Source organism: Bifidobacterium subtile (genome assembly GCF_000741775.1).
In the GTDB taxonomy this organism is placed as follows: Bacteria; Actinomycetota; Actinomycetes; order Actinomycetales; family Bifidobacteriaceae; genus Bifidobacterium; species Bifidobacterium subtile.
This window is the reverse complement of the sequence record NZ_JGZR01000005.1, coordinates 1-230686: the sequence shown is the minus strand read 5'-3', so window position 1 is coordinate 230686 and position 230686 is coordinate 1. Positions and strand designations below refer to the sequence as shown.

General features: G+C 60.4%; 167 protein-coding genes, 2 tRNA genes, 11 pseudogenes and 1 CRISPR repeat array. Of the genes and pseudogenes, 133 read left to right on the top strand and 47 right to left on the bottom strand.

Features of this window, described 5'->3' with window-relative positions; translation table 11 throughout:
- Positions 1-53 precede the first annotated feature (53 nt).
- Entirely contained in the window at positions 54-1406 is a 1353-nt protein-coding gene (locus BISU_RS04555) for a D-serine ammonia-lyase (RefSeq protein ID WP_033502844.1), read from the bottom strand.
- A 503-nt stretch (positions 1407-1909) separates the two neighbouring features.
- On the opposite strand from BISU_RS04555, the gene BISU_RS04550 reads away from it, so the two are divergent.
- Positions 1910-3337, top strand: coding sequence for a tyrosine-protein kinase domain-containing protein (locus tag BISU_RS04550; RefSeq protein WP_024463474.1), 1428 nt, complete (start codon positions 1910-1912; stop codon positions 3335-3337).
- Positions 3338-3548: 211 nt separating this feature from the next.
- Positions 3549-5126: an FIVAR domain-containing protein gene (locus BISU_RS11560; protein ID WP_155803806.1), complete on the top strand. Its 1578-nt coding sequence runs from the start codon at positions 3549-3551 to the stop codon at positions 5124-5126.
- Between the two features lie 212 nt (positions 5127-5338).
- Here the strand turns inward: BISU_RS11560 and BISU_RS04540 are convergent, their stop codons facing one another.
- The 6 genes from BISU_RS04540 to BISU_RS04500 all read right to left on the bottom strand — a co-directional run bounded on the left by BISU_RS04540 (position 5339) and on the right by BISU_RS04500 (position 14598).
- Complete coding sequence (locus BISU_RS04540; RefSeq protein WP_226839135.1) at positions 5339-6895, bottom strand: hypothetical protein; 1557 nt, start codon at positions 6893-6895, stop codon at positions 5339-5341.
- A gap of 593 nt (positions 6896-7488) precedes the next feature.
- Positions 7489-8664: a pyridoxal-phosphate-dependent aminotransferase family protein gene (locus BISU_RS04525; protein WP_024463469.1), complete on the bottom strand. Its 1176-nt coding sequence runs from the start codon at positions 8662-8664 to the stop codon at positions 7489-7491.
- Positions 8665-9464: 800 nt separating this feature from the next.
- A complete protein-coding gene (locus BISU_RS04520) occupies positions 9465-10244 on the bottom strand; it encodes an energy-coupling factor transporter transmembrane component T family protein (RefSeq protein WP_024463468.1) in 780 nt (259 codons plus the stop codon).
- Positions 10234-12558 carry an ABC transporter ATP-binding protein gene (locus BISU_RS11555; RefSeq protein ID WP_024463467.1) on the bottom strand — a complete coding sequence of 775 codons (2325 nt, stop codon included), beginning with the start codon at positions 12556-12558 and terminating at the stop codon, positions 10234-10236. Before BISU_RS11555 ends, BISU_RS04520 begins: the two co-directional genes overlap by 11 nt.
- Positions 12559-12682: 124 nt before the next feature.
- A complete protein-coding gene (locus BISU_RS04505; RefSeq protein ID WP_033502848.1) occupies positions 12683-13237 on the bottom strand; it encodes an ECF transporter S component in 555 nt (184 codons plus the stop codon).
- Positions 13238-13866: 629 nt separating this feature from the next.
- Complete coding sequence (locus BISU_RS04500; protein WP_024463465.1) at positions 13867-14598, bottom strand: MIP/aquaporin family protein; 732 nt, start codon at positions 14596-14598, stop codon at positions 13867-13869.
- Between the two features lie 472 nt (positions 14599-15070).
- Between BISU_RS04500 and BISU_RS04495 the strand changes: the two genes are divergently transcribed.
- Positions 15071-16174 (top strand): ATP-binding protein, encoded by a 1104-nt coding sequence (locus BISU_RS04495; protein WP_233419505.1) that lies wholly within the window; start codon positions 15071-15073, stop codon positions 16172-16174.
- A 118-nt stretch (positions 16175-16292) separates the two neighbouring features.
- Here the strand turns inward: BISU_RS04495 and BISU_RS13525 are convergent, their stop codons facing one another.
- Complete coding sequence (locus tag BISU_RS13525; RefSeq protein WP_161787738.1) at positions 16293-16997, bottom strand: alpha/beta fold hydrolase; 705 nt, start codon at positions 16995-16997, stop codon at positions 16293-16295.
- 96 nt (positions 16998-17093) lie between these two features.
- Here BISU_RS13525 and atzF point away from each other — a divergent pair, with 96 nt between their 5' ends.
- The 9 genes from atzF to BISU_RS04450 all read left to right on the top strand — a co-directional run bounded on the left by atzF (position 17094) and on the right by BISU_RS04450 (position 26944).
- Entirely contained in the window at positions 17094-18860 is a 1767-nt protein-coding gene (atzF, locus tag BISU_RS11985) for an allophanate hydrolase (protein WP_081672685.1), read from the top strand.
- 31 nt (positions 18861-18891) lie between these two features.
- Positions 18892-19620 carry a GntR family transcriptional regulator gene (locus BISU_RS11980; protein WP_024463462.1) on the top strand — a complete coding sequence of 243 codons (729 nt, stop codon included), beginning with the start codon at positions 18892-18894 and terminating at the stop codon, positions 19618-19620.
- Positions 19607-21154 (top strand): ABC transporter ATP-binding protein, encoded by a 1548-nt coding sequence (locus tag BISU_RS04480; RefSeq protein ID WP_081672683.1) that lies wholly within the window; start codon positions 19607-19609, stop codon positions 21152-21154. Before BISU_RS11980 ends, BISU_RS04480 begins: the two co-directional genes overlap by 14 nt.
- A 41-nt stretch (positions 21155-21195) precedes the next feature.
- Entirely contained in the window at positions 21196-22203 is a 1008-nt protein-coding gene (locus BISU_RS04475) for an ABC transporter permease (protein WP_161787739.1), read from the top strand.
- Positions 22200-23099 (top strand): ABC transporter permease, encoded by a 900-nt coding sequence (locus BISU_RS04470; RefSeq protein ID WP_024463459.1) that lies wholly within the window; start codon positions 22200-22202, stop codon positions 23097-23099. The genes BISU_RS04475 and BISU_RS04470 overlap by 4 nt, the downstream gene beginning before the upstream one ends.
- A gap of 44 nt (positions 23100-23143) precedes the next feature.
- A complete protein-coding gene (locus BISU_RS04465) occupies positions 23144-24283 on the top strand; it encodes a BMP family ABC transporter substrate-binding protein (RefSeq protein ID WP_033502849.1) in 1140 nt (379 codons plus the stop codon).
- On the top strand, positions 24280-24861 hold the full coding sequence (locus tag BISU_RS11545) for an isochorismatase family protein (protein WP_081672681.1): 582 nt from the start codon (positions 24280-24282) through the stop codon (positions 24859-24861). Before BISU_RS04465 ends, BISU_RS11545 begins: the two co-directional genes overlap by 4 nt.
- 85 nt (positions 24862-24946) lie before the next feature.
- On the top strand, positions 24947-25627 hold the full coding sequence (biuH, locus tag BISU_RS04455) for a biuret amidohydrolase (RefSeq protein WP_024463456.1): 681 nt from the start codon (positions 24947-24949) through the stop codon (positions 25625-25627).
- A 711-nt stretch (positions 25628-26338) separates the two neighbouring features.
- Positions 26339-26944: an isochorismatase family protein gene (locus BISU_RS04450; protein WP_024463455.1), complete on the top strand. Its 606-nt coding sequence runs from the start codon at positions 26339-26341 to the stop codon at positions 26942-26944.
- 17 nt (positions 26945-26961) lie between these two features.
- On the opposite strand, the gene msrA is transcribed toward BISU_RS04450, so the two are convergent.
- Entirely contained in the window at positions 26962-27990 is a 1029-nt protein-coding gene (msrA, locus tag BISU_RS04445; RefSeq protein WP_024463454.1) for a peptide-methionine (S)-S-oxide reductase MsrA, read from the bottom strand.
- A 196-nt stretch (positions 27991-28186) separates the two neighbouring features.
- Here msrA and BISU_RS11540 point away from each other — a divergent pair, with 196 nt between their 5' ends.
- Positions 28187-28837 carry an alpha/beta hydrolase gene (locus tag BISU_RS11540; protein ID WP_024463453.1) on the top strand — a complete coding sequence of 217 codons (651 nt, stop codon included), beginning with the start codon at positions 28187-28189 and terminating at the stop codon, positions 28835-28837.
- 203 nt (positions 28838-29040) lie between these two features.
- Entirely contained in the window at positions 29041-33627 is a 4587-nt protein-coding gene (locus BISU_RS13135) for a DEAD/DEAH box helicase (RefSeq protein ID WP_024463452.1), read from the top strand.
- Between the two features lie 399 nt (positions 33628-34026).
- Here the strand turns inward: BISU_RS13135 and BISU_RS04430 are convergent, their stop codons facing one another.
- The 3 genes from BISU_RS04430 to BISU_RS12460 all read right to left on the bottom strand — a co-directional run bounded on the left by BISU_RS04430 (position 34027) and on the right by BISU_RS12460 (position 36780).
- A complete protein-coding gene (locus BISU_RS04430) occupies positions 34027-35247 on the bottom strand; it encodes an amidohydrolase (protein ID WP_024463451.1) in 1221 nt (406 codons plus the stop codon).
- A gap of 183 nt (positions 35248-35430) precedes the next feature.
- A complete protein-coding gene (locus tag BISU_RS04425) occupies positions 35431-36576 on the bottom strand; it encodes a DUF3100 domain-containing protein (RefSeq protein WP_264298201.1) in 1146 nt (381 codons plus the stop codon).
- Between the two features lie 9 nt (positions 36577-36585).
- On the bottom strand, positions 36586-36780 hold the full coding sequence (locus tag BISU_RS12460; protein ID WP_152599139.1) for a hypothetical protein: 195 nt from the start codon (positions 36778-36780) through the stop codon (positions 36586-36588).
- 171 nt (positions 36781-36951) lie between these two features.
- Between BISU_RS12460 and BISU_RS04420 the strand changes: the two genes are divergently transcribed.
- Both BISU_RS04420 and BISU_RS04415 read left to right on the top strand, forming a co-directional pair.
- Positions 36952-38016: an Lrp/AsnC ligand binding domain-containing protein gene (locus BISU_RS04420; RefSeq protein WP_024463450.1), complete on the top strand. Its 1065-nt coding sequence runs from the start codon at positions 36952-36954 to the stop codon at positions 38014-38016.
- A 199-nt stretch (positions 38017-38215) separates the two neighbouring features.
- Positions 38216-38818, top strand: a complete 603-nt coding sequence (locus tag BISU_RS04415; protein WP_024463449.1) for an NAD(P)H-dependent oxidoreductase — start codon at positions 38216-38218, stop codon at positions 38816-38818.
- A gap of 89 nt (positions 38819-38907) precedes the next feature.
- Here the strand turns inward: BISU_RS04415 and BISU_RS04410 are convergent, their stop codons facing one another.
- On the bottom strand, positions 38908-40164 hold the full coding sequence (locus tag BISU_RS04410; RefSeq protein ID WP_024463448.1) for a hypothetical protein: 1257 nt from the start codon (positions 40162-40164) through the stop codon (positions 38908-38910).
- Positions 40165-40400: 236 nt separating this feature from the next.
- On the opposite strand from BISU_RS04410, the gene BISU_RS04405 reads away from it, so the two are divergent.
- The gene (locus BISU_RS04405; RefSeq protein WP_024463447.1) at positions 40401-40946 is read left to right on the top strand and encodes an NADPH-dependent FMN reductase; all 546 of its coding nucleotides are present in this window, start codon (positions 40401-40403) and stop codon (positions 40944-40946) included.
- A 356-nt stretch (positions 40947-41302) separates the two neighbouring features.
- Here BISU_RS04405 and BISU_RS04400 read toward each other — a convergent pair whose 3' ends face one another.
- Complete coding sequence (locus BISU_RS04400) at positions 41303-41938, bottom strand: MFS transporter (protein ID WP_024463446.1); 636 nt, start codon at positions 41936-41938, stop codon at positions 41303-41305.
- Here BISU_RS04400 and BISU_RS04395 point away from each other — a divergent pair.
- The 20 genes and pseudogenes from BISU_RS04395 to ssb all read left to right on the top strand — a co-directional run bounded on the left by BISU_RS04395 (position 41937) and on the right by ssb (position 66056).
- Positions 41937-42221 (top strand): ArsR/SmtB family transcription factor, encoded by a 285-nt coding sequence (locus tag BISU_RS04395; protein ID WP_024463445.1) that lies wholly within the window; start codon positions 41937-41939, stop codon positions 42219-42221. The two genes, BISU_RS04400 and BISU_RS04395, sit on opposite strands and share 2 nt — an antisense overlap.
- A gap of 283 nt (positions 42222-42504) precedes the next feature.
- Complete coding sequence (locus tag BISU_RS04390) at positions 42505-43938, top strand: MFS transporter (protein WP_024463444.1); 1434 nt, start codon at positions 42505-42507, stop codon at positions 43936-43938.
- Positions 43939-44345: 407 nt separating this feature from the next.
- Complete coding sequence (locus tag BISU_RS04385; protein WP_161787741.1) at positions 44346-45077, top strand: CE1759 family FMN reductase; 732 nt, start codon at positions 44346-44348, stop codon at positions 45075-45077.
- 176 nt (positions 45078-45253) lie between these two features.
- Positions 45254-45685, top strand: coding sequence for a hypothetical protein (locus tag BISU_RS04380; protein WP_024463442.1), 432 nt, complete (start codon positions 45254-45256; stop codon positions 45683-45685).
- A 388-nt stretch (positions 45686-46073) separates the two neighbouring features.
- Positions 46074-47486, top strand: a complete 1413-nt coding sequence (locus BISU_RS04375) for an NAD-dependent succinate-semialdehyde dehydrogenase (protein WP_024463441.1) — start codon at positions 46074-46076, stop codon at positions 47484-47486.
- A gap of 427 nt (positions 47487-47913) precedes the next feature.
- Positions 47914-48600, top strand: coding sequence for an ECF transporter S component (locus BISU_RS04370; RefSeq protein ID WP_024463440.1), 687 nt, complete (start codon positions 47914-47916; stop codon positions 48598-48600).
- A 220-nt stretch (positions 48601-48820) separates the two neighbouring features.
- Positions 48821-48894, top strand: a tRNA-Ile gene (locus BISU_RS04365).
- A gap of 323 nt (positions 48895-49217) precedes the next feature.
- Positions 49218-49430: a 50S ribosomal protein L31 gene (gene rpmE / locus BISU_RS04360; RefSeq protein WP_024463439.1), complete on the top strand. Its 213-nt coding sequence runs from the start codon at positions 49218-49220 to the stop codon at positions 49428-49430.
- Positions 49431-49599: 169 nt separating this feature from the next.
- Positions 49600-50682, top strand: a complete 1083-nt coding sequence (prfA, locus tag BISU_RS04355) for a peptide chain release factor 1 (RefSeq protein WP_024463438.1) — start codon at positions 49600-49602, stop codon at positions 50680-50682.
- Positions 50683-50722: 40 nt separating this feature from the next.
- Positions 50723-51952: a N5-glutamine methyltransferase family protein gene (locus tag BISU_RS13130; RefSeq protein WP_226839136.1), complete on the top strand. Its 1230-nt coding sequence runs from the start codon at positions 50723-50725 to the stop codon at positions 51950-51952.
- A 528-nt stretch (positions 51953-52480) separates the two neighbouring features.
- Entirely contained in the window at positions 52481-53140 is a 660-nt protein-coding gene (locus BISU_RS04345; protein WP_024463436.1) for an L-threonylcarbamoyladenylate synthase, read from the top strand.
- Positions 53137-54211: pseudogene (locus BISU_RS04340) on the top strand (MraY family glycosyltransferase); the annotation flags it as partial. The gene BISU_RS04345 and the pseudogene BISU_RS04340, both read left to right, overlap by 4 nt.
- 490 nt (positions 54212-54701) lie before the next feature.
- Positions 54702-56249, top strand: a complete 1548-nt coding sequence (gene guaB / locus BISU_RS04335) for an IMP dehydrogenase (RefSeq protein WP_024463434.1) — start codon at positions 54702-54704, stop codon at positions 56247-56249.
- Positions 56250-56545: 296 nt separating this feature from the next.
- Positions 56546-57253, top strand: a complete 708-nt coding sequence (gene orn / locus BISU_RS04330; protein WP_024463433.1) for an oligoribonuclease — start codon at positions 56546-56548, stop codon at positions 57251-57253.
- A gap of 180 nt (positions 57254-57433) precedes the next feature.
- Positions 57434-58366 (top strand): Cof-type HAD-IIB family hydrolase, encoded by a 933-nt coding sequence (locus BISU_RS04325; protein WP_024463432.1) that lies wholly within the window; start codon positions 57434-57436, stop codon positions 58364-58366.
- Between the two features lie 43 nt (positions 58367-58409).
- On the top strand, positions 58410-59822 hold the full coding sequence (locus BISU_RS04320; protein WP_024463431.1) for a PIF1 family DEAD/DEAH box helicase: 1413 nt from the start codon (positions 58410-58412) through the stop codon (positions 59820-59822).
- 395 nt (positions 59823-60217) lie between these two features.
- Complete coding sequence (locus BISU_RS11535) at positions 60218-61708, top strand: polysaccharide deacetylase family protein (protein WP_024463430.1); 1491 nt, start codon at positions 60218-60220, stop codon at positions 61706-61708.
- A gap of 142 nt (positions 61709-61850) precedes the next feature.
- Entirely contained in the window at positions 61851-63665 is a 1815-nt protein-coding gene (locus tag BISU_RS04310) for a proline--tRNA ligase (protein WP_024463429.1), read from the top strand.
- Positions 63666-64064: 399 nt separating this feature from the next.
- Positions 64065-64916, top strand: a complete 852-nt coding sequence (locus BISU_RS04305; protein ID WP_033502867.1) for a 3-hydroxyacyl-CoA dehydrogenase — start codon at positions 64065-64067, stop codon at positions 64914-64916.
- A 333-nt stretch (positions 64917-65249) separates the two neighbouring features.
- Complete coding sequence (gene ssb, locus BISU_RS11530) at positions 65250-66056, top strand: single-stranded DNA-binding protein (RefSeq protein ID WP_051246041.1); 807 nt, start codon at positions 65250-65252, stop codon at positions 66054-66056.
- Between the two features lie 10 nt (positions 66057-66066).
- On the opposite strand, the gene BISU_RS04295 is transcribed toward ssb, so the two are convergent.
- On the bottom strand, positions 66067-68145 hold the full coding sequence (locus BISU_RS04295) for a M13 family metallopeptidase (protein WP_024463426.1): 2079 nt from the start codon (positions 68143-68145) through the stop codon (positions 66067-66069).
- 214 nt (positions 68146-68359) lie between these two features.
- Here BISU_RS04295 and BISU_RS04290 point away from each other — a divergent pair.
- The 5 genes and pseudogenes from BISU_RS04290 to BISU_RS04270 all read left to right on the top strand — a co-directional run.
- A pseudogene (locus BISU_RS04290) lies at positions 68360-68941 on the top strand (HdeD family acid-resistance protein); the annotation flags it as partial.
- A 76-nt stretch (positions 68942-69017) separates the two neighbouring features.
- A complete protein-coding gene (gene map, locus BISU_RS04285; RefSeq protein ID WP_024463424.1) occupies positions 69018-69794 on the top strand; it encodes a type I methionyl aminopeptidase in 777 nt (258 codons plus the stop codon).
- A gap of 448 nt (positions 69795-70242) precedes the next feature.
- Positions 70243-71535, top strand: a complete 1293-nt coding sequence (locus BISU_RS04280; RefSeq protein WP_024463423.1) for a citrate synthase — start codon at positions 70243-70245, stop codon at positions 71533-71535.
- A gap of 323 nt (positions 71536-71858) precedes the next feature.
- Positions 71859-72470, top strand: coding sequence for a DUF3887 domain-containing protein (locus BISU_RS04275; protein ID WP_051246039.1), 612 nt, complete (start codon positions 71859-71861; stop codon positions 72468-72470).
- A 137-nt stretch (positions 72471-72607) separates the two neighbouring features.
- Positions 72608-73627: a CPBP family intramembrane glutamic endopeptidase gene (locus BISU_RS04270; RefSeq protein WP_024463421.1), complete on the top strand. Its 1020-nt coding sequence runs from the start codon at positions 72608-72610 to the stop codon at positions 73625-73627.
- A gap of 7 nt (positions 73628-73634) precedes the next feature.
- Here the strand turns inward: BISU_RS04270 and BISU_RS04265 are convergent.
- Both BISU_RS04265 and BISU_RS04260 read right to left on the bottom strand, forming a co-directional pair.
- A pseudogene (locus BISU_RS04265) lies at positions 73635-73844 on the bottom strand (type II toxin-antitoxin system RelE/ParE family toxin); the annotation flags it as partial.
- 64 nt (positions 73845-73908) lie between these two features.
- On the bottom strand, positions 73909-74160 hold the full coding sequence (locus BISU_RS04260; protein WP_024463420.1) for a type II toxin-antitoxin system RelB/DinJ family antitoxin: 252 nt from the start codon (positions 74158-74160) through the stop codon (positions 73909-73911).
- Positions 74161-74461: 301 nt separating this feature from the next.
- Between BISU_RS04260 and BISU_RS04255 the strand changes: the two genes are divergently transcribed.
- Positions 74462-74959: an HXXEE domain-containing protein gene (locus BISU_RS04255; protein ID WP_051246037.1), complete on the top strand. Its 498-nt coding sequence runs from the start codon at positions 74462-74464 to the stop codon at positions 74957-74959.
- 233 nt (positions 74960-75192) lie between these two features.
- Here the strand turns inward: BISU_RS04255 and dapD are convergent, their stop codons facing one another.
- Positions 75193-76182, bottom strand: coding sequence for a 2,3,4,5-tetrahydropyridine-2,6-dicarboxylate N-succinyltransferase (dapD, locus tag BISU_RS04250; protein ID WP_024463418.1), 990 nt, complete (start codon positions 76180-76182; stop codon positions 75193-75195).
- Between the two features lie 693 nt (positions 76183-76875).
- Here dapD and BISU_RS13320 point away from each other — a divergent pair.
- The 13 genes from BISU_RS13320 (at position 76876) to BISU_RS04190 (ending at position 92548) form a co-directional block, all read left to right on the top strand.
- The gene (locus BISU_RS13320; RefSeq protein WP_264298198.1) at positions 76876-77007 is read left to right on the top strand and encodes a hypothetical protein; all 132 of its coding nucleotides are present in this window, start codon (positions 76876-76878) and stop codon (positions 77005-77007) included.
- Positions 77008-77343: 336 nt separating this feature from the next.
- The gene (gene prfB / locus BISU_RS04245) at positions 77344-78477 is read left to right on the top strand and encodes a peptide chain release factor 2 (protein ID WP_024463417.1); all 1134 of its coding nucleotides are present in this window, start codon (positions 77344-77346) and stop codon (positions 78475-78477) included.
- Between the two features lie 39 nt (positions 78478-78516).
- Positions 78517-79878, top strand: coding sequence for a cell division ATP-binding protein FtsE (gene ftsE / locus BISU_RS04240; RefSeq protein ID WP_024463416.1), 1362 nt, complete (start codon positions 78517-78519; stop codon positions 79876-79878).
- Positions 79879-79881: 3 nt separating this feature from the next.
- The gene (gene ftsX / locus BISU_RS04235) at positions 79882-80805 is read left to right on the top strand and encodes a permease-like cell division protein FtsX (RefSeq protein ID WP_024463415.1); all 924 of its coding nucleotides are present in this window, start codon (positions 79882-79884) and stop codon (positions 80803-80805) included.
- A gap of 253 nt (positions 80806-81058) precedes the next feature.
- Complete coding sequence (locus BISU_RS04230; protein WP_024463414.1) at positions 81059-82474, top strand: CHAP domain-containing protein; 1416 nt, start codon at positions 81059-81061, stop codon at positions 82472-82474.
- 215 nt (positions 82475-82689) lie between these two features.
- Entirely contained in the window at positions 82690-83172 is a 483-nt protein-coding gene (smpB, locus tag BISU_RS04225; RefSeq protein ID WP_024463413.1) for an SsrA-binding protein SmpB, read from the top strand.
- A 311-nt stretch (positions 83173-83483) separates the two neighbouring features.
- On the top strand, positions 83484-84413 hold the full coding sequence (locus BISU_RS04220) for an ABC transporter substrate-binding protein (protein WP_033502869.1): 930 nt from the start codon (positions 83484-83486) through the stop codon (positions 84411-84413).
- Between the two features lie 171 nt (positions 84414-84584).
- Positions 84585-85514, top strand: coding sequence for an ABC transporter substrate-binding protein (locus tag BISU_RS04215; protein ID WP_024463411.1), 930 nt, complete (start codon positions 84585-84587; stop codon positions 85512-85514).
- A 132-nt stretch (positions 85515-85646) separates the two neighbouring features.
- The gene (locus tag BISU_RS04210; protein WP_024463410.1) at positions 85647-86636 is read left to right on the top strand and encodes an amino acid ABC transporter permease; all 990 of its coding nucleotides are present in this window, start codon (positions 85647-85649) and stop codon (positions 86634-86636) included.
- Between the two features lie 10 nt (positions 86637-86646).
- Entirely contained in the window at positions 86647-87510 is an 864-nt protein-coding gene (locus BISU_RS04205; protein ID WP_024463409.1) for an amino acid ABC transporter ATP-binding protein, read from the top strand.
- A gap of 251 nt (positions 87511-87761) precedes the next feature.
- Positions 87762-89654, top strand: a complete 1893-nt coding sequence (gene glmS, locus BISU_RS04200; RefSeq protein ID WP_024463408.1) for a glutamine--fructose-6-phosphate transaminase (isomerizing) — start codon at positions 87762-87764, stop codon at positions 89652-89654.
- A 315-nt stretch (positions 89655-89969) separates the two neighbouring features.
- Positions 89970-90914: a pseudouridine synthase gene (locus tag BISU_RS11525; RefSeq protein ID WP_024463407.1), complete on the top strand. Its 945-nt coding sequence runs from the start codon at positions 89970-89972 to the stop codon at positions 90912-90914.
- Positions 90915-91132: 218 nt separating this feature from the next.
- Positions 91133-92548, top strand: coding sequence for an ABC transporter substrate-binding protein (locus BISU_RS04190; protein WP_033502870.1), 1416 nt, complete (start codon positions 91133-91135; stop codon positions 92546-92548).
- Positions 92549-92605: 57 nt separating this feature from the next.
- On the opposite strand, the gene BISU_RS04185 is transcribed toward BISU_RS04190, so the two are convergent.
- Positions 92606-93373, bottom strand: coding sequence for a type III pantothenate kinase (locus BISU_RS04185; RefSeq protein ID WP_024463405.1), 768 nt, complete (start codon positions 93371-93373; stop codon positions 92606-92608).
- Positions 93374-93590: 217 nt separating this feature from the next.
- Here BISU_RS04185 and BISU_RS04180 point away from each other — a divergent pair, with 217 nt between their 5' ends.
- The 5 genes and pseudogenes from BISU_RS04180 (at position 93591) to BISU_RS04160 (ending at position 99333) form a co-directional block, all read left to right on the top strand.
- Positions 93591-95270 (top strand): ABC transporter substrate-binding protein, encoded by a 1680-nt coding sequence (locus BISU_RS04180; RefSeq protein ID WP_024463404.1) that lies wholly within the window; start codon positions 93591-93593, stop codon positions 95268-95270.
- 44 nt (positions 95271-95314) lie between these two features.
- Positions 95315-96283, top strand: a complete 969-nt coding sequence (locus BISU_RS04175) for an ABC transporter permease (RefSeq protein ID WP_024463403.1) — start codon at positions 95315-95317, stop codon at positions 96281-96283.
- A 61-nt stretch (positions 96284-96344) separates the two neighbouring features.
- Positions 96345-97184: pseudogene (locus BISU_RS04170) on the top strand (ABC transporter permease); the annotation flags it as partial.
- Positions 97185-97378: 194 nt separating this feature from the next.
- Positions 97379-98140, top strand: a pseudogene (locus BISU_RS04165) (ATP-binding cassette domain-containing protein); the annotation flags it as partial.
- A 413-nt stretch (positions 98141-98553) separates the two neighbouring features.
- Positions 98554-99333, top strand: coding sequence for an ABC transporter ATP-binding protein (locus tag BISU_RS04160; protein WP_404801784.1), 780 nt, complete (start codon positions 98554-98556; stop codon positions 99331-99333).
- Positions 99334-99825: 492 nt separating this feature from the next.
- Here BISU_RS04160 and BISU_RS04155 read toward each other — a convergent pair whose 3' ends face one another.
- Positions 99826-100818 carry a D-2-hydroxyacid dehydrogenase family protein gene (locus tag BISU_RS04155; RefSeq protein WP_024463399.1) on the bottom strand — a complete coding sequence of 331 codons (993 nt, stop codon included), beginning with the start codon at positions 100816-100818 and terminating at the stop codon, positions 99826-99828.
- A 286-nt stretch (positions 100819-101104) separates the two neighbouring features.
- Here BISU_RS04155 and BISU_RS04150 point away from each other — a divergent pair, with 286 nt between their 5' ends.
- Positions 101105-101824, top strand: a complete 720-nt coding sequence (locus BISU_RS04150; protein WP_024463398.1) for an AAA family ATPase — start codon at positions 101105-101107, stop codon at positions 101822-101824.
- Positions 101825-101842: 18 nt separating this feature from the next.
- Here the strand turns inward: BISU_RS04150 and BISU_RS04145 are convergent, their stop codons facing one another.
- Positions 101843-102472, bottom strand: a complete 630-nt coding sequence (locus BISU_RS04145) for a TetR/AcrR family transcriptional regulator (RefSeq protein WP_024463397.1) — start codon at positions 102470-102472, stop codon at positions 101843-101845.
- A gap of 242 nt (positions 102473-102714) precedes the next feature.
- Here BISU_RS04145 and BISU_RS11520 point away from each other — a divergent pair, with 242 nt between their 5' ends.
- The 12 genes from BISU_RS11520 (at position 102715) to dnaG (ending at position 123215) form a co-directional block, all read left to right on the top strand.
- Complete coding sequence (locus tag BISU_RS11520) at positions 102715-105807, top strand: MDR family MFS transporter (RefSeq protein WP_024463396.1); 3093 nt, start codon at positions 102715-102717, stop codon at positions 105805-105807.
- A 475-nt stretch (positions 105808-106282) separates the two neighbouring features.
- Positions 106283-106696 carry a GntR family transcriptional regulator gene (locus BISU_RS04135; protein ID WP_024463395.1) on the top strand — a complete coding sequence of 138 codons (414 nt, stop codon included), beginning with the start codon at positions 106283-106285 and terminating at the stop codon, positions 106694-106696.
- 63 nt (positions 106697-106759) lie between these two features.
- Positions 106760-107695 (top strand): ABC transporter ATP-binding protein, encoded by a 936-nt coding sequence (locus tag BISU_RS04130; RefSeq protein WP_024463394.1) that lies wholly within the window; start codon positions 106760-106762, stop codon positions 107693-107695.
- A complete protein-coding gene (locus BISU_RS04125; protein WP_033502871.1) occupies positions 107670-109853 on the top strand; it encodes a hypothetical protein in 2184 nt (727 codons plus the stop codon). The genes BISU_RS04130 and BISU_RS04125 overlap by 26 nt, the downstream gene beginning before the upstream one ends.
- A gap of 949 nt (positions 109854-110802) precedes the next feature.
- A complete protein-coding gene (locus BISU_RS04120; RefSeq protein ID WP_459166245.1) occupies positions 110803-112059 on the top strand; it encodes a pyridoxal-phosphate dependent enzyme in 1257 nt (418 codons plus the stop codon).
- Positions 112060-112330: 271 nt separating this feature from the next.
- Positions 112331-113515 carry a cystathionine gamma-synthase gene (locus BISU_RS04115; RefSeq protein WP_033502872.1) on the top strand — a complete coding sequence of 395 codons (1185 nt, stop codon included), beginning with the start codon at positions 112331-112333 and terminating at the stop codon, positions 113513-113515.
- A gap of 269 nt (positions 113516-113784) precedes the next feature.
- Positions 113785-115908: a RecQ family ATP-dependent DNA helicase gene (locus BISU_RS04110; RefSeq protein ID WP_024463390.1), complete on the top strand. Its 2124-nt coding sequence runs from the start codon at positions 113785-113787 to the stop codon at positions 115906-115908.
- A gap of 397 nt (positions 115909-116305) precedes the next feature.
- Positions 116306-116824, top strand: coding sequence for an S-ribosylhomocysteine lyase (locus BISU_RS04105; protein WP_024463389.1), 519 nt, complete (start codon positions 116306-116308; stop codon positions 116822-116824).
- A 469-nt stretch (positions 116825-117293) separates the two neighbouring features.
- A complete protein-coding gene (locus BISU_RS04100; RefSeq protein ID WP_033502873.1) occupies positions 117294-117833 on the top strand; it encodes a histone acetyltransferase in 540 nt (179 codons plus the stop codon).
- A gap of 283 nt (positions 117834-118116) precedes the next feature.
- Entirely contained in the window at positions 118117-119475 is a 1359-nt protein-coding gene (gene alr / locus BISU_RS04095) for an alanine racemase (RefSeq protein ID WP_024463387.1), read from the top strand.
- A 255-nt stretch (positions 119476-119730) separates the two neighbouring features.
- Entirely contained in the window at positions 119731-121017 is a 1287-nt protein-coding gene (locus BISU_RS04090; protein ID WP_024463386.1) for a deoxyguanosinetriphosphate triphosphohydrolase, read from the top strand.
- 65 nt (positions 121018-121082) lie between these two features.
- Positions 121083-123215: a DNA primase gene (gene dnaG / locus BISU_RS04085; RefSeq protein WP_024463385.1), complete on the top strand. Its 2133-nt coding sequence runs from the start codon at positions 121083-121085 to the stop codon at positions 123213-123215.
- Between the two features lie 299 nt (positions 123216-123514).
- On the opposite strand, the gene BISU_RS04080 is transcribed toward dnaG, so the two are convergent.
- A complete protein-coding gene (locus BISU_RS04080) occupies positions 123515-124477 on the bottom strand; it encodes an aminodeoxychorismate lyase (RefSeq protein WP_024463384.1) in 963 nt (320 codons plus the stop codon).
- A 278-nt stretch (positions 124478-124755) separates the two neighbouring features.
- On the opposite strand from BISU_RS04080, the gene BISU_RS04075 reads away from it, so the two are divergent.
- The 5 genes from BISU_RS04075 (at position 124756) to BISU_RS04055 (ending at position 131395) form a co-directional block, all read left to right on the top strand.
- Positions 124756-125553, top strand: coding sequence for a putative hydro-lyase (locus BISU_RS04075; RefSeq protein ID WP_024463383.1), 798 nt, complete (start codon positions 124756-124758; stop codon positions 125551-125553).
- Between the two features lie 145 nt (positions 125554-125698).
- Complete coding sequence (locus BISU_RS04070; protein ID WP_226839139.1) at positions 125699-126589, top strand: LamB/YcsF family protein; 891 nt, start codon at positions 125699-125701, stop codon at positions 126587-126589.
- Entirely contained in the window at positions 126577-128493 is a 1917-nt protein-coding gene (gene pxpB, locus BISU_RS04065) for a 5-oxoprolinase subunit PxpB (protein ID WP_024463381.1), read from the top strand. Before BISU_RS04070 ends, pxpB begins: the two co-directional genes overlap by 13 nt.
- On the top strand, positions 128493-130283 hold the full coding sequence (locus BISU_RS04060) for an acetyl/propionyl/methylcrotonyl-CoA carboxylase subunit alpha (RefSeq protein ID WP_024463380.1): 1791 nt from the start codon (positions 128493-128495) through the stop codon (positions 130281-130283). The genes pxpB and BISU_RS04060 overlap by 1 nt, the downstream gene beginning before the upstream one ends.
- A 239-nt stretch (positions 130284-130522) precedes the next feature.
- A complete protein-coding gene (locus BISU_RS04055; RefSeq protein ID WP_051246056.1) occupies positions 130523-131395 on the top strand; it encodes a glutamate cyclase domain-containing protein in 873 nt (290 codons plus the stop codon).
- Between the two features lie 202 nt (positions 131396-131597).
- Here the strand turns inward: BISU_RS04055 and BISU_RS04050 are convergent, their stop codons facing one another.
- Positions 131598-132761: an ATP-binding protein gene (locus BISU_RS04050; RefSeq protein ID WP_024463378.1), complete on the bottom strand. Its 1164-nt coding sequence runs from the start codon at positions 132759-132761 to the stop codon at positions 131598-131600.
- Positions 132762-133022: 261 nt separating this feature from the next.
- Positions 133023-133706, bottom strand: coding sequence for a GNAT family N-acetyltransferase (locus tag BISU_RS04045; RefSeq protein ID WP_081672676.1), 684 nt, complete (start codon positions 133704-133706; stop codon positions 133023-133025).
- 164 nt (positions 133707-133870) lie between these two features.
- On the opposite strand from BISU_RS04045, the gene BISU_RS04040 reads away from it, so the two are divergent.
- Positions 133871-133944, top strand: a tRNA-Arg gene (locus tag BISU_RS04040).
- A 113-nt stretch (positions 133945-134057) separates the two neighbouring features.
- Here BISU_RS04040 and BISU_RS13520 read toward each other — a convergent pair.
- The 6 genes from BISU_RS13520 to BISU_RS04015 all read right to left on the bottom strand — a co-directional run bounded on the left by BISU_RS13520 (position 134058) and on the right by BISU_RS04015 (position 138812).
- Positions 134058-134132: a 50S ribosomal protein bL37 gene (locus BISU_RS13520; protein ID WP_003817083.1), complete on the bottom strand. Its 75-nt coding sequence runs from the start codon at positions 134130-134132 to the stop codon at positions 134058-134060.
- Positions 134133-134272: 140 nt separating this feature from the next.
- Positions 134273-135226, bottom strand: a complete 954-nt coding sequence (locus BISU_RS04035) for an aldose 1-epimerase family protein (RefSeq protein WP_024463376.1) — start codon at positions 135224-135226, stop codon at positions 134273-134275.
- A gap of 246 nt (positions 135227-135472) precedes the next feature.
- On the bottom strand, positions 135473-136015 hold the full coding sequence (gene ybaK / locus BISU_RS04030) for a Cys-tRNA(Pro) deacylase (protein WP_024463375.1): 543 nt from the start codon (positions 136013-136015) through the stop codon (positions 135473-135475).
- A gap of 398 nt (positions 136016-136413) precedes the next feature.
- Positions 136414-137469, bottom strand: coding sequence for a type I glyceraldehyde-3-phosphate dehydrogenase (gap, locus tag BISU_RS04025; RefSeq protein WP_024463374.1), 1056 nt, complete (start codon positions 137467-137469; stop codon positions 136414-136416).
- 70 nt (positions 137470-137539) lie between these two features.
- Positions 137540-137935, bottom strand: coding sequence for an arsenate reductase family protein (locus BISU_RS04020; protein WP_033502904.1), 396 nt, complete (start codon positions 137933-137935; stop codon positions 137540-137542).
- Between the two features lie 13 nt (positions 137936-137948).
- Positions 137949-138812 carry a thiamine diphosphokinase gene (locus tag BISU_RS04015; RefSeq protein ID WP_024463372.1) on the bottom strand — a complete coding sequence of 288 codons (864 nt, stop codon included), beginning with the start codon at positions 138810-138812 and terminating at the stop codon, positions 137949-137951.
- 100 nt (positions 138813-138912) lie between these two features.
- Here BISU_RS04015 and BISU_RS04010 point away from each other — a divergent pair, with 100 nt between their 5' ends.
- The 17 genes and pseudogenes from BISU_RS04010 (at position 138913) to BISU_RS03930 (ending at position 160430) form a co-directional block, all read left to right on the top strand.
- A complete protein-coding gene (locus BISU_RS04010; RefSeq protein ID WP_033502905.1) occupies positions 138913-140613 on the top strand; it encodes a spermidine synthase in 1701 nt (566 codons plus the stop codon).
- Positions 140614-140832: 219 nt separating this feature from the next.
- Positions 140833-142716 carry an asparagine synthase (glutamine-hydrolyzing) gene (asnB, locus tag BISU_RS04005; RefSeq protein ID WP_024463370.1) on the top strand — a complete coding sequence of 628 codons (1884 nt, stop codon included), beginning with the start codon at positions 140833-140835 and terminating at the stop codon, positions 142714-142716.
- Between the two features lie 370 nt (positions 142717-143086).
- Complete coding sequence (gene infC, locus BISU_RS04000) at positions 143087-143785, top strand: translation initiation factor IF-3 (protein ID WP_024463369.1); 699 nt, start codon at positions 143087-143089, stop codon at positions 143783-143785.
- Between the two features lie 118 nt (positions 143786-143903).
- On the top strand, positions 143904-144098 hold the full coding sequence (rpmI, locus tag BISU_RS03995; RefSeq protein ID WP_024463368.1) for a 50S ribosomal protein L35: 195 nt from the start codon (positions 143904-143906) through the stop codon (positions 144096-144098).
- 46 nt (positions 144099-144144) lie between these two features.
- Positions 144145-144528, top strand: coding sequence for a 50S ribosomal protein L20 (gene rplT, locus BISU_RS03990; RefSeq protein ID WP_024463367.1), 384 nt, complete (start codon positions 144145-144147; stop codon positions 144526-144528).
- Positions 144529-144714: 186 nt separating this feature from the next.
- The gene (gene xerD / locus BISU_RS03985; RefSeq protein ID WP_024463366.1) at positions 144715-145641 is read left to right on the top strand and encodes a site-specific tyrosine recombinase XerD; all 927 of its coding nucleotides are present in this window, start codon (positions 144715-144717) and stop codon (positions 145639-145641) included.
- Positions 145642-145839: 198 nt separating this feature from the next.
- Positions 145840-148263 (top strand): hypothetical protein, encoded by a 2424-nt coding sequence (locus BISU_RS12895; protein WP_202805557.1) that lies wholly within the window; start codon positions 145840-145842, stop codon positions 148261-148263.
- Positions 148260-148826 (top strand): hypothetical protein, encoded by a 567-nt coding sequence (locus BISU_RS03975; protein ID WP_152599144.1) that lies wholly within the window; start codon positions 148260-148262, stop codon positions 148824-148826. The genes BISU_RS12895 and BISU_RS03975 overlap by 4 nt, the downstream gene beginning before the upstream one ends.
- Positions 148827-149320: 494 nt before the next feature.
- Entirely contained in the window at positions 149321-150223 is a 903-nt protein-coding gene (locus BISU_RS03970) for a ParA family protein (protein ID WP_226839171.1), read from the top strand.
- 6 nt (positions 150224-150229) lie between these two features.
- Entirely contained in the window at positions 150230-151174 is a 945-nt protein-coding gene (locus BISU_RS03965; protein ID WP_024463362.1) for a segregation and condensation protein A, read from the top strand.
- Positions 151175-151182: 8 nt separating this feature from the next.
- Positions 151183-152106 (top strand): SMC-Scp complex subunit ScpB, encoded by a 924-nt coding sequence (gene scpB / locus BISU_RS03960; RefSeq protein WP_081672675.1) that lies wholly within the window; start codon positions 151183-151185, stop codon positions 152104-152106.
- Between the two features lie 141 nt (positions 152107-152247).
- Positions 152248-152901, top strand: a pseudogene (locus BISU_RS03955) (NUDIX hydrolase); the annotation flags it as partial.
- Positions 152902-153421: 520 nt separating this feature from the next.
- The gene (locus BISU_RS03950; RefSeq protein ID WP_152599159.1) at positions 153422-154804 is read left to right on the top strand and encodes an MFS transporter; all 1383 of its coding nucleotides are present in this window, start codon (positions 153422-153424) and stop codon (positions 154802-154804) included.
- A gap of 289 nt (positions 154805-155093) precedes the next feature.
- On the top strand, positions 155094-157016 hold the full coding sequence (typA, locus tag BISU_RS03945) for a translational GTPase TypA (RefSeq protein ID WP_024463359.1): 1923 nt from the start codon (positions 155094-155096) through the stop codon (positions 157014-157016).
- A 302-nt stretch (positions 157017-157318) separates the two neighbouring features.
- Complete coding sequence (locus BISU_RS03940; RefSeq protein ID WP_024463358.1) at positions 157319-157918, top strand: hypothetical protein; 600 nt, start codon at positions 157319-157321, stop codon at positions 157916-157918.
- Positions 157918-158973 (top strand): annotated as a pseudogene (locus tag BISU_RS13515) (prephenate dehydratase); the annotation flags it as partial. The gene BISU_RS03940 and the pseudogene BISU_RS13515, both read left to right, overlap by 1 nt.
- A 329-nt stretch (positions 158974-159302) precedes the next feature.
- Positions 159303-160430 (top strand): prephenate dehydrogenase, encoded by a 1128-nt coding sequence (locus tag BISU_RS03930; protein WP_024463356.1) that lies wholly within the window; start codon positions 159303-159305, stop codon positions 160428-160430.
- Positions 160431-160532: 102 nt separating this feature from the next.
- Here the strand turns inward: BISU_RS03930 and BISU_RS03925 are convergent, their stop codons facing one another.
- Complete coding sequence (locus tag BISU_RS03925; protein ID WP_024463355.1) at positions 160533-160802, bottom strand: DUF6725 family protein; 270 nt, start codon at positions 160800-160802, stop codon at positions 160533-160535.
- Between the two features lie 605 nt (positions 160803-161407).
- Between BISU_RS03925 and BISU_RS03920 the strand changes: the two genes are divergently transcribed.
- Positions 161408-162550, top strand: a complete 1143-nt coding sequence (locus BISU_RS03920; RefSeq protein WP_033502924.1) for a tyrosine recombinase XerC — start codon at positions 161408-161410, stop codon at positions 162548-162550.
- Between the two features lie 730 nt (positions 162551-163280).
- On the opposite strand, the gene BISU_RS13125 is transcribed toward BISU_RS03920, so the two are convergent.
- The gene (locus tag BISU_RS13125) at positions 163281-163529 is read right to left on the bottom strand and encodes a hypothetical protein (RefSeq protein WP_233419506.1); all 249 of its coding nucleotides are present in this window, start codon (positions 163527-163529) and stop codon (positions 163281-163283) included.
- On the opposite strand from BISU_RS13125, the pseudogene BISU_RS03915 reads away from it, so the two are divergent.
- The 4 genes and pseudogenes from BISU_RS03915 to BISU_RS03900 all read left to right on the top strand — a co-directional run bounded on the left by BISU_RS03915 (position 163417) and on the right by BISU_RS03900 (position 169341).
- Positions 163417-165005, top strand: a pseudogene (locus BISU_RS03915) (peptide ABC transporter substrate-binding protein). The gene BISU_RS13125 and the pseudogene BISU_RS03915 sit on opposite strands and share 113 nt — an antisense overlap.
- A gap of 347 nt (positions 165006-165352) precedes the next feature.
- A complete protein-coding gene (locus tag BISU_RS03910) occupies positions 165353-166279 on the top strand; it encodes an ABC transporter permease (protein WP_024463353.1) in 927 nt (308 codons plus the stop codon).
- A 32-nt stretch (positions 166280-166311) separates the two neighbouring features.
- Positions 166312-167286: an ABC transporter permease gene (locus tag BISU_RS03905; protein WP_033502908.1), complete on the top strand. Its 975-nt coding sequence runs from the start codon at positions 166312-166314 to the stop codon at positions 167284-167286.
- A gap of 21 nt (positions 167287-167307) precedes the next feature.
- Positions 167308-169341, top strand: a complete 2034-nt coding sequence (locus BISU_RS03900; RefSeq protein WP_226839140.1) for a dipeptide ABC transporter ATP-binding protein — start codon at positions 167308-167310, stop codon at positions 169339-169341.
- 495 nt (positions 169342-169836) lie between these two features.
- On the opposite strand, the gene BISU_RS03895 is transcribed toward BISU_RS03900, so the two are convergent.
- The gene (locus BISU_RS03895) at positions 169837-172146 is read right to left on the bottom strand and encodes a Stk1 family PASTA domain-containing Ser/Thr kinase (RefSeq protein ID WP_024463350.1); all 2310 of its coding nucleotides are present in this window, start codon (positions 172144-172146) and stop codon (positions 169837-169839) included.
- Between the two features lie 86 nt (positions 172147-172232).
- The gene (locus BISU_RS03890; protein WP_024463349.1) at positions 172233-173411 is read right to left on the bottom strand and encodes a polyprenyl synthetase family protein; all 1179 of its coding nucleotides are present in this window, start codon (positions 173409-173411) and stop codon (positions 172233-172235) included.
- Positions 173412-173629: 218 nt separating this feature from the next.
- Between BISU_RS03890 and BISU_RS03885 the strand changes: the two genes are divergently transcribed.
- The 3 genes from BISU_RS03885 (at position 173630) to BISU_RS03875 (ending at position 178731) form a co-directional block, all read left to right on the top strand.
- The gene (locus BISU_RS03885) at positions 173630-174538 is read left to right on the top strand and encodes a DUF4192 family protein (RefSeq protein WP_024463348.1); all 909 of its coding nucleotides are present in this window, start codon (positions 173630-173632) and stop codon (positions 174536-174538) included.
- 124 nt (positions 174539-174662) lie between these two features.
- Positions 174663-176078 carry an RNA polymerase sigma factor gene (locus BISU_RS03880; RefSeq protein ID WP_024463347.1) on the top strand — a complete coding sequence of 472 codons (1416 nt, stop codon included), beginning with the start codon at positions 174663-174665 and terminating at the stop codon, positions 176076-176078.
- A gap of 310 nt (positions 176079-176388) precedes the next feature.
- The gene (locus tag BISU_RS03875; RefSeq protein ID WP_404801785.1) at positions 176389-178731 is read left to right on the top strand and encodes a DNA gyrase/topoisomerase IV subunit B; all 2343 of its coding nucleotides are present in this window, start codon (positions 176389-176391) and stop codon (positions 178729-178731) included.
- A 141-nt stretch (positions 178732-178872) separates the two neighbouring features.
- Here BISU_RS03875 and BISU_RS03870 read toward each other — a convergent pair whose 3' ends face one another.
- Entirely contained in the window at positions 178873-180423 is a 1551-nt protein-coding gene (locus BISU_RS03870; protein WP_226839141.1) for an aspartate ammonia-lyase, read from the bottom strand.
- A gap of 636 nt (positions 180424-181059) precedes the next feature.
- On the opposite strand from BISU_RS03870, the gene BISU_RS03865 reads away from it, so the two are divergent.
- From BISU_RS03865 to BISU_RS11515, 6 genes and pseudogenes are all read left to right on the top strand, one after another.
- Positions 181060-182313 (top strand): MFS transporter, encoded by a 1254-nt coding sequence (locus BISU_RS03865; RefSeq protein ID WP_024463344.1) that lies wholly within the window; start codon positions 181060-181062, stop codon positions 182311-182313.
- Between the two features lie 76 nt (positions 182314-182389).
- A pseudogene (locus BISU_RS03860) lies at positions 182390-185908 on the top strand (DEAD/DEAH box helicase); the annotation flags it as partial.
- Positions 185909-186016: 108 nt separating this feature from the next.
- Positions 186017-186343, top strand: a pseudogene (locus BISU_RS13650) (Lhr family ATP-dependent helicase); the annotation flags it as partial.
- A 21-nt stretch (positions 186344-186364) separates the two neighbouring features.
- Positions 186365-187903 (top strand): Lhr family helicase, encoded by a 1539-nt coding sequence (locus BISU_RS13645; protein WP_428829336.1) that lies wholly within the window; start codon positions 186365-186367, stop codon positions 187901-187903.
- 141 nt (positions 187904-188044) lie between these two features.
- Positions 188045-188380, top strand: coding sequence for a helix-turn-helix domain-containing protein (locus BISU_RS03855; RefSeq protein ID WP_152599147.1), 336 nt, complete (start codon positions 188045-188047; stop codon positions 188378-188380).
- Complete coding sequence (locus BISU_RS11515) at positions 188373-188996, top strand: HipA N-terminal domain-containing protein (RefSeq protein WP_024463341.1); 624 nt, start codon at positions 188373-188375, stop codon at positions 188994-188996. The genes BISU_RS03855 and BISU_RS11515 overlap by 8 nt, the downstream gene beginning before the upstream one ends.
- Before the next feature lie 54 nt (positions 188997-189050).
- Here the strand turns inward: BISU_RS11515 and BISU_RS03845 are convergent, their stop codons facing one another.
- Both BISU_RS03845 and BISU_RS03840 read right to left on the bottom strand, forming a co-directional pair.
- Positions 189051-189287 (bottom strand): hypothetical protein, encoded by a 237-nt coding sequence (locus tag BISU_RS03845; protein ID WP_152599149.1) that lies wholly within the window; start codon positions 189285-189287, stop codon positions 189051-189053.
- 156 nt (positions 189288-189443) lie between these two features.
- Positions 189444-192101 carry a DNA gyrase/topoisomerase IV subunit A gene (locus BISU_RS03840; protein ID WP_024463339.1) on the bottom strand — a complete coding sequence of 886 codons (2658 nt, stop codon included), beginning with the start codon at positions 192099-192101 and terminating at the stop codon, positions 189444-189446.
- Between the two features lie 588 nt (positions 192102-192689).
- On the opposite strand from BISU_RS03840, the gene BISU_RS03835 reads away from it, so the two are divergent.
- Positions 192690-194051 carry an alkaline phosphatase family protein gene (locus BISU_RS03835; RefSeq protein WP_024463338.1) on the top strand — a complete coding sequence of 454 codons (1362 nt, stop codon included), beginning with the start codon at positions 192690-192692 and terminating at the stop codon, positions 194049-194051.
- A gap of 250 nt (positions 194052-194301) precedes the next feature.
- Here the strand turns inward: BISU_RS03835 and sepH are convergent, their stop codons facing one another.
- Positions 194302-195540 carry a septation protein SepH gene (gene sepH / locus BISU_RS03830; protein WP_024463337.1) on the bottom strand — a complete coding sequence of 413 codons (1239 nt, stop codon included), beginning with the start codon at positions 195538-195540 and terminating at the stop codon, positions 194302-194304.
- A 162-nt stretch (positions 195541-195702) separates the two neighbouring features.
- Here sepH and BISU_RS03825 point away from each other — a divergent pair, with 162 nt between their 5' ends.
- From BISU_RS03825 to BISU_RS03815, 3 genes are all read left to right on the top strand, one after another.
- A complete protein-coding gene (locus tag BISU_RS03825; RefSeq protein ID WP_024463336.1) occupies positions 195703-195996 on the top strand; it encodes a DUF4193 domain-containing protein in 294 nt (97 codons plus the stop codon).
- The gene (gene dut, locus BISU_RS03820) at positions 195996-196472 is read left to right on the top strand and encodes a dUTP diphosphatase (protein ID WP_024463335.1); all 477 of its coding nucleotides are present in this window, start codon (positions 195996-195998) and stop codon (positions 196470-196472) included. Before BISU_RS03825 ends, dut begins: the two co-directional genes overlap by 1 nt.
- A gap of 175 nt (positions 196473-196647) precedes the next feature.
- Positions 196648-198978, top strand: a complete 2331-nt coding sequence (locus BISU_RS03815; protein WP_024463334.1) for a RelA/SpoT family protein — start codon at positions 196648-196650, stop codon at positions 198976-198978.
- A gap of 14 nt (positions 198979-198992) precedes the next feature.
- On the opposite strand, the gene BISU_RS03810 is transcribed toward BISU_RS03815, so the two are convergent.
- Complete coding sequence (locus BISU_RS03810; protein ID WP_024463333.1) at positions 198993-199961, bottom strand: sugar-binding transcriptional regulator; 969 nt, start codon at positions 199959-199961, stop codon at positions 198993-198995.
- A gap of 211 nt (positions 199962-200172) precedes the next feature.
- On the opposite strand from BISU_RS03810, the gene BISU_RS03805 reads away from it, so the two are divergent.
- From BISU_RS03805 to BISU_RS03790, 3 genes and pseudogenes are all read left to right on the top strand, one after another.
- Complete coding sequence (locus tag BISU_RS03805; RefSeq protein WP_024463332.1) at positions 200173-200742, top strand: phosphotriesterase family protein; 570 nt, start codon at positions 200173-200175, stop codon at positions 200740-200742.
- A 14-nt stretch (positions 200743-200756) separates the two neighbouring features.
- Positions 200757-202019, top strand: a pseudogene (locus BISU_RS03795) (IS3 family transposase).
- Positions 202016-202831 (top strand): HNH endonuclease, encoded by an 816-nt coding sequence (locus BISU_RS03790; RefSeq protein ID WP_024463329.1) that lies wholly within the window; start codon positions 202016-202018, stop codon positions 202829-202831. Before BISU_RS03795 ends, BISU_RS03790 begins: the two are co-directional and overlap by 4 nt.
- A 60-nt stretch (positions 202832-202891) precedes the next feature.
- Here BISU_RS03790 and BISU_RS03785 read toward each other — a convergent pair whose 3' ends face one another.
- The 6 genes from BISU_RS03785 to BISU_RS03760 all read right to left on the bottom strand — a co-directional run bounded on the left by BISU_RS03785 (position 202892) and on the right by BISU_RS03760 (position 207908).
- Complete coding sequence (locus BISU_RS03785) at positions 202892-203128, bottom strand: hypothetical protein (RefSeq protein ID WP_051246054.1); 237 nt, start codon at positions 203126-203128, stop codon at positions 202892-202894.
- 2 nt (positions 203129-203130) lie between these two features.
- Complete coding sequence (locus tag BISU_RS11960; protein WP_226839142.1) at positions 203131-203706, bottom strand: Rep family protein; 576 nt, start codon at positions 203704-203706, stop codon at positions 203131-203133.
- 464 nt (positions 203707-204170) lie between these two features.
- On the bottom strand, positions 204171-204947 hold the full coding sequence (locus BISU_RS03775) for a Crp/Fnr family transcriptional regulator (protein WP_024463326.1): 777 nt from the start codon (positions 204945-204947) through the stop codon (positions 204171-204173).
- Positions 204916-205506 (bottom strand): ferritin family protein, encoded by a 591-nt coding sequence (locus BISU_RS03770; RefSeq protein WP_024463325.1) that lies wholly within the window; start codon positions 205504-205506, stop codon positions 204916-204918. Before BISU_RS03770 ends, BISU_RS03775 begins: the two co-directional genes overlap by 32 nt.
- On the bottom strand, positions 205506-205736 hold the full coding sequence (locus BISU_RS03765) for a heavy-metal-associated domain-containing protein (protein WP_024463324.1): 231 nt from the start codon (positions 205734-205736) through the stop codon (positions 205506-205508). Before BISU_RS03765 ends, BISU_RS03770 begins: the two co-directional genes overlap by 1 nt.
- Positions 205737-205817: 81 nt before the next feature.
- Positions 205818-207908: a heavy metal translocating P-type ATPase gene (locus BISU_RS03760; protein ID WP_024463323.1), complete on the bottom strand. Its 2091-nt coding sequence runs from the start codon at positions 207906-207908 to the stop codon at positions 205818-205820.
- Between the two features lie 329 nt (positions 207909-208237).
- On the opposite strand from BISU_RS03760, the gene BISU_RS03755 reads away from it, so the two are divergent.
- The 5 genes from BISU_RS03755 (at position 208238) to BISU_RS03735 (ending at position 214062) form a co-directional block, all read left to right on the top strand.
- The gene (locus BISU_RS03755; protein ID WP_226839143.1) at positions 208238-209275 is read left to right on the top strand and encodes a formate/nitrite transporter family protein; all 1038 of its coding nucleotides are present in this window, start codon (positions 208238-208240) and stop codon (positions 209273-209275) included.
- A gap of 123 nt (positions 209276-209398) precedes the next feature.
- Complete coding sequence (locus tag BISU_RS03750; RefSeq protein ID WP_024463321.1) at positions 209399-210382, top strand: diaminopimelate dehydrogenase; 984 nt, start codon at positions 209399-209401, stop codon at positions 210380-210382.
- Positions 210383-210753: 371 nt separating this feature from the next.
- A complete protein-coding gene (locus BISU_RS13120) occupies positions 210754-211386 on the top strand; it encodes a carbohydrate kinase family protein (protein WP_051246035.1) in 633 nt (210 codons plus the stop codon).
- 48 nt (positions 211387-211434) lie between these two features.
- Positions 211435-212796 (top strand): MFS transporter, encoded by a 1362-nt coding sequence (locus BISU_RS03740; protein WP_024463320.1) that lies wholly within the window; start codon positions 211435-211437, stop codon positions 212794-212796.
- 573 nt (positions 212797-213369) lie between these two features.
- Positions 213370-214062 (top strand): L-ribulose-5-phosphate 4-epimerase, encoded by a 693-nt coding sequence (locus tag BISU_RS03735; protein ID WP_024463319.1) that lies wholly within the window; start codon positions 213370-213372, stop codon positions 214060-214062.
- A 341-nt stretch (positions 214063-214403) separates the two neighbouring features.
- Here BISU_RS03735 and BISU_RS03730 read toward each other — a convergent pair whose 3' ends face one another.
- Positions 214404-215372 (bottom strand): MFS transporter, encoded by a 969-nt coding sequence (locus BISU_RS03730; RefSeq protein WP_051246033.1) that lies wholly within the window; start codon positions 215370-215372, stop codon positions 214404-214406.
- Between the two features lie 81 nt (positions 215373-215453).
- On the opposite strand from BISU_RS03730, the gene BISU_RS03725 reads away from it, so the two are divergent.
- From BISU_RS03725 to cas2, 10 genes are all read left to right on the top strand, one after another.
- Complete coding sequence (locus BISU_RS03725; RefSeq protein WP_033502950.1) at positions 215454-215900, top strand: MarR family winged helix-turn-helix transcriptional regulator; 447 nt, start codon at positions 215454-215456, stop codon at positions 215898-215900.
- 444 nt (positions 215901-216344) lie between these two features.
- Positions 216345-219698 (top strand): mupirocin-resistant isoleucine--tRNA ligase, encoded by a 3354-nt coding sequence (ileS, locus tag BISU_RS03720; protein ID WP_024463318.1) that lies wholly within the window; start codon positions 216345-216347, stop codon positions 219696-219698.
- A gap of 83 nt (positions 219699-219781) precedes the next feature.
- Positions 219782-221026 (top strand): Fic family protein, encoded by a 1245-nt coding sequence (locus BISU_RS03715; protein ID WP_081672671.1) that lies wholly within the window; start codon positions 219782-219784, stop codon positions 221024-221026.
- Between the two features lie 235 nt (positions 221027-221261).
- Positions 221262-223649, top strand: a complete 2388-nt coding sequence (locus tag BISU_RS03710) for a CRISPR-associated helicase/endonuclease Cas3 (protein WP_024463316.1) — start codon at positions 221262-221264, stop codon at positions 223647-223649.
- A 16-nt stretch (positions 223650-223665) separates the two neighbouring features.
- Positions 223666-224370 (top strand): type I-C CRISPR-associated protein Cas5c, encoded by a 705-nt coding sequence (cas5c, locus tag BISU_RS03705; protein ID WP_024463315.1) that lies wholly within the window; start codon positions 223666-223668, stop codon positions 224368-224370.
- 4 nt (positions 224371-224374) lie between these two features.
- Positions 224375-226339, top strand: coding sequence for a type I-C CRISPR-associated protein Cas8c/Csd1 (locus tag BISU_RS03700; RefSeq protein WP_024463314.1), 1965 nt, complete (start codon positions 224375-224377; stop codon positions 226337-226339).
- A gap of 5 nt (positions 226340-226344) precedes the next feature.
- Positions 226345-227187 (top strand): type I-C CRISPR-associated protein Cas7/Csd2, encoded by an 843-nt coding sequence (gene cas7c, locus BISU_RS03695; RefSeq protein ID WP_024463313.1) that lies wholly within the window; start codon positions 226345-226347, stop codon positions 227185-227187.
- Positions 227188-227307: 120 nt separating this feature from the next.
- Positions 227308-228018, top strand: coding sequence for a CRISPR-associated protein Cas4 (cas4, locus tag BISU_RS03690; protein WP_024463312.1), 711 nt, complete (start codon positions 227308-227310; stop codon positions 228016-228018).
- Positions 228015-229046, top strand: a complete 1032-nt coding sequence (cas1c, locus tag BISU_RS03685; RefSeq protein ID WP_024463311.1) for a type I-C CRISPR-associated endonuclease Cas1c — start codon at positions 228015-228017, stop codon at positions 229044-229046. The genes cas4 and cas1c overlap by 4 nt, the downstream gene beginning before the upstream one ends.
- Before the next feature lie 6 nt (positions 229047-229052).
- Positions 229053-229343 carry a CRISPR-associated endonuclease Cas2 gene (gene cas2 / locus BISU_RS03680; protein ID WP_024463310.1) on the top strand — a complete coding sequence of 97 codons (291 nt, stop codon included), beginning with the start codon at positions 229053-229055 and terminating at the stop codon, positions 229341-229343.
- A 261-nt stretch (positions 229344-229604) separates the two neighbouring features.
- A CRISPR array of direct repeats spans positions 229605-230352; the repeat unit is 31 nt; unit sequence GTCGCTCCCTCACGGGAGCGTGGATTGAAAT.
- Positions 230353-230458: 106 nt separating this feature from the next.
- Here cas2 and BISU_RS03675 read toward each other — a convergent pair.
- A partial coding sequence (locus BISU_RS03675; RefSeq protein ID WP_024464561.1) for an ATP-binding protein occupies positions 230459-230686 on the bottom strand: 228 nt, incomplete at its 5' end.

Sequence of the window (230686 nt, the reverse complement as noted above, 5' to 3'; positions counted from 1 at the left end):
TTCGAACACAGCGCGCCAATGAACACCTAACCGCTACCGCCCACCACTCACCATCACCGCAGCAACCGCTTGCCCCGCGCGATATACACGGCCATTTCGTCGCGGGGAACCATCGAGCCGCCGGTGACCCACGCCAAGTGGGTGCTGCGCGACATAGCGGCATCGTCAAGGCCGGTCGCCTCCCGGTACCGTGCGCTCGCGAGCACTCGCCAAGGGCAGGCGAAGCCGGCTGCCGAGGATGGTTCGATGTCGATTCCGGTCGAGTCGTGGAGGTTGGCTTCGATGCTGAAGAGTTCGTCATCGGCAATGGTGCAGAAGCCGTCGATGACCCGTCGCATCGCCTTGCCGACGAACTGCGACGGCCTGCCGCATGCCAGACCGTCGGCCGCAGTGACGTTGTCGATGCCGAAGTCTTGGACGCTCACGCGGTCATTCAGACCGGTGTAGACGCCCAGCAGCATGGATGGGCAATGGGTCGGCTCCACGAAGATGCACCGCACATTGTCGCCGAACATGCTCTTCAAGCCGAAGGCGACGCCGCCCGGGCTGCCGCCGACGCCGCACGGCAGATAGACGAAAAGCGGATTCGACTCGTCAACCTTCACGTCGTAAGCCTGCAACTGGCCGGCGAGACGGCGTGCGGCCACGGCATAGCCTAGGAACAGCGTCGGCGAATTTTCGTCGTCGACAAAATATGCCTTTGGGTCGTTTGCGGACTCCTTCCTCCCCGCAGCAACCGCCACGGAGTAGTCGTCCTGATATTCGTGGACATGAACGCCATGCGCCCGCAGCTTGTCCTTCTTCCACTGCCGGGCGTCGGCGGACATGTGAACGCTGGCGTCGAAGCCGAGCGCCGCGCTCATGATGCCGATGGAAAGGCCGAGATTGCCTGTGGAGCCGACGGCGATTCTATAGTCGCCGAAGAACTTCCGTAGCTTCTCGTTGGACAGCTTGCGATAGTCGTCCTTCTGGGACAGCAGCCCGGCTCCGATCGCGAGGTCCTCCGCATGCTTAAGCACCTCGTATATCCCTCCGCGGGCCTTGATCGAGCCGCTTATCGGCAGCTCGCTGTCGAGCTTGGCCCAAAGCCGGCCGGGAAGTCGTTGGCCGTAGCGTTTCCCCAGCGCCTCCTGCTGATCCGGAACCGCCATCAGAGGCGATTCGATGATGCCCGCCGTGCTCTTGGTCTCGGGGAACAGCTCGGCGATAAGCGGCGCGAATCGTTTGAGTCGAGCTGCGGCATCGTCGATATCAGCCGTCGTCAAACCCACATCGGGGGCGGCCTCGCGGAAGCTGACATGATTGACGTTGAACCAAGTGACCTCTCGGCAATCCATGATGTCCTGCAGCAGCGGCAACTCGCTGACCCACTGCTCGACAGGTTTGCCCAATATCTGCTGCTTCATAAGATTTCCTTTGCGGTACCGGAGTGTTTGATAAGCCAGTTTGATAAGCCGGTTCGGGGACTCGGTTCGAGAGCCCATCTCGATAATTCAAGAACAATCGTCACTCAAGAATATTATGCGCTCACAATGAAGCATGCTGTCGCCAGTTTCTTCCATACAATAAAGAAACCCTGCTGAGAGGGTGTATTTCTTTTATAAAAGAAACTTGATTTTCTGTATGCTCTAGCTGATTGTGTGGCAGGGCAGTGGCGGGGCACATATGGCTGCAGACGCGAGACGCTGTTTTCCTTGCGCATGATATCTTCGTGCCTCTATACGCATCTAAATCCATGCAATTGCTCGGCGAAAGACGGCATGCTGACACCAACGGCGATGCCAACGAATCAGGCCGTGCTAGCAGCAATATGGATACGCTGTGGAGGGGAATCCTCCGAGGACGCCGCAAATCCACTGCCGATGGTACCTTGATGATGTTTAAACGTTTTGAAGAGTAAGGGACTGCGTTGACCATCGTCGACCTTATGCAGATCATCCGCAAGCGTATTGTCACCGTGATCGTGACATTCTGCATTGTATTCGCAGCGGTTGCCGCATTCACATTCCTTTCGCCGACGAAGTATACGGCGACGGCCGAGCTGTTCGCCACGTACACCGGCCAAAGCGATGCGCAGCAGAATTCGTCCGAGATGAGCTCGGGTGCGTCGTATCTGTCCACGCAGATCAAGACCTATCCGCAGCTCATCAAGACGCAGGCGGTGCTGCAGCCGGTGATCAGCGATCTGAATCTGGATATGAAGGCTTCCGATCTGGCGGGCATGGTCACGGCCACCAATCCGAGCAACACCTTCATGGTGGATGTGTCGGTGGAGGCGTCCAGCGCCAAGCAGTCGGCGGACATCGCCAACAGCGTGGCCAACAACCTGTCCGAACAGATCTCGTCTGCGTTGTATACCGACGGCACGAACAAGTCCCCGATTCAGCTGTCCGTCGTGCAGAAGGCCGTGCCGCCCGAGGCGCCGAGTTCTCCCAAGACCGTGCTCTATCTCGCCGCTGGCGTCGTTCTCGGCATCATCGCGGCGATCGGCGCCGCTCTGCTGAAGGACATGATCAACACCAAGGTGGACGACACCGACGAGGCCAAGGAACTCACGCAGACGTCGTCGCTTGGCACGGTGCCGAGGTCCGAGATCTTCGACGACACCCGCCCTGCAGTGGTCGGCAACACGGGTAGCCGGGAGGCCGAGGAGTTCCGCCGCATCCGCACCAACATCGCATTCCTGAATCCCGACGCGCGCGACCATGGGCATCTGCTGGTCATCACCTCCACCGAGCCATTGGAAGGCAAGACCACGGTTTCGGTCAACACGGCTGCAGCCATCGCCGAAGACGGCAAGACCGTGCTGCTGATCGATGCCGATCTGCGTCATCCGTCTGTGGCCAAGTCCCTTGGAATCGAAGGGCATGTGGGCCTGTCGCATATCCTTTCGGGGCAGGCCTCTCCGCGCGATATCGTGCAGAAGTACTGGAAGCCCAACTTCCACGTGCTGCCTGCGGGCAAGCGGTCCGGCAATGCAAGCATTCTGCTCAATTCGCAGGTCATGCACGAGATGGTCGAGCAGGCGCTGCAGCAGTACGATTACGTGATTCTTGACACGGCTCCGATGTCGGTGTCGAACGACGCGGCCGTGTTCGGTCGCCTAGCCGATGGCGTTGTGATGGTGGTCGGCAAGGGCGTGGCGGAGAAGAAGGAACTCGAGTCCACGGTGCAGGCGCTGAGTACTGCTGAAGTGCCGGTGCTCGGCTACGTTTTCAACTTTGCCGATCCAAAGAAGATCCATTCGAAGAACTATTACTACTATGGCGAAAGCGCCCCCAAGGGCGACAAGGGGAAGAACAAAGCCAAAGACAAGGATAAGAACAAGCGGCACTGAGCCGGCACGCATGCGGCGGCTGGTCGATCGGCTTTTCGACGGTCCAAGACTTCGATGGGTTGCAGGGCGTCCTGCAGCAGCCGCTGAAAGGTCGTATGACTGGTCATACCCATACCACGGCCAGCGCACAGGACAGTATGATGGGTCTATTACTAGAGTCGAGCGTTTGCTGGTCAGCTGAACGCTCAGAGGCGAGAGGGGCATCGAACGCATGAGTCGCGGTGAAGTCCATGACATGGGTCTGAGTTTCGATTTTCCTGTGGAATCCGAGCATCAAGGGCACGGGGATAAGCCGGGCGCGGCTGCAGCTACTCTGGCTTTTGCGGCTCCCGACGGGTCTGCGGGTTCTGCTGCCTCTAATGCTGCGGGTTCTGCTGCTTCCGATTCCTCCATCTCTGGTTCCGCTGCTGCGTTCGATGCTGCAGGCGCCTCTGCCTCTCCCAATGCTTCCGCCTCTCCTGTTGCAGGTGACAAGTCGGTGCGTTCCGGTGCCGGCTTCGCCGATGCGGCTTCTGCGCCGGCTTCGCCCGATGGAAGCCCACTGCTTAGCTCGATACCGGCCCCACCGCTGGCGAGCAATGACATCGTCGACACGTTTTGGGACATACCTGCAATCGACATCCCCTCTCCCGAGGCCATTGCAAAGCGTGAGAAAATCCAGGCTCGGCGTCAGCAGCGGGCAGCATCCTCAAAACCCGCTTTGTCAGGTGGCCTGCCGCTGTTTCCCGGTGGCGCGAACCGTTTCTCCCAAGCAGAGACGGAGAGCTTTGCGCCGAAGGAATTCGACTTCGACTCCATCATCAGCGGCTCGGCCGATGCGCTGTCCGCCAAGAAGGGCTCGCACAAGGCCGATCCCGAGGAAGCGCCTCGCTCACACGCCAAGCAGATAATCATTGCCGCTGTTGTGCTGATTGTGGTCATTGCATTGGCTGTCGGCGGAATCCTCGTTTGGCGGCAGCATAAGAACACTGTCGAGTACCGGCAGGCCATGGATGCCTGCAACGCTGCCGTCGGCCAGTATTCAAAGGCCGACGTGGCCCTGAGCACGGTGCTGCGCGACACGAAGTCTATGCAAGGCATCACTCCCGATCAGGTCGCAGACGCGAACACCGTGGTCAAACTGCGTGATGCCGTTGCTGCGGCGAACCGGATAAGCGTCGCTTCCGGCTGCCCGACTTCTGTGACGGCCGCGGATCTGCGGGCCAACGCCAAGGATGCGAAGCGCATTACTGCCGAGCTCAAGAGCGGTGTCGGCGACATCACGTCAGCAGCCAAGGCCGTGACCGCGAGCAAGGCGGCCAAGGACGCAGCGAATGCCGCCGCGATTCAGGGGAACCTGAAAACCGCCACCTCTGACGCGCAGACTCTGCTGGACAACAGCCTTTACAGCGTGGCTGACAACTCGACGCGCGTCGCGCTCGAAGACGCCATCAAGACCGCGAACGACTTGCTAGGGCAGAACAAGCCCGACACCGTCGCCATGCAGAAGGCGCTGACCGGGCTGCAGACCGCAAGCGACTCCGTCAAAGCCTCGATGAACGATCTCGTCGTGCAGAATCAGATCGCCGCGCAGCAGCAGGCCCAGCAGCAGTATCTTCAGCAGCAGTATCTTCAGCAGCAGACGCAACAGCAGCAGACGCAACAGCAGCAGACGCCGGCTCAGCCCGTTGTGCCTGCACCACCGGCTGATCCCAATTCCTCTCCTGACCGACAGAAGAGCCATCAACAACAAGTCCCCCCAATGGATCCCAAAGACCCTCCAGCTGATTCAGAGCTAGCTACCAAATAGTCGCAACGATTCCTTCAGAATGCTTGCGGAACCGTCCCCGATGGATACGGCAGTGTTGAATATGGCACTGTTGAATATGGGGTTGACTAAACGGTTGAATGGATATTGTGTGTAGCTAGCAGGGACGACATCGGATGCGCCGTACGTAACATCGATAGGCGCACGAATCGGGCGCACGTACCAATGCGAGGATTCCCTCCTCGTTTTTTCCGTCAGTGCCTCGCGCGGGAATGCCGGTGTCGAACAGGCAGTTGATTGCGCGAGACCGCAGCGGCGAATCGGCTGCTGGCTGCGGCGAAGATGAGCAGCCACAAGGCGTAGAAGGCGTATGACTCGAACTGGATGTAGAGATACGCGGTCAGGACGAGCCAGCACACGGTAGTTCGATTCCAAGCGCGATGCGTGGTGATGTGGATGAGAAGCATGACGGCGAACAACGCGAACATGACGATGCCGAATTCCGTGATGAAACTGGAATAGACGCTCATCGTGAAGGTGTTCGTGGGGGGATTGACGAGTCCGTTGATCTCTTGATTCGCTGCGCCTCCGTGGGCGTCGAACCATTGGCGCGCGCCCGCGTAGCCGTCACGCACGGCATCGGATATATTGCCCGAACCCCACCCGAAGAGGAAATGAAGAAGATCATGTTTCCAGGACCACATCGGCGCGAGCATATGGAATATTCTGGCTGACATCGAGCCGTCGCCAGCCAAGAGACCGCGCGTCGCCAGCGCATTGAGCCGCGGTTCGAGGATGGTAGAGAGCAGACTTCCGGCGGCGATGGCCGAGGAACCGGCGATGAATCCCCAGGTCGCCTTGCGGTTGCGGAAATTCACCGCGCTGACCAGCCAAAGAAACAGCGCTACGGCTGAATCGATGATGATGCGCGTGCCGGAACCCATGGCTATCGCTCCGGCTGCGAAAACCGGGATCAGCACAGCGAATCGCCGGTCTCGCGTCAGCCAGAAGAGCGGGAGCAGCACGCCGAAAAGATGCATGCCGGTATATGATGGCTCGGCGAACAGGAACTGCGGTCTGACCCGGATGTATCGGCGATACATCATGGCCGCAAAATAATGCAGGGTCGCGTCCGACTGCAGCTTGAGCGCGATGAACTGCGCGACTCCCACGGCGAAAGCGAACCAATACGTGCACACTACGACCGTGAGCGATGCGCGAATCGGCAGGCGCTTCCGCGCGAATGCGATGTCGAGCGACGCTAGGCAAGCCAGCCCGAGCAGAAGCGAGACGAACGACAGCGCGATTGCGTTGGCATGCACGGCAACGGTCTGCCACCCATAGATCGACGTCACTGCCAGCAGCACGGGAAACAGGAAGAACGGCAGATACTTGCGCAATGTCAGGCGCAGATAGCGCCAGTTCGACAGCGCATAGGCCAGGAAGAACCACGGCGAAAGCGGGGTCCAATAGGGGAGCGGCACGCCCAGCAGCGTGCCGTCCACGGGGAGCATGGCCAGCGCCATATAGAACAGCAGATCAGAGGGGTCGCGGGCGATGGGTTGAGTGGGAGCGTCGGCTTGTGCTGGGGCGAATATGTCCCGCTGCGCGAAAGCAGGGGTATGCGGTGCCGAGAGGTACGTAGCGGCGCGTGGAGCTTGCGGTGTCGGTGCCGCTGGCACCGACACCGCAGATGCTGCTAGGGGAGTGGGCGGCGTCTGCGTCGCTGGGCGCGGCGATGAGGCATGCCGTGCGGGAGATTGCGACGACGCGCGAGCCGAAGTCAAACGTCCTGAAGCGCTATCACTCACTATTCTGGATTCCTTTCCCCATTATTCCAAGGTGCTCTGTCCGTCTGCACTCGTCGCTGCCTGATTGGCAAGCGGTTCTGCACAGGGTGTTCCTTTTCCTTGGCTACTTCTCAACCATAGCCGGGCGGACTGATTGAACGGTGTGAAGATGGCTTGCCGTGACTGGCTAATCGGTCACTTCGGCCAAATATGGAGACGAAAACGGTCCAAACATGGAAACAGATTCGGTCCAAATGGGTAAATGCATGTCGAAATCGTTGTCAAGGATTGAACGCCTGGTGTCTCTTGTGCGCGAGTTTTACTACGAGAATTTTGCTTTGGAGATGTGTTATGCGGCAGCTGATAGACAACACGGGCTCTGTAATGGCACAAGTTATCAAAGAAACTGGTTCTATTATGTTACGGATAGGGGCTGGAAGTGTTCAGGCGCAAGGCAACGGAGCGTTGGCAGTCTCAGACTTCGCCATTTCCTCGGGTCCGAGCACGGAGCTGTTCTCGGATATATTGCGAAAAGGCACATGGCGCATACGAGAGGCGATGGCAGGGAACGCGAATGCGGTTTCTTTGATTTTCTGTGACTGGACACCTGCTTATTAGCGCTCGCTCCACACTCGGCGCAGCGCATCCAGCCCGGCGGTGGCATCGATCGGGTGGCCGAGATCGGCCAATGCGCAAGCCAGGGCGCCGAAGGCGGTGATGGTGCGTTGGCGGGTGGCGGTGGCGCCCATGTGGCCGATGCGGACGAGCTGGCCATCCATGGGGCCGAGGCCGCCGGAGACGCACAGGCCGTAGCTCTCGCGCAGAGTGGCGCGCAGCTCCGCATCCTCCACGCCCTGCGGAATCCGTATGGCGGTGACGCTGTGGGCGGCGTGGGATTCGTCGTCGATCCAGAGTTCTAGCCCAGAGGCGAGGACGGCTGCGCGCATACCCTGTGCTGCGGTCTCGTGCCGCGCTATCGTCTCGTTAACGCCGGCATCGAGGATGATGTCCAATGCGGCATCCAGGCCGTACACCAAACTGATGGGCGCGGTATAGGGCAGCACGCTATGTTCGAGCCACTTGCGTCGCCACGGCTTGAATGACAGGTACGACGAATCATAGCGTGGGCAGGCCATGATTGCGTCCCACGCCTTGTCGCTGACGGAAACCAGCGCCATACCGGCCGAGCAGGAGAGGCATTTCTGGCTTCCGGTCACGCAGATATCGATGCCCCACGCATCCGTCTCGACATTGCTGCCGCCGATGCCCGAAACCGAGTCCACGATGCTCAGCATGCCGCGCCTATGCGCCTCCATGCAGATCTCTTTGATTGGATTCTCGCTGGCGGAAGGGGTTTCGGAATGGACCATCGCGATGATCTTGGCCTGCGGATTGCTGTCCATCGCGTCGAGCACCATATCCATCGTCGCCGAGCTGTTGTACGCAGTCCTGACCTCGACCACCTGTGCGCCGTAGGCCTTGAGGACGCGGCTATAGCCGGCCCCGTACACGCCGGTCACGATGTTGATGCACACGTCGCCCGGCTGCACGAGATTGTACGCGGCCATTTCCAGGCCGACGATCGACTCGCCTGCGATGGGCAGCACGGTGCCGGCTGTTTTGAACACCTGCGCGAGCTTGGTGGTCACGCCGTGCATCAGCGCGGTGAAATGCGGATCGTGATGGTGCATCATCGGCTTGGACATCGCGGCGAGCACCTGTGGGTAGATGGTGGTCGGCCCGGATGCCATAGTCAGCTCGGGTATGCTGTCGTCGGAATGCTGCGTCATTTTTGCTCCTGCCGTTGTGCCGCGCCTGCGCCGATAATCGCGCCGCAGCGTTGCTCATCCGCCTGGTCGCGGATGTATTGTGTTTCATCCTTTGCCAAGCATAGTCATGGTTGATGGACGCAGCGGGAGATGCGCAAAGAACGGGTGACCTGCTTGGAATTTCGTTTCTTGAAATTTTATGAGGCCCTTTGGCGCATGGTTTGCGTCCGTATGCGCCATGACGGCTGTGGGCCGGGTATCGGCAGCGAATACAATCGCTGTTTGCAATCTATTAAGCACATTTGCGCGAATCAGGTGTTTGGACGTTCCGAAACGGCTGCGGGTCGGAGTTCGAGAACGTCGGTATTCTGCCAAAAGCGTCGAAGTGGATTCAGCGTCTACTTCAGGAAGTGCTTAATAGACGGAAAAAGTGCTAAGAAGATGAGAATTCGACCTTGCGCGGATGTGGATGGACGTGTCTGGAAGTGGTCAGGCAATATTGCGCGCTGCAGAGCGCTTATTAAGCACTTTTTTCGGCTTTTAAGCACATATATAAAGTACTGATCAGGTTACCGCTCATCGAACTGTTGGAATTAAGCCGATCCTGCATACATGGAGATGGCTCGGAACCCTGGTTTAATCAGTTGATCATCGCAAAGTGCTTAGTTAATGGTGAGTGGAGGAATATGGGTTAGAGCTGAAAGACAGGCTGGAAACCATACAATATCAGGTGCGGCGCATCGGGGAATCTCTCAGTAGCAGTCTGCATACAACATGACCGCACACGGCCAGCATGACGACGATGGAGCTAACGGACTGACTTATATGACCATCGCCAGCACAACGGTTGTGGCCGCGCATAGCACGGCGATGGCGAGAATCGCCCAATCAGCGGGCCCCATACGCAGGCGGCGATAGTAGCTGCGCCGCACGCCTTGCATGCCTAGGCCTCGCGACTCCATGGCACGACCGACGTTCTCGCCCATCTTGAAGCCTTGGATGAGCACGGCGATGATGACGGGAATATAGGCGTGGAAGCGTTGGGAGAGCTTGGTGCCGCGGGATTTGAGGTTGAGGCCGCGGGCCTGCTGGGCCTGCGAAATCGTGGAGAACATGGCGAAGAATTCGGGGATGTAGCGCAGACTGGTGGATATCGTCAGTCCGATACGATACGGCACGCCCAGCGCCACGAGACCACGCACGAGCATCGCCTGATCGGTGGTGAACAGCAGCACGAAGCATGCGAAGGCAAGAGCTGGGACGCGCAGTCCCATCACTGTGGCCATGACCAGATTCTGCTTGGTAAGTACGAAAGGCCCAAGGCCGAACAGCACGTCGGCTCCCGTGTGGTCGAAGAGCGGCCACATGATGACGATCATGACAATGAGCGGGAGCAGCATCTTCCAGATTCGCGCTATGTTCCGCAGCGGAATCTTGGAAGTGATGAGCAGCGCGTGCTCGACGAGCAGCGCGAGCAGAATCACGCTGGTCTGGCGCAGCGCGAGCGATAGGCCGAGCAGCAGCGCGGCCAGCGCGAGCTTGACGCGCGGATCGGCCCGGTGCAGCCAGCCATCAGCGGGGACATAGAGATCAGCGTTCATCGCGGCACTCCGATGTGGGGGCGGCGGGTGGCTCAACTTGAGCCGCGCCGGTCTGTGCATGCATCGCGGGAAATTCGGGTTGCGTGAGCTGCACGGCGGTACTAGATGGTGATGGAAGCACGGAAAGCGTGGAAGGTGCATGGGGCGTGCGTAATGCCGACTGCACGGGAACAAAACGCATGGCGAATTCGCCCGGCGTCATCGCCGCTTCGTGCGGCTCAACGCCTAAGGCAAGCGATGCCTGCACGGCAAGCGCCACGGCGCAGCCCGCCTTCGAAAGCAGTGCCGTGTCGGTGAGGATGTCGCGAGCGGTGCCGAACCCCAGCAGCCGTCCGTCGCCCAGCACAGCCGCGTGCGAGCAGTACCGGGCAACGGTGCGCATGTCGTGGGAGATGACAATTACCGTGACGCCTTGCGCGTTGAGTTCGGACAACATGTCCAGCAGTTGGTCTGCCGTCGCGCGGTCCAGCCCCGCAGTCGGCTCGTCAAGCACGATGATTCCCGAATTCATGGCGAGCACGGAGGCGATGGCCACTTTCTTGCGGTCGCCATATCCCAGCGTCGCCGGGGGAGCGTCACTGAGATTACGCAAACCGAACTGGCGTATGGCGTCGTCGGTCAGTTGACGCACCTGGTCGTCGTCATAGCCGATCGACTTGGGGCCGAACGCAATTTCGTCGCGCACGCTGCTGCAGAAGATCTGATCGTCCGGATTCTGGAAGACCATGCCCACATGCTGGGCAAGCACTCCGATCGGGTGCTTGCTGGTGTCGAGTCCGTCGACGGTGACGCTGCCCGAAGTAGGCGTCAGCAAGCCGTTGAGATGCTTGGCGAGCGTGGTCTTGCCCGAGCCATTGCGGCCCAGCAGCGCGAGGAATGTGCCGCCGGGAATTTCCATGCTGATATCGCTGAGCGCCGGGGAATCGTCGTAGCTGTAGCACAGATGCGAGATGACGATGCCCGAGGAAAGCTGTCGGTCTGGTGAATTTCGGCGTGACGGGTGCTGCTGCTGTTGTGAGCTGATTGGCTGCGATGACGGGCCCGACTGATTCGACGGATTGTGTTCTTCCGTTCGCATCGATTGAGCTGATACGGACAGGGAAGGCGGCGAAGGCGATATGGGTGGTGGCATCGAGGATGCCTTCGCATGAACAAGAGGAGTGAGATGGAGAGCATGGACGGAGTCGGCGTTTGAAGGTGCCGCCGGTGAGCTGAATGTCGAATTTTCCTCAGGCAATGTGTCTGATCCGGCTCTGGCACCAGCACATTGCCTGATTGGTGAGGCCGCCCCAGACTCCGCAGAAGACGCAGATACTGTTGATACGTCGGATGATACAGCCGATACGGCGGGTGCGAGGAATTCAGCTGGGTGCCCACCTAACACAGCCAGCCCGCCATTGTTCAGCGTGCTTAGAGCCTCGGTTGCCGTCGCGAACCGATACGCATGATACGCATGACCGCCGTTAGCATCATCGACGTTGCCCGAACTGTCTGCGCCCTCCGCGCTCTCCACGCGGCGTTCGGCCTCGTTGAGTTTCCACGCCATTTCGCATGCTTCGGGAAGCTCGATGCCGTTGCTGATAAACAGCTCTGGCTCGTCGGCGAATAGCGCAGGGGTGCCCTGCCTGATGATGCGACCCTCATCCATAACAATGACGTGGTCGGCACATTGCGCGATCCAGTCCGTCTCCTGCTCCGCCATCACAATGGTGATCGGACGCTGACGCCGTATCGCTTCGAGCGCGGCGAACACCTCCGATTTGCCCGCCGCATCAAGGGCCGCAGTGGGCTCGTCGAGAATCAGCACGTCCGGTTCGCCCACCAGCGCGGCGGCGATAGCCACGCGCTGCATCTGGCCACCCGACAGCGCAGTGGGCTTGCGCCTGCGGAACTCGTTCATGGATACAAGGTTCAGCGTCTCGGTGATACGGCGATCCATCTGATCGTAGTGCACGCCCATGTTTTCCAGCGGGAATGCGATCTCGTCCTCGACGGTGATGCTGAACAGTTGCGCTCGCGGCTCCTGTTGCACATAGCCGACATGACGGGAGATATCCGCGACCGCGACCTGGCTCGTATCGTCGCCGTTGACGAGCACCTGGCCATGCATGAAACCGTCGACCGAACTGGGAATAAGTCCAGTCAGAGCAAGGCACAGCGTGCTTTTCCCGGCTCCTGTCGCGCCGGTGACGGCAAGGAATTCACCTTGGCGCACGCTCAATGAGACATGGTCCAGCGCCTGCACGGGCTGGCCGTCTGCCGTGAGCGGCATGTAGTGCCAGCTCAGGTCATGTGCCTCGATGATGTCCGTCATATGGTCGTTTCTTTGGTCTGTTGGGCGTGTTGTTGGCTGCATAGTGTTGTGCGGTGTGGCATAACCTGCTTGTCATACCACACCGCACTGGATGATTAACGTCTGCCAATCACGTCGTCTTAGCCTATTGCTTGCTGTCTTCGGGCACCGACACTTCGTATCCGAGATTGCCGATGCGCACTAGCGGCGGATACGCCTTGCGGATGGCGGTGAACAGTGCGAGACCTACCACGAGGCCGAATACGGCTTGGACGCAGTTGCCGGGAACCTCGGTGAGTGCCGGGCCCCAGCCAGAGAGGAAACTGCCGGCGACGACATAGCCGAGCACTTTCCAAACGGCCGAGACCACTGAGCCGATGGCGAGATACGAAGGCTTGAACTTCTTCACGATAAGTCCCATGATTACCGCCTGGCCGCCATCGATCACGAAAGTGAACGCCGCCCACTGGGGGTAACCGGAGATCAGGTCGGACAGGGCCGGACCGAGACCGCCGATCACGCCGCCGATCCACGGGCCGAACGCCAGCGAGGAGAAGTAGATCATGGCGTCCGAGAGGTTGAAGTAACCGCGCGTGGGGGCCGAGGGGATGCGAACCGCGAAGGTGAGCACGGTGGTGATAGCCGTCATGACGGCGACCAGCGGAATGGTGCTCGCGGTGAGAATGCGTTTCTTTGCCATTGGTATTGACCTTTCGTTGAACATCGCAGTGTTGAATATTCACAATGTCGAATATTCACAGTATTCATGATTCATGTTTCGCGGCAGCTCGCCACTGGAATACCTGACTTGTTGTGAGCCCTGACTTGCTGTAGTGGATTGTAGTTTCACCGCCGGAACGTCGGGGCTGACTGACTTAGCGTTTGTGCGGACGGAAACGCCTGACTGTGACTTTTCCCGCGAGGTCGCTAATCGCTGTGGCTGATTATGCATCTGGGCAGAATATTGGGTTACAGTTCGCCAATCGATGGTTCAGCCCGGGGGAATAGGTGTATCTGCGTTGTGTGAGGCATTATTGGGGTGCTGCGAAGGTCTATCTGCGTTGTGTGAGGCGCTATTTCGCGGAGCGTCGAGTATCAGGCGTTCCAAAGCCGCCATTTTCAGCCAGCGATACTCAGGGTGCCGCGGATTTAACGCCTCACATAACGCAGATAGACCTCCGTACGAGGTGATTAACGCTACATACAACGCAGATATAACTGTGTCTCGGTGGTTATGCACTCCGCAGCGTAACAATCCGTCTGCCTGGCGCGGCTGTCGACGGGTAAATCAGCCACGGCAGATTAGACAGATTAGACAGATTAGACAGACTACGCGAAGAGCAGCTTGAACAGCCAGGCTCCCGCGATTGCGCCCACGATGGGGGCCACGACCGGAATCCAGGCCTCTTTCCAGCGCGAGGTGCCCTTGTGCTCGATGGGCAGGATGGCGTGCAGCAGGCGCGGCATCAAATCGCGTGCGGGGTTCAGGCCCGGGCCGGTCGGACCGCCCATGGAGGTCACCAGGCCCCAGACGATGAAGCCGACGACGATGGACGCGGCGGCGGGATTCTTCGCGCCCCACGGATCCGAGAGCGCGCACAGGGCGCCGAGCACCAGGATGAAGGTGCCGAAGAACTCGTTGATGAAGTAGTTGAAGCGGCTGTCTTCCGCGTCAGTGGTGCAGAAGGTCGCGAGAATCGCCTCGGGCTCGGTGGTCGAGGCATAATGCGGCAGATACGTCACGTAGACGATGAGCTGGCCGGCCAACGCCCCGAGCAGCTGGGCCACGATGTACGGGAGCACCTCGCTCCACGGGAACATGCCGTTGACGGCCTGTGCCAGCGTCATCGCGGGGTTGACGTGCGCTCCTGAAACGCCGCCGAACATGAGCACGGGGAACATCACGCCGAAGCCGTAGCCCATCGCGATGTTGATCCAGCCGGCGTGGTGGCCTTTGGTCTTGCTCAGCTCCACGTTCGCGACGGAGCCGTTGCCGAAGACCATCAGGAGCGCAGTCCCGACGAATTCCGCGGCAAGTTTGGTGAATAGCGTGTATTCCATAGTGTCCTCTGCATCCTCTTCTCAAGGTTTCGTGCATGATGTCGCGCATGCACAGGCAGTCGAGGCCGGTTGCAGCGCATAAGGCGTAGTAGTCGGGGCGACTGTTGTAGGGTGGCGCACGCCGCCATGAGGCGGACGAAAACCGTAAAGAATCTTACGCTTAGGACTGAATTTTGGGGTGTCGGCGAGGTGCGGAGCCGCTGTGTGGATGGAGTTGCGGGTACTGGATTGGCATCGTGGCGCATGAACTGTGCAAGGCAAAAGCATGGAGTGTCGCGCGATCCGGTAATGCCTAATGTCAGATTATGGCATCTCCTAATGCATGATTATGGTAATTTCTAATGTATGATTATGGTAATTAGTACTGTCAGATTATGGTTTTGCGCTGACCATCGATGGAGGTACAAGCATGGAGTCAATAATTCCAAGGTTGCTAGCCGATAGAGCACTCCAACTTGCACAATGGTTCCCCGTGGTATCGGTGACAGGGCCAAGGCAGAGCGGCAAGTCCACCATGGTGAAGGCGACTTTTCCTGATTACGGATACGTCAATCTTGAAAATCCTCAGACGCGCGCCGAGGCATTGGAGGATCCCGTCGGATTCATCAGAAGGCGCCCGTCTCGCCTCATCGTCGATGAGGCGCAATATGCACCCGATTTGTTTTCTATGATTCAGGTCGTTTCCGATGAAAACGGTGTTTCCGGACAATATATCATGTCGGGATCACAGAATTTTCTTCTTCTTAAGAACATTAAGCAGTCCTTGGCAGGCAGGGTTGGTATGCTCAGGCTTCTGCCCTTGTCCTACTCGGAGACGAGAACAGTTGATGCCGCTTTGGATGCGGATGGCTTCGCCTTGCAAGGTGGATATCCGCGGCTGTGCTCGACCGGTATGCCGGCTGGTCTGTTTTTTGAAAATTATGTCGATACATATATCGAACGTGATGTCTCGGGCTATCTCGATGTGCGCAATCTTTCGGATTTTCGTAGGTTCCTTGACTTATGCGCGTTGAGCGTGGCGGGACTCGTCAATTATACGAATTTAGCCAAAGAAACTGGGGTCGATCTGCGCACTGCCAAAGGTTGGCTGTCGATGCTGGAATCAAGCTATGTAGCCTTTCGGCTGGAGCCATACCATGTGAACGCACGAAAGCGTTTGGCGAAAACACCGAAGCTATACTTCTACGACACCGGTCTGCTGTGCTATCTGCTTGGTATCACCAGTATCGAAGCTTTGTTGGCACACCCGAAATTTGGCGATATCTTCGAGAACCTTATTGTCGAAGAAACCATGAAACGCCATCTTAACGCTGGACGAGAACCGCGGTTGATGTTCTATCGTGATGACAGCAAAATAGAAGTCGATTTACTTGACTTTACCGATTCCGACAATCGCAGGCTCATAGAAATCAAATCCGGACAGACCTATCACGATCGATTCGCCCAGCATCTTGCGGCTGTGGGTGGCGTGCTTGGCATCGAGCGCAGTCAACAATACGTTGTGTGCCGGGTGGAACGCAGCTATACGGCGAAAGGCGTCAATGTGGTTACTGCCAAGGATTGGATGGGGTGGTGACAGAACTTCCGAAGGTATGGTGACAGTCACATACGGAATATGTAGGATGTCCCCATTCGCATGCGATGACTTTTGCATTAGCTGAAACGTTGTCGTGACGATGCCTACATCAGCCTGTTTAGGCTAGAGATTGCTTTGATGTCGCTGCGAGCAGATGGCTTGCAATAACATCTGCGAATAGTCGCGGTTGCTCAAGTTGCACGCAATGCTTCGCCCCCGCAAGGGTATGTGAAGGTATGCCGAATGTCTGCTCGTATGCTTGCGCTGCATCATAACGGATTTTGGGAGACAATGCTCCGATGGTCAATGTAATAACGCTAGGGTTGATGCGAGGTGGTGCAGGGTTGAATTGGGAGAACATTCGGTAATCCCGAGATACTGCGGCAACGTCTGATGGGAGCTCGTCGGCATTCCACTGTGTGCCATAGAGTCTTTCACCGAACAACGTCGCTCGCCTGACAGGATTCAATGTGGATTCAGACCATGCTGATCCGGCATATGACAGAAGGCCGGGGCAAAGATTTCCTGCTGCGGGTTCATGTGCGATCATGCCAAGCATGGGGCACTTTCGGGAAGCGAGCGCCCATGCGAGCGTCGCTCCGCCGCTTACACCGACGACCAAGGCACCGGAGCATGCCTCCCATAGATCATCCGTTTCCTTATCCATGTTTCCGGTGCATCGGCGGTCGGGGACGAGAATCCTAGTGTATGGCAAAGACACATGAAGCTCCGCGATGACGAGGCGCCATATGCGGCTTGTGGCTGCAGCGCCATGGATGAGTACGATTTTCCGGCCGGCTGCCCATCTGTATTTGTCATTCATATGAAGCTCCCACCTGTTATCGCCATGTAACGGCGAAACATTATCGCGCACCTTTGGTGATGTGTTAGAAACATAGCACAACATAGCATAAACAACATGAATACAGAACGGTATACCGTATTGAATACAGCTGATTCAATCGTGGAACATATAGAACGATGCCTTGATCGATTGGGCCAATCGCCATCGAATGTATGGATTTCCACTGTAGATCCGGATGTGGTTCGAGAACAGGCTGCTTGTGTAGTTCGGCGTCTCGAAGGTGGCGAGCTACTGCCGCTTGCAGGAGTGACGGTAGCTGTCAAAGATAACATCGACGTGGCCGGAATCCCAACCACATGCGCTGCGCCATGGACTTCACGTATGCCGCAAGAGGATGCTACATGCGTGCGGCGTCTGCGCGAGGCGGGGGCAATTGTTCTAGGCAAGACCAATATGGATCAGTTTGCCACAGGGCTTGTCGGCACGAGAAGCCCTTATGGTGTGGTGTCCAGCATTGACGACCCCACACTGATTTCGGGTGGTTCGAGCTCGGGATCCGGTGTTGTGGTGGCCGCAGGTCTGGCTGACATTGCTTTGGGAACCGACACGGCGGGTTCGGGACGAGTCCCTGCCGCATTCAATCGGATATACGGAATCAAACCCACAGTCGGTCTTATACCTGTCACAGGAGTGACTCCGGCATGTCCGTCTTTTGACGTGGTATCGATATTTTGCACTGATCTGAAGCTCGGTCAGAGAGCCTTAGCTGTTATGGCGGGGCCTGATGGGAAAGATGCAAAAGCGCGTGATTTCTCTCCCTCTGCTCCCTTGGGCATGGCGAAAAAACCGGTGGTGATTGCTCCTGTCGCAAGCAATATTGAAGGAATGGACGAGCAATGGAGGCGCGATTTCAATGATGAGATCTCAAGATTCGAATCATTGGGGTATGTTGTGCGTCAAACGGATGTGAGCGTCATGTTGGAAGCTGCAGAACTGCTGTATGGCGGATCTTTAGTTGCCGAACGATATGCCTCCATCGGTAGCGCATACGCAAGCGAGTACGATCCTGCTGTTGGTGAGGACCCATCGGTGCGGGCAATCGTGCTGGAGGCGGGGCATCTCTCTGCTGACAGTTTTGTCAAAGACCAGCAGAGATTGAAAGACGCAAAGCTTCAGGCAGATCGAATCATGACTGATGCCGACCTGTTGATTTTGCCGACCACTACGCGCCATCCCAGCATAGCGGATGTTCAGGAGCGGCCTATCGCTGTTAATAGTGACTTGGGGCGTTTCACGAATTTCGTGAATCTGCTGGATTACTCTGCGCTCGCCGTGCCATCTCTCACTAACCCAAGCTTCAGCGTGACTCTCATAGCCGAAGCATTCCACGACTTCGCTATTCTCGATTTGGCGCAACAGGTGTATCAAAAGCAGGCCGTCCCCGCAGAGGTGCTGTTGCCTCACGGCGTGGGCGAGAATTTGTTTGTGGTGGGGGAACATATGCGCGGCCTGTCGTTGAACGGCCAGCTGCAGCAGCTAGGAGCACGGTTCGTTGAGGTAACCTCGACTGCAAACGGATATGAACTTGTAGCGCTGAACACTAAAACGCCAAAGCCCACGCTAATTTTTCATGCCAAAAAGCAAGAGATTCTGACTGGAGTAGAAGGCGAGCTCTGGTGCATTCCGGCGGTTGGCTTGACGAAGCTTTTGAAATCGCTGCCGAGTCCGATGGCGCTCGGTCCTGTGTATCTTGCTGATGGAAGAAAGGTCACTGGATTCGGTGTTGACGCTTCGGTCTACGAGGCGGAAAACATCAGTGCGTATGGCAGCTGGAGACGATATCAGGACAAAATTCGGGCAACGGAGTCGACAGCTGCCTGAACGAGGCAACCTTTACGAAGTGGAGGGAAACATGACCGACAATCAGGAGCAGCAACGCACGCTTTCCGAAAAAGCGTACTTTGTCATACGACAGAAAATAATGTCAGGTGATTTTTCGCCATACACACGTCTTGCTGAGGCGAATATAGGTAGGCAGATAGGCATGTCTCGCACCCCTATTCGTGAAGCCTTGGTGAGACTGTCGAATGACGGTCTTATTCATAAATCAAATGGCGGATATTTTGTGGCGCAACCTGATTTCTCCGATATCGCCGAACTGTACGAGCTTCGCATATTGCTGGAAAAGCACGGCATTTATCGAGGTATAGCCAGAACGTCTTATGATGCTGATGCACTGCAGGATATCCATGAGGCATGGGAAACCATGAGATCCGAATCGATTTCTCCCGATCCGGGATTCGTGCTCCGTGACGAAGGCTTCCATGTGTCATTGCTGCGTGCGGCGGGTAATCAAGTGATGGGCGACCATCTTGAGAGCGTAAACCTGCGCATCAGAAGCGTGCGCATGTACGATTTCATCACACAAGACCGAATCGACTGGACTATCGACACGCATTTGTCGATTCTTGACAGTGTCATGGCTGGAAGAATGGCCGAGGCACAGGACAAGCTCGAACGGCATATCATCAAGTCGATGCAGGTTGTGGAATCCCGCGCCAGTTCGGCTCTTCGCCAGATGATGAATGTTCTCTCCGACAATGTGACCGGCGAGGGTGAGAAGGCGCATGAATATGAATGAACAATCGTCCATGCTGAGCGTAGAGCACCTGTCCATCTCGTTCGGATCAATACGCGCCAATGATGATGTCAGTTTTCAGGTCAAATCTGGAGAGATTCATGCTCTGCTTGGCGAAAACGGTGCAGGGAAAAGCACTTTGGTGAAAATGCTCTACGGCGTTTATCACCCGGATACGGGTGGCATCCGCATTGCGGGGAAGAAGGTTGTCATTCATTCTCCGGCAGATGCAAGAAAACTGGGCATTGGCTTGGTCTTTCAAGATATGAGGCTTATCCCCGCGCTGAAAGTCTGGGAGAATATAGCGCTTTTTATGGAGCACAGCTCACCTCTGCTTCATAAGGAACGTCTGATTGCTCAAATCAGCGACCTTTCAAGGCAATGGGGTCTAAGCGTGGATCCCATGGCATTGGTTGATGACTTATCGATTGGCGAATGGCAACGTGTCGAATTGCTTAAGGTGCTCATTCAAGGGGCGAAGATTCTCATTCTTGACGAGCCAACCAGTGTGTTGACTCCGCAGGAGGTGGACTCGCTGTTCGCCGTGGTCAGGCGCTTACAGGCCTCAGGAACTGCCGTCATCATCATCACGCATAAGATGCGCGAGGTGCGTGAAATCGCGAATCGCGTGACGGTCTTGCGCCAAGGTCAAGTCGCCATAAGAGATGTCGATGTCCAGAGCATTTCCGACGGAGAGTTGATTGAGTCCATGATCGGTCATGCCATAGAACCGGAACGGCACGATAGTCTTGTGAATTATCAGGACAGGCCGATTCTGGAACTCGCAAAAGTAAGCAAACGTCGACCGGACGGAACAATTGGACTGTCCGACGTGAGCCTGCGGGTCTATCCTAGGGAAGTGCTAGGCGTAGCCGGCATCTCTGGTAATGGGCAGCAGGAGCTGGCCGCCGTAATCACTGGTTTTGTGTCTCCTGACGAGGGTGACATAGTTCTCGCAGATCATGGCGAATCAGGTGGAGAGCCGGGTGGTTTTAGCAGTAAAGGCGTGACGGCGGTACCGTCTGATCCGATTCGTGAAATGGTTATTCCTGGCTTGGATGTCGCATCTCATGCGGCTTTGTGGGAGAGGACCGTAGGGGAAAGCACCACGTACGACATCAATGGGGCTTCTCTGCGGTTAGAGCAGCATTCTAGGAGAATCGGTTTGCAAATTCCTGATACCAGCAGAATCATGTCCGACTTATCTGGAGGGAATATTCAACGCGTTGCTCTGACTCTTGCATTGTCTTCTGCGAAGCGCTGCATTGTAGCTTCGTATCCGACTCGCGGGCTGGATGTGGGGACGACTATAGACACGCGAAAGGCGCTGCTCAAGGTGAGAGAAAAGGGATGCGCCGTCGTGCTTATCAGTGAGGATCTCGATGAAATCCTCGAAATGTCCGATAGGGTGATCGTCTTAGCAGACGGGCGAATAACAGGAATATTGTCTGGCGGGGCAATGACGCGAGCAGGAATTGCACGACTAATGACTGATGATTCTGAACCCAATGAGATGAAGAAGGGAGTCCAATTATGAATCAGTCGCAACGCAAGACGAGGTGCTCGTCGCTCACCGCATTGGCCAGAACCCTCGCGATTCCTTTCCTTGCGATTGTAATCGCAATCACCTGTTTTGTCCTTTTCGCACTTGCCCAAGGCGTGGGATTGAACGGCTTATACTCCGCCTTATATTACGGAGTGCTCACCAACTCAAACTTTTTAACACAGACGTTTGTTAAAGCTGTTCCGCTCATCTGCGCCATGCTTGCTGTCATCGTTCCCGCTCGCGCCGGGCTGGTGAACGTAGGCGGCGAAGGCCAGCTTGTCGTGGGCGCAGTGGCAGGAACCGGCACAGCCGTAGCGTTCAGCAACTCAGGGTTAGGAGTATTCGGCATCATCGCGACCATTCTCGTCAGTGCACTGGCTGGAGGAGTGTGGGGATATCTCTGCGCTGCGATGAAGACCGGCCTGCATGCTCCTGAAGCGGTGACGACACTGCTAACCAATTTCATAGCGACTGACATTATGCTGTTTCTTCTGTATTCTTCGTGGAAAGATCCCAAGGGCTCCGGTCAGCCGCAGTCCCGCCCGGTACCTAGATTTCTTCGCATGGGAAATGTGTTTGGCATCCCTGTGGCCTTCATCATCGTCATCTGTTTGTGTGTGGCGATCTGGTGCTTGCTTGACAAATCATCCTGGGGGTTCAGCGCCCGCGTCGTCGGCAGCAATCCTGAGGCGGCTTTCCGCAGCGGATTGTCAGTGAACCGATATGCGCAATCCGCAATGTTCATTGGTGGCGCACTGGCGGGGATAGGCGGTGCGCTGAACATACTCGGTGCCGAAGGCCAACTGCGGCCGGGAATCACGACCACATTCGGCTTCATTGCATTCTTGGCGGCTTTCATTGCAAAGGGCAATGTGCTTGCTGGCACCATATATGCCACGGTCGCTGCAGCTGTTCTTGTGGCAGGCAATCCCTTGCAACTCCGTGCGGGGCTCGACGGCAACGCGACGTATGTGCTGCTTGGCGTCACATGCTTGGCAATTGTCGTCATATCGCAGCGCATAACAAGGAGGACATCATGATTGAGACGATTCTTGCCGGTGGAATTTCAGTGGGAACGGTTCTCTTGCTTCCAGCCTTTGGTGAATTGCTGACGGAGAAAGCTGGTGTTACCAATCTCGGAACCGAAGGATCAATGCTTGCAGGGGCGCTATCCGGTTTCGTCATTGCCAAAGCGACTGATGACTACGCGCTTGGATTCCTCGCAGGAGCCCTGGCTGGTTTTGCCGTCGCAGTAGTGTTTGCTTCATCGGTGGTCTTTGTACGGACTAATCAGTTGGCCACTGGCCTGATTTGCTGGTTCCTAGTGCTTGGCATTACCTCGGTTGTCGGAAATTCGTACAACGGGCAAGCCATCAATCAACTGCAGAGCATCAGCATCCCCTTGCTGTCACGGATTCCGCTAATAGGACGAGTGCTATTCCAACAGGATTTGCTCGTTTATATCGGATATGTGCTCATCGCGGTTTTTTGTTGGGCCCTTTATACGACCCGATTCGGTCTGGTACTGCGATCTGTCGGGGAACGCTTCGACGTAGTAGAAACGGCGGGTCTGAATGCGTCATGGATTCAGTTTGTCGCTGTCTCGGCCGGTGGGGCCTTCTCCGGGATTGGCGGAGCATATCTGTCTATAGGACAGGTCGGCAATTGGGCGTCGAATATGACCAATGGGTATGGATTCGTCGTCGTGTCCATCGTAATATTCTCGGGATGGCGCGTATTGCTTACCGTTTTGGGTTCATATCTCTTCGGGATGGCGATTTCTGCAGCCTCGCAGTTACAGGCACAGGGGTTCGCTGTGAACCAGTATCTGCTCGACGTCCTTCCTTACGCGCTGACGTTGCTGGTGCTTATTGTGACATCTTCACGAGGACAGCAGCAGCCCGAGGGCCTCAAGCGGTCACTGTCGACACAGTGAATCAGATTTTGTTATCACTAAGAACAACTAAGAGAGGAATACTCATGAATGCCAAAAAAATAATAGGTGCATTGTCAGGTTTTGTCGCTGGCTGCCTTATGCTCAGCGCATGTACGGCTCCTGCGCCGGAAGGACAATCCAGCGGAGGCAAGAAAGATATGACTGTCGGTGTGATTATGATTGGATCGTCGCACGACGCCGGTTACAATGAGGCTGTCGCTGATGCCGCGAACAACCTCAAGAAAGTCAATGGCGTCAGAGTCATCACGGCCGAGCAGATTCCAGAAACCAATGCTGTGACCGACACCATGCAGCAGATGGCCGACCAGGGAGCAAAGGTCATCTTCGCAACCAGCTACGGCTATTTCAAATACGCGCTTGAATTTGCGAAAAAGCATCCCGATATCGTGGTGCTGCATCAAGGCGGATATCAGGATGGAGCGTTCCCTAGCAATTTTGGCACGTATTGGGGAGCAGCATATGAGCCGGTGAGTCTCGGAGGCATGGCCGCAGGAAAAGCCACGAAGACCAACAAATTGGGATTCGTGTATGCTTTTCCGATTTCGCAGAGTATCGCGAACATCGATGCGTTCCAGTTAGGAGCGGCATCGGTGAATCCCCAGGTTAAAACGTATCTTGTGAACACATCCAATTGGTGCGATCCGGTCAAGCAGAAGGAGGCAGTCAATGCCTTGTCTTCCCAAGGGGTCGATGTATTCAGCCAGCATCAGGATTGCCAGACAACCGTGATTCAGACCGCGAAAGACAAAGGCGCAAAAGTTGTCGGTTACCACTACGATGCCGCCAAACTCGCCGGTGATTCTTGGCTGACTGGTTCCGCATGGAACTGGACTCCGGTCATGAAGGACATTGTGAAGACTGTATCCGAGGGAAAATTCAAGGGTTCACAATATAACGCGAACTGGATTGGCACCTTTGCCAACGGCGATAATCCGCTTGAGCTGGCGTCATTCGGTCCCTCTGTCGATAAAGCTACGCAAGATGAGATTCTTGCCAAGAAGAAAGATTTGTCCAAGAAAGGATCAGGTATCTTCACTGGCCCGATATATTGCCAAGATGGTACCGAACTCGTCAAAAATGGTGTAGTTGCCTCGTACCAAGACATCAACAACTTCAGCTGCCTCGTCAAGGGCGTCGTCGGAACGCTGCCTGCAGCGAAATGACAGCCAGCATCATGTCGACAATTGCGTCTACCCCATATCGATGGCCGTGGAACGGTTCATTCTCTATCGGTGAGTTTGCTTTGGTAATTGCGAATTCACCGGAGGAAGGGCTGTACCCCGCGGAAGACATGCAGATCATGACAAGACTTGGCAGCATCGCCGATACCGTCCAAGCCAAGGGCGGGACAGTGATAGAAATAGCTTGCTCTGATCCCCGCCTGCATGGTTCTCGAAGAGGAAATGTCTTGTGTGAACCAACAACGCAAATCTATGAACGAGCCGATAGCTATCTGCGTTCCTATGGCATCGATGCGTTTTATGCAAGTCCGTTGGAGCAAGTGCTTAATGATGCTCATTTGAATCTGATTGGGTTGTGCGGCCGATGGTTTGAGACCACAGTGCATTCCACCATGCGAGAGGCTAACGATCGTGGACTGGAATGCCTGGCGATTGAGGATTTGTGCTGCTGTATCGATCCATCCATCCGACACAACACCATCAGCCAGATCGAAATGTCAGGAGGTATCTTCGGCGCGGTCGCGAGCAGCTCTGAACTACTCGCGCTGATAAACAGGTAAAACCGGAGAAAGCGTGACTTTCTGATCGCTGCATTTCCCAGTTGTTACGAATCGATTTTATCGATACTAAGGATAAAGATAAAACATGTTCAAACAAGTGAAGGCAAATCCATATAACTGGCCTTATGACAATGAAATAGATCCGAAGAAAACCGCACTGATGCTCATTGACTGGCAGTCTGATTTCTGCGGTCCGGGAGGATATGTTGATGTGATGGGATACGACATTTCTCTGACCCGTGCCGGTATAGCGCCAACGAGCAAAGTACTTGAAGCTGCACGACGACTGGGGATGAAGGTTATCTTCACGCGTGAAGGACATCGTCCGGATTTGTCGGATCTCCCAGCGAACAAGAAATGGCGTTCCGAACAAATCGGTGCTGGCATTGGCAGCGAAGGACCTCTAGGAAAGATTTTGATTCGTGGTGAGCGTGGCTGGGATATTGTGCCAGAGCTTGCGCCTTTACCCGGAGAGGTGGTTATCGACAAGCCTGGGAAGGGTTCCTTCTATGCGACTGATCTCGATATCATCTTGCGTGTTGCAGGAATCACACACCTTATTTTCACTGGTATCACGACAGATGTGTGTGTACATACGACTATGCGTGAGGCGAACGACAGAGGGTATGAATGCCTTGTCCTCAGCGACTGTACTGGTGCTACTGACCAAGGCAATCATGAGGCAGCGCTCAAGATGGTGACCATGCAAGGAGGAGTATTCGGCGCAGTCTCCGATTCGGCGAGCTTGCTTCAATCGCTGGACTGATTGAGAGAGATCTCTCGCGCTCGTACTGCAAGATACGGTCGCGGCCACAGATGAGTCATCGTGTGACCGCGACTGAGCTTGCACTTGCGTTAGTTTGGATTACTCACATAACGACTAAATCGGGGAAACCTGGGTCGGTTTCGTGTCTGGTTGCCATAGACTTATGTTATTCGTGGGGCTCGCCACGCAGAGCGCCCAGACCTGCGTCTTGGCGCTCGGCAACGCCAAGGTGGTTACTGTCGTCCTAGCAGCTGGCGTTCTTGCTGCTGGAGCATAGTAGCTTTCGATAGTCTGATTCCTCAGACCTTTTCGCGTTCCAATGGGACAATTGGTTTGAACCCCGACTAAGAATCACCATGCCAGACAGCGTTACTAGATGTTTGCTGTGGTCTTGCTGGTTTTTGGCTTCGTCGTGTATTTCAGGTGCTGTTGGACTCGCTCTCTGTGTGACCGCCCCGGTAATCCTGACTCACGTATTGAGTGCTATCTTCGTCGGATTCTGCACAGCGGTCGTCGCGATTCTTGACAGAATAGCGCGGCTCGGACCGCAGCGCGATCTTAAAAATAAATGAACCCCTACAGAAGCGTTCACTCACTGTTGCGATATGAAAATACAGTTGTCTATTATGGTAATAACGTCGCAAACAGGTGAATCCGCGGATGGCGTACACGTCATATGACGAGTGGTGGCCTATGCAAAAGGAGCAACGTATGTCCAAGGCACTTATCGTCGTTGATGTGCAGCCGACGTTCTGCGAAGGGGGAGAGCTGGGCGTGCAGGGCGGCAACGCCGTGGCCGAACGCATCGCGGCGTTCGTGAACGAGCATCGCGGCGACTATGCCTATATAGCCACTACGCAGGATTGGCATATCAAGCCGGGTTCGCACTTCTCGGAGCATCCCGATTTCGTGGACACATGGCCGCCGCACGGCCGGGCATCCACGACGAACGCCCAGCTGCACCCTGCCATCGCCGCGCTGGGCATCGCCCATCATTTCAAGAAGGGGCAGTACAGCGCCGCATACTCGGGCTTCGAAGGCATCGAAGACAACACCGATGCCATCCCGTCACGCGACGAGGTCAAGGCGCAGGAACAGGCGGGGCACACCCTCGCCAATGCCTTGAAGGCCGCGGGCATTGACCATGTCGACGTGGTGGGCATAGCCGAATCACACTGCGTGAAGGCGACAGCTCTCGACGCAAAGCAGCTCGGCTACGAGGTGACAGTGTTCTCGGACCTCACCGTTCCGGTCAGCCCTGAATCCGGGGAGGCTGCGCGGGTTGCAATGCGCGAGGCGGGTGTTGAACTGCGATAGCTTCGGCAAGGCAGCAATCACTTATCGAGCAGCGGCAGATACTCGCCGTAACCTTCCGATTCCATCTGCTCGCGGGGGACGAAGCGCAGCGAGGCCGAGTTCATGCAGTAGCGCAGGCCACCGCAATCCTGCGGTCCATCGTCGAAGACGTGGCCGAGATGAATTTGGGAATCGGCGGTGCGCACTTCGACGCGGGGGCGGCCGGGAAGCGTCGTATCGCGATGATTGGTGAGCGCGGAGTCATTGATGGGCTTCGAGAACGCCGGCCAGCCGCAGCCGGAATCGTACTTGTCGGTCGAAAGGAACAGCGGCTTGCCGCTGACGATATCGACGTAGATGCCCGGTTCGAAGGTCTGATCGTAGGCATTGTCGAAGGGCCGCTCGGTCGCCGCCTCCTGCGTCACCGCATACTCTTCCGGGCTCAGCTCCCACACGCGCTCGATATAGCGCTGACGGCGGCCGACGTTGAAGATCTTGTCGAGAGGGATATGGCAGTAGCCGCCCGGGTTCTTGTCGAGATAATCCTGGTGGTACTCCTCGGCGTTGTAGAAGTTGCGCAGCTTCTCGAGAGCGACGGCAGGCGTGCGCGCATCCCGTGCGGCCAGCTGCCGCAGCACCGTGTCGTATACGGTCTTCTGCTCCGGCGAAGTGTAGAACATGCCCGAGCGGTATTGACGCCCCGTGTCGTTGCCCTGCTGATTCACGGAATACGGGTTGATCACGTCGAGCAGCAGCAGCGCGAGCGTGCGCAGCGTCACTCGTGCCGGGTCGAAGGTCACGCGCACGCTTTCCGCCGCATCGGTCGCGCCCGAGCAGACCTGCTCGTAGGAGGGATCGGGGATTTTGGACTGCGCGTAGCCGACCTGCGTGGCGGTCACTCCGTCGACGCCTTGGTAATAGCGTTCGAGACCCCAGAAGCAGCCGCCCGCGAAATAAGCGTCCTGCGTCTGCGAATCGTTCTGGGAATCGTGGAGCGGGCTTGCCTGGGTCGCGGCGTCGGAGGGCGCGGTAGTCGTGCTGCTGGTTTCCCTGCTATCGGTTGTCATACCGACAGTATCCCACCTCGGGCGTCGTTTCGCGCGGTTTCGTTCGCTATGAGAAGAGGCGGGCGGGAAGGGGCTTCGCTGCCTGCTCGCGCATTGCTCCCCTTCGGCAACCGTAGGGCAGAAACAGCGCAAAGGTACAGGGGAGTGGCGATAATAGAAAGATTGAGGCGGTGACTAGCCGCTGCAGGAGGTGTGAATGAGATTCACGACGATAAGCAGCATCGAGACCGATCACCGGTCCGATGGCAACCTGTACGTGATGTTTCATGGGTACGGCAACGACGAGTCCGAGATGATCCGCATGCTCGGCGCCATCGATTCGGACGCCGACTATATGTCCGTCCGCGGGCCGATTCATCGCGAATACCTAGGAGGCAATGCCTGGTATGACAGCGCGTCGGAGGATGCCGCCATCCGCGAGCGCTGCTCGGCGATCGGCGATGAGATCGTGGATATGCTCGACGCGACCGTGATCCACGACAGGCCCGTCGTCTCCGTTGGATTCTCGCAAGGCGGGTATCTGGCGTATCGGCTGCTGGCAGAGCATCCTGACGTCTTCGACGCGGCTGTGCTGCTCTCGCCGTCATACCACGATGTCACGGCTGAGGGCGGCGAAGGCGATGCGCAGATCGAGGAGTCGCTGGTGGTCGAGCAGATCACGGATCAGCGGCCGCGCGTCTTCCTGGGGTATGGCGAGCTTGACGCGCGGATCCCCGCCGGGCAGCGAGCGGCAATCGAGCATTCGCTGGCACGATTCGCCGATATGGACGCTCATATGTACTCCGACATGGGCCACGATGTGTGTGCGCAGGAGCTTGCGGATGTCAGGCGCTTTTTGACGCTGTAAGCCTGGAAATGCTTTGGAAGTGCCTGCGAATCGAAAACGCTGTGGCAAGAATACTGAATACTGCGGCAAAAATACTGCGGCAAAAAAACAACGCAGCAAAAACACTGCAGGAATGCATAATCAATAAATTAATCAATAAATACAGACAGACCATATATACGATACCCGCCGCACGCCTGCGGCAGATGAGGAGGTAACGGTTTTTGGATTGGCATGCCTCGGTATACGGGTCGCGCACCGGCCGCGAAGGCGGGTACGGCGCCTACGATGATGACGAGTCCGGCTTCGATGGGGACGACGACGGCATCGCCTATGGCGCACAGGAGATCATATCCGACCGCAGACTCAAGCAGTTGGGCGGGTCGGCGTATTACCGCGCCTACGAGGTCATATCCAGCGGCCGCATGCACGACATGTCCGTCGCCGATGATGAGGAGACGCCGAACGGGCTGCTGCTTTCGGCCTATGTGGACAGCGCCGATGGTTACAGCGATGATTACGAAGTCAGCGTGGTCGTCGACGAGCAGAATGACGAGGTGAGCGACGCTGATTGCACGTGCCCGGCTTTCGGCCGCTACGGAGCGATCTGCAAACATGTGATCGCTGTGATCATGCAGTACAACGAGGATTCCGGCCTCTTCGAGCTGCAGGGCGGGCCGCTGCGGCGCTCGCCGACGCATGACACCACGCGCCTGCTGAAGACCTTCATGGGCAAGCAGGATCGCGAGATGCAGGAGCAGGCCAGAAAACGCCATCTTGCGCTCCTGAAAACAGTGAATGGCGAGGCGGCATCGGCCAAAAAGAGGCCGACGGCTGCTTCGGCGGCGATGCAGCATATGCCCATCGGCAGCGTGGCGCTGCGTCCGACCATCGGCCGATCGATGGGCGCATGGTATCTGCGCTTGCGCATCGCCGCGCCAAGCCGTTCCGCGTCATACGTCATCAAGGATATCGGCTCGCTGCTGCAGTCGGTGCGCCAGAACGAGCCGGTGACCTATGGCAAGAAGCTCGCCTTCGTGCACACCATAGATTCCTTCGATGAGCGCTCGCGCCGGATGCTCGCGGTGCTCGGACGTGCCGTTGACATCCGTCGCAGCGTGGGAGGAGTGGTGCGCCGCAGCATGTCTTCCGAAACGGGCGGCGGCGATATGACGCTTTCCGATGACGAAATCGCCGATATCCTCGATCTGTATGTCGAAGACGCTGCGGCTGCGGATAAGGCTCATCAGAATGCAGAGGTCTTCTCTCGGCGCACGTCGAAGGCCGGGCGGGCTGCCGGTTCCGGCGGGCGGGACGTTAGCGAGGACGTCGAGGACCGCGCAGTCGGGTACGTCCCGCGCGGCGTGTGGTTCACCCACGCCACGTTTGCGCGAGTCAAGAACGGCGACCCTGATCTGGGGCTGCACATCGTGTGCGCCGGCGGGGCGAAGCCGCCCGAGCTGGAGCAGCCGGCATCGGCATCGGCATCGGCGTCATTGGCGTCAGCGGCGGCGACAAGGCGGCTGGAGGCGGCGCTGTCAACGTCGAACAGCGTGCCGTCGACACGCGCAACGCAGGCGGCCCGTGCAGGCAGGACCGCCGGATCGGGCAGCGCAATGCGTGGCACGATGCCGGCGAAGCATGCGCGAGAAAACGAAACGCCTGGGCCCACGGGCTTCGTGATCCGCCACACGCGATCCATCGAGGACGTGGTGGCGGGAAGCCATTCGCGCTATGTGATGGTGCGTGAGGGCGGCGGTGGCGCCGGCGATGCTGTTGACGGCATGTTCTCCCATACTCAGACCGATGCGCATGTGACCATATATCGTTGCTCGGAGGCGTTCTACCGCAATCGAAAACTCGCGCAGACCCTGTGCGGCAACGGCGAGGAAGGCGAGCTTTTCCTCGCGCAGGATGATGTGGAGGCGTTTTCGCGCACGGTGCTGCCGTTCCTTGATGCAGTTGAGGACGATGCTGCTGACAATGCTGTGGCGGCGGAAGATCACAGCAAGACGCTGACCAGAGCCGGTCGGGAGGACCCGGTCGATGGGCGTGATGACGGCCATGCTGCCGGACTTGCCGACTACGGACCTGTCGGCGGGCCGGCTGCCAAGCACGCCGTTGACGGAGCAAACGGCGTTGGCGACGCCAACAGCATAGGCATCACCGGCAAGGATGAGGACCGTGCCGGCCATCTTCATGACGGCCTGCGCGTGCGCCTGCCTGCTGAGCTGCTGCAACGCAAGCCCGAGCCGTGCCAGATCGAAATCTATCTCGATCGCGACCGCTCCGTGGGTGGGATCACCTGCGATGTGCAGGCGCGGTACGGCGAGCAGCGATTCCACGTGTTCGACGGCATCCCTGCGGATGGCGTCACCGATGGCGTGGCGCGTGACCGGCAGAGCGAACGGCTTGCCGTCGAGGCGGTGCGCCACTACTTCCCCATGCCGCAGGGCAATATCGCGTTCCTGCCGGAGAACAATGACGAGGCGATCTACAAGCTCATCAGCGAGGGATTGCCGGTGCTGCGCTCGCTCGGCTCTGTATTCTCGACGCCGTCCTTCGACGGACTGACGTCAGCCCCGCGGCCGAATATCAAGGTCGGGCTGTCGCTGCGTTCCGGATTGGTTGAGATATCACCGATCGCCGACGAAATCGATCCTGATGACGTGCCTGCGCTGCTCAACAGCTATCGCAAACGCCGCCGCTTCCACCGCCTGCGCAACGGGGCTTTCATCGACATGCGCGATGTGGACGCCGGCGCTGTCGACGAGCTTGCTTCTGATCTGGGGCTTTCCGCTTCGGCCTTTGACAAGGGCTCGGTGGCGGTGCCCGCCTACGAGGCCTACTATCTCGATCATCAAGTGGATGATGCCGACAAATCCGAGGGATTCAAGGACTACCTCGACGAGCTGCGGGTGATCGACCCGAAGACCTATCAAGTGCCCGAGTCGCTGCGCGAGGTGCTCAGGCCATATCAAGCTGAGGGATTCCGGTGGCTGAGCGCGGTGTGCGACAAGGGCTTCGGCGGCATTCTGGCCGATGAGATGGGTCTGGGCAAGACCGTGCAGCTGCTATCGCTCTTGGTGGCGAGGCGTGAGGAGAGCCGCAAGGCAGGCCCGAGCCTCATCGTGTGCCCGGCGTCGCTGGTCTACAACTGGGCGGCGGAATGCGAGCGATTCGCGCCCGAATTGAATGTGCTGGCTGTCGCAGGTAATAAGGCCTCGCGACGTGCCATGCTTGACGAGGCCAAGGCGCGGTATGCCGGCATTGCGCAATCCCGACGAGCCAACGCCGTAGCAGGGGCTAAGAGGGCGTTGAGCGTTGCAGGTGACGGCATTGCCAGTGACGGCAACACGTATGACCGTGATGCGTATCCCGCAGCCGCAGCCGATGCCGCTGCGTCGAACGACATGGTGTTCGGTGAGACAGCGGGCGGCGCCAGTATCGCCAGTGTCGTCGATATCGCCGGCGCCGGCGCTGGCGATGCCGATGCCGATGCCAGCGCCGCCTCGGCCGCCGGCTGGCAAGGAGCACGAACTGTGCCGCAGCCCGACCGCATTGACCGCGTTCCCGATGTGCTTATCACGTCATACGATATGCTGCGTCGTGATATTGCAGACTACCGGGGGCTCGAATGCTTCTGCATGGTGCTGGACGAGGCGCAATACATCAAGAATCATGCGACCAAGGCTTCGAAGGCCGTGCGCTCCGTGAACACCCGTCACCGCTTCGCGCTCACCGGCACGCCCATAGAGAATCGGCTCTCGGAGCTGTGGAGCATCTTCGATTTCCTGATGCCCGGCATTCTGGGATCGTACGCGCACTTCCGCGAGCGCTTCGAAATGCCTATTCTGAGCGACGACGAGGAGGCGCAAGGCAAGCTGCAGGCCTTCGTGGGGCCGTTCATTCTGCGCCGGCTCAAGGCGGATGTGCTCAAGGATCTGCCCGACAAGATCGAGAACGTCATCGCCGTGCCGCTGGAAGGCGAGCAGCGGCATTTGTACGCGGCGCTTGAGCAGCGACTGCGCGCGACGCTGCTCAAGCAGCGCGACATCGAATTCGCCACCGGCAAGATTCAGATTCTCGCGCAGCTCACACGGCTGCGGCAAGCCTGCTGCGACCCGAGACTGCTGTACTCCAATGTGGGCGAGAATGAAGTCGAGGCGAATGCAAAGGCCTGGGGTATGCCGGCCCGCACGCTTGAGGAATCGCAGGAGGCAACTGCGAAACGCGAGTTGGCGGCTTCGGCGAGCTCAACAGCATCGGGCAGGAAGTCCCGCGAAGTCCCATCCGCCAAACTCGATGCCATCGAGGAGCTGGTGTCAAGCTGCCAGGATGCGGGGCGCAAGATGCTCATTTTCTCGCAGTTCACGAGCTATCTGGACCTGATTGCCGAACGTCTGCGCGCGGACGGCGTGAACTATGACGTCATCACGGGCGCCACACTGAAGAAGCGCCGCGTCGAGCTGGTCGACCAGTTCAACCGCGACGATACGCCGGTGTTCCTCATCTCGCTCAAGGCCGGCAACACGGGGCTGAATCTGACCGGGGCCTGCGTCGTGGTGCACGCCGACCCGTGGTGGAACGCCGCCGCGCAGGATCAGGCCACCGACCGCGCCCACCGCATCGGCCAGACGCAGGATGTCAACGTCTACCAGATCGTCGCCAAGGACACCATCGAAGAGCGCATCCTCGCCCTGCAGCAGTCCAAAAGCGACTTGGCCTCACGCTTCGTCGATTCGGCGTCGTCATCCGGCGCGGCCGTCTCCCGGCTCACCAAGGACGATCTGCTGGCGCTGCTGGGCTAGCTGCCGGCTGCTGGCTAGCCCAACAGCTAGCGGCAAAGCCGCAATATCCTGACTTTATGGATGATTGCCGAATACGTATCAGAACAGCCCTCAAATAATGCCCGAGGGCTGTTCAGAATGCGTCTGTAGGCCTTCGCCAATCATGTATCTTGCTTGTGTGTGGCGTTATTAGGGTGCTGCAGAGGTCTATCTGCGTTGTGTGAGGCGTTAATTCTCGGGGAACCGAGTACCAGGTGGTCAAAAACCGCCATTTTCGGCCAACGATACTCGGGGTGCCAAGGAAATAACGCCTCACACAACGCAGATAGACCTCCGCAAGACCAAATTAGCGCTACAGATAACGCAGATACCCGTACGAATCGGCAAACCATGCACAGCGCAACGCGAGAAGCCCGCGCATCACTCCATACCAGCGGGCACTTTCGTGGAACCGGGCCTGCGGCTGCGCTGCTGGGCGAGGAAGTGCTCGCGATTGTCGCCCGAAGCTGCCGTGGCAACGGTCTGCGCCAGAGCGATAGCGCCGTCCAGGCAGGTCTGGTCTGCGGCGGGAGTCATGGCATCCTTCGCGAACTGGTAGGTGTGCTGCGACGCACTTGAACCGAGGATGGCGATGGCCGGGTGAATGGCGGGAACCACCTGCGAGACGTTGCCCATATCGGTCGACCCGCCTCCGGCCTCAATCGTGCCGTCGACCACCCTGCCCGTGCCCCTGAGCCCAGCGTCCCATGCCTCGGAGAGCACAGGATCCTGGTGCAGCGCCTCGTATCGCGGCTCGGCGCGCTGCTTGGCCCAGGTGCAGCCAGTGGCCACCGCTCCCGCTTCGAAGCAGCGCATCACCATGTCGACGCACCGTTCCAGCTCCTCGTTGGCTTTCGAGCGCACTTCGATGCGCACCACAGTGGTGTCGGGGATGATGTTCGTCGCGCTGCCGCCGTGGGAGATATAGGAGTTGATATGCACGTCATCGGCCATTTGCTGGCGCAGCAGGCCGATGGCGGTCAGCGCTACGGTGGCGGCGCTCATGGTGTTGATGCCTTTGGTCGGGTAGGCGTCGGCGTGCGCGGCGAGGCCCTTGTAGGTGATGTCGAAGCGATCCACGGAGCGCGAACTGGTGTTTTCGCAGGCGATGTCGTACGTGCCGGGAGCGCCGTGGGCCATAAGTGAGATGGTCGCATCCTCCCACGCGCCGCGTTCGATCAGTATGGCCTTGCCGCCGCCGTGCTCCTCGGCCGGGGTGCCCTGCACGGTGATGGTGAGGCCCAATTCATCGGCCAAAGGCTGCAAGGCGAGCGCCGCGCCGAGCGACATGGCGGCGATGACGTTGTGCCCGCAGGCATGGCCCACGTCGGGCAGCGCGTCATATTCGGCGCAGATCATGGCGTTGAATGGGCCGGAGCCGTAGGTCGCCGTGAATGCGGTGGACATGTCGTAGGTGCCGCGTTCGACCGAGAAGTCGTGCCGTTCGAGGAAGTCCTCGACGAGTGCCGACGTTTTGTGCTCCTCGAAGGAGAGTTCCGGCATCTCGTGAATCGTGTGGCTGAGTTCCACAAGCTCTGCCTTGTTGGCCTCCACGGCTTGCTTGATCGCAGATTCTGCCGCTTCCGCTGCTTGCGCTTCCATGCTTGTATTTCCCTCGTTATGCTGCGTTATGGTGATGATTGTTGATTACTGCGTTGCGTTGAAGATTGAAGATTGAAGATTATTGGGTCGGCGGTGTCTGATGCCAACCAGCATCTCACGAGACAGGAAGACGCCGGCCGCCTCGAATATAGCAGCGAGACAGCCGGCGTCTTCGGCTCGTTTTCAGCTCCACAGGCCCAAAGCCAGCTCGGCCACGCATACCGACAGCAGATACGATGCGGCGACCGATACGAGGCCTACTGGGATGATCTTCCAGCCGAGTCCCTTGAGCAGCGACAGCTTGGTGCCGACGGTCAGGCCGGCGATGGACAGGACGACCGTGCAGATGGACAGGAAGTCGACCGGGGTGGTCATGGCCGTCACCCATTTCGCAATCGGGCTAATCGGGGAGCTGATGATGACGCCGAGCGTGACGATCATGACCATCGCGGGAACCTTGGCTCGAGTGAGCTTCGACAGTGCCATGCCGGCGGCGGCGAGTCCTGCGACCAGCAGGTAGCCGATCACGAGCTGATAGGTGAAGGATTTGGTGGCGATGGCGGTGATCGGGATGCCGATGACGACCAGAATGATGAAAATGGCCCAGGTCGGCAGCGAAACCGAACTTGCGGATACTTTCTCGGCCGTGGCGGAAGGCGAAGCGGCGACTTCCTTGCTGATTGGGCGGACATTGTCGTGAGCGAGCATGTTGTAAAGCTTTTGCGCAAGCGGCAGCGCGACGTACACGCCGACGTACACGCCGATGAGGCCGGTGATGACATTCGAAGTCGCGGCCATCGCCAGCACTTCGTTCGCCATGTCAGGATGCTCTGCGGTGATAGCGCCGGTGGCCGCGGCCATCATCGATCCGGATCCCACGCCGGCGCCCATGGCGAGTACGAGCGGGTTGAAGATGTGCAGCTGGCTGGTGACGGATGCGATCAGGCCGACGAGGATGGTGCCGAACAGCGTGCCGAAGATGTACATAGTGAGCACGCCTTGGTATTGCGGCGAGCCGGAGCCGTATCGCTCGCTGACCATGGCGAAGGATCCCTCGCGGTCGATGGAGAAGGTCGCGCCGATGGTGGCCGGCCCCATACGCAGCAGTACTGCCAGCGGCAGCGCGAGCAGGATCGTGGCGAACATGTGCCCCAGTTCCTGCAGCAGCAGCGCCGGTCCGGCGTGCACCAGCAGCATGATGCTCGGCCCCATGGTGAAGGCGAGGCGCGCGGTAAGCAGCAGCACCGCCACATCCATGATCTTCTGCGCAATGGCGACGTCACGCTCGCTGAACGGCCTGAATTTCTGCGCGGATACCACTGTTCCGATGACCAGTCCTCAAAGCATGGGGAGCAATGTGACCTTGATGGATGATCCGACAGGGATGACCAATGGCCCGGCGATCTGCGATGCCGCTGCTATGAGCAGCACGATGACGCTGACGATAAGAACGGCCTTGGATGTCGATCCGCGCTTGGTTTGAGGCGTATCTGGGGCGTTAAGCGCTGCCGGCTCGGTTTGCGCTGCTGACATGGTGTCCTCCTTGGATTGGAGTCTTTCGGGCGGAGATGCCTCATGGGCATTCGGGCTGGGTGGATACCGTTTCGAGTTGCTGAACGATACTGGTGAAACATAGGCGGTCGAATGTTAACTGATGTAACGAATACATTGCCGTGAAGGAATTCGGGCATATATTCTGTGTACATGCGGGATACATCACGGATTGCCGTATCGGATGATGAATATCGTCTGATCAATGCGTTGCAGATATCGCCCCGGGTCCCATGGTCGGTGCTGGGCTCGGTGCTGGGGCAGGACCCCGTCACTCTTGCCAGGCACTGGGCGCGATTGGAGCGCTGCGGCATCGCGTGGATAGGGGCGTATCTTTCCGGCAATGCGGCAAGGGCGAGCGCTCTGCTCGAACTATCCTGCCCGCCCTCCCAAGTGCATGCCGTCGCCCGCAGCCTTGCCTATGACAAGGAGGTTCTCACCATCGACCTGACCACCGGGGCGCGCGATCTGCTGCTGACGGTGATGTGCGAGGATCTCCAGGAACTGGAGCGGTATGCGATCGAACGCATGCGGCTGCTTCCTCAAGTGGTGAGCATGCGCACGCAGCTCGTCACCTCGAACCGGCTGACCTTCGATGCGCGCACCTGGCGGCTCAACGTCCTCTCTCCAGCCGAGATCCGACAGCTGGCGCAATACCAGAAAAGCCAGAGCGAGCGCGGCCTCGCCGTGCAGCGCAAGCCCGAGCGGAGCGAGCGCGACCTGATCGCTTCGGCGCTCAGGCACGACCCTCGCATGAGCATGGAGTCGCTGGCGCGCTACACCGGCATGACATCGCAGCGGGCGCGCGACTGCCTCGGCTCGTCGCTCGCCGAGGGCGATATCGTACTGCGCACGGGAATCGCCAGGATTCTCTCGCGCACGCCGGTCTACGCGTGGCTGTTCATCAAAACAGCTGCCGGGCAGGTGCCCAAAACGCTGAAAAGCCTTGCGGCCATGCCTGAAACGAGGCTGGCGACCGCCATCGTGGGCAGCTGCGACATCGCCCTGGCGGCATGGCTGAAAAGCCTGGAGGACCTCGAGCGGCTGAAAACGGCGCTGACGCAGCAGCTGGCCATAGACGTCGTAGACACCTCCATCGTGATGCGTACCCCGGTGCATCTGCACGAGTGGCTGAACGAAGATGGGCTGCGCATGCGCGACGGCGATGGCGCCGGCATCGCGACCTTGGGCATTGCGGATCCGGAGGATTCGGATTAGGGGGATTAAGACGTGCTGTGACTCGGCCTCAGTCGCTATGCGACTGTTGAGCATCGTATTCATCGCGCGTCGTGATGACGCCCAGCATCCACGTTTGTTGGGGAAGATCCTCTCTTGCCCCAGTCGGGATGCATTGAATTATTGCGTATGATATGCGTATATTTTTTTAACTGTCCTCAAGCTGCTGAACAATGTGGGTATGAGCAACGTTCTTGTCATTACCAGCAATCCGGAGCCCGCTTCGCTCACCGCCGCGGCCGGCGAAGCATTTGCGGCGGGCGCACGTGGGCACGGCGCAAAGGCGGAGGTGCTCGATCTGTACGCGATCGGTTTCAATCCGAGCTATGGCGCTGCGGACCGTGCGCACTATCTCGGCCAAGCGCCGATGCCCGCCGACGTGGCGCCGGTGCAAAGCAAGCTGGCGGAGGCTGACGTCATCGCGCTCGTCTTTCCGGTGTACTGGTACACCATGCCGGCGATGATGAAGGGCTTCTTCGACCGGGTCATCTGCCGAGGCTTCGCCTACGATGCCGCCACCAGCAAGCCGCTTGCACTCGCGGGCAAGAAGGTGCGCGTGATCGCGCTCACCGGCGGCTCGCGGCAATGGTATGAATCGGACGGTGTCGACGCCGCGCTGCGCAATCAGATCTGCGCGCAGACCTTCACCAAATACTGCGGCGTGAGCGACGTGGACCTCGTCTACGTCGACAATCTCAGCATGGGAGACAGCGACCACGACAAGCGCGATGCCGCCGCCGTGCAGCTTGAACGCATCAAGGCGCTTGGCGCGTCGCTGGTCTGAGACGCATGCTGATGCGTATGGAGGGCTTCGGGCGCTGACGCGGACGGGGCGATCTTGGCAAATGGGCCGGCTCGCACATCGGGGCTGAGTCAGTAGCGGCCGTAGCGATTGGCGTGCTGCGCAGCCATCCACGGGTCGGGCTCGAACACGGTGTCGTTCTCCTGCCGTTGTCCCAAGGCGGATCCGGCGGCGGAGCGCTGCGCGGATGGGCGTACGCGGGCCTCGGCAATGGCATCCATGAAGGCGAGCATTCCGCGCACGTCGTAGGGATACGGGGCCGAGCACCATACGGGGTCGATTTCGAGAACGATAGGGGGGTCGTTTTCGGCGCGGAAGGCGACGATCATGCTGGCATCGTCCGTCCCGGTCGCCGCTGCGGCCCGTTCGGCTGCCTGCGAGGCAAGCGCACGGCATCGCCGATGGAAGCTGTGGCGAGCGGACGCAGCGCAAGGGCTGTCCTCGGGCAGATCAAACACCGTGATGATGGTATGGCTGTCCGGGGGAGTGTGAAGGCAATACGGACTTGCTGCTGCGGCGACGCCATGATGCACGAACACATTCCATTCCTCGCTGATGCCGGGAACATGCTCGCTCAGCATGATTGTCGAATGCGCGGGCGCGTCGCCGATGGCTGTGCGCAAAGCGTCCAGGTCGCGCCGCGCCGCATTGAACCCGGCCACCCGGCCATTGCACAGCTGCGACCAGGGCTGCGCTCCGAGATCGTGCGGGAATGCGCTCCACGTCCTGATTTCGGCAACGGCGGCAATCAGAACGCTTCGACCGGCCACGTCGCCGGGCAGCAGGTCAGGCCAGCGCGGGGACGGCGCACGAAATGCCAGCGGAAACAGGCCTTGTCGCTCGCGCCACGCGTTCAGCGCCACCAGAATATCCGGGGCGATCCATACGGCATCGTCATTGGCGAAGTCTTGCACTGGCTCCAGCGCGGAATGCCGCACGATGCGCCAGCCTGCAACGCGGCTCGCCGCACGATCCGTGGCAGCGGTGCCGGGATTCGCCGCGCAAGGGCTGCTCGAGAATTCAGTGCGATCGGGCGCAGTGGGCGCGGCCATTGCCGCTGTGGGCGGCGGTGCGGCAGGCATCGCCACGATGGACGGCGAGTCGACGGGCAATGACGCAGGAAAATGAAAACACGCGTTCGGCGATGACACGGCGGATTGCGAAGTGACGAGCGGCGGCGCGGAAGATGACGATGCGGCCGTCTGCGGTGCGCCAAGGAACGGTTCATCGAAGGCGTCGGCTATCCAGCTGAGCGGACTGATGACATGCAATGTTCTCGGAGTGCGAACTGCGGCCGTGTAGGCCGCGCCCTGCGCTGCATCATCCATTGCGCCGCCCTTTCCGTTCCCGCTGTTTTTCGCCCGCTTCCCAGCCCGGACCGCGCGTGCCGCGGCATGGCTTCGAGAGCGGATGATTCCCCAAGTTTACGAGACGGGCGAATTATTCCCGCTTTTCTCATAGGGCAATTGCGACACGGACCGCGTGTCATCCCATACGATAGTGCTCACTCAGGCCTATGCGGTTTGATCACAGACACCTCCAAATATATGAAAAGAGAACAACCATGACCACCATCGCCGTCCTTGTCGGTTCGCTGCGCAAAGACTCCTTCAACCTGCGACTCGCCAAAAGCGTTGAACGACTGCTGCCAGAAGGCGTTGAATTCGTCTACGCGAATCTGAACCTGCCGCTGTTCAACCAGGATCTCGAAGCCGACTTCCCGCCCGAGGCCACCGCGCTCAAGCAGCTTGTCGAAGGCGCCGACGGCGTGCTGTTCGTCACGCCCGAATACAACCGCAGCTTCTCCGGCGTGCTGAAGAACGCCATCGACTGGGGTTCGCGCCCGTGGGGCCAGAGTTCCTTCGCAGGCAAGCCCGCCGCCCTCATCGGCGCGTCGGGCGGCGCACTGGGTGCCACGCAGGCGCAGGCCGCCTTGCGCAACGTGCTGGTGTTCCTCGACACGAAGCTCATGGGCCAGCCCGAGGTCTACTTCAATGCGCTCACCGGCTTCGATGAGAACGGTGCGCTCGCGCCGGCCGCCGAAGGCTTCATCAAGGCCTTCACTGAGGCTTTCGTGAAGCATGTCGAGGGCGCGGCCGCAGCCAAGTAACGGCCTTAGCTGTAGTTGATTGTCGGGTGCGCTGAGGTCTATCTGCGCTACCTGTAGTTCCCGATTGACGATACATCGACCGGATGCGCCCAGAGACAGCTGTTTCTGGGCGTTGGGCGGTGGAACGGCAAGGCTTCGGCACTACGGATAGCGTCGACAGATCTCTGCTGCATGGTGATTGCACTACAGTGCGCTACGGATAGCGCAGATAGGAGCATCGCCTCAGTATGCGCCCACGGCCGTAGACTTTTCCGGCTGGTTGCGCGCGTATGAGCTCCATGTGCTTCACCGAGTGCGTGACGGGCATCGCACTGGCTGTCTGCGGGCGCATGAGCGCCAATCGATTTTATTTGCCATTACTTGCCAGCATTGTTGAGGCTGCCGCTGGCGGTGTAAACGGTCAGGGAAAGCACGTAGGCGATGATGGCGAAATAGGCGATGCCGAAGAAGCTCGGGAATGCGGTGATAAGACTGCCGCCGATGACGCCGGCGACGCTGGAACCGGCATACATGGCCGCGTTGCCGAGCGAGGAGATGGTGCTGCGCGCATCGGTCGACGTGCTTTGCAGCAGCGTCATGAACAGCGGGAAGATGAAGCCGTTGACCAGCATCACGAGCGTCAGACCGATGGTCGCGAATATCGGACTGGGCGCGAAGGGCAGCGTCAGATACAGCGCGAACAGCACGCCGAAGCCGAGCAGCAGCGACGTGCGGATGCCGAGCCGTTCGGAGAGCCGGCTGCCGAAGACGGTGCCGATCAGATTGCCGATGCCGATGAAGATCATCGCTGTGCCGATGCTGGTCAGCGAGAGCTGGAAGTCCTTGTTGAACCAAGTGCCGATGAAGTTGAGCACGCTGAAGTTGCCCAGCTGGAACAGGAGGTAGCCAAGCAGCACGGCGAGAGACATCCGGTTCGACAGGACGGACGCATAGGTCTGCAGGAAGCTGCCGCGCTGTTGCGGCTGCGACGCGGTGCGATACCCTTGGGGCATGGAGACTAATGACGCGGCCAAGGTGAGTATTTTCAAGGCGCTCTCAGATGAGGGGCGGCTCAAGATCGTCAGGGATCTCTACAGCAGGGGCGAGGTGTGCAGCTGCGCGGATCTCGGTGAGATGATCGCCGAGGACACGACGAAGCAGAACATCTCGTACCACATCAAGATCCTCAAGCAGGCGGGGCTGGTCACGACGCGCAAGGTCGGGCAGGCGAAAACGGTCGCCATCCGCAAGGACGTGGTCGATCAGTACCTGCCGGGGCTGCTTTCGGCGCTGTAGCCCAATTCCGCTTGGTTGCGGCGCTGCGGTGCTATGGCGAGCGGCGCATCCATGCGAGAAAACGTGATTCATACCACTTCGCTGCCCTTGCGCCGGCTCTTATGTCCGCATGATGGTCAGGCTCTTCCCGAAATACAGCCCTACCCTTATCATCGCTCAATATGGCCGTCCCACAAGGACGCCTATTGCCGGTCGGTCGTCCGCACCCATCAGGGACGCGGCCGAGGCCGAAGACGCGTCTTGCGCCGACGCGCAGCAGAGAGATTAAGAGAGGAAAAGGACTGTGTCCTCAGTAGCCGAAGAGGCGGCGGGAGCAACGGCATATTCCGCTGCAGCCGCTAAGAAAACCCAAAGCAAACCATTGAACTCCCCAGCGGAGGTGATCGCCGCCAGCCTGGTGGGAACGACGGTCGAATTCTACGATTTCTACGTATACGCAACCGCAGCCGTGCTGGTCTTCCCCAAGCTGTTCTTCCCGAGCGGCAACCCGGTCGCCAGCCAGCTTGCTTCGTTCGGCGTGTTTGGCGCCGCAATGATCGCACGGCCCGTCGGCGCCATCTTCTACGGCCATATGGGCGATAAGCGCGGCCGCAAGGCGACCCTCGTCGCCTGCCTGATGACCATGGGCATCGCGACATTCCTCGTGGGCCTGCTTCCTACCTTCGACCAGATCGGGCTGTGGGCGGCTCTGCTGCTTCTCATTCTGCGTTTGACGCAAGGCTTCGCGCTAGGCGGGGAATGGTCGGGAGCGGCATTGGTCGCCACTGAGAACGCTCCTGAAGACAAGCGGGCGCTGTACGGCACCTTCCCGCAGTTGGGTGCGCCCATCGGATTCATCATCGCCAACGGGCTTTTCCTCATCATCAATTTCTCATTGCCGCATCCTGATAGCCCGACCATGCAGTCCGAGGCTTTCCTCAGCTGGGGTTGGCGCATTCCGTTCCTGTTCAGCTCGGTGATGGTGATCATCGGCCTGTATGTGCGTTCGAAGCTCGCCGAGTCGGAGACCTTCAAGCAGGCTGAGGCCAAGGGCACCATCGTCAAGGTGCCGCTGTTCGACACGCTTCGCCATCATATGAAGGCCGTCGTGCTCGGCACCTTCGCCATGCTCGCCACGTATGTGCTCTTCTACCTGATGACCACGTTCAGCCTGTCCTACGGTACTCATCCCGCCGATCAGAGTCCTGCGGGCCTGGGCATCACCTATACGGACTTCGTGCTGATGCAGATCATCGGCGTGGTGTTCTTCGGCTTGTTCACGATTCTTTCCGGGCCGCTTGCGGATTCGGTCGGACGCCGCAAGCTGCTGCTGTGGATCACCGGCATCATCATCGTTTTCGCGCTGATGTTCCCCATCTTCCTTGATTCCAAGGCGAACACCTCGTTCAACGGCGCTCTGGTGGAGGCGTTCCTCATCATCGGCTTCACGCTGATGGGCTTCACCTTCGGCCCGATGGGCGCGCTGCTGCCCGAGATGTTCCCCACCAATGTGCGCTACACCGGCTCGGCCATCGCGTACAACGTCAGCTCGATCATCGGCGCCGCCTTGGCCCCGATCATCGCGACCGCACTGTGGTCGGCCGCCGGCGGAAGCACGTGGATGGTGGGCGTCTATCTCGCCATCGCCTCCGTGCTGACGCTGATCTCCCTGATCCTGACGAAGGAGACCAAGGACATCGACTTCAACGGCGACCTTGGCGCGAAGAAAACCAAGTAGTCTGCGGTTGAGGTAATGAAAATGCTTGCGCTACTGAAGCGGCCGCGCTGCTGACGGTTGCATAGCCGCAGGCAGTTGGAGCTTCGGCTCACAGCGGACACGAGCCAGTGTCAGATTTATCACAGGGCGGCAGCCGCATCGGGAATCCGATCGTAAGGATCGTATCCGATGCGGCTGCCGCCCTGTTTTTGTTGCCGCTGACGGTGTTGGCGGATAGCAGCGCGGACCGTCGCGTTGATGCGCGTACAGGTGAATGGGAGCGACCGGGTCTTGACGTCGTGCGCATGAGGGGTGTACCTGTTGGTGATGGTTATAGGACGGGTTGAAGCATTGTCGACCTTCGACTTTTGATGTGCAGGAACGCAGCCGACTTCGGCCGCACCGTGGAAAGGCCAGAGAATATGGGCATGGGGCAAGACACTGCCATGGCGGACGTGCAGTTCGTTCGCAGCGCGGCGGGCGGCTACGGGCAGCCCGCTCATGCAGGTATCGTCGGCGTCTCCCAGCCTGACGTCCATGCCCCCGAAGGGCGTGGCGACGCGTACCGAATCACCGTCGTCAGCGCCGGCGTATCAGAGCATTCCGCTACCGGCAGGTTGGGCGATGCGGTGGCCGTGCGCACGCAGGAGACGCTGCAACGTCACGGCCATGAATGCGAGTTGCGACATATTGCCCTCAAGGATTTCGCGGCGGACATCGCCGTGGCCGCAGTCGATTACCATATGTCCGATGCGCTGCGCGGCGTCTTCGAGCAGGTGATATCCAGCGATGCGCTGATTGCCGCGACTCCGGTATTCAAGGCTTCGTATTCCGGGCTGTTCAAGTCGTTCTGGGATATCGTGGATGTGGACGCGATAGTGAATATGCCCGTGGTGCTGGTCGCTACAGGAGGCTCGCGCCGGCACGCGCTGGTCCCCGATACGGCGATGCGATCGCTGTTCGCTTTTCTTCGGGCCATTCCAACGCCGACCAGTCTGCTGGCTGCGGGGGAGGACTGGGGCTCCGCGGAGCTGGAGGCGCGGCAGCGTCGGGCGGGCGAGGAGCTTGCGGCCATGATTCTGGCCGGGCTGCGCAGCACGATGGCAGCCGCAGATGCGGACGCCGCGCACGATGCCCCAAGCCAAATTCCTGTACGATGAATTCATACGGCAGCTGGCGACGTGTTTTCTGCTTGCGATAGGGCGGCAAGACGTCCGAACCGCACGGGCAAAAGACGCGCTGGAACGATCGGCAGGTCGACACAGCGGTGGATAACGCGGCGGTGACGACACGGCTAGCAGACGACACTGTGATACATATGGCACGGAGGGACACGATGAGCGAGCAGAACGCGACGGATGCGGCAACGACGGCATCAGCGGCGCCAGCGACGAAGAAATCGTACGCCAAGGCCCGGCACCGTTGGAGCAAAGAGGTGTCCACGGTCGAGTTCCAGCTCGACAATTTCGAGAGCACGGCCACGGTGCTGTGGCGCAAGCGGAACGAGATGGTCATCAAAAAAGGCGCGAAGCTGCGCCGCGAGGCCCCGCTCAACAAGGATGGCTCGGTCGGCCTCGACGACCGCTGGGGCAACATGCTTCGCCAGGAGCACGCCGACGCGATCGAGGATTTCGAGACGACGGAAGACATCGTGCTCAAAAGCGTGAACGAAGTCGGCCTGTTCCTCTACTTCGGTCGCGCCAACGGCTGGCTGCAGTTCTTCGACAAGGACGGCAAGAGCATCAACGACTGGACCGTGGTGCAGTAGGCCATACTGTGCAATATGTCGCCGTGCGATAGGGCAACTGTATGACGGGATTCGCAAGTTGCTGACTGTGTCTGCCGTGTTATGGCATGCAGTAGCATGACGCATTGGCGCGAGTGCTTCGAATGCGCCTCGTAGAATTTACAGGGAAACCTCACTCGCCGAATGAACGTTTGGATTAGGTCCGATGGGTCTTCATGCTGTCCGTTGTGCCATGTTTCAGCTTATCTCAAAATGAACTATGACGGAGCCTTTTCGCGACTGCCACCTGTTTCCTGCATGCCTTGCATCCCGATAAGTACCTGTGAGCGAAATCACCATGTTCGCCGTGATCATGGCGATGGTACAGGCATAGACTGGAGGCGTTCATGAAGTCTACAAGGAGGTAGTCATGACGTATCAAACAGTCAATCCCTATACCAACGAAGTCGTCACGGAGTATCCCTTCGCCACTGACAGCGAGCTGCAGGACGCTTTGGCGCTCGGTGCGCAGCGCTACGAGGAGTTCAAGACGCAGCCGATCGCCGAGCGTGGCGCACTGCTGCACAAGGTCGCTGCAGCGCTGCGCGAGCATGCCGATGAACTCGCCAAGATCTGCACCGTCGACATGGGCAAGCTGGTCGGCGAATCGGCCGGCGAAGTGGAGCTGTGCGCTATCATCGCGGACTGGTTCGCCGATCACAGTGAAGAGCTGCTCAGGCCGGATTCGATCGAGACGATTGCGACTGGCGAGGCCGAAGTGCGGCATCATGCGGTGGGAGTCGTCATGATGGTCGAGCCGTGGAACTTCCCGTACTACCAGATCATGCGCGTCTTCGCGCCGAATTACATGGTCGGCAATTCGATGATTCTCAAGCATGCGGCGAACACGCCGACCTCGGCCAAGCGCTTCTGCGAAATCGTGGAGGAGGCCGGCGTGCCGAAGGGGACGCTGACGAACCTGTTCCTGACCTACGATCAGGTCACGGACGCCATTGCCGACCCGCGCGTGCAGGGCGTCGCGCTGACTGGCTCCGAACGCGGCGGCAAGTCGGTCGCCGAGGCAGCGGGCAAGTACCTGAAGAAAAACACGATGGAGCTTGGCGGCATGGATCCCTTCGTCGTGCTCGGCGACGCGAACATGGACGATGTCACCAACCTCGCCTGGCGCGTGCGGCTCTACAACTGCGGGCAGGTGTGCACCTCATCGAAGCGCTTCATCGTGATGGACAACGTCTACGACGAATTCCTCGACGCGCTCAAGAAGAACTTCGCCGCCGTCAAACCCGGCGACCCGCTCGACCCGGCCACCACGCTCGCGCCGATGAACACCAAGCGCGCCAAGGAGAAGCTGCAATCCCAGCTCGACGATGCGATTGCCGCTGGCGCGAAGCTCGCCTACCAGTATCCCGAAATCGACTCCGACGGCCAGTTCTTCCGCCCGGCCATCCTCACCGACATCGACCCAAGCAATCCGGCATACAAGAGCGAGATGTTCGGGCCGGTCGCAGCCGTATACCGCGTGCATTCCGAGGAGGAAGCGGTGGCGCTCGCCAACGACAACCCCTACGGGCTGGGCGGCATCCTCTTCGCCGGTGACCCGGATCACGGCGCGGAAGTCGCCTCGCGCATCGAGACCGGCATGGTCTACGTCAACAACTTCATGGCCTCGCTGCCCGAGCTGCCCTTCGGTGGCGTCAAGCTGTCGGGCTATGGGCGCGAGATGAGCCGCATCGGCCAGCTGGCCTTCGTCAACGAGCAGCTCATCGTCAAGGCCGCGCATCCCGATCTGACGAATCCGGCCGGGGGTTTGGTTGTGGCGTGAGCTTCCGTAGCATAGACGTGTTCTTATAGCACAGTGGTTCCATAACGCAAACGCACTCGACGTCGCATGCTGGTCGCTCAGCGTACGACGTCGATTGCGTTATCTGTCCGCATGCCGCTCATGTTCCGAGGGCAAGGGTTGGCTGACGGTTCTGGAGGCTTGGGACTGGAGATGGGTCGAAAACGTAAATTTCACGGGAAAATTCGACTGCATGCGCGCGGAAATGCCGACTTGCGGGACTTCGCAGGGCGAACAAGCGGAGCTGCGCTCGAACTGAACGCTGTTCGACGTGACCGAATACTGCTACAGTGGCGACTGGCGCTCCCGCCCGGACTGCGCAGGTCAAGGGGCGTCTCAGGTCCCCTGTAGCCGGATATCGCACGGGCGACGTGGCATTACTGTGCGCAGCGCGAGGGATCGGAGTCCCATGAGCATATCCAGCAAGTCCAAACGTCCATCTTCATCTTCTTCATCGTCGTCTTCATTGTCTTCGCCCGGCGTTGCGGCCTCGCTGCGCTGGCGCCCGGTCGATATCGCCGTGGGCTCCGCGCTCGGCGTGGCCTGCGGGGTCATATTCTGGGGCTTCAACTTCGCGTATTCGGCTCTTTCGCCGATTCTGGGCGGCATTCTGCCGGGCTTCGCCAGCATCCTGCACGCCTTCTGGTATTTCTCCGGGCCGCTGGCCCTGCTGATCATCCGCAAGCCGCGGGCCGCGATCTACGTGAACTTCATCGGCTCGCTGGCCGAGATGCTGTTCGGCAACAGCTTCTCCTTCAGCTTCGTCTTCATTTCGGCGGCCTTGCAGGGCGTCTTCTCCGAGCTGCCGTTCGCCGTGACGCGCTACCGCGTGTTCAATCCGGCGATCGCCGTCGTTTCGGGTGCGCTGACCGCGATCGAGTACGGCCTGTATCTGCTGTTCTTCCAGTATCAGGGCGTCGCCTTGCTCAGTCCGCGCGGCGTGACGCATATGGTCTGCGAGGTTCTGGGCGGCGTGCTGATTGCCGGGCTCATGAGCTGGGCGCTGTACCGTGCCATCGCCCGGACCGGGGCGTTGGAGCGCTTCGCCTCCGGGCATGATGCGCGTCGGGGCGTGGGAAACGCTGAAGAGGCGTGATTCGATTCGTTGTGGCTCACACCTTTTTCCGAGTACCGAAGAAGCGTGAGTCGCAACGAACAGTGCCGAGGGTAGGTTTTCGCATCGAAAATGTTGAAATTGCAACGTTCGCCGGCTATGAAAACCGAATATGATTGGTTCGATTGACTCGCACTTTTTGTGATGGTGCCAAAAAATGTGAGCCGGATGCTACACTATGCGAGTTGGCCTTCGCCAACGTGGGGCTGTAGCTCAGTCGGTTAGAGCAGCGGACTCATAATCCGTCGGTCCTCGGTTCAAGCCCGAGCGGCCCCACTCACAGCACCGAACCGCACAGTCTTTGCGATTCGGTGCTTTTGCACTCCGTCTTGTTCATGACGCTAATTCGAGGTACAAGGCATAAACAAGACAGAGTTCACCCAGCTCCGTTTTGTTTATGACAAATACCCGATGTGCATGGCATAAACGAGACAGAGCAAATGGCGTAGCCTCGACGAGGCCATGCGGAACTACGCCAAGGGCGTCATGCCGCAGCTATGCAAGCGTCCGCACAGGTGGCTATAATCTGTGAGGTTCCGGTTCACGCCCGCCATTGGGGCGCGGCGACCCGGGTCCCCGTTGAATCCATAGGAGACATTATGAAGCAGGGCATCCACCCCGATTACCACACCGTGCAGGTCACCTGCTCGTGCGGCAACACCTTCGTCACCCGTTCCACTGCCAAAAGCGATCATATGACCGTTGACGTGTGCTCGAGCTGCCACCCGTTCTATACCGGCAAGCAGAAGATCCTCGACACCGGTGGTCGCGTCGCTCGCTTCGAGCGTCGCTACGGCAAGAGGGCCAAGTAGCGTTATTTCGCCAGTCCTTGCGCGGCTGAATCGTTTCGGCGATTCGCCCGAGGACTGGCGTTTTTGTATCCGAAGAGGTTCGACCCGGCGCGGTATCGCAGGCGTCGACGAAACACATGAGCATGCACAAGCGCGTACAGGCGCATTCGAACATATATAAAGGACAGGCATGGCAGACGAACAGTTCGCCGCGGCGCAGACCGCGCTGAAGGAATACCGCGACATCGAACGGCAGATGGGCACGGCCGAGGTGGCGGTGGATCCCGATGCGATGCGCAAGCTTGGACGTCGCCATGCCGAACTCGGCATCATCGTATCCGCCTACGAACGCTACCAGCAGATCCACGATGATCTGGAAGCGGCCAAGGAGATGGCCGACGAAGACGCGGACTTCGCCGAAGAGGCCCAGCGTTTAGAGGCCGAACTGCCCGAGGCGCAGGAGAAGCTGCGTTCGGCGCTTATTCCGCGCGACCCCGACGACGCCCGCGACACGATCATGCAGATCAAGGCCGGCACCGGCGGCGAGGAAGCGGCTCTGTTCGCAGGCGATCTGCTGCGCATGTACACCCGCTACGCGGAAAAGCGCGGCTGGTCCACGACCATCCAGAGCGAGAACTCGACCGAACTCGGCGGTGTCAAGGACATCCAGCTGGCCATACGCGCCAAGGGCAATCCCGCGCCTGCGGACGGCGTGTGGGCGAGTCTCAAGTACGAAGGCGGCGTGCATCGCGTGCAGCGCATCCCCGTCACCGAATCGCAAGGGCGCATCCAGACCTCGGCGGCCGGCGTAATCGTCTTCCCCGAGGCCGACGATGACGACGATGAGATCGAAGTCGACCCGAAAGATCTCAAAATCGACATCTTCATGAGTTCCGGTCCGGGCGGGCAGTCGGTCAACACCACGTATTCCGCTGTGCGCATGACGCACGTTCCCACCGGCATCGTGGTGAGCATGCAGGACGAGAAATCGCAGATCCAGAACCGTGCGGCGGCGTTACGCGTGCTCAAATCACGACTGCTCGCCATGAAGCACGAGCAGGAGGCTGCCGAGGCCGCCGACATGCGCCACTCGCAGGTGCGCTCGCTGGACCGCTCGGAGCGCATCCGCACCTACAACTTCCCCGAAAACCGCATCGTCGACCATCGCACGAACTACAAGGCCTACAACCTCGACCAAGTGCTCGACGGCGACCTGCAGGCCGTGATCGACAGCGACATCCAGGCCGACGAGGCGACGCGACTGGCGAGCTGAGCCGGTTACTGGCTGGCGAACAGGCCGCAAAGGAGTTGCTATGAGCCGCTGTGACGAGCCTCTTGCCGCGTCCTGCGCCGCGTCGGACATGGCGGCCGGTTTAGTGCCGAGGCGTATGCCTGCTGGCACTGGCCAATCTGGTGCCGCCTCTCATGCTTTATTCGCGCAGCTGCGTACCGCTGCTGAAACGCTGCGATCGGTCGGGGGCGATACACCGCAGGTTGACGCCAAGCTGCTGATGGCATGCGCGTACGGAGTGGAGCCGCGCGATATCGATAAGGCGATGCTGCTCGGTCGCGAATTGCCTGAAGATGCGAAGGCCGCAAGTCGTTTCGAGGCCCTGCTCGCTCGCCGGGCTGCCCGGGAGCCGTTGCAATACATCACCGGGCACGCCCCCTTTCGGTTTCTCGATCTTGCCGTCGGCCCGGGCGTGTTCATCCCCAGGCCGGAAACCGAAAGCGTGGTGCAGGCGGCGCTTGACTGGCTGCGTGGGCAGGGGATTGCGCAGCCGCGAGTAGTCGATCTGTGCGCGGGCAGCGGAGCCATCGGGCTGTCCATCGCAACCGAGCTGCCTGAATCCCAAGTTTGGGCAGTCGAGCGCTCGCCGCAGGCATTGGTGTGGACTCGCCGCAACCGCGATGCTGTGCTGGGTGATGCCGGGTTGAGTGATGCGACGTTGACTACGTTGGCACCGGGGGGTGCGACAGTAGCTAGGGTTGCTCCTGGTGATGCCGCTTCGGGCGACGCTATGCCGAATGACGCGCCAGATGACACAGTGCCAGGTGCTGGCGCGACGGGCGCGGCTGTGCTGAAAGGCGCAGAGCCGACTGCGTTGGTGCCGGGAGATGCAGCATCGGATGACTCGAACGTTGCCGACGCGCCTTCATCGGCTCGCAACCAGCGATATCACCTCATACAGGGCGACGCGACGGAGACCACGACGCTGACCGAACTTGACGGAACCATCGACGCTGTAGTGACGAACCCGCCGTACGTGCCGCTTTCGCAGATTCCCGAGCAGCCTGAAGTACGCGAGCATGACCCGGATATGGCGCTGTACGGCGGGTCCGACGATGGCTTGACGATTCCCTACGCGATTCTCGCCCGTTCGGCCGCTTTGCTGAGATCCGGCGCCCTGCTGGTGATGGAGCACGACATCTCCCAAGGCCAGCCCTTGGTCGAACGCGCTCTGTGCAGCGGCTTCGAGGCAGCCCGCACCGGCAACGACCTGACCGGACGGCCAAGATACCTCTTCGCGATTCGAGGCTGAGTATTCGTGCGCCAGTGCCGATGGAACGCCATTTGTCCTGCGTGCTAGAAGTCCGCAGCTCACGAGGATAAGCGAATCCGCAAAGATGATGAGGTTGCGTGCTGCGGCACGTAGATTTTCTGATTTTCGATCGTATCTACGTTATGTGATGCGCTAATTCACCCTTGCGGAGGTCTATCTGCGTTATGTGTAGCGCTATTTTTCGGAGAGTCGAGTATCGACGGCCAGAAATCGCCATTTTCTGGCGGTGCTACTTGAGGTGTCGCGAGATTAACGCCTCACATAACGCAGATAGACCTCCGCAGCACCCCGATAGCGCTACATACAACGCAGATAGCCGGATGTCGTTGATGCAAACGCGCGAGAAACCGACAACCTAGTGTGTAAAGGTCACTGCGTAAACGTCACGCGCATCGGCGTTCTCCGTGATGTTCATACAAGGCAACAGGCGGCCCGCATCGGCATTATGCCGACACGTCGCGGCGCAATGGTGCAATGGGAGGTTGATACGAGGTTCAGGGAGGTTCTATGAGCGAGATTCGTGCCATCACCGACGAGTCGCTGGCGCTTGCGTCCGACATCGTGCGCCGAGGCGGGCTCGTCGCCATACCCACCGACACGGTGTACGGCGTGGCGTGCGACCCCTTCAACGCCGAGGCCATCGACCGCATATATGCAGCCAAGCAACGCCCGCGCTACAAGGCGCTGCAGATCATTCTCTCCTCGGTCGACGAGCTGGACGGATTGGGACTGTACCTGCCCGCGCCGCTCAACCGCTTGGCTGCAACCTTCCTGCCTGGAGCGTTCTCGCCGATCGCGCAGGCGACGGAAGAAAGCGCCCTAGGCACGCTGCGCACGGAAACGAACGGCAAGCGCACACAAGCCATCCGTATCCCCAACTCGGCGGTCTCGCTGCGCATCCTCAAAGCCATCGGACCGGTGGCCGCCTCAAGCGCGAACCGTTCGGGCGGCGAAAGCCCGCAGACTGCGCAGGAGGCTTACGAGGCTTTGGGCGATGACGTCGAACTGTACTTGGACGGCGGTGCGACGCAGGGCCATATCGCCAGCACCGTCGTCGCCGCCGACCCGCAGGAGCGCGACGGCATCGCCATCATCCGTGAGGGCATGATTCCGGCATCGGTGATTCGCAGGGCGCTGACCATCAACGGCGGGGGCTTGGGCGCGTGAGGGTCTACCTGTTCATTGCGGCGGTCGCCGGCGGTGTGACCTGGCTGGTCACGCCTCTGGTGCGGCACCTGTCCATTCGCGCCGGCGCGGTGGGCGAAGTGCGCGCCCGCGATGTGCACACCATGCCGACTCCGCGCATGGGCGGCGTTGGCATGCTGATCGGCTTCGCGACCGCGCTGATGTTCGCCAGCCGCATTCCCTTCATCAGCGGCTTGTTCGTCAACTCGCATCAGGCGTGGGTCATCCTCGCCGGAGCCGTGCTCATTTGCCTGCTCGGCGTCGCCGACGACTTGTGGGATCTCGATTGGATGCTCAAACTGGCCGGGCAGCTGCTCATTTCGGTGTTCGTGGCGTGGGGCGGCCTGCAGATCATCTCGCTGCCCTTGGGCTCGCTGGTCACCGCCTCCCCGATGATCTCGATGGCCATCACCGCGTTTCTGATCGTCGCCTCGATCAATGCGGTGAACTTCGTCGACGGCCTTGACGCCTTGGCCTCGGGCATCGTCGCCATCGGTGGCATCGCCTTCGCCATATACTCGTATATTCTCGCCCGCTCCTCGCCCAACTACGCTTCAATGGCCACGCTGCTCGACGTGGCGCTGGTCGGCATTTGCGTCGGCTTCATCCTGCACAACTGGCATCCGGCGAAACTGTTCATGGGCGACTCCGGTTCGATGCTGCTCGGCTATCTCATCACCTGCGCCTCCATCGTCATGACCGGCCATCTCGACCCGGCCTCGGTACACACCAGCGTGTACCTGCCGGCGTTCATGCCGATCCTGCTGCCGGTTCTGGTGCTCTTCCTGCCGGTGCTCGACATGATTCTGGCCATCGTGCGTCGCCTGAGCAAGGGCCAGTCGCCCATGCACCCCGACCGCATGCACCTGCATCATCGCATGTTGCGCATCGGCCACTCGGTGCAGGGCGCCGTGCTGATTCTGTGGGGCTGGGCCGCACTGATCTCCTTCGGCTCAATTATGATTCTGTTCTTCCGGGTGCGCTACGTCGTCATCGGCATGATTGCGGCAAGCCTGATCCTGACGGTATTCACGATGCTGCCCTATTTCCTGCGGAGACTGCAGGAACGCGGTGATTTCCGCGGAGGGTCGCGAGCTCCTGAGCATGCGCGGCGTGCGGGGGAGCACGCGGCGGCGGAAGAACGACCAGCTGCTGCGGACGCAAATGCTGCGGCTGCGCAGGACGCTGATGTCGCCAAGACCATTGAGGCTCCGCACCACATCGAATCTGAATTCGGCGCACGCGGAAATCAGTCCGAGCCCGACAACGCAGATGCGGGTCATGCTTCTTTGATGCACCCTTCTTCGGCAGGAATCCCTCCAAAAGACCCTTTGACAGCGTAGGACCTCGAACCACGTTCCCTTCGGCTGTCCCTTCGTCTCGAGTTTCCTCGGTGCGTGGCTCTCCAGCGCAGAATTCCGCAGCGTTCGGTCCTTCGATCGACTCCTCGGTCGGCTCCTCAGAACGCGGCCTCTCCATGTGCGCGTAGCATAGCGAATTCCCTGTAGCCGATTTCGTCAGCCCGGCCCCATATAGTGTCGATATGGCCTCAAATCCTGATATGAATACGGAATTCCCATACACCCCCGTTCCCACCGTTTTCGCCAAGCTCGGCTTGGCCTACGACGATGTGCTGCTGCTTCCCAACGAGACGGATGTCATCCCCTCCGAAGTAGACACCACAACCCATTTCACCCGCGAAATCACCATGAAGGTTCCGGCGCTCTCCGCCGCGATGGACACGGTCACCGAATCGGATATGGCGATTGCCATGGCCCGCAACGGCGGCATCGGCGTCCTGCACCGCAATCTCTCCATTGACGACCAGGCCGCGCAGGTCGACGTCGTCAAGCGCAGCGAGTCGGGCATGATCACCGATCCGCTCACCGTCAACCCCGATGTGACGCTTGCCGACCTCGACAAGCTGTGTGCGCGATTCCATATCTCCGGCCTGCCGGTGGTCGATCGCGAGAATCGGCTCGTAGGCATCATCACCAACCGTGATATGCGCTTCATCGCTTCCGAGGACTACGACCGGCTCAAGGTCAGCGACGTGATGACCAAGGAGAATCTCATCATTGGCCCGTCAGACATCACCAAGGAGGATGCCCATCACCTCCTGGCGAAGCACAAGGTCGAGAAGCTCCCGCTGATCGACAAGGACGGCAAGCTCGCCGGCCTGATCACCGTCAAGGACTTCGTCAAAACCGAGCAATATCCGGATGCGACCAAGGACGAGCAGGGCCGTCTGCGCGTGGCCGCAGGCGTGGGCTTCCTGGGCGATGCCTGGCAGCGTGCCTCCGCGCTTATGGAAGCTGGCGTCGACGCATTGATCGTCGATACCGCGAACGGCGAGGCGCGGCTGGCGCTCGATATGATTCGGCGCATCAAGGCCGATCCCGCCTTCAATGGCGTGCAGATCGTCGGCGGCAACATCGCCACCCGCCAGGGCGCGCAGGCGATGATCGATGCCGGCGTCGACGCGGTCAAGATCGGCGTGGGCCCGGGCTCCATCTGCACCACGCGCGTGGTGGCCGGCGTGGGCGTGCCGCAGCTGACGGCCGTGTACGACGCGGCCCAGGCCTGCAAGGCGGCGGGGATTCCCTGCATCGCCGACGGCGGCATCCACTATTCCGGCGACATCGCCAAGGCCTTGGTGGCTGGCGCCAGCTCCGTCATGCTCGGCGGCGCGTTGGCCGGCTGCGAAGAGGCTCCGGGCGAGAAGGTGCTCCTGCACGGCAAGCAGTACAAGCTCTACCGTGGCATGGGCTCGCTCGGCGCCATGGCCCCGCGCGGCAAGAAGTCGTATTCGAAGGACCGCTACTTCCAGGCCGACGTCACGAGCAATGACAAGGTCGTGCCCGAAGGCGTCGAGGGCGAAGTGCCGTATCGCGGGCCGCTCAACGCGGTGCTCTATCAGATGATCGGCGGCCTGCACCAGTCGATGTTCTACACCGGCGCGCGCACGATCCCCGAACTGCAGGAAAAGGGCCGCTTCATCAGGATCACCGATGCGGGCCTGCGCGAATCGCATCCGCACGACATCGTGATGACCGCCGAAGCCCCGAACTACAACGGCTTCCATAACTGAGGCCGGGGCGCTGTTCGGGTCTGCTAGCTGGGCTAGCTGACCGGTCTTGCTGGCTGAGCCGGCTTGGTGTTCGGTATGCCGATACTGGACAGGTTCGTGCGTTTCATACCGTTCAAACGCACGAGCCCACCCAGCATCAGGCGCACATGCAGTGATGATACTGGGCATACTGCTGCGTTTCACGCGCTGAAATGCGGCAGTATGCCCAGCGCGCTCGGTATCCGCGTTCGCAAGGCGCACAGTCGCGCTGGTGCGGTAGCGTTATGGATTCGGTAGTTCGAGGAAAGGCGGCCGGCATGGCTCAAGGCAACGATGATCTGACATTCACACCCGAGGAATCGCGGATGATATGGATTGACTGCGAGATGACGGGGCTCGACATCTTCCATGACGAGCTGTGCGAAGTGTCGGTCGTTCCTACCGATTTCAATCTCAAGGTACTTGATCAGGGCATTGATCTCGTAATCAAGCCTTCCGACGCATCCGTTGCTCAGATGAACGATTTCGTGCGCCATATGCACACCTCGTCCGGTCTGGTGGACGAGTGGAATGCCTCCGGTCTGAGTCTGGACGAGGCGCAGCGGCAGGTCGTCGACTATGTCAAGCGCTTTCTGCCTGAGCATGGCAAGGCGCATCTGGCTGGCAATTCGGTCGGCTCCGACAAGAAGTTCCTCGACCGCTTCATGCCCGATCTCATGGCGCAGCTGCACTACCGGGTGATCGACGTGAGCACGCTCAAGGAGCTGTCCCGCCGCTGGTACCCGAGCTCATACAACAACAAGCCTGCCAAGCACGGCGGGCATCGTGCGCTGGCCGACATCATCGAATCGATTGACGAGCTGCGCTACTACCGCGAGATGTTCTTCGTGCCGTCGCCCGGCCCTGATGACGCGCAGGCCGCTCAAGGCGCCGCACGCATCGAGGCTACCAGCCTGCTGCGCGACTACGAGGCGCAGGGCCAGCCGGTCGAAGATCCGAACCACGCGCAGAAGCCCGATTACTGATTCGCGCGATTGCAGATGCCGCCGGCGCCGCGAGCGAATGACACCGCTGGCTTGTTGGCATAGCGCCGACACGGGCAGCGAAACCGGCAAACTCCGCGTAGCCAATACACGCTACGCAATGATGCACATTGAGCACCGGCAAACACTGATGAGATAAACACTGATAGCTGAGAGGAACGCATGAACGCTGCTGATTGGACCACGATTGCCCCGGGTCCCCACGATATCCGTCTTGTCGTCGCCGATATGGATGGCACGTTGCTTGATGGCGACAGCCGGATTCCAGAAGGCTTCTGGGAGCGACTAGAACGGATGGAGCAGCTTGGCGTCCGTTTCGTGCCCGCCTCCGGCCGCCAATATGCCACGCTGACCGGCATGTTCGGCGCGGCGATGCCCGGTGGCTCGTACATCGCGGAGAATGGCAACCTGGTTGTCGCAGATGGCGAAATCACGTCGGTTTCCGGGATTGAGCATGGGGCCGTCAGCCGCATCATCGACGTAGTGATGGCAAACGGGCAAACAAGCCATGTTGCATCCGATGGCGCTGGCGCTGACGCCGCCGACGCTTCTGACGACGACACTGCGGATTCCGCTTCCGATTCCGGCGATTCTGTTTCCGCTTTTGACATCGGTCTGGTGCTTTGCGCGGCCGAAGGCGCCTATGTTACGCGCCATGACCCGGATTTCCTTGCCGAATGCCGCAAATACTATGCCAAGCTCACTGTCGTGGACGATCTGCACAGCATCACCGAGGATATCCTGAAAGCTGCGATCTTCGACTTCGGCCCCGCGCAGCCGATGGAGGACGCGCTGCTCTCCGGCTTCACCGAGGAGCTGCAGGTGGTCGTCTCCGGCGCGCACTGGGTCGATATCATGAATCTCGGCACCGATAAGCGCCGCGGCGTGGTGGCGCTGCAGGAGCATTTCGGCATCACGCCTGCGCAGACGGCCGTGTTCGGCGATTATCTCAACGATCTGGAGATGCTCGACGCGGGGGAGTGGTCTTTCGCTATGGACAACGCGCATCCCGATCTCAAGGAGGCCGCGCACTATATCGCGCCCGCGAACACCGAGTACGGCGTGCTGCAGGTGCTCGATCGGCTGCTGGGCTGATTCGCGCGGGTCACGTGGCGAGGCACGGATAGATAGGGGAAATATGAAGCAGGCCGATGCGCTGGCGGTTCTGAACGCTGGTGCCAATGTGTTTATCACCGGTGCGCCGGGAGCCGGCAAGACCTATGTGCTCAACCAGTTTATCGCCCACGCGCGTGCGGCAGGTGCGAACGTGGCGGTGACCGCCTCCACCGGCATCGCCTCCACGCATATCAACGGCCAGACCATCCACTCCTGGAGCGGCGTGGGAGTTTCGACCGCGCTCACGCAGAACCTCCTCAAGCAGATTCGCTCGCGCCGCAAGCGCAAGATCGAAGCCACCGACATCCTCGTCATCGATGAGGTCTCGATGCTGCACGCCTGGCTTTTTGACATGGTCGATCAGGTCTGCCGGGCGCTGCGGCATAGCCCAGAGCCTTTCGGCGGGCTGCAGATCGTGCTCTCCGGCGATTTCTTCCAGCTGCCGCCAGTGAGCCGGCCGGGCAGGAACAACGACCTGATCACGCCGAGCCCGGAATTCCTCGAAGCCCGAGAGCGCTACGTTCGCGCTGGTCGAAATCCCGAAGGCTTCATCACCGAATCGCTGGTCTGGGATGAGCTCAATCCCGTCATCGCTTACCTCACCGAGCAGCATCGTCAGGACGACGGCCAGCTGCTCACCGTGCTCACCGACATCCGCGAGGGTGGAGTGTCGCAGGAGGACCATGACGTGCTGGCAGGGCGGCTGGGAACCCAGCCCAATCCCGGTGAGGTGGCGGTCCACCTGTTTCCTGTCAACAAGCAGGCCGACAGCCTCAACGACTTGCAGCTGTCCCGTATCGCCGAACCAGCACACGAGTATTTCGCCGAATCCGCAGGCGAGGCGCGGCTGGTCAGCCGGCTCAAGAAGAACATGCTGGCACCGGAGCATTTGGAGCTCAAAACCGGCGCGGCGGTCATGGCGCTGCGCAACGACACGGACCACCAGTATGTGAACGGTTCGATCGGTACGGTGCGCGGCTTCGTGAGCGAGGCCAAGGGCGGCTGGCCCATCGTCGAATTCGAGAACGGCAACACCGTCACCATGAAGCAGGCCTCGTGGGAGATGATGGACGGCGAAACTGTTCTGGCCTCGGTCAAGCAGGTGCCGCTGCGCTGCGCCTGGGCGATCACGATTCACAAATCCCAAGGCATGACGCTCGACCGGGCGGTTATGGATTTGCGCCGCACCTTCGCTCCCGGCATGGGCTATGTGGCGCTGTCCCGTGTCGAAAACCTCGATGGGCTGTATCTTGGCGGCATCAATGAGCGGGCGTTCCTCGTCTCTCCGGATGCGGTGTTCCTCGATAGCCAGCTGCGCGATAACTCCACAGCAGCCAGCGCCATGCTGCGCGATGAGGGTGCCGAGGCCTTCACTAGGAGCGCTGCCGGGCAGAGCGCGGGCGACGACGAATTCATGCAGGACGAGCTGTTCTAGGCGCGAGACTTCGGCTGAGAGCCGGACTGACGGCAAATTCGCGCCGTGTCGATGCGCCTCGCATCGTATTCGTCGTCAATGTCATCATTGCCGTCTTGTCGTCATGATTTTCGTTCATTAGGCACTTTTTTCGTTCATTAGGCACTTCGCAAAGTAGACGCCGAATTCAGCGCGGAACATTGCGGCGGAATTCCGCCATTCTTGCCTCGCGCCGCACAGGCATCGCAGTGCGTTTCCGGCATGATCCACCCGAATATGTCTAATGAATTTTCGTGGACGGCGCAAGACAAGCGCAAGCGGAGAGGCAAATGGGTCCCCTCGCGAATCACGAAACCGTGCAGCCTCCGCATGCCGGGTCGAGAAGAGACGTGGAGTCCTGCTCATAGGATGGTGCTATGGATAGGAACGGGAATGAAGCCGATGATGGCTTCGACGAGCTGATGGGCGGCGCCGCAGGCGAGACCGGCCTGGACGGCGATGGCGATGCGTACGGCACTTCCGCGGCAAATCACGATTCAGACGATTCGGACATGCCCAATGCCCCAGCCGATCCGGAGAAGCACCGAGGAAGGCGCTCGACCGCCGTGCTCATCGCCTTCATCGCGGCATTCGCGGCGATCGCCATCGCAGCCGGCGTGGTGGTGGTCCGAACGGTGAACGCGCGTCATGCCGAAGAGCACGCTTCGGCATTATCGGCATGCGCCTCGGCGCGCAAAGGCTTCTCGATCACGTACACTTCCTACGCTCCCACGATGGCATCGGCGGCGAAGCTATCGCGCACGCCGGACGATGAGGCCAGTTCGCCCTATCTGGTCAAGCAGCTGGCGGATGTCATCGCGCCTATGAAGGACGGCGTGTCCCCGCTGAATATGAGCGAACTGAGCAAAACCGCCTGCTCGCCGAATATGAGCACGGCCGACCTGCGTGCGCTGGCCGACAACTTCAGCAGCGGCGAAAGCGATATGGTCAATCGCATGATCAGCGTGCAATACCAGGCCGAAGCGGTCAAGAGCACCATTGCGGGCAAACAGCGCGAAAGCGTGGGCGCACAGCTGGATGCGCTGGTCGTCAAGGCTCGGCTGGCTTTTACGCGCAGCGCCGGCAAGGTCGACGATGCGCAGCGCGGCGCATTGCAGACGGCGGCCGATCAGGCCGAAGCCGCGCATAAGGATACGGGATCGGCCAATGCATTGCTGCAAGATCGACTTGCGTCGCTGCGCTCGGCATATGACGCAGTGGTCGCAGGCCTGCCAGGCGACTGCCATTTCCACCCCTGCGTCGCGCTGACCTTCGACGACGGGCCGAACAAGCAACTCACGCCGAAACTGCTCGATGTGCTGCAGCGCAATGCCGCACCGGCGACCTTCTTCCTGCAAGGGCAGTTCGTCAACGGCAGCAGCGTCGGCATCGTCGCGCGGGAGGCGGCGCAGGGCCACGCGGTCGGCAGCATCTCATGGCGGCATACCCAGCTGCATGCGATGTCGGCTGATCAGCTGAAGAAATGGTTCGACGACACCGATCAGGTGATCTCCTCGGCCAGTGGCCAGCCGGTCACTCTGTTCCGGCCGCCGGATGGTGCGTGGAGCGACGCGGTGCGCTCGCAGGCGGCGGCCAGCGGACAGTCGATGATTCTGTGGAGCGTCGATTCGCAGGACTGGCGTGACATCGACTCCAAGAAAATCGCTGATAACGTCGTCAACGGGGCGTCCGACGGCTCGATCATTTCCCTGCATGACGGGAGGCAGGCCACCATCGATGCGATGCCCGCGATTATCGACGGGTTGCGTGCCAAAGGGCTGCGCATCGTCACGGTGCCGCAGCTGCTGGACGGCGACTTGAAACCCGGTGGCGTCTTCTACTCACTTGGTGATACGACAGACGATTGATCGATAAGTCGGCCGATATGCAGGCGGCAGCTGCATGATCGACGTGGCAATGCTGAAGTGAAGCACGAGGCAACGCGGTGATGTCCCCCGGAGACGTTGTCTCCTCGAAGGCGTTGTCCTCTTGAAAGAATAGGTTTGAGCCATGAATTCCACAGCACTTCGTATGTCAACTCTGTTCCTGCGCACGCTGCGCGAGGACCCCGCCGACGCCGACGTCGATTCCGCGCGTCTGCTGCAGCGGGCCGGCTATATCCGCAAGGCCGCCCCCGGCATCTGGACCTGGCTGCCGCTGGGCCTGCGCGTCCTGAACAAGATCGAAAGCGTGGTGCGCGAGGAGATCAACGGCATCGGGGCGCAGGAGGTGCACTTCCCGGCGCTGCTGCCGCGCGAGCCCTACGAGGCGACGCATCGCTGGGAGGAGTATGGCGACAACATCTTCCGGCTCAAGGACCGACACGAGGCCGACTACCTGCTGGCTCCCACCCACGAGGAGATGTTCACCTTGCTCGTCAAGGACATGTACTCCTCGTACAAGGATCTGCCGGTCACCTTGTATCAGATCCAGACCAAATACCGCGACGAATTCCGCCCCCGCGCAGGCCTGGTGCGCGGCCGCGAGTTCATCATGAAGGACGCGTACTCCTTCACCATCGACGAGGAGGGGCTGCGCAAGGCATACAACGACGAGCGCGGCGCCTACGAGCGCATCTTCCGGCGGCTGGGCGTCAACTACGTGATCGTGAGCGCGATGTCGGGGCCGATGGGCGGCTCGCAGTCCGAGGAGTTCCTGGCTCCGCTGGCCATCGGCGAGGACACGTTCGCGCTCGCCCCTTCGGGCAAGGCATGGAACGTCGAAGCGCTTACCACGCCGAAGCTGGACGACCTCGACGTTTCGCAGATTCCGGCCGCCGAGAAGCGCGCCACGCTCGACGCCAAAACCATCGACGGCATGATCGCGCTCGCGGATGCGCGCTATCCGCGTGCCGATGGTCGCGCTTGGGCCGCGACGGATATTCTCAAGAACGTCGTCATCGCGGTCAAGCATCCCGACGGCGGCGAGGACGACAAGCCGTGGCGCGAGGTGGTGGCTATCGGCGTCCCCGGCGACCGCCAGGTTGATATGAAGCGGCTCGAAGCCCAGTTCGCGCCCGCCGAAATCGAGGAGGCCAACGAGGCCGATCTCAAGGCGCATGCTGAGCTCGTTCCGGGCTATATCGGGCCGATGGTGCTGGGGCCGCAGGCCAAGGCCGCCGGCATCGAGCATCCGGTGCGGTACCTGATCGATGCGCATGTGGCCAAGGGCTCCGCATGGTTCACCGGCGCCGACGAGAACGAGGTCGACTATTACGATCTGGTCTACGGGCGCGATTTCGAGGCGGACGGCGTTGTCGAGGCCGTCGAGGTGCGCCCCGGCGATCTGAGCCCGGACGGCTCGGGCCCGCTGAGCCTGGAGCGCGGCGTGGAGATCGGGCAGGTCTTCCAGCTCGGGCTCAAGTATTCCAACGCGCTGGGCCTTAAGGTGCTTGACCAGAACGGCAAGGCCGTGCCGGTGTGGATGGGCTGCTACGGCGTCGGCGTCTCCCGCGTGCTCGCCTGCATCGCCGAGGCGCATCATGACGACAAGGGCCTGGCATGGCCGGTCAATATCGCGCCCGCGCAGGTGCATGTCTTGGCTACGGGCAAGAACCAGGAGGCGTTTGAAGCCGCCGAAAAGCTGGTAGCCGAGCTGGAATCGCGCGGCATCGAAGTGCTCTATGACGACCGCCTCAAGGTCTCGCCCGGCGTCAAGTTCAAGGATGCCGAGCTGGTCGGCGTGCCGCTGGTGGCTGTCGCCGGCCGCGACACGGTGAACAACGGGACGATCGAGATTCGCAACCGCGACGGTTCCGACTCGGCGGCTGTGCCGGTCGCGCAAGCTGCCGACGTGCTGGCGGAGCGGGTCGGCGCGCTGCGTTGATGCCGATGGCGCGCATACGCTGACCGGCAGCCTTGTAGTGGCTGTACTGCGTGTTGCGCGTACTCGTGGGCTTCGTGTACTCGTGGGCTCGTGTACTCGTGTCTGGTGGCTCGTGGCATGCGAAGAGGGCGACGCTATTTGCCTAGCATCGCCCTCTTCGTGCTATGTATCCCCGCCGCAGATGACTATTCGTCTCCCTTGCGAATAGTTTGACGCACGGCAGGGGGGGTGGGAGCTTCGTATTGCTGCGTGCTGCGCCGGCCTGTTCATCGGTATTGCTGTTGCTGCGGGGTGCATGAAGTTCGGCACAGAGCATAAAGATCTTTTGCCTATTTCAGGGAGGCGCGTTGTCATCATAGAATGATTACGGCCCCTTAATACAGGACCTGAAAGAAGGCAATGATGCAACAAGTTACTGTGCTGGGCACTGGAGTGCTCGGCTCCCAGATCATTTTCCAAGCGGCGTACAAGGGCAAGGACGTCGTGGCCTACGATATCAGCGATGATATGCTCGCCAAGCTGCCCGAACGCTGGGAATACCTTAAAAAGGCCTATCGCCACGATTTTCCCGACGTCACCGACGAGGCGCTCGATGTCGCAGTCTCCCGCATTCGCTCGACCTCCGATCTCAAGGATGCGCTCAAGGACGCCGATATCGTCATCGAATCGGTTCCGGAGCGTCTCGATATCAAGCAGAGCACATGGCGCAAGGTGAGCGAAGTCGCTCCTGCCAAGACGGTGTTCTGCACCAATTCCTCGACCTTGCTGCCCAGCAGGATGGCGCCGTTCACCGACCGCCCAGACCGCTTCCTCTCCCTGCATTTCGCCAATGAGATCTGGAAGAACAACACCGGCGAGGTGATGGCGCAGCCGCAGACCGATCCCAAGGTGTTCGACAGCGTCGTTCAGTTCGCCGAGGAGATCGGCATGGTGCCGATCCGCGTGCGCAAGGAGCAGCCCGGCTATGTGCTCAACTCGATGCTTGTGCCGTTCCTGAGAGCCGCAGCCGATCTATGGGTGCGCGATGTCGCTTCGATTGAGGACATCGACAAGACCTGGCGCATCGCGACCGGCGCTCCGCTCGGGCCGTTCCAGTTCTATGACCTCATCGGCATGATGACCCCGTACATGCTCAACAAGGACAGCAGCGACCCTGTCAGTCGCGAGTTCGCTGAGCGGATCAAAACCGAATACATCGACAAAGGCCGGTTGGGCAAGGGCGCAGGGCACGGCTTCTATGACTATGAGTGAGATATAGCGGGCTGCAGGTTGTGGATGGGCGTCGGCTGCAGGTGCAATTCAGTTTAGTAATTGCGCTGTGGTCGACGCCCATGCAATGTGGATAACTCGATATTGTCCACATCGTATCCACAACACGCCGGATTCGTAGCCTTCGACCACATGACCCGTTTTCGGTTGCAGCGGCTTGCCTCCAGACTGCATAGTGGAGTCACCGCAGGGAGCACGGCTCCGGCTGATGCCAACGGACATAGCAGTCGTCTCATGTATTCCCTGTACGACGGGCATCCCTCGTCGTGATTCCTGCGGTCCAACGACTGCGGTCCAACGACGAATGGAGGAATCATGGCACAGCAGGGGATAATCACGATCACCGGCTTCGTAGGCGCGAACCCGATCGGCTTCGGCCGGGAAGGGAAAACCGGCGGTTGCTCGTTTCGCGTTGGCTCGACGCGCAGCTATTTCCATGCCGCGAGCGGGGAGTGGAAAGACCAGCCCACGACTTGGATGACGGTAAAAGCGTTCCGCACGCTCGCTTTGAACGTTCTTGCCTCGGTGCGCAAAGGGGACCCGGTCATCGTATCCGGGCTACTGAACACCGAGGAATGGCAGCAGGACGGGAACAACCGCAGTCGCATCGTCATCGAAGCCAGCGCCGTAGGGCACGATCTGAGCCGTGGCGTCGGGTCCTTCCAGCGGCAGAATTCACAACGTGGGCAGCCCGGGCAATTGTCGGGTCAGACCGCGAGCCAGCAGGGGCAGAATGCGCACCAGCGCAGTTCGGATGACCAGATGAATGCGGCGGGTTATGACCGTCCGCCTGCCAATGGTTCCTATGCTCTGGCTCACTCCTCCCAGACAGTTGGCGGGGACGCCGGCATCGCGGGACAGCCTTCGGACGAGTCGATGGAAAATGGCGGAAATCCGGGCGGCGGCGGTTTTACGAATAATGGCGTAGGCGAGGACCCATGGAGCGTCGTCGAGAAGCAGACTCCTCAACGCGAGACGCAACATGATGGTGCCGCGGTCGAACTTGGCTTTGGCGTTGCGGAAGTCTCGGCGGGCGGCGATGGAGGGCAGAAACATGACAGCGAAAACGCCAAGGCCGGCGAACCTCGCAATGCTGAGGGATTCGCCGGCCCTGAATTCTAAGCTGCGGAAGTCACCAGATATGCACGCGCTGCTCAGGATCGAGCCACATGCGGTTTTCGGGATCCACGCCGAATGCCGTGTAGAACAAGTCGACGTTGCGCGTGATGCCGTTCGTGCGGAACTCGGCAGGAGAGTGCGGATCGATCTGCAGATACTGTTCGGCGAGCTCGTCGCGCTGCGTCGAGCGCCAGACGGACGCATAGCTGAGGAAGAAACGTTGCAATCCAGTGAATCCGTCGATTCGAGGAGCCTGTTCGAGCGTGCGCTCGATAGCGGCCTGCGAGCCGTCAACAGGCCGTCCGGCAGCCTCATCAAGCGCGAAAGCATAGGCCTTCAGCGCGATGTTCACGCCGCTCAGATCTCCGATATTCTCGCCGATGGTCAGTGCGCCGTTGACATGAGGAGCCTTGCTCGGATCATCCGCGTACTTGTCGGCCAGCTGGCTGGGCACGAAGCCGTTGTACTGCTCGATCAGCCTGGAAGTCAAGGCCTCGAAGTTCTTGCGGTCCTCCGCGGTCCACCAGTCGTTGAGTTTGCCGTCGCCGTCGTACTTGCTGCCCTGATCGTCGAATCCGTGGCCGATCTCATGGCCGATAACCGAACCGATGCCGCCGTAGTTCGCGGCGTCCTCGGCCTGCGGGTCGAAGAATGGGGGCTGAAGAATGGCTGCAGGAAAGACGATGACGTTCAGCGAAGGCTCATAGTAGGCGTTCACCGTCTGCGGGTTCATCAGCCACTCGTCCTTGTCGACCGGTTTGCCGGCCTTGGACAGCTGGTAGCCGGACTCGTAGAGCGAAGCGGCGCGCATATTGCCGATCAGCCCGGCGTCGTCGCGCAGATCCAAGGCGCTGTAGTCACGCCAGTGCTGCGTGTAGCCGATTTTCGGCGTGAATTTCGCGAGCTTCTCAAGCGCCTTGCCCTTGGTTGCCTCACCCAGCCAGTCGCTGTTCGCAATCGAGACGCGGTAGGCCGCGATAAGATTGCCGACGAGCTGTTCCATGCGTTCCTTGGAGCTTTCGGGGAAGTGACGTTTGACGTATTCGCGGCCCACGTCCTCTCCGCAGATGCCGTTGACGAGGGAAACGCCGCGCTTCCAGCGGTCGCGCTGCTGCGTGGTGCCCGAGAGCACCTTGCCGTAGAAATCGAAGTTCGTCTGGTCGAAGTCATGGCTAAGCATGCCTGCCCAGCCGATCAACGTGTGCGCCCGCGCCCAGAGCTTCAGATCCTCAAGGTCGGCGGAATTCCAGAACTCGTCAAGCCCGGTCAGGAAGCTGGGCTCATGCGCGATCGTGTGCTGCAAGGCGGCGATCATATCCACATGCAGACTGCGAGCGGCGGCTGTCGCATCGTAGGTTTCCTGCCAGGCCTTGGCCCACGCATCGACGTCGAAATGCTGCAAGGCAGCGGACAGCGCGGCATAATCAGTGGGGTTGTATGTCTTCTGAGAGTCTCGCGTGGCCACATTGTCCCAGTGCTGCGCGGCTATACGAGTCTCCGTGTCAAGGAATCGCGCGGCTTGCTGCTTGGTCTCCTGCTTGTCGCCATAGCCGGCCAGCAGCAGCTGCCTGGCCACCATCTCGGCGTACTGCTCGCGGATTGGCGCGTAGCGCTCCTCCCGGTAGTAGGCTTCGTCGGGCAGGCCGAGGCCCGACTGCTCGATATGAATGATATTCGTATCCGGGTCGCCCGGGTCTCCGTAGATGCCGATGCCGAACAAGTCCGGGCCGCCGACCGGATTGAGCGAGCCAAGCAGACGAGTCAGATCCGCCTTGTCTGCGACGTCGTCGATGGCCTGCAGGTCCGCCTTGATCGGTTCGATGCCGTTGCGTTCGATGGTCTGCGTATCGCAGAAGGAACGGTACAGCGCCTGCGATTTCGCGGCCGGGCAATGGTCGTCTTCCAGAATATCGCGAATCTGCTCTTCCGCATCCTGCGCGAGCTTGTCGAAGGAGCCGAATCGCGAACGGTCGTCGGGCAAGCGGTACGTGTCGATCCACGGGCCGTTGACATAGCGGAACAGGTCGTCGCCGGGTTTGATGACTGAAGAGAAAGAGGCCGGGTCAAGGCCTGAAATCATAGCTGTTTCCATGACCTCACCCTATCGGCGTTCGGTGACAAACCGCGCTGTCGACAGCGGCTTTGCGGCCGATAAGAGGGTCGGAGCCACGCCATATAGTGTGGGTGGAGGAACTGCTCATCCGCAAGTGGCGGACGGGCGGGAACAAAGAACGGAAGGTTGAATCATGTCGGATTTCATCAATAACCCAGCCCCTGATTCGAACGCTGCGCCTCAGCAGCCGGTGAACCCGTTCAGGCTCATTGAAGAACAGCTCTCGAAGGAGGCGACCAACGCGGTGCGCGGAGTGTACGGCGTGGTTGGCGTCGCCGCAGTTGTCCTCGGCGCGGCGCTGCTGTTCTGGCCGGTGAAGATATTGTCCGTGATGGCCATCGTGCTGGGCATCTATTTCGTCGTATCGGGCGTTATCCGCATCGTCAGCGCCATCGTGGGTATGGGCCTGCCTAGCGGCTGGCGCGTGCTGGATATCTTCGTCGGACTTCTGCTGGCCATCGGCGGCGTCGTCATTCTGAAGAACGCCGCTCTTTCGGGGGCGGCCGTGGCAGTGCTCGTGACGATGACCGTGGGGCTGGGATGGCTGATCGAGGGCATTATGGCAATAGCCGAATCCTGGCGTGCGCCGAGCTCGGGCTGGGCTGTGCTGTATGCAGTCATTTCGATTATCGCAGGCATCGTGGTTTTGGTTTCCCCGTTCAGCTCAACGGCCTTCCTCATCCTTTTCTCCGGCATTTCGCTGATTGTCATGGGCGTTTCCGCAACCATCCGCGCCTTCGTCTTCGGCAAGGCGAACAGGGCCAAGAAAAGCTGATAACGGCACGGGGTGCTGGGCAGCAGCGCAGGGAAACTGCAGGGTTGTTGTTGGGCAGGCGAAGTAGGGTGAAGGCATGATAGAACTGAAAACACCTGCGGAAATCGAAGCGATGAAACCCGCCGGCCGATTCGTCGGTGGCATCCTCAAAGAGCTTAAGGCCATGACGAAAGTCGGCACGAATCTCCTTGAGATCGACGAATTCGTCGCCAAGCGCATTGCCGACCGCAAAGGCGCCGAATCCTGCTACGTGGACTATGCGCCCGATTTCGGCACAGGCCCCTTCGCCCATTACATCTGCATCTCGGTGAATGATGCGGTGCTGCATGGCGTGCCCTACGATTACAGCCTCAAGGACGGCGATCTGGTTTCGCTCGATCTCGCAATCAGCGTGGATGGCTGGGTCGGTGACTCGGCCATCAGCTTCGTGGTCGGCAAGGACGCGGACCCGGAAGATCTGCGTCTGATCAAGTGTACAGAGGATGCGCTCGTGGCGGGCATCGCGCAGGCGCAACCGGGCAATCGCCTGGGCGATGTCTCCAACGCGATCGGCGACGTCGCGCGTTCGCAAGGCTACCCGATCAATCTCGAGTTCGGCGGCCACGGGGTAGGCCACATCATGCACGGCGACCCGCACGTGGCCAATGATGGCAAGGCGCGCCATGGGTATCGCCTGCGTCCTGGCCTGGTCATCGCCATCGAACCATGGTTCCTCAAAACCACCGACGAGATCTATCAAGATCCCAAGGACGGCTGGACGCTGCGTTCGTCCGACGGCTCTCGCGGCGCACACACCGAGCACACTATCGCCATCACCGACAATGGCCCGGTCATTCTTACCACGCGTGATTAACGCATGACGCCGCGGGACTATCCGTGCGCGGCACGCAGTTGAATATTGAACAACCGACTGCTGAGGGCTTGGGGCCGAGAGGCCCGAGTTTCAAAAAACAGCGCAGAGCATCAGACCGATCAGGCCAATTAGGCCATAGGGGTGGTCTGTTCACGTGAACGATGACCAGCGGTTTTGAGACTGCTGCAGGCGGGCTGTCGCACATGCTGCGTCGGCTCGTCTTGCGTTTTCCCTGACATTACCGGCGATTCACCGCAACAGGCAGCCGCCAAGCCATGAGCCTGTTTACCGAACCGCGTATCTTGGTCTGCTATTATGACCTTCCCGGTACCCGTATACGCGGGTCTCGCCTCCGACGGGCCGGCATCGTCATGCCAGCTGCCGGGACACGCCACATGTGCCCCGATGCCGCCGCGAGCAGCCGGATCGATCCGAAAGGGGAGCGCCGATGGCCATAGCCGAGTTGGATGTCGACACCAATAAGTTCACGCTGCCAGTAGTCAAGGCCACAAATGGCCCGGATGGCATTATGGTCTCCGGATTACGCAATGACGGCTGGGTGACGCTTGATCCAGGCTTTCTCACCACAGCGCAATGCGAATCGAAGATCACCTACATCGACGGCAACAATTCGGTCCTGCGCTATCGCGGGTATCCGATCGAGCAGCTGTGCGATCAGTCGGACTTCCTAGAGGTCGCATGGCTGCTGCGTTTCGGCGAGCTGCCGACGCAGGAGCAGTATGACAAATTCAGCTCGGCCGTGAACCATCGCACGATGGTGGGTGAGGATTTCCGCACATTCCTAGGCTCCTTCCCGCGCGCCGCCCACCCGATGAGCGTGCTCGCCTCGGCGGTCAATGCGCTGGCCACCTTCTATCCGGATACCACGGATCCCAACGATTCCGACCAGCTGGACGAGGCTGCGACGATCATCATGGCCAAGGTGCGCACGATCGTGAGCTACATCTTCCGCCGTCGGCGCGACGAGCCGATGCTCTATCCGGACTATTCGCGCGGCTACGTCGACGACTTCTTGCGCATGTGCTTCGCCGTGCCCTACGAGCCGTTCGAATCCGATCCGCTGTACGTGCATGCGTTGGGCCGGCTGCTCATCATTCACGCCGACCATGAGCAGAACTGCTCGACTTCGGTGGTGCGCATCGCGGGCAGCGCCCAGGCCAACCTGTATTCTTCGATCGCCGCAGGCATCAATGCGCTCTCGGGTCCATTGCACGGAGGCGCGAACGAAGCCGTGCTGCGCCAGCTCAAAGCCATCCGCGACAGCGGCATGAGCGTCAAGGAGTTCGTCGAGAGCTCCAAAAGCGAGGGGCGGCGCATTTCCGGACTCGGCCACCGCGTCTACAAATCCTATGATCCGAGGGCCGCGATCGCGCGTCAGTATCTTGAGCAGCTGCTCGCACGCGAGGACACGCTCAAGCTCTCTCAGGAGGAGCGAGCGCTTTTCGACGTGGCCACCGAGCTTGAGCAGATCGCGCTCAGCGACGACTACTTCGTTTCACGGCACCTGTATCCGAATGTCGACTTCTACACGGGTTTGATCTACCGCGCCATCGGCTTCGATCCGGCCATGTTCACCACGCTGTTCGCCTTGGGCCGCATCCCCGGTTGGATCGCGCAATATCGCGAGATGCGCACCGATCCCGAAACCAAGATCGGTCGCCCCCGCCAGGTCTACACCGGCGAAGGCGAGCGCGACTACATTCCCATGGAGGAACGGTAGCCGCATAGCATATAGCGCCCGTTTTGCAGCGCTAGCTCATGCCTGTTGGCACGAAAGAGCCGCTGACCACTCGTCAGTGGCTCTTTCGCTCCATGAGCACCGGTAACTGGCACGAATCAGCCGATGAGCAGCCGGTAGCGGCTCTTTCGTGCCAACAGTGCCGGCTAGTGGCACGAATGTAACGCTGAGCGGCGGGTAGCAGCTTTTGCTCCAATTAACTCTTGTGCAGCGGAACGCAACGGACGTCAAGGATTTGCAACGGCCGAATGAGATGCGTAAAGAATAAGTTTGCAAAACTTTGATTGTAAATGTATTATTGACATATGGTTGATTTGTTAACGCAAATTGCGACATCGTTGCGTAAGGATGTGGACTCGCTTCTTGCTGCACCAGTGTTTGAAAATAGCGATGGTGAACTGTCTCAAGTCCGCGCTGCCGCAGCAGTGCAGGCTAAGACTGGTCAACTGGTCGCTACGGCTGTGCAGAACGCGCGAGGCGCGGGCTATACGTGGCAGCAAATCGGCGACGCGCTCGGCGTTTCGCGGCAGGCGGCTTTCCAGCGATTCGGCAAGCCGATCGATCCGAGAACAGGAGCAGTCATGAATACCGCGCCTTTGCCTCAAGCCGTTTCGATAGCCGAAAGCATCATTGACGATCTGGCTCATTCGCGATGGGAGCTGGTAGTCCAGCGTTTCGACAGCGTTGTCGCTCAGCGGCTGAATGCTGAGGGTCTGGCTGCCGCATGGGCGCAGGTAATCGCCACTGTGGGCGCTTTCGACCATCACGGCGAAGTCAAGGCCATCCGCGCCGTCGATGTCACGATCACCAACACGCCTTTGGCATTCGAAGCCGGAGACTATATCGCGCGCATCACCTTCCATGATGACGCCAGTATCGCCGGGCTTTTCATCCTCAATCCCGAGGTTGCACGATGACCCAGGATTCCTGCGAGCCTGAATCGCAGCAATCTCATCAGGCGCAGCAAATTCCCGAATCCCAGCAATCCAGGCAGACACAGCGATCTCAGCGATCTCAGCAACCGCAGCAATCCCAGCAATCGTAGACGCACATAATGCAGCCGCAGGAGGCCAGAACTGAGAAGGAGGCCAAGCCAGAGCGCAAAGCGGTGCATGGCGAGATAGCCAGTTCTGCCAAAATTCCGAATTCCGAGACCGCCGCAGCGCCCTGGAAAGTGCCGTGGAATGCTGTGGCAATCTTCTTCCTGACGGCCTGCGCGCTGGCTTGGCTTGTCGACCTGCCACTCTGGGTGGGCGGTGTGAGCATGACCAGCTTTGCCGGCAAAGCGCTTATCGGTCTGTCGATGTACATGCCTGCCGTCGCGGCATTCCTCGCGGTGATGATTGTGCAGCATCGGCGCGGCCGTGCAATTTTCCAGCGGCTTGGCTGGGTCCCTGTCCGTCCGATGCATCGTACGGTGCTGTTTGCCGTCATCGGGCTGTTCGGCAGTGCGCTGCTGCCTATCGTAACCGTGTTTCTCGCCGCAGCGTTGGGTCTCACATGCCTCGATCTGGTGACTTTCTCCGGCTACGCCAAACTTATTGCATCAATCCAGCCCGCAGGCAAGCCGCTTCCCATGCCAATCAGTACTTTGGTGCTGTTGCAGTTAGCACAGCTGCCGTTCGCGGCACTGTTCAACGGACTGCTTACTCTTGGCGAAGAGACTGGTTGGTGCGGATTCCTGCTGCCTGCGCTGCGGCCGCTCGGCACATGGCCGGCTCTTATTATCACCGGCGCAGCCTGGGGGCTATGGCATGCGCCGATTATTCTGCTCGGCTATAACTTCAACCGTCCGAACCTGTTTGGGTTGCTGCTGATGGTGATTGGCTGCATCGCCTATGGCGTACTCGTCGGGTGGCTGCGCATTCGATCGGGCAATATCTGTCCTTCCGTCATCGCCCACGGTGCGTTCAATGCGGCGGGCGCGGCGTTCCTGCTGTTCTCGGCTGCCGGTGCTCCTTCAGACCCAGCCATAGTGGGCCCGCTCGGCTGGATGGCGTGGATCGTCATGGCCGCGATTGCTATGCTTCTTGTACTGACCCATCAAATTCCCGATCGAGAGCAGTGGAACTGATAACCAGTCACAGCAGTTCGTCATGGCTTCCCGTGGCAACAAGCACCAACGTAAGTGTGTTGTTCTCGATGCGATACACGAGCAGCCAATCGCTGTCGATATGCAGTTCGCGATATCCTTGAAGGTTCCCAGTGAGAGCATGATCGCGGTAATGAGTGATGAGCATGCTCCTGTCAGCCGACACAAGGTGCTGTATTGCCGCTTCCAAGAGGTCGAGGTGGTAATGCTTGCGTCACAGCTTCTTCACTTGTCGCAGAAATGAACTAGATCGTTCAATGTGTTCAAGCACTGCGAAGCTCTTTCATAAGCTCCTCAACGCTGTCGAATCGACGTTTTGGCTCGCTGTCGGCTTCGAGCACAGCCTGTTCGAACTGAGTGAGTCCAGGATGGAACGGCAGCCGGTGCTCATGAACCGTTTGATGCAGAAACATGTTGACGGCGGTGCTCATGTCGAGTCCCATAGCTTTGAAGATTTCCTGAGCCTGACGTTTGGTGTCGGGATCAGTGCGGACGGCGATGGTCGCACTAGCCATAGTTATTCACCTTTTTTCAGCTATCGTATGGCAAATGTACTCATATTGTATAACAGTGTATCGGTGCTCAACAGTTTGTTCAACCACGCGCTTACAATTCAACGACTAACCTCACGTTGAGTTCACTGCCAATCTTTGATCGTGCATTGCGCCATGTGACCGAGCAGGAGGCATTCGCCCAACAATCATCGGATGAGATGTCCTTGAACGCACACGATGGGTCTAGCTGGAATATGGGGGTATATTCGGCATCGTAGATGCGTGACAACACTGCATACCAGGGGGGGCAATGATGAGCATCATGGCGTTGGCATATGCGTCATTCGCGTTATTTGTGACTCATGAGTTCGAGGAGATTATCCGCTGCAGGCCTTGGATCGAGAGGCATGCCAGCGATAAACGGTATGCGCGGGACTATTGGATCAGAAACAGGGAATATTACCCTTCGACTCCTGCGCTGTCTGCCTGCATAGCGGAGGAAATCGTGCTGTATGGCGTCGCGATGTTCTGTGCAGGTCTCCTGCATTTTGCGCCAGTGGTGTTTGCGGTGACGTTTGCGAATTCGCTGCATCTGCTGGGGCATCTTGGGTTCGCGCTGCGCTCGCGGTCATGGAATCCGTGCAGCGTCACCGCGGCGGTCACGCTCCCCATCAATATCGGGGTGATGGTCGTTACGGCCCACGCTCTTGACGTGGTTCCCAGCATTATCTGGACCGTTGTGGTGACGGCTGTCGCAGGTGCGAATCTGCAACAGCTGCACCGATATGCCGGGGCCGTCGAACGTATCGTGCGCGGATAAGCAACAGTGCAATGGGCGCGGTAGATGCGGCAGGTCACTGTTCGCGTCCGCTTTGTAGCGCTCATTATGACCGGGCGTTACAAAACGGTCTGTAAGGCTTCGTTATCGTCCGTCTTGTAGCGTCAGGATGCAGCTAGCGCTACAAAACGGACGCTAAGCCTGGGGGTGCGCTTTTATTCCATCAGAAGCGGCCTTTTCGTGCCATTAGTCCTTGGTAGACGAACCTGAGCAGCTTAGTTCTTGTGCAGGGCGGCGTTGAGCTCGATGCCGGTTTTGCGCTGGCGGGCTTCGATGCCGCCGGTGATCGAATTGCGTATGAACAGCAGGTTGTCCTTGCCGGACAGATCCGCGCCCTTGACCACGTCGAAGGGTTTCCCTGCGGCCTTTTTGGCCTTGTCGACGACGGTGATTTTGGTGCCGGCGGTCACGTAGAGGCCGGCCTCCACCACGCAGTTGTCGCCCAGCGAGATGCCGATGCCGGCGTTCGCGCCGACCAGGCTGTGCTCGCCGATCGAGTTGCGCAGCTTGCCGCCGCCAGACAGCGTGCCCATTGTCGAGGCGCCGCCGCCGATGTCGGAGCCGTCGCCCACGACGACGCCCTGCGAGATGCGGCCCTCGACCATAGAGGTGCCTAGCGTGCCGGCGTTGTAGTTCACGAAGCCGGCGTGCATCACCGTGGTGCCTTCGGACAGGTAGGCGCCCAGCCGCACGCGGTCGGCGTCGCCGATACGCACGCCGGTGGGCACGACGTAATCGACCATGCGCGGGAACTTGTCGATCGAGAGCACGTTGACGGCTGCATGCGGCACACCCGGGTTGACGCGCATCGCCGCAGCCTCTACATCGAGCTTGCGTTGGGCGAAGTTCTCGACGGCGAACGGCCCGTAATTCGTCCACACCACATTGGTGAGCTTGGCGAAGATGCCATCCAGATTCAGCGTGTTCGGCTTGGCCAGCCGCATGCTCAGCAGGTGCAGGCGCAGGTAGGCGTCTGCTGCATCGACAATCTCGCCATCAAGCTGCGAAACCGTGAACACCGGAACGCGCTTCACGCCTCGCGCATCCGGCTCCTCGTGCGATACGCCGTCGAATCCGTGCTTCGGCCGTGCCGACTCGCTCGGCGCGTCTCCTAAGTGCAGCTCGGGGTACCAGGCGTCCAATGTGGCCCCGGATTCGTCAATCGAGGCAAGTCCCCAGCCCCATGCGGTGCGTTCGTCGCTCATGTGTGCTCCTTAATAAATATATTCGTATTTCGTTATACCGGTTCGGCGGTGCGTTCTGCCACTGTGTAGGCAACACAGCATAATCACCACACACGATACAACGAAGGTTAGGCGAGCGCACGAAGCTGACCCGTGGGCAAGCCTTTGCCAGAAAGCATGCCTCATCCTGCACAAGGATGCATAGTGCGAATCGCAAGGCGGCAAGGAAAGCAAAGGATTTCGTGTGTGAGCGAGCAAAGACGTGAGACGCTTCTCCTCAGGGCACGGGGCGTCGAAACCCTGTGGTCGCGCTCCGCCAATCGGCTATCTGCGTTGTGTGAGGCGTTAACTTGGCTTTGCTGAGGTCTATCTGCGTTGTGTGAGGCGCTAATTCCTTGGCACCACGAGTAGCGCTGGCCGAAAATGGCGGTTCTGGGCCGTCTGATACTCGACGCTCCAGAAAATAGCGCCTCACACAACGCAGATAGACCTGCGCAGCATTCCGATAGCGCCTCACACAATGCAGATACACGCGTGAATCAGGAAAACGGGTACACCAAACTATGAAAAACGAACGAGGACTCGTAACTGTCAGCAGATATTCCGCCTCAACCTCCAACCACCTGTGCCTTATAACACACGTGTCCCAGACAGCGTATGGTGCTTCACCGGATTTTGTGAGCTCGTACGCACTCATGAGTACAGTGAAGCCCTATGAGCAAGGAACGCGATGACCGGCTGCGCCGCGAGAACCGTCGACGCACTATGGTGCGCACGGTGTGCATCGTGCTGGCCGTGGCAATGCTGCTCGCCATGGTGATTCCGGCGATTTACGCGGGGCTTTGACCCGTTCGCATGGCATGATTTCCGCTGCACGGCGTCATGCTCTTGGAGTGCTCGGGCAGGTTCGCGGCCCGGGCGGCCATGGGCGAGAGATGGACGCCTGTCAGTCAGGATCATGCAAGAGGCACCAAGAGGCGCCGAGAGGTATGACGGCGCAGGCTGCTGGCCCGGGCAACAATCGCTGCGGAAACGATGGGTTTGCGCGACATGGCATGATATGGCAAAGCCTGAGGGCCTACAGGGCCAAAGGCTGGGTCTTGAGCCTAAGGCAACGACGGGACGGCCAGCTGGCGACACGGTTCAGACAACGGTCAGACAACAAAATGTATGGTGGTAATGATGGCAGATTTTGATTTTTCCCAGGCGCTTGGCGAGGCGCGGACCAAGTACGAGTCCATCGCCAAGGCGCTGAATGTCGAGCGGCTCAAGGCCGAGATCGCGGATCTCGAGCGGCAGGCGGCCGCGCCTGGACTATGGGATGACCAGGAGAATGCGCAGAAGGTGACGAGCCAGCTCTCGGCCTCCCAAGCGCAGGTCAAAAAGCTCGAATCGTTGGAAGGCCGACTCGACGATGCTGAGACCCTCTTCGAACTCGGCCAGGAGGAGACGGACGCCGATTCGCTGGATGAGGCCCGCTCCGAAGTGGGCGCGATCCAGAAGGATCTCGACGAGATGGAGATCCAGACCCTGCTCGACGGCGAATACGACGCGCGTTCGGCTGTCGTGACGATCCGTTCGGGCGCGGGCGGCGTCGACGCGGCCGACTTCGCGCAGATGCTGCTGCGCATGTACCTGCGCTGGGCCGAGCGTGACGGCTACAAGGCTAAGGTGATGGACACCTCCTACGCCGAGGAGGCCGGCATCAAGTCGGCCACCTTCCAGGTCAACGCGCCATACGCCTACGGCCGACTTTCGGTCGAGGGAGGCACGCACCGGCTGGTGCGCATCTCGCCCTTTGACAACCAGGGCCGCCGCCAGACGAGCTTCGCCGCGGTCGAAGTGGTGCCGCTGGTGGAGGAGACCGATCACATCGACATCCCGGATTCCGACATCCGCGTGGACACCTACTGCTCGTCGGGCCCTGGCGGCCAGGGCGTGAACACCACGTATTCCGCGGTGCGCATCACCCATCTGCCCACGAACACCGTGGTGACCATGCAGGACGAGCGCAGCCAGATCCAGAATCGCGCGGCTGCGATGGCCGTCCTGCAGTCTCGCCTGCTCGTGATGCGGCATGAGGCGGAAGCCAGGAAGAAGAAGGAGCTCGCCGGCGACATCAAGGCCAGCTGGGGGGACCAGATGCGCTCCTATGTGCTGCATCCGTATCAGATGGTCAAGGACCTGCGCACCGGATATGAGACGTCGCAGACGCAGGCTGTGTTCGACGGCGACATCGACGGGTTCATTGACGCGGGCATCCGCTGGCGTCATGAGCAGCGTCGCGAAGCGGCCGAAGAGGCTTCCGAGGAGTAAATTCTCGAAGAGAGAGCATAACGGTAAGGATGGCATGACATGGCGCTTATTTCGCTGGAGCACGTTTCCAAGATCTACCCCAAAGGCACCCGGCCTGCGCTTGACGATGTCACCGTGCACGTCGATCGCGGGGATTTCGTGTTCCTGGTGGGGGCGTCGGGCTCAGGCAAAACGACACTGCTGAGCCTGCTCCTGCACGAGGAGGATGCCACGAGCGGGGAGATCCGCGTCGCCGGCAACGATCTGCGCCGGCTGGTCAACAGCCAGGTGCCGCAATACCGTCGTTCGATAGGCTTTGTGTTCCAGGATTACAAGCTGCTCAACAACAAGACGGTCTGGCAGAACGTCGCCTTCGCGCTCGAAGTCATCGGCACCAGCCGTTCCACCATCGCCTCGCTTGTGCCGAAGGTGCTGGAGACCGTAGGGCTTGTCGGCAAGGAGAACAACTACCCGCATGAGCTCTCCGGCGGCGAGGCGCAGCGCGTGGCCATCGCAAGAGCCTATGTGAACCATCCGCAGATATTGCTGGCCGACGAGCCGACCGGCAACCTCGACCCCACGACCTCGCTGGGCATCATGGAGGTGCTTGAGGCGATCAACCGCACCGGAACCACCATCGTGATGGCGACGCATAACGAGGAGATCGTCAACTCGATGCGCAAGCGCGTCGTGGAGCTGCACAACGGCAGAATCGTGCGCGATCAGGAGCACGGCTCCTATGATTCCGCGCTGTTCTTCCCTGATACCGAAACCGAGTCCAAGTCCAAGGCGCAGCGGGTCGTCGCCCCCATATCCTCGGCCGTCACCGGCGTTGGCGCGATCAAGGCCGTCGAGGCGGCGAAGAACATGCCGGAGCACGATGCCAACACACTGCATGCCATGAACGCCGTGGTCGAGGCGATGCACGCCGATACGGACGAGGACGGGGGCATCGCGCGGCTGGCGATGTCGGTGCATTCCGGGCGGAAGGGCCGCTATGGCGAGACCTTCAAATCGGTCGAAACGACGATGACCTGGGGACGCGGCCTGGACGTTGACGCCATCGCGGCCCAGGGCGATACGGATGCGCAAGCACGGCACGACGATAACGAGCAGGACGACGCCGCGGAGGCTGACGCAGGGCAGGGCCATATTCCGGAAGTCGATGAGCGCGCATCGCCGGAATTCGGTGCCTCGGCAGATAATGCTCCGGAACGTGACGTGCAGCTCCACGGCGAGCAGATCCAGCGCGCAGAGGCCGAACCACCCGCTCCGCCTGCGCCGCCAGTAGGCGATGCGCATGGTGCCCGGCACGGCGACGGCCCTGCGACTGGCGGTGGCAACGATGACGGCGAAGCCGCGCCCCGGAGCACGGGCGCCGATGACGGCGAACAAGAAAACAGCCACCATGAGGAGCAGTAAGCGATGAGGACGCGATTCATACTTTCCGAGACCTGGACGAGCCTGAAACAGAATGTCTCGATGATTCTGTCGGTGATGCTCGTCACCTTCATCTCCTTCCTGTTCATCGGCGCCTCCGGCCTGATGCAGGCGCAGGTCACCAAGGCCAAGGGCGACTGGTACGACAAGGTCGAGATCGTGGTATGGATGTGCCCCGACGGCACCAGCCAAGCGGCCTCCTGCGCTTCCGGCAAGGCTCCGACGAAGCAGGAGATCGTCGATCTCGAAAACGTCATCCATCAGGAGCTGGGGGGCGTGGTCTCGAAGATCACGTACCAGAGCCGCGAGGATTTCTACAGGAACCAGTTTCTGAAGCAGCACCCCAATGGCGTCTTCCAAGGGCGTACGCTGACTGCCGCGAACATGCAGGATACGCTGCGGCTCAAGCTCTCCGATCCGACCAAGTATCAGGTCGTCTCCGAAGTGCTCTCCGGGCGCACCGGCGTCGAGGAAGTGGTCGACCAGCGGCAGATCTTCGATCCGGTATTCAATGTGCTCAACAAGGCGACCGTCGTCACCGTGGTGCTGGCGGCCGTGATGGTGGTGGTCGCCATACTGCTTACCGGCACGACGATTCGCATGAGCGCTGCCTCGCGCAAGAACGAGACGGAGATCATGCGCCTGGTCGGGGCATCGAACTGGACGATTCGATTGCCGTTCATCCTGGAGGGCGTCATCGCCTCGTTCCTAGGCTCTTTGCTGGCTTGCGGCGCACTGAGCGGCATCGTCAAGGTGTTCATCACCGACGGCCTGGCGCAGACGGTGCAGTGGATGCCGTACATCAATCAGAAAACCGTCTGGGTCGTGGCCCCCGCGCTCGTGCTCGGCGCGATGGCGCTGTCGGCATTTGCCTCGGCCATCTCCCTGCGCCGTTATCTCAAGGCGTGAGAATGCTTGGGGCGCTTGGGCACACGCGGGACTCTTGGCATGCTCAGAAGCATTTACTACACTGGGTATCCACGTGCGCGGTACGCTGTACGCACGGTACGCTCAATGCGCAGCAGCCTCAATCCACAGCGGTCGCAACTCGCTGCGGAATTGGAAAACGCTGCGGAATTGAAGTGCGCGGTGCAGTTGAAATATGCCGTGCAACCTGACAGCACTGGGGGAGCCAAGCGCTAAAGGAAAGGCTTGAATAAGAATGACGCACGCGAAACGCATCAACGCCGCTGTGGGGATTGCGCTGGCTATGGCCAGCATATTTGCCGCCGGTTCGATAGGCACCTTGGTGGCGGTGCCGCAGGCGCAAGCCGCGCCCGACTGGAACGCCTACCAGAACAAGCTGCAGAATCAGGAGAGCCTTAAACAGCAGCTCGCGGGGGTGGATCAGAATCTTGCAGACCAGATTCTGGCCTTGAACGATCTGACGGAGAACCAGATTCCGCAGGCGCAGCAGGCGGCCACAGCCGCCCAGCAGCAGGCCGAGCAGGCGCAAAGCCTTGCCCAGGCGACCAGCGAACGGCTTGATGCGGCCAAAAAGGACCAGAGCGACCTCGAAGAGAAGATCAAGCAGACCGGCGCCGACTACGACGACGCCAAAGAAGCCGTCGCCCAGCTCGCCCGCGACAGCCTCCACGGCTCCAACGCCTCCGAAGTGATGGACGTGGTCACCAAATCCAAGACAACCGATCAATTCGTCAATTCGATGCAGTCGGACGCGGCCATCGCGCGCAGCGAGGCGAATGCGGCGAATGACGCCGCCACGACGCTCAACACTTCGAAGAACCGCAAAGAGCGCCTCAACGCCATCGAGCAGCAGATCTCCGACCTCAAGCAGCAGGCTGATGCGCAGGCAGCCTCCGCCCAGAGCGCGGCGCAGGCCGCCCAGGACAAGCAGACTCAGCTGCAGGCCTTGCGGGAAAAGGGCAATGAGTCCCGCGCCAGCCTGGAAGAGCAGAAAAGCGGGCTGACCAGCAAGGCGGCCAAGGAAGCCGCTGACATAGTCACGCTCAAATCGCAGATCGATTCCTACAATGAGCAGATGGCCGCCCAGGCGGCTGCCGCTCCGGACCCGGGCAACGGCGGCCAGCAGCAGACGAGCGGCGGCGGCGCAGCACCGCTCCAGCCGGCCCCGGCACCAGCGGCTCCGGCGCAGAACAACGGCGGTGGCGGCGGCGCCAGCGGCATGAACTACGGTGTCCCCGGCAACTGCCCCTCGGGCTCCTCGTACTGCTACGGGCACTACACCGGCAATACGGTTGGCGGCAGCGCCTACCCCTCGCGCCAGTGCACGCTATGGGCCTATCTGCGTCGTTCCGAGCTGGGCTTGCCTGTCGGGTCCTACATGGGCAACGGCGGCCAATGGGCGGCCACGGCGCGCGGCATGGGCTACCTGGTGAACAACACGCCGCATGTCGGCGCCGCAATGGTGTTCCTCCCCGGCCAGAGCGTCGGCGGGCATTGGACCGCCGACTGGCAGTACGGCCACGTCGCCGTCGTCGAGCGCGTCAATTCCGACGGCTCCGTGCTGATCTCCGAAGGCGGCACCGGGTTCGGGACATTCCCGGCCTGGGACACCATCAGCGACCCGTGGAACTACCAGTACGTGCACTACTAAAGTCCGACTTAAAGCCCGGCAGCGCGATGGGCTTGACCCTGCTGCCGGCTGCGGGCTGATGCTCGTCCGCCGCCGCACGTCCCATGGGTGCGTCACGCATCGTGCTATCGTCGTGGTGCACACGAAATCGGCATGAAACAGCATGGACCCGCACATACGCACGTCTGCGCTTATGAAGCCGTCATGTCTAGAGCATGGAAGGAAAGGGGGAGACTTTGGCCAAGGAACAGGGAACGACAACGATTGCGCTGAACCGTAAGGCGCGGCACGACTACGAGATCGAGGACCGGTATGAGGCGGGAATCGCCCTGACCGGCACCGAGGTCAAATCGCTGCGCGAAGGCAGGGCGTCGCTGGCCGAATCCTTCGTCTCGATTGACCGCCGCGGCGAGATATGGCTGGAAAACGCCAACATCCCCGAATACCTCAATGGCACATGGAACAACCACGCCCCCAAGCGCAAGCGCAAACTGCTGCTCCATGCCGCGCAGATCGCCAAGCTCACCCGCCAGACCGAAGCCAAGGGGTACACCATCGTGCCGCTCAGCCTGTATTTCAAAGACGGCCGGGTCAAAGTGGAGATCGCCGTAGGACGGGGCAGGCGCGAATACGACAAGCGCCAAGCGCTGCGCGAGGAGCAGGACAAGCGCGAGGCCCAGCGGGCGATGCGCTACAAGAACCTGCGTTCGCGCTCGTAGCGTTGGGCGATGACGTGCTGATGGCACGGTCATGACAGCGCAGTCAACATGCCGCGGTAGTTTATAGCGTGCAGACATCGACGGCGCAGCACTTGTGCGATGATGCAGATGCACTGGCCTGTGGCCTGTGGCCTGCGTGTTTGCATCGTCTTATATCTGCGCTGCACACACATCGGTGCCTCGGCTATGCCGTCATGCGCTCGTGCCGTCTCGCAGCCATGCCGTCTGAAGTCTCGTCAGCGGCTGGGGCATCTCAGAGCAGTACGGCTCCAGGCAGCGAAACCACAGAACATACAGAGAGAAGACTCACTATGACCCATTATGCCAAAGGGCTGAAAGCCCTTGCCGCCGTAACGCTCGGCACGGCCATGATCGTATCGGCAGCCGCCTGCGGCACCACCGATGCGGACTCGTCGTCCGATGCCTCGTCGGCGACCATCAAGAGCTACGACGTCAGCGCCATCAACAAGGATGATGCCATCGCCGCCATTCTGCCCGCATCGGTGACCAAGGACGACACGCTCACCGTCGGCTCCGATATTTCTTATGCGCCGGCCGAATTCCTCGATGCCGACGGCAAGACGGTGATAGGGTACGATGTGGATATCTCCAAGGCCGTCGCGGCCGTGCTCGGTCTCAAGGAGAAGACCGTCCCCTCCAGCTTCGACTCGATCATTCCCTCGGTCGGCTCCAAATACGACATCGGCATGTCCGCGTTCACGGTGACCAAGGAACGCCTCAAATCGGTGGATTTCGTCAGCTACTTCAACGCCGGCTCCACTTACGTCGTGCAGAAGGGCAACCCCAAGAAGATCGACAGCTCCGACCTGTGCGGCGACAAGTTCGCCGTGGGAACCGGAACCATCCAGGAAAGCGCAGTGGGAGCGCTGAGCAAGCAGTGCACGGCTGCAGGCAAGAAGCCCATGCAGATCCAGTCTTTCAAGGCGCAGAGCGATGCGACCACCGCCGTGGCAACCGGCAAAGCCGACGTATTCTACGCGGATAGCCCGGTCGCCGGCTACGCCGTCAAGCTGACCAACGGCACTCTGCAGACCATCGGCAATGACGTCGACGTCGCGCCCGAAGGCATCATCATCAAGAAGGGCGACGCCGCCACCGCTCAGGCGGTGCAGAAGGCCCTGCAGAAGCTCATGGACGACGGCACGTACAAGAAGATCCTCGGGCACTGGGGCGTCTCCTCTGGCGCGATCGAGAAGGCCGAGATCAATCCTGCAGTGTAGCTGACGAAGCCGGGCCTTTGCCCGCATCCCTTATGGCTTCTTCCCGCGATCTGTCCTACGATGGGCATGTAACGCTCTCGTAGCAATGCGTGCCTAGTGTGTGAACGCATATCGGCGCACGCCATGCGTCGAACGAGACCAGAGAACCATAAGAGAAAAAGGGATACGGGTATGTCCAGCAAATTAATCAAACGGATTTCGGCCGTCGCGCTCGGCGCTGCCATGATCGTGTCGGCAGCGGCCTGCGGCACCAACAACGCGGGTTCAGGAGACTCGTCGTCCTCATCGTCGTCCAACAAAGGCTATGACGTCAGCTCCATCAAGAAGGACGATGCCATTGCCGCCCTGCTGCCGGAGTCGGTGAGCAAGGACGGCAAGCTCACCGTCGGCTCCGACACGTCGTACGCGCCGGCTGAATTCCTCGACGAGGACGGCAAGACGCCCATCGGCTTCGATGTGGACCTGACCAAGGCTCTCGCGGCTGTGTTTGGTCTCAAAGCAGTGACCGTCAGCTCCACCTTCGACTCGATCATCCCTTCGGTCGGCTCCAAATACGACATCGGCATCTCCTCGTTCACCGTGACCAAGGAACGCCTCGCGGCCGTCGATTTCGTCACCTACTTCAACGCCGGCTCCACCTTCGTCGTGCAGAAGGGCAACCCCAAGAAGATCGACACCTCGGACTTGTGCGGCCACAAGCTCGCCGTGCAGACGGGAACGACTCAGGAAAGCGCCGCGCAGACGCTTGACAAGCAGTGCTCGGCAGACGGCAAGAAGCCCATCCAGATCCAGTCCCTCAAGATGCAGACCGATGTGACCACCGCCGTGGCATCGGGCAAGGCTGATGCGTTCTACGCGGACACCCCGGTGGCCGGATATGCGATCAAGCAGACCGGCGACACGCTGCAGGCACTCGGCAAGGACGTCGACATCGCGCCTGAAGGCATCGTCGTCAAGAAGGGCGACGCCGCTACCGTGCAGGCGGTGCAGAAGGCCATGCAGAAGCTCATGGACGACGGCACCTACAAGAAGATCCTGAGCACTTGGGGCGTATCCTCCGGCGCCATCGACAAGGCCGAGGTCAACCCCAGCGTCGAATAGGCTGCGCTTGCTCCTTAGAGCGGCTCGGCTTGACGCGGGCGCTCGAAGGCCGCGCGGGGATTGGACGAAACACCCGGCTGACGGCATGCTCCGCAGCGGTCGCCGGGCATCAGGCGAGAAAGAGGATTAGGAATGTCGCAAAACCAGAAATCCGATGAGGATGGTCTCGATGACGTCACGGTGCTGCCGGTAAGGCATATCGGCTCCCTCGTGGCGGGCGTCATCGTCGCCCTCCTTGCCCTGATGCTGATTCAGGGCATGGTAACCAACAAGAACATGGACTGGCCTATCGTCTGGAAGTATCTCTTCGACCAGAACGTGCTCAGAGGCATTGCGTGGACCCTGATTCTGACGGTGGCCTCGATGCTTATCGCCATCATCCTGGCCGTGCTGCTCGCCGTCATGCGCAAATCCCTGAACCCGGTGCTGCGCGGCGTGAGCTGGTTCTACATCTGGTTCTTCCGCGGCACGCCTGTATGGACGCAGCTGGTGTTCTGGGGCCTGTTCTCGGTGCTGATTCCGCAGATATCGCTGGGAGTGCCTTTCACGAGCATCAGCTTCTGGTCGATGGATTCCGACCGCTTCACCCAGGCGATTCAGGCCGGATTGCTGCCGGCCATCTTGGGATTGGCCTTGAACGAGGCCGCGTACCTGGCGGAAATCGTACGCGCCGGCCTTGAGGCGGTCGACCCCGGGCAGTCGGAGGCGGCGAAGGCGCTGGGCATGCGCAGCTCCAAGATCATGCGCCGCATCATCCTGCCGCAGGCCATGCGCATCATCGTGCCGCCGACGGGCAACGAAACGATCGGCATGCTCAAAACGACCTCGCTGGTCACCGCCGTGCCCTTCGGGCTCGAGCTGCAGTTTGCTACCAACGCCATCGCCAACCGTATCTACAAGCCGATTCCGCTGCTGCTTGTGGCCTGCGTCTGGTACTTGCTCATCACTTCGATTCTCATGGTCGGGCAGGCGTACCTGGAGCGGCACTTCGGCAAAGGCTTCGACCAGCGGCGCGTATGGCCGCCGAAGGACGCCGTCCCGCTGCCGGGCAAAACCGAAGGCGAAGTGAAAAACGATGTGAGCAAAGGCAACCAGGCCACCTTCGTGGGCCTGAACGCGTGAACGAGGCATGATGACAACTACAGCGAACAATCCGGTGAATACACAGTCTGGCGATGCCCATTTCGACTCGGTCGTTCCTAGGGCTCAGCGGGTCACCGGGGACGGCGCACCCGCCGTGCAGGCCATCGGCGTGCAGAAGCGCTTCGGCTCCCTGCATGTGCTCAAAGGCGTCGATATGACGGTTATGCCGGGTACGGTCACGGTGATCTTGGGGCCATCCGGCTCGGGAAAGTCGACGTTCCTGCGCCTGATCAATCAGCTGGAAACGCTTTCGGGAGGCCGCATTGCCGTCGACGGCGAACTCGTCGGCTATCGCCCGGTGACCCGCCACGGCGAGGAGTGCCTGCAGGCGCTGAACGAAAAGGAAATCGCCCGTCAGCGCGAGAAGCTCGGCATGGTGTTCCAGCGCTTCAATCTCTTCCCGCACAAGACGGCTCTCGAAAACGTCATGGAAGCCCCCGTGCATGTGGCCAAGGAGTCCAAATCCACGGCGCGCGAAGAGGCCATCAACGAACTGACCAGGGTCGGTCTGGCCGAGCGGCTGGATTACTATCCCGCGCAGCTTTCCGGCGGCCAGCAGCAGCGCGTCGCCATTGCCCGCGCACTGGCGATGAAACCCGAGATCATGCTCTTCGACGAGCCGACCTCCGCGCTCGATCCCGAACTCGTCGGCGAGGTGCTGGGCGTCATGCGCTCGCTGGCCGACGGCGGCATGACGATGATCGTCGTCACGCACGAGATCGGCTTCGCTCGCGAAGTGGGCGACCAGATCGTCTTCATGAACGGCGGTGTGGTCGTGGAGAAGGGCGGGCCGGAGATTCTGGACAATCCCACGGAGCAGCGATTCAAGGACTTCCTCAACCACGTGCTGTAGCCGGCTCGGTTCTCTTCACGCGACAGGACGGCGAATGGCGGCCCTGATAAAGGCGCTACGCACATCAGCTTGATCGCGTGACGGCAACACGGGAGGCTGACGGTTCTAATCGGTGCGTCACACGAACAGCCCTTTCTGCGTGACGAAAACACGAGCATGGGTGCATGCACACGCTCAGGAATATACGGACTGCGTGAATATTCACACGAAGCATGGGCGCATTCCGAAAATTTCCCATAGACTGGTGAACCATGTGTGGAATCGTTGGATATGCAGGAAATGTCACGACCGCCTGCGGCAAGCCTTTGGAAGTCTGCCTGCAGGGTCTGCGTCGTCTGGAATACCGCGGCTACGATTCCGCGGGCGTGGCGCTTACGGCCCCCGGCATGGGTTCGGTCGCCGTGCGCAAGAAGGCCGGCCGGCTGGCCAATCTTGAGACGGATCTCGAACGCCGCCCGATGCCGGATGCGACCGTGGCCATCGGGCACACGCGCTGGGCGACCAACGGCGAGCCGAGCGATGTCAACGCGCATCCGCATACCAGCGCCGACGGCCATATCGCGCTGATTCACAACGGCATCATCGAGAACGCCAACGAACTGCGCTTCAACCTGCAGACCGAAGGGTATGCCTTCGTCTCCGGCACCGACACCGAAGTCGCCGCCAAACTGTTGGGCAAGGTCGCCGCCACGGTCATTGAGGAGACCGGCAAGGCAGACCTGTTCGAATCGCTGCGCCGCGTCGCGCGCATGCTCTCCGGCGCCTTCACACTGCTGGCTGTCGACGATCGTCAGCCGGATATCGTCGTCGGCGCACGGCACGACTCGCCGCTCGTGGTGGGCCTGGGGGAGGGCGAGAACTTCCTGGGCTCCGACGTGGCCGCCTTCGTGGCCTACACCAAACACGCCATGGAATTGGGGCAGGATCAGGCCGTGTGCATCAGCGCCGATAACGTCACCGTCACCGATTTCGAAGGCAATGTCGTCACGGATTCCAAGCGCTTCACCGTAGACTGGGATGCCAGCGCCGCTGAGAAGGGCGGCTGGCCGTCGTTCATGGACAAGGAGATCCACGAGGATCCCGAAGCCGTGGGCAATACGCTTATCGGCCGATTCAACACTGCTGGCGACATCGTGCTGGACGAGGTGCGCATCGCGCTTGAGGACTTCAAATCCATTGACAAGATCATCGTCGTCGCCTGCGGCACGGCGAGCTACGCCGGCATGGTCGCGAAATACGCGATCGAGCACTGGGTGCGCATTCCGGTCGAAATCGAGCTGGCCCACGAATTCCGTTACCGCGACCCGATCCTGACTCCGCGCACGCTCGTGGTAGCCATCTCGCAGTCCGGCGAGACGATGGACACGCTTATGGCGTTGCGCCACGCCCGCGAACAGGGCTCGCGCGTGCTGGCGATCTGCAACACGCAGGGCTCCACCATTCCGCGCGAATCCGATGCCGTGCTCTACACGCATGCCGGGCCGGAGATCGCGGTCGCATCCACGAAGGCCTTCGTGGCGCAGGTCGTGGCAGCCTACATGCTCGGCCTGTACCTAGCGCAGATCAAAGGCACGATGTTCCCCGACGAGATTCGCGGCATCGTCGCGCAGCTCAAGGCCATGCCCGCCAAGATCCAATGGGTGCTCGACACGCAGTGCGAGACGGTCGACAAGGCCGCCAAACGCATGCTCAACGCGCATTCCTTCCTGTTCTTAGGGCGGCATGTGGGCTACCCGGTGGCGATGGAGGGCGCGCTCAAGCTCAAGGAGATCGCCTACACCTTCACCGAAGGCTTTGCCGCCGGCGAGCTCAAGCACGGGCCGATCGCGCTGGTCGACGAAGGCGAGCCGGTCGTGGTGATCGTGCCTTCGGCGCGCGGCCGCAACACGCTGCACAACAAGGTCATCTCCGGCATCGAGGAGGTCAAGGCGCGTGGCGCGTTCACCATCGTCGTGGCCGAGGAAGGCGACCCCGACGCCGAACGCTACGCCGACGTGGTCTTCTGGCGTCCGATCTGCCCGACCTTGCTCAGCCCGCTCGTCGACGTGGTCCCGCTGCAGCTCTTCGCCATGGATATGGCCAATCTCAAAGGATACGACGTCGACAAGCCCCGCAATCTGGCCAAGTCCGTGACGGTGGAGTAGATGCTTGGACGGGATGGCCCCGCAGCGGACGCAATAAAGGCCGTTGGGGATGCATTCCTATGGAGTTGCGAGGCCGTTGCCCCATTCGGGCCTATGAGTTCGGAGGAGCGTCGCAAAAGAGGCACTGGCCGACAGCTGCAGCCCCTTTCGTGACTCCAGTTTCAAATGAGCGTCGCAAAAGGGCCGTAAGCCATATGGCATTCGTGCGCTCTGCGCATGACCGCGCTCTGTGGCGCTTGCCGCGCAACGCGGGACAGCGGCGGCAGACAACATTCGTCCTCTGGTGCGACGGGCAACAGACATAAGGAGCGAAGCATGACTCAGGGCCATCGATGGGTCGATGCCGAGCCTGAAATCCCTTTCGACTATGACGTCGTGTACGAGGATTCCGGCATCATCGTCATCGACAAGCCGCATTTCCTCGCCACCACGCCACGCGGCATGTGGTACCGGCAGACCGCGCTGATTCGGCTGCGTGAACGGTTCAACGAGCCTGACATCGTGCCGGCGCATCGGCTGGATCGCGCAACCGCAGGCATCGTGGTGTTCACGCGCAAGCCGCGGTTGCGCAAGACCTATCAGATGCTGTTCCAGCGGCATATGGTCGCGAAGACATACGAATGCCTAGCGCCCGCCGCGCCGATTGCGCGGCCGCGGTACGGCACCATCTCCCGCCTCGACCCGCCTGCCGTATTCCCGCTGCTGCGGCGCTCGCGCATCGTCAAGCGGCGCGGCATCCTGCAGGCCTATGAGGAACCCGGCGAAGTGAACGCCGAAACGGTGGTTCGGCTAGGTGATGTCGACGGCTGCGGCGCGGAAAGAAGTGCATATGCGGACCGGCGTGAGGCGCAAAGTCGCTGGAAGGAACACGCAGAGGACTATGCGGCTGCCTGCTCGGATGTCCAGGCGAAACCGGCAGGCTTCCACGATTCCAATTACCGCGCCGAAGGCCGAAGCGTCATCGGTCGCCAACCTAGCGATCGCGGTTTTCGTCAACGCGTCGCCAATGCTCGCTCGTCCCGCCCAACTCGTTGCCGCCGCTACATACTTGAGCCCAGAACCGGCAAAACGCACCAGCTGCGCGTGCATATGAATGCGCTGGGGCTGCCTATCACCGGAGACGAGCTCTACCCGAGCATTAAGTACCCGGATTATGACGACTTCACGGCCCCATTGCAGCTGGTCGCACGTTCGCTGGCGTTCATCGACCCGATCACCGATGAGCCGCGTCGCTTCGTCTCGCGTGTGTCATTGGGATAGGGGCTGTGCGCACCACTCTTCCCGATTGGACGCATAGTGCGCACGAAACGAACGTGCAAAGCGCGGCGCTTGATCACACGCACGCACAATATCAAGGTTTTGGCCATATCGGACGAAGTCGATGATGTTCGTTTCGTGCGCACTATAGGAATTGACTGTTGCGTAGTGCGCGCTGTTATATCGTAGACTCGACGTCAGTAATGGAAAGGACCGGCTTGATGGGATTGCGGTGGAAGAGGCGCATTAGGCGTGCCTTGGCCTTGGGCGTCGCCTCGCTGATGCTGCTCGCCGCCGCGGCCTGCGGGCAGGGCGACATGCGCACCGTCGTCACCGTCTGGTCGTGGGAGCCGAGCATGAAGGCGCTGGCCGCCGGATTCGAGCGGGCGAATCCGGACATTCGCGTTGATATCAAGGCAACGAGCGGCTACGAGAACCTCAACACGGCGATTGAGGACGGCTACGGCACGCCGGATGTCGTGCAGCTCGAATACTTCGCGCTGCAGCAGTATGCGATCAGCGGGCAGCTGCGCGATCTCACCGACAAAACCGTGACCTACGGCGACGCCTACACGCCCGGCACCTGGGCCTCGGTGCGGCTCAACGGCCGGGTCTACGGACTGCCGATGGACTCGGGGCCGATGGCGTTCTTCTACAACAAGAGCGCGTTCGACCAGGCGGGGGTGGATGCTTCGACGATTCATACGTGGAACGATTACTACGAAGCGGCCAAGAAGCTCAAGGCGACTGGCGTGTACATCGCAGCCGACTCCGGTGACGCGAGCTTCTACGATGCGATGATCTGGCTGGCCGGAGGACGTCCGTTCCGCACTTCGGTCGACGGCAAGACGGTGACCGTCGATCTCGACGGCGACTCGGGCACGAAGACGTTCACCGAGTTCTGGCAGAAGATGATCGACGAAGGGCTTATCGACACCCAGCTTTCCACATGGTCGGACGGGTGGAAGCGCGCCTTGGGGTCGGGCGACGTGGCCTCGGTGTTCTCAGGTGCGTGGATGCCTTCGCTGCTGCTTTCGGACGTGCCGGGAACGGCAGGGCTGTGGCGCGTGGCGCCGATGCCCACCGCCGACGGCTCGTCCACGAATTCAGAGAACGGCGGTTCGGCGTTGGGCGTGCTGCAGTCCAGCCGCAAGCCCAATGCGGCCTTCCGCTTCGTCGAATACGCCTGCCACGAGGAAGCCGGAATCCGCGCCCGCGTGGACGGTGGCGCTTTCCCGGCTGACACGGCGTCATTGAATGCTCCCGGATTCCTTTCGAAGACCACCATCAAGGATTCGCGCGGCATCAGCGTGCCGTATTTTGGAGGTCAGGAGTTCAACAAAGTGCTCTCGAAGGCTGCGGAACGTGTGTCGGTCGGATACCAGTACCTGCCGTTCGAAGTGTATGCGCGCAGCGACTTCCGCGGCACAGTGGGGCAGGCATACCGCTGGTCCACCGCCGAGCGATCCGCCGCGCTGACCCAGGCGCGCATCGATGCGGGGATGCTCAACTCCGATGGCAGCAAGATTGCGCCACCCAAGTCGCCCGGCCCCAAGATCTCGCTGGACGCGGGCATCGCCCTGTGGCAGAAGGATCTCAAGGAGTATGGGGTCAATCAGGGCTTCACCATTCAATAGTTCCGCCTGCCTGCCCGACAAGACGGGACACGCCTGCCGAACCAATCGGCAAACCCCTTATTTGGCGTTGCGCTCGTAGATCGCGGCCATGCCCTTGAACATGAGCTCGGGGTCGTAGACGTCGATCAGGTCCGTGTCGTTGGCGAAAATGCTGCCAAGGCCGCCGGTGGCGATCACGCGGAAGTCCTCGTCGATTTCATCGTGGAACTGCCGGATCGTACGCTCGATGCCGCCGAGGAAGTTGTAATACAGCCCGGCCTGCATAGCGGTTTTGGTCTCGGTGGCCAGTATGGAATCCGGCCGGGTGATCTCGACTTCGGGCAGCTGCGCGGTCTCGCCCCACAGCGCTGCGGCGGCGGTGCGGATGCCCGGGGCGATGAGTCCGGAGACGATGGTGCCTTTGGCGTTGACGTAGTTGAAGGTGGTGGCGGTGCCGAAATCGGCGACGAGCACTGGGCCGCCATACGTGTAGTACGCTCCGGCGCAGTCGGCCAGGCAGTCGGCGCCCAGCGACTTGGGGTCGTCGAGTCGGATGCCGATGCCCGATTTGATTCCCGGTCCCACGATCATCGGATCGATGCCCAGAAACTTGATGATGCTCGAGCGGAAGGAGTGCATGACCTTGGGCACCACCGAGGAAACGATGACATCGTCCACATCGTCGGGCTCCAGGCCGCTCAGCGTCAGGAACTGCCTGAGCATCAGCCCGTACTCGTCCGAAGTGTGGTTCGCCTTGCTGGTCATGCGGTAGGTGCCGATGGTCTCCTGACCGTGCAGGAAGCCGAGCACGATGTTGGTGTTGCCGATGTCAACCGCGATAAGCATGGGGCCTCCCGACCTGTGATGTTGCGACCTGCTGTTGCTTGCCGCGACCGGCTGCGATGCGTCGTGACGCTTTGCGAGCATGTCCGACTTCCCATCATAGGGCTATGCTGGCACTGTGTGGATTTACGCAGTGTAAATGACACAGTGCGGACGACCCATATGGGCGGCCAGCATAGAACTGAAAATACAACGACACCGAGCCATATTCGAGGCGATTATGACACAGCAGAACGGTGCGTACGGCGATGCCGACGCAACCAAGGCCAACACAGACAATGCCGATGCGGCCAGCACTGGCGCAACCAGCATCAATGCGACCAAAGCGGGGACCGATGCGGAGCTGAACGCCAGCATCAAGCCGCGCAAACCGGAGCATGGCCAGCGCAGGCCATGGGTATGGATCGTGATCGCAGTCGCGGTTGTGGCGGCGATCGTCGCCGCCGTGCTCGTGTTCAATCGGCCGGGCGAATCCGCGCCTGCCGCCGCCGCGAAAAACACGATCGCCATCGGCCTCAAGCTGCCTCCGACCAATCTCGACATACGCAACCAGTCCGGCTCCTCTCTCGACCAGATTCTCATCGGCAATGTCTACGAAGGCCTTGTGGCGCGCGATGCGAAGAACCAGGTCGTGCCCGCGTTGGCCAAGAGCTGGGATATCAGCGCCGACGGCAAGACATACACCTTCCACTTGAACACCGGCATCACCTTCTCCAATGGCGACAAGCTCGACGCCAGCGACGCGGCATGGTCGATCGACGAATTGGTCACGAAGCAGTATCATGACGCCGAAGCGCTGCGCAATTTCAAATCCGTGCGGGCCGTAGATGCCCGTACGGTCGAAATCACGCTGAGCGCCCCATACGCCGACCTGCTGTGGTCGCTCGCCGGAAGGCCCGGGCTGGTCTTCGATCGGCATGCGCAGTATGACGCGAAAACCACTGCGGTAGGTTCAGGGCCGTACACGGTGCAGCGCTTCGTAGCCAACGATTCGATCTCCCTCAAGGCCAACCCGAAGTACTGGGGGCCGAACAAGGCGAAGACCGCCAATGTCCTGGTGCGCTATTTCGCCGATGACAATGCTGCCGTCAATGCCCTTAAATCCGGGGATGTGCAGGTGCTCGCGCCGATCAGCGAGAATCTGGCCGCACCCTTCCGCAAGGACGCCGCTCGCTACGCCGTCAAGTCGGGCGATGACACCGACAAGTTCGTGCTCGCATTCAATTCCAAGGGCGCGAAGACCTCGGACAGGCGCGTGCGCCAGGCCATTCGCTACGCGATCGACCACAAGGCGATCATCGCTTCGCGCGGCGGCGTCGACAAAGCGCTCGGCGGTCCCATTCCCAGCCTCGACCCCGGCTACGAAGATCTTACCGACCTCTACCCGCACGACGTGGCCAAGGCGAAGAGCCTGCTTGCCGAAGCCGGATACAGCCCTTCCAAGCCGTTGCAATTGAGTCTGACCTACGCGAACACCTACGGCACCGAGTTGGGCGACCAGCTGCGCTCGCAACTCAAGGCCGTCGGCATCGAGCTGAAGGTCAACGTCGTCGAATTCTCCACTTGGCTGCAAGACGTGTACACCAACAAGAACTATGATCTGTCGCTGGTCGACCACAATGAAAGCCATGACTTCTACCAGTGGGCCACGCCGACCTACTACTACAACTACGACAGCAAGGAAGTGCAGGCGCTGTACGCGAAATCCCTCGCGGCCACGAGCGCCAAGGAGAGCGAGAAGTATCTGGCGCAGGCGGCTCGCACGGTGAGCCAGGATGCGCCGGCGGACTGGCTATTCAACTACCGGGTCACCACGGCGTGGACGAAGGGCGTCGAGGGCTTCCCCGTGAACCTGAACCAGACGCTGCTGCCGCTCTATGACGTGGTCTATCGGCCGTAACGGCTGCGGGCGGGGCACATATGGGCGCAAAGGTCACAGCATCCATGCGGTTTCTCCTTCGTCGGCTCGCCTTGTTCGTGGCGGCGCTCATCGTCATCTCCGGTGTGATTTTCATGGCGCTGCGGGTGCTTCCCGGCGATGTGGCTTCGGTGATGGCCGGGATGAATTCGCCGCCATCGCGGGTCGCTGCGCTGCGCTCGCAGCTCGGACTCGACCGGCCGCTGGCCCAGCAGTATCTTGACTGGGCGGGGGCGCTGCTGCACGGCGATTTCGGCGTGTCGATGCTCACCGGGCGCACGATTTCCGCGCAGGTCGGCGCACGCGCCTCGGTGACCTTCCCGCTGATTGCCTTGGGGCTTGCCATCGCATTGCTCATCGGCATTCCGCTCGGCTGTGCGTCGAGTCTGGCTAGGAGCGAGCGACTGCGCACGCTGTTTCATGCGCTCGCCATCGTGGGCGGCTCGATTCCTGCGCTGTGGGGCGGGCTGCTGCTTATTCTCCTGCTCGGCAAAGGCGTCGGCCTGATTGGCCTGTTTCCCTCTCAGGGATTTCCGCAGGAGGGTTGGGCGGCTTTTCCGCGGGCCTTGTCCTCGTTGGCATTGCCGGCGCTGGCAGTAGGCATTATCGTTGGCGCGGGCCTGATGCGTTACACTCGTGCGGCGCTGGGGGAACTGCTCTCGAGCAGCGCCATCGACATGGCGATGGCCTGCGGCATGACCCGCACTCGGGCCATGCTCACCGTAGGGTTGCGATTGGCGATGCCGCAGCTCGTCTCTGTGATCGGGCTGACCTTCGCCGAGATGATCACCGGCGTCATGGTCATCGAGAATCTTTTCGACCTTCCCGGCCTTGGCGAAGGGCTGATAACCGACGTGGGCAACCGCGACCTGATCGCCGTGCAGGGCGAGCTGTTCATGCTCGCCGCGTTCTTCCTGGCCATCGGACTGATCGTCGACCTGCTGCACCGCGCGCTCGACCCGAGGCTTAACGATGCCGAAGGGCGGGAGCTATGACCGGGCGCTTCGACTACCACAAGGCAAATGGGCAACGAGACGATTGCGAAAGGCAACGGCTATGACCGTCCTGAAATCCATCTGGGCGCATGCGCAGGGACGCTACGCGCTGATCGTGCTCAGCGCGTGGGTGCTGATCGCGCTCGCATCACTGTTGTGGACGCCGCATTCACTCTGGGCCACCGACGGCTATCATGTCTGGGCCGCGCCTTCAACGGATCATTGGCTCGGCACCGATGGCACGGGAGCCGATGTGTTCAGCTGGCTGATGGCCGGCTCGCGCACGAATTTGCTGATTGTCGTGCTGACCATCGGCGTCTCCGCCGTGATTGGGCTGCTGCTCATCGCCGCCATGGTGTCGGGCGCCGCGATGCTGTCAGGCGTGACGGTCGTCGCCGTGGACGCGCTGATTTCGATTCCTACGGTGTTGATTGCCCTGATTCTGGCGGTGCCGATGGGCGCATCCATCGCCGTCATCGTCATCGCCTGCGGGCTGGGGTATGGTCTGAACCTCGCCAGGGTCGCGCGGCCGCAGGCCTTGCTCGCGGCGCGTTCCGATTATGCCGAAGCGGCCCGGGCCGCTGGCGTTTCGCCATTGCGCGTGCTGGTCAGCCATATCGTACCCAATGCCCTGCCTACTATGTCTGTGCAGCTCTCATTGTCCGCAGGCACTGCGGTCTTGGCCGAGTCCGGGCTGACCTACTTGGGCATCGGCGTGCCCTCGGGCGTGCCGAGCTGGGGCCATTCCTTGGCGACTTCGGTCAAGTTCATCAACGTGTACCCGATCACCGTGCTCTGGCCGGGATTGATCGTCACCTGCGTGGTCGTGGCGCTGAACCTGTTTGGCGATGCCCTGCGCGAAGCGGCCGACCCGGTGGCGAATCCGGCGCTGCGGCAAGTGCGGGTGCGGAGGGCTGAGGCGAGCCATGCGCAGCCGGGGCTGACGGAGCCGGAGCCGATCGGACTGAAACAGGCGGAGATTAGACAGACAGAGCCAGGGCAATCGCGGTTGGAACAGGAAGAGCCGAGCCAAGTGAAGTCCAGACAGACGAGGCTGCCACAGCCTGAGCCGATGCAATCGAAGCAGGTGCGCTCATGAGCGTGGACATCCAAGGGCTTTCGATTGCGATAGGCGGCGTGCCGATCGTCCGCGACGTGGATATCCACATCGCCGATCACAGCCGCGTTGGCCTGATAGGCGCTTCGGGATCAGGCAAATCGATGATTGCGCGGGCGATGATGGGCCTGCTGCCGACGACCGCAACGTGTTCCGGCTCGATTCGCTACGAGGGCGAGGAGATCATCGGCATGGGCGAACGCGGGCTTGCCGACCTGCGCGGTCGGTATGTCTCGATGGTGTTCCAGAATCCCGGCAGTGCGCTCAACCCGGTGCTGACGGTCATGCAGCAGGTGATGCTGCCGCTCGCGCTGCATTTCGAGCTTTCGGCAGCGCAGCGCAAGGCGCGCGCGGCCGCGATGCTCGCCAAAGTGGGGCTTGACGCGTCGATCGGCAGCCGATTCCCGCACCAGCTTTCCGGTGGTCAGCAGCAGCGCGTCGGCATCGCCGCTGCACTGGTGGGCGCGCCGAAGCTCATACTCGCCGACGAGCCGACCACTGCGCTGGATTCCATCACCCAACGCCAGATCGTGCGGCTGCTCGTGTCGCTGGTCGACGAGTCGGGCGCTTCGATGCTGTTCATCACGCATGACTTCTCGGTGCTCGCGCACGCCACCGACGACTGCTATGTGCTCGACGCGGGGCACATCATCGAATCCGGTTCGACGCGCGAGCTGCTCGGCCAGCCACGCACGCCGCAGGCTCGGCAGCTCGTGCACGCCGCCCGAGAACTGACGCTGCACGCTGATTCGGGCGAGGAGGGTCAGCCGCCCGAAAATGATAGCGATGCTGCGGGTTGCGATGCTATGGGTTGCGAGGCTGTAAACCCCGATGAGTCTCATGTCGCTGCGAGCGCCAGTGGACTCGTCGAGCCAAACGGCAACCAAGAATTCGTCGCGGAAGTCGACTCGTCCCACGCGGTTCCGGAGGGGAGATCGAATTCGGCGGCAAACTCGCACGCAGATTCATCGGCGGTGCAGACAGCGTCGTCAATTTCGACGCGTCCGGCGGCGCAAGAGGGTGAGCACTGATGGGCAAGGCTATCAAGACCATCAAGGCTGCTGCGGCCCTTGACGACATGAGTGCAAACAGTATCATGCCTTCAGACAGCAACAATGCTGGTGGCGCAGATGATTTGGCTGGCATCGACGGCATCGTTCACGATGAGATCGCCATGATTCGCGCCGAGCATGTCAACAGGCGCTTCAGTCACGCCGCCGATGGCCGTCAAGCCCTCTCCGATGTATCCTTGCAGATTCGCCGGGGCGAATCCGTGGCGATTATCGGGGGATCGGGATCCGGCAAATCGACGCTGATCCGGATTCTGCTCGGGTTGGACAGCGCCGATTCGGGCTTCGTGGAGTATCTCGGGCAGCCTGTTCATGGCAAGCGCTCGCCCGGTTGGCGGCTGCTGCGCCGCGAATCCGGCCTCGTGCTGCAGAATCCCTTCACCTCGCTCGATCCACGCTGGACCGTTGCGCGTTCAATTGCCGAACCACTGCGCAGCGTCGGCATTCATGGTCACGAGGCGGTGGCAGCCGCAGTCGAATCGGCGCTGCGGCAGGTCGGGTTGGAAGCGGATCGTTTCATGCCGCGCTATCCGATTGACCTCTCGGGCGGTCAGGCGCAGCGCGTCGCCATCGCCCGCGCCATTGTGGGCGGGCCGTCACTGCTGGTCGCCGATGAGCCGATGAGCGCCATCGATGTGGCCGCCCGATTGCAGATTCTTGAATCCTTTACTGCACTGCGCCGCGCACGTCCGGAAATGGCGTTGATCATGGTCTCCCATGACCTCGGCGTGGTGCGCCGCATCGCCGAGCGCATCATCGTGCTGCATGAGGGCGTGGTGGTCGAGGCTGGCTCGACCACTGCCATCCTCGAACGCCCTCAGCACGACTACACCAAACGCCTCATCGATGCCGCCTCGCTGTAGGAGATTTCGCACCGATTGTGTTGTGCCGGAACGTTGCAACGAGAGTTTTGCGGCATCCGCCATCATTTATTAAGCACATTGTGCGCGAAACGACCCGCACGCAGCTTTTTTCGGTTCGTGTCTTATCTCCGAGACTGGCGGAATTCCAAGGATTGTACGAGCGTCGAGGCAGCCTTGTACTTTCGCATCTGCTTAATAGACGAAAAAAGTGCTTAATAAACGGCAATGCTGATTTGTCGAATATGGATGTCGCTGCGTCTGTTGGAATCAGCCTGTTGGAATCGCTTATTAAGCACTTTTTCGTCTATTAGGCACTTCGCAAAGTAGACCTCGAATGTATCTCGATGCTTTTTGGCGTCATTTCGCCATTTTTGAATTTTGGTGCTGAGGCGGAAATGGTGAAATGCTACGGAATTTTCCCAAATCTGCTTAGTAAATCGATGCTGAGTCCCGGAACGTATGTTCTGAGTCGTACGGAGCCGGGACCAGCTCTCAGTTCGCGACGTTGAAGGATTCTCCTGTGAAGTACGCGGCGATCGACTGCGTGACCTGCTTGGTGAGGCTTGCATATGCCGCCTCGGCGCGCCATGCGACGTGCGGGGTGAGCACCACATTCGGCAGCGTGCGCAGCGGGTCGTCGTCCGGCAGCGGCTCGGCGTCGAAAACGTCCAGCCCGGCGCTGATGTCTCCGCGCTGCAGTCGGCTCGTCAATACGCCCGGCTGGATGACCTCGGCCCGTGCGGTGTTGACGAAGATGGTTCCAGGCCTGAGATGATTCAAGTGTTCCGGCGTGATCAGTCCGGCGGTGTCCGCCAGCAGCGGCAGATGCAGGCTGACGATGTCGGCGCGTTCGAAGAGCTCGCCCAGATCGTCCACGGGCGTGGCTTCCAAATCGTGTACGGCTTGGGCATCGAGATGCGAATTCCAGACAAGGATGTGCATGCCGAACCCACGCGCGATGCGGGCCACATGCTGCCCGATGCCGCCGAAACCGACCAGGGCGATGGTCTTGTTCTCAAGCGAGGTACCGTCTTCGCCATGCCAGCCGCCGATGTGCATCGCGGCATCCATCCGCCCGGTGCGTCGCGCCAGCTCCATGATGAGGGCGACGGCATGCTCCGCCACCGCGCCGTTGCCGTAATGCACGACGTTGCACACGCGGATGCCGCGCTCGCGGGTCGCGATGAGATTGATGTAGCTGGCGACGCCGGTGCCGCCGAACGCGAAGCATTCGACATGGTCGCCGACACGGTCCAGCATCGCGTCGCTCACATGGAAGCCGATGACGATGACGGCTTTCGCGCCGTCCATACGCTCGACCAAGGTATCTTCGTCCAGCGTGAAATCGGTGTAGATGCGCACGCGCGCGATGTCGTGCAGCAGGTCGAGCGTGCTGGTGAACGGTTCCAGCATGGAATCGACGATATTGGGAACCGCGACGAGCGGCAGGTCCGTGCGCTCCCGCTGTGTTTCGATGATGCTCATGCCAATACCCTAAGCGATGCCCTGCACGAGCGGCGCGTGCGCCCACTCTCTTTTCGCGCCTCCGATGAATTGCGGATTGCTCCGAGATGCCCTGCGCATTGGCGATCCTCGTAGTGACGTCACGCAAGCCAACTGTTTTGCGTGACACGTGACAACGCTACGGAAAACGAACGATTCCGGTACGAATGTTGCGCCGAACAGGATTGCATCCAATAGAAGCATAGTTTGGAACGACCTCGAACACCTGACGAGTATGGTTATAGGCATGTACCATGAGGACGCGTTGATGGGGGATAGGGCTTCGCGGGCTTTCGTGCGCGGCGTCATGATCGACTGGCCGCAGATAAGCACGGACTCCTATCTGCGCCGCATTCCGGCGCTCGCATCGCTCGAGGAGCTGCGCTTCGAGTCGCCGGTGACGATGTTCTGCGGCGAGAATGGCACCGGCAAGTCCACGCTGCTTGAGGCCATCGCCGTGGCCTACGGCTTCAACCCGGAGGGCGGCACGCTCAATTATCGTTTCTCGACGTACGACGATGTGTCGCAGCTGGGGTCCGCGCTGACCGTGGTACGCGACCGGGCGCGTACGAAGTCAAGCTATTTCCTGCGCGCCGAAAGCTTCTTCAACGTCGCCACGAAAGCCATCGAATACAATGCGCACTATGGCAATCGCGACTTGCATGAGCAGTCCCACGGCGAAAGCTTCCTGTCGTTTTTCAATGCCTTCGACGGCGCTGGATTGTACTTGATGGATGAGCCGGAGGCCGCGCTCTCGCCGCAGCGTCAGCTCGCCCTGCTGGTCAAGATCCACGAGCTTGCCGCCAAAGGAGCGCAGTTCATCATCGTCACGCATTCGCCGATTCTGCTCGGACTGCCCGGGGCGCGGATCCTCGAGTTCGGCGAAGATGGCCTGCGGCCCTGCGATTGGGAAGATACCGACAGCTACCGCGTCACCGAGCTGTTCGTGAACCGGCGTGAGACCTTGCTGCACAGGCTATTCGAATGAGTCGGGAACGCGGGCCGGCTATTCGACGCTGTCTGCCCGTTTCACCATCGAGATGATGATGTCAGCGGTGTCCTCGATCACGGTCTCCCTGTCGTAGTCCGCCCCTGGCATTTGCGGCCACGACAGCTCATCCTGCACGGCATCGACCAGCATGCTCGCCAGCATCGACTGCTCTTTGGGATGCCGCAAAACATAGCCGTGGGCTTTGAATATGTCGAGAATCGCATCCGTGAGCACCATAATGGTGGAATTGAGGAATCTGCCGATTTCGTCGTCGATGTATCTGAGCGACATGAGATCGTCATGGTATCTTCTGCTATATTGCGCATGTGCGTCCACGAGAATGCCCAGGATGTCGCGTACGGTCTGCCGCAGATCGCCAGTGGTTTCCAGTTGATGCAATTGCTCGGTGAAGTCGGCGAGACGCTCGTCGCGGAACTGCTGCATGCATATGAGCAGGATGTCGCGCTTGTCGTGGAAATAGGCGTATACCGTCCCGGTCGAAATACCTGCGCGCTTCGCGATCTGGGGTATGGTGACGGGGAAGTAGCCGGATTGCGCGAAGGCGGCGCTCGCGGCCTCGACGATGCGGTGCTTCTTTTCGATCGAGCGTTTCTGCACGGGAACGCGGATCTTGGTGTGCGGCATCGCAAAGCCTCCCTGTTGGCGTAGCGCAAATCGCTTCTCTGTCTCCTGAATCAATATCGTACCCGCAGCTCCGCCAATCCTGAGTATATGAAACAAGTTTCATATTCACTTTACAAAACGCAATAGCATGGCTGATATGCAAATATGAATTCGGTTTCATATACGAAAATATGTGGAACTACCCAAACGCGCACAACCGCACAACCGGCGTCATGCCGCAACTCTCAACTAGGCGGAGCATTATGACAGACAAGAACATCGCTCAAGGTGCATCGGCATTCGATACAACGGCGTTAGACGCAGCAGCATTGGAGACGGCGTCGAACGGTGCAGTAGCGGCTGGCTCGGCATCGCAGGATGCAGCGGCTGGATTGATGCCATTCGGTGTGGGGTCGGCGGGAGATCTGGCAGCGCGTTGCACGAATCGCAGCGCAGAACGCAAGGCTGGCCGCCAAATCAAGAACGTGGAAACGGGCAGGAGTATTCCAATACGTCGCATCTTCGGCTTCCTCGCAATCTGCCTAGCGATGTTCGTGGTGATGCTCGACAGCACCATCACCAACATCGCGCTGCCCGACATCATGGATTCCCTCCGCTCGATGCTGAACGACACGAGCTGGATCAGCACGGTGTATGTGCTTGGCGTCAGCGTGCTCATCATCCCTATGGCCCGCATCGCAGACCAGTTCGGGCGCAAGAAGGTGCTGACCGTCGGATTCGTCCTCTTCGGCGCAGGCTCGGCATTATGCGGCGCCGCAGGCTCGCTGCCGTTCCTTATCGCTATGAGGGCGCTGCAAAGCATCGGCGGCGCTATCGTGCTGCCGCTGGCTGTGCCGATGGGGCTGGCCATGTTCGGCATGAAGCGCATGCAGGCGATCTCCGGCGTGGTCGGCGCGACGACCGCCGTGGCCGCTGCGGGAGGTCCGGCGATCGGCGGACTGCTGATCCAGTGGTTCGGTTGGCGCAGCATCTTCTACGTGAACGTGCCCTTAGTCGTGTTCGCTGTCGTATTGTGTGCGATGTGCGTCGACGAATCCTACGACGACACCGCCTCGAAGCGCGTCGACGTGTTCGGCATGGCGTTTCTGGCCGCGACCCTGTTCCTGCTCACCTTCGCTCTGCTCAAGGGCAAGGACTATGGCTGGGGGTCGGCTGCCATCATCGGCATGTTCATCAGCTCGGCTATGTGCTTGGCCGCGTTCATCGTCACCGAACTGCACGTCTCGGCCCCGATGATGGAGTTCAAGCTGTTTCGCGAGATGACCTTCACCGCCTCGACCGTCTCGTATTTCATCGGCGGATTCGCGGTAGTGTGCCCGGCGCTGATTCTGAACTTCTTCTTGCAGAACGTGCTCGGTTATGCGGTGCTGCACGCCGCGCTCATCACCATGTGGACGTCCGCCACCGTGATCATCGCCATGCCGCTGGGCAATCTGGTCGCCAGCAAGACCGGCGACGCGCGGGCGGTCAACCTGCTCGGCCTGCTGATGCTCAGCCTCGGCTGCTTCCTCATGGCGCGAATCGGCGTGGACACCTCGAAGTCGGTCATGATTGCGGATATGGTCGTGTTCGGCTTCGGACTGGGACTTTCGGCACAGTCGATTGTCACCGCAGTCAAGCACCTGCCGGTCGAGAAAAGCGGCATGGCCTCCGGCGTCGTCAACTCGATGCGGCAGATCGGCACTTGCCTCGGCATCGCGATTCTGGTCACCCTGCTTGATGCGAACATCACGACCGCGCGCAGCACTATCGAAAGTACGGCCTTGCAGACGGTATCGCAATCCAGCCTTGCCCCATCGGTCAAAAGCGTGGTGTCGAAGGACATTCGCACGATGCTGGCGACAGACTCGGGCTCGAAGGCTAAAAACGGCGATGGCGCTGGTGCGGCTTCGTCGACCGACAAGCTCAAGCGCGACCTGACCGGCAGCGTCGATGCGCTGCGGAACGCGCTGACTCCGGCGGATAGTTCACTGCGCAAACTGCATCAAGGCTCCCAATCCCTCGAGTCGTCGGCGTCGAAATTGGCCAGCGGGCAAGGCGAGATCGCCGCAGGTTCATCAACGCTGGCGAACGGGATATCCGGACTTGCGGCCGGTTCGTCATCGCTGTCAAACGGGCTGAACAAGGCTGCGAACGGTTCGGCCGAACTCGACAGCGGCATTGACGCATATACGGCAGGCATGTCCAGCGCGGCATCGGGAGCGTCGACGTTGAATGCGAAATCCGACGACGCATTGAATGCGTTGGCATCGGGCGCCTCAACGTTGGACGCCGGCGCACAGCAGCTGTTGGCGCAGATGAACGCGAGATCTGCGGCAAGTGATGTGTCGGGTAGTGCTGCAAATGGTTCGGATGCCGCCACGGGCACCGCTGTCCGAGACGGAGCCGACAGCCTAGCTTCCGGCGCATCCCAGCTTTCGCAGCATATGACCGCATACACGAACGCTTCGGCGGCGATGTATTACGCCATGATCAGCACCAACCCGAACTCCGCTCAGCTCCTCAAGGCATACACGGCTCAACTCGCCGCATTGCAAACCTCGTGCTCGAACGCTGCGACCAGTGCTGCGACGAGCAACTGCGAGCAGCAGATTCCGGCGCTGTCGAATCTCGTTGCGCTGTATACGGCCGGCACCAGCAGCAGCGTCACGAACGAGTCCGATTTCGTCAAAGCCTTGGAATCGCAGGCGGCAGTCTCCGGGCAGAGCAACATCGTCGCTTCCGGCAGCTCGCTCAACGCAGCCACGGCCGAGCTGTCCAAAGGGGCCGACAGCCTTTCGAGCCAGTTCCAGCCCGACGGCCAGTTCTCCCAAGGAATCACAACATTGGCTCAGGGCGCTCACGCGCTCGACTCCGGCGCAGCCCAAGCCCGAGACCAGCTGCACGGCGGCATCAGCCAGCTCTCCGATGGTCTCGATAAGCTCAACCAGTCCGGAAGCGCACTGCAATCGGCATCATCGTCGCTTTCCGCAGGACTCACCACACTCGCACAAGGCTCCAACACACTCGGAACCGGTCTGGCGTCCGCGCAGCAGGGCAGCGCCTCGCTCGCCGAGGGAAGCAAAGCCGCCGCGCAGGGTGGCCAAAACCTTGCCAAGGGCGCCGGCAAGCTGACCAACGGCATCGGCAAAGTCGATCAAGGCAAAACCCTGAGCGCCGTGTTCGATTCCATCGGCGACACCAAAAACAACGAGATCTCACATGCCTTCGGCAAGGTGTTCACCGTAGCCGGCATCGTCCTAGGCCTGACCAGCGTCATTGGCATTTTCACCGACCGCAAGACGAAAGCGCTGCCTGAGCCGGCAGGGGTGGCATCCGCCAGCGTGGCACGCTGAATCTCCTAAGCCAGGATTTGGAAACAACTGCCACAGGGTGCTAGGCCTTGGCAAAGGCTGCGCTAGCCCTATATGCAGAGCAGACAAAATAAAACGCATTTTTATCTTGTGCTGTTTTCAGAATAAATAAAATGCGTTTTATTTACGCTGAAGCGCGAGCTGTCTTCGCTGCAGACGGTGCGCGACAATTATCCGAAAACGTTGATCACGCTTGATGATGAGCGGCCTTCCTTCCATGAAGGCATACGGCAAGTGTATGCCTTGGATTGGCTGCTGGGGCGGGGTGGGGGAGAGTCGGCTTAGCGAATATTCCTTTGCGTCGATCCTTGCACTAATGGATTGCTGCATTGCTGGATTTCGGGATTACGCAGCTGCGGCACGATGCAGAGTGTATTATGTGATATAATACAGTTGGTATGCAGATTGGCGTCATCGCAAAGGCGCTAAGTACAACTCGTGCAGAAAGGTTCCCGGGATGATAGACATCGATCTCAAGAGCCGCAAATCGATATACGAGCAGGTGATATTCGGCATCAAGGAGCAGATCCTCAGCGGCGTGATCGCTCCGGATGCCAAGCTGCCGTCCGTGCGCGAGCTCTCCAAGCAGCTCACCGTCAACCCGAATACCGTGCAGAAGGCGTTCAGGGAACTGGAATCGCAAGGATATATCTACACGGTGTCCGGCGTAGGCAGCTTTGCGTACGCCCCGCAAGACATCACGCCCGACGATGCGCTCATCAACGAGACGCGGTCCAAACTCGCCGACGCGCTGCGCGAACTGCGTCTGCTCATACCCGACAGGCAGGTCTTCGCCCGCATGGTGAATGAGCTGGTGCAAAACGCAGAGCCGAAGCTGGCATCGGCAGATCAGGCCGGGCATGCAACCTAGTTTGCACGCGACCAAGCAGCACAACGCCAGACCGAACACGCCAATCACGCCAAAGGAGACGCAATGATAGAAGTGCGATCGGTAACCAAATCCTTCGACGGCCTGCGAGCCATCGACGACATCGATATGACCGTCAAACCCGGGTCGATCTACGGCCTCGTCGGCACCAACGGATCAGGCAAAACCACCATCCTGAACATGCTGTGCGGCGTGACGCGGCAGGACTCCGGCACCATCATGTTCGACGGCACACCGGTGTACGAGAATCCGGCGGTCAAGCAGCGGCTGTGGTACATCCCTGACGATTTGGCATTTTACGGCCCGTACACCATCAACGAACTTGCGCGGTTTTTCGGCCGCATGTTCCCGCATTGGAACGCCGCGATCCTCGACGTGACGCTGCAGCATTTCCATCTCGATCGCGATAAACGCATCTCGCGCATGTCGAAAGGCATGCGCAAGCAGGCGGTCTTCGCGCTCGGATTCGCGAGCGAGCCGGACTACCTCATCCTTGACGAGCCGATCGATGGGCTCGACCCGCTGGTGCGCAAACGCATCTGGGAGCTGATCGTGGGCGCGTCGGCCGACCGGGGCATGACCACTGTCATATCCTCGCACAACCTGCGCGAGATGGAAGGGTTCTGCGACAGCATCTGCGCCATCGACCACGGCAAGGTGTTCATCGAACGGGATCTAGACGATCTCAAATCCGATATCCACAAGCTGCAGGTGTCCTTCGGCAGCAACGCAAGCAGTGCAGGCAATGCGCAGGGGAGCGACGCGCGAACGGGCATCGACGCCTATCGCGACCTCAATGTGCTCAAGCAATGGTCCAGCGGCTCGGTCGACTTCCTCATCGTCAAGAACAGCCAACAGGAACTTGATCGTTTCGCGGCAGCAGCCAAGCCGGTCATCTTCGACCGCATACCGCTGACGCTCGAAGAGATTTTCATCTACGAACTTGATAGGGGGAATGATGAGTATACGTCGAGGCTATGAAGCCATTGTCGAATCGGCTGCTGGAGCCAGCGTCGCGTTCAGCGCCGAATTGCCTGCTGCGGCAGCTTCGTTCGCTGCGGCAACTGCGACCGGCGCAGTCGGCGCGACTGGCGCAGTCAATCCGGTCGTGTCCGGCAAGACCGCTCCTGCGGGCGGCGCAGCCCCGCATGCCGCTGAACGCGGGACGGGCAGGTTCATCAGCGGCGCCATCGTCATGGAGAATCTCAGACGCCTGTGGCCGCTCGCGCTCGTCGGCCTGGCGGCATTGCTTGTCTCCGGTCCGGTAGCGCTGGTGCTCAGCGATTCGGAATCACGTTCATGGACGCTGCGCATGTTTCTCGAGGACGCCAACGTAGGGTTTGTGGGCTATCAGGTCGTATTCCCCGCGCTGATCGCGGTGATGCTGTTCCGCTATCTCGATTCCACGGGCAAGACGAACGCCATCCACGCCTTGCCCGTCACCCGCACCGCGCTGTTCGCCAGCAATGCGCTTTCGGGACTGGTGCTTGTGGCTGTTCCGCAGCTGCTGCTCACGCTGAGCCTGCTGCCCTTCGTGCGCCTTGGATCCCACGGTTTTTCGGATCGCGTCGTCGATGGGAACAGCTACGCGTTCGGCATCTATTACGCTGATGATCCGAAGACTGCGATCAGCGATATCGGCACGCTGCTGCGGTGGCTGCTGGTAAGCGCTATCGCCATTGCTCTTGTCTATGCGTTCTCAGTGCTGGCGAGCGTGGCGACGGGCAACGCGGGCATCGCATTCGTTGTGGCGGCGCTGCTCAACGGCATCGTCGCCGCGGCCTACGCCATTGTCAATGCTATGGCTCGCGCTTTTCTCTACGGCTTCCCACCCTCGGGCCTGAGCCGTGCGGATTGGCTGCACCCAGTCGGCTACCTTATGGCCAACGGCACGCATATGAGCAATGTGACCGCCTTGCTGGTTTTCGTTGCTGCAGGCGTTGCTGCCCTCATCGGCGCAGGGCTGCTCTACCGTGCTTTCCGTTCGGAGCGGGCCGGCGATGCGGTGGCGTTCCGCGGCTTCGAGGTCGCTGTCTCGATTTTGGTGGTTTTTCTGGGTATGTGCATATTGGGGTTCATCTTCATCGCCATCGGCAATGGTAATGCGCAATCGACCCAGCCTCCGCGTGCGCTGTTCCTGTTCGGGGCCGTTATCGGCGCAATAGTCAGTTTCGTGGTCATCACCATGCTGCTGCGCAAGACCACGAAAGTATTCGACATGGCCAGCTTCAGGCGCTTCGGCGTCTTTGCGGTACTCGCTGCGCTGTTCCTCACTATGACGACCGTGGATGTGACCGGGTACGAGCGTCGCGTGCCGAAGCAAACGGATGTGTCGTCGGTGACGGTGAATCTCGGCGGCATGCCATTGCGACCCTTCTACGGGCAGACGATCACCCTGACCGACCCTCATGCGATCAGCGAGCTGCGCACCCTGCATGAGCAGATCGCCACGCAGCGACCCGAGGTGCCGAAGGGAAACTCTGCGTCGGATGGCGATTCGTACTGGTCCGGTGCCATAGGCATCGAATATACGCTCGCATCGCACGCCGCGCTGCCATCGCACTCCACGTTGCGCCGGGAGTACGCGATTGACGACACTTTCCTGCGCGGGAGCCGGCCCTTTGTAGATTTGCTCAACTCGTCCGGCTACCGACAGGCCAACAGCATCGAACGCATCATCGGATACGATCATCTGGGAGCCTTCACCGTGAGCGGATTCGCGGGCGGCAGCACCTACGGCGACGATCTTGCCGGCATATCGGCAGGTGAGCTGATGTTCAGCTCGCATGACGCGCAGACGCTTGCGGCGTTGCTGGACGAAGACTACAAATCGCTGCCTGCGCAGCAGCTTACCGATATGTTCGCTCCCAGCGCTCCAAGCGATGGTAGCTCCTCGGACAGCCAGGATGTGATCGGGCTGCAGTTCATGCTGCGGGATCAGCATCCCGATGTCCTCGATGGCATCCCAAGCGGCGCGGCCGGTCCTGCCACGGCCCTCAATACTCCTAGCGGCTTCTACTATGGCGTGACCAAACAGTACACCCGAAGCATTGCCTGGCTGAAGGCGAAGGGATACTACGAGCGGCTGGTGAAGGCCTCGCAGGCTCTTCAGAGCACCGGGAACGCGCAAGGATTGTAGCAACATGGCGGCATAGCGGCATAGCCTTGCCGAGGACGCCGCCCCGTGGCCGGTTTCCCTGGCAAAGCGCTCGCATATCGCGGCTGCCGCGAATTAACGACGTCCAAGCGGTCGCCTTCGAACCTTTGGCGGGTTCGCGCGTTGCCTATGGGCCGACCATGCGCCCGGCAACGCCGCGTAGCCCTTGATCGGGAACTTTACCCTTGCAGCCCCATAAGGCTGCGCACTTCATGGATCGGTCGGGCCTGCCCTCTTAGCGATTCAGCGCAGGGCCGTTCGTACCGAGACCGCGACACGCAGGAGCGCGGTGCTGTGCTATGGTATGAGTCATGACTTACCTCTTATGTTGTTGTTGTCTCTGACCGATGCCACTGAAGGCGTGCGGGCAACGACGCATAATTGAAGAGACGATGACTCAAGTCACATACTTGTACTTGCTGGATTGAAATATTGCTGGTTTGCAGCGCTTGATACGTGATTGCTGGTTCGTAATCCGGGTAATCTGTACGAATCGCAATCATCGAATGGGTGGTTTCGTGGTGCTGTAGGGATTTTCCGTTGTAGAGTTCAGCAATACAGCATCCTGGCTGTTCTGGATTTGCAGCGTTTACATTTCACGGCATGAGACTTGCAGTGTTTTGCTCATGCAGCGACATTGTGCAAAGGCAATGGCATAAGCCGGAATCCAGGTGGCGAACGACGCGGCTTGGTTTGCTGCGATTCCTTGGGTATGGCACACGGAGCATAATCAACTGCACATGGCATTGCTGCGGAATTTCGGCGTTGTTTTGGTTGTGTTGTTGCTATTGGCGTCATTCGCTTCCGTCGTCGTCTCGGCTTAAAACATCGTTTGCCCATCGTCTTCTCTCGATGCTGATATCGCGCAATCTCCGTCCGCCGCTCTCACGTCTGTGAGCTACGGACAACGTAGAACCCAAGACCGTAAGACTTGAAATATCAAGCGATAAGCGCCAAGCGCATCGCGGAAAACGAGACGATGATGACCATTCCCGCCACAATCGATTTCACTATTCATTCCGTTGCGGATGAACCTGCTGACGACTCTTCCTATGCCTCTGTTTCGGACGCGCACTTTGCCGACACCCGCTCTGGCGGCATCGCATCCTCGGTGACCGAACTTATCGGCGATACGCCGCTAGTGCGGCTGAATCGCGTTGCGAGCGATGTCGACGCGACCATCGCGGTGAAGGTCGAATACCTCAATCCCGGCGGGTCGAGCAAGGACCGCATCGCGCAGCGCATCATCGAGGCCGCAGAGCGTTCCGGGCAGCTTAAGCCCGGCGGCGTCATCGTCGAGCCGACCAGCGGCAACACCGGCGTGGGGCTGGCGCTGGTGGCCCAGCAGCGCGGATACCGGACCATATTCGTCCTGCCTGACAAGGTCTCGGAATCCAAACGGGCCGTGCTGCGTGCCTACAGCGCCGAAGTCGTGGTGACTCCGACGAACGTGGAGCCGCAGGACCCGCGATCGTACTATCAGGTCTCCGACCGGCTCGCACGCACGATTCCCGGCGCGTTCAAGCCGAACCAGTACTCCAACGAGAACGGCCCGTTGAGCCATTACGAGACCACCGGGCCCGAGATCTGGCGTGACAGCGAGCATCGCGTCACTCATTTCGTCGCAGGCATCGGCACGGGCGGCACGATTTCCGGCACCGGGCGCTACCTCAAAGAGGTCTCCGACGGCGCGGTGACGGTCGTCGGTGCCGATCCGGAAGGCTCGATCTATTCCGACCCCGCTAATGTGCATGTCTATGACATCGAAGGCGTGGGCGAGGACTTCTATCCCAAGGCCTTCGACCAGTCCATCCCTGACAGCATCGTGCAGATCAGCGACGAGCAGGCTTTCCTGATGACCCGTAGGCTGGCTCGCGAGGAGGGCCTGCTCGTCGGCGGGAGCTCCGGCATGGCGGTCGCGGCGGCCGTGCAGTATGCTCGCGATCATCATCTCGCTGCAGACGACCTCGTGGTCGTGCTGCTGCCCGATTCGGGCCGTGGCTACCTTGACAAAATCTTCGACGACGAGTGGATGCGGGCGCATGGCTACGCGGATGTCGTCGAAGCGACCACGCCCGAGCCGTTGGTCGGCGCGGACGGCGAGGTGCGCGTGCCGGCAAATGTCATCGGGGGCACGGGCACAGACGTCGCCAGTGATGCAAAGGAGGCGTCGTCGGTGACCGCATAACTGGCAGCTTGTTTGGCCCCGGATCGGCCAAAGATTGGCCCCAAGACCACGGCGCTGGTTCTGCATTGTCGCGATTGCACAGTCAATCTCCAATAGCCAACGCCAGCGCAATCCAAGCAAGGTCCTGTACGCTGTTGCTCCGGCAGCCATATACGCACTATCCCAACGCAAACGCTCAACAACCTGTATCCATCGTTCAGCTCGGCCCGAAAACGCCGGGCAGACACCATACAATCGTTCCAACATCAACAACCACAAGGAGCAATCCACAATGACCACCGAGAATATCGCCACCGCCGCAACCGCCGCCCTCTCCACTCGCGCCATCCACGCAGGTCAGGAGCCAGACCCCACAACGGGCGCGGTCTCGACGCCGATCTATATGACCTCGACCTTCAAGCAGGACGGGGTCGGCGGCCTGCGCGGCGGCTACGACTACAGCCGGTCCGTCAACCCCACAAGAACCTCCTTCGACAAGCAGCTGGCGGCAGTGGAAGGCGCAAAACACTCGATATCCTTCGCCTCTGGACTGGCCGCCATCGACGTGCTGCTGCGCGCCACGCTCAAGCCCGGCGACGCGATTCTGCTCGGCAATGACGTCTACGGCGGCACCTACCGGCTGCTGTCCAAGGTGTTCGTGCCGTGGGGCATCACGCTCGACGTCGTCGACATCACCGACCCCACGGCGGTCAGCGCGGCATTGGCGCAGCGCCAATACGCCTACGTGTGGGTGGAGACGCCCAGCAATCCGCTGCTGAGCATCACCGACATCGCGGCCACGGCGGCGCTCGCGCATGCCCACGGCACCAAGGTCGCGGTCGACAACACCTTCGCCTCGCCGGTGTTGCAGCACCCGCTGCAGGATGGCGCTGACGTGGTGGTGTATTCGACCACCAAGTACATCGGCGGCCACTCCGACGTGGTCGGCGGCGCGGTGCTCGTGGATGACGACAAGACGGCCGAGAAGGTCGCCTTCCTGCAGAATGCGGCAGGCGCAGTGCCTTCGCCCTTCGATGCATGGCTTGAGATTCGCGGACTCAAGACGCTTGAGCTGCGCGTCAAGCAGCACAGCAAAAACGCGCTCGCCATCGCGCAGTGGCTTGAACAGCATAGCGAAGTGGAGCATGTATGGTATCCGGGTCTGGAAAGCCATCCGGGCCACGACATCGCGGCGCGCCAGATGCACGGCGGCTTCGGCGGCATGATCTCCATCCAGCTCGCCGCCGGGGGAGAGGCCGCACGGGCCTTCGCCGGAGCGACGAAGATCTTCACGCTCGCCGAGTCCCTGGGCGGCGTCGAATCGCTTGTCGAGCACCCCGCAGCCATGACGCACGCCTCGGTTTCCGGCACGACTTTGGAAGTGCCTGACAACTTGGTGCGGCTGTCGGTCGGCATCGAAGGCGTGGACGACCTCATCGCCGACCTCGATCAGGCCTTCGCAGCGATTGCGCAGTAACGCTGTGGGCCACAGCACGGCAGAACATTGGGCTATTGGGCTGCTGTGCGTTCAGCGTACGTTTTCCATATCGAAAAGGCTTCGGATATCGGAAAACGTACACTGGCCGTGCGTCAGTGTACGTTTTCCGATACGTTCTTGGCGAACGTGCCGAATAACGTACGCTGAGCGTTGCTGATTGCTAGAACGCTGCAATCAGCGTGAGATTTGCGTTTGATCTGACAAGGCTGCTCGTGGCAAAATAAGCACGCGGCTATAGACTCGAAGGCATGACACCGTCGCATCCAACTGAGTCGCTTGTAACCGAGCTGCAGCAGATCGAATCGCCTCGCGCTGAATCGCGCGAGGCCGAGCCGTATCGCGCTCAATCGCAGCAGGCCGCGCTCGACGCGCTGCACCGGTATTTTGGCTACGACTCATTCCGCACCGGGCAGGCGGGGCTGGTCGACGCGATCCTTGCCGGGCGCGACGTGCTGGGCGTCATGCCCACCGGCGCGGGCAAGTCGATCTGCTACCAGATTCCGGCCACGCTGCTGCCGGGACTGACCATCGTCATCTCGCCGCTGATCTCCCTGATGCGCGATCAGGTCGACGCCCTGAACGACCTCGGCATTCCGGCGGCGTATATCAACACCACGCAGGATATGGACGAGCAGGGCATGGTGCTCGCCCAGGCGGCGCGCGGCGACGTGAAGCTGCTCTATGTCGCGCCGGAACGCCTGGAAACCGAACGGATGCGCTCTTTCGCGGCGCGAGTGCCGATTTCGCTTATCACCGTGGACGAGGCGCATTGCGTCTCGCAATGGGGCCAGGATTTCCGTTCGTCGTATCTGGGCATTGGCGAATTCATCGCCGCCTTGCCGAGCCGCCCGACCGTGGCCGCGTTCACCGCGACCGCCACGCAGCATGTCCGGCGCGATATCGTCGCGCTGCTGAACTTGCAGCATCCGCAGGTGACAGTGACCGGCTTCGACCGGCCGAATCTGTTCTTCGATATTCTGCGCATGCCGACGAACGCCAAGAACGTCTGGATAGCGAACTACGCCATCGACCACGCCGACGAGTCCGGCATCGTCTACTGCGCCACGCGCAAGGAGACCGAGGCGCTCGCGGGGCTGCTGGCCGAGCGCGGCGTGCCCGCGGTCGCCTACCACGGCGGCATGTCGGCGCAGAACCGCAATGATGCCCAGCGCGCCTTCGTCACCGATGCCGCGTCGGTTGTCGTGGCCACGAACGCCTTCGGCATGGGCATCGACAAATCCAATGTGCGCTACGTCATCCACCACAACATGCCCGAAAGCATCGAGGCCTACTATCAGGAGGCGGGCCGTGCCGGGCGCGACGGCGAACCGAGCCGTTGCACGCTGCTATGGAACGACAGCGATATCGTCACGCGCCGCCGCCTACTCGACATGGATTCGCAAAACGACCGCATGAGCGAGGATGAACGCGAGGTCGTGCGGCTGAGCAAGCGCCGGCTGCTCGACGCGATGATCGGCTACTGCCGTACGACCGAATGCCTGCACGCCTATATGACGCGGTATTTTGCCGACCCGACCGCTGGCGCTCCGGCAGGGACGGGCGCTGCGCATGCCGAAGCTGCCGAAACGGCGCAATCCGCCGCCAACGCAAATGCGGCGCAATCCGCGCCTTCCCAAGACGAATCAGCGCATGCCGCTTCGGACGACGACCCAACGGGCAACGACCCGACGCCAGCCAAACCCAACGGCTGCGGCAATTGCGCCAACTGCCTGAGCACCTTCGCCACCATCGACGTCACCGACATCGCGCGCTCGATCAGCCGATGCGTGCATGACCTCAATCAGAGCTTCGGCATGGGCAAGATCGTGGCCGTGCTGCGAGGCTCGAAGACCCAGGATCTTCTCGCCCGTCACCTCGACTCCTGCCCGAGCTATGGGGTGCTCGAACAGGTGCCGCAGGCCCGCGTGCGCGACGTGCTCAACCAGATGACCACGGACGGCTTCCTGACCGTGTCCGAAGGGCGGCTGCCCGTCGTGCATTTCGGGCCGCGAGCCGCAGTGACGGCCAGCGGCGATTTCCATTATGAGATCAAGCGTGTCGAGCGGCCTGCTGCGGTTGGCGGGCGAATCGGTCAGGCGAAGCGGTCCGGACAGACGCTTGGCTCGGATGCCAGTATGGATACCGAGGTCGACGAACCGCTGTTCGAACGACTGCGGGTCCTGCGCCGCGATATCGCGCGTGAGATCGGCAAGCCGCCCTACATCGTCTTCTCCGACAAGACCCTGCGTGATATGACGCGCATTCGCCCAGTGACCAATGCGCAGTTCCTCGCAGTCAACGGCGTGGGGGAGAACAAGCTCAACCTCTACGGCAAGCGCTTTATGGAAGCCATCCGCTCGTTCGAAGAGTAGCGGAGTGGACACTACGCGGTTCGAACGCTGCGCAGGCCGAACGCTGCGCTATCCGAATTAAGTGGTTGCCGCCGCGACCCGCTATGAACTATTTCGTGACAAGTTCCCGGGAAATTGACACAAATCATACTTCAGACGATCTCAAAACGTCACAATCCGGGGAAATGATAACAGTGCAAAGTATGAGCAGCATGGAAACGGACATCCGATGTTCAGCAGCCGACATTCAACCCGGCATCACTTCCGCATATAGCCAGTCATAACATTTGGCGTACTTGCTGAGCGAAAACTTGGCTGCACGCAAAACCATGCACGGCGTAGGATGCTCATAGTGACGAATTCTCCGCGCGAGATGCGCCGGAGAGCCGAATGTCGCTTATGCACGAATGGAGGAATCATGCCAACGGATACCGCAACCCAAGCAGCCAAGGCGCAAGACAGCAAACCGCAGCCGGAGAGCTTTCAGCTCGACCACACCAAGGTGAAGGCGCCATACGTGCGCTACATCGACACTGAAACCGGCCCGAACGGCGACGTGATCTCCAACTACGACCTGCGCCTCGTACAGCCGAATGAGAACGCCATCCCGACCGCAGGCCTGCACACCATCGAGCACACCATCGCCGTGCTGCTGCGCGAGCGCATCCCGGGCTACATCGACTGCTCGCCCTTCGGCTGCCGCACCGGATTCCACCTGCTGACCTGGGGCGAGCACTCCACGGTGGACGTGGCCAAGGCGCTCAAGGAATCCTTGGAATTCATCGCTTTCGAAGCCACGTGGGACGACGTGCCGGCCACCACGATCGAGAGCTGCGGCAACTACCGCGACCACAGCCTGTTCACCGCCAAGGAATGGTGCAAGGACATCCTCGCCCAAGGTATCAGCTCCGACGCCTTCGAGCGCAAGGTGGTTTGAGGGCGCCATATCCGAAAATACCGTGGTCTGAGGGCGCTGGAATCCGAAAATATTGCGGTCTCGGTCGGTTCGATGGAAGCTTGCGATAGGAAATAGCCTGCTGTCGAGTTGTATCTCACTTATGTGTGGCGTTATGGGGGGTGCCGCAGAGGTCTATCTGCGTTATGTGAGGCGCTATTTCACAAAGCGTCGAGTATCGGGGGTGCTAAAATCGCCGTTTTCGGCCGCTGGTATATGGAGCCTCACAGTATTAGCGCCTCACATAACGCAGATAGACCTCCGCGGGCTTGAAATAACGCCACACATAAGCGAGATAACGGGCAATAGCATCCTGGAAAACGGAATTCCGAGGCCAATGCTGTTGGAAACGGGTCTAAACACCTTGCGACGCCATGCTGGGAGGGCGGCGTGATAGCCTAGCGGCCGATTCTTTCCATTGTTCAGTTCGGCTCAAGGTGGTTGTGGTTATATGGGCAGCATTGCGTCCTCCCGTCGGTTCCGTCATGCGACTATGCGCGATTACGAGCGCATCCAGCGCATCTACGCACATGCCCGCGCGGTGATGGCGGCGAATGGCAATCCGACCCAGTGGGGCGATTCCTTCCCGCGCGAAAGCACCGTGCGCGCCGACATCGCCGAATGCCGCACGATGCTGCTGGTAGAGCGCGAAGGCGATAACGAAACTGGGGCAGAACGCATCCTCGCCCAGTTTGCGCTGTGCACAGGAGAGGACCCGACCTACCACGACATCGACGGCAGCTGGCTCGACGGCGACCCCTATGTGACCATTCACCGCATCGCCTCCTCGGGGCAGGTCGGGCATGTCGCCTACGACTGCATCGACTGGGTGACGGAGCGCTACGGCAACGTGCGCGCCGACACGCACCCCAACAACAAGGCCATGCAGCATGTTTTCGAACGCAGCGGCTTCGTCCGGTGCGGCCTGATCGCCCTGCGCGACCGCGACACCGATAAGACGCGTATCGCCTATCAGCGCCACGAGTGGTAAATGATACGAGACGGGCGCAGGTGGTGGCGATGGCCCGCGCATGGCTTTGCGCGGATTGCTGTGAGATTGTGATTGATGCAGTCTGTAGGAGTGTGCATGGATTGGCCGACGACACGACCGTCTCATGCGGATCAGCATCGCGCCCAATATTGTTTGCTCGGCTGAGGCACGCTGCTGGGTCGTATGAGTTGAGGTTCAAGCAGGGCACGGCGGACTGCTGACATGCGGGCCGAACTGAGGGCCTCGCAGCATCTTCGTCAATGATGCGAGTCACAATGAAGCCATGACTGCGAATGCATGCGAATCATGGCCCTTCTCCTCCCCCCAAGGCACAGCGAATTACGAGGCCGCGCTGCGGCAATACCCCGGCCAGGCGATTGTCGATTTGGCCGCGCTGCGCGACAATATGCGTCATCTGATCGATGTGGTGGGCGGGCCGAAATCCGGCACGGCGGTGATGGGCGTGGTCAAGGCCGATGCTTACGGGCATGGGCTGATTCCCGCGGCGCTCGCGGCGCTGGCCGGCGGGGCCACATGGCTTGGCACGGCGCAATCGCATGAGGCGCTGGCCCTGCGCAAGGCCGGCATCGGGCCGGATCGCTGCCATATTCTCACCTGGGTCTACAACGGCCTGTCGGTGCCGTTTGACGAGCTTATCGCCAACGACATCGACATCTCGCTCGGCTCGCTGTCGGGCATCGATGCGCTGGCCGATGCGGCCCGGCAGCTGGGTTGCCCGGCCCGTGTGCATATCAAGGTGGACACGGGCTTCGGACGCAACGGCTTCACCGAGCAGGGCTTCGACGCGGCTTTGCAGGAGCTGGTTCCGTTGGCCAAGGAAGGCGTGCTGCATGTCGTCGGGCTGTGGAGCCATCTCGCCGTAGCTGATGCGCCAAACGTCCCCGAATTCGTGGATTCCACCGATAGACAGATCGAGCACTTTCATGATTTCGAGCGCCGCATGCGCACGGCCGGCATCGAACCGGAGATCCGGCACCTGGCGAACACCGCCGCCACGCTGACCCGCCCCGAGATTCATTTCGAGCTGACCCGACCGGGCATCGCGCTGTACGGTTACGAAGCCGACCCGGCGATGGGCACGCCGCAGGATTACGCGTTGACGCCGGCCATGACCCTGCAAGCCCAGCTGGGCACCGTCAAGGACGTGGAAGAAGGGCATGGCGTCTCCTACGGCCGCACGTATATCACCGAGGGCGAGACCAGCACCGCCATCGTGCCGCTGGGCTATGCGGATGGCATTCACCGCTCAGCCTCCGGATTCGACGAGCGCGGGGCCAAGCATACTGTCAAGCCCGGCGGCCCGGTGCGCGTTATGATTGCCGCAGGGCCGAAGCTTATGCGCGTTTCCGGGCGCGTGTGCATGGACCAGTTCATCCTCGATCTGCATGGTTCTGCCGCACGACTCGGCATCCACGAAGGCGACACCGTCAAGCTCTTCGGCCCTGGCCGTGGCGAGAAATTCGCCGAGCCGACGGCCGACGACTGGGCGCGCGCCGCCGACACCATCAGCTACGAGATTTTCACCTGCCTGCGCAATCGCATCCCAAGGCTGTATACGCATGCGAACGAAGTGCTGAGTGCCGAGGATCTTGCCAAGCTCGACCCCGCAAGCGTGCTGTAGGAATTGCTTGTGCGGCTCACACTTTTTGACTGGCCTGAAAAAAGTGTGAGCAAAACGCGCATTTCATGTGCGTGTATTTCGGATGGCAAACGTTGAGACTGCACCATGTGCGGTGCGGAAAACTAACATTGCCATTGTTTGTTTGGCTCACACTTTTTCAAGGCCAGCTAAAAAGTGTGAGCTGTAAAACACGTAGACGCAGCGAAAGGCCGTGCGACCCTCCCCAAACGCGGGGCGTAGCCCTATGCTGGTGTTATGGGAACAACGCGAGATGGCGAGCAGGTGCTGGGCGACGAGGGCTACGACGCCTTCGACGAGGAACGGTGGGCGGAAGAGCCGCCGAAATCACGCTCCCGCACCGCCTTCGAACGTGATCGTGCACGCCTGATTCACTCTTCCGCATTGCGCAGACTCGGCGCGAAAAGCCAGATTCTGGTGGCCGGGACGGACGATTTCGCCCGAACCAGGCTGACGCATACGCTTGAGGTGGCGCAGATTGGCCGCCAGATCGGCATGATGCTCGGCTGCGACCCCGACGTGGTGGATTGCGCCTGCCTGGCGCATGACCTCGGCCATCCGCCCTTCGGACACAACGGCGAGAAGGCGCTGGCCGCCATCGCCGCTGACATCGGCGGCTTCGAAGGCAACGCGCAGACCCTGCGACTGCTCACGCGGCTGGAGCCCAAGGTCTTTCACGCCGACGGCCGCTCGGCCGGCGTCAACCTGACCCGTGCCTCGCTGGATGCCGCCGTGAAATACCCGTGGACGCTGGCCGAGGCCGCGCAGCATCCCAAGGGTGAGCGCAGCGCGAAATACTGCGTGTACCCGGATGATGTCGACGTGTTCAACTGGCTCAAGCAGGGCGCACCGAAGGCCACGAAGCCGATGGAATGCCAAGTGATGGACCTGAGCGACGACATCGCCTACAGCGTGCATGATGTCGAAGATGCGATCGCGACAGGAGCCTTCAACCCGATGGCGTTGGCCGACGCGCGTATCATCGACGCGCTCATCGGGGACACGCGGGCGTGGTACGGTGCGAAATGGGACGCCGACAAGCTGCTCGCGGCCTTACGACGGCTGCGGGCTGAGCATATGTTCCCCACGCATTTCAACGGCTCTCGCGGGGCCTTGGCCCAGCTCAAGAACATCACCAGCGCCCTGATCGGCCGCTTCGCCGGGTCGGTGGAAGCTGCCACGCGCGAGCGCTACGGCGACGGCCCGCTGACGCGATACAGCGCCTCGGTCGTCATTCCCGAGCAGACCGAGTACGAGATCGTGATCCTCAAGGGCATCGCCGTCTATTTCGTGATGGAGCCGCGCGAGCACGAACCCATGCACCAGCAGGAACAGGCCATCGTCGAGGATCTGGTCGATGTGCTCATGGCCGACTCCCCGCGGCCCAGCGACGCCTTGGAAGCCGTGTTCCTGCAGGACTGGAACGAAGCCAACAGCGATGCCGAGCGTCTGAGAGTAGCCGTCGATCAGGTTGCCAATCTCACCGACGGCTCGGCGCTGGCGATGCACTCGATTCTGTGTTAGGCGCGTTTTCGGCTGTGTGCTTCGGCGAGCCGCCTGCTGCACCGGGTGGGGTATTGTAGGGCGCTATGGCTGGAATGATTCTGAAGGAAGATGTGGAGAAGGTGCGCGCCGCCGCGGACCTGTACGACATCGTGTCTGCGTCCGTGACGCTCAAGCCTTCGGGAACCGGCACCTACGTAGGGCTGTGCCCCTTCCATGACGAGAAGACGCCAAGCTTCTCGGTGCGGCCGTCGCTGGGCGTCTGGCACTGTTTCGGCTGCGGGCTGGGCGGCGACGTGTTCGGCTACGTCGAGCAGCAGGAGAACATCGACTTTCGCGAGGCCGTGGAGTTGCTGGCCGACAAATACCATATCGAGCTGCATTACGAGGCTGGGTCGGGCCGCGAGGAGCATTCCGGCTCGAAGCGCACGCGGCTGCTGGATGCGAACGAGGAGGCGCAGCGCTTCTTCGTCTCGCAGATCATGAGCAAGGAGGCGCTCGCGGCCCGCAAGCTGCTTGGCGGCCGTAATTTCAGCCAGGCCGACTGCGAACGCTTCGGCTGCGGGTACGCGCCGCAGGGCTGGGACAATCTCGTGCGCTATTTGGCCGCCAAAGGCTTCACCCAGCAGGAGATGCTGGACGCCGGGCTCGCGCGACAAGGCCAGCGCGGCGTCTACGACTACTTCCGCGGGCGGGCGACCTGGCCTATCCGTGACTCGACCGGGCGCACGCTGGGCTTCGGCGCACGAAAGCTCTATGACGATGATACGATCGGCGCGAAATACATCAACACCCCGGACACGCAGCTCTACCGCAAAACGCAGGTGCTCTACGGCATCGACCTGGCCAAATCCGCCATCGTCAAGAAGCGCCAGGCGGTTATCGTCGAAGGCTACACGGATGTGATGGCCTGTCATTTGGCCGGCATCGACACCGCCGTGGCGACCTGCGGCACCGCCTTCGGCGCGGAGCACGCCAAGATCGTGCGCCGGCTCATCTCCGACGATTCGCTCGGGGCCGTGCAGCTCATCGGGCCGCTCAACGTAGAAGGGCAGTCGCTCAGCTCGCGCATCGTATTCACTTTCGACGGCGATGCGGCGGGGCAGAAGGCGGCGCTGCATGCCTTCGCGCTTGATTCTGCGTTCCTCTCGCAGACCTTCGTGGCGGTCGCCGACGGCAACCTCGACCCCTGCGACCTGCGTTTGGAGCAGGGCAACGAGGCGGTGAGCTCGCTCATCGAGCATGCGAAGCCGCTGTATGATTTCGTGATCGACGCCGCCATCGCGCGCTTCGACACGTCGTACACGACCGGCCAGATGGGCGCGGTCAAGGCCACGGCCCCGCTGATCGCGCAGATACGCGACCGCTCGCTGCTGGACATCTACACGCGCAAGGCGACGCGCCGCATCGGCGTGGACCTCGACATCATGCGCCGCGAGGTCAATGCCGCACGTCGGCAGCTCAACGTGCGCGACGATGACGCCTATGCGCCGAAACGACGCTTCGGCGGCGCGGCCTCGGGCGGCGGCATGGGCGGCTCAGGCGCTTCCGGCGGTTTTGCGGGGCGCGGGGAGCGCGGCGAGGATCCGTATGCGAATCCGGCCCGCCGCAAGGCGCTCGAACGCCGCGACGCCAACGAGCAGACCTACTACCGCATCGACGACGCCGTGTTCATCTGCGAGCAGCAGTTCATGGCCACGCTCATTCAGGTGCCCCGCGCCATCGACCGCGCGTGGTTCGCGCAATTGAGCCTGTCGAACTTCATGACTTTGGTGTTCCGCTCGCTGTTCCAGGCGGTGGCTGCCGCAGGCGGACTGCCGAGTGACGACACGCCGCAGGGTTTGTGGATTCACAACCTCACCAAGGCTGGCGGGCCGCTGCTTGAGCAGGTCATCAACGAGCTGGCCGTCATGCCGCTGCCTTTGCCGCCCAACCCTCGCGACACAGCCAATTCATCGGCTCAGAACGGCCAGAATGCCCAGAACGGCCAAGCCGCGCCTGTGCAGCTGCGTGCGCCCAGCCCGGCTGAACGGCGCTATGCCTCCGAGCTTTTGGCTCGGCTGCTCGATATAGGCTTCATGCGACGCATCGGTGCCGCCAAGCGCAAAATGTCGCAGCTGCCCGACGGCGAGGAGAAGATCACGCTGCTGGGCGACATCACCACGATGGAAACCGCCCGCAAGGACCTGCAGACGCAGGTCTATGGCAACGTGGCCTAGCAGCTCTGGGAAACGAACGCTTGGTCAACATGGCGCAATGGGCCAAACCGATGGCAGAACCGGAACGCCGCTGAAAATCACCGCTGAAAATCACCGCTGAAAATCAAGTACTAGGCACTTTTTTCGTCTATTAGGCACATGCGCGAAGTACACACCTACCATGTTGTCCCGTAAACCTTGCAATTGCGCCATTTCTAGTCGCATGGAATTGCCTCGGAACGCCGCTTGCGAACGGTTCCATGGGAAATCTGCCTAATAGATGATGGCCACGCCCGAGTTTCGCCCGGCACGGCCCTCGTCTACTCCTCGTAAGCTCCCAACGGCCCGATCGACAGCGCGTCGTCATGGGTGCGGCCGGAGTGGATGGCGTCGTTGATGCCGGCGACCTGGGTTTCGTCAACGTCGTAGACACGTCCGTCAAGCGCGGACACAGGGATGACCCAGCCGCCGTGCGTGATGAACAGCCGGTCGGCTTCGCGCAGCTGATCGATGGGCAGTTTTGAGTACTTGATATCCAAGCCTTCCTGCCGTGCCCAGGCGAACATCTCGCGCTGCGAGGTGCCGTTGAGGATGCCGATGCGCGGGTCGGGGGTGATGAGGCTGTCGCCGTACTGCGCCACGATCGACGAATTCGGGCATTCGAGCGTGAAACCGTCGGCGGTATAGGTCACCGCGTCATTAACTCCACGCCGCCGGCATTCGCGATGCATCGCCTGATTGACTGCGTAGCTCAGGGTCTTCGCGCCGTTGAGCAGCCACGGCGCACGCGCGGTGACATCGCTGGCATAGCCTCGGCTGAGCGAGGTCAGCGTGATCGGGGCGGTATCGTGCAGCGTGCCACGCCCGTCCAGGAACATCCACACGCTGGGCGTGCCGTAGTTCGTTTTGCCGATGCCGGTGTCAGGGTCCATGCCGCGCGACACGAGAATGCGCAGCAAAGGGGCCGGCTCGGGATCGTCGTACTGCGCGATGACCTCGTTGATCGCCGCGACGAACGCCTGATGATTCGGCTGGGGCATGTCCATCAGCCGCGCTGAATTCGACAGCCGCTTGAGATGGTTCTCCAGGGAAATCGGGTAGCCGTGCCACACTGTGGTCGCCTCGAACACGCCGTCGCCGCGCAGCACGCTCAGATCGAAGGGCGACACGCAGCGGTAATGCGGATCGACGATGCGAATCAGATTCTTGTCAGAATCGGTCGGGGAAGTGCGCTCCGGCGCGAACAGGTCCTTGCCGCCAACACCCAGAATGATCGAGTCCATGATGCTCCTTTTCCATTGGATTCAAGCACAAGATAACGCATCGACATTACCGGTGCGCTCCTTGGCGCGTATCGGCGCGCAACCAACGCAGCCAAGTCGCGAACACCTGCGTGCTGAGCGGCTACGGGGCCGCTGCCGCGCGACACGGTTAACACATGTTTCGACAATGGTAATCCGCGTTTAACCTCTTGCGCTTACCGTGGAATGCAGTGCGACGCGGAAGGAGACCAGCCGCCCGCATGCGCACGAAATCTCGATTCGAAGGACGGATAAGCCGCATGGAACACATCTCGCTCGACGCTTCAGCTTCGCCCGCCCAGGCCCGCCGCGCTTTCAGGGACGGGCAGGCGCGCCCGACCTGCGGCATCGCCCGCGGATACGCGCAGGCGAATATGATCAGCCTGCCGAAGGAGTACGCCTTCGACTTCCTGCTGTTCGCCCAGCGCAATCCGAAGCCCTGCCCCATTCTGGAGGTGCTCGACGCGGGATCATACGAGCCGAAGATCGCTCCGGGGGCCGACATCCGCACCGACATCGGACGCTACCGCATATGGCGAGACGGCGAGCTGGCCGACACCTGTGACGACATCCGCGATGTTTGGGACGAGCATGACGATCTGGTCACCTTCCTGATCGGCTGCAGCTTCACCTTCGAATTCCCACTGATGGACGCAGGCATCCCAGTGCGTCATATTATTGCCGGTGCCAACGTGCCGATGTACGACACCTCGATTCGCTGCGCCGACGCGGGCCGGTTCAGCTCCACTATGGTCGTCTCGATGCGCGGCATCCAGCCGAGCCAAGTGGCCCAGGCCGCGCGGATTTCAGGCCGCTATCCGGGCGTCCACGGGGCCCCGGTATGGGTGGGCGACCCGGCAGGCATCGGCATCGGCGACATCGCCCATCCCGATTACGGCGACGCGCCTGTTCTCGAACCGGGAGACATCCCCATGTTCTGGGCGTGCGGCGTCACCCCGCAGGCCGCGGTCATGGCCTCGCGTCCGCCCTTCGCCATAACCCATGCGCCGGGGTACATGTTCATCACCGATGTTCCCGATCGCCAGTACATGGCGTAGCAGTGCATAAGACACAGCGGCATATGGCACAGCGGTATATGACACAGGTGCATAATCGCAGCTGAGGCGTGGCGTATCAGGCAGCGCACGGTCACCGGCAATCACACGCAGCCTCGCAAATATCGACATTGGAATCATCGACGGTATGGATCATCGACAACACAGGGAGGATGGCACAGTAATGGTTTTCGACGAGGACGACAGCGCTTCCGGTTCCGCCCGCGCGGCACGCAGCGGTCCCAGCGGCGCCGGCGCGAAGAGCGTCGACCTGAACAGCGATATGGGGGAGAGCTTCGGCCGCTGGACGCTCGGTGACGACAAGGCCCTGCTCGATGTGGTGACCAGTGCGAACATCGCCTGCGGATTCCATGCGGGCGACCCCGCAGGGATCCTGCGCACGGCGTCTCAAGCCGCAGCCAACCATGTGTGCATCGGCGCTCACGTGGCCTACCGCGACCTTTCCGGATTCGGACGGCGTTTTCTCGATGAGCAGCCGGGAGATCTCAAGGCCGACGTCATCTACCAGATCGCGGCGCTCGAAGGCATCGCCGCAAGCGTGGGAGCCAGCGTGTCATACGTCAAGCCGCACGGGGCGCTGTACAACCGCATCGCCGTGGACGAAACGCAGGCTCGTGCCGTCGTCGACGCCATCATGACCGTCGACTCGTCGCTGGGATTGCTCACTTTGCCCGGCTCGGTCGTTGGCCTCATCGCCGCCGATGCCGGGCTGCGCGTCTTTAGCGAGGCCTTCGCCGACCGCGCCTACATGCCTGACGGCCGACTGGTCCCGCGCTCGCAATCCGGCGCGGTCATCCATGACGTGGGCGAGGTGGCCGATCGTATCGCGAAGCTCGTTGCCGGCGGCACCATCGAGGCCATCGATGGGACGATGATCCGTATCGACGCCGACTCCATCTGCGTGCACGGCGACAGTCCCAGCGCCGTGGATATGGCGCGGGCGGTGCGCGAGCGCTTGGAATCGAACGGCGTCGCATTGTCATCGTTCGCGGGTGAGGGCCGGCCATGCGCTTCCTGAACGTCGGCACCTCGGCGCTGCTCGTAGAACTCGATGCCGGAGACGCGCACGATGTCATGAGCCTGTTCGATGCCATCTCCCAGCGGCAGCGCGAAGGCGACTCCTGCCTGGCGCGGCTTACTGAAATCGTGCCGGCCGCACGCACGCTGCTCGTGCGCTTCGAGCCGCTGGAAGTCTCGCGCATGTCGATCGAGCATGCAATCCGCGATCTGCGCAGCGATAAGCCCCAATCGGCCCGCGAGAGCCGCACCGTCGATGTGCCGGTCATCTACGATGGCGAGGATTTGGACGCGGTCGCCGCCATGCTGGGCATCTCTCCGCAGCAGCTGGTCGAGCGGCATACGTCATGTTCGTGGACGGCGGCCTTCGTCGGCTTCGCGCCAGGATTCGCGTATTTGACGGGCGACGACCCGTTGTTCAATGTGCCACGCCGCCAAGAACCGCGGCTGCGCGTGCCGGCGGGTTCTGTCGGACTCGCCGGCGCGTACAGCGGCGTCTATCCGCGCGCGAGTTCGGGCGGCTGGCAGCTGATCGGCTTCACGCCAGTCGCGCTGTGGGATGAGCGGCATGACCCGCCGGCGCTGATACAGCCGGGCGACAGCGTTCGATTCTGCGTATCCCATGAGCGAATCGGCGCCGTTGGCGGCAGCAATCGCAGTGCGGCGGATGGGACCGATGCAGACGCCGATTCGTCTGCCGCAGCGAATCGCGTCGGCATCGCCGCTCGACAGGGCCGACAGGGCCAGCAGACGACTCGGCGACGGGCCGGATCTGCGCCAACGCCAGTGCTCGTACATGGTCTGCGCGTGGTACGGCCCGGTGCCTTCGCCATATTCGAGGATGACGGCCGCACGGCTGCGAGCATGGGCGTGACCGCCTCCGGCGCGGCGGACCCGACGGCATTGCATCGGGCCAATGCGCTTGTCGGCAATCCTGCCGGCACGCCGGCAATCGAAATCGCCGGCGGAGGGGCATGCTTCGCCGCCATAGGTGAGGCAGTGGTCGCGCTGGCGGGTGCGCGGGCGCCGATCATCATCTGCGGGAAGGACGGCTCCTTTACTGCCATAGCGCGTCAGGAGGCGTTCATCCTGAACGATGGCGACAGCGTGGAGCTGGGGACTCTGCGCGACGGATTGCGTGACTATCTTGCCGTGCAGGGCGGCTTTGCGGTCGAGCAAGTGCTGGGCAGCGCTTCCGGCGACACGATGTCGCATATCGGCCCCGGACCGATTCGCGCCGATGATTTTCTTGGCTTTACCGACGAGCCTCACACGATAACCGGGCACGGCGTCGACTGGTCGCGCCTGCCGGCACGCGGATCGGTCACCGAACTGACCGCGGCACTCGGGCCGCGCGACGACTGGTTCACCGCGCAGGCCATCGATGACTTGCTTGGCCAATGCTGGAGCGTGACGACGCGCTCCGATCGTGTCGGGCTGCGGCTGAATGCCGAACGACCGTTGGAGCGGATCGTGACAAGGGAGCTGGACAGCGAAGGCACGGTGGCTGGAGCCATCGAGGTGCCCGGCAATGGCCAGCCGGTGCTGTTCCTGCGCGACCATCCAGTGACTGGTGGCTACCCGGTGATCGCCGTGCTCGACCCGGATTCGCTGGCGCTCGCGGGCCAATTGCCAGCGGGTGCGCTGGTGCGGTTCCGAGTGCCGGGCCGTGACCCGGGTACTGCCGCGGATGGCGCCGCAGACAGTGTTTCAGTCAGCATGGGTGTCGAAGGCGATGGGATGGACACCGCTGGAATGAATACCGATGCGATGAACGCAGATCGGGCCGGCGTCGATCGGCTCGATGCCGACCCGCACGGCGCTGATTGCAACGGCGCTGAACGGACAGGCAACCAGCAGGATATTCAGCAGACTGATAGGCAACAAGCAAAGAAGGCGGCATGATGCAGCGGATTGTAATAGCCAATCGTGGGGAGATCGCCGTGCGCATCATCCATGCCTGCCACGACGACGGGCGCACGGCGATCGCCGTATACGCCGACGACGATGCGGATGCGCTATTCGTCAATCTAGCCGACGAGGCCTACGCCCTGCATGGCCGCAGCTCGCAGCAGACCTACCTGAGCATTGAGGCGATCATGCGCGTCGCCCGCGAAGCCAAGGCCGACGCGGTGCATCCGGGCTACGGCTTCCTCTCGGAGAACGCCGATTTTGCGCAGGCGGTAATCGACGCCGGCATGATATGGATAGGTCCGAGTCCAGACGCGATTCGAGCGCTGGGCGACAAGGTGCAGGCCCGCGCCATCGCCGCCGAGGTCGGGGCGCCTATGGCTCCCGGCACCACGGCTCCGGTGCATGACCCCGCCGAAGTCGTGGATTTCGCCAAGGAATACGGGCTGCCGCTGGCGATCAAAGCCGTACATGGCGGCGGCGGACGGGGGCTCAAGGTCGTGCGCCGGCTCGACGAGGTACGCGAGGCGTTTGCGACAGCGACCCATGAGGCCGAACTCGCCTTCGGCAATGGCGACTGCTTCATCGAGCGTTTTCTGGACCGGCCGCGCCATGTGGAGGTGCAGGTGCTTGGCGACGCCTGCGGCACCGTGATCGCCGTAGGCACGAGGGATTGCTCGCTGCAGCGGCGCAACCAGAAGCTCATCGAAGAGGCTCCTGCGCCGTTCCTGAGCGATGAAACGACCGCGCGTCTTGAGGATGCCGCCGTGGCGATCTGCTCGCAAGTCGGCTACGTGGGCGCTGGCACGGTGGAATTCCTCGTCGCCGACGACGGGACGATGTCCTTCATGGAAGTGAACACGCGCATCCAGGTCGAGCATCCGGTCACCGAAATGGTCAGCGGCATCGATTTGGTCCGCGAGCAGCTGCGCATCGCCGAAGGCGGGTCGCTCGCCGGCCTGCGACCGGATACGCGCGGGCATGCGATCGAATGCCGCATCAACGCGGAGGATCCCGCTCGGGGTTTCGTGCCGTTCCCCGGCGTCATCAGCGCATTGCGCTCGCCGAGCGGACCCGGCGTGCGATTCGACACCGGTATCGCCGCGGGTTCGAAAATCCCGGATCAGTTCGATTCGATGCTCGCCAAGCTCATCGTCCACGCTGGCACCCGTGTCGAGTGCATCAGACGCATGCGGCACGCTCTTGACGAGCTGCATATCGAAGGCGTGCCCACCGTCGTGCCATTCGACAAAGCCGTGTTGCGCGAACCCGACTTCGCCGACGAGGGGCGCTTCAGCGTCTACACCCGGTGGATTGAAGAGGCGTTCCTGCCGCGCACCGCATCCGAGTCGCTTGACGGCGGGACTCCGGGCACGCGCGCGGACAGCGAAGCCGTGACGCGCACCTGGATTGAACTCGATGGCAGGCGCGTCGAACTCGGCCTGCCCGCACAGTTGGGTGCGCAGCTGAATGCGCTTGCGGCATCGGCTGGCGGGCGTGGTGATGCGCCGGATTCAACCGCGAGTCATGGCTGCGACGGCCAGGCGAGCAATGACGCGCAGAATGCCCAATCTGACGATGCCATTGTCTCCCCGCTCGCCGGTACGGTGGTCCGTTGGCTGGTTGAGGACGGGGCGAGCGTGGATGAGGACGAGCCCGTCGTCGTCATCGAAGCCATGAAGATGGAGACGCAGGTCGCTGCTTCCCGTGCCGGCGTGCTGCGCAGTCAGGCGGCGGCGGGAGATTTCGTCGAATTCGGCCAGCAGTTGGGTGAGGTGCTATGAACAACGGCCACTATGCGCACGAGGACGTCGCTCGCGAAGAGGATGCCCGCGAAGGAGCCGCCCGCGAAGGCAAGGCTTTCAAGGGCAGTGTTCTCAATAGCGGTATCTTCAAAAACAGCGGTGCCAAAAACAATGCGCCCAGCAAGGCGGTGCGCAGCGGCAAAGGGAATGGCATCCGGCTCCTGTGGGCGTCGTTGGGCGTGTGGCGGCGTTATCGCAATGTGACCGGCATCCAGACCATGGCCGCCCACGATGTGGGACGCGGCAGCGAGACGCTCATGACCTTCGTGAAGGGCGATCTGTTCCGGGCCGCACGCTGGCTCTCCGCAGGCGCCAGACGTAAGGCGCTGGTCGTGACCGGGTTCTACATCCCGCATGCCCGGTACCCGGCCGCTGAAACCGATGGCCCCGCAGGGGCTGTGGAGCTGTGCTCCGCGCTGCGCTCCATAGGGGGAGACGCTTGGCTGGTCAGCGATGCATGGTGCGAGCCGGTGGTCGCTGCGGCGGCGCACGGCACGCTGCCTGACGACCATGTGCTCATCGCTCCCGGGGGTGAGCGTTTCGCCGCGTGGCTGGAGTCCGTTACGACGTTGGTGCGGGCGCGATCCATCGACACGGTCATATTCATCGAACGCGTCGGTCCGTCGCTCGATGGCATACCGAGGAATATGCGCGGCATGGACATCCTCGAGTGGACGGCCCCGCTCAGCCGCCTGGCTTCGCTTGGCCTGCATACGATCGGCATCGGCGACGGCGGCAATGAGATAGGCATGGGTCGCATCGCGCGATTCGCCATCGAAGGCGCCGTCGCGGACGGTACGCATATCGCCTGTAGTGTCGCCACGCGCGAGCTCATCGTGGCGGGCACCTCGAACTGGGGAGGCCATGCGCTGGTGTGCGCGATGTATTCTTTGGGCTGCCGCCGTCTCGAAGCGATTCTGGACGAGGCGTGGCATCGCGATCTGCTCGCTCGAATCGCTGCGGCCGGCGGGCTGGACGGGGTGACGCTGCGCAACACTCCCACCGTTGACGGCCTGAACGAGGAGCGCTATTACGCTCAGATACGGGCCATGTCGCATCGTGCCCGAATTCGCCGAGATACGGGTATCTGAGTCCACGCCGCTAAGCGGTCTCAGGAGATTGGCGCTAAGGATGCTCGGCAGACATTTGCACGCCCGTGGTGCGCTTATGCTGCCGAACTGCTGAATTGCCGAACTGCCGAACTGCTAAACCGTCGTGTCGCGGGCCATATCGTTGCGGCATTGACGCAATCGGTCAGAAGGCGGCAATGCCGATCGTCGATGCAGATTGCAATCAGCTCAGATAATATCGCGTGGCCCGCGAGTGACCGACCCTGCGAATCTTGCCCTGCCTGGTCAGACTACGCAGCAGATAGGCTGTTTGGTTGCGGCTCAGGCCCAACTGCATTTCGAGATCCTTGCGCACTAAGGCAACGCCGTTGCTCGCCATGAGATGCAGCGTCACTTCCTCGAGCATTTGCACGACATAGGAATGGGGCGGCTCGAGCGGCTGCTCCTCGGGCGTCGCCCCGGTGCCGAGCACCAGCGTGGAAAGCGGGGCGACGCCGATTACTCTGGCGCCGACCAGAGCCTGCGCGTGATCCTGCGTGATGTAGGGCCGCAGCTCGGGGAATGCGTAGCGCTTGGCCGCGGGCTCGGTACGCTGATGCTCGTCATCGTCGCCGCCGTCGTGTCCTTCGTTCTCCTCATTCCACGACTCGTCGTCGAGCACCGGCACGGGGAGGACCATCGCCACGGAGGAGGGACCGACGCGCAACTGCGGGCTGGCCGAGCTGGTGGCGTATGCGTCCATGATGCGCGGGATGCCCGTGCCATAGTTCTCGCCGATTCCCAATGCAGTGGATATCGGCACAAGCCAAGCATTGCGCGGCTGGCAGATGCCGTTGAGCAGATCGTTGATCTGCAGGCCGCGGACGAGGCCGCCCAGCGAGACGATCTCGATGCGATTGGAGAAGACGTTGACGAGAATCGGCCCCGAATACTCGTAATCGCGATGCAGCACGGCGTTGACCAGCGATTCGTGCAGCGCCGCCTCGGGCCACTGGCCGTCGATATTATGCAGCGTGAGGAAATGCGCGGCATCGTTGATCTGGCGCAGCGCCGAGCCGCGGATTTCAACGCGGTCCTTGAGTTGCGTTTTGGTGTCTCCAGCGAAAACCGCGCATTTCACAGCAAAAGGGTTCTGATCGGAGAGCAGCAGCGCCGCTCCGGTGAACGCGCCCTGGGCGTCATGCAGATGGAGGCCGTCCTGATCGAATTCATCCCAGGCCAAGCCCGCCGTGGCGAAGGTCTGCTGCATATAGGTGAAAGTGAGGTTCTTCTCGCCGCACGGGCGATGATCGAATGGGGCGAAAGCCGCCGCGGACTTACCTGCAGTCTGTCCAAGCGCACTGCCGTTTGCGCTGTCGCCATGTGGCGTTTCCCTATGCATCCCCATGTGCCCATGGTATCCATGCGATAAGACACGATGCATTATTCATCGCATTTCATCGCATTGTGACGATTATTGCACCATGGAATCATCGGATTCGCGTCAGCCGTGGGCTACTCGGTCATTGCATTGAACGTGTCATCGCATCGAAATCGTCATTGTTATCGAAGGACATTGCTTTGAAGGCCGTCACGTTGAAGGCCGTCGCGTCGAAGTTCGCCATGTATTGGAAATCGCAGCGTAGTGAAAGTCACGACATCAGCATATTCAGCACTGCGGCCGCTTCGCGATGGTGGGGTCGCTGCCCCAATACGCGCCCGAGCCGATGTGCTTCGGCGCGTCGGGCACGTTCAGCTGCTTGCGCCGTTCGCGCCAGTTCTGCGCGGTGAGCGCGAGCACATCCTCGTCCCGGATTTCGCCGAGCGAGGGGAAGGAGTTGTCGTATTCGGTGTGGTCGTAAGCGAATCCGCAATGTTCCAGCAGAATGCGCGAACGGGTGTTGTCCAGAAAATGACGGGCGTATACGGTGCTGAGGCCCAGATTCTCGAAGCCGTGGCGCAGCATCGCCCTAAGCGCCTCCGGCATGAAGCCGCGGCCCCAGTGCGGCTCGCCCAGCCAGAATCCCACTTCGCGGCAGGCAGCCGGATCGCCGCCGTCCGGAAGCTTCTGGGCGGCGGGCAGCGGCTTGAACGCGATGGATCCGATAGGCAGGCCGGTCCGCTTGAGAATGATCGCGAAGCACTCCGGATCGGGCGCCTGGACCTTGTCGTGGTAGCTGCGGCACTCCTCGATGTCGTCATAAGGCGCCCAGCCGCTGGCTCTGGTGACGTCCGGATTGGTGGCGTAGGAGTATTGCGCGGAAATCTCGATTTCGTTCCCGACCTGCCAGCGGCGCAGGATCAGTCTGGGCGTATGCAGCATGTCCGATTCGTCACAGGCGTTTTCATTCATACCTATACGTTATAGCAGAGCCTCGGAGCGTGTGCGGCCGAAAGCGTTCGTGGCGGGACGTCCGGCGCTGTTCGCGCGGCGGTTGCGCCGTGATCGCGTCAGTGCCGGAGCCGCCAAGCGAAGCGATGATACGGAGGTGCTGCTAAAGTGTCGTTTCGTTGTTTGGCCCCGTAGCTCAGTTGGATAGAGCAGGAAACTTCTAATTTCAAGGTCGCCGGTTCGAATCCGGCCGGGGTCACTTACCGGCGTATGGGTTCGCTGAGATAGCAACAAGATAGCAATAGGCTCCGGGGAAGCAAGTTCCTCGGAGCCTATTTATGAATGCCGTGGCGCTCGACGCGCCGGCAGAAATCAGGCATTTGGCCTTTTGCCGTGATTGGCGGCCTTCTTACGGCGATCCTTGCGCTTGCGTCCGCGCATACCCATGATGGACTCCTTTACTCAACGTTTGTTAGCCTAGGGGATTATCGCACACCCGCACGACGTTGACAAGGCGGACGACTTTTCATTAGCCGATGCGCATCGGCATGGTCTGCGATGCCTGCAAGGTCGAGTTCCCCGAGCCGTCAACGCTGCTCGGCGTGAATGAGCAGCGACGTGGACGCCGTATCTCCCGGCTCGATGGCGATGAGATCCTTGCCGGTGTTGAAGGCGTTCGCATACGCGGTCTGCGGTTCGATCGCCACGCCGGAAGGATGCTTGAACGCCGGGAAGCCGGTTCCGGTGCACACTTGGAAGGAGGTGATGCTCTCATCACCGACGACCTGTACCGCCAGCCCGTCAGGGCGCTCGAACTCGGCGGTCGTCGTGCCATCGGCAGCGTGGTGCAGATCGGTCCACGCGTCGTCATAGGGCTGCTGGGTGAGCAGCTGGCCTTCGCGCAGATCGTATTTCGTGCCGTCCACTGGCTCGGTCCCGGTGGGCAGCAGACGCTCGTCGACGGTCACATGCGTGTCGCCGGGAATCGTCACGCGGCACTGGGCGTTGAACCCATCGATCTCGTCGCCATAGCCGTCGAATCCGTTGGCGAACCACGGGTGCAGCCCGAAGGCCCATGGGGCACGCTGCTTACCATGGTTCGCGGCGGTGATGCGCAGATGCAGGCCGTCGTCCGTTAGGCGATAATCGGCGGTGACGAGGAGATAGAAGGGGTATCCGGATATCTGCGGAACGCGCCATGAAAGCGTCACCCGGTCGTCCTCAAGCGTTTCAAGCTCCCAGTACGAGCGATAGCCGTAGCCGTGGATGGCGTTGCGACGCTCGATCTCGTCGATGGAGAGCTGGTAGGTCGTGCCGCCGAAGGTGTATGCGCCGTCGGCGATGCGGTTAGGGAAGGGGATGAGCACCCGCCCGTTGCTGCATGGCGCGGTCTCGTCGGCCGGCCATGAGCAGACGACCTCCTTGCTTTGGTAGGCGAGTTCGCGCAGCGATGCGCCGAGCTCGGTGACCACTGCGACGTAGTCGCCATGCTTCAAGGAAAATTGCCGGCCCGAGCGAGGAGGCAGGTTAGCGGATGGCATGATCGCATCTCCCATATCGTTGTGGAAAGCCCGCGGCGAATCGTTGCCGCGAGCCATGATGATTGACAGTGCCACTCTACTGCGAGCAATGGTCTTACCGGTGTTTCCGCTTGCGCCTCGTGGTGACGCATCACCACGAGACGACGGCTCATCATAAGCGGACAGCGGATGGTGAATTCATCGGATAGCGGAGCCGCTGCATGGTGGTGAAGTTATTGCCGTATTTGCTTGCTGCGGCAGCGCTCCTCACCACGTGGCGATGGAAGCGGTTGCAGCGCGCAGCAGCGTGACGAGATCTGCAGGGTTGACCGAGACATCGAGTCCGCGCTTGCCGCCCGACACCAGTATGGAATCGAAATTCAGCGCGCTTTCGTCAAGCACGGTGCGATGCCGGGTGCGCTGGCCAAACGGCGAAATGCCGCCGAGCACGTAGCCGCTTTCGCGCTGCGCCGCATCCGGGTCGGCCATGGCGGCCTTCTTCGCGCCGACTGCCGCGGCCAGCGCTTTGAGATCGAGATGCCCGCTGACCGGCACGATGCCGATCACGCGCTCGCTGCCGGTATCGGCCATCAGCGTCTTGAAGATCTGATGCGGGTCGAGTCCGAGCCGTTGCGCGGCCTCGATGCCGTATCCCTCGTCCATATGATCGGAGGAGTGCTCGTATTCGTAGGTTTCGAAAGGCACCCCGGCTTTGCGCAGCTGTGCGATGGCGGGCGTGCCTCCTTTGGCAGCTGTGCCGTTGGTCCCCTCGTCTTTACCGCCCGTTGCGTGCTTGCTTCGTTTCGACATGCTTTCGTTGTATCGCATAGAGACGATATTTGAGCCGTGCAGCTGCTCGCGTCGCGCATGACGACGCCTCCGCGGGTTTTCCCGGCCTTTGCCATCCTTAGCGGCCGGCTTAGAAATCGGATTGCGGCTATACCAAGGGCTTAACGCTGCAGTTCTGCCGCTAACGGCTGGTTTAGAGATTTTATAGTCCATTTTTGTAGCGCCAGCCTATGGATGCCGCTGTAGAACGGACGCCAAGCATCACGGCGTCGCGGTAACTCGATAACGGTGGACGGCGGAAACGACTTTGCCCCTGCCGGGCAAAGAGCATAATGCTCAAAGCCCGGCAGGGGCAAAGCGGCAAACTGAATACGCCTATGGCCAGCCAGCTAGCGATGACGCGGACGAGCCGCGATCACTCACTTGGAGACTTCGGCGAACTTCATCAGCGTGCGGATCATGTTGCAGGTGAAGCCGTTCTCGTTGTCATAGAAGGCAACGGTGCGCACCAAGGTGACGCCGTCGACCTCGTTGACAGCGGTCTGCGTCGGATCGAAGACGCCGCCGTGGGTGTCGCCGATGATGTCGGAGGTCACGATGCCGTCGGCATTGTAGCCGTAGGTTTCAGAATCCGAGAAGGCCTTCTTGAAGACCTCGTTGATCTCGTCGGCGGTCGCGGACTTCTCCAGCACGGAAGTCAGCTCGGTGACGGAGCCGTCAGGGACGGCGACGCGCTGAGCGTGGCCCTGCAGCTTGCCCTGCACGGAGGGGACTACCTTGCCGATGGCCTTGGCGGCGCCGGTGGAGTGCTCGATCGTGTTGACGGCGGCGGCGCGGTTGGCGCGGCCCGTCTTGGAGCGAGGCCCATCGAGGATCATCTGGGTGCCGGTGTAGGCGTGGATGGTGGTCATGAAGCCGGCCTTGATGCCGAAGCTGTCGTCCAGCGTCTTGACCATGGCGGCCAAGGAGTTGGTGGTGCAGGAGCCTGCGGACACGATGTTGTCATCGGCCGTCAGGATATCGTCGTTCACGCCAGCCACGACGGTCGGAGTGGTGTCGTCCTTCGCCGGAGCGGAGATGAGCACCTTCTTGGCGCCGGCGTCCAGGTGAGCCTGGGACTTCTCGGCGGAGGTGTAGAAGCCGGTGCACTCGAGCACGAACTCGACGCCGTCGTTCTTCACCCACGCCAAGTTGCGGGCGTCGCGCTCGGCGTAGACCGTGTAGGACTTGCCGTCCACCACGATGGCGGTGTCGGTGGAAGTCACATCGTATGCCGTTCCGTCATCATGACGGAAGGATCCCTGGGTGCTGTCGTACTTGAGCAGGTAGGCGAGCATGGACGGGGTGGTCAGATCGTTGATGGCTGCAACCTCGATGTCACCGGCCTGTCCACCACGCTCCTGGAGCTTGAGGATACGGCGGAACGCGAGACGCCCGATACGGCCAAAGCCGTTGATACCAATCTTCACTGTCATAAATTTACTCCCTTAGGGATCAGGCTCGGGCGCGCGCCTGCGCGCCCCGGCCATTGTTTACCAACGGTCTCTACTCTATCCCGCCGTGTGTACTTGCCAGTGACGTGCGCCACACCTCGGGCGCGAATCCGACCAAAATGGCGTGAGCGGTCACAATGATCGGGCGTTTGACGAGCATGCCGTCGGTGGCAAGCAGCTCCAGCGCTTCGTCGTCGCTCATTGAAGGCAGCTTGTCTTTCAGCCCCAGCGCACGGTAGACCTGCCCGGAGGTGTTGAAGAAACGGCGGATCGGCAGGCCGCTGGCATGGTACCAGGCAGCGAGTTCGGTTGTGGTGGGGTTGTCGGTTTTGATATCGCGCTCGGTGAATTCGATATCGTGCTCGCCCAGCCAGCGCCGCGCCCTGGCGCAGGTCGAGCAGCGCGAATAGCAGATGAACAGCGGTATGTCGGCGTTGCGTTCGGTCATGGAACCTCCTGGTTTAATGGTTGAATGCGCGATTCGTGAACTGGTCGGCCAGAATCGGCGAGATTTCGGTGTCGAGCGGCCCCAGATCGCCAGAGAATTCCCGGTAGCGCGTAATCGCCGGCATGGGCGTGGCGATGGGGAAGGTGACGATAAGCGTGCCGTCATGCACGTTGATCGCGCTGGCAATGCCCGGCAGGAACTCGTTGCTCACGCCCTGCACGACGCTGTTGGTCAGGGTCGCGTGCCGCAGCTGATATTTCAGCCCCGGCTCGTTCACGTCGTGCGCCGAATCCGACTGCGCGAACACCGACACCATGCCGCCTGGCATCGCGGCATGCGCCTGAAAGGCGAGCTCGCTGTCGGTGATGGCGGTGACGATGGCGCCGTCGCCATACAGGAATCCGACGCCGCCATGCTGGGCCAGCAGCCCCATGAGCTGGATGTTGGCGATGGTATGGTCGATTCTGCCCCCCAACCCGCCGAGAATATGGAATTCGCGTGCTCCGCGATTCCAGCCGACTTTCAGCGCGGAGAGCATATCGGGGTCGTCCTTGAGCGCCGGAAGCCGCAGCGTGCGCCCGTCATCGGGTATGCCGCCCTGCACGGAATCGAAATCGCCGATCACGATATCAGCGGCGACATCGGCGGCCCGCGCATGGTCGAGCCCGGCATCAGCTGCGATTACCAACGGATGGGGAGCCGGAGCGGCTGCGCCCGCCGACCCATGAGAATTATCGTCATGCGTATCATCGATGGTTTCGCGAGCGATTTCATGCCGGCCGCCCTTGGCTGCGAGCAGCCCCGCGGGCACGCTCGGCATCGCCCCGTAATATTGCCCTGCTGCGAAGATGACGCATACCCGATTCTCTTGGCTCATGGCTGCCACTCTAGCCCACATGCTAAAGCAAACGCGAGCCCCTGCCCGCATTCACACCAGTCTGATAGGCTCGCGATACGCTTGCTGCAAAGAGGGGATTATGACCACCGCGACCACTACGACGACCCACATACGCCCGATTCTGCGCTCGAAGATGTTCCTGTACGTCACCGAGTTCTTCTCCGGCATGGCCGTGATGGCCGCCGAACTGGGCGCATCGCGCCTGCTTGCGCCGTACTTCTCCAGCTCGCAGATCGTCTGGACCATCATCATCGGCACGATTATGATCGCATTGGCGCTGGGCAGCGTGTGGGGCGGACGCAAGGCCGACCGCGATCCCAACCCCGACAAGCTCTATATGCGCCTGATGATCGCGGCGGTGTGGATAGCGCTTATTCCGCTGTTGGGCAAGTACCTCATCATCGCCGTTTCGGGCCTGCTCGTCGTCACGGTGTCGACGAATTTCCTGGTGATCGCCGCGTTCATCAGCTGCATGCTGATCTTCGTGCCGCCGCTGTTTCTTTTGGGCACCGTGACCCCAGGCCTGGTCAAATTCGCCACCGATTCGCTGGACGACAACGCCTCCGTGGTCGGCCGCTTAAGCGCCTGCAACACCATCGGCTCGATTCTGGGCACCTTCCTGCCGACCTTCGTCACGATTCCGGCGGTCGGCACCTTCGTGACCTTCCTGATATTCTCCGGCCTCCTGCTGGCTCTCGCGCTCACGTATTTCATCGCTTCCAAAGTCCGTCTCGTAGTTAGCGCCATCAGCGCGGTCATCTTCATCGCTTCCGCCATCGCCTCGCCCATGAGCGGCTTCGCCTTCTGGGAACGCGGACTGGCCTACGAAGGCGAGTCGATCTACAACTATCTGCAGGTCAAGAACCTGTCCGACCGCACCATATTGTCGACCAATGTGCTCTTCGGGGTCCAATCGGTGACGATGAAGCAGCCGGGCCTGACCGGCATGTACTACGACACCGCGCTCGCCGCTTCGGCGCTTGCCGATCATGCCGATTCCGCGCTGATTCTCGGCATGGGCACGGGAACCTACGCGCGTCAGCTGCGCCAGTACTATCCCGATATGCGCATCACCGGCGTGGAAATCGACGAGAAGATCACGGCGCTGGCGGGCGAGTATTTCAAGGAGCCGCAGGATATTCCGGTCAGCACCTACGACGGTCGCGCCTGGCTCGCCGCAAGCACAAGCCGCTACGACGTGATCATGGTCGACGCCTACCAGGACATCACGATTCCCTTTCAGATGAGCTCCACCGAGTTCTTCACGATGGTGCGGCAGCATCTCAATCCCGGCGGGGTGATGGTCGTCAATATGAATATGATCTCCGACGGCGAGGGCTCGATCAACGAGGCGCTGACCGGCACCATCGCCAGCGTTTTCGGGCGGCGGAACATATTGACCGCCGACGTGCCCGACACGACCAACCGCGAGCTCTTCGCCAAGACGTCCGGCAAAGGCAGCGGCGCGTCGGATAATGATAATTCGGGCCAAGGCGCCAGCGATAGCGGCATCATCCAGTCCGGCAAATCCGACGCGCTGCAAGCCGTCACCGCCGCGCGCACGCATGATGACGACCTGGAATGGGCGATGGGGGAGGTCGCCGGCCGGCTTGCGCCGCCAGCCCGGTCGCACGACGGCGCGATGATCCTGACCGACGACAGGGCGCCGGTGGAGCTGCTCGGCATGCACGCCATCGACGAGCTTATCGCGCAGCAGGCCGAGCCGTATCGGGAGATTCTGCGCACCGAAGGCATCCAAGGGCTGTTGGAGCTGCAATAAGCCCGTGGATGCGGGAGCTGTGTCGAGGCAAAGTCGCAACGACGACCTGCGGCATGGCAAGCCTGGCAGCATGACGTTTCGTGTGAAGGAGATGGTCGAAATCCCGCCATTAACGTGACGCGGACAATGGCACTGCTAGGCTGAAGGCTGCGAATAGGAAAACCATAGACAGACTTGTATGCTGCGAATGACCCATGCGTTCTATAAGAAGGGACTGTTATGTGCGGAATAGCCGGGTTTGTGAGCGACGCTCCCATTGATGCCAAGGAACGCATTCTCAAGAAGATGACCGACATCATCGCCCATCGCGGGCCGGACAGCGAGGGCCACTGCATCGATGAGCATGCGGCGCTTGGGTTCAGGCGGCTGAGCATCATCGATCTCAAGGGCGGTGACCAGCCGATCTACAACGAGGATCGCACGATGGCCATCACCTTCAACGGCGAGATCTACAACTTCCAGCCGCTGCGCGTGGAGCTTATCAAGTTGGGCCACACTTTCTCCACGAAGGCCGACACCGAAGTGATTCTGCACGGCTACGAGCAGTGGGGCGCCGGCGTGCTGACGAAGCTGCGCGGCATGTTCGCCTTCGTGATCTGGGATTCCAAGACGAACGAGCTGTTCGGCGCGCGCGACCATTTCGGCATCAAGCCGCTGTACTACACCGTGATGAACGGCACCTTCATGTACGCCTCCGAGATCAAAAGCCTGCTGCAGCATCCCGATTTCGTCAAGGAGCTCAATGACAAGGCGCTCAAGCCCTATCTCACTTTCCAGTATCCGGCCATCGAGGAGACCTTCTTCAAAGGCGTGTTCAAGCTCAAAGAGGGGCACTACTTCACCTATCGCGACGGGAACATGGACATCCACGAATATTGGGACACGGCATTCGGCGAGAGCACGCAGGAGCTCGACGCGTTGGTCGACCGCATCGACCATTCGGTGATCGACTCGGTGAAGGCGCATGAAATCGCGGATGTGGAGGTTGGTTCCTTCTTGTCGAGCGGCGTCGATTCCAGCTATGTGGCTGCCATCGCACGGCCCGAGCACACGTATTCGGTCGGTTTCGGCGCGGGCTACAATGAATCGACCCAGGCCAAGGAGCTTGCCGACAAGCTCAAGCTCTCCAACACCGCCGAGATCATCGACGAAGAGGAGGCCTTCTCGTACTTCCCGCAGATTCAATGGCATCTGGACGAGCCTGATTCGAATCCTTCCTGCGTGCCGCTGTTCTTCCTGTCCCAATTGGCCGCCCGGGATCTCAAAGTGGTGCTGAGCGGCGAAGGCGCCGACGAACTGTTCGCCGGCTACGACGATTACGGCCTGCACACCAAGTCGAAGGTCATAGCGGGCGTCACGCGCGCGCTCACCCATCTGCCGGCAAGGGCGCGGCATGCCGTCGCGCATTGGGCGAAGAACAAGACGTTCCACGGCGCGACGCAGCTGTATGCGAATCTCGCGCCCTCCGAAGAGTTCTTCATCGGCCAGGCCAAGGTCTTCGAGGAGAACGAGGCCCAGCAGCTGCTCGCGCCGCGTTATCGCGAGGCTCCCGGCGTCCATGACATCGTCGACAAGACGTATGCGCGCATCAAAGGGCAGGGGCTTTCCGAGATCAAGAAGAAGCAGTACCTCGATATTCACCAGTGGATGCCGGGCGACATTCTGCTCAAGGCCGACAAGCTCACGATGGCGCACTCATTGGAGCTGCGCGTGCCGCTGCTGGACCAGGAATTAATGAAGGTCGCCGAGAAGGTGCCCACCAAGTATCTGATCCGCGATGCGCAGGCCAAATACGCCTTCCGCCGGGCCGCGGCGCGGCACCTGCCCAAGGCCTCGTCCGACCGCACCAAGCTCGGCTTCCCCACGCCGGTCAAGATCTGGCTGGGCGAGGAGAAGTACTACAAGCAGGTCCGCGCGGTGTTCGAACGCGACTACGTACGCGAGTTCTTCGATCAGGACGCGCTGCTGAAGATGCTCGACGACAACTACGAAGGCAAGACGAACGACCGACGCAAGATCTGGACGGTGTACACCTTCCTGACCTGGTACGACGTGTTCTTCGTGCATGACGGCGACAAGCCCGAGCCGCTGTCCGAACGGTAGCGCCGCCGCTGCTCCCGCGAGCGTTTTTTCGCATGCACCCTGTATGCGTCTCGCATGCGTTGCGACGTCTTCGAGTGGGGCAAAGCCGGGCAGCCGACGTGGTCGCCCGGCTTTGTCCGCAGGCATGGTACACTAGTTGATTGGCTTGAGAAATCAAGAAAGTGGGGAGACCCCACCTGGAAGCTTGCTATGGCTTCGGGTTCACGGCATGAGCCGCATGATTCGGCAGGCGGATATGATTCCGAGCTGAGCATGCAGAGGCAAATGGCATCGGGACTGCGCTTATCAGCGCGTTCTGTGCTGAATAGCGCCTGCCTTATGCCATGAATTCGAGCAGCTGCGTTTCCGCCTGGGTCCCATGAGAAGGAACATAAGGATTGGAGTCATTATCAGCGACGAACCACGTATCAACGACGAGATTCGCGTCCCTCAGGTGCGCCTAATCGGGCCGAATGGCGAGCAGGTCGGCGTCATCGCGACCACGGTCGCATTGAATCTGGCCAAGGAAGCGAACCTTGACCTCGTCGAGGTGGCACCGAACGCGAAGCCTCCGGTCGCCAAGCTCATCGACTACGGCAAATTCAAGTACACCGAGAAGATCAAGGCCCGCGAGGCCCGCCGCAATCAGAACACGGCGGAAATCAAGGAGATTCGCTTCCGCCTCAAGATCGACGAGCATGACTTCGAGGTCAAGAAGGGTCATGTGACGCGGTTCCTGAACGGCGGCGACAAGGTCAAGGTCACGATCATGCTGCGCGGGCGCGAGCAGTCACGCCCGATCGGCGGCGTTGAGCTGCTGGAACGCCTGGCCGACGAGGTTGCCGAATACGGCAGCGTCGAATCCTACCCCAAGCAGGAAGGGCGCAACATCATCATGACGCTGACGCCCAAGGCCAAGAAGGTGCACACGCAGTCCGAGCAACGCCGCCGCGGCGCCGAATCGCGCGCCGAGCGCCAGGCTCGCCAGGCCGCACGCTTGGCCGCCAAGAACCATGCGGACGAAGCCGAGAAAACCGCGGCCGAAACGTCGGCAGACCAAGCCTCCGGGCAAACGGCGAAAAAGGCCTGAGCCGGAAGGCCGGATACCGAAAAATGTCACGCCGGAGTTGATTCCCCGGCTGATCAGCGAGTCATCGGATAGTATGCGATGACGAAATATTTGTGCAGTAACCACAAGGAGGGCAGCAATGCCGAAGATGAAAACCAATTCCGCAGCCAAGAAGCGCGTCCGCGTCACCGGCTCGGGCAAGCTCATGCAGGCCGGCAGCGCCATGCGACACAACCTCGAGCACAAGTCCGCGCGCAAGCGTCGCGCCCTGAAGGCCGACCAGGTTCTCGCGCCCGCGCAGAGCAAGAACATGAAGAAGCTGCTCGGCCGCTGAACCGCGACGAGTGTATAGACGCTAGACAAAGAAAGAAGATACTACTATGGCACGTGTCAAGCGCGCAGTGAACGCTCATAAGAAGCGTCGCGTCGTTCTCGAAAGGGCTTCCGGCTACCGCGGCCAGCGCTCTCGCTCCTACCGCAGGGCCAAGGAACAGCTCCTGCATTCATTCAACTACAACTTCCGCGACCGCAAGGCGCGCAAGGGCGACTTCCGCAAGCTGTGGATCCAGCGCATCAACGCTGCCGTCCGCGCCGAAGGCATCACCTACAACCGCTTCATGCAGGGCCTGAAGCTGGCCGACATCGATCTCGACCGTCGCGCTCTGGCCGAGCTGGCCGTCTCCGATCCCGACACCTTCAAGGCGATCGTGGAGCAGGCCAAGGCCGCGCTTCCCGAGGATGTCAACGCCCCGGTCGCTGCCTGATTGCTGATTTCGGCTGGCGGTGTTCGTTTCTGGGCACTGTGTAAATTGGCACTGTGTAATTAATACAGCGCAGCCTGATAAAAACCCCATGATGTGCATGGCATATGTCGTGAGATATTGCGATATATGGCGTGCATGACATGGGGTTTCGCATATGTGCTGCGCTTTTGCCTAGGATAGGTCGGTATGGAACGGAACGGATTCGATGCGCTGCTTGAGCAGTTTCTCGCGCATATCGATGTGGAGCGCGGACTTTCGCGGGCGACGGTGAAGGCATACGAATCCGATATCCGCCGGTATGCCGACTGGCTGCGCGGCCGTGGAACCGACACGCCGAATGCGGTCGCCAAACAGGATGTAGAGGATTACGTCGCCTGCCTTGATGCAGCGGGGGAGAGCGCACGAAGCAAGGCGCGTCGGCTCGCCAGCATCCATGAGTTCCACAAGTTCGCGCTCGCGCAGCATGCGGTCGCCGATGATGTCGCCGCAGCGGTGAAGGCGCCGAAAGCCTCAAGCGATCTGCCCGATGTGCTCAGCATCGACGAAGTAGGGCGGCTGCTGGATGCGGCGGCGATGCATGGCAGCGATGATCCGGTTGTGCTGCGCGATCACGCGCTGCTCGAATTCATGTACGCGACAGGCTCGCGCGTCTCGGAGGCGGTCGGCGCGGACCTGAACGACATCGATATGGATGAGCATGTCGCGCGGCTGACGGGCAAAGGTTCGAAGCAGCGGCTGATGCCGGTCGGAAGATATGCGCAGGAGGCATTGACTGCGTATCTCAATGCTGGACGCTCGGCTTTGGAACGCAAGGCCAAGGGCACCCCGGAGCGGCGGGCCATATTCCTCAACAAGCGCGGCAGGCGGCTGTCGCGCCAGAGCGTGTGGGAGATCATCCGGCTCGCGGGGGAGCGGGCCCATATCGACCGTCCGCTGCACCCGCACACCCTGCGCCATTCCTTCGCGACGCATCTGATTCAAGGCGGCGCCGACGTGCGCACCGTGCAGGAGCTGCTCGGCCACGCTTCGGTCACCACCACGCAGATCTACACGCATGTCAGCCCCGAGAATCTCATCGAAACCTACCTGACCTCCCATCCGCGGGCGCGATGACGGACAAAGCCATCTTCGGCGTTATTTGGGATTCGCAGTGTTTCTCGGGATTTGCGGCGTCTCTCAAAATTCGCAGTGTCTCTTGGAATACGCGGCGTCTCTCAAAATTCGCAGTGTCTCTTGGAATTCATTATGATATTCCCTATAATTCACTTTTCGTCTGCTGAGAAGACACTGTGAGAAATTATCTTGGGATATGTGAAATCTCTCAAATATATCAGTAGGGCGGCCACTGCGGCCGCCGTCTCCTTGATAACCATCGGCAGCTTCGCCATGGTTCCTGCGGCCTTCGCAAGCGGCACCCAGACCACCGACACCATCACGCAGACGGGACTGAAGCCCGGCCAAGTCAAGCACGTATGGACGATCGTTCTCGAAAACAAATCATATGACGCTACCTTCACTGGCCTGAACCAGAACAGCTACCTCTGGAAGGACCTCCCCGCTCAGGGAGCGCTGCTCACGAACTACTTCGGCACCGGCCACTACAGCCAGGACAACTACATTTCCTTGGCATCCGGGCAGGCCACTTCCAACGATCTGCAGTCGGACTGCAGCTACAAGAACTTCGATTTCGGCACGAATAAGAATATCGTCGCAAGCCACACCGGCGCGAACTTCGGGCGGACCGACAACTTCGGACAGCTGCTCTCCCCAGCTGGCGCGAACGCCGCGAACGGCGAGAACGGCTGCACCTTCCCGAAGGACATCCCCACGCTGTTCAACCAGTTCGACGCGGCAGGCGTCAGCTGGAAGGGCTACGCGCAGGACCTGCACAACCAGCCCGGACGCGAGGATGCGCTTGGTGGCGGCCCCGGCACCGCAGCCAACAACCCCACCACCAACCCCAGAGTGATGAGCACTTCGGCCAGCGACAAGGCGAATGGCGTCACCTCGTTCACCGGGGCGCAGTCGAATGATCAGTATGTCGCCAAGCACTTCCCCTTCCCGTGGTTCCACTCAATCATCGGCGACGACAACACCGGCAAGGACGCGCTGACCGCCCCCGCAGACGGCACGATGACCGACGCGAACCACATCGCCAATCTCGACGATCCCAGCCTGGGCCTGATCTCCGACCTTAAGAAGCCCGCCGACCAGGTGCCGGCGTTCAACTGGATCACGCCGAACAACTGCTCCGACGCGCACGACCCCACCTGCGTGGGCAACAACCTCTCGGGCGTGTTCGATGCGAACGGCAATCCGAATTACGCGCTGCCGCTGACGACGCCGCCCACGAACCACACCGGCGGACTGTACGCGGCGGATCTGTGGCTCAAGTACTACATCCCGCTCATTGAGCGTTCGGCGGCCTTCAAGGACGGCGGCCTGATCGACGTCACCTTCGACGAGGCGAATCCGCCCTTCTACAGCATGTCGTTCAACAACGCGACCGACCAGACCAAGGTCGCGCAGGACGCGGCGGGCAATGAGCGGTACAGCTACAAGACCCCGACGATCAAGGACTTCGCCGAAGGCTATAAGCAGTACTCCGCGAACACCTTCCCGGCACCCGGTCCGATGGCCCAGAACTACATCAAGGCGGATCTCGCCGGACAGAGCATCAACGGGAAAGGCGTCGATTGGGAGCCGACCGGCCCGAACACGCCGCTTGCTGCGGACGAGAACGGCAATCAGCTCTACCCTGGCCCTGGCGATAACGGCTACATCACCCGACCGCCGTCATGCGAGCAGGACACGGCACTTGTGAACGCCGACAAGAGCAACTGCGTTTCGGGCGCGAAGAACACGAGCTCCTCCTTCTCGGGCGCCAAGGATCTCGCCGTCACCGCTGCAGCCGGCACTGACACGCTGCAGGGCGCGGTGAGCGTCTCCGACATCGGCCGCGCGGTCACTGGCGCGGGAATCCCCGCCGGCGCCTTCGTTGGCTCCGTGGCGAACGAAGGTCCGAACCTCGTCGCCAAGCCTTCGGATCCCGTGACGAACGCATCCTTCAAGCTTGTCGATCAGCAGGGCAACGCACTGAAGACGACTGCTGCGGTCGCCGACGTCACGCTCTCCGCGACCGGCGTTCCCGGCCACCTGAACCCCGGCGAATCGCCGCTCTCGACCTTCGATGCGCAGGATGCAACTCCTGGCGGCGGCGATTCGGGCTCCGTGCTCATCTCCCCGCTCATCAAGCCCGGAACCGTTTCCAGCACGTACTACAACCACTACTCGTGGCTGCGTACGATGGAAGACATCTTCCAGGTTGTGAAGGGCAATGACACGAAGCAGCTGACCGCAGGCAGCGTCAGCGGCGGCCTCGATGGCCTCGGCCACCTCGGTTTCGCGGCGCAGGATGGGCTCACTCCCTTCGGCGCTGATGTGTTCACGAATGCAGCGGTTGACCAGACTGCGAATCCGACCCCGACCCCGACGAAGACCACGCCAGCGGGAACTCCGACGCAGACCGCGCCGCAGGGCACTTCGCCTTCGAATCCGGCCGGCAAGCAACCTAAGGCGAATGCCGCCGCGAAGCCTCAGGCCAGCGGCCCGCTCGCTTCCACAGGCGTCGATATGACCACTGGCATTGCGCTTCTCGTGGCAGCGCTCGCCCTGATTGTGGGCGGCGTCACGGTCCTGCTGGTCCGTCGTCGTCACGAGGCTCACGAGGCATGATGCGCAGAATAGTGAAAACAGCCGGACTGCTCAGCGCGATGGTCGCCATGACGATCGCACTGGGTGCGTGCGGCGGTGCCCAGTCATCGGCATCTATTGCGAACTCAATCGGCGACATGCCGAGCTACCTGCCTTCGGCTCGCTCGGCATCGATTGCGCACGGCAGCGCCGACAAGCCCGCGCTGTCGTACCCTGGCAGCCCGGTGCTCGTATCGGTAGGCAAGGCGCAGCTGAAGATCGATATCGCTGGCCCTGAGTATCCAAGCGATACGAAGGAAGAGGCGACCGACATACCGAGCGTATTCACCGCTACGCTCACGAACACCGCGGCCCCGGGCGGCGCCGATGTGCCGCTCTCCGCGAGCGTCTTCGACATACTCGACAACGCCGGAGCCACGCACGCGCTCATACCGACTCCAGGCCTGCCCAAGAAGCTCGCAGCTGGGCAGCAGCTCACGATAAAGCTGCGCACGTCGCTGCCGGGCGGCGAAGGGCTGCTGCGCTTCCACCCGGATGGCGGTCCCTCAGCCGCCGGATGGGATTACGTGCTCGAAGACGACTGATTTCGTCCTCTCAGGCGTTATCTTCCTATAAGGATACTGAACCGCAGCCGCGAGGCGGCCGAGCTTTCGAGCTTGGCCGCCTCGCGGCTGCGGTTCTCTGTTTTGGCAAGTCCGACGCAAAGCATGCGGGATGGGGCGAACTCAGTTTGCGGCGCTGCGCTGGGTCTCGTGCACTGCACGTACTACGCGCGGCTGAATATACGGCTGAATGTGCCGTGTGCGTTATGATGTGCGCGTTATGATGTTCCTTTGTGAGCGATAAACGTCTGCGGTGGTGAGCATGCCAAGATTGGCGAGAATCATGTCGGTGAAAGGCCTGGAACGGAGGAATGATGCCGTACGAGAGCCGGTGGGCCGCTGAGGTTGCCAAGGCAGCCAAGGAGCCGCGCGATTCGGATGCTTCGCAGTCGAATGCTCGCCGTGCGCATGCCGTGCAGGCGCAGCTGCCGATCTCGGGCACCTTGCGCATTCCGGCCGTTGACGATGCAGACGATATGCTCGGTGCGGCTGATTCGGCGCATGGGGCGGTGAACAGGCCTCTTGATATGGTGAAGAATATGCCTACTGATCTGCTTGGTCGCGAATATGAGACCTTTCCCGCGCCAAAACCCCTGCATCAGCATGGTCCGGCGCGGATCATCGCCATGTGCAACCAGAAGGGCGGCGTAGGCAAGACCACCAGCTCCATCAATATCGGCGGGGCGCTGAGCCAGTACGGCAGGCGCGTGCTCATCGTCGACTTCGACCCGCAGGGGGCGGCCACCGTAGGCCTTGGCATCAATGCGAACACCGTTGAGAACACGGTGTACACCGCACTGTTCGACACCTCGGTTGACGTGCACGAGATCGTGCAGCATACCGAGTTCGAGAATCTTGACATCATGCCGGCGAACATCGATCTGTCGGCAGCCGAAGTGCAGCTGGTCACTGAGGTCGGGCGCGAGCAGATACTCGCCAGCGTGCTGCGCCAGGTGCGCAACGAATACGATGTCATCATCATCGACTGCCAGCCCTCGCTGGGCCTCTTGACGGTCAATGCGCTGACGGCCGCCGACGGCGTGATCATTCCCGTGGCCGCCGAATTCTTCGCGCTGCGTGGCGTGGCGCTGCTCATGCAATCGATCGACAAGGTGCGCTCGCGCATCAACCCCAGCCTTGAGGTCCATGGCGTGCTGGTCACGATGTATACCCGCACCCTGCACTGCGAAGAGGTGCTGCAGCGCATCTACGAGGCCTTCCAGGAAAAGGTCTTCCATTCGGTGATCTCGCGCTCCATTAAGCTGCCCGATGCGAATGTCGCCGCCGCGCCGATCACGGTGTACGCGCCCGGGCACAAGACGGCGAAGGAGTACCGCGAGGTCGCCCGCGAACTCATCGCACGCGGCATCGTCGCATAGCGTGTGATGACGCTTGCTGCCGAGGAAATGCCGGTTTCCGGCTTCCAAGTAGACGTCGAAGGCTATGCCGGGCCGTTCGACGTGCTGCTGGGCATGATTGCGAACAGACGGCTTGAGGTGACCGAGGTGTCGCTTTCGGCCATCACCGAGGAGTTTCTGGCGTATGTGCGGCGGCTTGGTTTGGCGTCGGGGCAGACTGTGTCACCGGACCAGTCGGTGGCGGCGGGACAGTCGGCGTTGCCGAGCCAAGCAGTGTCACCGGATCAGGAAGCGTCGCCGGACCAGCCGACCCCGTCAAGCCAGTTCGCGCAGCATATGGACGAGGCCAGCGCCTTCCTTGACGTGGCTTCGATTCTGGTCGAGGCGAAAAGCGCCGCGCTCCTGCCGGGCGACGAGCAGGGCGAGCGTGACGAGCAGAGCATCGAGGCGCTGCGCGAACGCGATCTGCTCTTCGCCCGACTTGTGCAATACCGCGCTTTCAAACGTGCCGCAGGGGATTTCCGTGCGCGCTTCGCCGCGAATTCCGGGCGTTTTCCTCATCCTGCAGTCGTGGATGACGCGGTTGCGGCGATGCTGCCCGAACTGGTCTGGACGCTGGGAGCGGATGAGCTTGCGGCGTTGGCTGCTCATGCGCTTGCGAATGCACCCGTCGATCAGGTCTCGCTGCATCAATTGCACGTGCCGATGGTGGACCTGCAGGCCCAATCGGCCTTGGTGCGCGATCGACTGCGGGCGCTGGGAAACGAAGGATCGATGACGTTCGCCGCATTGAGCGCTGATGCGACGTCGCGCATCGAAGTCGTCGCACGATTTCTTGCCCTGCTCACCTTCTTCAAGCAGGGCGCAGTGCAGTTCAAGCAGTCCGGGCCATTTGAGACCTTATTTATCCGCTGGGCGGCGGACGCCGACGAGCATGCCGAGCTGACGATAAGCGAGGGGGATTTCGCATGAGCGGTGAAATGCAAACGCCACAGGGGCTGTGGCCTGGGCCGAATCCGTCCGCCGCCGCGTCGCAAGAGCGCACTGCGCCGCCTGCCCGTCCGGAATACGTCGATTTCGATGTCGAGGATTTCCCCGGCGGCCTGCGCGGGTGTCTTGAAGCGATTCTCATGGTTGCCGATCAGCCGCAGCAGTCCGCCGACTTGGCGCGGGTGCTTGCCGTCGACGAGGCTCAGGTCGATGTGGCGTTGGCGGCGTTGCAGGCGGACTACGACGGGCGTGGGAATATGGCAGGCCAAGGCATTGCAGGCCGGGGCGAGGCTGTCGATGAAGCCGCTTTCGCCAGCCATGTAGAATCCCAAGATTCCGCTAAATCCGCCAGTTCCGTCGGCCGCGTCAATCTTGCCGACCGCGCCGATACCAGCAAATCTGACGACTCTTGCAGCTCCATTGACGGCAACGGTTCGACTGGCGTATTGCGCGGCTTCGAGCTGCGGCATACCGTGCGCGGCTGGCAATTCGCCAACCGGGCGGATTACGAGCCGGTCGTCGCCGCATTCGTGACTGATGGGCAGACCGCACGCCTGTCGCAGGCGGCCCTTGAGGCGCTGGCGATCATCGCGTATCGTCAGCCGGTGACCCGCGCCCAGGTCGCAGCTATCCGCGGCGTGAACTCGGATGGCGTAATCCGCTCGCTTGTCGTGCGCGGGCTGATACGTGAGGAAGGCATAGACCCGGAATCCCGCGCGGCGCTGCTGGCGACGTCCGGGCTGTTCTTGGAGCATATGGGTTTGGATTCGCTCGACCAATTGCCCTCGTTGGCCCCGTTCATGCCGCCCATAGATGAAATGGAAAAGACGGAAGTGGAAAAGCGGGAAATGGAAGAGAGCGCAACGGTGCGCGACGAAGCGGAAGAGCATGAAGGCTCAATGCGAATCGAGTAGAAAGTTTGGTCTACGGTCTTCGGCTCGCACTTTTTTCAGCGCATGCAAAAAATGTGAGCCTCCTGCCGTGTGTCACGCGGTGATTTGATTTATAGTCATGATGACTATAAATAATGCATCGAGCGTGAAAGGCGGTATGGCATGGGATTGGGCAATGTGACCGAACGACGCCGACAGCAGCCGCTGATTGGCGTATCCACAGTCATTCTGGCGCTCGGGGGAGGAGCCAAACCCGAGTTTTGGCTGCCGTTGGTCCGCCGGGTGCGCCAGCCCTTCCTCGGCGACTGGGCGCTGCCCGGCGGCGACGTGCAATCGAATCGTTCGTTGGAGGAATCGGCGTATGAGGCGCTCGCTTCCACGACCGATTTGCGCCCCAGCTATCTTGAGCAGCTTTACACCTTCGGCGATGCGCAGCGATCCTACGAGGGTCTGCCGATGGTTTCCGTCGTGTACTGGGCCTTGGTGGGCACGGTCGAGACCCAGAACTTTCACGAGGCGAACAACGTCGCATGGTTCGCGGAAAACGACCTGCCCGCGCTCGCCTTCGACCACGGCCGCATCATCGCCTATGCATTGGAGCGGCTGCGCTCGAAAATCGACTACCCTGACATCGTCGCCAAACTGGTCGGGCCGACCTTCACCCTGGCTCAGCTGCACGACGTCTATGAGGCGGTGTCGGGCAATCCGATCGACCTCGCCAATTTCCGCAGACGCATGCTCGCTTCGAGTCAGCTCGAAGCCACGGATGAAAAGGTGCGGTATGGCCGACAGCGTCCTGCGACCTTGTATCGCTACGCGGGCGCCCAAGCGGGCGGCGACACTATGCTGTACGGCCTGAGTACCGGCGAAGGCGGCAACGCATATGGCTTGAGCGCCGACTCAGGCACCGACGCGGGCGCCAACGAAGACGACGAATCAGACCGGGAGAGCCGAGAAGCATGGCAGCGTCCCACGGCATTCGACGTCATGTGGCGTGGAGGAAACAGCGCGTCGGAGTCCGACCTCGAAGAGGTGCTCTCGGTGCTGTCGCCGGAGCTGCGTCCAAGGGATGCGCCATCGAACGTGCCACACCACGACATGCGCCAATCCGAAGGCGTCGAATAACGGTATCGGCAATCGCGCAAGCCGAGTGCGCCGACCTGCGGCGTCGCTGACCGCCTGACTGCTGCTCAGGCGCTCGCATTGCGAAAACCATGCAAATCGGTTTCACTGCCCAACCTGAAATTCACCAACCCCAACTTAATCCACCCTTATTCCACCAACCGAATCCAACGACAATCAATGACAAGGAGTCGCTATGACTTCCCAATCCGCTATGCCAGTCCCCGAGACCTCCGCTCCCGGTCAGTCTGCCAGCGCCGCGCAAACCGGGCAACGGCCGCTGACGCGCAACGAACGACTGGATCGGCTGCCCTTCAACGCGGCGCACCGCAAGCTGCTGGTCGCCTCGGGCATCGGCTGGGCCTTCGATGCAATGGACGTCGGTCTCGTCTCCTTCGTCGTCGCCGCAATCGCCGCTGACCCTCATTTCGCGCTAAGCAATACCGAGCGCTCCTGGGTGCTGTCCATCGGTTTCGTCGGCATGGCGATAGGCGCGGCCCTCGGCGGCTTCATCGCCGACCGCGTCGGACGCAAAACCGTATTCACCGCTACGCTGATTATTTTCGGCCTAGCCAACGGGGCCATGGCCTTCGCGTGGAGCCTCGTGGCGCTGCTGGCGGCGCGTTTCGTCATTGGGCTGGGCCTAGGATCCGAGCTGCCGGTCGCTTCGACGCTCGTCAGCGAGTTCGCGCCGACCAAGCACCGCGGGCGCATGACCGTGCTGCTCGAATCCTTCTGGGCGGTGGGCTGGATCATCGCCGCCGCCATCGGTTTCTTCGTGATTCCCAGCACTGGCGACTGGGGATGGCGGTGGGCGCTGCTCATCGGTGCGCTGCCGCTGCTGTATGCCATCGTCGCACGTGTGCACATCCCCGAATCCGTGCGCTTCCTCGAAGCCCACGGCCGGGATGTGGAGGCCGAGCGTGCCGTGCGCTACTTCGAAGCCGCCAGTTCCGTAGCGCCAGTGGCATCGCCCACCGGCGTGCCGCTGCCCAAGATACCCACGCGCACCCTGTTCGGGAAGCGCTATCGCGGGCGCACGATTGCGATATGGCTCACCTGGTTCTTCGTCAATTTCTCGTACTATGGCGCCTTCACCTGGATGCCTTCGCTGCTCGCCGATCAGTTCGGCTCCCTGACCAAATCCTTCGGCTACACGCTGGCGATATCCCTGGCCCAGCTTCCCGGGTATTTCCTCGCCGCATGGCTCGTCGAGGTCTGGGGCAGGCGCAAGACGCTGAGCATCTTCCTCGCAGTGTCCGCAGTGGCCGCCTTCCTCTTCGCCCAAGCCGGTACCCCGGCCCTCGTGCTCGTCTTCGGCATGCTGCTGTCCGCCGCGAACCTCGGCGCGTGGGGCGTGCTATATGCGGTGACGCCGGAGATCTATCCCACGCGTCTGCGCGCCGCCGGCTCCGGGGCGGCAGCAGCGGTAGGGCGCATCGCGGCCATCGTCGCACCATTGTTGGTGCCGTGGCTGCTGACCATCGCCGGCGGTGGCAAGACAGTCGCGTTCATCGTGTTCGGCGCGGTGTTCGCGTGTGCCTGCCTTTCGGCTCTCGCTTTGCCCGAGCGTGCGGGGAAGGAGTTGGAGAACTAGCAATCAGCCGTGCGAGAGCCCATGCAAGGGCATGACGGAGACGTGTTTTCGGGCAGCGCAATCGCATGGCACGTGGCATATGGCACACAGCGTGCCGAATAAGTCGGAATGCCTCATATGCGGCCTTGCTGCGCCCTCACGCCGTTCTGTCGTCCCGCGTCGCTATCGTAGTGAAGGTTTGCGTGTAAATACAGGTGGAAACTCATTCGATGTTGGGCCGGTATACAACGGCAAGTAGAACGCTAGAAATTAACGCTAGGAAATGTGAAACATTAAAGAGAGGTTTTCGATGGCGGTACGTGGTGATATTCGAAACGTGGCGATTGTGGCTCACGTCGATCACGGCAAGACGACGCTTGTCAACGCGATGCTTCAGCAGTCGCATGTGTTCTCGGAGCGCGAAGAGGTTCCTGACCGTGTGATGGACTCGAACGATCTGGAACGCGAGAAGGGCATCACCATTCTCGCCAAGAACACGGCCGTGCAGTACACCGGCCCGCTGGCCGAGAAGTACGGCCACCCCGAAGGCATCACGATTAACGTCATCGACACCCCAGGCCACGCCGATTTCGGCGGCGAGGTGGAGCGCGGCATTTCGATGGTCGACGGCGTGGTGCTGCTCGTCGACGCTTCGGAAGGCCCGCTGCCGCAGACCCGTTTCGTGCTGCGCAAGGCGCTGGAAGCCAAGCTGCCCGTCATCCTGTGCGTCAACAAGGTTGATCGCCCTGATGCCCGCATTGAAGAAGTCGTGAGCGAAGCCACCGATCTGCTGCTCGGTCTGGCTCAGGATGTGATGGAGGAGGGCGTCGATCTCGACCTCGATGCGCTGCTCGACCTGCCGGTGATCTACTGCGCCGCCAAGGCCGGATACGCTTCGACCAACGTGCCGGAGAACGGCGGTCTGCCCGACAACGACGATTTGGAGCCGCTATTCGAGTCGATCATCGCCAACATTCCCGCCCCCGAATACGAGGAAGGTGCGCCGCTGCAGGCGCATGTCACCAACATCGACGCCTCAGAGTATCTGGGCCGTTTGGGCCTTATCCGCATCTACAACGGCACGCTGACCAAGGGCAAGCAGTACGGCCTTTCGCGTGTCGACGGCTCCATCGAGAACTTCAAGCTCACCGAGATCCTGCGCACGCAGGGTCTGGACCGCGCGCCGGTCGACGAGGCTGGCCCTGGCGACATCGTTGCTGTTGCTGGCGTGAGCGACATCATGATCGGCGAGACGATTGTCGACCCGAGCGATCCGAAGCCGCTGCCGCTGATTCACGTTGACGAGCCGGCCATCTCGATGACCTTTGCAATCAATGATTCCCCGCTGGCCGGCACTGAGGGCAAAGACCACAAGCTCACTGCCCGCATGATCAAGGATCGTCTTGAGCATGAGCTCATCGGCAACGTGTCGATTCACGTCCTGCCGACCGACCGCCCCGACGCCTGGGAGGTGCAGGGCCGCGGTGAGCTGGCGCTGGCGATTCTCGCCGAGCAGATGCGCCGCGAAGGCTACGAGCTGACCGTCGGACGCCCGCAGGTGGTCACCAAGACCATCGACGGCAAGATCAACGAGCCGATGGAGAACGACACCATCGACGTGCCTGAGGAGTACATGGGCACCGTCACCCAGCTGATGGCCGACCGCAAGGGCCGTATGGACTCGATGAGCAACCACGGCTCCGGCTGGATTCGGCTGCAGTTCACGGTTCCTTCGCGCGGCCTGATCGGCTTCCGCACCGCGCTGCTGTCCGCCACGCGCGGCACCGGCATCTCCAGCTCCATCTCCGCCGGCTACGCCCCGTGGGCCGGCCAGATCGTGACCCGTCAGAACGGCTCCATGGTTTCGGACCGCCAAGGCATCGCCACGCCGTACGCCATGCAACGCCTGCAGGCACGCGGCAACTTCTTCATCGACCCGCAGAGCCAGGTCTATGAGGGCCAGGTTGTCGGCATCAACAACAAGCCTGACGAGCTCGACGTGAACGTGACGCTGGCCAAGCATATGACCAACATGCGCTCCGCGACCGCCGATGTGCTCGAAACCCTGACCCCGCCGATCAAGATGAGCCTTGAAGAGGCGCTTGACTTCGCGAACGAGGACGAGTGCGTCGAGGTCACCCCCGAAGCCATCCGCGTGCGCAAGCTGCTGCTGAACCGCGATGACTGGTACAAGTGGCGCTCCAAGCAGCGTCGCCGCGACGGCAACAAGTGAGCTGGTGATGAGTCGGTGATTCCGGGCTTGCATGTGCTGTGACCATGTGCCTCGTGCCTCGGGAAGGTTCTCGTATAAAGAGTTTTCCCGAGGCACACGCATATCTGGGCGTTTCGGCGTTGCCGGGTACGTACTGCGATCTGGTACGCACTGCGATCTCTTGGGATTGCATGTTTCGTGTATTGTGGCGATTTCGGCCCACATGTGGCGGGCCTGTTTAACAGTGCTTACACAGTGCTTAACAGCGCAAACCGGAGCCTGATGCGGCCGGCTTGACTAATGGCTGAGGCATACTGATAGCCATGACCCAAACCAGCCTGAATAGTGACCGCGACGCGCACGACGAGTCAATTCGCTTTCTGCCGTGGTCGCACCAGCTCGATGCGCCGCTTCGTGCGCTGATCTGCGTGGTGGCGGGGATGGGCGTCGCCGTAGTCGGCACCTTCGCACACCGCATGGGCGCGGCGCAGAATATTCCCTATGGTCTGGCGCTGGCGCTGGTGATCGTCGGCCTGTCGACATGGTGCGCACGATCGCGTTCAGGCGCCATCGGTCTGGCGCTGCATCTTATAGCGTCTTCGGCAGTGGCATGGCTTATGGCGATGGGCTATCCCCACGGCGATGTGGTCACTCCGATAGGCTTCGGAGCTCCGGTGCCGTATTTCAGTGCGCATGTCGGGTACTTCTGGCTGTTCGGCATGATTGTGGTGCAGGTCGCGCTGCTGATGATGCCTGCATCGCTGTTTACGATGCCCGGCAGACGAGCTGATGATGACTACGCCAGTGGTCATGACACCGGTTATGATGCCGATTATGGCGCGTCAGCCAAGAATTCCAGGAACTCCAAGGATTCTGTGCCGGCAGCGGCGGTGCCCGCAACCGGCGCGGGGATTGGACTGTGATGGCGAAACAGGCACTGTACTATCTGGGGCCGCAGGGCACCTTCACCCATCAGGCGGCAGCCGACGCTGAACGGGCGTTACAGGCGTATGCGCCTGAGGGCACCGAACTCATCGCCGCCGAAGACGTGCCTGCGATCATTCGCATGGTGCAAGGCGGCCGAGGATGGGGCGTCATCGCCTGGGAGAACAACGTCGAGGGGTATGTGGTTCCCAACCTTGACGCGCTGATCGACGTTCAGGGGGTGGCGGGATTCGCGCGCATCGGCGCTGACATCGCCTTCGACGCCTTCACGCTTGCGGACGATCCGGCCGCGTCTCCCATGTCGCCCGTTGCAGCCGGTTCGGTTGCGGGATCAGACGATATGCCACGCAATGACCGTACTCATAACGATCAGGCTCATGAAGGTCAGGCGGCTTCTGCGACGCCAAACGTCGACGCTCCTGCACGTCTGGAAGTCAGCGCCCACCCGCATGGATTGGCGCAGTGCCGCCGTTTCATCGAGCGATATCAGCTGCTGCCGGTTCCGGCGACATCCAACGCCGCCGCGTGCCGCGATCTCAAGCCGGGGCGCATCGCGCTGGGGCCGGCTATCTGCGGGCCGCTGTATGGTTTGCACACGTTTGCCGAGCAGGTGCAGGATTATCAGGGCGCCCGCACCGAGTTCTTGGTGCTTGGCCCCCGCGATGAGGCTCCCGATCTGCTGCAGGCGGCCAGAGCGCAGGGCGTAGCCGAATTCGAAAGCATCATCGCGTTCATCCCGCTGAGCACCGGACCGGGCGTGCTGGCGAATCTGCTCGACGTGCTGCGCGACGCGGGGCTGAACATGACCAGCTTCATTTCGCGCCCCATCAAGGGCCATGACGGCACGTACAGCTTCATCGCCACCATCGATGCTGCCCCGTGGCAGGATTCGCTGTGCGAGGTGCTGGCCGAAGTAGTCGATCACGGCGACTGGGTCAAGACGCTGGCCGTCTACCCGCGCCGCGAACGTCCCAATCCGCCGGTCGATGCGTGGATGCTGCCGACCGGGGGAGTGCACGTCGCTACAGGAGCAATGCCAGCCGCTGTACTGCCAGCCGAGGCAATGCTAGACGAAGATGCGCAACGCAACGACATGCAGCGCGGCGAAGTGCGGCAGGGTGCATCGCGCAGGGAGACCATGCAACGTGGTGAGGTGCAACGCGGTGAGGTGCAACGCGGTGAGAGGCAACGTGGTGAGGTGCAACGCGGTGAGGCGCAACGCGGTGAGGCGCCAGACGAATTAGCTGAGCCGACCGAGCTATTCGAGCCATCCGAAGCAGCGTGTGAAGCATCTGCACGAACCCGCCGCATGGCGCGTATGGACGATTGGCAGCATACTGCTGCCACGAGGAGGGAATTGCTGTGGTGACTTCAATCGGCATCGTCGGCCTTGGACTGATCGGCGGGTCGCTCGCGCGTCGCGCCGCCGCCCGCGGGTATGAGGTGCTGGCGTGGAACCATACTCCCAGGCCCTACGAGGCCGCTCGCCGCGACGGCATCCAATGCGTGGAGACTTTGGAAGGCTTGGCGCAGGCCAGGCCGGAGCTGCTTATCCTCTGCAACCCGCTCAAGGCCATGCCGAGTATTCTCGCGCGTCTCGCCCCGGCCATCGACCCGGAGGCGACCACGCTGAGCGATGTGGGCAGCGTCAAAGGCATGGTGCGCGAGCAGGTGTCTCAGGCTGGTTTGAGCGGATGCTATGTCGGTGCGCACCCGATGGCGGGCAACGAGCATTCCGGATTCGAGGCTTCCGACCCGGCGCTGTACGACGGTGCGCTGTGGGCGGTCACCATCGACGCTGAGACCGAATACCGGCGCTTCCTTGCCGTCGCCCGGTTCATCACCAATGGCTTGGGCAACGAGCTCATCGTGCTTGACGATGCGACGCATGATCGCGCCGCAGCGCTGATCTCCCATATGCCGCATGCCGTCGCCACCGCGATGATCAACGAGCTGTGCGCCAGCCCCGAGCGCAATATCGCCGCCGCGCTCGCCGCCGGCAGTTGGCGTGACATGACCAGGGTGGCGCTGACCGACCCGAATCGCACCCGTGCGATGATCGACGAGGACCGAGCGAATGTCGAAGTCTTGCTGCGCAATATGGCCGCGCGGCTACTCGCATTCGCCAACGACCTGCACTGCGCTGACGACCTGCACAGTACCGACGACCTGCAGCATGATGACGGTTTGCACGATGACGCCGAGGCCACCATCGCTGAGTTTTTCTCCGCAGGCCAGTCGTTCCGCGATTTCAAGGCGCAGACAGCACAGGGCGCACAGGCTTTGCGAGGTGTGCAGGCGGCGCAGGGTGCGGCTCTCGTTGCCCGTACCGGTTCTACGGAGAACGAGAACCAACGGCAAGGGGACACGCTCGATATCGACCCTGCCTGCTGGCAGAGCGAGCTGCTGGAATCAGCGAAGCAGGGAGAGCGAATCGCACGCTTCCTCGATGATCATCGCGTCGCGATCCGGCGTCAGCCGATAATCTGACCGCCAGCCGGAGTAGCGGCCGCCGCCAGTGCCCCCTTCGTGACGCTAATTCGCAGTAGGCGTCACAAAAAGGGCATCAAGGACTCGGAAGAGGGGGGCGTCTTAGGGTTTGACCGCCCGATTCCCGTGCTGCTCCTGCCGCTCGGGAATCGGCTTGACTGTTACGATTGTGCCGGCTTCGAGGCTCACCTCCTGCTCGGGGCGGGACCCGTTGGCCGCCGCATCGCGGGTCAGTTCGAGGCGCTGCCCATCCCACGAGCGCACATGGCCGATGAAATCGCGAAACTTCATGCGGCCGTCCTGTCCGTCCACGCCGTCATAGACGCGCACCACAATCCGTGCGCCAGCTGGTATGTGCTGCGGTATCGGCATATGCACCCTTTCTATGCAGGATTGTGAAACAGAATGGAACAACAATCGCGCCACCAAGCGTAGTTGAATACCCCGAATTGTTCAGTGTGCTTGGCTGAGGACTCGATGATATAACAGGCTCTTTCATGCCTTGCAATTACTAGGTTTATACCGAATCAAGGGTAATGAGACTGCTGAAATACACCAAATCAAGGGTAACGAGTGAGCTGAGAATACGCCAAATCAAGGGTTACGGCATATGGTCGTGGTCGTGACGTGAAAGGGCGCGGTAGCAGCGGGCGCGGCTGAGACAGCGTTATGGCAGATTAGTGGATAGAGATTAGCAGATAGAGCCTAGCACAGCGCCGAGTAGATAACGCCGAGCGGCAGCGGATGCTGCGATATGCTGGGCGAAGCGGGATAATCGGTTCATTAGGCAACGGCAGGGCATGGTTTTGGATTCGGATGTGGCGATGAGCATTGACGGTAGCGCAGATAGCAACGTGGGCGACGGGGCTGCTCACGCGCAACGTAACGATGTATCTGCTGACTCGCTCGCAGCCGCAACCGCAGCCGCATCAGCATCCGCAACCGGCACGTCTGCAAACAGCCTCGCAGACGGCGAGATGCACCGATATCTGACCTACATGCGCGCCAATCGCGGCGTAAGCGCGAACACGTTGAAGGCCTACGCCGCAGATATCACTGCGTGTCTCCATCTGCTCTACCTGCGCGGCACGCAGCGGCTTGACGAGGTGACGATCGAGGGTCTGCGCTCGTGGCTGGCCGCTGAATCGCGCTCGCACGCGCGTTCGAGCATGGCGCGCAAAACCGTTGCGGTGCGCGGGTTCTTCGCTTGGGCGCATGAGCATGACATAATCGCCACGGACCCGGCGGCGGCGCTGATGACGCCGAAGATCCCCGACGTGCTGCCTACGGTGCTCAACGAGTCGCAGGCGCAGCGATTGATGGAGACGGTCGAGGAGGACGTCGCTGCCGAAATGGTGGGCAACGAACAGGGCAGGCAGAAAGCGCAGGACACGCACATCACGCAGAAAGAGCGGGAGGCACAGAAGGCGCAAGGCGCACGAGAAGGACAGAGAGCGCAGCGCGAGCAGGGGTCGGCCCCCGATGGTCTTCGTCAGTCTGGGGCTGACCAGGCGCGGCAGCCAGGGCTTCATGCTGGCGGCCGTCGCACGTCTGACGCGCACGACAGCGACAGCCGCCATGCCGAACAACGCGACAAGGCCGACGCGCGTCAGCACGCCCTGACGCTGCGCGATGCGGCCATTATGGAAACGCTCTACGCCACCGGCATACGCGTGGCAGAGCTAATCGGCCTGGATTTGGGCGACGTGAGCTTCTCCAATCGTACGCTCAAGGTCACGGGCAAAGGCGATAAGCAGCGCGTGGTGCCTTTCGGCGAGCCAGCCTCTCGCGCCCTGCAGTCGTGGATTGCGCAGGGCAGACCGGTGCTGATGGGCGAGCAATCTGGGCAGGCGCTGTTTCTTGGCGCACGTTCAGCCAGACTCGACCAGCGCATAGCCCGCAGCGTCGTCCACGAGCGTTCGCGCGAGGCCGGCGTGCCGGACATCGCCCCCCACGCCCTGCGTCACAGCGCGGCGACCCATATGCTCGACGGGGGAGCGGATCTGCGAGAAGTGCAGGAGATGCTGGGGCATTCCTCCCTGAGCACAACCCAGCGCTATACGCATGTCTCCATCGAGCAGCTCAAGGCGCGCTACGGCCAGGCCTTCCCGCGGGCATGAGCATTGTGCCGTATGCCCGCAGGCTGCATTGGTGCGCTGCGGCGTGGAGTGCTGCAAAAGTTCTACCGGCTGCTTGAACTCTGTTTCGTTTATGCCTTTTATCGCCCATTGATGTCTCAAACAAGACAGAGTTCAGGGGCGGCGGCGCAATTCCTGCCAGTTGGGTGGACTACTGGCGATAAGCGTCCGTCTTGTAGCGCTAATTATGACCGGCGCTACAAAACGGTCTGTAAGACTTCGTTAGCGTCCGGATTGTAGCGTCAGGATGCAGCTAGCGCTACAAAACGGACGCTAAGCATGAGGATGCGCATTTGCTCCATCAGCAAGCGGCCTTGTACTGCCAGTTGCCTTGGGGCACTGGAACGAAAACGACGCTGACGCGCTGCCAGTGGTTTTTTTCCTGCCAGTCACCCCGCTGCCTTCAAGTGCATAGAGATGCGTAGAGATGCATAGAGATGCATGGCACGAGACGTGTTCATCGCACATTCATCCGGGCAAGCCCGCGCAATTACCCATGAATTAACACGCTCGTAACATCATTGCCGCCGTATTCGCTCCATAAAGCAAGGTCAGACACCGTTTGCCCAAGTTGTCCACATGCTGGAGATATATTGAAATCTCAGTGCAAATACGCTTTGTGATTTCCATGAATATGCCCTAAGCGCAGGTCTGCGTGGATTTTGCGAGGGCGATTGCAATTTACCGGCATGAGTACAAGAATGGAGGTCAATCAGCAGGGAGGTCGGATTTTTGCGGCCTCTTTTGCATGAAGCAGGGATTCTTCGGCGTCCTTGCACCCTACTGAACAGGAGAAATAGATGAAGAAGAAAGCACTTGCTCTGGCAGCTGCGGCATTGTCGTTTGCCATGCTGCTGAGCGGCTGCGGCGGCTCCGGCAGCGATGCCGGCAGCAAAAGCAGCGGACCGGTTATTATTTCGGGATTCAACACCGAGCCGCAGAATCCGCTGATTCCCGGCAACACCAATGAGGTAGGGGGGGCAACGCCATTGATCTGCTGTTCTCCCAGCTGGTGTCGTTCGATGCCAAGGGCGACCCCTCCAACGAAGTCGCCGATTCCATCACTCCGAACTCCGACAACACGCAGTACACGATCAAGATCAAGGACGGCTGGAAGTTCACCGACGGCACGCCGGTGACCGCGCAGTCCTTCACCAAGGCGTGGAGCTATACCGCGAACGCGAAGAACGCATACCTGAACTCCTCCTTCTTCTCGCAGATCAAGGGCTATGACGCGCTGCAGGATGCCAACAATCTCAAGGGCGACGAGCAGCTCTCCGGCCTCAAAGTCGTCGACGACCATACTTTCACCGTCGATCTGACGCAGGCCGATGCCACCTTCCCGATCAAGGTCGGCTACAGCGGCTTCGCCCCGCTTCCGGAGTCCTTCTACAAGGACCCGAAGGCCTTCGGCGAGAAGCCGGTCGGCAACGGCCCCTACAAGTTCAAGTCCTGGGAGCACAACAAGAAGATCTCCTTGGTCAAGAACACCGATTACAAGGGCAACGTCAAGGTCCAGAACGATGGCATCGATCTCGTCAACTACACCAGCACGGATGCGGCCTACGCTGATGTTCAGGGCGGCAATCTCGATGTGATGAACACCGTGCCTGCGGCCGATACCAAGACCTTCAAAACCGATGACACCGTCCAGGCCTACAGCAAGCCCGGCTCGGTCTTCCAGTCCTTCACGATCCCGTCAAACCTGCCGCACTTCGAGACCACGACCAAGGAAGGCGTGCTGCGCCGCCAGGCCATCTCCATGGCTCTTGACCGCAAGACGCTGATCGCCAAGGTCATGAACGGCATCAACACCCCCGCCGTCGAATTTACCTCGCCGCTCACCCCGGGCTACTCCGATTCGCTCAAGGGCAACGACAACCTCAAGTTCAACAAGAGCAAGGCGCAGGATCTGTGGAAGCAGGCCGACGCCATCTCCAAGTACAACGACACGCTCACCTTCTCCTTCAACGCCGATGGCGGAGCCAAGCCGTTCTACGACGCCGTCGTGAATCAGCTGAAGAACAATCTGGGCATCAAGGTCGCCACTTCGCCGGTTCCTACCTTCCAGGAGTTCCGCGATGCCATCACCAAGCGCTCCATCAAGGGAGCCTTCCGCACTGGCTGGCAGCCGGACTACCCGTCGCCGGAGAACTACCTCTATCAGCTCTACGATTCCGCTGCGGCTGACGGCAACGGCTCGAACGACGGCGATTACAAGAACCCGAAGTTCGACGAGCTCATGACCAAGGCGTATGCCGCCTCCTCCGTCGATGACGCCAACAAGATCTACCAGCAGTCTCAGGAGATCCTCCTCAACGACCTGCCGTCCGTACCGCTGTACTACATGAACAACAACGGCGTGGCGGCGAAGGGCGTCAAGGGCTTCGAGATGAATTGGAAGACCGTTCCGGTCTATTCGCAGATCACCAAGTAGCCGCTGCCATTGCCGCGTGGCTGACGCTGCGCCTGCTTGGAGCTAGCGCCATCACGCGAGGCATGTGAATTAAGGAATGCGGGGAGAACCAAGTGCAAAGCTTGCGTTCTCCCCGCATTTTATTTTTGTGTAATGTTGATTATTGGTTTTCGTCACTGTACCTTCGTCACTGTGTCCAGGTGCCTGAGCTAGGCGCCCGAATTGTGGCATGGCGCACAGTTCGATGATTTCGAAACACCCAGCGAACGCTAGGTGCGGTACACTGGCGAAACAAACTTGCTGGCGGTTGCATGGGGGCTTTCGCGCCCTCAATCGCCACAAAGTCATAAGGAAGAATGGAGCAACCGATGGGCAAGTATCTTCTGCGTCGTATCGTGCAGATGATTCCCGTGGTTCTCGGAACGACGCTGTTGGTGTATGCGCTCGTCTTCGCTCTGCCGGGGGACCCAGTCAAGGCGATGTTCGGAGACAAGCCGGTCAATCAAGCCGTCGCAGCCCAGATCCGCGCGGAGTACAACCTCGATAAACCGTTTATCATCCAGTACCTTCTCTTTTTGAAGAACGCGCTGACGCTTGATTTCGGACAGACCTTCGCCGGCCAGCCGGTGATTTCGGAGATAGGGCGGGCCTTCCCCGTCACGATCAGACTCGCGCTGATGGCCTTCGTGTTCGAAGCGATCTTCGGCGTCGTCTTTGGCATCATCTCCGGCCTGAAAAAGGGCAAGTGGTACGATTCGGTCATCCTCATCTTCTCCCTGCTGCTGATCTCGGTGCCCACCTTCGTCACCGGCTTCCTCATGCAGTACTTCCTCGGCGTCAAATGGCGCATCTTCCCGGTGACCGCGGGCAATGACCCCGGCTTCCTCGACCTGCTGATGCCCGCCATGGTGCTGGGGTCGGTTTCGATGGCCTATATCATCCGCCTGACGCGGGCCGAAGTCTCTTCGAATCTTTCCGAGGACTACGTGCGCACCGCGCGTGCCAAAGGCATGTCGAACCAGTCCGTGCTGCTGCGCCATGTCTACCGCAATTCGATGATTCCGGTCGTGACCTACCTGGGGCAGGATCTCGGTGCGCTCATGGGCGGCGCGATGATCTCGGAGACCATCTTCAACATCCACGGCATCGGCTACCTGACCTACCAGAGCATCCTGAAAGGCGAAGGCAACCTGGTCGTCTCGATCGTCACCGTGCTCGTGCTCATCTTCGTGATCGCCAATCTGCTCGTGGACTTGCTCTACGCGGCGCTCGACCCCCGCATCCGGTACGCGTGAGACGAGGAGGAACATATATTATGTCTAGCAATATGACAAGCACATCTTCACCAGTTTTCGATCAGTCCTCCGCGCTGCCCGGTCAGGAGCGCTATGTGGCTCCGATCGACGAAACGCCGCTGCAGGACGTCGATTCCATCGACGACTCCGCGCCGGCCACCAGCCTGTGGCAGGACGCCTGGCGCACGCTGCGCACGAATCCGCTGTTCATCGTCTCCGCGCTGCTGATTCTCTTCATCGTCTTCGTGGCGCTGTTCCCCGGCGTCTTCACGAAGCAGAACCCGAACTACTGCAATCTGGACAATTCGCTCAATCCTCCCTCGAACGGCCATCCCTTCGGCTTCGACATGCAGGGCTGCGATGTGTTCACCCGCACGGTCTACGGCACGCGCACTTCGCTGAGCGTCGGCATCCTCGCCACAGTGCTGGTTGTGCTGCTCGGCTCGATCATCGGCGCGTTGGCGGGCTTCTTCGGCGGCTGGATTGATGCCGTCCTCAGCCGACTGACCGACATCTTCCTGGCGCTGCCGATTCTCCTTGGCGCGATCGTGGTGCTGCAGATGTTCCGCACCTCGTCATCGATCTGGAAGATCGTGCTGGTGATGACCCTGTTCGGCTGGGTGTCCACGGCCCGCATCGCGCGCGGCGCGGTGATGGAGGCGAAGAACCTCGAATTCAATACCGCATCCACGGCGCTGGGCTCGACGCCGATGCGCAACCTGATCAACCACATCATCCCCAACTCCATGGCCCCGATCATCGTGATCGGCACCACCTCGCTGGGCTCCTATATCGTGCTTGAGGCCACGTTGAGCTTCCTGGGCGTCGGCCTGCCCTCGACCACCGTGAGCTGGGGCGGCGACATCGCCAACGCGCAGACCATCCTGCGCACCAACCCCTCGGTGCTGTTCTATCCGTCGGCCGCGCTGGCCATCACCGTGCTGGCCTTCATCATGATGGGCGACGCCGTCAAAGACGCGCTGGACCCGAAGAGCCGTACGGCCTGAGCGAGGAGCAAGAGGATAACGATGAGCGCAACAATGAATGTAACGGATGCAACGAATAGCGAAAGCAAACTCGAAGCCCTGCAGCGTGCGCAAGGGCCGCTGCTTGAGGTGAAGAACCTCGAAATCGATTTCACCACGGACAAGAACCGCGCGGTCCACGCCGTGCGCGACTCCTCCTTCAACGTCTACCCGGGGCAGTGGGTGGCCATCGTGGGGGAGTCCGGATCGGGCAAGTCCACCTCCGCGATGGCGGTGCTGGGCCTGCTGCCGGGCACCGGGCATGTGGTCGGCGGCTCGATCAAGTTCGAAGGCCATGAGCTGACAAACGCTACGCAGAAGGACTTCGAGCAGCTGCGCGGCGAGAAGATGGGCCTCGTGCCGCAGGACCCGATGAGCAACCTCAACCCCGTCTGGCGCATCGGTGCCCAGGTCAAGGAGTCGCTCAAGGCGAACAATATGGACGTCGCGCACGAGAAGCGCTCCGACCTCGCCAAAGCGCTGGCCGGCGACGACGTGACGATCAAGGGCAATGACGACGAGACCTTCATCGGCTCGGCCGAGCTGCCAGGGCTGCTGCAGGCCGCGTCCGAGGCACTGACTCAGGCCGGCGTCGAAGCCGGGAAGGCCGAGGAGCTTATGACGAACTTCGGCCAGAGCTGGGTTCCCGGCTCGCAGACCCGCTGGCGCGTCGCCGAAGACCTCATCAAGGCTGGCGTCGGCGACGACGCGGCTTGGGCGCTCGCCAAGAGCCACGTCACCGGCTCCACGCAGGACGATCGCATCGCAGGGCTGCTCTCGGAGGCAGGCCTGCCGCAGGCCGCAGTGCGCGCCCGGCAGTTCCCGCACGAATTCTCCGGTGGCATGCGCCAGCGCGCGCTGATCGCCATTGGCTTGGCCTGCCGCCCTGATCTGCTGATTGCGGACGAGCCGACCTCGGCGCTTGACGTCACCGTGCAGAAGAAGATTCTTGACCATCTGCATATGCTGACCGACGAGCTGGGCACCGCCGTGCTGTTCATCACGCACGATCTTGGTTTGGCTGCGGAACGCGCCCAGCACATCGTCGTGATGTACAAAGGACGCGTCGTCGAATCAGGTCCTTCGCTCGAAGTGCTGCAGCACCCGCAGCACCCGTACACCAAGCGGCTGGTCTCTGCGGCGCCTTCGCTGGCCTCGCAGCGCATCATCTCCGCCCACGAGCGCGGCGAGAGCGTCGAAAACCTGATGGAGCATCAGGTCAAAGGCGAGAACGTGCTGGAACGCAGCGAGCACATCATCACCGTCGAGCACCTGACCAAGGAATTCAAGCTCCCGCGCAACAAGGAGATGTTCAAGGCCGTCGATGACGTGTCGTTCTCGCTCAAGCGCGGCACGACGCTGGCCATCGTGGGTGAGTCCGGCTCGGGCAAGTCCACTGTCGCCAACATGGTCTTGAAGCTGCTTGAGCCGACCGAGGGCACCGTCACCTACGAAGGCAGGAACATCGCCGGATTCAAAGGCAAGGAGCTGCTTGACTTCAGGCGTCATGTGCAGCCGGTCTTCCAGAATCCGTACGGCTCGCTCGATCCGACCTACTCCATCTTCCGCTCGATCGAGGAGCCGCTGCGCATCCACGGCATCGGCGATAGGAAGAGCCGCATGGGGCGCGTGCGCGAGCTGCTGGAAATGGTCGAGATGCCGACCTCGGTGATGCAGCGCTACCCTAACGAGCTGTCGGGCGGCCAGCGCCAGCGCATCGCCATCGCGCGTGCTATGGCTCTGAACCCCGATGTCATCGTCTGCGACGAGGCCGTGTCCGCCTTGGACGTGCTCGTGCAGAACCAGGTGCTCGAACTGCTGAACGATCTGCAGGCCGAGCGCTCGCTGAGCTACCTGTTCATCACCCATGATCTCGCCGTCGTGCGCCAGATCGCCGATGAGGTGGTCGTCATGCAGCAAGGCAAGCTCGTCGAGCACGCCACCACCGACGAGGTCTTCAACCACCCTCAGCAGCAGTACACCCGCGACCTGCTCGACGCCATCCCCGGCGGCAATCTGGAGCTGGGACTGGACTAGGTTATGGTTCTGGATTCTGGATTGGTCTGGGCTAGCTTGGATTGAGGTCTGAGCTAGCCCAGCTTGGGATTCGGCTTTCAGACAGCATATGCGCTCGGCTGTGCGAGAACGCGCGGCCGGGCGCATTGCGTTGCGAGCATGCTGCATGCAATGGTTTGCCATGGTTTTCGGCTTGCATAGCTGGATGATGCGCATTCCTGTTTCATGTCCATCCACGCTCGAACGTCACAAATCCAGTAGTTTCCCGACTATTATGCGGGGCTTGTGATGGTTAGCCGCAATCTATCGTCACAACTCTCGCACTATGCCGATCTCAGTGTGGGAGTTGTGACGTTTCAGGCCGCTCAGATGAAACGATTCCCGCATAGGCTTCGTAATCATGCGGGAATTGTGACGTGTTGAGCGCTGTATTGCATGCGCCAAGACAGCTGCTCCGCCGAGATGCTGCGCAAATCAGCTGTTCCATCGAGTCCGACTTGATCTTGCGCCGAAAACTCACACTATGGTGAGCGTGACGGCTGTGGTCGCGCCCTTGGCGTCGCGCACGCGCACCTGCTGGCCGGGGGCGGGGTCCTGCAGGCGCACGGTGTGAGTGATGTCGCCTAGCGGCGCGGAGACCTTGACGCGCAGTCCCAGAGCCTCGATGGCCTTTTTGGCGGCGTCGGTCTTCTGCCCGCGCACATCGGGAATCGTGACCATTTCAGGGCCTTTGGAGACGACCACATCGACGCTGTCGCCCCAGTGCAGCTGAGTGCCGGATTTGACGGAGGCCGAGATCACATTGCCGGACGCCACGGTGTCGCTGAATTCCTCGGTGTACGTCGGCTTGAGCTTGGCATCATCGAAGGCTGCCTGCGCATTGTCTTTCGACCGTCCCACCACGTCGGGCATACTCACCGGCATCGGCCCCTTGGAAAGGACGATGGTAATCGCCTTGTTGTGGTCCATCGTCGTTCCGGGATCCGGGCTGATGGCGCTGGCCGCATTCTGCGGCAGATTCAGCGAATACTCGTCCTTGGACGCGTCATGCATGACGTTGGTGAAGCCCACGCGTTTGAGCGCGGCCAGCGGGTCCTTGCCGTTGGCCGAGGAGGGGTCGAGGATGTCTGTGGGAATCGTCGCCTGCTTGACGCCCTGCGAGATGACCACGGTGATCTTGCTGCCGTCGCGCTTGCTTACATGATCGCCTACATGCGCAGGTCGTGTGGCGACGACCCGGCCTTTGGCGATCGTATCGCTGTACGATTTGGAGACCTGATAGGGGATGTTCGCCACTTTCAGCGTGCTCTCGTACGGGTTCCAGGCCGCATCGGCGATTGCGCACGGCGCGTTGTCGGCACAATTCACATCGTTCGGCCGCGGCATCGTCCAGTAGCTTCCCGGGCCGCGCAGATACCACCAGCCCATGCCGCCGCCAGACAGAGCAAGCACCAGGACCACGATAAGCGCGATGATAATCGGTTTTTTGATCCTGCCGCCGCGAGTGACGGTCTTCGAAGCGGGGGATGGTCCGCCTTGCCGTTCGTTGGCATGCTGCAATGGTTTCGCCGGCATCATCCCGATGGTCTGCGTGGCGTCTCGGCCGCTCTGCGCATTGCGGTTATCGGCTTGTCTGACCGGCGGCATCACGCGCGTCGATGTCGCGGACTCGTCCTTTGACGGCAACGGCATGTGCGTTGCGGAGACGCTGTTCGTTAAAGGATAGGTAGCGGCATCCGTGGCAGGTGCAGCGGCAGCTGCGTAGGATTCAGCGGAATCGGTTGCGTTCGCCGCGACATCGGCACTATACGCAGCGTTCGAATTCGATTGCGTAGGCGGAACCGGCGGAACCGGCACCGGCGCGGCGCCGAGCGGGGTATGAACAGTGTCGGAGGCTTCGGCGTTTTTCTCCTGCGGCTGGGAATCCGCGCTGTCCGCGCGAGCAGGATCCAGCCGATACTGCCACGCATCCACGCCCAAGCCCGCCATGATACCGCGCAATTCGCTGAGCGCCTCCTGGGCGTTCTCGGGCCGTACCTGAACCGAACGCGCGGTGAGATGCGTGATGAACTGCGATATTTTCACATCGATGCCGCGGCATGGCCCGGAAATTGCGGGCACATCCTCGTGCACATGCTTGAACACCAGCGTTACGGGATTGTCGGAAGTGAAGGGGACCTCGCCTGCGAGCATCTCCCAGGCCATGATTCCCACCGAATACAGATCGCCCTGCGCGGTGGCCTGATTATGCTCGATCATCTCCGGCGCGAGGTAGGCGGCGGTGCCCAGCAGCATGCCGGTGGAAGACAGCGTGGCCTGCGACGCCGCACGGGCCAGACCGAAGTCGGTGATCTGCACATGGCCCCGGTCGTTGAGCAGAATGTTCTCCGGCTTGATGTCGCGATGCACCACGTCGACGCGATGCGCCGCCGCAAGCCCATCGAGCGTCTCGGCGATGATGCGCAGCGTTTCGCGCACGCTGAAGGTGCGTTGCACGTCCATCTCATGACGCAAGTTGACGCCGTGGACGTACTCCATCACCAGATAGGCGAGGCCTTCGTATTCGCCGGTGTCATAGACCTGGACGATATGAGCGTTCGCGATGGCTGCGGCCGACTTGGCTTCGCGGTGGAAGCGTTCGATGAACTGGTCGCGATGAGATCCCTTGGCCAGCTGCGTGTGCATGATCTTGATGGCGACGGTGCGTTCGAGCCGTTCGTCAAGCGCCTGATAGACCGTGGCCATGCCGCCGTCGGCGATTTTGCGCACGATGCGATAGCGTCCTTCGATCGTCTGCCCTTCGGGGGCGTGTGCGGCTTCAGTCATGGCGGTGTGTGCTTAATCCCTCGTCTTCATGGGTGATGCGGAAATGATCACCACTGATAAGTCTACATGCGCACGTATGTCGTGCGTTAGCTTTTCGGGAGTAGGTGCGAGCAGCCTTCGGCCAGAATGCTCCTGGCGTGGTCTGCAGCATAAGGCGAAAAGGTGCCGGCATCGGCGCGATCGCCCGTGGTTTCAGCAGCGGCTTCTTGCGCGGCTTCCTGCGCAGCCTCGCCGATAGCCGCATCAATGGCGGCAAAGGCCAGCCGGCGCTGCTCGGCGATGCGTCGCTCGGATCGCGCCAGAGCCCCGGTGCGCTCGAACAGCGCAATCGTTTCCTTCACCTCGTCGTCAGAACGTTGCGACGCCTCGTATATAGCGATAAGGCGGTCGCGGTCGCAGGGACTGGCGCCCTGCAGCGCATCCGCCAGCAGCACGGTGTGCTTGCCTTCGCGGATGTCGCCGCCCACGGGCTTGCCGGAGGAACGGCTCGAGCCTTGCACGTCGATCAGATCGTCGGCGAGTTGGAAGGCGATTCCCAGCGGCTCGCCGATTCGCAATGCGTAGCGATGCGATGGCTCGGCAGGCAGGCCAGCTGCAAGGAATCCCAGCTCAAGCGGGGCGATGGCAGTATAGCTGGCGGTTTTCCAGCGGAACACTTCCAACGATGCAGCCACGAGATGCTCCGGATCGTCGAGCGCGATCTCTTCGGCGGACAGGTCGAGCACCTGACCGTACGCGACGTCGCGTTGCATAGCGAGGAACACGCGCAGGCCTTCCGCCTGGTTGCGCAGGCTGGACAGCGCCTCCTGCGCGATGTGCGCGCTCAATGCGGCAAGCGCATTGCCGAGCATGATGGCGAGTCCGGAGCCGATGCGCGTGTCGCGGGCCGCTGTTTCCAGCGCCTTGTGCGCACTCGGTTCGCCGCGGCGCAGGTCGGAGTCATCAATGATGTCGTCGTGGACCAACGCCGAGGTCTGGTAGATTTCCACGGCCGCAGCGAGATCGATCATCGCAGTGCGCTCCGGAGTGTCTGCGGCATCGGAATTTTGCGGATTGCCCTGCATCGCCCGTGCCGCGTCGAAGGCCGACAGCGCCAGCAATGCGCGCAGCCGTTTGCCGCCGGCGTTCGAAGCCGCCGCCTGTACGCGCACTGCAGGCATCAGACCGCTGTAGCCGTCGTACTGGGTGGATTGTGGAGCGATCCAGGCTTCCGTCAATTCGCCGATGCGGGACTCGAGGGTGCGCAAATCATGATCTGTGCTCATGTATATGAGTTATCCACAGCGTGCTGACAAAACAAGAATGGCGTCATTGCAAGGCGCACAACCATTTATCCACATTACCCGGATTGGCTTGCGCCGCATGGGCGCGGCCCCGCATAGTGGAATGACCGGCTCCGGTTCCAAGCGGCTGGCTTGTTGATGGTTCTGCTGCGATGGAATCGTTTGGCGGATATGAGACATGGCGAAAAAAGGAGGAGATTATGGATAGCAATACGGTGACGCTTGACGGAAGGGATACGCACGTCGGCGCAGGCGGACTCGAAGACGAGGAATTCGAAGACGCAGTGCAATTTGGTGGCACGGCGAATCACGGCGATGCACCGCCATGCGACGAGGGCAGCAGTGCGTCTGCCGGCATCGTGGCTGTCGATGGCGGTGTGGGGCAATGTCTGAAGAAGCCGAGTCTGAAGAAACCGGAAAAGCCGAAGGGGCGTGATGCGCAGGAAACGGGCGAACCGAAGGAATTGAGACGGCCGAGAGACAAGGAAACCGGCGAAAACACGCGTTGCGAGACATTGGCCAGATGCTTCCGGAAGCAGCGCAGAGAGCACGGCATCGCGCAGGCCGATGCCGCATGGGTCGAACAGCCGTTTGCGGTGTGGATGCGGCGCTTGGACGGAGATGGGTCGTGCCCCAGCACGCAGGACCTGGAGGCGTTGGCCGTCGGCATGGCCGAGGCGCTTGCGATCAGGGACGCGTTGATCGTCTCGCTGGTGGCGGGTCGTGGGCAGTGCGATAAGCGCCGCATGGTCGCGTTCGCTTCTCGTCCGCACGATCCTCGCAATGCCCGCAGCATGTACCGGCTTCTGCGCTCTGCCTTCGAGGACGAGCATGCTGCGCTCGACAGGCGGCGTTGCCATGCCGGCGTTGCGATGATGCGCGACATGGCCGATGCCGTGGCCGGGCGGTTCAAGGTGCAGCCGCTGGCCGTCGCCGGGTATATCCTATGGTGGATGGGCGAGGCCAAGGCCCTTGAATACGCGCTTCGCGCCTTGGGGCTGGATCAGGGCTGTACGCTGGCAGCGATTGTCTGTTCCGCGCTGGAGCAGGGGATAGGCCCTGCAAACAGCGGGAAACGACAGATTCGCAGCAGGCCGTCTTCGGAGTGATGGGAAAGTCGCGGGAATAATCGTCCGTGCGAGGTGGTTAACTCCAATAGTTGACGATTTGCCCTTGCCAGAAGTGCGCCTTTGTGCTATGCGTGCTGCGGCAGGATCACTCAGGAGGATAAGTTTGGCCACGAAGGAAACGACGGCGATCATGGAACAGGCTGACCAGGCTACCGGCAGTGACCCCTCGAAGAAGGCCGCGCCGGCGAGGAAGGCCTCAGCGAAAAAAACGAAGGCCGCCTCCGCAACCACTGCGAAGAAGACGCCGGCAAAATCGGCAGCTGAACCGGTGCGCTCCGGCAATGCTCATGCTCGCGGCGAGGATGAGGTGCTGGACAAGGACCAAGTCGACAACGACGAGGACATCGAGGACATGGACGCCATCGACGCTGATGACGATGCCGATGACGACGATCAGCTCGATGCCGACAGCGACGATGATGCGGATGACGATAGCGACGACGCTGGGGACGGCGATCACGACGATGACGGCGAGGACGAGGAGAAGCACGTCGAGGAGCCTGTGGTTCCCAAGGCCAAAGGCGTCTTCGTGGTGCGCGATGACGATGATGACGAGAATCTCACGCCTTCGGGCAACCCGAAGCGCCGCGTGGTCGCTGCTGGTGCCACGGCCGACCCGGTCAAGGACTACCTCAAGCAGATCGGCCGCGTGAGCCTGCTGAACGCTGAGCAGGAGGTCGACCTTTCCGAGCGCATCGAGGCCGGTCTCTACGCCCAGCATCTGCTTGACGCCGAAAGCGAGGGCATGGAGTTCCGCCGCAAGCGCGAGCTGAAATGGGCGGCGAACGACGGCAAGAAGGCCAAGGACCACCTGCTTGAGGCGAACCTGCGACTCGTGGTCTCTCTGGCCAAGCGCTACACGGGCCGCGGCATGCTCTTCCTCGATCTGATTCAGGAAGGCAATCTGGGCCTCATCCGCGCCGTCGAGAAGTTCGACTGGAAGAAGGGCTTCAAGTTCTCGACCTACGCCACCTGGTGGATTCGCCAGGCCATCACCCGCGCCATGGCCGATCAGGCGCGCACGATTCGCGTGCCCGTGCACATGGTCGAGGTCATCAACAAGCTTTCGCGCGTCCAGCGCCAGATGCTGCAGGATCTCGGGCGTGAGCCCACGCCGGACGAGCTGGCCCGAGAGCTCGACATGCCGGTCGAGAAAGTGCAGGAAGTGCAGAAGTACGGCCGTGAGCCGATTTCGCTGCACACTCCGCTCGGCGAGGATGGCGATTCCGAGTTCGGCGATCTGATCGAGGACACCGACGCGATCGCGCCTTCGGACGCCGTGGCCTTCTCCCTGCTGCAGGAGCAGTTCAAGCAGGTGCTGGAAACCCTGTCGCCCCGCGAGGCGGGCGTCATCAAGATGCGCTACGGCCTTGAGGATGGCCAGCCCAAGACGCTCGATGATATCGGGCGCGTCTACGGCGTGACCCGCGAACGCATCCGCCAGATCGAATCGAAGACCATGTCGAAGCTGCGTCACCCTTCGCGTTCGCAGACGTTGCGCGACTTCCTTGACCAGTGACCCAGGCGTCGGCGCTGCTGCATCGATACTCTTGCACGGTGTCTTTATGCCTTTTGCGCGGTGCCGAAAACACAATGCTTGCGGCATTGTCGAGATAGGCGTCCGATGAGGCTCTTCCCGTCGTCAGGTGGCGGCGAGGGGAGCTTTTCGTCGCGTGTACGGTAATGGTATGTTGCGCGTGAGCCATGCGCCGGTCGTATGGCTCGCTGTGGGATTCGTCGTGAATTGAGGAGAACAAGTGGCTGAGGATTACAGCGCCAAGAACCTGTCGGTACTCGAAGGTTTGGACGCCGTGCGCAAACGCCCCGGCATGTACATCGGCACAACCGACAGCCAAGGGCTTATGCACTGCCTGTGGGAGATCATCGACAACGCGGTGGACGAGGCGCTGGCGGGCGCATGCAGTCATATCACTGTCACGCTGCACGATGACGGCTCGATCGAAGTGGCCGACAATGGCCGCGGTATCCCCGTCGACGTGGAGCCCAAGACCAAGCTCACCGGCGTCGAAGTCGTGCTGACCAAGCTGCACGCCGGCGCGAAATTCGGCAACGACTCGTACAACGCCGCCGGAGGCTTGCACGGCGTGGGTTCCTCGGTGGTCAACGCGCTCAGTTCGCGCCTTGACGTCGAAGTCGATCGCAACGGCAAAACCTATCACATGGCTTTCCATCAGGGCCATCCGGGCATCTACAAGGATGCCGACCCACAACGTCCCTCGCCGGATTCGCCCTTCAAGCGCACAAGGAAGAACAAGCCCACCGAGCTCGAAATCATCGGCAAGGTCAGTCCGCGCACCACAGGCACGCGCGTGCGCTACTGGGCCGATCCCGAGATATTCAACGACACCGCCGAATTCAGCTACGATCTGCTCATCGACCGCGTGCGCCAGACCAGCTTCCTCGTGCCGGGCCTCAAAATCACCGTCATCGACGAGCATATTCTCGAGACCGGCGATGCCGATGTCGATGATCTGCTCGAAATCGATGCCGAATCGGCGGCTGAAGACGCTGAGAACATTGGGAATGCTGAGGCCGCGACAGTCGACGGGGCTGCCGGGGACGGCGATTCCAGCGATGGCGCCGATGCAGACGCCGAAGGCGACTTTGTGCCATCGACTGAAAATGCCGGGAACGTCGCCATCGCTGACGGCACAGCCAACGTCGGTTCCTCCGAGCATGCCCAGCCTATCGGGGAGTTCGCGGCATCCGCAACACCGGCCTCCGCCACTTCGCTGGTCGTCACGCAGTCAGGCGGTCATACCCATCGCCGCGTCGAGGAATTCCTGCACACCGGCGGGGTCAAGGACTTCGTCGATTATCTTTCGCACGGCGAACCCGTGTGCGGCATCTGGCATATCACCGGCAGCGCGACCTACAACGAGGAAACGCAGGCCGTGGACGAGAACGGCGATCTGCATGCGCAGAAGGTCACACGCGATTGCGGCGTCGACATCGCGCTGCGCTGGATCAACAGCTATGACACGACGTTGCGCAGCTTCGTGAACGTCGTGGAAACGCCGGGCGGCGGCATGCATGTCGACGGCTTCCTGCAGAGCCTGACCAGGCAGATTCGCAAGGCCGTGGAAGACAACGCCCGCAAGCTCAAGGTCAATCTCAAAGACGCCAGCACCCGCGTCGAGCGCGACGACATCCTCGCCGGGCTCGTGGCCGTCGTCACCGTGCGCATCGCCGAGCCGCAGTTCCAAGGCCAGACCAAGGATGTACTCGGCACGGCGGCGGTGCGCGGCATCGTCTCGCGCATGACCGACAAGCAGTTCGGCGAGATGATCGCCGGATCCAAACGCGGCTACAAAGAGCAGTCAGCCCGCGTGCTCGAGAAGATCACCAGCGAGATGCACGCGCGCATCCAGGCGCGCAAGACTAAAGAGGTCACGCGGCGCAAGAACGCGCTCGAATCCGCCTCCATGCCGCCCAAGCTCTCCGACTGCCAGCCGGGTAACGACGATGTGGCCGAGCTGTTCATCGTCGAGGGCGATTCCGCATTGGGCACCGCCAAGGCGGCCCGCAATTCGAGCTTCCAGGCGCTGCTGCCCATTCGCGGCAAGATCCTGAATGTGCAGAAGGCCTCGCTCGCGCAGATTCTCGCGAACAAGGAATGCGCGGCGATCATTCAGGTCGTCGGCGCGGGCTCGGGGCCGAATTTCGACATCGAACAGGCCCGATACAACAAAATCGTCATGATGACTGACGCCGACGTGGACGGGGCGCATATCCGCACGCTGCTGCTGACGCTGTTCTATCGCTACATGCGCCCGCTGATCGAGTTCGGCCATGTCTACGCCGCCGTGCCGCCGCTGCATCGCATCGCATTGGCCGGCAAGCATAAGGGCGAGTACATCTACACGTACTCGGACGACGAGCTGGCCGGCAGGCTTGACGAGCTGACCCGCCAGCACATCGATTTCAACAGCGACGTGCAGCGCTACAAGGGCTTGGGTGAGATGGACGCCGACCAGCTGGCCGACACCACGATGGACCCGCGCACGCGCATGCTGCGCCGCATCCGCATGGAGGACGCGGCGCACGCCAGTGACGTCTTCGAGCTGCTCATGGGCGACGAAGTGCCGCCGCGCAAGCAGTTCATCATCGAGAACGCCGACGACTTCGACCGCTCGCGTATCGACACCTGAGCGTCTGAGCACTTGAGCCGTATCGGCGTGTACGGGCGGGTAAGTGCGCGGGCAGACGAGTCAACGAGACCGGCCGCGCAGCGAGACCGCTTGCAGATCGGCATCGTTATGCTGCATTGCACGCCGGCTGTGCTTATCTGCTTATTTGCGTCGCTCGCGGCAGGTCTGGCCGAGTCTGCGCGACAGAGCGATAGGGTCGAGCAGATCGTCGAGTTCGGCATCCGACAGTTCGGTGCGCTCGCCGGCCACCTGCCGTACGGTTGTGTTCTCGCGTACGGCCTCCTGCGCGATCTGCGCAGCCCGCTCGTAGCCGATAGAGGCGTTCAGGGACGCGGAAATCGAAGGGGATGACTGCGCGTGCAGCAGGCCTGCGGCGACGTTGATGGTGATGCCGTCCACGCAGTTGTCCTTGAACATAATCATCGCGTTGTCGAGCAGTTCCATGCCGTCGAGCAGCGAATGGACGATCACCGGGTCGAAGGCGTTGAGCTGCAGCTGGGCCTCCGAAGCCGCCCAAGTGACCGTGGTGTCCATGCCGAAGATTCTAAAGCAGCACTGGTCGACGCATTCGGGGATGACCGGGTTGATCTTGCCGGGCATGATGCTGCTGCCGGCCTGGCGCGCAGGCACATCCAGCTCGTTGAAGCCGTCGCGCGGCCCCGAGTTGAGCAGGCGCAGATCGTCGGCGGCTTTCTTGAGGTGTACGGCAATGTTTTTCAATGCGCTCGACAGCGTGATGTACACGCTCATGTCGGTGGTGGCGGAGATCGGGTCGGGAGCTGCAGTGATCGGTAGTCCGGTGTTTTCGGCCAGGCGGGAGATCGCGGCCTCGCGGAAGCGCAGATCGGCGCAGATGCCAGTGCCCACGGCTGTGGCGCCCAAGTTGAGCTCGCTCAGCTGGGGAATCAGGGATTCAAGGGTGAGCCAGTCGCTTTTCAGGAAGCTGGCGAAGGCGTGGAACTCCTGCCCGAAGGTCATCGGCACGGCGTCCTGCAGCTGCGTGCGGCCGATGGTCACATCGTTGATGTGCCGGTCGGCGAGGTCGTGGAAAGACTTGGCCAAGGTTTTGCAGGCGGTCGCCAGCGGCTTGATCTCGCTGATCAGCGCGAGCTTGGCGGCGGCAGGGTAGGTGTCGTTGGTCGACTGCGATTTGTTTACGTCGTCATTGGGATGGATATGCGCGTAGTCGCCCTTGGCGTGCCCGCCGAGTTCCAAGGCCCGGTTGGCGACCACCTCGTTCGTGTTCATGTTCAGCGAGGTGCCGGCCCCGCCCTGCAGCTGGTCGATGGGGAACTGGTCGGCCAGGGCGCCGACCTCGACTTCCAGGCAGGCCGCGACGATGAGCCGAGCCTTGCCCTCGTCGAGCAGCCCGAGCTGGGCATTGGCCTGGGCGCAGGCGCGTTTGACGGTGGCGTACGCCTTGACGAGCTGCGGGTGATGCGCGTCCGAGCGTCCTGAGACGGTGAAATTGCGCGTGGCGCGCAGCGTGTGGATGCCCCAGTAGGCATTCTCGGGCACCTCGAATTCGCCGATGCAGTCGTGCTCGCGGCGCGTGGTGAGGGTCTGCGCCGTATCGGCTGTGCTGCTTGAGGCTGGTTGCGTAGTGGTTTGTACGATTGCTTGTGCAACCTTGTGGGCGTCAAGCGTTTCGGTCGTGGATGTTGGCTGGTAGGACATTGTTTGGTCTGCCATAATGGGCACCTTCCATCGTTGTTGCCGCAATCTATCATCGCGAATTATGTTACGAATCGTCGCATCGGTGCGGTGCGACGTGTTATGGGGGGATGTGTGCGTCACAACTCCCGCACTAACCAGACCCTTGTGCGGGCGGAAGCGTTAAGCGCAGAACCCTGTGGGTTCTGCGTAGCCGACGCCGAGGGCCCACCAAGGGCCCGAGGAAACAACGGGGTTCACCCTTGGACAGTCGTTGGGTCACGAATCGTCACAACCTCTGCATTGAGATCAACATAGTGCGGGGATTGTGATGTTTGCATGCTTCCAGACGACACAACTCCCGCACTGTATTCGTAATCATGCGGGGATTGCAACGTTTGCAGAAGGGCGTGCGGGCTGGCCTAGGGCGCAATGAGGAAGCAGGCGGTTGCGGCACAGTCACACACCAAGAGCGCATTGATATAAAGGTACAATACTGAAATGCTGGGCTATCGCGTGTCGTGAACCGGTTCGTGATTGAATAGCGGAGTTATAGGAACGTTCGTACACCACGAGTGGGGATAGCGGAACGCACTCTCTCTCTGGCGTGCTTGCAACTTGGCGGACCGACCAGCCGCCGGGTCCGTCAAAAACCTTATTCGCAAAGGAGCTCACGTGGCCAATCTGCTGCTTGCCGTGATTTACATCGCCTTCATCAGCTTGGGATTGCCTGATTCGCTGCTGGGTTCGGCATGGCCTACGATGAGCCATGATCTTGGCGCGCCGTTGTCGTGGGCGGGCGGCATTTCGATGGTGATTTCGGCGGGCACGATCATCTCCGCGCTGCTCTCCGACCGCATGACGCTGCGCTTCGGCGTCGGCAAGGTCATGCTGACTTCGGTGGCCACCACCGCCGCGGCGCTGCTGGGGTTCTCCCTCGCGCCGAACTACTGGACGCTGCTGCTGATGGCGATTCCCTACGGCTTGGGCGCGGGCGGCGTGGATGCCGCGCTGAACAACTACGTGGCCATCCACTACGCGAGCCGGCATATGAGCTGGCTGCACTGCATGTGGGGCGTCGGCGCCTCGCTCGGCCCCTATATCATGGGATTCGCGCTGACCCGAGGCCAGGGCTGGTCGTGGGGCTATCGCTATATCGCCATCCTGCAGGTCGTGCTCACGGTAGTGCTGACGCTGTCGCTGCCCTTGTGGAAAGGACGGACGGCGGCGGTTGCGGGGGCTGACAGCGACGTTGATATTGGGGCTATGAGGGAGAAAAGTGACGTTTCCGAGAGTGCGGACGGGTCTCATGCGTCGGTCAAGCGGACTCAACCCGTCAAACCGCTCGGATTTCGGCAGATTGTCGCCATTCCCGGTGCCAAATCCGTATTCGTGACCTTCTTCTGCTACTGCGCCGTCGAATCCACTGCCGGGCTGTGGGCGAGCAGCTATATGGTGCTGCACCACGGGCTGGATGCGAAAACCGCAGCGAGCTGGGCGAGCCTGTTCTATGTCGGCATCACCATCGGCCGCGCCCTGAGCGGCTTCATGACGATGCGATTCAACGATCCGACGATGATTCGCATCGGCCAGACGATTATGCTGTGTGGCATTGTGCTGCTCATGGTGCCCTTCCCGGGGCAGATCATGGCGCTGGTCGGGCTGATTCTGGTCGGACTGGGCTGCGCGCCGATCTACCCGTGCATCATCCACTCGACGCCTGCGTATTTCGGCGCGGACAAATCCCAGGCCATCGTCGGCGTGCAGATGGCCAGCGCCTACGTCGGTGCGCTCGCCGTGCCACCGCTGTTCGGTCTGATCGCCGACCACACGTCGATTTCGCTGTACCCGATCTTCCTGCTGCTCATACTGGTGATCATGGTCATGATGCATGAGCTGCTGCGCCGTACAGCGCGTCGAGCGGTATAGCGAGCCTGCCGTGTGACAGCGCAAGGCGTGTCGCATGATCGGCACGCAGTCGCCATGCTCTGCCATAATCGAACATATGTACGAATGCTTGAACCTCTTCTCGACGCCGACCCGGGCGTGGTTCGAGCATGCATTCCGCGAACCGACTGCAGTGCAGCAGCAGGCGTGGCCCGTGATCAGCTCGGGCGGCAATGTACTGGTGATTGCGCCTACCGGGTCGGGTAAGACGTTGACGGCATTTCTGTCGGCCATTGACCGGCTGATGACACATGGTGGCGTTCATGAAGGCATAGGCGATGACGCGCGACACATTGCAGACGAGACCGTGCAGCGTGCGGCGCACGATACGCTCAATAGCGCTGTGCAAGACCTTGCGCAAAACGTGGCACGAATTGCTGTCAATGGCGCTCAGCCTAGTGGCACCGTGCAACCCAAAGACACAGCGCAGACTGTTGAAAACCATGCTGCCTCGGCTGGCCGGGCGAGGCGGGGGAAACGCCATGCCAAACATGGTGTGCGTGTGCTCTATATCTCGCCGCTCAAGGCGCTCGCTGTCGATGTGGCGCGCAACCTCAATGCGCCGCTGGTGGGAATCGCCGCGGAATGTCGCAGCGAAGGGGTCACGCCGCCCGATATTCGCGTAGCCATTCGCAGCGGCGATACGACGCCGAAAGAGCGCCGATCAATCGCCACGCATCCGCCGGATATCCTCGTCACCACGCCCGAATCGCTCTTCCTGCTGCTTACTTCGAAAGCCCGCAGCACATTGTCAACAGTCGAGACGGTGATTCTTGACGAAGTGCACGCCTTGGCCGGCTCGAAGCGTGGCGCACATCTTGCGCTGAGCTTGGAACGACTCGATTCGCTTACGCCCGCTCCGGCGCAGCGCGTGGGATTGTCCGCCACCGTGCGTCCGGCATCGGAAGCAGCGCGGTTCATCGGCGGCGGCCGTGACGTTGCCATCATCGAGCCGAAAGGACGGCCGGTCATGGATTTGCGCGTCGTGGAGCCATTGGCTGACATGCGCGACATCCATGCGTCGAAAGCTGTGACATCGGCCGGCTCCGGGGCGCATGGGCATATCAGCGGTATCAGCGGAGTGAACCCTGCCATGCAGCGCCTCGCTGAACGCTCGGAGAGCGTAGCGAAGAAGTCTGCTCGCGGTGGTTCGTCTCAGTTTGGGCAGCCTCCTGGCGGCACCGACAAGGATTTTTCGGGGTCGATATGGCCCGCCATCGAACGTGATGTGCTCGACGAGATTCTGCGGCACCACACCACACTGGTGTTCGTCAATTCGCGCGGGCTGGCGGAGCGGCTTACTGCCAAGCTCAATGACCTCTACGCTGAGAGCCTGCAAGGAGCCGATTCCCAAACCCAATCATCATCGCGGCATGACTACGGTTCCGCAGCCCATTACGATTCGGTGGTCGGCTCCTCGACAAACCTCGTTGAATCGCATGGCAGCGACACGACCATCGCTATGGCCCATCATGGTTCGGTTTCCAAAGACCGGCGCAAACGAATCGAGGAGGATCTCAAGCACGGTCGGCTACGCTGCGTCGTTGCAACGAGCAGCTTGGAACTCGGCATCGATATGGGTTCGGTCGATCTGGTGGTGCAGATCGCACCGCCGCTCTCGGTGTCCTCAGGGCTGCAGCGCGTCGGCCGCGCCGACCATCGCGTGGGCGGCGTCTCGCACGCCCTGTTCTACCCATTGACCCGCGAGCAGCTTATCGGCTCCGCGGCGTGCATCGAAAGCATGGTCAAAGGCGATATCGAGCCGTTGAGCGTCATTCGCAGCCCCTTGGATATCCTCGCTCAGCAGACCGTTGCTGCGGCGGCCATGAATGACCTCAGACCCGACGATTGGTATGTGACTGTGCGCCGGGCAGCGCCGTTCGCCACGCTTGAGCGCGATATGTTCGACGCCGTGCTCGACATGCTTACCGGCAGCTACGACAGCGAGGATTTCTCCGCGTTCCGCCCGCCGCTGCAATGGGATCATGAGAGCAACGTCATCTCGGCGCGTCCCGGAGCACAGCGTCTGGCCGTCACTTCGGGCGGGACGATTCCTGATCGCGGCATGTACACCGTCGTGCTGCCTGAAGCGCAGGCAGGGCCGGGGCCGCGTCGGGTGGGCGAGCTTGACGAGGAAATGGTCTACGAATCGCGAGTCGGCGACGTGATTACCCTAGGAACCTCCACATGGCAGATCAAGGAGATCACCAACGACCGCGTCATCGTCAACCCGGCTCCTGGTCGTACCGCGCGGCTGCCGTTCTGGCATGGAGAAGGCAACGGACGCGATGTCGGCTTCGGCATATCCAAAGGCCGTTTCATCCGTGAAATGACGCAAGGGCTGATATCGGCGCACGACGGCGAAAGCGCGCGATTCAATGAGCCAATAACACATCGATTGCATGACGACGGGCTTGACAATAATGCCTGCGCGAATCTGGCCGGATTGCTCAGCGAACAGGTTGCCGCGACCGATACGGTCGCCAATGATCAGCAGCTCGTGGTCGAGCGCTGCGAAGACGAGGAAGGCGATTGGCGCGTCATTCTGCATTCGCCCTTCGGCAGGCGGGTGCATGAGCCGTGGTCGATGGTTGTGGCCAACCGGCTCAAGGCGCGGTACGGCTTCGACAAGCAGTGCTATGCCGCCGATGATGGCATCGTGGTGCGCATACCTCAGACCAGCGCCGACATCCCCGCAGGCCAGATATTCCTGTTCGACCCGGACGAGCTGCAGCGTGACGTCGAGAATCAGGTCGGCGAATCGGTGCTCTTCTCTGCGCGATTCCGCGAGTGCGCGGCGCGGTCGCTGTATCTGCCGCGCACCAAGCCGGGCAAGCGCGTGCCGCTCTGGCAGCAGCGCCTGCGCTCCGCCCAGCTTTTGCAAGCCGCCAGAACGCAGCGCAACTTTCCGCTGATTTTGGAAACCGCGCGCGAATGCCTGCAAGACGTCTACGACCTGCCAGCGCTGCGCCGCATCATGACCGCGCTGGACAGCGGCGATATGCTGCTGCATGATGTGCGCACCGAAACGCCCTCGTCGCTGGCAGGCAACCTGCTGTTCGGCTTCGTCGGTTCGGTCATGTACCAGTACGACGTGCCGCAGGCCGAGCGTGCCGCCTCGCTGCTGTCGATGGACCCGGAAGTGCTGGAACGCCTGATCGGCGGCAATCGCATTGCGGAGGTGCTTGACGAGCAGACTACCTACGACGTCGAAGAGGAACTGGCGCAGACCCATTTCTGGAACGAGCTGGCAAGCGACGACGTAACCGGGCGGGTTACACGCTACGCCAAAACGCACGGCCCGTTCACTGCCGATGAGGCTATTGCGGTGCTGGGATTTGACGCCGTCAGCGTGGTGCGCGAACTGGATGCCTTGGTTGCCAGAGGTGACCTGCTGAGCGGACATTTCACGGGGGAGGGGGCCATCGTCGCTGGAGCTGCACAGTATCTGCATCGCGACGTGTTCCGGCGCATCCGCAACCGTTCGCTCGCCAAAGCGCGAGCCGCCATCAAACCCGTCAGCAGCGCGGCGTATCAGTCGTATCTGATCCGCAGGCAGGGAATAATGAGCGTGGGCGCTGCTGCGGGCGAAAGCGTTGCTGAAACTGGCCGTGCCGATAGCATTGTTGCCGGGCGTAGCAATGACTGCCGCATCGGCAGCGAGGCCAGCGGCGTCGGCTCCAACGGTGAAGAATCGGACGCAGCCAGAACTGGGATCGTACATGACGCAGGGAATGGAGGAGCTTCCACGGGCACTGCTTCCACGGCCCCTGTTTTCGAAGGCGCTGACGGCCTTCTGCGTGTCCTCGAGCAATTGGAAGGATTATCGCTACCAGCGTCGCTGTGGGAATCCGCGATATTCCCGGCACGCATACGCGATTATCAGCCGTCCATGCTTGATGAATTGCTTTCCAGCGGCGACATCGTCTGGGTTGGCTCGGGCAGTCCCGCGCACGGCGAAGCCGGTCAAATCACCTGGTATCTCGCCGATTCGCCGCTGCTCGCAGCAGTTGCCCCCGGCCGCGATACTGCGATGAAGTCTTCCAGCAAAAACCTAACGAATCATGCCACAGCTCTCCGCGCCACAGCATCAGACGCGGCACTACACGCAACACCACACGCGGCATTACACAGTGCGACTGCATCAACCCACAGCGATGATATTGTGCAGAAGGATGACAGAATCGAAGCTGCGAGCTTAACTGCACCGCGCATCACGCCCGGCACCGACAACTCAACAAATCCATCTGCATCACGCGTCACGCCCGATGACGCGATCATGCAGGTGCTGGAATCAGGCGGTGCCTATCCGGTTCATCGATTGACCGCGTTGTGTACCGAAACCGCCGAACAAACGATGGCCAATAGCAATGCCACATCGTTGACGGTGAACGAGTCAACCGGAGAACTTTCAGTTCCCTGGACGGAAATCGAGTTCCAAGAGGCACTATGGAATCTGGTATGGTCCGGTGCAGTGACGAACAGCTCATTCGCTCCTGTCCGGGCGCTGAGCGCTCCTCGTTCCGCTCGACGTGCAGTTCCTCGTCGCCGTGGCTGGAATTCCCGGGCACGAGTGCGCGTCACTGTGCCGCCCGCGCTGAGCGGCCTATGGTCGCTGGTGCCGCAGGACTTCGAAAATCAAAGTTATGGCAGTGAAACTCGTGGGCACCAGAATCATGAAAGCTCCGAACGCATAGCCGTAGCCCGCGTGGAGGCGCTGCTGGAACGATACGGGGTCATCGCGCAGCCGGTAATCGACCGGGAATCGCTCCCGGGCGGTTTCGCCGGCATCTATCCAGTACTCAAAGCGATGGAGGAAGCAGGCAAACTCGTGCGCGGCATGTTCGTCACTGGTCTGTCCGGCGTCCAATTCGCCGAACGCCAGACCGTGGACGCTCTGCGCGCTCAGCAGAGCGAGCTTGACACGCAGCGAGACAATGAGTCGCAAGCAGTGCAACACCATGCTGAATCAACGCAATTCCAGTCCGGGCCGAGACAGCCCCAGCCACCGCAACCCTTCGAAAACCAGCACAGCAAATCCGCGCTGCAAGCCGTGGCCCTAGACGCGCTCGACCCGGCGAATCTCGCCGGAGGAGCTGTCCCGTGGCCGCAAACCCTGTCGGAAAGTGGACGCAAGCCGTCACGCCGCGAAGGCAGCATCGTCGTCATGGTGCAAGGCGAGGCCGTGCTCTACATGTCCCAGCGTCACCTCCTGGTCTTTGCGCGAAATGGCCAAAACGATGACCGGAAAATCGGGCAAGAGCTCAGTCAAGAATGCGATGATCGAAAACGCGATGACCAAAACTACGACGGGCAAAAATGCGGTGAACGAATACCCAGTATTCAAGAACACAAGAAAAACGACCAAGAGCACAGCATCCAAGAACCCAACGACGCCATCCTCATCGCCGCACTGCATCAACTCATCCCAGCGCTGCAACGCAGCCACCGCGGCAGCATCGTCATTGCTGATGTCAACGGCGAGCCGTTAACCTCCACAAATCATTACGCCCGCCTGCTGCGAGCCATCGGATTCGTCCCCGCCCCACAAGGCATGACCTTGTACCGATGAGTTGGAATGGGAAACTTCTGTACGGAGTTTTCCGTTTGATGTCAATGCTGCAGTGACATAGCGTCTTTTGACAACGCGGCCGGCGCAATGCGGATGCATACGATACAGTGGGAAGTCAACGAATGCGAAGGGGAGAGAACTGTGAAAAGGCTCGATTACACGAAGTACGACAGGCTGCCCAATCCAATGCTGAGTCCGGGCGCGACAATCGAATACGTGGAGCCTCGCCCTGTATCCATCGTCTCCCTCGAACAGCTCCGTGATGTCATATCGCATCGAAGAAAAGAACAAGGATTGTCTCAGGAAGATCTGGCGAGGGAATCCTTGGTTTCTTTGCGCGCCGCGCAACTGCTGGAAGAGTCCGGGGAGGGAAGCATTCATGATGCCATCGCCGTGCTGACGACGCTGCAGATCAAGCCAATGGTGCTTCCACCAGCTCTGGCGAAGGCGGCTATGAGGACGCAGGAGCATGACTGAGGAAGAACTTCACGTCTGGGAAAATGGAGTGCCCGTCGGCGTTTTCCATAACGACAAAAACGGAGACATCGGGTTTGAATACGACGGGAATGCGAAAGCGCCGATCAGTCTCAGTCTCCCACTCTCCGGGGAATGGGAGAAGAAAGCCCCACAGGCGTTTCTTGAGAATCTGCTGCCTGATGACTTAAGTACCCGCGATGTCATGGCGAGCAGCTTAGGGGCGAAATCGACTTCGACCTTCGATCTTCTTGATGGTGTGGACGCGACTGGCGGACTGGCTTTCTCGCTTCGAGATGTCAGTCCTTTTCCGGCAACTCCTGTTCTGTCCCCGATGACTGACGGCGACATCGTGAACAGGATACGTGATCTCAGTCGCCTCGGTTCCGCTTGGTGGGCCATGCCAGTGGCGGGTGAGTTCTTTGCGGAGAATGTCATGTCGCAGCACTGGGAGCAGCTGGCTCAGCAGAATGCGCTTGACCCATCTCGTGTTGTTTGCATCGCGCGGAATATGCGGGAAAAAGTGCATGATGGCATGGACGAGGCAATCGCAGGATTGGATTCGCCGATTGCAGACAGACTCCGCAGGACATGGGAGAAGACTAGTCAGATGGTCTGATGCCTGACTATCAGCCTATCGACATCGCCATCGAAATCAGTAGAATACCGGACATCAAACATCTCGCCCGGTCTTTCGGAGTTTCTCAGCGAAATAGCTATGCACATCGTCAGGCGTACGCCACACGCCCACAATCTCATCGCCATCTGCTAAATCGCTTTCGCGCACATCAGCGTCATAGGCGTAAGCATCAACCTCATGGTTCAGCTTCGCACGCAAATCAACACCGCGACGCCGCGCCTCAGCCTCAGCCTCAGCCTTCGCATACTTCACGTCATCGAAAGTCAACACAGTCATAGCAACACCTCCTTCGCATCCTTCGCATTCGATAGCTCAAGCATGCAATGAGGCGCAATTCTCCTACAGCGGAAGAGCAAGTCCCTTCCCTGCTCATAAACAGCAGGCGCGTACCCGCAAAGCCCTAAAACCCGCGTAACCCGCGCAACCTCACGCCACAAATCCGATCGGCGCATCGAGCTCCACGCCGGACGCATCGCGGCGCATATCGGGCTTCGGCAGGTCGATGGGCGATCCGGAAGCCGTGCTGGCGCGCAGCGGATAGGAGCCGACCCATGCGGCGATCAGGGTGTTCTGGCCTTTGAGGAAGCGCTGGGAGCGCACGCCGCCGGTGCCACGGCCCTTCATCGGATACATCTCGAGCGGGGTGACCTTTGCGGCGCCGTTCTCCGTGCCTTCCAGCGCATCGGCATCGCCTGCCACGGTGAGCACCACAGCCCCGGAGGCGGAGAACAGGCCGTTTTCGCCCTCCTCGTAGGTCCAGGCGACCTTGCCGGCCTGCACCACGTTGAACGCCTGCGCCCGGCAGCCTTCGGCGAGCTTGATGCCGGCCATGCCGCCCGCCGAACGGCCCTGCGGACGCACGACCGAGCTGGCGAACGTCAGCAGCGAGGAATCCGAGGAGATGAATACCAGCCGGTCGTCGTCGGCTGCGGGCGCGGCGAAGAGCACGCGGTCGCCATCCTTGAGGTCGATGACGCTCCACGAATCCATAGTCGTAGGCGACTCCCGGTTCCAGCGCTTGACAACGCCGGCAGCGGTGCCGATAGCCAGCGGCGGCTCATCGTCCCCTAGCGACACGGCGGTAACGACGTGCTCGCCAGCAACCGGATCGGTGCTTTCGGTCTGCGTCAGCAGCTCGTCGGCCTTGACCGCACCGCTGAGCGACAGCGTGACCGAGGCTGGCAGGGCAGGCAAATCGGCCACCTGCGCAAGCACCAGCCGCCCAGCCGAAGTGATGAGGCCATAGGAGGCCAGCGTCGTGGTGGGGAAGACAGTAACGATCTGGTCGTCGGTTGCGCGGCCGTCCGAAGCGGAATGCGTCTGCCAGATGTCCAAGGCGCTCGGCGTGCTGCGGGCGATCAGCCCCGATGCACTCACCAGCACCGTGCATGGCTCGTCGTCCAGCTGCAGTGCCGAAGCCGCTTCGTCGGCGTTTCCGGCCTTGCGCGCGGCGGCGGCCGCTTCGACTCCGGCAGCGGCCGAAGACACCGACGAAGCGGCGTGCATAGCCGCAAGCGCCGAGGCAGACAGCGTTTCATCGCCTTCGGCGCTCACCGGGGCCAGCTCGCCCGAAGGGCCCTCATCAAGCAGCACCGTGCGGCGCGGCGCGCCCCAGGACGCCACAGCCTCGTCCATTTCGTCGGTGATGACCCGATCGAGCGCCTCACTCGACGCCAGAATGCGTTCCAGCTCCTCAATGCTGCGCTTCAAGTCATCGCGCTCGGATTCTAGCTCGATGCGGCTCATGCGCGTCAGTCTGCGCAGCCGCAGATCGAGGATGTACTGGGCCTGAATCTCGTCAAGGTCGAACACGGCCATCAGCCGCGTCTTGGCACTCTCGGCGTCCTCGGAAGTGCGGATGACCTGAATGACCTCGTCGATGTCGATCATGGCCAGCAGCAGGCCTTCGACCAAGTGCAGACGCTCCTGCGCCTTCCTGCGGCGGTATTCGCTGCGGCGGCGGATGACGGCACGTCGGTGCCCGACCCACACCTCAAGCATCTCTTTCAGGCCCATCGTATGTGGGCGTCCGTCGACCAGCGCGACGTTGTTGATCGAGAAATTATCCTGCAGCGGGGTGAACTTGAACAGCTGCGCGAGCACCGCGTTGGGATCGAAGCCGGTTTTGATCTCGATGACGAGCCGGGTGCCGTTGTGCCGGTCGGTCAGGTCGATCGCGCCGGAGATGCCTTCGAGCTTGTGGCTCTTCACGCTTTCGGAGATGCGTTCGAGCACCCGCTCCGGGCCGACCATGAAGGGCAGCTCCGTGACGACAATCGCCCGTTTGCGGGCCGTCACGTTTTCCAAGTGTGTGGCCGCGCGGGTCGTCAACGTGCCGCGGCCGGTCGCATAGGCCTCGCGGATGCCGTCGCGGCCGATGACGATGCCGCCGCCGGGCCAGTCGGGCCCGGGCACGAAGCGCATAAGATCCTCAAGCGTGGCGTCGGGATGATGCATGAGATGCTTGGCTGCGGCCACCACTTCGCCGAGGTTGTGCGTGGCCATATTCGTCGCCATGCCCACTGCGATGCCCGAAGCCCCGTTGACCAGCAGATTCGGAATCGCGCTGGGCAGCACGCTTGGCTCGCGCAATTTGTTGTCGTAGTTCGGCGCGAAATCGACGGTATCCTCGTCGATGCTGGCGTTCATTCCCAGCGCTGCGGGAGCCAACCGCGCCTCGGTGTAGCGGGAGGCCGCAGGCCCGTCGTCAAGCGAGCCGAAGTTGCCGTGGCCGTCGACCAGCGGCAATCGCATCGCGAAAGGCTGCGCCAGGCGCACCATAGCCTCGTAAATGGCCGAATCGCCGTGCGGATGCAGCTTGCCCATCACCTCGCCAACGACGCGCGCCGACTTCATGTAGGCGCGGTCGGGTGTGAGATTCATCTGGCCCATCTGGTAGATAATGCGCCGCTGCACCGGCTTCAGCCCGTCGCGGGCATCCGGCAGCGCGCGCGCATAGATCACCGAATAGGCGTATTCGAGGTAGGACTTGCTCATCTCCTCGTTCAGCGGCGTCTCGACGATATGCTCCTTGACCGTGCGCGGGTCGAAAGCCGCCTGAGCCGATTTGCGAGCACGTGCCATGCCGGAACTCCCTTGCCTGTTGAGTGCGATTGAGTGTGAACCGCCCCATGATATCCCAAACGGTCGGCCAACAGCGTTTCCGATGTTCTTGGGCGGGGTGGAGCAACGGTATTTTGGTCGGATACAGCATCTGACACCGTTTGAAAGGCGCCCACGGACATGCACAAGCGAAACACGGACATACGTAGGCTGGCGCATCGTTTATTAGGTCGATTTTTCGTCTATTAGGCACTTCGTCAAGTAGAGCGTGAATCCAGCGAATTGCATTTCGGCGGAATACCGCCATTCTTGGGAGATGGCACCGCGACGTCACGCCGCCTCCAATGCTGCGTTCCCGCGCAATGTGCTTAATAAATGCACAGCTAGGTCGCCATCTGCATTCGCAGAGCGCGAACATGGCGGGACAGCAGTGAGTTCGAACGAATGACGAACCCAGACAACTGACGAACCAGTACGACAACGGCCTTCTCTGCCGCAACCTGATATGCCTCATTATGCCAGCGCGAAAACAGACAAAGACATGAACGGGATAGTGCGATTCCGCTCGATTCCAAGCTCTTTTCGCGCTGCGGTGCTTGAATGGTGCGTATGAGTGTTGAGGTGCCGGATCGTAAGACGTTGCTGGAATTTGTGCCGACGGCGCAGTACGGGGACTTCGATGGCGTTGCGAATAGTGCGACAGGCTCGGCGGCCAGTGTGTCGGACAGTAACATCGAGACCTGTGGCGTCGCTATCGATGACGATACGCGGAGCGATGCCGGGGCCTATGACGCAGCGCGTACCCATGCCACACCGAACATCACCGTGCAGCGGGGCGGCGCGAGGCATCTGTCATCTGTGCTTCCGGCGCTGTCCAGCGCGATAGGCCACCCCATAACCACCGCCGTGCACAAGGATCCCGCCGCATTGCAGACTGCGCTCGGATTCCCCGACGCTCGCTCGGCCATCGTCGTGCTTGTAGACGGCTTGGGCTTTTGGAATCTCAATCTGCGCATCGGGCATGTGCCCTATCTGCGCTCGCTGCTGCGCGATTCGGCGAATCAGCGGCCTATCTCGACCTGCTCGCCGAGCACTACGGTGGCCGCAATGGCAACGTTCGGCACCGGCACTTGTCCGGGGCTCACGGGCATGGCGGGCTATACCCAGCGCAATCCGCAGACGGGGGAGCTCTCGCAGCTCATCCAGTTCAAACAGGCGATCGAGCCGCGTGATCTGCAGCGCCAGCCCACGGTTTTCGAGCGCTTGGCCAGGCAGGATGTGCCGGTCACGAGTTCAGGATTGCCCAAATTCGCCGACTCGCCATTGACGCAGGCGGCGTTGCGCGGGGCGCGGTATGTCGGCAACGCGCATCCGGGAGACAGAGTCAAGGCGGCTTGTCGAGCCGCTCGAGATCCGGGGCTGACGTATCTGTATCTTCGCGACACTGACAAAGTGGGGCATAATTTCGGCTGGAATTCGCCGGAATGGATAGCAGCCTTGGAAAGCGTCGACGCGCAGTTGGGTCTGCTGCATCGCAACGCCCCGCGCGGCACGCTTATCGTGATCGTGGCCGACCACGGTATGGTTTCCGCGCTGCCTGAGGAGCGCATCGACATCGCGCTGACGCCTCAGCTTAGGGAGGGCGTGGCTCTGGTTGGCGGGGAGCCGCGCGCCGTGATGATATACGCCGAGCGGAGCTGCCCGGCAGATGAGATTGCTGAGCGCTGGAAAGACTGTCTTGGCTCCCGTGCCTTGGTGCGCACTCGCGATCAGGCGATCGCCGAGGGCCTGTTCGGGCCGGTCGATCCGCGTGTCGAACCGATGATCGGCGACGTGCTGGCGCAGACCTCGGGCAATGTGACCCTCGTGGACTCGCGCAGCCAGAGCGACAAAGCGACGCGCCTGCCCAGCGTGCACGGCTCGCAGACCATGATGGAGATGGATGTGCCCTGTCTGATAGACGTCATCTGACCGACATTCGCGTGGGCGCGGTTTCGGGCGCATGCCGGTTCAGTCATTGTGCGGCACCCGATGACGGCTTGCGGCAGTCACGCGGATAGCCAAAGTCGCGCCCATGCGTTGCGTTTTGCATGCTACGACGATGCTGCAGTATGAAATGTTGCGTATGAAGGCCCTATTGCGTTCCGTTTCGTACGTCAGCCACGAGTTAGCGTGCAAAAGGCGACGAAACGATGGCAACTGAGCGGCAGCCAAGCTGATTTCAGTCGCCGAAAAGAATCTCATCCCAGCTGGGCACAGCCGAGCGCCGGGATTTGCGCTTTGACGGCTTCGTCGCATCGGTCTTCGACGTCTTGCGTCCTGATTGCATATCAGCATCAGCTGTGCTGTTGCCGGAGGCGACGCCACGTTTCTCGGCGGAAGTGGCGGAAGCGGCAGAGGCTTCAGCGTGCGACTTGGCTGCGCCGGCGTCGGCTCCCGCATCCGAGGCAGTGGAATCAGCTGATGCAGCGTCGCGCGGGCTGACATCCATTGGCAGGAGGTTCAGCGCCAGAGCGTCGGCCGATGCCGGCGCGTTCACGCCAGCGCTGTGACCAGCGTTAGCCTGCTGCCCGGGAACGATTGTTCCTGGCAGGCCCTGCGCTCCGCGTTCGTCGGCAGCCGAATGCCCCGCGAGTGCCGATTCACTCCCAGCGCCACTCGAGGCAGGCTTTGCCGAATGTGCGTCACCTCGCAACAAATCCCGCGACCTGTGCTGCGGCTGCGACTCGGATTCGCCCGCCCCCCATGCGGATACCGCTCGTTCGATGCGCGCCGAGCGAATCGAATCGCCCGGTATCCCCAGCACGATGGAGAACGCATCGTCAAGTTCGCCGTCCGTGTCCGAAGCCGTGTCGTCCGCGTCGCGATCATGGGGATTGAGACCCCCAAGCAGTCGTTTCGCAGTCGGATTAAGACAGGTGACCGCGTTGTCGTGCATGTTCCAAGTCCATTCGGCGCGCAGATGGCGACCCGCCGAATCGAATTCGGCGCAAATCCGCCACGGTTCGAGTCCTCGGCGTGTCGCCTTCCACGACAGCGACTCCATGCCGATGCGTGCCGTGGCCAGCGTGCGTTCGATGAGCTCGGCCATGGTGTGCACATGGCTTTCCTTCGGTGCCGGAACGGTGAGGAACTGATCGATGGCGTACTGCTTTTCCGTCTGCACCGATGCCGAGAAACGCCTGACCAAAGCAGGGCTCAGCCCGTATCGCTGGGCCACGCGCGCGGGTTCGGCGCCGGCGCGGATCAGCGTCTGAATCTGCGAAATCGGAAGGCTTTGGGCGACGGCGGGCGGTTCTGGCTGGAGGGATTCGGACTTAATCTGCTTGGCCTCGAGAATCGCGCGTTCCAGCGTTTCGTCCACTTCGACCGCGAACTGTGAGCCGTCAGCCGAAAAGACAAGTTCGCCCGACGGACTCACCGTGACGAAACTGGCCTGCGTGAGTGGCTTCTCCGGCATTACGCACCGCTTTCCTCATTGTTTTCTCGACTATCGTATTACTTATTTCCATTGTGCCCCACGTGTCGTATTTTACGAGCTTTTCGAATCGTGTATCCTATGCGGGGTAAAAGTCATGTATTCTATGGCGCATAATACGACGTCACGGACGAAAGGATTGCGATGGCCCAGGATTATGATTCCCCTCGCAACAAGGACGAGGACGAGGAATCGCTGCAGGAGCTTGGCAAAGGTTCGCAGAATTCCTCCAACGAGATCGACGACGACGAAAACGCCATCGCCGAAGACTATGAGCTGCCCGGAGCCGACTTGAGCAACGAGGATGCCTCGGTCACGGTCATCCCCATGCAGGGCGACGAGTTCGTCTGCTCGCAGTGCTTCCTGGTGAGGCATCGCAGCCAGCTGGCCTATATGGACGAGGACGGCCAGCCGGTCTGCAAGGAGTGCGCTGCCTGATGGCCTACGACGAGGCATACAACGAACCGGAGCATGTCGAGGTGCTGGTGCGTTCCATCGATTCGTCGCAGCCGGTGACGTTGTCCTATGCGATCGCGGGGGACGCCGGCGCGGATCTGAAAACCACTGAGGATTTCACGCTCAAGCCCTTCCAACGGGCCTTGGTGCCCACGGGCGTCGCCATCGCGCTGCCCGCCGGGTACGTCGGCCTGGTGCACCCGCGTTCGGGGCTTGCTGCCAAGCAGGGCGTCACGGTGCTCAATGCGCCGGGAACGATTGATGCAGGCTATCGCGGGGAGATCAAGGTGCCGATCATTAACCTTGATGCGGAGCATACCGCGGTGTTTCACGCGGGCGACCGCATCGCGCAGCTCGTCATCCAGCGGTACGTCGAGGCGCGGTTCGTTTCGGCCGCGGTCCTGCCCGGCTCCGATCGGGCGCAGCGCGGCTTCGGCTCGACCGGTATATCGTCGTAGGGGCTGCTTCGGTCGCGCCAGCGTCACGATGTCTGCTGGATGACGTGAGCGTTGGCGCTGCAATCGTCTTTGGTGCGCGCTTTTGGCACGGTCGGCGGGCCGCGCCGCGACGTGCCGATAGTGAAAAGCTCGAGGCGAAGGTAGGATGAGGAAACAGTGCGAGGGAGGTGGATCGATGTCCGGCAAGGAAAGCGAAAGCGGCGGTTCGGCCCGTATGCTGGGTTGTGAGATCAGCGGTGATCCGCTCGATCCGCTCGCCCCAATCGTGCGAGTGTGCTCATATCATCATCCCGATGGGGATATGGAGATTCTCGAACGGGCCTACCGACGTGCGGTCAGGCAGCATTCCACGCAGCGCCGCAAGTCAGGCGAGCCGTACATCATTCACCCGCTGGCGGTTTCCCAGATTCTCGCGGACTTGGGCATGGGTCCCATCGTCGTGGCCGCAGGCCTGCTGCACGATACGGTCGAGGATACCGACTACAGCCTGGATGAATGCCGCGCCGAATTCGGCGACACGGTCACCGGTCTGGTCGACGGCGTCACCAAGCTGACGAAGATGGACTACGGCGATTCGGCGCAGGCTGAGACGATTCGCAAGATGGTCGTAGCCATGAGCCGCGATGTGCGCGTGCTCGTGGTCAAGCTGGCCGATCGGGTCCACAACGCCCGCACCTGGCGCTATGTCAAGCCTTCGAGCGCACAGAAGAAGGCTCGCGAAACGCTTGACGTCTATGCGCCGCTGGCGAACCGGCTGGGCATGAATGCCATCAAAACCGAGCTGGAGGAACTGAGCTTCAAGGTCCTCTATCCGAAGATCTACAACGAAATCGTCGTGCTCGTAGCCCGCCGGGCCGGGCAGCGCGACGTGTATCTCAAGCAGATTCTGGCCGAGATCAATGAGGATCTCGAATCGCAGCACATTACGGCGGCGGTCAGCGGGCGTCCGAAGGACTACTTCTCGATATACCAGAAGATGATCGTGCGCGGCCATGATTTCGCCAACATCTACGATCTGATGGGCGTGCGCATTATCGTCGACACGATTCAGGACTGTTATGCGGCCTTGGGGGCTGTGCACGCGCGGTGGAGTCCGGTGCCGGGCCGATTCAAGGACTACATCGCGATGCCCAAGCTCAACATGTATCAGAGCCTGCACACCACGGTCGTCGGTCCGGGCGGCAAGCCGGTCGAGATTCAGATTCGCACCTGGGATATGCATCGGCGCGCCGAATTCGGCATCGCCGCGCATTGGCGCTACAAGGAGAACGGACAAGCGGGCCGGCCTTTAAGCGCGCCGGACAAGGCCGATCGCCAGCGCAAGGACATCGACCATCAGGAGCTGAGCGAGGCCGACAATCTCAAGTGGATTCAGCAGCTCGCCGACTGGACGAGCGAAACGCCGGATTCCGACGAATTCCTAGGATCGTTGAAAGAGGACCTGGGCTCCGCCGAGGTCTACGTGTTCACGCCCAAGGGCAAGATCATCTCACTGCCGGCACGCGCCACGCCTATCGACTTCGCCTACGCCGTGCACACCGAGGTCGGACATCGCACCATGGGCGCCCGCGTCAACGGTCGCTTGGTGCCGCTGGACACCACGCTGGAGAATGGCGATACGGTCGAGATCCTCACCTCGAAATCCGACACCGCCGGTCCGTCGCGCGACTGGCTCAGCTTTGCGAAGAGCCCGAAGGCACGCAACAAGATTCGCCAGTGGTTCAGCAAGGAGCGACGCTCCGAGGCCATTGAAGAAGGCCGTGACGAGCTGACTCGGGCCATGCGCAAGCGCGGGCTTCCCGTCGCGTCGATGCTTACGCCCGGCGCGCTGATCGGCATAGCGGATGATCTCAATCTCGACAATGCCGACGCGGTATTCGCCGCGATAGGCGATGGGCAGATTTCGACCCAGAACGCGATCGCCCATCTGGTCAAGGACGCCGGCTCTGACGAGATCAGCGAGGAAGTCGAGCAGGAGGCGCTCCCGCTGCGCCAGATCGAGCAGGGCAAGGCCAAAACCAGTTCTTCCGGCGTGGCTGTCAAGGACGTCGGCGACGTGTGGGTCAAGCTGGCCCGCTGCTGCACGCCGGTCCCCGGCGACGAAATCCTCGGCTTCATCACGCGCAATCAGGGCGTTTCGGTGCATCGCGCCGACTGCCAGAACATGCTCGACTTGGAGAAGCACCAGCCCGAGCGCGTCATCGAGGTGCAGTGGACCAGCACCAAGGGTTCGTTCATGGTCAGGATCCAGGTCGAGGCGCTCGACCGCCCGCACCTACTCTCCGACGTGACCCGCGTGCTCTCCGAGCACGGCGTGAACATCATTTCCGGTTCGGTCTCCACCGGCTCGGACCGCGTCGCCACCAGCCAGTTCTCTTTCGAGATGGCCGATCCGCAGCATTTGAACCGTCTGCTGGCCTCGGTGCGCAAGATTGAAGGCGTCTTCGACGTCTACCGCATCACCGGCGCCAAGGACTCCGCCGAACCGCGCCTGCGCAAGATGTAGCGGTGGGGGTATGCTCAGACTTCCAGCAGCGCTTCGGCAGTCGCACGGTCGGTGACGAGCGCGTTGATGAGTTTGCCCACCAGACAGGCACGGATTGCCTTGAGTTTCGGGGCTCCCCAGGAGACGCCGATGACTAAAGGCATGCGCCTGAGACGTTGGAAATCGATGGATATCGTCCGGTCGCACAGCTCGGTGTGGATATGGTTGCCGTCAGCGTCGATGAGATGGCCGCAGATATGGCCGACGACGTTTTGATTTTGTATCTCTTGTATTGTTCGTTGATCCATGTAGCCGTCGAAGATATGACCCAACCGCTGTTTGGTGGCCGCACCGACACCTACGATGGCTACGTCAGCACCGCCTCCAAGGGCCAAAGCGGTGGCAATTTGCGGTTCCTTGCGCATAGCATTGGCGATATTGCTGGATGACAGGATCATAGGCACTGGCAGAATGGTGAAGGTGCCGCCCAGCCGTTGCGCCAGCATGCGGCACACGTCGGAGGAGTCGATCATCGGGTTGCCTGGGTTCAGCGTGCCGATCATCTGGGCGACATTCGATTTCGGCCAATCACATGTCGGCACTTCGCGCACGGTGGCGGCCACGGCATAGCCGTTCGACACGGTGATCAAAGAGTTCGGCACGCAGGTTTCCGAGAATAGCGCCGCAGCGCATCGGGGCACTATATGCTCGGGAGTCTCTCCACGAGGTACTTCGGCCACCCGGACGTGGGTGAGATGGAACTTATGCTTCAGTGCATCTTCCAACGAGCGCAGATGCTCCAAAGGATGCCCGATGGTGATATGCACGATGCCCAGCTCGCGGGCCTCCTTAAGCATCCGCGAGATGGTGGCGTGCGAATAGCCAATGTCCTTGGCGATCTGAGACTGCGTCTTGTTCTCTTGATAGTAGGCGCGCGCTACTTTGAGCACCAGGCTGACGTGATTACGGGATTCGGTGGTGGTGAACGATTCATCAATGAACATATGTTCATCTTATGACAAATATAACGATAAATCACCGATATTTAAATATAAATAACAAGATATACTCTATATACTTATTGCATATGCAATGAACAATTGTTCATCAATGAATTGATTTTGCTGTTGGTGATGACCTATCTTCTCAACTGTCAGGTTCCCCGGGCGCTGTGGGCACGGGGCAACGAAACGGAAGAACAAAGGAGTTGTCATCATGGCATTTGCACGTACGATTCTAGGAGATGTGGACCCTGATTCCTTGGGCGTCGTTGACGCGCATGACCATCTCATCCGTGTCGGCGCGGGGGAGGTCTACATCGACCGCGACCATCAGCTTGATTCCGTCGAAAAGGCCGTCGAAGAAGGCGGCTACTTCGCGCAGGCATCCAAGCAGTGGAGCGCCAATGGCGGCACCATCGTCGATATGTGCCCCATCAACTGCGGCCGCAATCCCGACAAGCTCGCCGAAGTGGCGAGGACAGTCGAAGGGCTGCAGGTCATCGCCGCGACGGGCTTCCACCGCGAGCATGTCTATTTGGAGACGCAGTCGCACTGGATCAACCGCTACTCGGTCGACGCCATCGCCGAACTAGTCATCGCGGATGTGCGCGAGGGCATCGATAAGAACGACTATTCCGGCCCGATTGTGGAGCGCACGCCGTACAAGGCAGGCATCATCAAGATCGGCACCGCCTACGGCGCGATCACGCCCTTCGAGCACAAGTGCATGGAGACCGCCGCCATTGAAGTGGACGGGGTTTTGTTCCTGATTTTCCCCAAATAAGGAATGATGGAATTATGGCAAGAAGATACGATGCGGAGTTCAGGGAGCGGGCTGTCCGGCTGCTGGCGGACTCGCGTGAAAACTATTCGTCGGAGACGAAGGCGTTGCAAGGCGTGGCGAAGAGCCTTGGCGTCGCCATGGAGTCGTTGCGCCGGTGGCAGCAGCGCTCGGATACGGCGGGTCCGGGCGAATCCGAAGAGTCGAAGAGGTCGCGCAAAGAAGTCGCGCAGCTGCGCCGCGCGAACGAGATCTTGAGTTCGGCGTCGGCTTTTTCCGCAGGCACAGGCTCGACCCGACACGACGCTGATGATCGAGTGCATCGATGTTCATCGCCGCCGGTTCGGGGTCGGGCCGATCTGCAGGACGCTCAGGGCCTCGCCGGATTGCGGGTTCATCATCCCGAGGGCCTGCTGGCGGACCAAGGCGCGTGCCGTCTCGCGGATGCGGGCCCGTCACGAGGCGCTAAGCCGTGACCTCGCGCTGATTCACGCGCACCGGTTCATGGCCGTGTACGGCTACCGCAAGATGTACGCCCGGCTGCTGCGCCAGGGTTGGACCGGCATCGGACGTGATCAGGTGCTGGGCGTGATGCGCTCACTGGGCATGCGGGGTGTTCGCCGCGGACGCATCCCCGTGACCACGCGGCCGGCCAGAAGCCGGGGCGGACGCGAGGATCTGGCGCAACGCCGCTTCACGGCCGACGCCCCAGGCCTCCTGCAGGTTGCCGATATCACGTACGTGCGGCTTTCGGACGGGAGTTTCGCGTACGTGGCGTTCGTGGCCGACGCGTTCGCCCGAAGGATCGTCGGCTGGGCGGTCTCCGCCGGCCAACGCACCAGGGAACTGCCCCTGGTCGCGTTGGACCAGTCGATCGCCTGGATGGCCCGGCATGGCGACGCCCAGGGCCTGATCCGCCACTCGGATCACGGCACCCAGTACATCAGCGCCCTGTACGGCACGCGCCTTAGGGAGAATGGCATCCTCGCGTCCACCGGCACGGTGGGCGACTCGCGCGCCTTCGCCCTGGCCGAAACCATCAACGGCGCGTACAAAAACGAGCTTATCCACCGATTCGCGTTCGAGACCGTGCGGGCCTTGGAAACGGCGACCTTCCAATGGGTCTCCTGGTGGAACGAGCAGCGCCTGCGCCAGCACCTCGGCTACCGGACACCAGCCGAAGTGGAAAACCTGTACTATCAAACCAAGGCGACACCAGTCACCCAATAAAACACAGGGAACAAAACCCAGTCCACTTCAGTATGACGGTAACTCCATGAACTTCAGCAACCTACCTGATGACGTGCAAGAACGGATCCTCGACTATGAGCTGTTTGTATACGTATGTGATGGCACCGATTCCGAAAAGCTCAAATGGTTTAAGACCATCAACATAGCGGGTGAACGTCTCACCGATCAGGAACTACGCAACGCCGTGTATGCAGGAACGTGGACGGCATCCGCAAAAAAGTACTTCAGCAAAACAAATTGCGCAGCCTCGCGCTACGGTTCGAATGTGGGCTGTGAAGGCTATGTAAGAGGCGAAAGCATCCGTCAGGAGATTTTGGAAACTGCCATGTCGTGGATTTCCGATCGTGATGGAATCAGTATTGACGAATACATGTCAAGGCATCAAGAAGACCAGACGGCACAGGAACTGTGGAGCTACTTCAGGACTGTCATCGACTGGGTCGAGGGGCTGTTCACCAAGTACCGCAAAGAGATGAAAGGGCTGCCTTGGGGTCTGTGGTACAACGAGCTAAATGGACATACCGCAGATCTCAAACCTAAAGAGCTGGAAGAGAAAGTCTCTGAGCTGATGGCCGATGATGATGTGACACGCAAAGCCGGGGTTTATGAATATCTACTGTTCGGCGATGAAAAAGCGCTCAGCATTCGTGCGTTTTCAAACCGTGATAAGAGGCAGGCCTATGAACGTCAGAAGGGCATCTGCCCATTGTGTGGCAAGCATTTTGAGCTTGACAAGATGCAGGCCGACCATATCAAACCATGGAGTGAGGGCGGGCATACTGTACCCGAGAATTGCCAGATGCTGTGTACTCAGGACAATATAAGAAAAAGTAACCACTGATTGCAAGAAAATGGCCTCACGCTTTAAAACGTGAGGCCATTATCTGACATGGTTGGCAAATTAGTGTTTTCGGCGTTTCGGCCATTTGACCTTGATGCCACCATGTTCCTTAATGTAGTTATTCAGGTCGGCTCGAGCGATACAGTCTTTGCTGCCTATGCGCATGGAAGGTAGAACGTCCATCATGAGCCTTGCCTTGGAGCGTCCCACCTTGAACATCGCTGCTAGATCGCTGGCGTAGAGGAAATCGCCGGTTCGCTCGCATGTACGAGTTGTGGATGTTGTGTTCGTGTCCATGTTCATTCCCTCCTTAGCTTGTGCCAGTAACTCCAAATGACTTCGCGGCAGAACACGACCTGTCTGGTGGCGAAATCCAGTAGTTCCTTGTGTTTTTCCTGACAGATCTTCAGTAGTGTGAAATATCCGTCCGGCCCTTCGTCCTCGACTACTCTCACGATGGACATCGCCTCATCCTTGGAACCATTTGTGAGGGCCAATTTCCGCCAGTCCGCACCATTGATCTCGATAACGTCACGAGGTGAATACTGGGCCTTCTGAGGGTCATCCAGATGCACTAGGTATCTCGCCATGCCCCTTGGGCTCTCTAGCCGTAAAATGACCTTAGGGCCATTGAATTGGGCAAAGAATTTCTCGGCATTCGCCTTTGTGGTCGTGTTGCTCCACATCGCTATGACGTGACGATGAGGTTTCTTCAATTCGCCTGTTTTCGGATCGGCTATGTCGCTGTCGTGCAATGGAGAGACGAGTATCTGCAAACCGCTGAATCGCATACGCTCCTCCCAGTCCATGGGGCAGCTGTCCTGATAAATCAATCCGGCCCAGTATCGTCCCTTTCCGTAGTTTTTAGTACCCATAGCGGATTCCCCCATCTCACATCTCACAGGGGGTGTCATCGTTTATCCGGATAAACGCTCTGTTCTTGAATACCAGGGCAGTCAGCACCGGGATGGTAAACAGTGGCAGCGTGACATTGCTAAACGGAGATTCTTGGACCGAGAAGGGTGGGAATTATTCGACGTCTTCGCCAAGGATCTGGAGGACGAAGCGAGTTGGAATAAGTTGATCGCCTCTATCGTTGCTCGTGTCGGAGTGGGCCATGATTTTCTCACTCTATGAGTCATGCGGGGAGAGTGAGAAAATCAATATCCCCAGAGAGCCTCAGCATCACAGGAGGAAATGATGTGGTGACGATTTCGCACTCTCTGGCAAGGGATGTGAGAGTGCGAATGTATAGGGAAGTGCGATCGCAAGAGTGCAGACGAACAGGTCAGGGGAGTGTGATCGAGAGAGTGCGCGAGCCACCGCCCCCCCCCCCCCCCTACATATCTTCGAGCGCGTCTTGGTTGAGAATGCGCAGGGTGCGCCGGTTCCGCGCAATCAACCCCTCATCCTCGAACGACCTCAACTTTCGTGAGAGTGTCTCGGGGGTGGTCCCCAGCAGATGCGCCAATTCCTTCATCCGTATGGGTAGGGTGAAGGTCAGGGATCCGGAGGCCTTCGAGAGGTCCAGCAGATACGCGGCGAGGCGCTCTTCTACGCGGTCCATGCCCAGGAATCCGTTGATTTGTTCCAAAGTGGCCAGCTTTGCGGCGTTGAGTTCCAAGAGACGCACGCTCAACAGCGGTTGCTCGAGCAGTATTTTGTGAAAGTCACGGTGGGAGAGCAGACATACCTCTGTGGTCTCGAGCGCCTGGCCGTACAACGAATCGTTGGGTTGGCCCAGCAGCCACGCCTCGCCCTCGTAGCCGCCCGGCTCTTGCACGCGCAGCAATTGCTCGCGCCCGTTGCGGCTCATGCGGTACACCTTGAGAGATCCACGCGCCACGATGATGAGCCTGAGCTCGTCGCCGGGCATGAACACCTGTTCGCCCTTGTGAAACACGCGGTGCTGCAGGTGCGCGTCGATGAAGTCCTGATCGCTCTGCGGCAGCTCGGCAAACAACGGCACGAGCCCCGCGCACTGGTGATCGTGCTCGGGGCTTACGTGCGCGTTGCGCGAATCGTGCACGCTATGAGAACCGCCCATATCGTGCACGTCGTGCGCACTCTGAGACTCGTGAGAACTACTCGTCATCCTCATCGTCATCGTCGTCATCAACTTCCTTGTACAAACCGTCGGTCGGATCGTTGCCGAGGAACAGCTGCGCCTCCAAAATCTGGCGCTTTGCCCAGGCGCGGAACTCGCTCAGGGTGGAGCTCAGCGCGGTCTTGGATTCGGAGTCCGCCAGCGCAATCGCCTTGCCCACGAAGATCAGCTGCCAATCGAAATCGTGGATGAGATCGGTGAGTTGTGCGGCCCCGTCTTCGTACTTGCGCGCCGGGTCTTCCTCGAGCTTTCCGTATTCGTTTATCTGCGCGGTGGTCGTGGGGATCATCTCGTTGTCGCTAGCCAGCACATCGTCGAGAGAGTCGATCATCGCTGACTCAAACTTAATCCATTCGGCCGCATGAAGCTGCAGGAAAAGTCGCGTGGCACCCTTCGCAAACCACCGCGCCTGACGAATCTTCAAGATGTCGAGGAACAGGTTGGCAATAATATGGCCCGTCATCGCGCCAGCGGTGGGGGCGTGGTGATCCTTATCGGACTGCACCGCCTCCTGCTCGTAGCGCTGCTGCGGGGTGAGTGCGGACGCCGCGGAATCGTTGTTCGTCATCAGTTTTGCTCCTTTACAGTTACCTTTTCGACTGAATATCCCAGCTCGCTCACGATCGAAGCCAGCGACTGTGCGTCAGTGGCCTTCTCGTCGAAAAGCGCCTTCACTTTGCCTGCGTTGAATAGCACGTTGACCTCGTCGACGCCGTTCTGCTTGCTCAGTGCGGTCTGGATGGTGGTGAGGCAGGACGGGCACGTCATGCCGCCAACCCTCAAAATTGCCTTCTGCATGGTAGCTACTTCCTTTCGAGCCGGAGCAAGATGCGCGGCCCCTCGTTCTTTGTACTTCTAATGTATGTGGCGGCGTGCGTTTCACACTTGACGCGCGTCAAGTTTCGAGTCAAGTTTCGCCTCAAATTTCGTATTGATTTTCTTGTGCAGCAGCCGCAGCGCGTTGACGACGACCACGAGAATGCTTGCCTCATGCACGAACATGCCCGACGCCATGTAGATGAAGCCTGCGAACAGTCCGATGAAGAGGAACAGCACCGTCGCCATTGCAATCCCGATGTTCTCGCGCGTGTTCGCGACGGTGGCGCGGGCGATTCCGTAGGCCACCGGCAGCTTGGAGATGTCGGAATTGAGCAGCACGACGTCCGAAATCTCGACGGCGGTCGCTGTGCCATTGCCCATCGCGATGCCGAGATCGGAGGCGACGAGAGCGGGACTGTCATTGATGCCGTCACCCACAAAGGCGACCTTGCGGCCAGAACCCTGCAGTTTCGCGATGAAGTCAGCCTTGTCTTGTGGCAGCATCGCGCCGAGCGCTTCGTCGAGCCCGAGCTGGGCGGCAATGGCGTCGACGGTCTCCTGTGTATCTCCCGAGAGCATGACGAGGTGCTTGATTCCGCGGTCTTTCAGCTCGCGCAACGCTCCCGCTGCGGAATCTCGCAGCGCGTCGCCGATTGCGGCGGTGAGGCGCAGCGTTCCGTCCACCGCCGCGTACACGACGGACAACCCCTGCGAGCCCCACGCAGCCGCAAGATGAGTTGCGGAAGTTGCGGAAGTGGCGGCCGACGTACCATCCGTCGCCTCGTCTGCCGCGGCCGGCGTACCTGTTGCGTCGAGTGGGATTCCCTGTGCCTCCATCAGCGCGAGGTTGCCGATGGCGACCTCGTGGCCTGCGACCGTTGCGACAAGCCCCTTCCCGGCCACAACGTGCGTGGCGGTGACGGCGGTGTAGTCGGAGACGTTGCGTTCAGTTTTCGCGTAGTCGACCACGGCTTGAGCCAGCGGATGGGTCGACTCATGTTCGGCGCTCGCGACGAGATGCCACACTTCGGTAGTGCTGACAGGAGAGGAGCCCGAGGTTCTGACATCTGCGCTCCCGACGCCTGCGCTCTCAGCATCTGCGAAATCCTGCGCGTGCACCACAGAGGGATGCCCGGTGGTCAGCGTTCCGGTCTTGTCGAACACCACGGTGTCCACTTCGCTCAGCGTCTGCAGCATCTGCGCGCCCTTGGCGAGGACGCCATGACGTGCGCCGAGACCAATTCCTGCAACGTTGGACACGGGTACGCCGATGACCAACGCACCGGGGCAGCCGAGCACGAGGATGGTGATGGCGAGGCGCACGTCTCGTGTCACGATGCCGACGACGAGCGCGATAAGCAGCACGATGGGTGTGTAGTACTTTGCGAAGCGGTCGATGAAGCGCTGGGCGGAGGTCTTCGAGTCCTCGGCCTCTTCCACCAGCTCGATGATCTTGCCGAAAACGGTGTCCTCGCCGACTTTCGTGGCCTGGACCACGATGGTGCCGTCGGTGAGCGTGGTGCCGGCGAAGACTTCGTCGCCTGGTTCTTGAGCGTCGGCGCTGGCTGACTTGTGCTTGGGCAGTGGCTCTCCCGTCACGCTCGCCTCGTCGAGGTGGGCGTCGCCGAAGACTATCTGGCCGTCGACGGGAACCTGTGAGCCGGTGGTCACCAGAAGGTAGTCGCCCACGTCGATCTCGTCCACGTCCACCTCCTCCGGATTGCGATCGGTGGGGGAATCGATGCGCTGTGCCGTCTGCGGTGCCATTTGAGTGAGATCCTTGATGGCAAAGCGCGTTTTGGCAAGCGTTGCATCCTCGATGACCTCGCCGAGGAGGAATAGCCACGTGACGATTCCCGCCTCGCTGAACTCACCGATGATGAGTGCGCCGACGACGGCCACGCTTACCAGCAGCTCGATGGAGACCACTTTGAATTTCAGTGAGGTGATGGCCTTGATGATCAAGGGCACGAGCCCCACAACCCCGACCGCGATATAGAGAGTGGAACTGGTGATTTTCCACGCTGCTGAGAGCGTGGGGATGAGTGGCGTAAAAGCGTAGTGGGCGATGAGGGCCACCGCGATGGCCACGCTCATCGCGATGACGATGGTCCGCTTGTGCTGGGTGAAGAACCTCTGTAGTGCGAGCATCTTTTCTCCTTTGTTCTACCTCGTAACTTATGGGGTGCGTGGCCTGGGGAAGTTGATGAACGTCAAGAAACGAAAAATTGCGAGATTTTGATAGGAGTGGGAGGCGGGGCGAAGTTTAGGAGAGAAGATGTGTGCTCAAGCTCACTGTGAGCAAGCTCTCATAGCTTGGAGGTGCCTGGAACCGTTGATATATCAGGGATTATGGAGGATGTGAGCGAGGTCATACAGCTGAAAGCTGGCGTAACTAGTGGGACTCTGAGAGCCTGTCAAGTGTGGAGATGCGATTAGACAAGAATATAGAGACCCTTACAATCCAGACCGATGGCCCCGTGACGGTGGCACAGTCTGGTGCGCCGGAGGCACAAGGCAGTGGAGTGGACCAGCCCGCGCCGCCCATGCACCCGCTATTCCCTGGGCGCCGTTTCATCAGCACGGTTCTGGATGTGTTCGACAGCAAGCAGGAGATGACCGGTCATCTCATCGGCAAGTACCTGCAGCGCGCCACCATGGCGGGCTTCTTCGTCGGCATCTTCTTCACCACATATTTCGCGCTGGTGGCGAGATTCGCCGCCATGCCCGACGTTCCGGGAGCGGCACTCGTCGGAAAGGTCCTGGGATCGCTGACCTTCGGATGGGCCCTCGTCCTCATCTACTACACCAATTCTGAGCTGCTGACCTCCAACATGATGGTGGTGAGCATCGGTGCCTATCACAAGCGCATCACGTGGCTGCGCTCGCTGAAAATCCTTGGTCTCTGCCTCGTGGGGAATCTGCTGGGCGGTCTCGTCATCGCGGTTCTTCTGCGCTTCTCTAGCGTGGTTGACGGCGATATTCTCGCGCAAATGGTTTCTGCCGCCGCAATGAAAACGGGCTATCTCACGCAAGGTTTTGCCGGAGTCATGGACCTCTTCGTGCGCGCTATCCTATGTAACTTCTGCATCAACATCGCCATGCTCATGGTCTACAACGGCAAGCTCACCAACGACTTCACCAAGTGCGTCATCATGGTGGTCGCCGTCTTCGTCTTCGCCTTCCTCGGTCTTGAGCACTCCATCGCCAACTCGGTCCTCTTCCTCATCGTCGGCCTCCACGGCGCGGTCGATCCGCTTCTCGCCGTGGGCAGCATAGCCGTCACCATCTTGGGCAACTTCGTGGGCGGAGGGCTTCTCATCGGTCTCAACTTCGCAGTAATGAATGATGAGGAACGGCATCATCCCTTGGTGCGCTTGGCGCACGGGGGCTCCAAGAACCTCGGCGACTACGAGGATTTCGAAGATTTTGAGAACGAGGATCCTGCGGAGAAGGGATATTGCGGGCGCATTTTCGGGCCGATTTCAGCGCATTTCATACTCTCTCCACAAGATTGAATGTGATGTATACAGTGCGGAAATCATTTGCGACTTTATACTTTTCTTGAAACTGTGGAGGGCCGCCGCATGAGTTCTTCGGCGACGGGCGCCCATCAAGCGAACTCTATGACAAGGAACAGTATGACTATCAAGATTGGAATCCTGGGGTACGGCAACCTGGGGCGCGGTGCAGAATCTGCGATTGCGCAAAATGAAGACATGGAACTCGTCGGAGTTTTCACCCGTCGCGACCCCTCCACCCTCACCATCGCCACCCAGGGCGTGCCGGTGCGCAGCGCCAACGACTTGCTGGAAGGCGAGAAGCTCGACATTGACGTGCTCGTCATCTGCGGCGGTTCGGCGACGGATCTCCCTGAAATGACGCCAAAGTACGCGGCTCGCTACAACGTCATCGACAGCTTCGACACCCACGCGCGCGTTCCCGAGCACTTCGCCAACGTGGATAAGGCTGCCGGCAACAACGGTAACGTCGCGCTGATTTCCGCGGGTTGGGATCCGGGCCTCTTCTCCCTCAACCGCCTCTTCGGAAACTGCTTCATTCCGCAGGGCAAGGGCTACACATTCTGGGGCCCCGGCGTGAGCCAGGGGCATTCGGACGCCACGCGCCGCATCGACGGCGTGCTCGACGCCCGCCAGTACACGCTGCCTGTGGAGAAGGCTCTCGACGAAGTGCGCTCCGGGTCCAACCCCGAGCTCACCACTCGCCAGAAGCACACGCGCGAGGTCTTCGTCGTGGCGGCTGAGGGTGCGGACCGCGACGAGATCACCAAGCAGATCGTGACGATGCCGAATTACTTCGACGAGTACGACACCACAGTTCACTTCATTTCCCAAGAGGAGATGGATCGCGATCACTCCGGTCTGCCTCACGGCGGCTTCGTGCTGCGTTCCGGTGCCATGGCGTCGGGTGCCACGAGCGTGATTGAGTACTCGCTCAAGCTCGATTCCAATCCCGACTTCACTTCGAGCGTGCAGCTCGCTTACGCGCGCGCCGTCGCCCGCCTGAACGCTGAGGGCCAGAAGGGTTGCCGCACGGTGTTCGACGTGGCGCCTGCCTACCTCTCGCCCTTCGACGGGGATTACCTGCGCAGCCACTTCCTGTGAGGGTGATGGTCTGAGGCAGGCTACCTAAGGCGGCCTGTTCGTGACCCCTTGCTCGAGACCGTTCTTGTGACCGCTTGTTCGAGGCCGCTTGCGCGAGACTGTAGGTTTTTGCCCACTTTTGGTGCCTATCCGGCCAGAAAGTGGGCAAAAACCTACAGTCTCGGGTAGGTGAGTGACCGGGGGGCAGGTGCGTTAGGAGCTGAGCCGAGTGCCGGACTGGTATGAATAACTGGCACAAGATACAAAAAAGCCCGGAACCGCTATGATTCCGGGCTATTTGGTAGCGGGGTCAGGATTTGAACCTGAGACCTCTGGGTTATGAGCCCGGCGGTCGCACTGCACTGTACTTCATGGAGCCAGGAGCGGGCCCTATGCCGGCGAACGTCATCTACGACCGCGAATGGACCACATTCCGTGCCACGGGCATCGATGAATATGATTGGGACTCGATTCTGGACACCAAGGTCGTCTTTCTGACCGGCATCACCGCATCCCTCACCGACATCACGGCGCAGGTGGTGCGCTACGCCGCCGACGAAGCGATCAAGCGCGGCGCTGAGGTGATTCTCGACGTCAACTTCCGGCGCAAGCTGTGGAGCGGCGGGCGGGCGCGTGAAGTCCTCGAACCTATCGCTGCGCAGACCAGCGTGCTGTTCTGTTCCATGTCCGACGCCAGAAAGGTCTTCGGCATCGAAGGAACGCCTGAAGAGGTGACCGATGCGCTTATGCAGCGCTTCGGCTGCAAGTACGTCGTCTCGACCAATCATAGGGCCGTATCTGCGCGGTGCCGAAGGATTCACCGCCTATACGACTACGCCAGTGCCCGTCATCGACAGGCCGGGCGCGGGCGACGCGTTTGTCGCGGCGACGATTCACGGATACCTGTCAGGCGATATCGCTTCGGGTGTCCAATGGGGCCAGCGCGCCTCCGAATTCGCCATCACCCACAAGGGCGATCTGACACGCATACGGGCGGGCGAGCTGCACATCCCCCTGGGGACTGACATCGATCGCTGAGCATATATACACTGCATTAGTTGAAGGATGAAAAAATGAGTAATACTGCAGTCGCTGCAACGCATGCCCCAGGGACGGCATACGAGCAAATCGACGCGAGGCCGCTCACCGGCCACCAGAAAAGCATCATCTCGCTGGTCGTCGTCGGCAACATCTCGGAGTTTTTCGACATGTTTCTGATTGGGTTCGTGGTTTCGCTACTGACCGTCGCCTGGCATTTGACAGGAGTGGAGGCTGGGGGCATCCTGGCATGCTCCGGTTTGGGCACGGTCATCGGCTCCATCATGTGGGGCGGTCTAGCAGACCGGTTCGGCCGCAAGCGCGCCTTCCAATGGTGTGTGGTCTGCTTCGTCGCGTTCACGGCCCTCTCCGTGTTTCTGCCTACCGGGGCATGGCTGCTGCTGGCCATATTGCGTGTTGGTGTTGGTGTTGGCGTCGGCGGCCTGAACATCACCTCGATTCCCTACGTGCAGGAGTTCGTGCCGTCCAAGTCGCGCGGACTGCTCTCGGGTCTGGCTTCGGTGTTCATCCCCTTGGGCCTGCTGCTTGGCTCCATATCCCAAAGCATCGTCGGCGACAACTGGCGCGTGCTCATCGCGCTAGGCGTACTGCCGGTGTTCCTGCTCGTCTGGCTGAGATTCGTTCCTGAGTCCCCTCGTTTCTACCAGATCAAGGGGCGTGATGACGATGCGCGCAAAGCCCTGGCATGGGCTTTGGAAATGCCTGTCGATCAGGTCGGCGAGCTGCCGCAGGTGGCGCTTATGGAGAAGGCCAATTACCGTGTGCTGTTCTCGAAGCATCTGAAGTCCTTGGTGATCATTTCGCTCGGGTCGTTCTGCTTCATTCTGGGCAGCTTCGCGATTCAGTCCTGGGGCCAGACCCTGCTGAAAGACGCCTTCGGATTCCCCATCCAAACGGTCGCCTACCTGTTCATGGGGGTTTCCGTAGCCGACTGCATCGGCCGCTTCGGATCCGCCTGGCTCGCCGACGTCATCGGCCGCCGGTGGACGATGTTCCTCTTCGGCATCATCGGCGCGGCCGGATGCTTCTACGCGGCATTCTTCCATGATTCCGGCTGGGAGTTCTACATAGCGGTGCTGGTCATCATGACCTTCGCGGACGGCGCGTTCGGCATCCTCAATGCCTTCGGCGGCGAGCAGTTCCCCAACGATGTTCGTTCCACCGGCTTGGGAGTCGGATACGGCATTGGCGCAATTGCAAAAGTCGTCGGCCCGGCATTCATGGGGCTTCTGGTGGGCGGCAATTTCATCGCCCAGCACATCGACATCGGCGTCATCACCACGGCATTCACCTTCTTCGGCGCATGCCTGACCGTTGGCGCAGTCACCTACCTGTTCGCGCGGGAAACCAAAGGCAAGAATCTCGAAAGCCTGTGACGACTGCGAGCGGTGGATATAACTTCGTGGCTGGCTGCGTCGAGGCTTGAGGTGTTTGGCTTCTACGGGTCGCGTCGTGAGTTCACGGCTCTTGGGTTCAGGCTGCGGATGCGCAGCTTACAGGTCGATGCAATGTCGTGACTGCGCCTGAAACCGGCTATCTGCGTTACGTGAGGCGTTAGATTGACCTTGCCCAGGTCTATCTGCGTTATGTGAGGCGCTATTTTTCGGAGAGGCAAGTATCGAGAGGCCAAAAACCGTCATTTTCAGCCAGCGATACTTGGAGTGCCATGAGATTAGCGCCTCACATAACGCAGATAGACCTCCGCAGCACGCCAATAACGCCTCACATAACGCAGATACGCCTGCGGATCAGCTCAGTCATGCACGGCAGCGTATGGAGACACGTCAGTGGTTGACTCCCGTGCAGCCAATGAGGCCGACAAGGTTCTATAGCCTTCCACGCGAAAGCAATGCGAGGAGCAGTTGCACAGCGGAATGTGGCGACACAGCACAGTCAACCGTCGCAATGCAACAAACAGATGAAAACAATTAAGAAATGAGGTAATTATCATGGCAACATTGGCTGATTTTGGACCGGAAACAGTAGCCGAAGTGAAGCAGGTGCGGCAGGTCGTCGCCGATCTGCACAAGCAGCTCATCACGTGGAATCTGGTCGTGTGGACTGCAGGCAATGTCTCGCAGTGCCTGCGCACCGCTGATCTGCTGGTGATCAAGCCATCCGGCCTGCGCTACGAGTATCTGACGCCGGACTCGATGGTGGTGTGCGACTTGGACGGCAACGTGGTCGACGGAGCCGAGGCACCGTCATCCGACACCGCATCGCACGCCTACATCTACCGTCACATGCCCGGCGTATACGGCGTAGTGCACACCCATTCGACCTATGCGACCGCATGGGCGGCCACCGGGCAGAACATCCCATGCGGCCTGACGATGATGGGCGACGAATTCGGCGGCCCCGTGCCGGTCGGACCCTTCCGACTCATCGGTTCGGAAGCCATCGGCAAAGGCGTAGTGGATACCCTCAGGCAGTACCCGCATTCCTCCGCCGTCCTCATGCGCAACCACGGTCCATTCGTCATCGGCAAGGATGCCGAAGACGCCGTCAAGGCAGCCGCTATGACCGAAGAAGTGGCGCACACTATGTGGGCGGCCCGGCAGATCGGCGACATCATCCCCATCGAGCAGTCGGATGTAGACAGGCTCAACGACCGCTACCAACACGTCTACGGCCAGCACTGATGCGATGGAGCGTCTTCTGCGTTACGGAAGACTCGACGTACCCTTGTACGCCTTCGCCTTCCGCGCCTTGAAGACGCACGCATCGCATCAGTGCTGGTTTCCAGCACCGGTGTCAGAGGGCGTCCCCTGCGTTGCAGAAAGCTCGACGTACCCTTGTACGCCTTCGCCTTCCGCGCCTTGAAGACGCACGCATCGCATCAGTGCTGGTTTCCAGCACCGGTGTCAGAGGGCGTCCCCTGCGTTGCAGAAAGCTCGACGTACCCTTGTACGCCTTCGCTTTCTGCGCCTTGGGGCCGCACACGTCATGTCAGTGCTGGTGCGGCGGGGTGCATTTGGTGGGGTCATACTTGCTTTGTATGCCTGATGTTTAGGGAGATTGCCGCCGCTACGACTGCTACGAAGCAGCCGATCAGCAGGCCGACGCGGAATCCTGACTGGCTGGGAATCGTCGCGCCGCCGAGGTGCACGCTCATGCCCGCGAGAATCATGGCGATGACCGCTGAGGACACCGACGTGCCTATCGAGCGCATCACCGTGTTGAAGCTGTTCGCCGAGGCCTTCTCGTTGGTGGGCACGCCGTTCATGATGAGAGTCGGCATGGCGCCGAATGCGAGGCCGGTTCCCATGCTGCCGATGACCGAGGCGACAACGAGCGCAACCAGCGAATGCATGAGCAGCGCAGCACAGGCATAGCCTACGGCCATCACAAGCGCCCCGCATATCAGCGTGGTCTTCGCGCCCCGGGATTTGGTGATGTGTGCGCCCAGTGACGAAACCGCCATCATGCCCAGGCCGCTAGGCGCCATGCACAGCCCCATCTCCAGCATGCTCAGTCCCAGCCCGTATCCGGTCGCAGTAGGCAGCTGCATGAGCTGGGGCAGCAGCAGCGACTGCGAGTACATGGCGAATCCGATGAAAATCGACGCGATATTCGTGAACAGCACGTTGTGCTTGCGGGTCGTGCGCAGATCGACCAGCGGATTGGTGTGGCGCAGCTCCCAATAGCCCCAGGCGAGCGCCACGACGAGCGCGGCGGCGAACAGGCCGATGGTCTCCGGGCTTCCCCAGCCCCATGAGCCTCCGTCGATGATCGCCAGCAGCAGGCACAGCAGCGCGACGCCCAATCCGATCGTTCCGACAAAGTCAAAAGTATTGTAGGATTTCGGCTCTGCCGGAGCGGGGATGAGCACGGCAATAAGGATGACGATGGCCAGCGCTATGACGAAGTCAGCCATGAACAGCCCCCGCCAGTTGATGTATTCGATTACTGCGGCGGCTGCGGGCAGGCCGAGCGCCCCGCCGATGCCCAAGTGAATGAAGCTGATGAACGTGTCAGCGGGCGGGCGAGTGTTTCTGCAGCGGAGCGAAGCGTTGCGGCTCCGCCGGCGGCAGTGGCTGAGAACATCGTCGCCATCGAGTATGAGGCGCTGCTGCTCGGCAAGCGGATCACCCGCGTGGCCGGTTTTCGCGGATCCCGCCTGGGCATGCTTGACCGCAGCGCCTACATACTGCTCGTCAGCTTGGAGGACCAGCCGAAGAGCATCGGCGAACTCAGCGAAATAACCGGTTTGGACGCTTCCACGCTCAATCGGCAGACGGCCGCGATGCGGCGGCAGAACATAATTCAGCGCATCCCCGACCCCGACGGCGGCATGGCCCGCAAATTCACGCTCACGCAGGAGGGCGAGCGCAGTCTTGCCCAACAGCGGGAGCGGAATCTCGGAGCTTTGTCCACAGTCCTCTCTGATTGGAGCTCTGAGGAGATCGCTCGCTTCGCTGCCGCGCTCACTAGGTTCAACCGCGCGGTGCAAAGTCTCGAAATGCGTAACGACTCATGACATGGCCGGCTGCGTCCGTTCTGTACACCGAGTTCCTATTCATTGTTCCGCGACGAGTACATTGCGCCCAGCTGAACAGCGGGCGCTGTCCTCAGATCAGTGCTAGTATGCCAAGCAGTATGGCGTTGATCCGTTATCAGCGGGGAGTCTTCGGAAGAACGATTGCGGTCGTTCGGCCTGCCTTGATTGCGGTTCATCGGGCCGGCTGTATGACAGCGATTCAGTAGAACCGACGGGTTCGGCCCGACATAGCCGGATCGAGCGGCCGTGCGCGAGTCTCGTGGAAATATAGCGAGACGGACATGCGGCAAGCGAGGTGGTACCGCGGTGGCGGTTGCCGACAGGCTGGATATGCACGTTGCACAACGTGCGTTTCAGCGGTCTCGGCATCCTCTGTCGTCCTCGGGTTGTGTATGACGGACCTGCCAAACGAGGAGAACTGCGGTGAGTGAAACCACCAATTCCAATGCCGAATCTCAGCATGTGTATCCCAAAGCTGCTGCGGGCGAGCAGAGCGTACATGTCGCGCCGAACCCGAGCTTCCCGGATCTCGAAGTGTCGGTGCTCGACTACTGGGACAAGGACGATACCTTCAACAAGTCCGTCGAACGCAACCCCTCCGGCGACCACAGCCAGAACGAGTTCGTCTTCTTCGACGGCCCGCCTTTCGCCAACGGCCTGCCGCACTACGGCCACCTGCTCACCGGGTACGCCAAGGATGTGATTCCGCGCTACCAGACCATGAAGGGCCATCGCGTCAACCGCGTCTTCGGCTGGGACACGCACGGCCTGCCCGCGGAGCTTGAGGCGCAGAAGGAACTGGGCATCGAATCGGTCGACCAGATCGAGCAGATGGGCATCGAGAAGTTCAACGACGCCTGCCGCGCGTCGGTGCTCAAGTACACCGGCGAATGGCAGGATTATGTGCATCGTCAGGCGCGCTGGGTCGATTTCGAGCATGGCTATAAGACGCTCGACATCCCGTACATGGAATCGGTGATGTGGGCCTTCAAGCAGCTCTACGAGAAGGGCTTGGCCTATCAGGGCTACCGCGTGCTGCCGTACTGCCCCAAGGACCAGACGCCGCTGTCCGCGCACGAGCTGCGCATGGACGCCGACGTGTATCAGGATCGGCAGGATACCACCGTTTCGGTCGCGGTCAAGCTGCGTGACGAGGAGGACGCCTACGCGGTCTTCTGGACGACCACGCCGTGGACCGTGCCGACCAACTTCGCCATCGTCGTCGGTGCTGACATCGATTATGTCGAGGTCAAGCCCACGACCGGCAAGTTCGCGGGCAAGAAGTTCTATCTCGGCAAGCCTCTGCTCGGCTCCTATGCCAAAGAACTAGGCGACGACTACGAGATCGTGCGCGAGCTCAAGGGCTCCGACATGGTCGGCTGGCGCTACTGGCCGGTGTTCCCGTACTTCGCGGGCGACAAGGCTACGGCCGAGGGCGGCACGCCCGGCCCGAATGCCTATCAGATTCTGCTGGCGGACTACGTCGACACCGTCGAGGGCACCGGCCTGGTGCATCAGGCGCCTTATGGCGAAGACGATATGAACACGCTGACCAAGTACGGCATCGTGTCGACCGATGTGCTCGATGCGGGCTGCAAATTCACCAGCGTCTGCCCGGATTACGAGGGGCTGTATGTCTTTGACGCCAATCTGCCGATCCTGCGCAATCTGCGCGCCGGCGACGGCCCGCTCGCGCAGATCCCGGCCGAGCATCGCGCGCTGCTCTTCCAGGAGAAGAGCTACGTGCATTCCTATCCGCACTGCTGGCGTTGCGGCACGCCGCTGATCTACAAGCCGGTCTCCTCATGGTTCGTTTCGGTCACGAAGTTCAAGGACCGGCTGCTGGCGCATAATCAGGAGATCAACTGGATCCCGGAGAACGTCAAGGAAGGCCAGTTCGGCAAATGGCTGGCGAACGCGCGCGACTGGTCGATCAGCCGCAACCGCTTCTGGGGTTCGCCCATCCCGGTGTGGATCTCCGACGATCCGAAGTACCCGCGCATCGACGTGTATGGTTCGCTCGAAGAGCTTAAGAGCGATTTCGGCGACTATCCGCGCGGGCGCGACGGTGAGATCAACATGCACCGGCCGTTCATCGACGAGCTGGTGCGCGTCAATCCGGACGATCCCACGGGCAAGTCGCATATGCACCGCATCAGTGATGTGGAGGATTGCTGGTTCGAATCCGGTTCGATGTCCTTCGCACAGTTCCACTATCCCTTCGAAAACAAAGAGTACTTCGAGCAGCACTTCCCGGCTGATTATATTGTGGAATACATCGGCCAGACGCGCGGCTGGTTCTACCTGCTGCATGTGATGGCCACGGGCCTGTTCGATAGCTCGGCATTTGAGAACGTGATCTGCCACGGCATCGTGCTCGGCAGCGACGGCCAAAAGATGAGCAAGCACTTGCACAACTATCCGGACGTGAACGGCGTATTCAACGACTACGGCTCCGACGCAATGCGCTGGTTCCTCATGAGCTCGCCGATCCTGCGCGGCGGCAACCTCATCGTCACCGCCGATGGCATCCGCAATACCGTGCGCCAGGCCATGCTGCCGATCTGGAGCTCGTACTACTTCTTCACCTTGTACGCGAACGCCGCCAACCACGGGGCGGGCTTCGACGCGCGGTTGCTGCGCTCTGATGAAGTGGCCGGCCTGCCGGCGATGGACCGTTATCTGCTCGCCCGCACGCGCATACTGGTCGAGCGTGCGCAGCAGGCGCTGGACGATTTCGCCATCTCTGATGCTTATGCTGCCGCGTCCGATTTCATTGACGTGCTGACGAACTGGTACATCCGCAACACGCGCGACCGCTTCTGGAACGAGGATCCGGACGCGTTCAACACGCTCTACACCGTGCTGGAAACCTTCATGCGCGTGCTTGCGCCGCTCGCCCCGATGGAAGCCGAAGCCGTGTGGCGCGGGCTGACCGGCGGCGAATCGGTGCATCTGGCGGACTGGCCCTTCGCCAAGGACGCGCAGTCCGGCGAGGACACTGAGCTGGGGCGGGTTTTAGTTGCCGATCCGCAGCTGGTCGCCGCGATGGAGAAGGTCCGCGAGATCGTCTCCGCCACGCTGTCCCTGCGCAAGGCGGAGCAGATTCGCGTGCGCCAGCCGCTAGGGCGCTTGACCGTTCTGGTCGATGACCCGACCGGCGCCGCCGGCTACGAGGAGCTACTCAAATCCGAACTCAACGTCAAGGATATCGAGTTCTCCACCATCGAGGATGCGCCCAAGCACGGCCTCAAGGTCATCAACGATCTGAAGGTCAACGCCCGCGCTGCCGGCCCCAGACTCGGCAAGCAGGTGCAGTTCGCCATCAAGGCCTCCAAGTCCGGCGCATGGCATGTGGACCCGGCCACCGGTGCCCCGGTCGTGCAGACTCCGTCAGGCGACTTGGCGCTGGTCGAGGGGGAGTACGAGCTCATCAACCAGGTCGAGGAAAGCGATGCCGCGGCAGGTGACGCAGCCGGCGCCGTATCCTCGGTGCTGCCGACCGGCGGCTTCGTGATCCTCGACACCGCGCTCAACGCCGACCTGCTCGCCGAAGGCTACGCCCGCGACGCCATCCGCGCCGTCCAGGACGCCCGCAAGGACGCCGGTCTCGATATCGCTGACCGCATTGCTCTGCGCCTGACCGTGCCAGCTGCCGACGCGCCCAAGGTCGAGCAGTTCCGCGAGCTGATCGCCGCCGAGACGCTTGCCACGAGTCTGGATGTGGTGGCGGATGATGGTGTGGGGGAGCTGGGTGTGAGCGTGGAGAAGGCGTGAGACTCATGATGTGATACCTCGAGATCTTGTAAGCTACACTTGATATAGGAAGTGTAGCTTATAAGATTTTTGGAGGTGGTCCTATGTCAGCGGTTACGTCGGGTATCAGTGAGAAGACCCAGCGTCTGGCCGTGCCGTCGGTCGGTCATGAGCTTCATACATGGCATATCGCGAGTGAACTGCCGGTGTCGCGTACCAAACGGTCTCAAGGCAACGGACAGTACGAATCGACTATTCCTGCAACGCTGGCAGATGTTGAATTTGTGTTGCCGCAATCGCTGGGTGCCGACGTGGAGGAGGCCGCTTATGCGCTTGCGGCGTTTGATTCGTATGCTTCGGCACGACTGGGTGCTGGCAGCCGCGTGCTTGGGCCGATGAGTGCGGTGCTGTTGCGCACAGAAGCCGCTTCGTCTTCTCAGATTGAGCAATTGACGGTTGGCGCGAAAAATCTTGCGTTGGAAACGCTCCTTGAGGGGAGCAGCGAGAACGCCAAGGTAGTCGTGGGCAATGTGCGGGCGATGGAAGCGGCGTTGAGCCTCGGCAAGGATATGAACGAGGCCAATATTCTTGCGATGCATCGAGCGTTGCTGCTTGCGCAGCATGGATGGGAAGCTGAGGCCGGGCACTATCGTAGGCAACTGGTATGGGTTGGGACGAACAGCTACAGCCCACTTGGCGCTTCTCATATTGCGCCGCAGGCAGAGCTGGTTGAACGTGCGATGCGGGATCTGCTTGCTTTCATCATGCGTGATGATATGCCAGTGATCGCGCAATGCGCCATCGCTCATGCCCAGTTTGAGACCATTCACCCGTTCGCAGATGGAAACGGACGTTGCGGGCGCGCGCTGGTGTATGCGATTTTGCGGAATAAAGGAATGGCGCAACAGATCACGCCGCCCATTTCCGCAGGCTTGCTGCGGCAGACCGAACGGTATTTTGAGGCGTTGACGGCATATCGAGAGGGCGATGCGGCACCGATTGTTGATCAGTTCGCTCAGGCGTGCCTGTTTGCCGCCGGTAGTGGGCGACGGCTTATCGATGCGCTCGTTGAGCAGTTGAATTTGGCTCGCAAGAAGCTGAATGGGGTGCGTAGTGATTCGCCGGTGTGGAAAGTGCTGCCGCATTTAGTCGCGCAGCCTGTGATGAATACGCGGTATCTGCGCGAAAATGCTGGCATGAGCAAGCCTCAAGCGGAACGGGCAATCAAGCAGCTTGGGGAATTGGGGATTTTAACGCCCCGCTCAGGCAAGCAGCGTAATGTGCTCTGGGAACATCGCGGGATTCTCGACGTGCTCGATGGGTATGCAGCGGGTTTACGGCGGAGGTGACTAAAAAATGACTGGAGGGTTTTTCAGCACATAATAGTGAAAAACCCTATGAGTCATTCTTCATATACCGGACAACTTTTCAATCCACGTCTCTCTAAAAAGGAGGCGACACAGATACGATAACCGTCTTGATGTGAGTTGTCCATTGGAGTGAAATGAGCGACACACACGTTATAATTAGTTCGTTGTACGGTATATAATATATTTATATCAGTCAGTATGAAAAAGGAAACCTATGCCAGAATTGTATGCGCGCAAAGATGATGAAGGGTCGGTGCAGACCCTATTCGACCATCTGCACAACACGGCGAGACTCGCAGGAGAATTCGAGGATGAGTTTGGAGAAACGGCTCAGACCGCTGCGATTCATCACGACGAGGGGAAGGCAAAGGAGGATTTTCAGCAATATCTGTTTGCTGATGACGCCAAACGTGGGTCAGTGATTCATGCGTATCAGGGAGCCTTCACGATTTCGGAGATTCCTGCAGCCAGCGCAGCCGAAAAGCTCACACAGGAAATTCTTGAGCTGGACATTGCCAGCCATCATGGCGATCTTCCGGACTGTATTGCGCCAAGTGGCGATGAGTCGTTCTTCGACAAGATGTCCGAGGCGAATAAGGGCGAGGAGAAATACCATTATCAGGAAGTCAAGGAGAACATTCCTGAACTTGAATTGGACACTGACGCACGGTTTGAACGAAGCGTCAAAGAGACTCAGATTCTGCTTGAACGACTCATGCATGCGGGCTTCTATAAACAGGAATCGCTATATTTCTCGCTGGGACAATATGTGAAATATATTTTCTCACGACTGGTTGATGCAGACCGGTTGGATGCCGGGAATTTCAGCTCCCATCAGCAGCTCGCCTCGCACAAACCGGATTGGCAGCAACTTGTCGATCGTTTCGAGAAGAACATCGGTGCCTTTGACAGCACGTCGCCAATCAATAAGATACGTTCCGAAATCTCCGAGGCGTGTTTTAATGCTGCTGACAGGCCGGCTGGCATATACAAACTTGCCGTGCCGACTGGTGGCGGGAAAACGTTGGCTTCTCTGCGTTTCGCTCTGCACCACGCATTGCAAACACAGAAGAGCCATATTATCTATGTCAGTCCATATCTGACGATAACCACGCAAACTACAAAGTCTTTCCGGGATATCCTTGATCTTCCGAAGGAAAGCGACATCCTCTTGGAACATTATTCGAGCGTGATGAACTCCGATGACGATGACGATGGCAAAGAAGACGGTTCGACGATCAACCGCCGGAAACTAGCCGCTGAACGTTGGGACAATCCCATTATCGTGACGACGATGGTGCAGTTCTTGGAAACGGTGATGTCTTCACACGGCACGAAACTGCGCAAGTTCCACAATATGGCGAATAGCGTCATCGTGTTCGACGAGATCCAATCCATCCCGGTCAATGCAATCAATTTGTTCAACGAGGTTGTCAGCTTCCTGTCCAAAATCTTGAACTGCACGATACTGCTATGCTCGGCGACCCAGCCATTGCTTGATAAGACCGATCGGCATAATCTGCTGCTTTCCGAAAACCCGGACCTCATCGAAGACTCTGACAAATACGCTGCCGCTCTGAAAAGGACCAATATTGTCCCGATTCCGCAAGAAAAGGACCTTGACGAATTGGCTGATTTCGTCATGGAAAGGGCCAAGGAAAACGGAAACTGCCTCGCCATCGTCAATCTGAAGTCAGAGGCGAGGAAGCTGTATCAGCATCTGGAAGAACTCAATGCCGACGGTGAATTCGCACTGGTGCACCTCAGTACCTCGATGTGTGGCAAGCACAGGGCTAATGAGCTCAAGAAGATGATCAAACTGCTCGAGAGTCATCAGCCGATAATCTGCGTGAGTACTCAGCTGATCGAAGCGGGAGTGGACATCTCCTTCGCCTGCGTGGTTCGTGCCATGGCAGGTCTCGACAGCGTTCTGCAGTCTGCCGGTCGATGCAACCGGAACGGCGAATCGAAAGAAGCTAAGAACGTCTATGTCGTTTCAATCAAGAATGAGCGCGGACTAGAGAAACTCAAAGATATCAAGCTCGGAAAAGAAATCACCAATCGGCTTGTCCAAGATCATCCTGGAGTAGACCTGCTGTCAGATGACATGCTTAACGAGTTCTACGAATTCTATTTTGCTCCGCGCCAAGCTGAGATGGATTACCCGATTGACTCTTCGCACAACATTTACACCATGCTCTCTTCCAATGAATATGATCGGAATCGTTATATGGATCGGACCTCCAAGCGATACGGCCATCAATTGGCTCAGGCGTTTAGGACGGCAAGTGATCAATTCCATGTCATTCCTAACCTTACTAAGGATGTCCTTGTCCCATATGCGAAAGATAAAAACGATACTGAGTTCTCAGACATCCTTGATGCATTTGAAAAAGGGGACACGAAGACGAAAATTCGTTCTTTGCGCCTTCTCCAGGATTACTCAGTTTCTCTGTTCGACTATGAAATCGAGAAACTGTCGGAAGCGCATGCGATAAGTGTCATCGATTCGGAGTTCGGCATTTCGTTGTTGGATAAGCAATATTATAAGAGTGAATACGGCGTCGTGTTGGAGACAGAGATGTCTCCTCTGTTCGCGTGAGTAGAAGGGGATGCATGTGCTGAAGGAACGAAACTCGATCGAGTACGAGCTATATGCTCCGTATGCCCTTTTTTCGGAAGTGGCAACGAGGACTGGGGGAGAGAAATTCTCTTATCAAGTCCCCACATATCAGGCGCTGAAAGGCATCACGGAGAGCATTTACTGGAAGCCGACATTCATTTGGGTAATTGATGGCGTACGAGTGATGAACAAGATACAGACCGAAGGGAAAGGCATTCGTCCGATTAAGATGAATGGCGGTAACGACCTCTCCTACTATACGTATCTCAAAGACGTGCGTTACCGGGTACGAGCGCATTTCGAATGGAATGAACAGCGCCAGGACCTTGTACAGGACCGCAATGAAAACAAACACCATAATATAGCGAAACGTTCGCTCGCCCAGGGAGGTAGAAGGGATATTTTCCTCGGTGCCCGTGAATGCCAAGGATATGTCGAGCCGTGTTCATTTGACTCGGGTGAAGGGTTCTACGATAAGTACGGCGAGATGAGTCTTGGATACATGTTCTACGGATTTTCATATCCCGATGAGAATCCCGAGCATAATTTCATTGCAAAATTCTGGCGTCCAGTGATGAATAATGGAGTTATCGCTTTCGTCAGACCGGATGCGCAGTCATTGGACTGTGACGTTATTCGCAACCAACAGGCGGTGAAGGACTTTGTAATCGGGGATAACTTCAGTTTGGCACAGGAGTGATGATATGAGCTTATGGTCGAGTCTACTTGAGACATATGATGAAGTGCAGAACGTCGCTGGGATGATTCTGCCTGATCGCGACGGAAATCCCGATGTGAGCAAGGTCCTCCTGCCGCTACATCACACTACGTTGAAGACGCAGCTCTGCGTCACCCTTGATCAGAATGGTGTTCTAAGGAGAATTGAAAAGGACTCGAAGGATGTCACCATTGTTGTGCCATGCACTGAGAAATCCATGGGTCGCTCCGGCACGAAACCGGTGCCTCATCCGTTATGTGATCAGTTGCAATATGTCGATAAAGCGTATGACGCGGACAAATTTGCTTTGTACATGCGGCAGCTGGACAGCTGGAAGGGTGAGAATGCAAAACTCAATGCAATTTACCGTTATCTTTCCGAGCATAGCATTTCGGCAGATGCACAACATTTTGATCTTGACCTTTATAATCCTGATGGCGTTTCAGATGATTCTTCCGAACCGAAATCGAACGAACAAGATGCCAAAAGTCGGTTTAACAAGGACCGTAAGCTCGGGGTCCGATTCTCAGTGGAAGTTCCGGGTGACCATACTCCTCATATTTGGGAAGACAGGGCGATACGCGATCTATGGATTGCTCATCAGAGCAACACAGGCGAGAAGATCGGAGTTGACGATTTTGGTGAGACGCTTTATGAGCCTGCCGACAGCTTCCCCAAAAAGATAGTAAGTGTCGATGGCAATGCCAAACTTATTTCAGCTAATGACAACACTAATTTCACTTTCCGTGGCAGGTTCTCCGATAAAAGTGAAGCTTTAAGAATCGACAAGCTCACTTCTCAGAAGGTTCATTCGACGTTGTCATGGATCGTCAGTAATAATGGCGATGCTACCGATACCCAGGATATCGTGATTTGGGCAGTGGGAGGCGACCCCGCTGATGTGGTAAAGCCCGAGGGGGATTCTAGCGAGCTGTTTGCACAATTCCACGGGTCAGAGGAACGTACTGAGTCCGAGCAGCAGACTGAGGCACGGCATCAGATTGATACTGACTATGCGGAGAAATTTGCGGGAATTCTGCGTGGCTACGGTGATGCGCAGATATTAACGAAGCACGGCAGAAAAGTCGTGCTTGCGATTTTTGATGCTGCGACCTCAGGCAGACTCAGCGTCACGTTCTATCGTGAACTGGACAGCGGCAAATACTTGGAAAGTATCCTGCGTTGGCATATTGACTCTGCTTGGCCACTCATACGATTTACCTATGATGAGAAAAAGAAGTCTAAGCCAGTTGAATATATAGGCGCCCCTTCGTTTGACAATATCGTGAAATGCGCTTATGCGGTTGACGAGCGTTCGAGTGCCAGTTATAAGCGCTTCTCGAAAAACGTCAAGAAGGAACTGATCGAATGCATGTTCGGCAGTCATGACCTTCCTAGTTCTTTGTTGCGGTCGGCTTTTCATCGGGTCACAAGGCCGATGGGATATAGCAGCACATCAGCATGGTCTCGGAACTTCGAGATTGCATGCAGCCTTTGGAAAAAACACTTCGTACAAGAAAGGACAATCGTAACTATGGAACTGGATGTGACACGGACCGATAGAGATTATCTCTATGGACGTCTGCTGGCGCTTGCCGATGACTTTGAATCCGGGGTGCTGTATCAGCAAGGCATTCTTGACACGCGGCCGACCAATGCAGTGAAACTCATGAGTAACTTCGTGGCCAAACCTTATTCCACATGGGGCAACCTGTGGAAGCAGCTTGTGCCGTATATGAAATCAGCTAACATAAAAACGTTGAAAAGGGCGAATCGTTTTCAAGATGATGTAGATGATGTCATGGCGCTTTTCCGAGATGGGGATTACGACATCAGCGATGCACTATCGCCGTTATTCCTTTTGGGATACTCATCTCAGCGCAGAGTTCTTAAACAGCGTATCGCGGCGAAGAAATCTACAGAAGCAATCGAAGAAATTAAAGGAGAATAAACACCATGAGTCTGTCGAACAAGATTGATTTCGCTGTAGTCATTATGGCTGACAATGCGAATCCCAACGGCGATCCGTTGAATGGCAATCGTCCACGAACGACATCCGAAGGCCTGGGTGAGATTTCCGATGTAGCAATCAAACGCAAAATACGCAACAGACTTCAGGATGAGGGAGAGAGTATTTTCGTCCAGATGGATGAACGATCTGATGACGGGGCGCGATCGCTGACCGATCGGATGAATGCATTTCTGAAGACCTTGAGCGCTGCTGATCGCAAACAGAAGAAAGTCGTTTTTGACAATGTTTGCGCGCGATGGATGGATGTGAGGTCGTTTGGTCAGGTTTTTGCTTTCAAAAAGGGAGACGATACTGATGCTGTTTCGTTGGGAGTGAGGGGCCCAGTGTCCATCCAGTCGGCTTTTTCAGTGCAGCCTATCGCCATTGATGACGTGCAGATCACGAAATCAGTGAACAGTGAGACCACGGACACCGATAAGAAGTCTTCCGACACCATGGGAATGAAGTATCGTGTCTCTGGGCGTGCCGTGTACCGGACTTATGGAAGCATCAGCACACAGCTTGCCGAGAGGACCGGTTTTAGCGATGAGGATGCCGAAAAGATCAAGAACGCGTTGCTCACGCTTTTTGAGAATGACGAAAGTTCCGCGCGCCCTGCAGGTTCCATGGAAGTGCTGAAAGTTGTTTGGTTCACGCATAACAGCAAATATGGCCAGTATTCTTCTGCCAAGGTTCATCGCGCAGTATCTGTGGATCCCGAGGGGAATGTCTCGGTTAATACTGAGAGCATCCCAGGGCTGCAGCATGAAATACTCGATGGTCGCTGATTCTGGGCATACAGTTGTGGGGTGGTGATAGCACCCGGGCTTTGACGATGTGGTCGCTATCCGGTCTCGGCGCTATCTGCTATATGGTGGCTGTAAAAACTTCCAAGAAAGGGAGAAGCTATGGAGGGGCCAGACGAATATCCTGAGGATGATTGGTTGGCCCTTTCAGGCTTGCAGCACTATTCCTTTTGCAAACGGCAGTGGGCTTTGATTCATATCGAGCAGCTTTGGTCGGAAAATGTCAGAACCACTGCCGGATCGTTGGAGCATCAGCGGGCAGATGATTATGATGAATCCGAGACTCGTGGTGATTTGCTGATTCTCCGTAGTCTTCGTGTATTTTCCAGACATCTGGGGATAACCGGTATCTGCGATGTCGTCGAATTCAAGAAGTCTGCTGAAGGCGTGAAGCTCCAACATCGAGAAGGCACCTGGAATCCTTATCCGGTGGAATACAAGCATGGTGTTGCGAAGACTGTGGACGCTGATCGTCTGCAGCTGTGCGCCGAGGCGATGTGTCTTGAGGAGATGCTTGCTTGTGACATTCCAGAGGGAGCGTTGTTCTATCATCAGACCAGGCGCAGAGAGGTCGTAGCCCTTGATGATTCCTTGCGTTCTGAGGTGAGGGAGCTTTTGAAGCAGATGCATGAAATGTATGCCAGAGGATACACGCCGAAGGCTAAGCGCAAGCGGGCGTGCAACGCATGTTCTCTCAAGGATTTGTGTCTGCCTGAGTTGGGTAGGGCGAAATCAGCGAAAGCCTATATCGCACAGTATATGAATGACGACGAATCGCAGACGGTAGAGTCTCAGACGGTGGATGCGCGATGAGGAAGTTGCTGAATACGCTATTCGTGATGACGGAAGACTCGTATCTGTCTCTCGAAAACGACAATGTCGTTGTTCATCAAGGTGACAAGAAATTGGCTTCGGTACCGTTGCGTTCCATAGAGCAGATCATGAGTTTTAGCTACAAAGGTGCCTCGCCGGCACTGATGGGAAAATGTTCGGAATTTGACGTTGGGCTCTCCTTCTTTTCTCCACACGGACGGTATTATTGTTCGGTTCTGGGAGAGAAGAATCGTAATGTTCTACTGCGCAGGGAACAATTCAGAATCGCGGATGCTGAACCAAACAGTCTGCCCATCGCACAATCATTCATCGCGGGAAAGCTGTTTAACTGCAGATGGGTACTGGAGCGCACGAAGCGAGATCACGTAATGCGCGTCAACGTCGAACGAATTTCAGAAAAGAGCGCTGCGTTGCATGATGCGATGCAGACACTTGGTACTTGCATATCTATAGACGAACTCAGGGGCGTGGAGGGGAACGCAGCCAAGGATTATTTCTTTGCCTTCGATGACTTGATTCTGCGTGATAAAGATTCGTTCTTCTTTGAAACACGCAGCCGCAGGCCGCCGTTAGATAGAATGAACGCTTTGTTGTCCTTCGTGTACGCGCTGCTTGCCGGTGATTGCACTGCCGCGCTCCAAGGCGTTGGGTTGGATCCCTACGTGGGCTTTATGCATGTCGATCGGCCGGGAAGGGCGTCGCTCGCACTTGATCTCATGGAGGAGTTCCGGCCTGCCATAGCTGATAGATTTGCACTGAGTCTCGTGAATACCGGCGCAGTGAAATCCACGAATTTTGAGGAGCGTGAGAATGGCGGGATTTTTCTTAACGAGCAAGGGCGGAAAACCGTTCTCGCAGCGTGGCAGCGTCACAAAGCCCAGACGATTACGCATCCGTTCTTGAATGAGAAGATATCATGGGGCCTGGTTCCTTATGTTCAGGCGCTGCTACTGACGCGGACGATACGTGGCGATCTGGATGCCTACCCGCCTTTTATGTGGAAGTGATGAGTCATGCTTGTCGTAGTGGCATACGATGTCAACACCGAGACTCCACAAGGCAGGAGACGACTTCGTCAGGTCGCTAAAACATGCAAGAAGTATGGGCAGCGTGTGCAGAACAGTGTTTTCGAATGTTCTGTGACGCCCTCGGATTTTCTGACACTTAAACATGATTTGCACAAACTCGCCGATTTGGAGTCGGATAGTCTGCGGTTCTACAATCTTGGAGCGAACTACTCGAATCGGATTGAACACATGGGAGTGCAACGGCATCTGCCCGATGATAGTGTCATGATGGTGTAGGTGATCGGTTTGGCTAATCGATGATGGACTATAAGGGGGTTTGTGTCCCTGTGCGAGAGTGAAGCGCTCATGGATTCCCTGGAGGTTCGCACCTGATGTCAGGCTACGGTTCGCGGGAAACAAAGAATTTTCAGTGGCAATAGGGTCATCTGATTGTTGTCTGATAACGTAAGAGTGCTTTAAGTGCGGGTTTGTATGGACTTGTTCTCATTTTTGATATAGTTAAGTTCGCATGGTGGGATATTGGATTCCATTTGTGCGGTCGCTCCCTCACGGGAGCGTGGATTGAAATCCCTATGCAAGCAGCGGGCAACACGTACATCACGCGTCGCTCCCTCACGGGAGCGTGGATTGAAATCGGCTCGCGCCATACGCGCTCGAACTGGTAGTCGTGTCGCTCCCTCACGGGAGCGTGGATTGAAATATCGTCTGTCTCCTTGGTTGACGGAGATCAGGTTGTCGCTCCCTCACGGGAGCGTGGATTGAAATCGATAATCCCGAATCGGCTGAAGCGATGGACACGTCGCTCCCTCACGGGAGCGTGGATTGAAATATCATTGAGCGCGAGAAGACATTTAGAAGTGCATGTCGCTCCCTCACGGGAGCGTGGATTGAAATCCTTATGCTCTTCGCCAGCCGAACAGGCTGACGTGTCGCTCCCTCACGGGAGCGTGGATTGAAATTGGTTCCGCTGATACGCGGGTTCGCTCGTGCTCCAGTCGCTCCCTCACGGGAGCGTGGATTGAAATTTGTTGCCATACGGAAGGATGTACGCCTGTCCCAGGTCGCTCCCTCACGGGAGCGTGGATTGAAATCCGCGTCGTCATGCTCGAATGAGACGTCGATGGAGTCGCTCCCTCACGGGAGCGTGGATTGAAATGATCCGATTGCGTCTATTGGCTCTCCGGCCTGGGTCGCTCCCTCACGGGAGCGTGGATTGAAATTGATACTGATAAGGAATGATGTCCGCATCCGCAGGTCGCTCCCTCACGGGAGCGTGGATTGAAATGCTGCCAACTGAGTATTGTTTGTGTGTCCATATGTTTTTAGTCAAGTTGGTTTTTTGTGGTTGGTCACTTATTTTTTTCGGGTTTCGGCGTGGAGCGTGCTGTTGGTTATTGGTTGTGGATTTCCTTGCCGAACATGAGGGCTTCGCTCACGCGCCGGCTTGGTCCGGTGAATTCGATGAGGCGGCCGTGGTGGACGATGCGGTCGATGATCGCGGCGGCGAGTTTGTCGTCGGCGAAGATCGTGCCCCATTTGCTGAACTCGATGTTGGTGGTGAAGATGATGCTTCTTCTCTCGTAGCTGCCGGTGATGATCTGGTAGAGGAGTCTGGCGCC

What these genes read in the sequence shown, in the direction of transcription:
- biuH (WP_024463456.1), top strand. Translation starts at nt 24,947, where the DNA reads ATGTTCAAACAAGTGAAGGCAAATCCATATAACTGGCCTTATGACAAT.
- BISU_RS03900 (WP_226839140.1), top strand. Translation starts at nt 167,308, where the DNA reads ATGAGCGCAACAATGAATGTAACGGATGCAACGAATAGCGAAAGCAAA.
- BISU_RS04115 (WP_033502872.1), top strand. Translation starts at nt 112,331, where the DNA reads ATGACCACCGAGAATATCGCCACCGCCGCAACCGCCGCCCTCTCCACT.
- BISU_RS04190 (WP_033502870.1), top strand. Translation starts at nt 91,133, where the DNA reads ATGGGATTGCGGTGGAAGAGGCGCATTAGGCGTGCCTTGGCCTTGGGC.
- BISU_RS03790 (WP_024463329.1), top strand. Translation starts at nt 202,016, where the DNA reads ATGAACTTCAGCAACCTACCTGATGACGTGCAAGAACGGATCCTCGAC.
- BISU_RS13130 (WP_226839136.1), top strand. Translation starts at nt 50,723, where the DNA reads ATGAGCCGCTGTGACGAGCCTCTTGCCGCGTCCTGCGCCGCGTCGGAC.
- BISU_RS04320 (WP_024463431.1), top strand. Translation starts at nt 58,410, where the DNA reads ATGAAGCAGGCCGATGCGCTGGCGGTTCTGAACGCTGGTGCCAATGTG.
- BISU_RS11555 (WP_024463467.1), bottom strand. Translation starts at nt 12,558, where the DNA reads ATGACGGACATCATCGAGGCACATGACCTGAGCTGGCACTACATGCCG.
- BISU_RS13120 (WP_051246035.1), top strand. Translation starts at nt 210,754, where the DNA reads ATGCCGGCGAACGTCATCTACGACCGCGAATGGACCACATTCCGTGCC.
- BISU_RS04045 (WP_081672676.1), bottom strand. Translation starts at nt 133,706, where the DNA reads ATGAATGAAAACGCCTGTGACGAATCGGACATGCTGCATACGCCCAGA.
- rpmI (WP_024463368.1), top strand. Translation starts at nt 143,904, where the DNA reads ATGCCGAAGATGAAAACCAATTCCGCAGCCAAGAAGCGCGTCCGCGTC.
- BISU_RS11515 (WP_024463341.1), top strand. Translation starts at nt 188,373, where the DNA reads ATGACTGAGGAAGAACTTCACGTCTGGGAAAATGGAGTGCCCGTCGGC.
- BISU_RS03975 (WP_152599144.1), top strand. Translation starts at nt 148,260, where the DNA reads ATGATGCGCAGAATAGTGAAAACAGCCGGACTGCTCAGCGCGATGGTC.
- BISU_RS04105 (WP_024463389.1), top strand. Translation starts at nt 116,306, where the DNA reads ATGCCAACGGATACCGCAACCCAAGCAGCCAAGGCGCAAGACAGCAAA.
- cas4 (WP_024463312.1), top strand. Translation starts at nt 227,308, where the DNA reads ATGGAGGGGCCAGACGAATATCCTGAGGATGATTGGTTGGCCCTTTCA.
- BISU_RS04395 (WP_024463445.1), top strand. Translation starts at nt 41,937, where the DNA reads ATGGAGACTAATGACGCGGCCAAGGTGAGTATTTTCAAGGCGCTCTCA.
- BISU_RS03875 (WP_404801785.1), top strand. Translation starts at nt 176,389, where the DNA reads ATGTACATCGGCACAACCGACAGCCAAGGGCTTATGCACTGCCTGTGG.
- BISU_RS04135 (WP_024463395.1), top strand. Translation starts at nt 106,283, where the DNA reads ATGATAGACATCGATCTCAAGAGCCGCAAATCGATATACGAGCAGGTG.
- BISU_RS04505 (WP_033502848.1), bottom strand. Translation starts at nt 13,237, where the DNA reads ATGGCAAAGAAACGCATTCTCACCGCGAGCACCATTCCGCTGGTCGCC.
- gap (WP_024463374.1), bottom strand. Translation starts at nt 137,469, where the DNA reads ATGACAGTGAAGATTGGTATCAACGGCTTTGGCCGTATCGGGCGTCTC.
- BISU_RS04100 (WP_033502873.1), top strand. Translation starts at nt 117,294, where the DNA reads ATGGGCAGCATTGCGTCCTCCCGTCGGTTCCGTCATGCGACTATGCGC.
- BISU_RS03965 (WP_024463362.1), top strand. Translation starts at nt 150,230, where the DNA reads ATGACGCTTGCTGCCGAGGAAATGCCGGTTTCCGGCTTCCAAGTAGAC.
- BISU_RS03700 (WP_024463314.1), top strand. Translation starts at nt 224,375, where the DNA reads ATGAGCTTATGGTCGAGTCTACTTGAGACATATGATGAAGTGCAGAAC.
- BISU_RS04295 (WP_024463426.1), bottom strand. Translation starts at nt 68,145, where the DNA reads ATGGAAACAGCTATGATTTCAGGCCTTGACCCGGCCTCTTTCTCTTCA.
- BISU_RS03835 (WP_024463338.1), top strand. Translation starts at nt 192,690, where the DNA reads ATGAGTGTTGAGGTGCCGGATCGTAAGACGTTGCTGGAATTTGTGCCG.
- BISU_RS04465 (WP_033502849.1), top strand. Translation starts at nt 23,144, where the DNA reads ATGAATGCCAAAAAAATAATAGGTGCATTGTCAGGTTTTGTCGCTGGC.
- sepH (WP_024463337.1), bottom strand. Translation starts at nt 195,540, where the DNA reads ATGCCGGAGAAGCCACTCACGCAGGCCAGTTTCGTCACGGTGAGTCCG.
- BISU_RS03815 (WP_024463334.1), top strand. Translation starts at nt 196,648, where the DNA reads ATGTCCGGCAAGGAAAGCGAAAGCGGCGGTTCGGCCCGTATGCTGGGT.
- ssb (WP_051246041.1), top strand. Translation starts at nt 65,250, where the DNA reads ATGGCACAGCAGGGGATAATCACGATCACCGGCTTCGTAGGCGCGAAC.
- BISU_RS04500 (WP_024463465.1), bottom strand. Translation starts at nt 14,598, where the DNA reads ATGGAATACACGCTATTCACCAAACTTGCCGCGGAATTCGTCGGGACT.
- BISU_RS03750 (WP_024463321.1), top strand. Translation starts at nt 209,399, where the DNA reads ATGACTATCAAGATTGGAATCCTGGGGTACGGCAACCTGGGGCGCGGT.
- rplT (WP_024463367.1), top strand. Translation starts at nt 144,145, where the DNA reads ATGGCACGTGTCAAGCGCGCAGTGAACGCTCATAAGAAGCGTCGCGTC.
- BISU_RS04305 (WP_033502867.1), top strand. Translation starts at nt 64,065, where the DNA reads ATGATGCAACAAGTTACTGTGCTGGGCACTGGAGTGCTCGGCTCCCAG.
- BISU_RS04310 (WP_024463429.1), top strand. Translation starts at nt 61,851, where the DNA reads ATGAATTCCACAGCACTTCGTATGTCAACTCTGTTCCTGCGCACGCTG.
- BISU_RS03805 (WP_024463332.1), top strand. Translation starts at nt 200,173, where the DNA reads ATGGCATTTGCACGTACGATTCTAGGAGATGTGGACCCTGATTCCTTG.
- BISU_RS13525 (WP_161787738.1), bottom strand. Translation starts at nt 16,997, where the DNA reads ATGAATGACAAATACAGATGGGCAGCCGGCCGGAAAATCGTACTCATC.
- BISU_RS11545 (WP_081672681.1), top strand. Translation starts at nt 24,280, where the DNA reads ATGACAGCCAGCATCATGTCGACAATTGCGTCTACCCCATATCGATGG.
- BISU_RS04375 (WP_024463441.1), top strand. Translation starts at nt 46,074, where the DNA reads ATGACGTATCAAACAGTCAATCCCTATACCAACGAAGTCGTCACGGAG.
- cas7c (WP_024463313.1), top strand. Translation starts at nt 226,345, where the DNA reads ATGAGTCTGTCGAACAAGATTGATTTCGCTGTAGTCATTATGGCTGAC.
- ybaK (WP_024463375.1), bottom strand. Translation starts at nt 136,015, where the DNA reads ATGTCGAAACGAAGCAAGCACGCAACGGGCGGTAAAGACGAGGGGACC.
- BISU_RS04125 (WP_033502871.1), top strand. Translation starts at nt 107,670, where the DNA reads ATGATGAGTATACGTCGAGGCTATGAAGCCATTGTCGAATCGGCTGCT.
- BISU_RS04470 (WP_024463459.1), top strand. Translation starts at nt 22,200, where the DNA reads ATGATTGAGACGATTCTTGCCGGTGGAATTTCAGTGGGAACGGTTCTC.
- orn (WP_024463433.1), top strand. Translation starts at nt 56,546, where the DNA reads ATGGCTCAAGGCAACGATGATCTGACATTCACACCCGAGGAATCGCGG.
- BISU_RS04055 (WP_051246056.1), top strand. Translation starts at nt 130,523, where the DNA reads ATGGCCGCCCACGATGTGGGACGCGGCAGCGAGACGCTCATGACCTTC.
- BISU_RS04145 (WP_024463397.1), bottom strand. Translation starts at nt 102,472, where the DNA reads ATGCCGCACACCAAGATCCGCGTTCCCGTGCAGAAACGCTCGATCGAA.
- dut (WP_024463335.1), top strand. Translation starts at nt 195,996, where the DNA reads ATGGCCTACGACGAGGCATACAACGAACCGGAGCATGTCGAGGTGCTG.
- BISU_RS11560 (WP_155803806.1), top strand. Translation starts at nt 3,549, where the DNA reads ATGAGTCGCGGTGAAGTCCATGACATGGGTCTGAGTTTCGATTTTCCT.
- BISU_RS03925 (WP_024463355.1), bottom strand. Translation starts at nt 160,802, where the DNA reads ATGCCGATACCGCAGCACATACCAGCTGGCGCACGGATTGTGGTGCGC.
- dnaG (WP_024463385.1), top strand. Translation starts at nt 121,083, where the DNA reads ATGGCTGGAATGATTCTGAAGGAAGATGTGGAGAAGGTGCGCGCCGCC.
- BISU_RS04010 (WP_033502905.1), top strand. Translation starts at nt 138,913, where the DNA reads ATGACCACCGCGACCACTACGACGACCCACATACGCCCGATTCTGCGC.
- BISU_RS04075 (WP_024463383.1), top strand. Translation starts at nt 124,756, where the DNA reads ATGGAACACATCTCGCTCGACGCTTCAGCTTCGCCCGCCCAGGCCCGC.
- BISU_RS03890 (WP_024463349.1), bottom strand. Translation starts at nt 173,411, where the DNA reads ATGAGCACAGATCATGATTTGCGCACCCTCGAGTCCCGCATCGGCGAA.
- BISU_RS04015 (WP_024463372.1), bottom strand. Translation starts at nt 138,812, where the DNA reads ATGAGCCAAGAGAATCGGGTATGCGTCATCTTCGCAGCAGGGCAATAT.
- BISU_RS03970 (WP_226839171.1), top strand. Translation starts at nt 149,321, where the DNA reads ATGCTCGGTGCGGCTGATTCGGCGCATGGGGCGGTGAACAGGCCTCTT.
- BISU_RS03785 (WP_051246054.1), bottom strand. Translation starts at nt 203,128, where the DNA reads ATGGACACGAACACAACATCCACAACTCGTACATGCGAGCGAACCGGC.
- BISU_RS04385 (WP_161787741.1), top strand. Translation starts at nt 44,346, where the DNA reads ATGGGGCAAGACACTGCCATGGCGGACGTGCAGTTCGTTCGCAGCGCG.
- BISU_RS04050 (WP_024463378.1), bottom strand. Translation starts at nt 132,761, where the DNA reads ATGGGGATGCATAGGGAAACGCCACATGGCGACAGCGCAAACGGCAGT.
- BISU_RS04215 (WP_024463411.1), top strand. Translation starts at nt 84,585, where the DNA reads ATGTCCAGCAAATTAATCAAACGGATTTCGGCCGTCGCGCTCGGCGCT.
- BISU_RS04230 (WP_024463414.1), top strand. Translation starts at nt 81,059, where the DNA reads ATGACGCACGCGAAACGCATCAACGCCGCTGTGGGGATTGCGCTGGCT.
- BISU_RS04450 (WP_024463455.1), top strand. Translation starts at nt 26,339, where the DNA reads ATGTCCAAGGCACTTATCGTCGTTGATGTGCAGCCGACGTTCTGCGAA.
- pxpB (WP_024463381.1), top strand. Translation starts at nt 126,577, where the DNA reads ATGCGCTTCCTGAACGTCGGCACCTCGGCGCTGCTCGTAGAACTCGAT.
- BISU_RS03950 (WP_152599159.1), top strand. Translation starts at nt 153,422, where the DNA reads ATGCCAGTCCCCGAGACCTCCGCTCCCGGTCAGTCTGCCAGCGCCGCG.
- alr (WP_024463387.1), top strand. Translation starts at nt 118,117, where the DNA reads ATGACTGCGAATGCATGCGAATCATGGCCCTTCTCCTCCCCCCAAGGC.
- BISU_RS04155 (WP_024463399.1), bottom strand. Translation starts at nt 100,818, where the DNA reads ATGAGCATCATCGAAACACAGCGGGAGCGCACGGACCTGCCGCTCGTC.
- BISU_RS04080 (WP_024463384.1), bottom strand. Translation starts at nt 124,477, where the DNA reads ATGGACTCGATCATTCTGGGTGTTGGCGGCAAGGACCTGTTCGCGCCG.
- xerD (WP_024463366.1), top strand. Translation starts at nt 144,715, where the DNA reads ATGGAACGGAACGGATTCGATGCGCTGCTTGAGCAGTTTCTCGCGCAT.
- BISU_RS11960 (WP_226839142.1), bottom strand. Translation starts at nt 203,706, where the DNA reads ATGGGTACTAAAAACTACGGAAAGGGACGATACTGGGCCGGATTGATT.
- BISU_RS04255 (WP_051246037.1), top strand. Translation starts at nt 74,462, where the DNA reads ATGGCGTTGGCATATGCGTCATTCGCGTTATTTGTGACTCATGAGTTC.
- BISU_RS04325 (WP_024463432.1), top strand. Translation starts at nt 57,434, where the DNA reads ATGAACGCTGCTGATTGGACCACGATTGCCCCGGGTCCCCACGATATC.
- BISU_RS03760 (WP_024463323.1), bottom strand. Translation starts at nt 207,908, where the DNA reads ATGCTCGCACTACAGAGGTTCTTCACCCAGCACAAGCGGACCATCGTC.
- BISU_RS03775 (WP_024463326.1), bottom strand. Translation starts at nt 204,947, where the DNA reads ATGACGACGATGACGATGAGGATGACGAGTAGTTCTCACGAGTCTCAG.
- BISU_RS03770 (WP_024463325.1), bottom strand. Translation starts at nt 205,506, where the DNA reads ATGACGAACAACGATTCCGCGGCGTCCGCACTCACCCCGCAGCAGCGC.
- ftsX (WP_024463415.1), top strand. Translation starts at nt 79,882, where the DNA reads ATGAGGACGCGATTCATACTTTCCGAGACCTGGACGAGCCTGAAACAG.
- BISU_RS03910 (WP_024463353.1), top strand. Translation starts at nt 165,353, where the DNA reads ATGGGCAAGTATCTTCTGCGTCGTATCGTGCAGATGATTCCCGTGGTT.
- BISU_RS04270 (WP_024463421.1), top strand. Translation starts at nt 72,608, where the DNA reads ATGCAGCCGCAGGAGGCCAGAACTGAGAAGGAGGCCAAGCCAGAGCGC.
- BISU_RS03895 (WP_024463350.1), bottom strand. Translation starts at nt 172,146, where the DNA reads ATGACTGAAGCCGCACACGCCCCCGAAGGGCAGACGATCGAAGGACGC.
- BISU_RS04175 (WP_024463403.1), top strand. Translation starts at nt 95,315, where the DNA reads ATGCGGTTTCTCCTTCGTCGGCTCGCCTTGTTCGTGGCGGCGCTCATC.
- BISU_RS04130 (WP_024463394.1), top strand. Translation starts at nt 106,760, where the DNA reads ATGATAGAAGTGCGATCGGTAACCAAATCCTTCGACGGCCTGCGAGCC.
- BISU_RS04555 (WP_033502844.1), bottom strand. Translation starts at nt 1,406, where the DNA reads ATGAAGCAGCAGATATTGGGCAAACCTGTCGAGCAGTGGGTCAGCGAG.
- BISU_RS04405 (WP_024463447.1), top strand. Translation starts at nt 40,401, where the DNA reads ATGACCACCATCGCCGTCCTTGTCGGTTCGCTGCGCAAAGACTCCTTC.
- BISU_RS04380 (WP_024463442.1), top strand. Translation starts at nt 45,254, where the DNA reads ATGAGCGAGCAGAACGCGACGGATGCGGCAACGACGGCATCAGCGGCG.
- BISU_RS04020 (WP_033502904.1), bottom strand. Translation starts at nt 137,935, where the DNA reads ATGACCGAACGCAACGCCGACATACCGCTGTTCATCTGCTATTCGCGC.
- BISU_RS12460 (WP_152599139.1), bottom strand. Translation starts at nt 36,780, where the DNA reads ATGTCAGCAGCGCAAACCGAGCCGGCAGCGCTTAACGCCCCAGATACG.
- map (WP_024463424.1), top strand. Translation starts at nt 69,018, where the DNA reads ATGATAGAACTGAAAACACCTGCGGAAATCGAAGCGATGAAACCCGCC.
- glmS (WP_024463408.1), top strand. Translation starts at nt 87,762, where the DNA reads ATGTGTGGAATCGTTGGATATGCAGGAAATGTCACGACCGCCTGCGGC.
- BISU_RS03765 (WP_024463324.1), bottom strand. Translation starts at nt 205,736, where the DNA reads ATGCAGAAGGCAATTTTGAGGGTTGGCGGCATGACGTGCCCGTCCTGC.
- BISU_RS04185 (WP_024463405.1), bottom strand. Translation starts at nt 93,373, where the DNA reads ATGCTTATCGCGGTTGACATCGGCAACACCAACATCGTGCTCGGCTTC.
- typA (WP_024463359.1), top strand. Translation starts at nt 155,094, where the DNA reads ATGGCGGTACGTGGTGATATTCGAAACGTGGCGATTGTGGCTCACGTC.
- BISU_RS03920 (WP_033502924.1), top strand. Translation starts at nt 161,408, where the DNA reads ATGCACCGATATCTGACCTACATGCGCGCCAATCGCGGCGTAAGCGCG.
- BISU_RS04525 (WP_024463469.1), bottom strand. Translation starts at nt 8,664, where the DNA reads ATGACGCAGCATTCCGACGACAGCATACCCGAGCTGACTATGGCATCC.
- BISU_RS11525 (WP_024463407.1), top strand. Translation starts at nt 89,970, where the DNA reads ATGACTCAGGGCCATCGATGGGTCGATGCCGAGCCTGAAATCCCTTTC.
- BISU_RS04070 (WP_226839139.1), top strand. Translation starts at nt 125,699, where the DNA reads ATGGATCATCGACAACACAGGGAGGATGGCACAGTAATGGTTTTCGAC.
- rpmE (WP_024463439.1), top strand. Translation starts at nt 49,218, where the DNA reads ATGAAGCAGGGCATCCACCCCGATTACCACACCGTGCAGGTCACCTGC.
- asnB (WP_024463370.1), top strand. Translation starts at nt 140,833, where the DNA reads ATGTGCGGAATAGCCGGGTTTGTGAGCGACGCTCCCATTGATGCCAAG.
- cas2 (WP_024463310.1), top strand. Translation starts at nt 229,053, where the DNA reads ATGCTTGTCGTAGTGGCATACGATGTCAACACCGAGACTCCACAAGGC.
- BISU_RS04180 (WP_024463404.1), top strand. Translation starts at nt 93,591, where the DNA reads ATGACACAGCAGAACGGTGCGTACGGCGATGCCGACGCAACCAAGGCC.
- BISU_RS04220 (WP_033502869.1), top strand. Translation starts at nt 83,484, where the DNA reads ATGACCCATTATGCCAAAGGGCTGAAAGCCCTTGCCGCCGTAACGCTC.
- BISU_RS04345 (WP_024463436.1), top strand. Translation starts at nt 52,481, where the DNA reads ATGAGCGAGATTCGTGCCATCACCGACGAGTCGCTGGCGCTTGCGTCC.
- BISU_RS11520 (WP_024463396.1), top strand. Translation starts at nt 102,715, where the DNA reads ATGACAGACAAGAACATCGCTCAAGGTGCATCGGCATTCGATACAACG.
- scpB (WP_081672675.1), top strand. Translation starts at nt 151,183, where the DNA reads ATGCAAACGCCACAGGGGCTGTGGCCTGGGCCGAATCCGTCCGCCGCC.
- BISU_RS04150 (WP_024463398.1), top strand. Translation starts at nt 101,105, where the DNA reads ATGGGGGATAGGGCTTCGCGGGCTTTCGTGCGCGGCGTCATGATCGAC.
- BISU_RS04060 (WP_024463380.1), top strand. Translation starts at nt 128,493, where the DNA reads ATGCAGCGGATTGTAATAGCCAATCGTGGGGAGATCGCCGTGCGCATC.
- dapD (WP_024463418.1), bottom strand. Translation starts at nt 76,182, where the DNA reads ATGAGCGACGAACGCACCGCATGGGGCTGGGGACTTGCCTCGATTGAC.
- BISU_RS04520 (WP_024463468.1), bottom strand. Translation starts at nt 10,244, where the DNA reads ATGAACGCTGATCTCTATGTCCCCGCTGATGGCTGGCTGCACCGGGCC.
- BISU_RS04110 (WP_024463390.1), top strand. Translation starts at nt 113,785, where the DNA reads ATGACACCGTCGCATCCAACTGAGTCGCTTGTAACCGAGCTGCAGCAG.
- BISU_RS03710 (WP_024463316.1), top strand. Translation starts at nt 221,262, where the DNA reads ATGCCAGAATTGTATGCGCGCAAAGATGATGAAGGGTCGGTGCAGACC.
- BISU_RS04420 (WP_024463450.1), top strand. Translation starts at nt 36,952, where the DNA reads ATGCGGGATACATCACGGATTGCCGTATCGGATGATGAATATCGTCTG.
- BISU_RS04210 (WP_024463410.1), top strand. Translation starts at nt 85,647, where the DNA reads ATGTCGCAAAACCAGAAATCCGATGAGGATGGTCTCGATGACGTCACG.
- BISU_RS04280 (WP_024463423.1), top strand. Translation starts at nt 70,243, where the DNA reads ATGGCCATAGCCGAGTTGGATGTCGACACCAATAAGTTCACGCTGCCA.
- BISU_RS04260 (WP_024463420.1), bottom strand. Translation starts at nt 74,160, where the DNA reads ATGGCTAGTGCGACCATCGCCGTCCGCACTGATCCCGACACCAAACGT.
- BISU_RS11540 (WP_024463453.1), top strand. Translation starts at nt 28,187, where the DNA reads ATGAGATTCACGACGATAAGCAGCATCGAGACCGATCACCGGTCCGAT.
- BISU_RS04370 (WP_024463440.1), top strand. Translation starts at nt 47,914, where the DNA reads ATGAGCATATCCAGCAAGTCCAAACGTCCATCTTCATCTTCTTCATCG.
- BISU_RS04410 (WP_024463448.1), bottom strand. Translation starts at nt 40,164, where the DNA reads ATGGATGATGCAGCGCAGGGCGCGGCCTACACGGCCGCAGTTCGCACT.
- BISU_RS03715 (WP_081672671.1), top strand. Translation starts at nt 219,782, where the DNA reads ATGTCAGCGGTTACGTCGGGTATCAGTGAGAAGACCCAGCGTCTGGCC.
- BISU_RS03870 (WP_226839141.1), bottom strand. Translation starts at nt 180,423, where the DNA reads ATGGCAGACCAAACAATGTCCTACCAGCCAACATCCACGACCGAAACG.
- cas1c (WP_024463311.1), top strand. Translation starts at nt 228,015, where the DNA reads ATGAGGAAGTTGCTGAATACGCTATTCGTGATGACGGAAGACTCGTAT.
- BISU_RS03905 (WP_033502908.1), top strand. Translation starts at nt 166,312, where the DNA reads ATGACAAGCACATCTTCACCAGTTTTCGATCAGTCCTCCGCGCTGCCC.
- prfB (WP_024463417.1), top strand. Translation starts at nt 77,344, where the DNA reads ATGGCAGATTTTGATTTTTCCCAGGCGCTTGGCGAGGCGCGGACCAAG.
- BISU_RS04480 (WP_081672683.1), top strand. Translation starts at nt 19,607, where the DNA reads ATGAATATGAATGAACAATCGTCCATGCTGAGCGTAGAGCACCTGTCC.
- BISU_RS04430 (WP_024463451.1), bottom strand. Translation starts at nt 35,247, where the DNA reads ATGGAAGCGCAAGCAGCGGAAGCGGCAGAATCTGCGATCAAGCAAGCC.
- atzF (WP_081672685.1), top strand. Translation starts at nt 17,094, where the DNA reads ATGAATACAGAACGGTATACCGTATTGAATACAGCTGATTCAATCGTG.
- prfA (WP_024463438.1), top strand. Translation starts at nt 49,600, where the DNA reads ATGGCAGACGAACAGTTCGCCGCGGCGCAGACCGCGCTGAAGGAATAC.
- BISU_RS04090 (WP_024463386.1), top strand. Translation starts at nt 119,731, where the DNA reads ATGGGAACAACGCGAGATGGCGAGCAGGTGCTGGGCGACGAGGGCTAC.
- guaB (WP_024463434.1), top strand. Translation starts at nt 54,702, where the DNA reads ATGGCCTCAAATCCTGATATGAATACGGAATTCCCATACACCCCCGTT.
- BISU_RS04275 (WP_051246039.1), top strand. Translation starts at nt 71,859, where the DNA reads ATGGTTGATTTGTTAACGCAAATTGCGACATCGTTGCGTAAGGATGTG.
- BISU_RS11980 (WP_024463462.1), top strand. Translation starts at nt 18,892, where the DNA reads ATGACCGACAATCAGGAGCAGCAACGCACGCTTTCCGAAAAAGCGTAC.
- BISU_RS04415 (WP_024463449.1), top strand. Translation starts at nt 38,216, where the DNA reads ATGAGCAACGTTCTTGTCATTACCAGCAATCCGGAGCCCGCTTCGCTC.
- BISU_RS13320 (WP_264298198.1), top strand. Translation starts at nt 76,876, where the DNA reads ATGAGCAAGGAACGCGATGACCGGCTGCGCCGCGAGAACCGTCGACGC.
- BISU_RS03810 (WP_024463333.1), bottom strand. Translation starts at nt 199,961, where the DNA reads ATGTTCATTGATGAATCGTTCACCACCACCGAATCCCGTAATCACGTC.
- ftsE (WP_024463416.1), top strand. Translation starts at nt 78,517, where the DNA reads ATGGCGCTTATTTCGCTGGAGCACGTTTCCAAGATCTACCCCAAAGGC.
- BISU_RS03740 (WP_024463320.1), top strand. Translation starts at nt 211,435, where the DNA reads ATGAGTAATACTGCAGTCGCTGCAACGCATGCCCCAGGGACGGCATAC.
- BISU_RS11535 (WP_024463430.1), top strand. Translation starts at nt 60,218, where the DNA reads ATGGATAGGAACGGGAATGAAGCCGATGATGGCTTCGACGAGCTGATG.
- BISU_RS03735 (WP_024463319.1), top strand. Translation starts at nt 213,370, where the DNA reads ATGGCAACATTGGCTGATTTTGGACCGGAAACAGTAGCCGAAGTGAAG.
- BISU_RS03840 (WP_024463339.1), bottom strand. Translation starts at nt 192,101, where the DNA reads ATGGCACGTGCTCGCAAATCGGCTCAGGCGGCTTTCGACCCGCGCACG.
- BISU_RS03825 (WP_024463336.1), top strand. Translation starts at nt 195,703, where the DNA reads ATGGCCCAGGATTATGATTCCCCTCGCAACAAGGACGAGGACGAGGAA.
- BISU_RS04035 (WP_024463376.1), bottom strand. Translation starts at nt 135,226, where the DNA reads ATGCCATCCGCTAACCTGCCTCCTCGCTCGGGCCGGCAATTTTCCTTG.
- BISU_RS03940 (WP_024463358.1), top strand. Translation starts at nt 157,319, where the DNA reads ATGACCCAAACCAGCCTGAATAGTGACCGCGACGCGCACGACGAGTCA.
- BISU_RS04400 (WP_024463446.1), bottom strand. Translation starts at nt 41,938, where the DNA reads ATGCCCCAAGGGTATCGCACCGCGTCGCAGCCGCAACAGCGCGGCAGC.
- BISU_RS03885 (WP_024463348.1), top strand. Translation starts at nt 173,630, where the DNA reads ATGGATAGCAATACGGTGACGCTTGACGGAAGGGATACGCACGTCGGC.
- BISU_RS13645 (WP_428829336.1), top strand. Translation starts at nt 186,365, where the DNA reads ATGAAGTCTTCCAGCAAAAACCTAACGAATCATGCCACAGCTCTCCGC.
- msrA (WP_024463454.1), bottom strand. Translation starts at nt 27,990, where the DNA reads ATGACAACCGATAGCAGGGAAACCAGCAGCACGACTACCGCGCCCTCC.
- BISU_RS04205 (WP_024463409.1), top strand. Translation starts at nt 86,647, where the DNA reads ATGACAACTACAGCGAACAATCCGGTGAATACACAGTCTGGCGATGCC.